The 193,413-nt window shown below is 45.2% G+C and carries 166 protein-coding genes, 1 tRNA gene, 1 rRNA gene and 4 pseudogenes (1 of these 172 running past the window's edge); 123 read left to right on the top strand and 49 right to left on the bottom strand.

The window, feature by feature from the left end; all coding sequences use genetic code 11:
* The 3 genes from WFI24_RS19440 to gyrA all read right to left on the bottom strand — a co-directional run.
* Positions 1–71 (bottom strand): 16S ribosomal RNA (locus WFI24_RS19440); the annotation flags it as partial.
* 469 nt (positions 72–540) lie between these two features.
* The gene (locus WFI24_RS19435) at positions 541–1,659 is read right to left on the bottom strand and encodes an HD-GYP domain-containing protein (RefSeq protein WP_336763431.1); all 1,119 of its coding nucleotides are present in this window, start codon (positions 1,657–1,659) and stop codon (positions 541–543) included.
* Between the two features lie 226 nt (positions 1,660–1,885).
* Complete coding sequence (gene gyrA / locus WFI24_RS19430) at positions 1,886–4,438, bottom strand: DNA gyrase subunit A (RefSeq protein WP_336763429.1); 2,553 nt, start codon at positions 4,436–4,438, stop codon at positions 1,886–1,888.
* Between the two features lie 426 nt (positions 4,439–4,864).
* Here gyrA and WFI24_RS19425 point away from each other — a divergent pair, with 426 nt between their 5' ends.
* On the top strand, positions 4,865–5,812 hold the full coding sequence (locus WFI24_RS19425; protein ID WP_336763427.1) for a YheC/YheD family protein: 948 nt from the start codon (positions 4,865–4,867) through the stop codon (positions 5,810–5,812).
* Between the two features lie 88 nt (positions 5,813–5,900).
* Here WFI24_RS19425 and gyrB read toward each other — a convergent pair whose 3' ends face one another.
* From gyrB to WFI24_RS19380, 9 genes are all read right to left on the bottom strand, one after another.
* Complete coding sequence (gene gyrB, locus WFI24_RS19420; protein WP_062836512.1) at positions 5,901–7,811, bottom strand: DNA topoisomerase (ATP-hydrolyzing) subunit B; 1,911 nt, start codon at positions 7,809–7,811, stop codon at positions 5,901–5,903.
* 145 nt (positions 7,812–7,956) lie between these two features.
* Positions 7,957–8,205, bottom strand: coding sequence for an extracellular matrix regulator RemB (gene remB, locus WFI24_RS19415; RefSeq protein WP_017691405.1), 249 nt, complete (start codon positions 8,203–8,205; stop codon positions 7,957–7,959).
* A gap of 13 nt (positions 8,206–8,218) precedes the next feature.
* On the bottom strand, positions 8,219–9,331 hold the full coding sequence (recF, locus tag WFI24_RS19410; protein ID WP_076216624.1) for a DNA replication/repair protein RecF: 1,113 nt from the start codon (positions 9,329–9,331) through the stop codon (positions 8,219–8,221).
* A 57-nt stretch (positions 9,332–9,388) separates the two neighbouring features.
* Positions 9,389–9,604, bottom strand: coding sequence for a S4 domain-containing protein YaaA (gene yaaA / locus WFI24_RS19405; RefSeq protein ID WP_036611994.1), 216 nt, complete (start codon positions 9,602–9,604; stop codon positions 9,389–9,391).
* A gap of 16 nt (positions 9,605–9,620) precedes the next feature.
* Positions 9,621–10,763, bottom strand: a complete 1,143-nt coding sequence (gene dnaN / locus WFI24_RS19400) for a DNA polymerase III subunit beta (RefSeq protein ID WP_017691408.1) — start codon at positions 10,761–10,763, stop codon at positions 9,621–9,623.
* A gap of 220 nt (positions 10,764–10,983) precedes the next feature.
* Positions 10,984–12,330 (bottom strand): chromosomal replication initiator protein DnaA, encoded by a 1,347-nt coding sequence (gene dnaA, locus WFI24_RS19395; RefSeq protein ID WP_100526825.1) that lies wholly within the window; start codon positions 12,328–12,330, stop codon positions 10,984–10,986.
* Between the two features lie 748 nt (positions 12,331–13,078).
* Complete coding sequence (gene gntK, locus WFI24_RS19390; RefSeq protein WP_336763416.1) at positions 13,079–14,626, bottom strand: gluconokinase; 1,548 nt, start codon at positions 14,624–14,626, stop codon at positions 13,079–13,081.
* A 67-nt stretch (positions 14,627–14,693) separates the two neighbouring features.
* Positions 14,694–16,055, bottom strand: a complete 1,362-nt coding sequence (locus tag WFI24_RS19385) for a GntT/GntP/DsdX family permease (RefSeq protein ID WP_145324986.1) — start codon at positions 16,053–16,055, stop codon at positions 14,694–14,696.
* A 212-nt stretch (positions 16,056–16,267) separates the two neighbouring features.
* The gene (locus WFI24_RS19380) at positions 16,268–16,942 is read right to left on the bottom strand and encodes a GntR family transcriptional regulator (RefSeq protein WP_336763413.1); all 675 of its coding nucleotides are present in this window, start codon (positions 16,940–16,942) and stop codon (positions 16,268–16,270) included.
* Between the two features lie 578 nt (positions 16,943–17,520).
* Between WFI24_RS19380 and rpmH the strand changes: the two genes are divergently transcribed.
* From rpmH to WFI24_RS19320, 12 genes are all read left to right on the top strand, one after another.
* Complete coding sequence (gene rpmH, locus WFI24_RS19375) at positions 17,521–17,655, top strand: 50S ribosomal protein L34 (protein WP_017691413.1); 135 nt, start codon at positions 17,521–17,523, stop codon at positions 17,653–17,655.
* Positions 17,656–18,014: 359 nt separating this feature from the next.
* Complete coding sequence (gene rnpA / locus WFI24_RS19370; protein ID WP_017691415.1) at positions 18,015–18,365, top strand: ribonuclease P protein component; 351 nt, start codon at positions 18,015–18,017, stop codon at positions 18,363–18,365.
* Positions 18,366–18,439: 74 nt separating this feature from the next.
* The gene (locus WFI24_RS19365) at positions 18,440–19,318 is read left to right on the top strand and encodes a YidC/Oxa1 family membrane protein insertase (protein WP_336763410.1); all 879 of its coding nucleotides are present in this window, start codon (positions 18,440–18,442) and stop codon (positions 19,316–19,318) included.
* Positions 19,315–20,016, top strand: a complete 702-nt coding sequence (gene jag, locus WFI24_RS19360) for an RNA-binding cell elongation regulator Jag/EloR (RefSeq protein ID WP_336763408.1) — start codon at positions 19,315–19,317, stop codon at positions 20,014–20,016. The genes WFI24_RS19365 and jag overlap by 4 nt, the downstream gene beginning before the upstream one ends.
* 211 nt (positions 20,017–20,227) lie before the next feature.
* On the top strand, positions 20,228–21,604 hold the full coding sequence (mnmE, locus tag WFI24_RS19355) for a tRNA uridine-5-carboxymethylaminomethyl(34) synthesis GTPase MnmE (protein WP_124118699.1): 1,377 nt from the start codon (positions 20,228–20,230) through the stop codon (positions 21,602–21,604).
* A 226-nt stretch (positions 21,605–21,830) separates the two neighbouring features.
* Positions 21,831–23,720 carry a tRNA uridine-5-carboxymethylaminomethyl(34) synthesis enzyme MnmG gene (gene mnmG, locus WFI24_RS19350; RefSeq protein ID WP_336763405.1) on the top strand — a complete coding sequence of 630 codons (1,890 nt, stop codon included), beginning with the start codon at positions 21,831–21,833 and terminating at the stop codon, positions 23,718–23,720.
* Positions 23,720–24,442: a 16S rRNA (guanine(527)-N(7))-methyltransferase RsmG gene (gene rsmG, locus WFI24_RS19345; RefSeq protein WP_145324982.1), complete on the top strand. Its 723-nt coding sequence runs from the start codon at positions 23,720–23,722 to the stop codon at positions 24,440–24,442. The genes mnmG and rsmG overlap by 1 nt, the downstream gene beginning before the upstream one ends.
* 520 nt (positions 24,443–24,962) lie before the next feature.
* Positions 24,963–25,781: a nucleoid occlusion protein gene (gene noc / locus WFI24_RS19340; RefSeq protein WP_062836524.1), complete on the top strand. Its 819-nt coding sequence runs from the start codon at positions 24,963–24,965 to the stop codon at positions 25,779–25,781.
* Between the two features lie 185 nt (positions 25,782–25,966).
* Complete coding sequence (locus WFI24_RS19335) at positions 25,967–26,728, top strand: ParA family protein (protein ID WP_024629525.1); 762 nt, start codon at positions 25,967–25,969, stop codon at positions 26,726–26,728.
* Positions 26,721–27,566: a ParB/RepB/Spo0J family partition protein gene (locus WFI24_RS19330; protein WP_336763396.1), complete on the top strand. Its 846-nt coding sequence runs from the start codon at positions 26,721–26,723 to the stop codon at positions 27,564–27,566. Before WFI24_RS19335 ends, WFI24_RS19330 begins: the two co-directional genes overlap by 8 nt.
* Before the next feature lie 161 nt (positions 27,567–27,727).
* Complete coding sequence (locus WFI24_RS19325) at positions 27,728–28,885, top strand: aminotransferase class V-fold PLP-dependent enzyme (protein WP_336763394.1); 1,158 nt, start codon at positions 27,728–27,730, stop codon at positions 28,883–28,885.
* A gap of 133 nt (positions 28,886–29,018) precedes the next feature.
* The gene (locus tag WFI24_RS19320) at positions 29,019–29,519 is read left to right on the top strand and encodes a DUF4446 family protein (protein ID WP_145324979.1); all 501 of its coding nucleotides are present in this window, start codon (positions 29,019–29,021) and stop codon (positions 29,517–29,519) included.
* On the opposite strand, the gene yyaC is transcribed toward WFI24_RS19320, so the two are convergent.
* Positions 29,494–30,099, bottom strand: a complete 606-nt coding sequence (yyaC, locus tag WFI24_RS19315) for a spore protease YyaC (RefSeq protein ID WP_336763392.1) — start codon at positions 30,097–30,099, stop codon at positions 29,494–29,496. The two genes, WFI24_RS19320 and yyaC, sit on opposite strands and share 26 nt — an antisense overlap.
* Positions 30,100–30,216: 117 nt before the next feature.
* Between yyaC and WFI24_RS19310 the strand changes: the two genes are divergently transcribed.
* From WFI24_RS19310 to WFI24_RS19295, 4 genes are all read left to right on the top strand, one after another.
* Positions 30,217–30,480, top strand: coding sequence for a DUF3343 domain-containing protein (locus WFI24_RS19310; RefSeq protein ID WP_017691427.1), 264 nt, complete (start codon positions 30,217–30,219; stop codon positions 30,478–30,480).
* A 14-nt stretch (positions 30,481–30,494) separates the two neighbouring features.
* Positions 30,495–31,433 carry a mechanosensitive ion channel family protein gene (locus WFI24_RS19305; RefSeq protein WP_336763389.1) on the top strand — a complete coding sequence of 313 codons (939 nt, stop codon included), beginning with the start codon at positions 30,495–30,497 and terminating at the stop codon, positions 31,431–31,433.
* Positions 31,423–31,632, top strand: coding sequence for a DUF951 domain-containing protein (locus tag WFI24_RS19300; RefSeq protein ID WP_036611950.1), 210 nt, complete (start codon positions 31,423–31,425; stop codon positions 31,630–31,632). The genes WFI24_RS19305 and WFI24_RS19300 overlap by 11 nt, the downstream gene beginning before the upstream one ends.
* Positions 31,633–31,735: 103 nt before the next feature.
* Positions 31,736–31,826 (top strand) — tRNA-Ser (locus tag WFI24_RS19295).
* A 378-nt stretch (positions 31,827–32,204) separates the two neighbouring features.
* Here WFI24_RS19295 and WFI24_RS19290 read toward each other — a convergent pair.
* Complete coding sequence (locus WFI24_RS19290) at positions 32,205–32,399, bottom strand: YjzC family protein (RefSeq protein ID WP_145324976.1); 195 nt, start codon at positions 32,397–32,399, stop codon at positions 32,205–32,207.
* Between the two features lie 202 nt (positions 32,400–32,601).
* Between WFI24_RS19290 and rpsF the strand changes: the two genes are divergently transcribed.
* The 28 genes from rpsF to WFI24_RS19150 all read left to right on the top strand — a co-directional run bounded on the left by rpsF (position 32,602) and on the right by WFI24_RS19150 (position 65,446).
* The gene (gene rpsF / locus WFI24_RS19285) at positions 32,602–32,895 is read left to right on the top strand and encodes a 30S ribosomal protein S6 (protein WP_036611944.1); all 294 of its coding nucleotides are present in this window, start codon (positions 32,602–32,604) and stop codon (positions 32,893–32,895) included.
* Positions 32,896–32,943: 48 nt separating this feature from the next.
* Complete coding sequence (ssb, locus tag WFI24_RS19280) at positions 32,944–33,429, top strand: single-stranded DNA-binding protein (protein ID WP_017691432.1); 486 nt, start codon at positions 32,944–32,946, stop codon at positions 33,427–33,429.
* A gap of 56 nt (positions 33,430–33,485) precedes the next feature.
* Positions 33,486–33,758, top strand: coding sequence for a 30S ribosomal protein S18 (rpsR, locus tag WFI24_RS19275; RefSeq protein ID WP_017691433.1), 273 nt, complete (start codon positions 33,486–33,488; stop codon positions 33,756–33,758).
* A 216-nt stretch (positions 33,759–33,974) separates the two neighbouring features.
* A complete protein-coding gene (locus tag WFI24_RS19270; RefSeq protein ID WP_336763378.1) occupies positions 33,975–34,568 on the top strand; it encodes a M15 family metallopeptidase in 594 nt (197 codons plus the stop codon).
* Positions 34,569–35,298: 730 nt separating this feature from the next.
* Complete coding sequence (locus tag WFI24_RS19265; protein ID WP_145324974.1) at positions 35,299–36,297, top strand: ABC transporter ATP-binding protein; 999 nt, start codon at positions 35,299–35,301, stop codon at positions 36,295–36,297.
* 4 nt (positions 36,298–36,301) lie between these two features.
* Positions 36,302–37,234 carry an ABC transporter ATP-binding protein gene (locus WFI24_RS19260; protein WP_336763375.1) on the top strand — a complete coding sequence of 311 codons (933 nt, stop codon included), beginning with the start codon at positions 36,302–36,304 and terminating at the stop codon, positions 37,232–37,234.
* 7 nt (positions 37,235–37,241) lie between these two features.
* Positions 37,242–38,204, top strand: a complete 963-nt coding sequence (gene opp4B, locus WFI24_RS19255) for an oligopeptide ABC transporter permease (RefSeq protein WP_336763373.1) — start codon at positions 37,242–37,244, stop codon at positions 38,202–38,204.
* 27 nt (positions 38,205–38,231) lie between these two features.
* A complete protein-coding gene (locus tag WFI24_RS19250) occupies positions 38,232–39,137 on the top strand; it encodes an ABC transporter permease (RefSeq protein WP_336763371.1) in 906 nt (301 codons plus the stop codon).
* 19 nt (positions 39,138–39,156) lie between these two features.
* The gene (locus tag WFI24_RS19245) at positions 39,157–40,983 is read left to right on the top strand and encodes an oligopeptide ABC transporter substrate-binding protein (protein WP_336763369.1); all 1,827 of its coding nucleotides are present in this window, start codon (positions 39,157–39,159) and stop codon (positions 40,981–40,983) included.
* A gap of 304 nt (positions 40,984–41,287) precedes the next feature.
* A complete protein-coding gene (locus tag WFI24_RS19240) occupies positions 41,288–42,178 on the top strand; it encodes a D-alanyl-D-alanine carboxypeptidase family protein (protein WP_336763367.1) in 891 nt (296 codons plus the stop codon).
* 121 nt (positions 42,179–42,299) lie between these two features.
* Positions 42,300–44,717 (top strand): S9 family peptidase, encoded by a 2,418-nt coding sequence (locus WFI24_RS19235; RefSeq protein WP_336763365.1) that lies wholly within the window; start codon positions 42,300–42,302, stop codon positions 44,715–44,717.
* Between the two features lie 224 nt (positions 44,718–44,941).
* Positions 44,942–46,531: an MFS transporter gene (locus WFI24_RS19230; RefSeq protein WP_336763363.1), complete on the top strand. Its 1,590-nt coding sequence runs from the start codon at positions 44,942–44,944 to the stop codon at positions 46,529–46,531.
* 240 nt (positions 46,532–46,771) lie between these two features.
* On the top strand, positions 46,772–47,803 hold the full coding sequence (locus WFI24_RS19225) for an LCP family protein (RefSeq protein ID WP_336763362.1): 1,032 nt from the start codon (positions 46,772–46,774) through the stop codon (positions 47,801–47,803).
* A gap of 174 nt (positions 47,804–47,977) precedes the next feature.
* On the top strand, positions 47,978–48,403 hold the full coding sequence (locus WFI24_RS19220) for a CBS domain-containing protein (protein WP_062836539.1): 426 nt from the start codon (positions 47,978–47,980) through the stop codon (positions 48,401–48,403).
* A gap of 263 nt (positions 48,404–48,666) precedes the next feature.
* Positions 48,667–48,969 carry a MazG-like family protein gene (locus WFI24_RS19215; protein ID WP_017691445.1) on the top strand — a complete coding sequence of 101 codons (303 nt, stop codon included), beginning with the start codon at positions 48,667–48,669 and terminating at the stop codon, positions 48,967–48,969.
* A 5-nt stretch (positions 48,970–48,974) separates the two neighbouring features.
* Positions 48,975–49,886 (top strand): DUF2232 domain-containing protein, encoded by a 912-nt coding sequence (locus WFI24_RS19210; protein WP_336763360.1) that lies wholly within the window; start codon positions 48,975–48,977, stop codon positions 49,884–49,886.
* Between the two features lie 11 nt (positions 49,887–49,897).
* A complete protein-coding gene (locus WFI24_RS19205) occupies positions 49,898–51,889 on the top strand; it encodes a DHH family phosphoesterase (RefSeq protein WP_336763358.1) in 1,992 nt (663 codons plus the stop codon).
* Entirely contained in the window at positions 51,886–52,329 is a 444-nt protein-coding gene (gene rplI, locus WFI24_RS19200; protein WP_062836541.1) for a 50S ribosomal protein L9, read from the top strand. The genes WFI24_RS19205 and rplI overlap by 4 nt, the downstream gene beginning before the upstream one ends.
* Before the next feature lies 1 nt (position 52,330).
* On the top strand, positions 52,331–53,692 hold the full coding sequence (gene dnaB / locus WFI24_RS19195; protein ID WP_036611922.1) for a replicative DNA helicase: 1,362 nt from the start codon (positions 52,331–52,333) through the stop codon (positions 53,690–53,692).
* Positions 53,693–54,136: 444 nt separating this feature from the next.
* The gene (locus WFI24_RS19190; protein ID WP_145324963.1) at positions 54,137–55,423 is read left to right on the top strand and encodes an adenylosuccinate synthase; all 1,287 of its coding nucleotides are present in this window, start codon (positions 54,137–54,139) and stop codon (positions 55,421–55,423) included.
* Positions 55,424–55,647: 224 nt separating this feature from the next.
* Positions 55,648–56,409, top strand: a complete 762-nt coding sequence (locus tag WFI24_RS19185; RefSeq protein WP_336763354.1) for a hypothetical protein — start codon at positions 55,648–55,650, stop codon at positions 56,407–56,409.
* Positions 56,410–56,701: 292 nt separating this feature from the next.
* A complete protein-coding gene (locus WFI24_RS19180) occupies positions 56,702–57,511 on the top strand; it encodes an SAM-dependent methyltransferase (RefSeq protein ID WP_336763352.1) in 810 nt (269 codons plus the stop codon).
* Positions 57,512–57,999: 488 nt separating this feature from the next.
* On the top strand, positions 58,000–59,532 hold the full coding sequence (locus tag WFI24_RS19175) for a M23 family metallopeptidase (protein WP_336763350.1): 1,533 nt from the start codon (positions 58,000–58,002) through the stop codon (positions 59,530–59,532).
* Positions 59,533–59,781: 249 nt separating this feature from the next.
* Positions 59,782–60,504, top strand: a complete 723-nt coding sequence (gene yycF, locus WFI24_RS19170; RefSeq protein ID WP_074092884.1) for a response regulator YycF — start codon at positions 59,782–59,784, stop codon at positions 60,502–60,504.
* A complete protein-coding gene (gene walK, locus WFI24_RS19165) occupies positions 60,504–62,354 on the top strand; it encodes a cell wall metabolism sensor histidine kinase WalK (RefSeq protein WP_336763347.1) in 1,851 nt (616 codons plus the stop codon). Before yycF ends, walK begins: the two co-directional genes overlap by 1 nt.
* Complete coding sequence (locus WFI24_RS19160) at positions 62,338–63,618, top strand: YycH family regulatory protein (RefSeq protein WP_336763345.1); 1,281 nt, start codon at positions 62,338–62,340, stop codon at positions 63,616–63,618. Before walK ends, WFI24_RS19160 begins: the two co-directional genes overlap by 17 nt.
* Positions 63,619–63,889: 271 nt before the next feature.
* Entirely contained in the window at positions 63,890–64,633 is a 744-nt protein-coding gene (gene yycI / locus WFI24_RS19155) for a two-component system regulatory protein YycI (protein WP_145150815.1), read from the top strand.
* Between the two features lie 6 nt (positions 64,634–64,639).
* Positions 64,640–65,446, top strand: a complete 807-nt coding sequence (locus tag WFI24_RS19150; protein WP_145324957.1) for an MBL fold metallo-hydrolase — start codon at positions 64,640–64,642, stop codon at positions 65,444–65,446.
* Here WFI24_RS19150 and WFI24_RS19145 read toward each other — a convergent pair.
* Entirely contained in the window at positions 65,415–65,627 is a 213-nt protein-coding gene (locus tag WFI24_RS19145; RefSeq protein ID WP_036611899.1) for a hypothetical protein, read from the bottom strand. The genes WFI24_RS19150 and WFI24_RS19145 overlap by 32 nt on opposite strands.
* Before the next feature lie 727 nt (positions 65,628–66,354).
* Here WFI24_RS19145 and WFI24_RS19140 point away from each other — a divergent pair.
* From WFI24_RS19140 to rlmH, 4 genes are all read left to right on the top strand, one after another.
* Positions 66,355–67,632 (top strand): S1C family serine protease, encoded by a 1,278-nt coding sequence (locus WFI24_RS19140; RefSeq protein WP_145324956.1) that lies wholly within the window; start codon positions 66,355–66,357, stop codon positions 67,630–67,632.
* 390 nt (positions 67,633–68,022) lie between these two features.
* Positions 68,023–68,550, top strand: coding sequence for a hypothetical protein (locus WFI24_RS19135; protein WP_336763337.1), 528 nt, complete (start codon positions 68,023–68,025; stop codon positions 68,548–68,550).
* A gap of 236 nt (positions 68,551–68,786) precedes the next feature.
* Positions 68,787–68,954: a CxxH/CxxC protein gene (locus tag WFI24_RS19130; RefSeq protein WP_017691462.1), complete on the top strand. Its 168-nt coding sequence runs from the start codon at positions 68,787–68,789 to the stop codon at positions 68,952–68,954.
* A gap of 673 nt (positions 68,955–69,627) precedes the next feature.
* Positions 69,628–70,107 carry a 23S rRNA (pseudouridine(1915)-N(3))-methyltransferase RlmH gene (gene rlmH / locus WFI24_RS19125; protein WP_105406444.1) on the top strand — a complete coding sequence of 160 codons (480 nt, stop codon included), beginning with the start codon at positions 69,628–69,630 and terminating at the stop codon, positions 70,105–70,107.
* A 1,237-nt stretch (positions 70,108–71,344) separates the two neighbouring features.
* On the opposite strand, the gene WFI24_RS19120 is transcribed toward rlmH, so the two are convergent.
* The 4 genes and pseudogenes from WFI24_RS19120 to WFI24_RS34535 form a co-directional block, all read right to left on the bottom strand.
* Entirely contained in the window at positions 71,345–72,760 is a 1,416-nt protein-coding gene (locus WFI24_RS19120) for a sensor histidine kinase (protein ID WP_336763329.1), read from the bottom strand.
* On the bottom strand, positions 72,757–73,107 hold the full coding sequence (locus WFI24_RS34545) for a winged helix-turn-helix domain-containing protein (RefSeq protein ID WP_442956241.1): 351 nt from the start codon (positions 73,105–73,107) through the stop codon (positions 72,757–72,759). The genes WFI24_RS19120 and WFI24_RS34545 overlap by 4 nt, the downstream gene beginning before the upstream one ends.
* Positions 73,080–73,185, bottom strand: a pseudogene (locus WFI24_RS34540) (DNA-binding response regulator); the annotation flags it as partial. The pseudogene WFI24_RS34540 and the gene WFI24_RS34545, both read right to left, overlap by 28 nt.
* A pseudogene (locus tag WFI24_RS34535) lies at positions 73,162–73,389 on the bottom strand (response regulator); the annotation flags it as partial. The pseudogenes WFI24_RS34540 and WFI24_RS34535, both read right to left, overlap by 24 nt.
* A gap of 229 nt (positions 73,390–73,618) precedes the next feature.
* On the opposite strand from WFI24_RS34535, the gene WFI24_RS19110 reads away from it, so the two are divergent.
* The 3 genes from WFI24_RS19110 (at position 73,619) to WFI24_RS19100 (ending at position 77,829) form a co-directional block, all read left to right on the top strand.
* On the top strand, positions 73,619–74,863 hold the full coding sequence (locus WFI24_RS19110; RefSeq protein WP_336763328.1) for an S-layer homology domain-containing protein: 1,245 nt from the start codon (positions 73,619–73,621) through the stop codon (positions 74,861–74,863).
* A gap of 361 nt (positions 74,864–75,224) precedes the next feature.
* Positions 75,225–76,310, top strand: coding sequence for a 5-methyltetrahydropteroyltriglutamate--homocysteine S-methyltransferase (locus WFI24_RS19105; RefSeq protein WP_336763327.1), 1,086 nt, complete (start codon positions 75,225–75,227; stop codon positions 76,308–76,310).
* A gap of 28 nt (positions 76,311–76,338) precedes the next feature.
* On the top strand, positions 76,339–77,829 hold the full coding sequence (locus WFI24_RS19100; RefSeq protein ID WP_336763326.1) for an aldehyde dehydrogenase family protein: 1,491 nt from the start codon (positions 76,339–76,341) through the stop codon (positions 77,827–77,829).
* Between the two features lie 250 nt (positions 77,830–78,079).
* Here WFI24_RS19100 and WFI24_RS19095 read toward each other — a convergent pair whose 3' ends face one another.
* Together WFI24_RS19095 and WFI24_RS19090 are read right to left on the bottom strand one after the other, a co-directional pair.
* Positions 78,080–78,532, bottom strand: a complete 453-nt coding sequence (locus tag WFI24_RS19095; protein ID WP_336763324.1) for a HEAT repeat domain-containing protein — start codon at positions 78,530–78,532, stop codon at positions 78,080–78,082.
* Between the two features lie 91 nt (positions 78,533–78,623).
* Positions 78,624–79,598, bottom strand: coding sequence for a YndJ family transporter (locus WFI24_RS19090; protein WP_336763322.1), 975 nt, complete (start codon positions 79,596–79,598; stop codon positions 78,624–78,626).
* Between the two features lie 158 nt (positions 79,599–79,756).
* On the opposite strand from WFI24_RS19090, the gene WFI24_RS19085 reads away from it, so the two are divergent.
* On the top strand, positions 79,757–80,425 hold the full coding sequence (locus WFI24_RS19085) for a DNA alkylation repair protein (RefSeq protein ID WP_336763321.1): 669 nt from the start codon (positions 79,757–79,759) through the stop codon (positions 80,423–80,425).
* A 176-nt stretch (positions 80,426–80,601) separates the two neighbouring features.
* Here WFI24_RS19085 and WFI24_RS19080 read toward each other — a convergent pair whose 3' ends face one another.
* A complete protein-coding gene (locus tag WFI24_RS19080; protein WP_336763320.1) occupies positions 80,602–82,488 on the bottom strand; it encodes a sensor histidine kinase in 1,887 nt (628 codons plus the stop codon).
* 40 nt (positions 82,489–82,528) lie between these two features.
* Positions 82,529–83,242, bottom strand: a complete 714-nt coding sequence (locus WFI24_RS19075) for a response regulator transcription factor (RefSeq protein ID WP_336763319.1) — start codon at positions 83,240–83,242, stop codon at positions 82,529–82,531.
* A gap of 203 nt (positions 83,243–83,445) precedes the next feature.
* Here WFI24_RS19075 and WFI24_RS19070 point away from each other — a divergent pair, with 203 nt between their 5' ends.
* Positions 83,446–84,810, top strand: coding sequence for an ABC transporter substrate-binding protein (locus WFI24_RS19070; protein ID WP_336763317.1), 1,365 nt, complete (start codon positions 83,446–83,448; stop codon positions 84,808–84,810).
* A gap of 176 nt (positions 84,811–84,986) precedes the next feature.
* Here the strand turns inward: WFI24_RS19070 and WFI24_RS19065 are convergent, their stop codons facing one another.
* A complete protein-coding gene (locus tag WFI24_RS19065) occupies positions 84,987–85,610 on the bottom strand; it encodes a hypothetical protein (protein ID WP_336763316.1) in 624 nt (207 codons plus the stop codon).
* A 516-nt stretch (positions 85,611–86,126) separates the two neighbouring features.
* On the opposite strand from WFI24_RS19065, the gene WFI24_RS19060 reads away from it, so the two are divergent.
* The 5 genes from WFI24_RS19060 to WFI24_RS19040 all read left to right on the top strand — a co-directional run bounded on the left by WFI24_RS19060 (position 86,127) and on the right by WFI24_RS19040 (position 90,628).
* Positions 86,127–88,250 carry a 5'-nucleotidase C-terminal domain-containing protein gene (locus WFI24_RS19060; RefSeq protein ID WP_336763315.1) on the top strand — a complete coding sequence of 708 codons (2,124 nt, stop codon included), beginning with the start codon at positions 86,127–86,129 and terminating at the stop codon, positions 88,248–88,250.
* A 268-nt stretch (positions 88,251–88,518) separates the two neighbouring features.
* Positions 88,519–89,136 (top strand): hypothetical protein, encoded by a 618-nt coding sequence (locus WFI24_RS19055; protein ID WP_336763314.1) that lies wholly within the window; start codon positions 88,519–88,521, stop codon positions 89,134–89,136.
* An 11-nt stretch (positions 89,137–89,147) separates the two neighbouring features.
* Positions 89,148–89,426 (top strand): hypothetical protein, encoded by a 279-nt coding sequence (locus WFI24_RS19050; RefSeq protein WP_336763312.1) that lies wholly within the window; start codon positions 89,148–89,150, stop codon positions 89,424–89,426.
* Positions 89,427–89,454: 28 nt separating this feature from the next.
* Complete coding sequence (locus WFI24_RS19045; protein WP_336763310.1) at positions 89,455–90,015, top strand: DUF4303 domain-containing protein; 561 nt, start codon at positions 89,455–89,457, stop codon at positions 90,013–90,015.
* A gap of 271 nt (positions 90,016–90,286) precedes the next feature.
* A complete protein-coding gene (locus tag WFI24_RS19040) occupies positions 90,287–90,628 on the top strand; it encodes a hypothetical protein (RefSeq protein WP_047841001.1) in 342 nt (113 codons plus the stop codon).
* An 84-nt stretch (positions 90,629–90,712) separates the two neighbouring features.
* Here the strand turns inward: WFI24_RS19040 and WFI24_RS19035 are convergent, their stop codons facing one another.
* Positions 90,713–91,435, bottom strand: a complete 723-nt coding sequence (locus tag WFI24_RS19035; RefSeq protein WP_336763306.1) for a YheC/YheD family protein — start codon at positions 91,433–91,435, stop codon at positions 90,713–90,715.
* Positions 91,436–91,811: 376 nt separating this feature from the next.
* Here WFI24_RS19035 and WFI24_RS19030 point away from each other — a divergent pair, with 376 nt between their 5' ends.
* The 10 genes and pseudogenes from WFI24_RS19030 to WFI24_RS18990 all read left to right on the top strand — a co-directional run bounded on the left by WFI24_RS19030 (position 91,812) and on the right by WFI24_RS18990 (position 107,912).
* Positions 91,812–95,990 carry an RCC1 domain-containing protein gene (locus tag WFI24_RS19030; RefSeq protein WP_336763304.1) on the top strand — a complete coding sequence of 1,393 codons (4,179 nt, stop codon included), beginning with the start codon at positions 91,812–91,814 and terminating at the stop codon, positions 95,988–95,990.
* Between the two features lie 138 nt (positions 95,991–96,128).
* Positions 96,129–97,862 (top strand): sensor histidine kinase, encoded by a 1,734-nt coding sequence (locus tag WFI24_RS19025; protein WP_336763302.1) that lies wholly within the window; start codon positions 96,129–96,131, stop codon positions 97,860–97,862.
* Positions 97,859–98,980 carry a response regulator gene (locus WFI24_RS19020; protein WP_336763300.1) on the top strand — a complete coding sequence of 374 codons (1,122 nt, stop codon included), beginning with the start codon at positions 97,859–97,861 and terminating at the stop codon, positions 98,978–98,980. Before WFI24_RS19025 ends, WFI24_RS19020 begins: the two co-directional genes overlap by 4 nt.
* A gap of 157 nt (positions 98,981–99,137) precedes the next feature.
* A pseudogene (locus tag WFI24_RS34530) lies at positions 99,138–99,311 on the top strand (S-layer homology domain-containing protein); the annotation flags it as partial.
* Positions 99,312–99,412: 101 nt separating this feature from the next.
* Positions 99,413–99,562 (top strand): YceI family protein, encoded by a 150-nt coding sequence (locus WFI24_RS19015; protein ID WP_336763454.1) that lies wholly within the window; start codon positions 99,413–99,415, stop codon positions 99,560–99,562.
* Between the two features lie 337 nt (positions 99,563–99,899).
* Positions 99,900–100,994 (top strand): bifunctional glycosyltransferase family 2/GtrA family protein, encoded by a 1,095-nt coding sequence (locus WFI24_RS19010; RefSeq protein ID WP_336763298.1) that lies wholly within the window; start codon positions 99,900–99,902, stop codon positions 100,992–100,994.
* Positions 100,994–103,285 (top strand): glycosyltransferase family 2 protein, encoded by a 2,292-nt coding sequence (locus WFI24_RS19005; RefSeq protein WP_336763296.1) that lies wholly within the window; start codon positions 100,994–100,996, stop codon positions 103,283–103,285. Before WFI24_RS19010 ends, WFI24_RS19005 begins: the two co-directional genes overlap by 1 nt.
* Positions 103,286–103,296: 11 nt before the next feature.
* Positions 103,297–105,150: a hypothetical protein gene (locus tag WFI24_RS19000; protein WP_336763294.1), complete on the top strand. Its 1,854-nt coding sequence runs from the start codon at positions 103,297–103,299 to the stop codon at positions 105,148–105,150.
* Between the two features lie 161 nt (positions 105,151–105,311).
* Positions 105,312–106,451: a 5-methyltetrahydropteroyltriglutamate--homocysteine S-methyltransferase gene (locus tag WFI24_RS18995; protein WP_336763293.1), complete on the top strand. Its 1,140-nt coding sequence runs from the start codon at positions 105,312–105,314 to the stop codon at positions 106,449–106,451.
* A 246-nt stretch (positions 106,452–106,697) separates the two neighbouring features.
* Positions 106,698–107,912, top strand: a complete 1,215-nt coding sequence (locus tag WFI24_RS18990; RefSeq protein WP_336763291.1) for a HAMP domain-containing sensor histidine kinase — start codon at positions 106,698–106,700, stop codon at positions 107,910–107,912.
* Positions 107,913–107,975: 63 nt separating this feature from the next.
* Here WFI24_RS18990 and WFI24_RS18985 read toward each other — a convergent pair whose 3' ends face one another.
* Genes WFI24_RS18985 through WFI24_RS18970 form a run of 4 tightly spaced genes read right to left on the bottom strand, consistent with a single transcriptional unit; the run spans position 107,976 to position 111,919 of the window.
* Positions 107,976–108,776: an ABC transporter ATP-binding protein gene (locus tag WFI24_RS18985; protein ID WP_336763289.1), complete on the bottom strand. Its 801-nt coding sequence runs from the start codon at positions 108,774–108,776 to the stop codon at positions 107,976–107,978.
* Entirely contained in the window at positions 108,776–109,807 is a 1,032-nt protein-coding gene (locus tag WFI24_RS18980; protein ID WP_336763287.1) for a FecCD family ABC transporter permease, read from the bottom strand. Before WFI24_RS18980 ends, WFI24_RS18985 begins: the two co-directional genes overlap by 1 nt.
* A complete protein-coding gene (locus WFI24_RS18975; RefSeq protein ID WP_145324936.1) occupies positions 109,804–110,844 on the bottom strand; it encodes a FecCD family ABC transporter permease in 1,041 nt (346 codons plus the stop codon). The genes WFI24_RS18980 and WFI24_RS18975 overlap by 4 nt, the downstream gene beginning before the upstream one ends.
* A complete protein-coding gene (locus tag WFI24_RS18970) occupies positions 110,837–111,919 on the bottom strand; it encodes an iron-siderophore ABC transporter substrate-binding protein (protein WP_336763285.1) in 1,083 nt (360 codons plus the stop codon). The genes WFI24_RS18975 and WFI24_RS18970 overlap by 8 nt, the downstream gene beginning before the upstream one ends.
* 360 nt (positions 111,920–112,279) lie before the next feature.
* On the opposite strand from WFI24_RS18970, the gene WFI24_RS18965 reads away from it, so the two are divergent.
* Complete coding sequence (locus WFI24_RS18965) at positions 112,280–114,223, top strand: hypothetical protein (protein ID WP_336763283.1); 1,944 nt, start codon at positions 112,280–112,282, stop codon at positions 114,221–114,223.
* Positions 114,224–114,250: 27 nt separating this feature from the next.
* Complete coding sequence (locus WFI24_RS18960; RefSeq protein ID WP_336763282.1) at positions 114,251–115,012, top strand: leucine-rich repeat domain-containing protein; 762 nt, start codon at positions 114,251–114,253, stop codon at positions 115,010–115,012.
* Positions 115,013–115,193: 181 nt separating this feature from the next.
* On the opposite strand, the gene WFI24_RS18955 is transcribed toward WFI24_RS18960, so the two are convergent.
* Positions 115,194–116,285, bottom strand: coding sequence for a GntR family transcriptional regulator (locus WFI24_RS18955; protein WP_336763451.1), 1,092 nt, complete (start codon positions 116,283–116,285; stop codon positions 115,194–115,196).
* A gap of 431 nt (positions 116,286–116,716) precedes the next feature.
* Here WFI24_RS18955 and WFI24_RS18950 point away from each other — a divergent pair, with 431 nt between their 5' ends.
* From WFI24_RS18950 to WFI24_RS18930, 5 genes are all read left to right on the top strand, one after another.
* The gene (locus WFI24_RS18950) at positions 116,717–118,342 is read left to right on the top strand and encodes a xylulokinase (RefSeq protein ID WP_336763280.1); all 1,626 of its coding nucleotides are present in this window, start codon (positions 116,717–116,719) and stop codon (positions 118,340–118,342) included.
* A gap of 174 nt (positions 118,343–118,516) precedes the next feature.
* On the top strand, positions 118,517–119,212 hold the full coding sequence (locus tag WFI24_RS18945; RefSeq protein WP_237178372.1) for an L-ribulose-5-phosphate 4-epimerase: 696 nt from the start codon (positions 118,517–118,519) through the stop codon (positions 119,210–119,212).
* A 276-nt stretch (positions 119,213–119,488) separates the two neighbouring features.
* Entirely contained in the window at positions 119,489–120,907 is a 1,419-nt protein-coding gene (gene araA / locus WFI24_RS18940; RefSeq protein ID WP_336763276.1) for an L-arabinose isomerase, read from the top strand.
* Between the two features lie 160 nt (positions 120,908–121,067).
* Positions 121,068–121,838, top strand: a complete 771-nt coding sequence (locus tag WFI24_RS18935) for an AAC(3) family N-acetyltransferase (RefSeq protein ID WP_336763275.1) — start codon at positions 121,068–121,070, stop codon at positions 121,836–121,838.
* A gap of 334 nt (positions 121,839–122,172) precedes the next feature.
* Entirely contained in the window at positions 122,173–123,867 is a 1,695-nt protein-coding gene (locus WFI24_RS18930; RefSeq protein WP_336763273.1) for a histidine kinase N-terminal 7TM domain-containing diguanylate cyclase, read from the top strand.
* Between the two features lie 50 nt (positions 123,868–123,917).
* On the opposite strand, the gene WFI24_RS18925 is transcribed toward WFI24_RS18930, so the two are convergent.
* Complete coding sequence (locus tag WFI24_RS18925) at positions 123,918–124,586, bottom strand: DUF1871 family protein (RefSeq protein ID WP_336763271.1); 669 nt, start codon at positions 124,584–124,586, stop codon at positions 123,918–123,920.
* Between the two features lie 159 nt (positions 124,587–124,745).
* Positions 124,746–125,177 (bottom strand): SMI1/KNR4 family protein, encoded by a 432-nt coding sequence (locus WFI24_RS18920; protein ID WP_336763269.1) that lies wholly within the window; start codon positions 125,175–125,177, stop codon positions 124,746–124,748.
* An 845-nt stretch (positions 125,178–126,022) separates the two neighbouring features.
* Here WFI24_RS18920 and WFI24_RS18915 point away from each other — a divergent pair.
* On the top strand, positions 126,023–126,568 hold the full coding sequence (locus WFI24_RS18915; RefSeq protein ID WP_336763267.1) for a hypothetical protein: 546 nt from the start codon (positions 126,023–126,025) through the stop codon (positions 126,566–126,568).
* 96 nt (positions 126,569–126,664) lie between these two features.
* On the opposite strand, the gene WFI24_RS18910 is transcribed toward WFI24_RS18915, so the two are convergent.
* Positions 126,665–127,090, bottom strand: coding sequence for a hypothetical protein (locus WFI24_RS18910; protein WP_336763266.1), 426 nt, complete (start codon positions 127,088–127,090; stop codon positions 126,665–126,667).
* A 370-nt stretch (positions 127,091–127,460) separates the two neighbouring features.
* On the opposite strand from WFI24_RS18910, the gene WFI24_RS18905 reads away from it, so the two are divergent.
* From WFI24_RS18905 to WFI24_RS18795, 23 genes are all read left to right on the top strand, one after another.
* Positions 127,461–127,802 carry a DUF3221 domain-containing protein gene (locus WFI24_RS18905; protein ID WP_336763264.1) on the top strand — a complete coding sequence of 114 codons (342 nt, stop codon included), beginning with the start codon at positions 127,461–127,463 and terminating at the stop codon, positions 127,800–127,802.
* Between the two features lie 405 nt (positions 127,803–128,207).
* Positions 128,208–129,590 carry a WXG100 family type VII secretion target gene (locus WFI24_RS18900; protein WP_336763262.1) on the top strand — a complete coding sequence of 461 codons (1,383 nt, stop codon included), beginning with the start codon at positions 128,208–128,210 and terminating at the stop codon, positions 129,588–129,590.
* Positions 129,591–129,606: 16 nt separating this feature from the next.
* On the top strand, positions 129,607–130,095 hold the full coding sequence (locus tag WFI24_RS18895) for a hypothetical protein (RefSeq protein ID WP_336763260.1): 489 nt from the start codon (positions 129,607–129,609) through the stop codon (positions 130,093–130,095).
* Positions 130,096–130,117: 22 nt separating this feature from the next.
* Positions 130,118–130,585: a hypothetical protein gene (locus WFI24_RS18890; RefSeq protein WP_145324922.1), complete on the top strand. Its 468-nt coding sequence runs from the start codon at positions 130,118–130,120 to the stop codon at positions 130,583–130,585.
* 476 nt (positions 130,586–131,061) lie between these two features.
* A complete protein-coding gene (locus WFI24_RS18885; RefSeq protein WP_145324921.1) occupies positions 131,062–131,466 on the top strand; it encodes a hypothetical protein in 405 nt (134 codons plus the stop codon).
* A 210-nt stretch (positions 131,467–131,676) separates the two neighbouring features.
* A complete protein-coding gene (locus tag WFI24_RS18880; protein ID WP_336763257.1) occupies positions 131,677–132,081 on the top strand; it encodes a hypothetical protein in 405 nt (134 codons plus the stop codon).
* Positions 132,082–132,096: 15 nt separating this feature from the next.
* Entirely contained in the window at positions 132,097–132,507 is a 411-nt protein-coding gene (locus WFI24_RS18875; RefSeq protein WP_145324919.1) for a hypothetical protein, read from the top strand.
* Positions 132,508–132,568: 61 nt separating this feature from the next.
* Entirely contained in the window at positions 132,569–132,970 is a 402-nt protein-coding gene (locus WFI24_RS18870; protein WP_336763255.1) for an Imm7 family immunity protein, read from the top strand.
* Complete coding sequence (locus WFI24_RS18865) at positions 132,967–133,563, top strand: pentapeptide repeat-containing protein (protein WP_336763253.1); 597 nt, start codon at positions 132,967–132,969, stop codon at positions 133,561–133,563. The genes WFI24_RS18870 and WFI24_RS18865 overlap by 4 nt, the downstream gene beginning before the upstream one ends.
* Before the next feature lie 579 nt (positions 133,564–134,142).
* Complete coding sequence (locus tag WFI24_RS18860; RefSeq protein ID WP_282319815.1) at positions 134,143–134,442, top strand: hypothetical protein; 300 nt, start codon at positions 134,143–134,145, stop codon at positions 134,440–134,442.
* A gap of 195 nt (positions 134,443–134,637) precedes the next feature.
* A complete protein-coding gene (locus WFI24_RS18855; protein ID WP_336763249.1) occupies positions 134,638–134,916 on the top strand; it encodes a hypothetical protein in 279 nt (92 codons plus the stop codon).
* A gap of 80 nt (positions 134,917–134,996) precedes the next feature.
* Positions 134,997–135,401 carry a hypothetical protein gene (locus tag WFI24_RS18850; protein ID WP_336763247.1) on the top strand — a complete coding sequence of 135 codons (405 nt, stop codon included), beginning with the start codon at positions 134,997–134,999 and terminating at the stop codon, positions 135,399–135,401.
* 118 nt (positions 135,402–135,519) lie between these two features.
* Positions 135,520–135,999: a hypothetical protein gene (locus tag WFI24_RS18845; RefSeq protein ID WP_336763244.1), complete on the top strand. Its 480-nt coding sequence runs from the start codon at positions 135,520–135,522 to the stop codon at positions 135,997–135,999.
* 33 nt (positions 136,000–136,032) lie between these two features.
* Positions 136,033–136,362 (top strand): hypothetical protein, encoded by a 330-nt coding sequence (locus WFI24_RS18840; RefSeq protein WP_336763243.1) that lies wholly within the window; start codon positions 136,033–136,035, stop codon positions 136,360–136,362.
* A 64-nt stretch (positions 136,363–136,426) separates the two neighbouring features.
* Positions 136,427–136,924, top strand: coding sequence for a hypothetical protein (locus WFI24_RS18835; protein WP_336763242.1), 498 nt, complete (start codon positions 136,427–136,429; stop codon positions 136,922–136,924).
* A 60-nt stretch (positions 136,925–136,984) separates the two neighbouring features.
* Positions 136,985–137,245, top strand: a complete 261-nt coding sequence (locus WFI24_RS18830) for a hypothetical protein (RefSeq protein WP_336763240.1) — start codon at positions 136,985–136,987, stop codon at positions 137,243–137,245.
* An 86-nt stretch (positions 137,246–137,331) separates the two neighbouring features.
* Positions 137,332–137,508 carry a hypothetical protein gene (locus WFI24_RS18825; RefSeq protein ID WP_336763238.1) on the top strand — a complete coding sequence of 59 codons (177 nt, stop codon included), beginning with the start codon at positions 137,332–137,334 and terminating at the stop codon, positions 137,506–137,508.
* A gap of 236 nt (positions 137,509–137,744) precedes the next feature.
* Entirely contained in the window at positions 137,745–139,295 is a 1,551-nt protein-coding gene (gene nikA / locus WFI24_RS18820) for a nickel ABC transporter substrate-binding protein (protein WP_336763236.1), read from the top strand.
* Positions 139,295–140,242: a nickel ABC transporter permease gene (nikB, locus tag WFI24_RS18815; protein ID WP_336763235.1), complete on the top strand. Its 948-nt coding sequence runs from the start codon at positions 139,295–139,297 to the stop codon at positions 140,240–140,242. Before nikA ends, nikB begins: the two co-directional genes overlap by 1 nt.
* Positions 140,239–141,093: a nickel transporter permease gene (nikC, locus tag WFI24_RS18810; protein WP_336763233.1), complete on the top strand. Its 855-nt coding sequence runs from the start codon at positions 140,239–140,241 to the stop codon at positions 141,091–141,093. Before nikB ends, nikC begins: the two co-directional genes overlap by 4 nt.
* Positions 141,090–141,890 (top strand): ABC transporter ATP-binding protein, encoded by an 801-nt coding sequence (locus tag WFI24_RS18805; RefSeq protein ID WP_336763231.1) that lies wholly within the window; start codon positions 141,090–141,092, stop codon positions 141,888–141,890. Before nikC ends, WFI24_RS18805 begins: the two co-directional genes overlap by 4 nt.
* Complete coding sequence (locus WFI24_RS18800) at positions 141,887–142,855, top strand: ABC transporter ATP-binding protein (RefSeq protein WP_336763230.1); 969 nt, start codon at positions 141,887–141,889, stop codon at positions 142,853–142,855. Before WFI24_RS18805 ends, WFI24_RS18800 begins: the two co-directional genes overlap by 4 nt.
* 369 nt (positions 142,856–143,224) lie before the next feature.
* Positions 143,225–144,730, top strand: a complete 1,506-nt coding sequence (locus WFI24_RS18795) for a malate:quinone oxidoreductase (RefSeq protein WP_336763228.1) — start codon at positions 143,225–143,227, stop codon at positions 144,728–144,730.
* 232 nt (positions 144,731–144,962) lie between these two features.
* Here the strand turns inward: WFI24_RS18795 and WFI24_RS18790 are convergent, their stop codons facing one another.
* Positions 144,963–147,809: a hybrid sensor histidine kinase/response regulator gene (locus WFI24_RS18790; protein WP_336763227.1), complete on the bottom strand. Its 2,847-nt coding sequence runs from the start codon at positions 147,807–147,809 to the stop codon at positions 144,963–144,965.
* A 421-nt stretch (positions 147,810–148,230) separates the two neighbouring features.
* Here WFI24_RS18790 and WFI24_RS18785 point away from each other — a divergent pair, with 421 nt between their 5' ends.
* The 3 genes from WFI24_RS18785 to WFI24_RS18775 all read left to right on the top strand — a co-directional run bounded on the left by WFI24_RS18785 (position 148,231) and on the right by WFI24_RS18775 (position 156,177).
* Positions 148,231–149,367, top strand: a complete 1,137-nt coding sequence (locus WFI24_RS18785; protein ID WP_336763225.1) for a response regulator — start codon at positions 148,231–148,233, stop codon at positions 149,365–149,367.
* A 155-nt stretch (positions 149,368–149,522) separates the two neighbouring features.
* Entirely contained in the window at positions 149,523–153,734 is a 4,212-nt protein-coding gene (locus tag WFI24_RS18780; RefSeq protein ID WP_336763224.1) for an S-layer homology domain-containing protein, read from the top strand.
* 334 nt (positions 153,735–154,068) lie between these two features.
* Positions 154,069–156,177 (top strand): TerD family protein, encoded by a 2,109-nt coding sequence (locus tag WFI24_RS18775; protein ID WP_336763222.1) that lies wholly within the window; start codon positions 154,069–154,071, stop codon positions 156,175–156,177.
* Positions 156,178–156,257: 80 nt separating this feature from the next.
* Here the strand turns inward: WFI24_RS18775 and WFI24_RS18770 are convergent, their stop codons facing one another.
* A complete protein-coding gene (locus WFI24_RS18770) occupies positions 156,258–156,983 on the bottom strand; it encodes a glycosyltransferase (RefSeq protein WP_336763220.1) in 726 nt (241 codons plus the stop codon).
* Positions 156,983–157,720, bottom strand: a complete 738-nt coding sequence (locus WFI24_RS18765) for a glycosyltransferase (RefSeq protein ID WP_336763218.1) — start codon at positions 157,718–157,720, stop codon at positions 156,983–156,985. The genes WFI24_RS18770 and WFI24_RS18765 overlap by 1 nt, the downstream gene beginning before the upstream one ends.
* Positions 157,721–157,922: 202 nt before the next feature.
* On the opposite strand from WFI24_RS18765, the gene WFI24_RS18760 reads away from it, so the two are divergent.
* From WFI24_RS18760 to WFI24_RS18725, 8 genes and pseudogenes are all read left to right on the top strand, one after another.
* A complete protein-coding gene (locus WFI24_RS18760) occupies positions 157,923–158,711 on the top strand; it encodes a GNAT family N-acetyltransferase (RefSeq protein WP_336763216.1) in 789 nt (262 codons plus the stop codon).
* Between the two features lie 109 nt (positions 158,712–158,820).
* Positions 158,821–159,693 carry an AraC family transcriptional regulator gene (locus WFI24_RS18755; protein ID WP_336763214.1) on the top strand — a complete coding sequence of 291 codons (873 nt, stop codon included), beginning with the start codon at positions 158,821–158,823 and terminating at the stop codon, positions 159,691–159,693.
* A gap of 192 nt (positions 159,694–159,885) precedes the next feature.
* Positions 159,886–160,281: a polysaccharide lyase family protein gene (locus tag WFI24_RS18750; RefSeq protein WP_336763212.1), complete on the top strand. Its 396-nt coding sequence runs from the start codon at positions 159,886–159,888 to the stop codon at positions 160,279–160,281.
* Positions 160,282–160,496: 215 nt separating this feature from the next.
* A complete protein-coding gene (locus WFI24_RS18745) occupies positions 160,497–161,456 on the top strand; it encodes an SMI1/KNR4 family protein (protein WP_336763210.1) in 960 nt (319 codons plus the stop codon).
* Positions 161,457–161,701: 245 nt separating this feature from the next.
* Complete coding sequence (locus WFI24_RS18740; RefSeq protein ID WP_336763449.1) at positions 161,702–161,890, top strand: SDR family oxidoreductase; 189 nt, start codon at positions 161,702–161,704, stop codon at positions 161,888–161,890.
* A 47-nt stretch (positions 161,891–161,937) separates the two neighbouring features.
* Positions 161,938–162,672: an SDR family NAD(P)-dependent oxidoreductase gene (locus WFI24_RS18735; protein ID WP_336763208.1), complete on the top strand. Its 735-nt coding sequence runs from the start codon at positions 161,938–161,940 to the stop codon at positions 162,670–162,672.
* A gap of 66 nt (positions 162,673–162,738) precedes the next feature.
* Positions 162,739–163,158, top strand: a complete 420-nt coding sequence (locus WFI24_RS18730; protein WP_336763206.1) for a MarR family winged helix-turn-helix transcriptional regulator — start codon at positions 162,739–162,741, stop codon at positions 163,156–163,158.
* Positions 163,159–163,189: 31 nt separating this feature from the next.
* A pseudogene (locus tag WFI24_RS18725) lies at positions 163,190–163,545 on the top strand (winged helix-turn-helix transcriptional regulator).
* Between the two features lie 75 nt (positions 163,546–163,620).
* Here the strand turns inward: WFI24_RS18725 and WFI24_RS18720 are convergent.
* The gene (locus tag WFI24_RS18720) at positions 163,621–164,691 is read right to left on the bottom strand and encodes an SDR family oxidoreductase (protein WP_336763204.1); all 1,071 of its coding nucleotides are present in this window, start codon (positions 164,689–164,691) and stop codon (positions 163,621–163,623) included.
* Positions 164,692–164,939: 248 nt separating this feature from the next.
* Positions 164,940–165,437: a DinB family protein gene (locus tag WFI24_RS18715; protein WP_336763202.1), complete on the bottom strand. Its 498-nt coding sequence runs from the start codon at positions 165,435–165,437 to the stop codon at positions 164,940–164,942.
* A 173-nt stretch (positions 165,438–165,610) separates the two neighbouring features.
* Between WFI24_RS18715 and WFI24_RS18710 the strand changes: the two genes are divergently transcribed.
* From WFI24_RS18710 to WFI24_RS18685, 6 genes are all read left to right on the top strand, one after another.
* On the top strand, positions 165,611–166,762 hold the full coding sequence (locus WFI24_RS18710) for a response regulator (RefSeq protein ID WP_336763199.1): 1,152 nt from the start codon (positions 165,611–165,613) through the stop codon (positions 166,760–166,762).
* A 10-nt stretch (positions 166,763–166,772) separates the two neighbouring features.
* Positions 166,773–169,910, top strand: coding sequence for an ATP-binding protein (locus WFI24_RS18705; protein ID WP_442956240.1), 3,138 nt, complete (start codon positions 166,773–166,775; stop codon positions 169,908–169,910).
* A 168-nt stretch (positions 169,911–170,078) separates the two neighbouring features.
* On the top strand, positions 170,079–171,398 hold the full coding sequence (locus WFI24_RS18700) for an ATP-binding protein (protein WP_336763195.1): 1,320 nt from the start codon (positions 170,079–170,081) through the stop codon (positions 171,396–171,398).
* Positions 171,370–172,263, top strand: coding sequence for a response regulator (locus tag WFI24_RS18695; protein ID WP_336763194.1), 894 nt, complete (start codon positions 171,370–171,372; stop codon positions 172,261–172,263). The genes WFI24_RS18700 and WFI24_RS18695 overlap by 29 nt, the downstream gene beginning before the upstream one ends.
* 174 nt (positions 172,264–172,437) lie before the next feature.
* Complete coding sequence (locus WFI24_RS18690; RefSeq protein ID WP_336763193.1) at positions 172,438–172,806, top strand: DUF4180 domain-containing protein; 369 nt, start codon at positions 172,438–172,440, stop codon at positions 172,804–172,806.
* A 64-nt stretch (positions 172,807–172,870) separates the two neighbouring features.
* Positions 172,871–174,001: an SGNH/GDSL hydrolase family protein gene (locus WFI24_RS18685; protein ID WP_336763191.1), complete on the top strand. Its 1,131-nt coding sequence runs from the start codon at positions 172,871–172,873 to the stop codon at positions 173,999–174,001.
* Positions 174,002–174,123: 122 nt separating this feature from the next.
* On the opposite strand, the gene WFI24_RS18680 is transcribed toward WFI24_RS18685, so the two are convergent.
* Positions 174,124–174,666, bottom strand: coding sequence for a dihydrofolate reductase family protein (locus WFI24_RS18680; RefSeq protein ID WP_336763189.1), 543 nt, complete (start codon positions 174,664–174,666; stop codon positions 174,124–174,126).
* A 69-nt stretch (positions 174,667–174,735) separates the two neighbouring features.
* Here WFI24_RS18680 and WFI24_RS18675 point away from each other — a divergent pair, with 69 nt between their 5' ends.
* The 3 genes from WFI24_RS18675 to WFI24_RS18665 all read left to right on the top strand — a co-directional run bounded on the left by WFI24_RS18675 (position 174,736) and on the right by WFI24_RS18665 (position 176,918).
* A complete protein-coding gene (locus WFI24_RS18675; RefSeq protein ID WP_336763187.1) occupies positions 174,736–175,644 on the top strand; it encodes a helix-turn-helix transcriptional regulator in 909 nt (302 codons plus the stop codon).
* Between the two features lie 262 nt (positions 175,645–175,906).
* Positions 175,907–176,176, top strand: a complete 270-nt coding sequence (locus WFI24_RS18670; RefSeq protein ID WP_336763185.1) for a CD3324 family protein — start codon at positions 175,907–175,909, stop codon at positions 176,174–176,176.
* 193 nt (positions 176,177–176,369) lie between these two features.
* On the top strand, positions 176,370–176,918 hold the full coding sequence (locus tag WFI24_RS18665; RefSeq protein ID WP_336763183.1) for a hypothetical protein: 549 nt from the start codon (positions 176,370–176,372) through the stop codon (positions 176,916–176,918).
* Positions 176,919–177,094: 176 nt separating this feature from the next.
* Here WFI24_RS18665 and WFI24_RS18660 read toward each other — a convergent pair whose 3' ends face one another.
* The 6 genes from WFI24_RS18660 to WFI24_RS18635 form a co-directional block, all read right to left on the bottom strand.
* The gene (locus WFI24_RS18660; RefSeq protein ID WP_336763182.1) at positions 177,095–177,739 is read right to left on the bottom strand and encodes an ABC transporter ATP-binding protein; all 645 of its coding nucleotides are present in this window, start codon (positions 177,737–177,739) and stop codon (positions 177,095–177,097) included.
* 1 nt (position 177,740) lies between these two features.
* Positions 177,741–179,960, bottom strand: a complete 2,220-nt coding sequence (locus WFI24_RS18655; protein WP_336763181.1) for a bacteriocin-associated integral membrane family protein — start codon at positions 179,958–179,960, stop codon at positions 177,741–177,743.
* Between the two features lie 115 nt (positions 179,961–180,075).
* On the bottom strand, positions 180,076–180,462 hold the full coding sequence (locus WFI24_RS18650) for a lactococcin 972 family bacteriocin (RefSeq protein WP_336763179.1): 387 nt from the start codon (positions 180,460–180,462) through the stop codon (positions 180,076–180,078).
* 323 nt (positions 180,463–180,785) lie between these two features.
* Positions 180,786–182,198 carry a family 43 glycosylhydrolase gene (locus WFI24_RS18645; protein WP_336763177.1) on the bottom strand — a complete coding sequence of 471 codons (1,413 nt, stop codon included), beginning with the start codon at positions 182,196–182,198 and terminating at the stop codon, positions 180,786–180,788.
* Positions 182,199–182,482: 284 nt separating this feature from the next.
* On the bottom strand, positions 182,483–183,928 hold the full coding sequence (locus WFI24_RS18640) for a DEAD/DEAH box helicase (protein WP_091035459.1): 1,446 nt from the start codon (positions 183,926–183,928) through the stop codon (positions 182,483–182,485).
* A 156-nt stretch (positions 183,929–184,084) separates the two neighbouring features.
* Positions 184,085–184,441, bottom strand: a complete 357-nt coding sequence (locus tag WFI24_RS18635; RefSeq protein ID WP_336763175.1) for a hypothetical protein — start codon at positions 184,439–184,441, stop codon at positions 184,085–184,087.
* A gap of 431 nt (positions 184,442–184,872) precedes the next feature.
* On the opposite strand from WFI24_RS18635, the gene WFI24_RS18630 reads away from it, so the two are divergent.
* Both WFI24_RS18630 and WFI24_RS18625 read left to right on the top strand, forming a co-directional pair.
* On the top strand, positions 184,873–185,805 hold the full coding sequence (locus tag WFI24_RS18630; RefSeq protein ID WP_336763174.1) for a macrolide 2'-phosphotransferase: 933 nt from the start codon (positions 184,873–184,875) through the stop codon (positions 185,803–185,805).
* Positions 185,806–185,819: 14 nt separating this feature from the next.
* Complete coding sequence (locus tag WFI24_RS18625) at positions 185,820–186,131, top strand: hypothetical protein (protein WP_336763172.1); 312 nt, start codon at positions 185,820–185,822, stop codon at positions 186,129–186,131.
* A 105-nt stretch (positions 186,132–186,236) separates the two neighbouring features.
* On the opposite strand, the gene WFI24_RS18620 is transcribed toward WFI24_RS18625, so the two are convergent.
* Complete coding sequence (locus WFI24_RS18620) at positions 186,237–188,525, bottom strand: 5'-nucleotidase C-terminal domain-containing protein (RefSeq protein ID WP_336763170.1); 2,289 nt, start codon at positions 188,523–188,525, stop codon at positions 186,237–186,239.
* 252 nt (positions 188,526–188,777) lie between these two features.
* Between WFI24_RS18620 and WFI24_RS18615 the strand changes: the two genes are divergently transcribed.
* Positions 188,778–189,740 carry an endo-1,4-beta-xylanase gene (locus tag WFI24_RS18615; protein ID WP_336763168.1) on the top strand — a complete coding sequence of 321 codons (963 nt, stop codon included), beginning with the start codon at positions 188,778–188,780 and terminating at the stop codon, positions 189,738–189,740.
* Between the two features lie 121 nt (positions 189,741–189,861).
* On the opposite strand, the gene WFI24_RS18610 is transcribed toward WFI24_RS18615, so the two are convergent.
* The 3 genes from WFI24_RS18610 to WFI24_RS18600 all read right to left on the bottom strand — a co-directional run.
* Entirely contained in the window at positions 189,862–191,040 is a 1,179-nt protein-coding gene (locus WFI24_RS18610) for an MFS transporter (protein ID WP_336763166.1), read from the bottom strand.
* 309 nt (positions 191,041–191,349) lie between these two features.
* The gene (locus WFI24_RS18605) at positions 191,350–192,612 is read right to left on the bottom strand and encodes a glycoside hydrolase family 30 protein (protein ID WP_336763164.1); all 1,263 of its coding nucleotides are present in this window, start codon (positions 192,610–192,612) and stop codon (positions 191,350–191,352) included.
* Between the two features lie 287 nt (positions 192,613–192,899).
* A protein-coding gene (locus WFI24_RS18600; protein ID WP_336763162.1) for a leucine-rich repeat domain-containing protein crosses the window boundary here: on the bottom strand, positions 192,900–193,413 show its 3' portion. The gene runs 1,004 nt beyond the window's last position; only the last 514 of its 1,518 coding nucleotides appear in the window; its start codon lies off the right edge, out of view; it ends in the stop codon at positions 192,900–192,902.

Raw genomic sequence — 193,413 nt, 5'->3', positions numbered from 1 at the left:
GTCCGCTCGACTTGCATGTATTAGGCATGCCGCCAGCGTTCGTCCTGAGCCAGGATCAAACTCTCCAATAAAGTATTGAAAAGAGCGATAAGCTCATTTTGAATCTGACGAGATTAAAAATCTCATTTGTGCTCCAGTCGATTCAAGCCAATGCTTGTTTCCAACTTTCGCGTTTCATTCTGCAAGCAGAATGTTTACTCACTCGTTGTTCAGTTTTCAAAGATCAAACTTATTTTGTCACCGAATGTCGTTCTCTTCAGCAACTTTTATATCTTATCACATCCGAACCAACTTTGCAAGCTCTTTTTTTAAGTTTCTTTCGAAGCTTATCCGTTTCGCTTGCCGCACCGTGTGAACCGTGTTTTCTTGGCCGGACTTAGAATATACCATGTACAGATTTACATTGCAAGTCTTTTTTTGAGTAATTATCAACCTTTCTATAATCTTTATGGTATATCTACATTACTATTTTTATCTCACATAAAAAAGGCCTCTCTATAAAAGAAAGACCTTCTCATCAAGTTGCTCTAATATTTATAGTTAACCGATAACCTCTTGAATGTGAAGCTGCCTTTGCTGCATTAGGTTAATGATGGTTCCTTCTACTGACACCATAGGACGTGTAGGATGATCCCGATCAGAGAACACGATCTCTCCAATTTGGTTATTGCTGAGTTTCACTCGGATGCCATTATGGATCTGGGTCGACCGTTGAACAAATACACTCACAATTGCAGGATCCAATTTTCCGAACGCTTCGCTCTGGATCTGTTCCAGGACCAGATACGGGGATTGTGCCTTACGGTAGATCTTCTCCAATGTCATGGCGTGGAAAATATCAGCGATAGCTACAATCTTGGCGTAAATATGAATTTGCGTTCCGCTAAGCTGCAATGGGTACCCCGATCCGTCAACTTTTTCATGATGCTGCAAAGCTGCAAGTCTGGCTCCCTCATTAATGGCCTTTGCCTGTTTAAGAATCTGATAGCCATATTTAGTATGCTGACGGATCTCTTCTTGCTCTGTAGCGGTCAACGTGGATGGTTTATGGAGAATCTGTGGATCTACTTTGTTGTTACCAATATCATGGAACAAGCCTGCAAAGGCAACTTGCATCCAATCCTTGGAGGGGAGATCCATCCATTGGGCCAGTTGATACGATGTGATCGCACTCAGTACGGCATGGTGATACACATAATCATGTTCTTGTATTACTCGTGGGCTAAAGGTAAGCACATTATATTGTTTGAGATGTAAAAATAAAGCCTCCAACTGTGTACGCAACTCATATACAGGCAATTCAGCCGCGAGAGAGGACAGGAATGCACTTTTGGTTAATCCGACCATCTTCTCATACTCATCCTGTAGAGACGTTGCTGCAGGAGCTGTGATGGCGTTTCCTGCCTTACCTGCCCGTTCCCCATTCTTCTCACTTGACGTACTTCCTACCGACGCTGCTGCACCTTTGGAGCCTGTGCTGCCCGCTACCGTTCTTTCTTGTTCAATATCCACCTGGTGAATCATAAAGGCTCTGAGCACTTCCATATCCTTGGGTAAAATGACTTTGCCCTTCTGAAGCAGGACGTTGCCGCGAAGCGTGTGCACATCACTCCCAAGTTTGAGTCCTGGTTTGACTTCTGACAGGGTGATTAATCCCATGTGTTATTCCCCTCGCTCATCGTTCTTCTATGTTAATACTAAAACAAGACCATAGTCCCGGTTTTTCTTGATATTTCCCATTATATTACTCAAAAATCAGGCTGTACATCCCAGATTATAAGGAATGAAAGATGGACATTCCTTTATACAACAAAAGGGCCCCCAGTGGGAGCCCTTTAAAATCTTGTTCCAATCACCAATAGATTGGTCTTCAGAAAGTTCTATCTTATGCTTCCGAATCGGAATCGTCGCCTTCAACTTCAGCGTCAGCAACGGTGCCTTCTTCCAGGCTTACTGCCGGAGCTTGGGAATCCCCGCCTTCCGAGCCTTCAAGCAATTCGTCGTCTGGTTCTTCTTCATTCTTATCGATTCGGCTGACTGTAGCTACGGAATCCTCATCACGAATATGAATCAGTTTCACGCCCTGCGTGTATCGACCCATAGTGGATATGCCTTCCATGCTCATCCGGATCAAAGTACCGCTAGATGTGATAATCATCAGATCCTCTTCCGTTTTAACCATTTTGAGGCTGACTACTGCGCCGTTCTTCTCTGTAACATTAATGGTCTTGATCCCTTTACCGCCACGAGTCTGCATCCGATAATCACTGACAGGTGTACGTTTACCGTAACCTTTGGCTGTAACGATCAGAACATCAAGCTCTTTATCAACTACATCCATGCCAATAACGGCATCCTGTTCATCCAATGTGATCCCTTTAACTCCGGTTGCACTACGTCCCATGGAACGTACGTTACCTTCCGAGAATCGGATGGACATTCCGTGAGCTGTACCCATAATGATCTCTTGCTGTCCATCGGTCAGCTTAACATCAATCAGGATATCATCATCACGCAAGGAAATACCAATCAGGCCGCCTTTGCGAATATTGGTATAATCTTCAAGTGGCGTCTTCTTCACAACCCCTTGGCGGGTAGCAAAGAACAAGAATCTGTCACTCTCGAATTCCTGAACCGGAATTACGGCATTGACCGATTCACCCTGCTCGATCTGGATCAGGTTAATAATAGGTGTTCCACGTGCGGTACGTCCAAGCTCTGGAATCTCATAAGCTTTGAGACGATACACTTTACCTTTGTCTGTGAAGAACATGAGGTAATTGTGGGAGTTGGTCACAAACAGATGCTCAACGAAGTCGGTATCTTTGGTGTCCATCCCCACAACCCCACGCCCACCACGTTTCTGGCTGCGATATGTGGATACCGGCAGACGTTTCACGTAGCCTGTATGGGTAATCGTGATGATAACCTCTTCACGCGGAATCAGGTCTTCATCCAGAATACTTTCTTCACCTACAGTAATCTCTGTACGGCGATCATCGCTAAAGCGGTCGCGAATCTCTTGCAACTCTGTACTGATAATCTCAAGTACGAGATGCTCATTGGCCAAAATTTCACGATACTCTCTGATTTTGACCATCAGTTCGTTATATTCGTTCTCAATACGTTCGCGTTCCAAACCTGTAAGGCGTTGCAGACGCATATCGAGAATAGCTTGAGCCTGATCATGACTGAGTGAGAAACGCTCAATCAAACCTTCTCTGGCTGCATCCGCATTACTGGATGAACGAATCAATGTAATAATCTCATCGATATGATCCAGTGCAATACGCAAACCTTCCAGAATATGTGCACGAGCTTCAGCCTTTTTCAGTTCAAACTGCGTACGTCTGCGAATAACCTCGATCTGATGCTGCAGATAGTGATACAACACTTCACGCAAGTTTAGAATTTTAGGCTCTTTATTTACAATCGCAAGCATGTTAATCCCGAAAGTGGATTGCATCGATGTATGTTTGTACAAGTTGTTCAGAACAACCCCCGGATTCACGTCTCTGCGGAGTTCAATTACAACGCGCATACCGTTACGGTCAGACTCATCACGCAGGTCTGTAATGCCATCAATCTTTTTATCACGTACCAACTCGGCAATTTTCTCAACGAGTCTTGCCTTGTTCACTTGATAAGGGAGCTCCGTAACAATAATTCTCGCCTTATTGTTATTCTCTTCGATGTTGGTTTTGGCCCGCATCGTTACTGAACCACGTCCAGTCTGATATGCCTGGCGAATGCCTGAGCGTCCCAGAATGTAACCGGACGTCGGGAAGTCTGGCCCTTGAATGTAATCCATCAGTTCCATGGAGGTAATGTCCGGATTCTGAATCATGGCCTGTACGCCGTCAATGACCTCTCCCAGATTATGAGGAGGAATATTGGTTGCCATACCTACCGCGATCCCGCCGACCCCATTGACAAGCAAGTTAGGAAAACGCGCAGGTAAAACGATAGGCTCATGTTCTTCACCGTCATAGTTTGGCTGGAAGTCAATTGTATCCTTGTTGATATCTCTGAGCATTTCCATTGCAATCTTGGACAAACGAGCTTCCGTATAACGCATGGCTGCCGCCATATCGCCATCGACCGATCCAAAGTTACCATGTCCATCTACGTGCATATAACGCAGGGAGAAATCCTGTGCCATCCGTACCATCGTCTCGTAAACAGCAGAGTCACCGTGCGGGTGATACTTACCGATAACTTCGCCGACGATTCTGGCTGATTTTTTATGTGGTTTATCGGGTGTCATACCAAGCTCCGACATTGCGTACAGAATACGCCGGTGAACCGGCTTCAATCCATCACGCACGTCAGGTAAGGCACGACTAACAATGATGCTCATCGCATAATCCATAAACGATTCACGCATCTCGACGCCAATATCCCGATCTGTAATCTGCGAGTTCATTTCATCCGCCATGCTGGACCTCCTTCTTGTCCTTCAACAAACGTTCCATTCCGTCATTCAATAAATTGATTATATGTGAAAAGCCTAACAAGGCTAAAACCGCGCAAGAACGCTATTCTTTATTATATTACTTTCACAAAAGTTACACAATTAAACGTCCGCTGGGCAATAGCCTTTCTTCCGGGAACTTCTACGTGTCTGGGGATTCGCCCTGCCTTCCTCCCCAATTGCACATACAATGCTAGGAAAAGCGGCATTTATACTGTGCCCACCGTGGCTAAAGCCGTTCCCGTTCTACGATCAAACTACAAATTATGCAGCTCATCGCACAAAACGCCATATTTCTCTATTATACCACTGAAATCGTAACTTGTCCTTCGATTTCTCCGTGTCTTCCCCTATTGAGAACTGAGCAAAACATGAAAGGGTTGATGAATCTTGGGTATCCAGCGTGTCTCCAGCAAATGGGCCAAAACAGCTGTGTTACAACGCAGTCGCAGTGTAAATGAATATATTCCCGTAACCCGAAAATATAGTCGTCAAACTCTGGAACGAATGACTGAATTATTCGAGTCCAACTATATCAAGCCGGACCGTGGCACTTACGGTAATGGCGTCATGCGGGTGAAAACCACCCGTCTGTACCAACCTGTGTTTTATTCCGAAGATTCCATGGCAGATACAGAGGTTTCCGAAGAAACCAATGATCGAAACCTACCTGGCGAAACCGAGGCGACCTCTGTTACTTCCAGAGCTACTCACCTCACAACAACATATCAACTCCAATACGGAACAGAGGAGAAGTCATTTCATTCCCTGGACGATCTTGAACGGGCGCTGAATGATCGTATACAGAAACGTGACTATATTATTCAACAAGGAATCCCACTGATGAAGCATAAGGATTTGCCCTTTGACTTGCGTGTGTTGACCCAGAAAAATCTGCAACATAACTGGGAAACAACAGGTATACTCGGACGGGTCGCCGCGCCAGGCAAAATCATCACCAACATTCACGGTGGTGGACGATTGGCCACGTTCGAAGAACTCGTACTCCCCCATCTTCACCATGATCGCTTCAAGAAGCTTCGTAATGAGCTGTACCGACTAGGCATTCATACCGCTGTGCAATTGCAAACATCATTTCCAAGGCTCAAAGAGATCGGTATTGATATTGCACTAGACGAGGAAGGGCGCCCCTGGATTCTTGAAGTTAACACACTGCCGGGCATTTATGCTTTTGGCTTACTGCCGGACAAGGAGGCTTACCGGAAGATTAAACGATATGCCATTGCCTACGGTCGTTTACCCTCCAAAAAGGGTAAAACCTCTCGTCCATCCCCTAAAGCACAGGCCTCGTCTGCTAAAAAACGTGTACGTCGATAACAAACGAATACGGAAGTCTATTAACTTCCCTCTTCGATGATTCCAATAATATAAAAAGGCGCCCTCGCAGGCGCCTCTTCGAATATCGTTAAATGTCGAGGTTTTTCACGTATTTAGCATTTTCCTGAATAAAGTCACGACGCGGTTCAACGTTATCCCCCATGAGGGTGTCGAACATGGCATCAGCAAGGATGGCATCGTTGATCGATACTTGCATCATGGTCCGGCTCTCCGGATCCATCGTCGTTTCCCACAATTGTCCGGCATTCATCTCACCGAGACCTTTGTAACGTTGAACGTTGAATTTCGCATTTTCGCCGAGTGTTGCAATAATTTCATCGCGTTCTTTCTCGGAACCAGCATAGCGAATTACTTTGTTACGCTCAATCTTGAACAATGGCGGCTGTGCAATATATACATAACCTGCCTCAATGATTTTGCGCATGTACCGATACAGGAATGTCAGAAGCAGTGTTCGGATATGAGCACCGTCGACATCGGCATCAGTCATCAAAATGATTTTGTGATAGCGGGCTTTGGCAATATCAAAGTCATCACCAATACCTGTACCCATCGCCGTAATAATCGCTCTAATCTCAGCATTACCCAAGATCCGGTCCAGACGAGCTTTTTCCACGTTCAGAATTTTACCACGGAGCGGCAAAATCGCTTGGAAATGTCGATCCCGACCTTGCTTCGCTGATCCGCCGGCAGAGTCACCTTCGACGATGTACAATTCGCTGATTGAAGCATCTTTGGATGAACAGTCGGCCAGTTTACCTGGGAGTGAGCTTACTTCCAGTGCACCTTTACGACGTGTCAGTTCCCGAGCTTTACGTGCCGCTTCACGAGCACGTGCTGCTTGCAGTCCTTTTTCCAAAATGCGACGGGACACGGAAGGATTCTCTTCCAGGAATTCCTGCAGCTTCTCGGCAAACAAGGATTCGACAATACCACGTACTTCACTGTTTCCCAGCTTGGTCTTCGTCTGTCCCTCAAATTGCGGTTCTGGAATCTTGACCGAAATAATAGCCGTCAAACCTTCACGCACATCGTCCCCAGAAAGGTTCCCTGTGCTGTCTTTGATTACCCCTGCCTTACGGGCGTAGTCATTGATGATCCGTGTAAGGGCACTCTTGAAACCTGATTCATGGGTTCCGCCCTCATGCGTGTTGATATTATTCGCGAAGGAATAGATATTCTCGGTGTAGTTGTCATTGTATTGCAACGCAACTTCCACCTGGATGTTGTCTCTGGAACCTTCGACGTAAATTGGATTTTCATGCAGTACTTCGCGCTTCTGGTTGAGGAAGGAGACGTATTCGATAATACCGCCTTCGTACAGGAACGAGTTGGTTGCACCCGTACGCTCATCCGTCAATGTAAGACCAATGCCTTTGTTCAGGAACGCCAGCTCACGAATACGGGCAAGCAAGATGTCATATTCATAAACTCTCGTTTCCGTGAAAATTTCAGGGTCTGGATGGAACCTAACCGTTGTTCCCGTTTCGTCCGTTGTACCGATTACTTTCAGGTCATACTGTGGAGCTCCACGGCGATATTCCTGTTGGTAGATATGTCCCTCACGTTTAACCGTTACAACCACTTTTTCAGAGAGAGCATTAACAACGGACACACCGACACCATGCAAACCACCGGATACTTTATATCCGCCGCCGCCAAATTTTCCTCCTGCATGGAGGACAGTCATAACTACCTCAAGTGCAGGACGTTTCATTTTGGCATGTTCGCCGACAGGAATACCCCGACCGTTATCGACTACAGTTACGCTGTTGTCTTCATGGATACTGACCTCAATGTGGTCACAGTAACCTGCAAGCGCTTCGTCGATACTGTTGTCCACTACTTCCCAGACCAGATGATGCAGGCCCTTGGAACTGGTGGAACCGATATACATCCCTGGACGCTTCCGTACGGCTTCCAATCCTTCAAGGACCTGAATTTCATTCGCATCATATGACGGTTGATTCATAGACATGCCTTTCACCTACTTCTATAGATTCAATATCGTAAATATGCGTTAACTAAGAATGTTTGCTGAAACAGGCAACGTCCTTCATTTCAGCCAGCTGTCCAAATTAAAGACAAGCAGCAAAAGACACACCTTTTATGCCACAAAACCGCTAGAGATCAGGAAAAATGTGAGCCCGCTTCTTCAGCGTGGCTGAGGAAATAGGCGAGTAGTACACAATGTTTTTGGTCACCACAATGGACTTGGCTTCCTCTTCGCCGATGTGTTCCACGGTTTTTTCCTGCTCGGCATGCGTGACATACTGCTTGGAGATCTTTGAGGATTTTTCAATCGATATATCAAAAATAGCGACCAATTCGGAAGAACGGATGATCTTCTCACCGCCCAGATGAATGTACATAAGCCCTCACTCCTTAGCGTTCAACCTGTCCGGCATGAACGTGATAAATACTGGCATCTTTGAGCTTGTCAACGTTCAGGCTCTCGATCCCCGTAGCCGTAATAAAGGTTTGCACCTTGCTCTGGAACGTTTCGATCAGCTGCGTCTGACGAAAAGGGTCCAACTCGGACAGGACATCGTCCAAAAGCAGGACCGGATATTCTCCGATTTCTTCGTGAATCAGTTCAATTTCCGCAAGTTTAAGGGACAACGCCGTTGTGCGCTGCTGCCCCTGCGAGCCATATGTTTGTACTTCCCGATCGTTAATGAAAAAGGACAGGTCATCCCGATGCGGCCCACTAAGGGTTGTGCCTCGGCGAATCTCCTGCTCTTTCATTTGTGATAATTTTATCATAAATTGGTCCATTAAGACAGCTTCATCTTCTTCAGCCGCTTCGCTGAAGGACGGAAGGTAGGCCAGCCGCAAGACTTCTCCGCCTCCGGTGATCCCCTGATGAATCGTTTCTGCCCACTTTTGCAGTTTCTTTATGAATTGTTTCCTTTTTTTGACGATTTTAACACCATGCTCGACCAGTTGTTCGTTCCACACCTCAAGCATGGTCTGGGCTGATGCCCCTTGCCCCCATAGCTGCTTGAGCAGATTGTTTCGCTGGACCAGCACTTTTTGATATTGCTGCAGATGATACAGGTAACCTGGTGCCACCTGACCAATCTCCATGTCAAGAAACCGGCGGCGGACCCCCGGCGTGCCTTTTACAATCTCCAGATCTTCCGGTGCAAACATCACGACATTGAGTGCTCCGACAAAATCACTTAATTTGCGCTGCTCCAGGCCGTTAATCTTCGCTTTTTTGCCTTGTTGCGACAACGATAGTTCAAGCTTGACCGATCCGTACTTTTTGTCGACCTCTGCTGCAAGCCTGGCCCGTTCCTCACCGAAACGGATTAGCTCCTTGTCACGGGATGTACGGTGGCTCTTGGTGAGTGCAAGTACAAAAATAGCCTCTGCAAGATTGGTCTTTCCTTGGGCATTTTGCCCGATCAACAAGTTTACGGGACCAAAAGAGTCCAGTCTCAGATGTTCATAATTGCGGAAATTCTGCAGATCAATGCTGTTCACAAACACGTGGTAACCTCCCTTTTATCCCGTCCGACAGGAGGCAGCAGGATCGAACTGTTCTTCTTACTCTGCAGCAACTTCGAATGTGCCTTCTCCATCCACTTCAACGATATCCCCAGGGTATAACTTACGTCCCCGGCGTTCCTCAGGCTCTTTATTCACACGTACAAGTCCCTCCTGAAGCAAAGCTTTGGCCATACCTCCGGTTGGGATGCAATCAGCCAATTTCAAAAATTGGTCAAGCTTAATATATTCCGTTCGAATCGTAACTTGGTTCACTGTGATCTTCCTTTCGTTAGTTGGTCGTCCGGTATGGCAGTATGACGTAAAGGCTGTGACTGTCATCCAGCGGTTTCAAGATGATTGGACTCATGACACCGGTAAAAGCGATCATCAGTTGCTCACTTTCAACCACTTTCAAAACATCCAGCATGTATTTGGAGTTGAACGAGATTTTTAGCGGATCTCCTGTAAACTCGGCAGGTTCGATTTCTTCTCTTACTTTACCTAACTCGGAAGAGCTTGAGGAAATTTCGACTGATCCCGAATCCATGGTTTGCATGCGCACGATGTTTGTTTTCTCTTCACGCGACAGCAAATAAGCCCGGTCGATGGATTCACTTAATTTTTTTGTATCTAAAACGAGTTCTGTTTTGTATGACGTCGGAATAATTCTAGAAGTATCCGGATATGTTCCGTCCAGAATACGGGAGTAGAACAATACACGGTCAATTTTGAACAGGACCTGATTATCTGCAACTACGATATCCACAAGGGTATTTTGATCCGGAACAATTTTGCTGAGTTCGTTCAGCGTTTTACCGGAGATGACCACGTTGTTAAAGCGGATACCCTCTGCATTATCCAGCATTGCTGATCGAGTAGCAAGACGGTGACGGTCTGTTGCCACAAATTTCAACTCATTGTCACCCAAACTCCAAAGTACACCTGTAAGGATTGGAGTTGTCTCATGTGTGGAAATGGAAAAGACGGTTTGTTTGATCATATTTTTCAACAAATCCCCTGGAATGGAGACCGTTTGGTTTTCTTCGATGCTTGGCAGTACCGGGAATTCTTCCGGATCAAGACCTACCAGTTGAATCTCGGTAGCACCTGCCGAGATGAAGGTGTTGAAGTTCTCTTTGACTTCCATGTGTACTTCCTGTGAAGGCAGCTTCTTAATGATCTCTACGAAAAACTTGGCAGGCAAGACTACACTGCCTGGTTGATCTACCTGAACTACGCTTTTATCTCCATCTTCAAGCGGGATGAAGGATTGAATGGATATATCGGTGTCGCTTGCTGTCAACGTTACACCTTGATGATTGACGTCGAATTTGATACCGCTCAGGATCGGAATCGTTGTACGGCTCGATATCGCTTTGGATACTTGCTGTATGGAATCGTTTAAATAGTTTTTCATTATGCTGATTTTCATGGTTTCACTCCTAGCTGATTTTTTGGGTAATGGGGTGTTAAAAGGTGTTTTTCAAAGGCCGAAGGCTAAGCTCCGAAATGGCTATTTTGGAGATGATATCTTTAAGATCTTTTTAGTAATAATAGTAATAGGGGCACTGAATATGTGGATAAGTGGGTATAAACCCGTACACCCAAGCCTATCCACATGTGTATACGTTGTGCATAGGCTTGGGACTTGTTCAGGTTGGATTCTTAATTTTTTCGGTTAAGTTGTTGATAACTTTATAGAGATCCTGATCGATTTTTATGGCTTGGGAGATTTTTTCGTGAGCGTGTATGACAGTGGTGTGATCTCGTCCTCCGAATGCTTCCCCAATTTTGGGCAGAGAAAAATCTGTCAGTTCACGAGAGAGATACATGGCAATCTGTCTTGGGAAAGCAACTGCCTTGGTCCGTTTCCGTGCTTTGAAATCTTCAAGCTTAAGGCTATAGTACTCGCCGACCTTTTGTTGGATGTCATGAATAGTGATCATTTTGGGACGACTCGAAGGAATGATATCCTTCAGTGCTTCAGCTGCCAGATGAGTGGTTACATCTTGATTAGTCAGCGAAGAATAAGCAACAACGCGAATCAGTGCGCCTTCCAGTTCACGTATGTTGGTGTCAATCTGGTTGGCGATATACATCATCGCTTCATTCGGAATATCTAGGTTTTCCGCACGTGCTTTCTTACGCAAAATAGCGATTCTTGTCTCCAAATCTGGAGGCTGGATATCCGTAATTAACCCCCATTCAAAGCGAGAACGAAGTCGTTCTTCCAGTGTCGGAATTTCCTTCGGTGGTCTGTCGCTGGAGATGATGATCTGCTTCCGTTCCTCATGCAGCGCATTAAACGTATGGAAAAATTCCTCTTGTGTCGATTCTTTTCCCGCCAAGAACTGAATATCATCAATGAGCAGAATGTCGACGCTCCGGTATTTGTTACGGAAGCTCTCTCCGCGGTTGTCACGGATCGAGTTAATGAATTCGTTCGTGAATTTCTCAGACGACAAATAAACGACTTTGCTGCCCGGATCATGCTCCAGAACGTAATGTCCGATCGCATGCATCAAGTGAGTTTTACCGAGACCTACTCCTCCATACAGAAAGAGAGGATTGTAAGCTTTGGCGGGCGCTTCAGCGACCGCCAGCGATGCGGCATGGGCAAAACGGTTGCCCGGCCCGATGACAAATGTATCGAACGTATATTTCGGATTCAGCATGCTGAGAACCGCTTCTTCCTGTACAACTGTAGGCGTTGGTGCCGGCAGTTGCGGGTCGGGTTCAGCAGGCTTGTTCTCTTCGATGACAAATTTCACATCGACTTGTTTGCCAAGCAGCTCGTATACCGTCGAGCCAACCAATTTGGTGTAACGGCTCTCCAGCCATTCGACGGCAAACGTAGTTGGTGCGGAAATGACGATTGAACGGTCATTCAGCTTCGTTGCTTTGGTTGCTTTGAACCAAGTGTCAAAGCTGGGTTTGCTGAGTTTGTTTTGTATGATTGATAAAATTTGCTGCCATAAATCAGAAGTATGGCTGTCCACAGACTGTCACTCCTTTTACATGTTCCAAGTGTGGCTTAAGCCATGATGCAGTGTCGAAATACGAGATATATTGTTGAATTTATCCCCAAACCCCCGCAGGTCGAAAACAAAAAAAGTATGAACAACGGAAAATTGTTCACAACTTTATCCACAGGCTGTTGATAATATTATGGGTCAGATCACATATTCACATCCAAAAGTAATACAATCATAGCAAAAGAAACCCCGCATTTCAACGTATCGCGTGATTTTATCCACAAATTCAATAACTTGTGTATAATTTTTAGTCACAACACAATATATTGTTTATAAACTGTTTAATTTTCGACAGAAAGACCTAAAAACCAAAAATGTTTTATACACAGGTTATCCGTCAAATGATGCCAAATTGTGTGTAAAAGTATTCTTCGTTTGTGAATAACCTGTCTGTGGATAACCGTGAATTGAAAATGGAGCATGATCGAGATTTGAAATAGAGTTAACTCTGTCCCTCTTGTTTTTCTTGCCAAACGAGTAAGGGGAAATTCACGAATTCAGAATCAGGGTGGGAGGTGGAGCGAGTAAGAATTATCAGGAATCAAGAGGTGAGCTGATGCTCAATATTGAGGTAGAAGATATGAATGTATGATATGAATCCAATGGATGCATTATAAATTTATATCAAAAGAGGTTGTCGCCCAAAACCGATTTCTGGTTTTGGGCGACAACCTCTTTTTTTTGGTGCAGAGACTACGTATGGATTGATGATTTAGGGACGGTCAAAGGACATCTTACGCTGGAATTCAGCGATATCAGCATATTCCTCTTCCAGTTTGCGAGAGATCCGAATGAAGATGGGCAGCAGCTCCTGGTAGAGTGCAGCATTCTCTTTGACAGGGGTATGTCGATGCGTTGTACCCACCATGGAAGAAACGGCATGAAGTGAGTCAATTCTTCCAGTAGCGTACAGACCAAGCACGACGGCACCCAGACAGGAACTTTCGAAGCTCTCGGGCACAACAACTTCCTGATTGAAGATATCGGACATCATCTGGCGCCAGAGAGGAGAACGTGCAAACCCACCTGTGGCTTGAATGGAGGTAGGTTGCCCAATCTGTTCCTCCATAGCCAGCAGTACCGTATATAGGTTGAAAATAACCCCTTCCAGGACAGCACGAATCATATGTTCTTTCTGATGATGGAGTGTTAAGCCGAAAAAGGAACCGCGGGCATCCGGATTCCACAAAGGGGCACGTTCGCCCGAAAGATACGGATGAAACAGAAGTCCTTCCGAGCCAGGCGGGACACGTTCGGCAATCTTGGTCAGTACATCATAGGAATTGATGCCGAGTCGTTTTGCTGTCTCCACTTCAGACGCAGCGAATTCATCCCGCACCCAACGAAACAGCATGCCACCGTTATTCACAGGTCCCCCAAGGACCCAAAGATTCTCTGTGAGGGCGTAACAGAATGTTCGACCTTTGGGGTCGGTAACTGGACGGTCAACGACAGTTCGAATGGCACCGCTGGTTCCGATGGTTGCTGCGACAACACCTGGTTCAATGGCGTTTACGCCGAGATTGGATAAAACCCCATCACTTGCGCCAATAACGAAGGGAGTGGAGGGGGAGAGAGCCATTTTTTCAGCCGATTCGGTATTCATTCCTTCTAATATATGTGTTGTGGGTACGAGCTTCGATAGATGTTCTGGTGTAATGCCTGCAACCTCAAGGGCCTCCGCGTCCCAGTCCAGTTGTTCCAGATTGAGCAAGCCTGTACAGGAAGCGATGGAATGATCAACCACATATTGTCCAAATAGACGGAAGAACAGATATTCTTTAATAGAAATAAATTTGGCTGTGCGCTCGAAAAGTTCAGGTTCATCATGGCGCAGCCACATCAATTTGGTCAAAGGTGACATCGGATGGATGGGAGTACCTGTACGCAGATAGATGCGATGTCCCAATCCATTCTCTTGGAGCTGAGCAGACCATGCTGCACTTCGATTATCCGCCCAGGTAATGCAACGAGTTAAGGGTTTGCCGTCCCGGTCCATGGCAATGACGCTATGCATAGCCGAGCTGCAGGATACGAACAGGATCTGCTCGGCAGCAATACCGCTCTGATCCATGACCCCTCGCACAGAGCGGAAGGCCGCCTGTACAATCTCTTCGGGATCCTGCTCAGCAACATCGGGTGCAGGTGTATACAGAGGATATTCCTGTGTTGAGGTACTGACGACGGAGCCCTGCTCGGTAAACAACACAGACTTGGTACTGGTGGTACCGATATCGATTCCGATCATGTAGTTGTTCATGTATTTAATCCTTCTTTCTCCAGAAAGCAATAAGATTTTATTTTTCTTTCTACTATAGAGACTCGATTTATAATACTGTACTTAGCAGCAAAATAAAGATCAGTCCCACCACGGATAATAGTGTTTCCATAACGGTCCACGTTTTCAATGTTTGGGCGACGCTCATATTAAAGAATTCTTTGATCATCCAGAATCCTGCATCGTTCACATGGGACAAGATGAGTGACCCTGCGCCTGTGGCGAGTACAACCAGCTCAATATTGGCACCTGGTGTGAGTGCAAGGACTGGAGCGACAATACCAGCGGCTGTTGTCATGGCTACGGTTGCTGAACCGGTAGCTACACGAATAAGCGCCGCAACAAGCCAGGCAAACAGAATCACGTTAATGTTGGCATGGGTAGCGACTTCAGCAATGGCGTTACCTACACCACTATTGATCAGTACCTGTTTGAAGGCACCGCCTCCGCCAATAATGAGAATGATGGTCGCCGTAGGCGCCAGACATTCACTGGTGAAGCGAGAAATATCATGTTTGGTGAATCCACGTGTGAAGCCGAGTGAAAAGAGGGCAAATACGACAGAAATCAGCAGGGCAATGATCTCATGGCCGATAAATTCACTGAAAACGGTGAAGCCGCTCGTAGCATTTGGGTCAATGATGCTCGCTATCGAACCGATTAACATCAGAATGACCGGCAGCAATATGGTAAACAGGGTAATACCAAACCCAGGCATGTTGCTGTTTGTTTTGGTTGCGAATTGTTCAGCCAGTTCAGCTGGCGGTTCGGTGTGTATTCTTTTGCCAATAAATTTACCAAACAAAGGACCTGCAATAATCGCTGTAGGAATACCAACAATAAGGGAGTACAAAATGGTTTTACCCAGATCTGCGCTGAAGGCTTCAATTGCAATCATTGGCGCCGGATGCGGTGGAACCAAACCGTGTACAGTCGATAGACCTGCCAAAATGGGGATACCAATCTGCAGCAATGACATGTTGGTTTTACGCGCAACGGTGAAAATGATGGGGATCATCAAAATAACGCCCACTTCGAAGAAAACAGGAATACCGACAATAAATCCAACAATCATCATGGCCCAGTGCACACGTTTCACACCGAACCGATCGACCAATGTAGTTGCAATGCGCTCGGCACCGCCAGATTCGGCCATCATCTTACCGAGCATCGTACCGAGGGCAATAACAATTGCGATGGTTCCAAGTGTGCCGCCGAGTCCCCCAGTAATGGAAGAGATCACATCGGCAGGTTTCATGCCTGTCAGCAAACCGAGCATTAATGCGGATAACAAAAGGGTGATAAAGGGATTCCATTTATATTTGGAGATCAAGACGATCAGAAAAACGATCGCAATTAATGTCCAGACCAATAATGTTGCATTATGGGATAGTCCAAAAAGAGTGCTCATGATGTGGTGTGCTCCTTTATTTCTGATATAGAACGCTTACAAGTGAGATTAACTTCATCAACTGTATTCATGTCAGTGCTGCAGAAGAGGTGTTGGTGAAAATGTAGCTTTATCATGCCCAAAACTAAAATAAAATCGCATTTTGTATACTTGTCGACAAGTTAAACCGCAATCATACACGACGGTATATGATTGCAAACGCCTTGCACCAATTAAGAGTCAAAGCTTTCGTGCAGGGTTTTGCCTGAATCTTGGAAATATGTGCGAACTCCAGCCTGAATGAGCATTTGGTCACCGGATTCGAGTGCTTCAACGAGCAAACGGTGTTTCTCAATTACAGCGCTTACTTTCTGCTCGCCTTGAACAAATACTCTGCGCGTCGTGAGCAACATGACGGTCATCACAACATATCGAATACTGTTCCATAGATGTGAAATACGGGAATGCTGAGCAGCTTCAATGATGGTTTCGTGGAAAACGAGATCCTGATAGGCAAATTCGACGGCGTCCTGATGCCGGCCAGCGAGTTGCATTTTGTCGATCACGTTACGCAACTGGGTGATTAACGAATCTGGAACATCGCCTGCGAGTCGCTGCTGCACAAAACTTTCAATCAGGAAACGGACATCATACAATTCTTCGACATCCTTGATTCGTAGTCCCAGGACAACGACACCCATACGTTCAAGCCGAATAAGACCTTCATTGGACAAAGTTCTTAACGCTTCACGGACAGGTGAACGACTGCTGTCAAAATCAGCCGCAATTCGATTTTCCGACAAAATCTCTCCAGGTCGAAGGGTACCGCTGATGATCCGCAGCCTTAATTCGCAGGCAATGGATTCACCACGGGAAGCTCCTTGAAGCCAGGAAGAAGGAAATAGCATATGGCTAACGCTCCTATTAATAAGTAATCAGTTCATTACTGATCATAGCATAACTATTTTGCGGACTGGACATTTCAGCTCAATCCATCGTCTGTAGTATGCATTATAACTGCTAATGTTTTTTTCAAAGGACTACTTGTATACAAGATGTGATTTTTATCCTACACCTTTCTCAAAAGCTTGTAAACCTTAATTGAAGCGGATACAACCTGATCAGAATTTAACTATATAGGAAGCTTATAATCATTATCCACATGTGAATAACTTTAAACAGGGTGTAATGAAGGAGATAGCGGGTATTGGAGGGTGTGGATAACTATTATAGCTGTAATATCTGGATTTAATCAGGGTCTGGGGATAACTTTTGGAGCTATCTTCGAGGCTTGGTAATGATAATAAAGTGAACGGACTGTGGTCATTATTTTGGGTGGGATGGAGAACGTATATAAAAGAGGGAGAAGCCTCGAGCCTTACAGTTGACTTTTCCAGGTGATCATGGTTAAATATATAAAGGTGTTTTCTGTGAAGATGAAAGTGATTCATCACATAAGTATTTCCTTGTGAGGAGGTGCAATACATTGAGACCTACATTCAAACCGAACGTTAGCAAACGTAAAAAAGTTCATGGTTTCCGGAAAAGAATGAGCACGAGCAACGGCCGTAAAATTTTGGCCGCACGTCGCCTTAAAGGCCGTAAAAACCTGAGTGCTTAATGCATTGAAGACCACCGAGGTGGTCTTTTTTTTCTTAATTTGGGTCATTTCAGACTGGATGCTGGTACAGATCAGGTCTGAATGGTCTGCGAAAAAGTCCCGAATACACATCTATGTATGTTAAGTGAGTTTTCCATTTTCGAAAACTTACCTTATATAAGGATGAATGCTGGTTTAGTTGAAATAGCTGGCTCTGCAATCATCCAGGATGAATGTTTGCTCGGTTTAAATGACCGCCCAACAAACATCTCAAATGAGTTGTCGTCAAGACGGTTTACCGTTATTCAAGAAAGCCTATACTAAATCAGTAATGAGGCCTCCGTCAATAACAATGGTGGAGAACAGCAAGGAGAAGCGCCGTGTATAAAAGACTGCGTCTACGAAACCGGGCGGACTTTAGCCGCGTATACCGGTATGGGAAATCGTTTGCCAATCATCAATTCGTGGTGTATGGCTGTCGCCGTAAAGATACGGAACAATTCCGGGTGGGTGTATCATGCAGCAAGAAAATCGGAAACGCTGTCGTACGCAACCGGATGAGACGCATGATTAAGGAAATTGTTCGTCATCATGAGCATGAGATTGTCACGCAGATGGATCTGATTTTCATCGTCAGAAAAGGTGCACTGGACATGCCCTATAAAGAGATGGAAAAAAGCCTGCTACATGCGATGCGCAAAGGCTCTCTTTTGAAGTCGGGCAAGCGGTAAGCTTCGGTTTATTTGTCCTCCTAATTATGGTATGATTTACGGTGGAATGGAATGGTTAAGAGAGGGGTTATGAAGTGTCGCGATTGAAGACATCAAAGGGGAAGTGGATTCTCCTCATTGCAGTCATTGCAATGGTCACTGTACTCGCCGGATGTACTCCACAGGGAGCCGGGGTTACTACCGAAGATCTGAAGAATAGTGATTCTTTTTGGCAAGCCAATGTTGTGTACTGGTTCTCACTGGCGCTGGATACATTCGCCAACTGGTTCAAAGGTGAATATGGACTGGCCGTCCTCGTGATGGTGCTTATTGTACGGACATTGATTTTACCATTAACAATGAAGCAGGTCCGTAGCTCCAAAGCCATGCAGGCGATTCAGCCGCAGCTAAAGGAGATTCAAGCCAAGTTTAAAGATACACCTGAGAAAGTTCAGCAAGAAACAATGAAGTTGTTTCAGGAGAACAAAGTTAATCCGATGGCGGGTTGTCTGCCACTTCTGATTCAGATGCCGATTTACATCGCACTTTATAACTCAATTTACGGAAACTCCAGTCTGAGAACACATGACTTCTTGTGGCTCCAGCTCGGGGAACCGGATCACCTGTTTATTTTGCCTGTGCTGGCTGCCATCACTACATTCGTACAAACATGGATGATGATGCGCATGAATCCTGCACAGCAAGTTGGACCAATGCAGTTCATGCTTTGGGTTTATCCGATTTTGATCTTCGTCATGTCTTATCAGTTCCCGGCAGCACTTCCGCTGTACTGGTTCTACAGTAACATCTACACGATCGTGCAAAACTATTTCCTTTACCGGAATAATGATAAAATCGTGGCTGAGGTCAACGTGAAGCAGAATAGCTCTTCCAAAAATGGAGCTAAACGCAAAAACGGTGGCAAAGCGACCGTCTCTGGAAAAGGGTCGAAAGGGGCCAAAAAATCGAAATGACCAAAGTCATTACGTCAGGAAAAACCGTTGAAGATGCTGTAAACCAAGGATTGACCGAGCTTGGCGTGAGTCGGGACAAGGTCGAGATACAAGTGTTAGAGCAGCCGTCAAAAGGATTCCTGGGTTTGATCGGGGTGAGGGCGGCCAAAGTTGAAGTAAAACTATTGCCTGTACCCGAAGTTGTTCAACGGCCGATCAAGCCAGCCGCGCACGTACCTGAAGTAGATGCATTACTTGAGGGTGTCGCAGCTAAAAATCCCTATGAAGAAGCGGCTGCTTTCTTGAAAGAGGTCGCAGCAGGTATGGGACTGGATGTTGAAGTGCATATCAAAAAACAGCGGGACGGACATATCTTCAATATTGCGGGTGAAGACCTGGGCATGATTATTGGCAGACGTGGACAGACGCTGGATGCGCTTCAGTATCTAACGAACATTGTAGCGAACCGATACTCGGAAAGCTTCGTTCGAATTGTGCTCGATGCTGAGAATTTCCGTCAACGTCGGCGGAAGACGCTGGAGGATCTGGCTGAACGCTTGGCCGGACAAGCAATCCGTACTGGCAAGGAAGTTGTACTGGAGCCAATGCCTCCGCTCGAACGAAAAGTCATTCATGCAAAATTGCAAAATCACCCGCAGATTAAGACGTTAAGTAAGGGCGAAGAGCCCAATCGGCGTGTGGTTATTACGACGAAATAACACGAAATTGAAGACGCAATGGCTTCCTGCCCGGTGCAGAAGCCATTGCTTTTTTCGTACAGAAGCAATTTGATAAGGTGCGTAGCATAGGTAAACACTGAACTTAATATGATAAGCAGCGTGTCATATGATATATCATCATTAGATTTGAAAATGAATATGGCGTCCCCCGAGGGGCGGCAATTTTAAAATAGAGCAAGGAGAGATAACCATGATCAGTGATACGATCACAGCGATATCAACGGCTGTCGGAGAGGCGGGTATTGCCGTGATCCGGGTCAGCGGCCCGGATGCAGTGTCGGAGACAGAAAAGATTTTTCGCAGCAAAACCCCTTTAACTCAGGCAGCATCTCATACGGTTCATTATGGTCATATCATAGATCCCGTTAATGGGGAGAAGATTGAGGAAGTACTGGTTACGGTAATGCGCGCACCACGTTCATTCACAACAGAGGATGTCGTGGAGATCAGTGCACATGGCGGTGTGGTGTCCGTAAAACGAGTCATGGACCTGCTGTTGCAGCTTGACATTCGTCTGGCTGAACCTGGTGAGTTCACGAAGCGTGCGTTCCTCAATGGGCGGATTGACCTGTCTCAGGCTGAAGGTGTCATGGATCTTATTCGTTCCAAGTCGGACCGGGCTTTCTCGGTTGCATTGAAACAGGTTGAAGGTAAGCTGTCCTCCAAACTGCGTGATTTACGATATACATTGGTGGAAACACTGGCTCACATTGAAGTAAATATCGATTACCCGGAGCATGATGTAGAGTCGTTAACGTCTGATTTTATTAAAGAAAAGTCCAGTCAGGTTATGACTGAGATCGATAAATTGCTAACGACAGCAGAGCAAGGTAAGATCCTGCGAGAAGGTATCACTACGGCTATCGTTGGACGACCTAACGTAGGTAAATCTTCATTGATGAATACACTTGCGCAAGATAATCGGGCCATCGTCACGGACATTCCAGGAACAACTCGTGATGTGATCGAGGAGTTCATTACGATTAATAATATCCCGCTGAAGTTGCTGGATACGGCAGGAATCCGGGAAACGATGGACGTTGTAGAGAAGATCGGGGTAGAACGCTCTCGTTCTGCGGTAAGTGAAGCCGATCTGATCCTGATGGTTGTGAATGCTGCGGAGCCACTTCATCCCGATGAGATTGAATTATTGGAACAAATCCGCGGTAGACAATCGATAATCATTATGAATAAAATGGACTTAACGCCACAGGTAGAACGTGACGTGCTGCTTCGTTACATTCCGGAAGAACGGCTTGTACCGATGTCAGTGAAAGATGATCTGGGTGTGGATCGACTGGAAGATGCCATCTCTACGCTATTCTTCAGTGGTAAACTGGAGTCCGCCGATCTGACCTATGTCAGTAATGTGCGTCATATTGCTTTGCTCAAAAAAGCGAAGCAATCTCTGGTGGATGCCTATGAAGCGGCAGAGCAGTTCATTCCGATCGATATGATCCAGATTGATGTTCGTTTGGCGTGGGAGCATTTGGGTGAGATTGTTGGCGATACGGCACATGATGCATTAATTGATCAGATTTTCTCCCAGTTCTGTCTAGGAAAGTAAAAATAATATACTGCGGATTGACTTGAATCGTAGTGTATGATGAAGAGGTACAATTTCTGCCCGTTGTCAAAGGATGGAATGATGTTGTTGCCATTACGTGTTGGTTTCATATAGATAGGAATGCAAGTTCCGATGAACGGTTAGAAGTAATTCGTTTCATTATTGTAGTACATGATCCGACTGTGTGGCTTACACCAAATACAGCGGAATAAGGAGGTAAACAGGAATGGCTTTTGATGGCGGCAGTTATGATGTAATCGTCGTTGGTGCAGGACATGCTGGTGTGGAATCCGCGCTGGCCGCAGCCCGTATGGGGTCCAAAACACTAATGATTACAATCAATCTCGATATGGTGGCCTTTATGCCTTGTAACCCATCGATTGGGGGACCAGCCAAAGGACATGTCGTGCGTGAGATTGATGCACTTGGTGGAGAAATGGGACGGAATATCGATAAAACCTTTATTCAGATGCGGATGCTCAACACGGGTAAAGGGCCTGCTGTTCATGCGCTTCGTGCTCAAGCAGATAAATTCTCCTACCAGCATAAAATGAAGGAAACGATGGAGAATGAACGTAATCTGACGATGCGTCAGGGTATGGTTGATAGACTGATCGTTGAAGACGGAAAATGCGTAGGCGTCGTGACTCAGACCGGAACTGAGTATCGGGCCAAAGCGGTCGTTCTGACCACAGGCACATACTTGCGCGGTAAAGTGATTATGGGTGAGTTGATGTATGAGAGTGGACCGAACAATCAACAACCATCTCTTAAATTGTCAGAGCACCTGCGTGAACTGGGCTTCGATTTGGTCCGTTTCAAAACAGGTACACCACCACGTGTACACAAGGATACGATTGATTTTAGCAAAACCGAAATTCAGCCTGGCGATGATGAGCCGAAGTTCTTTTCCTATGAAACAGAATCTTCTGATAATGAGCAACTGCCTTGCTGGTTGACATATACATCTGTGGAAACACATCAGATTATTAATGATAATCTGCATCGTGCACCGATGTTTTCCGGTGTAATCGAAGGGACTGGGCCTCGTTATTGTCCATCCATTGAAGATAAAATTGTCCGGTTTAGCGACAAACCGAAACACCAGATTTTCCTGGAGCCGGAAGGCAAAAACACATCCGAGTATTATGTGCAGGGACTATCTACGAGTCTGCCAGAAGATGTTCAACTTGCGGTTCTACGCTCCATTCCGGGTATGGAAAAAGTGGAAATGATGCGTAACGGTTATGCGATTGAATACGATGCGATGGTACCTACACAATTGTGGCCATCACTTGAAACTAAACGTCTGCCAGGTCTGTTTACAGCGGGACAGATTAATGGTACTTCAGGTTATGAAGAAGCGGCCGGACAGGGTGTTATGGCCGGCATTAATGCTGCACGTAAAGTACAAGACAAAGAGCCGATTGTGCTTGATCGTTCGCAAGGTTATATTGGCGTGCTGATTGATGATCTGGTGACAAAGGGTACGAATGAACCGTATCGTCTGTTGACTTCACGTGCCGAGTATCGTCTGTTGCTTCGTCATGATAATGCTGATATGCGTTTGACGGAAATCGGACATGATATTGGACTGATCCCTGAAGATCGTTATGCCAAATTCCTGGATAAAAAGGCGAAAGTTGAGCAGGAAGTTGCACGTCTGAAAGTCGCCAAAGCTCGTCCGGTTGAAGTGAACGCGAAGCTGGAAGAATACGGGTCTACACCTATTCAGGATGGAAGTACGTTGCTTACCTTGCTGCGTCGCCCAGAGCTGGGATATGACCTCATTGAGCAGCTCTCACCATCTGAGGTAGAACTGACAGCAGATATGAAGGAACAAGTTGAAATTCAAATCAAATATGCGGGTTATATTGAGAAACAATTGATCCACGTGGAACGTTTGCAAAAGATGGAGAAAAAGAAAATACCGGATACCATCATATATGATGAGATTCATGGTCTGGCTATGGAAGCCAAACAGAAGCTCACTAAGATTCGTCCAATCTCGATTGGGCAGGCGTCTCGTATTGCTGGAGTTACTCCTGCAGACATCTCCATTCTGCTGGTCTACCTGGAGCATTACAACCGTGTAACCGCAGCAAGGGGACAATAATGGACGATATTCAACAGCAACTGCAACGGCGCTTAAAGAAACATGGATTAGAGCTGGGAGAACTTCAGCTGGAGCAGTTTGAACTATATTTTCAGGAGCTGGTAGCCTGGAATGAAAAGATGAATTTGACCGGTATTACGGATCGGGAGCAAGTATATACAAAGCATTTCTATGATTCGGTATCACTGGCGTTTTATACAGATATGACAAAGGTGAATAAGCTTGCTGATATTGGTTCAGGAGCAGGATTTCCTGGGTTACCCCTGAAAATCTGTTTCCCGCACATCAAGTTGACGATCATTGATTCGTTGAATAAACGTATTGGTTTTCTACAGCATGTAGTAGATATCCTTGGTCTGACTGATGTGGAGTTGGTACACGGCCGTGCTGAAGAGATTGGACGCAAAGAAGGGTATCGTGACAGTTACGATCTCGTTACGGCGCGTGCAGTAGCCAAGCTGGCTGTGCTTAACGAATTTTGTCTTCCCTTTGTTCGCAAAGGTGGAATGTTCGCTGCGATGAAGGGCGGAGACCCACGTGAGGAAATGAAGGAAGCGGAGTTCAGCTTCAATCAGTTGAAAGGACGGGTAAAAGCCGTTCATCCTTTCCAGCTGCCGGTTGAGGAATCAGAGCGTCATATCATCCTGATTCAGAAATTCGATAAGACACCTTATAAGTATCCGCGCAAACCAGGAACTCCAATGAAAACTCCGCTGGTATAGTGCGTGATGGTTTTGAAGTCAGTCAAAACTAAGCAGAATAGAATTTTAGACATGGATAAAGAGGATGTTTCACGTGAAACATCCTCTTTTTTGTGTCTGCTGAAATGGAGAAATGGGTCAACATTACAGATACTCCATATCACATATCTAATTAAATCTTGAGTAATGATGAATTTAACGTACGACAGCACATGAACACTTTCAGAAATTGAATGTGTACAAGTCGTTATATTTCTAATATTCACACAGAAAAAGCAGGAAAATTAGAGGAGTTTAAAGAATAGGTAAGCATAGGATTATGATAGAAAAGATGATAGAATAGAAGTATCCGATCCTGGGTTACAGCGATCATAGATTATATGTATAGATAGATGGATATGCGTTCAATGTTGCATGACAGGAAGCGTTATAAAAGGCAAAACTTATTCCAAGAACGATGCATGTGAAGGGTCGCTTATTGAATAAGAAGCACCTGCAAAGACTGTGGGAGCTATTACGAAACTAGGTGGTAATCTGCGGAATGAAAGAACAATTTTCGAAGTTGTTTGGTTTGGCGGAGCGCAATAACGGAGATGAGATCAAACAGATTCCGGTTAATGAAATTGTGAGCAGCCCATATCAACCCCGTACTATTTTTGATGATGATAAAATTGATGAGTTGTTGCAGACGATCAAAACACATGGCGTAATTCAGCCTATTGTCGTTCGCGTGCGAAATGGATCATATGAGATTATTGCCGGGGAACGTCGCTGGCGTGCAGTTCGAAAACTGGGTTTGGATACGATTCCGGCTATTGTACGTGAATTCAACGATTCTCAGGCCGCGTCCATTGCACTGATTGAGAACTTGCAGCGTGAAGGATTGACTTCAATTGAAGAAGCCGTTGCTTATCAGAAGCTGATCGACTTGCATCAACTGACACAGGAGAGTCTTGCACAACGACTCGGCAAAAGCCAGTCAACCATCGCCAACAAGATTCGGTTGTTACAGCTCCCGGAAGGCATTAAGGCCGCATTGATGGAACGCAAAATTTCTGAACGGCATGCAAGAGCATTACTTTCTCTCGATACGGAAGAACTGCAGATGAAGTTGCTCGGTGAGATTATCGAAAAAGAATTGAATGTGAAACAGACTGAGGCACGTGTTGCCTTCTACAAGGAATCTTCCAAGATCAAAAAGTCAAAACGCGTTTCCTTTACCAAGGACGTAAGACTCGCACTTAATACGATTCGCCAATCCATTGATATGGTAACTGGCTCTGGTCTGGATATCAAAACAAAAGAAGCAGACCATGAGGATCATTACGAGATCGTTATCCATATTCCAAAACGCAAATAATTGAAGCTTATGGCGGCAATGGGCCGCTTTTTATGTCTATAAAGCAAGTTGGGTCTGAAATGTTTAGAGAACGGTATATGGATGGAACGGTAGTTGTTGTTTGTGTGGACGATAGCCACCTGCTTTTTGTTAACAATATCTCACAACCTACAGAAAAGACTCCTATTTTATTTGAGGTGAAGTAATTGTCTAAGATTATGGCCGTAGCAAATCAAAAGGGCGGTGTGGGGAAAACGACGACATCTGTTAACTTGGGTGCAGGACTGGCTTCACTCGGGAAAAGAGTATTGCTTGTCGATATTGACCCTCAGGGGAATACAACTAGCGGAGTCGGAATCAATAAAGCAGATGTGGCTAATTGTATATATGATGTCATTATTAATGAGGTTCCTCCTCAAGAAGCGATTGTGGAGACTCAGATTGAAGGCCTTCATATCATACCTGCAACGATTCAGCTTGCCGGAGCCGAGATCGAATTGGTGTCCACGATATCACGGGAAGTTCGCCTGAAAAAATCACTCGCCATGGTGAAAAAAAACTATGATTACATACTGATCGATTGTCCACCATCCCTTGGTATGTTAACGATCAATTCGTTGACTGCTTCCGATTCGGTGATCATTCCGATTCAGTGTGAGTATTATGCACTTGAAGGATTAAGCCAATTGCTTAATACAGTTCGTCTGGTACAGAAGCATCTGAATACTTCCTTGCAGATTGAAGGAGTATTGCTGACGATGTTTGATGCACGGACCAATCTGGGGATTCAGGTTATTGAAGAAGTGAAAAAGTATTTTCAACAAAAAGTATATCAAACGATTATTCCGCGTAACGTACGGCTTAGCGAAGCACCATCTCATGGTCAATCCATTATCACGTATGACCCTCGGTCAAGAGGGGCGGAAGTGTATTTAGAGCTCGCAAAGGAAGTGATTTCTTATGAGTAAGCGGCTTGGAAAAGGTCTTGATGCCCTCATTCCTTCGCTTTCAATTAATGACGATGATAAAGTCGTAGAAATCCCGATTAGTCAACTGCGGGCTAACCCCTATCAACCACGTAAAGTATTTGATGAAGGCGCAATACATGAACTGGCTGAGTCTATCCGTCAGCATGGTGTCATACAACCTATTATTGTTCGTCCTGTATTACGAGGTTATGAGATTATTGCCGGAGAACGAAGGTTCAGAGCATCGCAATATTGTGGTAATGCCACCGTACCCGCTGTAGTTCGCAACTTCAGTGATCAGCAGGTAATGGAGATTGCGTTGATCGAGAATCTGCAACGGGAGAATCTGAATGCCATGGAAGTTGCAGTTGCTTATCAGGGGTTAATGGACCAATTCGCGTTGACTCAGGAAGAGTTGTCTGTAAAAGTAGGTAAATCACGTTCTCACATTGCTAACTTCTTGCGTCTGTTATCATTGCCCGAAGAAGTAAAAGACCATGTTTCACGTGGAACATTATCTATGGGACATGCACGCGCGATCGTGGGTGTTAAAGATGAGGTTATGGTGAAGCAACTTGCCAAACAAACCATTGATCAGCAATGGAGTGTGCGTGAGTTGGAGGAAGCCGTTCAACAACTGGACCGGTCCAAAACAGGTGAGGCTAAAGCCAAATCGAAGCTGAAAAAGAAAGATCCATTCATTGATACGGTGGAAGAATCGCTGCGTGAACGTTTCAAAACAACAGTGAAAATCAAGCACAATAAAGATAAAGGTAAAATTGAGCTCAACTACTACAGTCAACAGGATCTAGAGCGGCTATTGGAATTGTTGCAATAATAGTCGGATCGATGATTCATTAACAACATGCGGGGCTTACTCATGTCATGACATATCGCCTCTGTACCATGGAGAAACGATATGTCATTCTTTGTTTACAGGGTGATCTATGCAATACGTGCAGGTGAATAACTAACTTATGGGACAGAGGTGGTTGTGAGGTGGAGGGAATTATCTATCTGGATCATGCAGCAACATCTTGGCCCAAACCACCTGCTGTCGGTGAAGCAATGTTGAGTGCATTGGAGATTGCAGGGGCCAATCCCGGCAGAGGAAGTCACCGAATGGCTGTTCAGGCAAGTCGTGTACTCTTCGAGGCCAGAAAATCGATATCTGATATGTTTGGCATCAAGAATGCCAATGATGTTTCATTTGGATCAAATACGACAGAAGCTCTGAATCTGGCTATTCAAGGTTTGCTTAGCGAAGGCGATCATGTCATTGCTACCATGGCTGAACATAATTCAGTCAGACGACCACTAGAGTATATCCGCAGATCGCGAAATGTAGAGATTGATTATGTACCTGTAAACAATGCAGGAGCCATCGATTTGGTGCAAATGGAACGTATGTTTCGTTCAAATACCAAGTTGGTGGTCTGTACACATAGTTCCAATCTGCTTGGCAGTATTCTTCCTATTGGGGAAATATCGCTCCTATGTCGTAAATATCAGGCGATATTACTAGTAGATGCAGCTCAGAGTGCTGGGGTCATGCCTGTGAATGTGCAACAATTGGGCATCGATATGCTGGCTTTTCCGGGACACAAGGGACTGCTTGGTCCTCAGGGAACAGGTGGCCTGTACATTGCGCCTGAGCTGGATGTGCAGCCTTTGCTTCATGGGGGAACAGGAAGCCAGTCAGAAGCTCTGGAGCAGCCAAAGGTACGTCCTGATCGGTATGAGGCGGGAACACCCAATACTGTCGGGATCGCAGGGCTGAATGCGGGTGTGAAACATGTACTTGAGATGACACCGGCGTTCATCTACCAACACGAGTGGGAACTGACCCAACATATGATGGATGGGCTATCTTCCGTTAAAGGCATTCGAATGCTAGGTCCGGAGATGGGACAGCCCCGTACCGGGTTAGTATCTTTTACTGTGGAAGGGTATGATTCGGCACAACTTGCTTTCCGATTAGACCGGAATTATGGGATTGCAGTGCGCTCCGGTTTTCATTGTACACCGCTTGCTCACGAATCAGCTGGCACAACCGCTACCGGAGCGGTAAGAGCTAGTGTGGGATACAACTCGACAAGAGAACATGTCGATGTGTTCGTTAAGGCAGTATTGGAACTGACAGGGAGAATAGATTAGAGTTGTCATGACGTATTCATTTGACGCAGTACTGCATGATTAAGCTTATGAATATCGGGTTGATTTATAATGAATGGTAGTATTACAGACAGACGTAATCTGATCAAAAATATAGAGGGGTAGTTGCACTTACATGGCTGAATTAAACGAGCTGATTCTGGAACAGCTGTTATGGATTATTGGCGGAATGGCATTACTTACAGTGATCTTGCTGATTGTAAGTATTGCTCAAGGGGCAAAGTTACGAAAGTTTAAACGTAAATATGAAGCCATGATGGCTGGCAGTGGAGTGGAGGACCTTGAATCATTGCTGATTAATCTGAAAATTCAGATGGACAGCATTGAGGATGAACACAAACTGCAAACGAATCAGCTGCAAATTGTCATGCAAAAGCTGACCCGCATTCAAGGTAAAGTTGGCGTGAAAAGATACAATGCTTATGGAGAGCGTGGCAGTGATCTGAGTTTCTCGATGGCCATGATTAACGATAGCCAGGATGGGATGATCCTTACGGGGATATATAACCGTGACGGTTCTTATGTATATGCAAAACCTCTTAAAGGGGGAGAGTCCACGTACACTCTGTCCCCAGAGGAAAAGGAAGCTATTACTCTGGCACAGCAAGCAGAGTAGAACGTGTATGCCATTCCCGAATGGCCGAATACAGACTGCTGGATATAATCTCGGACATGCGCATGACGAGACTAAGCCGTGTGTTCTGTAAGACAAAGTATTCCATAAAGCCGCCGACGTTAACGATACCTGTCAGATGGATATCGCCGACCGGCGGTAATTCTTTATTTACCCCCGCACCGGGCTTGAGTGGGCCATTCACGACTTGAATGCATCCTACACTGGATGACTGACCTAGACAGGCATCAATCCCAATCACATATGGGTTATGGTGTGTTTGCTGTATGTTGTGGAGTGTGTCCTGAAGGTTCATTGCATGAACTGGTTCATCCAAGGTACCGTACAAATGAAATAAAGGGCTGTCCCACTTGGAAAGTGCTGATCCGACCAGAGGACCAAGACAATCGCCTGTTGAGCGATCTGTGCCGATGCAGACGATCACTACATTTTGCAGAGAATGGGCTTTATAGAGATGGAACATTAAACGATGGGTAATGGCAGAGTGAATGCCTGGATCGGTATGGGGGATCTTCAAACTGGTCATGTCTTGTGATGAAAAGGAACGCGAAGTAGGATTCATAGGATCTATCCTTTCCCTTGGAATAGTAGTAACAGTATATGGAAAGGTAGAGCGTTTTATACTTCACGAGGACAAGCTTTTTCTCAAGGGTTGGACGTATGGTGAAAGGAGCGGGATATGGACGAATGGATTAACGATTGGATGCTGATTGCGTTTGATTCAACCCAGCAGGCACTACGTGCTGAAATGCTGCTGGAGTTTGCTGAGATAGAGATCGACTTGTTCCCTACGCCAAAAGAAATTACAGCAGGTTGTGCGCTATGTATCCAGTTTCCAAAAGAGGATCTGGAGCGAGTGCAGAAGATCATTCGTAACGAGTTCGTAGAGATCCGTGGCCTCTATTTCAAAACAGAAGACAGCTATGATAACATACCGATGTAGAGGAGAGATAATGGATGTTGCCATTTCAGTTGGCTCAAGGGAATGGGACCGGTGCTACTGGTGCTGTGAATGAAGCCCTTCGTTGGACAGATAAAGTCTGGAACAAAATTGCAGATCCTGATATGTGGCTTAATATTATGTTCAGCTCAATCCGGATTATCATTATTTTTATCATCACCCGTATTGTCATTAAGGTTGTATTTCGAATTATAGATCGTTCGATGGAACGCAAGCAGGAAGGTAAGATTCGCGTAAATCCGCGCAGATTCGTAACCGTAGGGGAACTGTTGAAAAATGCGACCTCCATAACAGGTAATTTTATTATGATTCTGCTACTGTTATCAGAGATCAATATCCAAGTTGGACCGTTGCTGGCGAGTGCCGGTGTGCTCGGACTTGCCATTGGTTTCGGTGCACAGGGTCTGGTTAAGGATGTTATTACGGGTTTCTTCATTATATTAGAGGATCAATTCGCGGTGGGGGATGTTATTCAGACGGGGACCTACAAGGGAACGGTTGAAGTGATCGGACTCAGAACAACCAAACTGGTCAGCTGGCAAGGTGAGGTGCATATTATCCCGAACGGGGCGATTGCAAGTGTAACGAACTACTCCATGTCCAATTCGCTAGCTGTAGTGGATATTCCGATGAAGGCGGATATGAGTCTGGATGAGTCTGTACACCTGGTGAAACAATCTTTGGTTGGGATCGAGGAACGTGATCTGAATATTGTGAAGGTCCCGGATGTACTCGGTATTCAGTCGATGTCTACATCAGAGTATGTGGTACGAATTGTAGCTGAATGTATGCCTAATTCTCGTGCTTCGGTGGAACGTCAGATTCAGGGCGATGTTAAAAAAACACTGGAGTATCATGAGATGAGCAATCAGGCAGCATTGGAACAGGCAGTAGCTCTGGAGAAAGATGAGGGGGATGGCACTGGTGGAGCGTAAAAGTTTCCAGCTTGGGGATATTGTGCAGATGAAGAAGCAACATCCCTGTGGCAGTAATGAAATGGAGATCATTCGAATGGGAATGGACATTCGGATCAAGTGTGTTGGATGTAAACACAGTGTGTTGATTCCAAGAGCGAAATTTGAAAAAAACATGAAAAAGGTATTGCGGTCAGCCGAAGATTCCACAGAATCCTGACATCGCAATATTTCAGGATGTAATGTTCGTAATAACGTTTACATGTAGGCCCCGTATGGGTGTTGCGTTCTGTAAATGATCATGCTATAATCAGTATTGCTGCGGAAAGGTACCCAAGAGGCCCAAGGGGGCTGACTCGAAATCAGTTAGGCGTGTCACAGCGTGCGTGGGTTCGAATCCCACCCTTTCCGCCACTTCAATTACAATTTACTCAATTCTGTTGAGTTTAATAAAAGATCGTTAAGAAGACCTTCCATTAGGAAGGTCTTTTTGTTTAACCTTGTATAAAAACAAAGAGCCCCGAAGGGCTCTCTGTCCGGCGGTGCATTTGTTTGTTAGGAAACAATCGGTCGTAACAATCAGAAACTTGGTATACTGCACGTAGCAATACGCGTGCTTCAGACGAAGGGCCTTACAACACACAACCACTTGCTTCTTAAATTACGTGATGAATCTCCAACAGCGAATGATCGGCTTCGTTGTCCAACGGAACCACACCTCTCTCGTGCACCGCCTGATTGTATTATGTGCTTTATTCCGGTTTATATACATGGAGCTGAAAAAAATGTTGATTAGTGGACACGGGCCTTGGTCAGCTTCTTCCACTTGCGATTATGATTGCTTGTTTCCGGGAAAGCTTCGCCCTTTTGTAGCGTTACTCGTTTTGGATTGTTAATCTCCGTGTGAAAACTGTTTTCGCCAATCTCGGTATACTCACCATCATTGGGGGCTTTGTCCCCTGGTTCGAACTCGGTTTGTTCACCCATGATAAAACCTCCTCTACAGATTATGTTTCAGTGTTGCTTCTCTAGTGTGCACCAGAGCTCGGGTGATCATGTGCCAATATGTACAGGGAACGTTTGCTTGCACTTTGGCTTGTTTTTTGTTATATTAATATAGTTCGAGTTTGTGCTCGTTCCTTGCTCTCAACCTAGATTGAGGGCCAGAGTCCATAAGGAGGTGAAAATTATGCGCAAATATGAAGTGATGTACATTATTCGTCCTGACATTGAGCAAGAAGTTGTTCAAGCTACAGTCGATAAATTCCAAGGCATCATCTCCAACGGCGGTGGTGAAGTTACAGCTCACGACGTTATGGGTAAACGCCGTCTTGCGTATGAGATCAAGAAATTCCGTGATGGTTTTTATGTTCTGGTACATTTCACTGCTGAACCAGCAGTTGTAACTGAACTTGAGCGTCTCATGAAGATTTCTGACGAAGTTATTCGTTATCTCATTACCAACGACGTTAAGTCTGCTTAAGACTACTCGTGATCAACGCACCAATACGCTCTGAAGGAGGGGATTACATTGTTGAACCGTGTCATTCTGATCGGCCGGTTAACCCGGGATCCTGAGTTGCGTTACACTCCAGCAGGAGTAGCAGTTACGCAATTTACTTTGGCAGTGGACAGACCGTTTACAAGCCAAGGGGGAGAAAAGGAAGCCGATTTCATTCCGGTCGTAACCTGGAGACAGCTTGCCGAGACCTGTGCGAACTACTTGCGCAAAGGACGCCTGGCTGCAGTCGAAGGACGCATTCAAGTACGGAACTACGAGAATAACGAAGGAAAACGTGTATACGTGACCGAAGTCATTGCCGATAATGTCCGTTTCTTGGAGTCAGCTAACCGTGATAATAGCGGTGGCGGCGGTGGGCAACCAATGCGTGAAGAGCCTTCTTATGGAGGCGGCGGACGCGCGAACAATAACAATAATTCGCGTAGCAACAATCAGGATCCTTTTTCCGATGACGGAAAACCGATTGATATATCGGATGATGATTTGCCATTTTAACATGAGCTGATACTCTTAGGAGATATGGGTTACATGATAGGAAAGGACTGAAAAGCATGGGCTTCAAGCAAAGAGAAGGCGGAGACAACGATAAAAGACCGGCACGTCGTGGCGGCCGTAATAAACGTCGTAAAGTGTGCTTCTTCACAGCTAACAAAATTACTCACATCGATTATAAAGATACGGACTTGCTTCGTAAATTTATCAGCGAACGTGGAAAAATTTTGCCACGCCGTGTAACAGGTACTAGCGCTAAATATCAACGCATGCTGACGATTGCAATCAAACGCTCCCGTCAAATCGCATTATTGCCATACACAACTGAGTAGTTTTTACTCAGCTTGCATACGAAGCAGTCGGCTTATAGCCGGCTGCTTTTTTGTATGTATGAATAGAAATAACATGTCCACTCTAATATGTGAAAGAATTCAATACTGTGGTGATGGAAGCATTTAAGGCTCAAATGAATTATAATAGAGTCTAATCGACTGAAAGATCCAGGCAGCAGGAATGGTCGTCATTCAGAATAAACATCAGGAGTGGACATGAATACTTCAAAACGTAAAGGCAAACAGAAAAAAAATAGAAGTTTGAAAACTTGGATCGTAGCTACACTAATACTTTCCATTATATATGTATGGTTACAGCAAAAAGGTGATATTGATAACATGTGGCCAGTGACACCTATCCAAGATGCTGCCCCAATTACGGGTCTTCACCCTGTAGTGGCAGAGAATGAGGAATTATTGATACGCAAGGCAGCCAGACGTGGAATAGAGATCGTTATAACCCACGGTTACCGAAGTTCCGATGAGCAAGATGCATTGTTTAACCAAGGACGCTCAAGTGCAGGCAATATTGTTACTAATGCACGTGGCGGTGAGTCATATCATAACTATGGGTTAGCGATTGATTTTGCACTAAGGACGCCTGAAGGTGATGTGGTATGGGATATGGAACGTGATGATAACAAGAATGGCCAGGCTGACTGGATGGAAGTAGTGGAACTCGCGAAAGAGTTAGGTTTCACGTGGGGCGGTGACTGGGCTAACTTCCCAGATTATCCTCACTTACAGATGGATTTTGGTCTCAGTATCAATGAGTTAAAACGTGGTAAAAGACCGCCAGAAACGAAGTAAAGAGGTATTATATATACACTGATATGAATAAATATTAGAAAAGCCCTGCATTTTGCAGGGCTTTTTTCTTTCTTTTGTAAAATAAATGATAAAAGATTACAATTTGGTCTTTACATAAGCAAATAAATGAAACTATACTATAATAACTAGATTTTCTACTTTGGTCGCACTAATTATATCCAATGTAAGATTAAGGACTCCACATGAAAAGCATAGAGCTATTGTTCTAGAATCGTTAACACTCAAACATATAACATTCACCTCACATTGAATTAGAGATTCCCACTACTCAACTCAACATATACTTACACAATTGATGTAAATATGATGTAAGGTATATGTTAAAATGATCAATTGATTATATATACCTTCCAGCTAAAAGTAGGACAAGATCTCTCAAACCCCTTGCGAAATGCCTTTATAACATTACTAATATCCAAATCTGTAGTATAAAAAACATTTATACCAAAAATCTCAAAATAAGCATTGACGTTAGCTAAAATTACACGTATGATTACATTAATTATTTTCCATTATTATTCCGCTAGGAATTATCAACATTAATTGACCAATGGTCTAAATAGACGTCTCTTAAACGTGATTCTCCTAAAGATTTGGTATTTTGTATAAGCTATTGTTCGTTATCTTCAAGAACTTGGAAATATGCAGAAGATGCATTCTTCTGCACACGAACACAATCTACGGAAATTATGGGGTTAGGGTGATTGATTTGAATACAGAGCTATTGGAAGTCAGAAATCTAACAACATCATTCAGAATTGAAGATGACTATTACGCAGCAGTGGATCACGTTAACCTAACGGTGAAGAAAAATGAAGTGTTGGCGATTGTAGGCGAATCCGGGTCAGGTAAAAGTGCTTTTGCATTCTCTCTTATGGGTTTGCATAACAAAGCAAAAATTGAAGGCCAGATTCTCTATAAAGGCCAGGACATTGCCAACATCTCCCCAAACAAGTTGAATAAGCTACGCGGTAAAGAAATGGGCATGATTTTTCAGGACCCATTGTCCGCACTAAATCCTCTAATGATTATTGGTGAACAGATTGAAGAGATCCTCACACTTCATCAGTCCAAGCTTTCTTCCAGAGAGAAGAGAGAAAAGGTTATTCACTTATTGAATCAGGTAGGGATTCCACGTCCCGAACAAATATACAAGCAGTATCCCCACGAATTATCTGGTGGTATGAGACAGAGAATTGTCATCGCCATCGCGATTGCCAACAAACCGGAACTACTTATAGCCGATGAACCCACGACGGCGCTTGATGTTACGATTCAACTACAGATTCTGGAACTGATCCGTGATCTGAAGAATGAGATTAACGCAGGCATTATTCTGATTACACATGATCTGGGTGTTGTGGCTGAGATGGCAGATCGTGTGGCAGTTATGTATGCAGGTGAAATTGTTGAAATCGCAGATATCTTCACGTTGATGAATGATGCGAAGCATCCGTATACACGTTCACTGTTGAACTCTATCCCTACCCTATCTGAAGAAAGATCCAAATTGCATGTTATCCAAGGCATCGTGCCTTCACTCAAAAATCTCCCTCGCAAAGGGTGCCGATTCAAGGCCCGAATTCCATGGATTAGTGATTCGGCTCATGAAGAGAACCCACAGATGCATGAAATTGCACCAGGTCACTATGTACGTTGTACCTGTTACCAGCACTTTCATTTCCCTGACCAAGCTGAGGAGGAATAACATAATGGCATTACTCGAAGTAGAAGGACTCAAGATACACTTTCCGATTCGCGGTGGATTGCTCAAACGGGAAATTGGAAATATCAAAGCTGTTGACGATGTGAGCTTCTCCATTGAGCAGGGGCAGACCTACGGTCTTGTTGGTGAGTCAGGCTCAGGCAAGACAACTACTGGGAGAGCCGTTATTGGTCTCAACCATGTGACAGCTGGGAGAATTCTTTTCAACGGCAAGGATCTTGCCAAGGAGCGGCGTAAAGACAGACAGCTCCAGCGCGATGTGCAAATGATCTTTCAGGATCCTTACTCTTCACTGAATCCCAAGAAGAGGGTTATCGACATTATTGCCGAACCACTCCGCAACTACGAGCGGCTGACAGCTACGGAAGAGAAGAGACAAGTCAGGGATCTGCTTGAAAAGGTAGGACTGAGTCCTGAGTCGATCTATAAGTATCCTCATGAATTTTCCGGAGGACAACGGCAGCGAATCGGAATTGCACGGGCCATTGCACTGAAGCCGAAGCTGATTATCGCGGATGAACCTGTATCAGCGCTGGACGTATCGGTACAGGCTCAAGTACTTAACTTCATGAAGGAGATTCAAAAAGAATTGAATCTGACCTACCTGTTCATCAGTCATGATCTAGGCATCATCCGTCATATGTGTGATCAGATTGGAATTATGTATAAAGGTCGATATGTGGAACAGGGCACAACGAATGATATTTTTGAGAATCCGCAACACATCTATACCAAACGTCTCATTGCAGCCATTCCGGATATGGACCCAACCAAACGAGAGGAAATGGTAGCCTTCCGTCAACAGGTCAAATCCGAGTATGAACATTCATACCGAAATTTCTTTGATGAGGAAGGGCTTGCATACTCGCTCAAATCCATTTCCGATACTCACCGAGTAGCTCTACCTCAGAAAGGTTGAAGGCCATATGTGGAAAATAATAGTACGAAGACTCATGATTATGATCCCTCAAATCTTTTTACTAAGTCTTTTGGTGTTTCTGATGGCCAAAGCGATGCCGGGAGATGCACTAACCGGCCTGCTCGATCCAAGTATTGATCCTAAAGCTTTGGATGAACAGAGGGAACGGCTTGGACTTAATAATCCATGGTACGTACAGTATTGGGACTGGATCAGAAATGCTGCGCAAGGCGACTTTGGTCAATCTTTTCGATTCAAGATGCCAGTTGCTGATCTAATTGGTCAAAGAATTGCAAATACATTCTGGCTAGCTTTTGCAACACTTGTGTTCACTTATTTAATTGCGATCCCACTTGGTATTATCAGTGGTCGTTACAATGATACATGGTCTGACCGATTAATTACGGGTTACACCTATTTAGGCTTCGCAGCACCGTTGTTCATTTTTGCACTGGTTATGTTATGGATTTTTGGATTCCACTTTGGCTTATTCCCGACGGGAGGTAGCGTGGCCCCTGGACTTACATCAGGAACATTCAGTTACATTGCAAGCAAATTCTATCATTTGTTATTACCGGCATTATCCATGGCATTGATTGCTACGGTATCAACCGTCCAATACTTACGTAGCGAAATTATCGATATCAAGCATAAAGAATTTGTTCTTACTGCGCGAGCCAAGGGTGCTTCGGAATCACGAGTTTACAACAGGCATATTTTAAGGAACTCTCTACTACCGATTGCCGCATTCTTCGGTTATGAGATTACGGGACTTATCGGCGGTACTATTTTTATTGAGAGTATATTCAGTTACCCAGGCATGGGACAGCTGTTCCTTAACTCAATCTCTCTTCGAGATTTTAGTGTTGTGACCGCGCTTGTCCTACTATTTGGTATAGCTACAATCCTGGGGTCGCTGTTATCTGACATTATTCTGGGATTAGTAGATCCACGTATACGGATCAAGTAAGAACTTGAAGATTTCGGGGTGAATAAGATGAGCAAGGCCAATGATGTCGTTGCAACTTCACAGAAGATTGATAAGAGCCCTTCTAGCTTGAGTATCTTGTGGAGGGAGCTTGTACGAGATAAGGTGGCACTAATCTCGCTCATATTTTTGGGACTGGTTTTATTACTAGTCTATGGAACTGCTCTGATCTTGGATCAGGACGAAATCGTTAAAGTGGATCTATTCGCTTTATATGAGCCGCCTTCCGCACAATACTGGCTAGGAACAGATTACGGAGGTCGTGATGTTTTCGGACAACTAATCATAGGTACTCGGAACTCATTATCCATTGCAATTTTGGTTACGGTAATGACAGGTTTCTTGGGGATCGTGATTGGTATACTGTCCGGTTACTTTGGAGGAATAATTGACAACATATTCATGCGTATCGTGGATTTCTTCATGATTCTTCCATTTATGATGATCGTTATTGCGTTTGTTACAGCAGTACCCAAATATAATATTACTTCGTTCTCGCTAATCATGACTGCCTTCCTATGGATGGGAATTGCTAGGTTGATTCGGTCTAAGGCATTGCAGGAGCGAGAACTTGAATATGTAAAAGCTTCAAAAACATTGGGATCATCCCATCTGAAGATCATTTTCTCACAGGTTCTTCCGAACCTGAGCTCGATTATCATCGTAACGATGACATTGAATCTTGCTGCTAACATTGGCCTCGAATCCGGGCTGTCTTTCTTGGGATTTGGTTTTCCCGAGAGTACGCCCAGTCTTGGAACACTCGTAAGCTATGCTCAAAATCCGCAAACCCTGGAATCCAGATGGTGGATATGGCTACCCGCATCGGTACTGATTCTGGTATTGATGTTGAGTATAAATAATGTCGGTCAAGCCCTAAAGCGTGCGACTGATGCAAGACAAAGAAGAGGTTAAAAAAAGGGAGGAAAGGTTCATGAAAAAGGGATTATTTTCACGGGGACTATTTTTCACGATGATGCTGGTCTTTGTATTGGTGCTCGCAGCATGCTCGGAGAAAGAAGCAGCTACTCCAGCTCCAGCTACAAACACAGAAGAGGGAAAAACAGAGGAAAAACCTGCTAATGAAGAGGGCGTTTACTCCATTGAAGACTTCAACAATGTCAAAACGAATGAGGGTACTGCGATCGAGGGTGGATCGATTACATTCGGACTTGTATCGGATACGGCTTTTGAAGGTACACTGAACTACAACTTCTATTCTGGTAACCCGGATGTTCAGGTACTGCAATGGTTTGATGAGGCATTGCTTACATGGGATAAAGACTATGTATACACCAACGATGGTGCAGCAACATATGAAACATCCGAAGATGGAAAAACATTCACACTGACCATTCGTGACAATGTAAACTGGCATGATGGCAAGCCGGTAACGGCTGAAGATCTGCAATTTGCTTATGAAGTAATCGGTGACAAAGCGTATGATGGTCCACGTTACGACTCCAACTTCACTAGTGTCGTAGGTATGGACGAATATCATGCTGGAACAGCAAAAACAATCTCTGGTATTAAAGTGCTGAGCGACAAACAAATCAGCATTACGTATAAAGAATCCACACCGTCCCTGCTGACAGGTGGCGTATGGACGTATCCACTGGCTAAACATATCTTCGGAGATATGGATGTAGCCAAAATGTCCTCTTCCAAAGAAGTACGTGAAAAACCAATTGGTTTTGGTCCATTTAAAGTGGATGTCATCACTCCGGGTGAGTCTGTAACTTATGTTAAGAACGAAGACTACTGGCGTGGAGCTCCAAAACTGGACAAAGTGACTCTGAAAGTTATCAACCCGACAACGGTTGTTCAAGAACTGAAATCTGGCGGGGTAGACCTCGTGGATGCATTCCCGACAGAACAATATAAAGACAATGCTAACCTGTCCAACGTAGAATTCCTGGGCGCAATCGATCGTGCTTATACGTACATCGGTTTCAAACTGGGTACGTGGGATGAAGAGAACGGAAAAGTTGTAAGTAATGCCGAAGCAAAAATGGGCGACAAAAACTTGCGTAAAGCAATGTGGATGGCTGTAGATAATGACCAAGTAGGTAAACGTTTCTACAACGGTCTGCGCTGGAATGCAACAACTCTGATTCCACCATCTCATCCAGAATTCCATGATTCCAGTAATCCGGGTGTAACGTATGATCCAGAAGCAGCGAAAGCTTTGCTTGATGAAGCTGGGTACAAACTGGATGGTGAATTCCGTACCAATCCGGATGGAACACCACTCGAAATTAATTTCATTTCGATGACGGGCGGAGATATTGCACAGCCACTGGCTCAATATTATGTTCAGTCATGGGCTGCAATTGGTTTGAAAGTAAACCTGGAAATGGTTGAGTTCAACAGCTTCTATGATCGTGTAGGCAACACAGGTAAAGATGATCCAAACGTAGACGTATATCAAGCAGCATGGGGCGTTGGTATTGACGTAGATCCATCTGGTCTGTATGGCCGTGATGCACTCTACAACTTCTCCAGATTCTCCAGCGAAGAGAATGACAAATTGCTGGCACAAGGTATCTCTGCTGAGGCATTTGATGTAGACAAGCGTAAAGAAATCTACAATCAATGGCAGCAGTACATGGTAGATGAAGTTCCTGTATTCCCTACACTGTATCGTGCAGTGGTGGCACCGGTTAACAAACGTGTAATGAACTATGCGATTGGTGATGGAACAGGCGTTTACCTGAGCGACCTGCAAGTTAATGCAGACAAAGCAGTTGTAGCTGAGTAATCCTTCTAAATTGGCATCTATCTCTAAGTGTCCAAATTGGAAGAAAAGGTTACCTGAAACAGCTTAACACCGATTAAGGATTGGGGTCCTTTAAGATGTCGGTTGCTAGATTATAGCAAAGAATTCTCTTGGGAGAATGAACAAACGTGTCTTTAAAAACATGGATTCTGTACACTCTGGCATGGGTGTATGGGGTTCATGTTTTTTTTGTAACCAAAAAATAAAAAAAATTTAACTTTTTTTCAAAAAAGTGCAGACAAAATAGCCCTTCACTTCGTCTATATAGGTAAGAGGTGATCATCTTATGAAAAAATGGTGGAAACGTGCAGGTATGCTGCTGGCTCTGCTGCTCATTATATATTTGGGTGTGAAACCGGACATGTTGGTAGGCAAACCGGGAATTAAAGCTGAATCTGCTGTCTTAATGGATATGAACTCCGAACAGGTCTTAATGGATTTTAATGGATCCCGGGAGATTGCCCCAGCAGGCGTCAGTAAGTTGATGACAGAACTACTTGTGATGGAAGCCGTGATTAATGGAGATATAAGGTGGGACGATCTTGTTAATGTGAGTCTATATGCCAGTTCCGTGGGTGGCAGTCAATTGACCTTGAAGCAGGGGGAGCAATTTACCGTTCAGGAGTTGTTCCAGGTCGTAGCTGTCTATTCAGCAAACGATGCAGCGGTTGCTCTTGCAGAACATATTAGTGGTACAGAGCAGAATTTTGTTCATCAGATGAATCAGAAGGCAACTCAGATCGGACTCTCTGAAGATACACAATTCACGAATTCAACGGGCCTCAGTGAAAAGCTGCTCGGTCCTAACCGTCCGACGGAAATACAAGGGCAGACCTTAATGACGGCTATTGATGCATGCAAGCTTGCGCGATATCTGCTGAATAACCATCCCGAGATCTTAAGAATCTCCAGTCAGATGCAAGTATCAATGCATCAAAAAGGAATGTACATGAGCAACACGAACTGGATGTTGTCCTCCATTGGTGGGCCGTATGCTTACGATGGGAATGACGGACTGAAGACCGGGTATGATGAAGATTCCGGATATCATTTTGTTGGGACAGCTGAACGCGATGGCAAAAGGCTGATTTCAGTTGTATTTGGAACGGAAACTCGTGAAGGTCGTTTTATCGAGACACGGAAGCTGTTCAATTATGGATTTTCCGGTTCAAAATAACGGGTGAACATGAACATCATCAAAGAGACTCTTCTCGCTGTTAACTTGTGGTTAATCATGGTAAAATGACTTACGTATAATTCCATTTTATTCTGTAATTCACTTTAAAGGAGGAAATTCTTTGAACGCTATTAGCAAAAAGGTATATGCACTTACCCTTACCATGGCTATGTCTATTGCTCTGATTCAACCAGCCGTGCAGGCTGCAGAAGCCGTGAAACCTACAGCTGCTGTCTCGGAAGCCATTGCTTCCAAGGCGACACAGACACTACAGCAAATGGGATACATAGATGAAATCACAGAATTAACGACTCCGATCACTCGTGCCGAGGCAGCGATCATTCTGCAACGTGTACTTCAATTGGATACGCCTACGTCACTTACAGGTTTTGCAGATGTCTTGCCCGAGAATGAAGCTGCGCCTGCGATCTACGCCCTGAAGCAAGGTGGGCTCATTCAAGGGAAAGCCAAAGGCTATGCTCCGGATGCTCCGCTTACACGTGCACAGATGGCGTCGTTGTTCACGCGTGCATTCGAACTGAAGGATAATGGAATCCAGGTAGTATACAGTGATGCCGGTCAGATTCCAGCTGTGCATGCAAATGACGCTGCACGGGTTAAACAGCATTTTATTATCGAAGGTAGCGCATTTAATGCCAAACAATCGGTGACTCATGGTGAATTCGCGGATGCGCTGTATCTTGCACTCGGGCTGGATGTGAAGTCAGAGGGCCTTACACCGCTGGAGGACTTCTTCAAACAGCCTGCTCAGGCAGGATTCCAGATGTCACCGGACGGTAAACACCTCGCTTACCTGGAGCCGTGGAATAACCGCATGAATATCGTAGTTACTGCAAACGGTCAGGATAAACCTGTACGCATTACGAACGAAACAGAACGCAATATCGCAGGATTTGCGTGGGCAACCAATGACAAGTTGCTCTATGTACAAGATAAGGCAGGGGATGAAAATTACCATATATATGTCACGGATATCGATGGTAAGAACAGCAAGGATCTGACTCCGTATCCTAACACAAGAGCTATCCTGGTAGACCCGCTTGAGAATATTCCGGGTGAGATTCTAGTAGGCATGAATAAGCGTGATCCGCGAATCTTTGATGTATACCGTATTAACATTAAGACGGGAGAGGCTGTACTTGCGGCAGAGAATCCTGGCAATATTACGGGCTGGCTAACAGACCATGAGGGGAAAATTCGTGTGGCTGTGTCCAGTGATGGTAATGTGTCTTCGTTACTCTATCGGGAGTCAGAGGATCAGAAGTTCGAGCCACTACTGACGACAAAACTCGGGGAAACTTTTGCTCCAGTGATGTTCACGTATGACAACAAAAGTATCTATGCGGTTTCCAACTTAGAGCGGGACAAAACGGCGATTGTAGAGTACAGTCCAAGCAGTAAGAAGGTAACCAAAACGATCTATGAAAATAAAGATGTGGATGTCAGCAGCTTCATCCCTTCCAAAGATAAGGGGACCATTCTTGCTGCTGTATATGAGACAGATAAAGTGAATTATGAATTCTTTGATCAAGAGTTCAAAACGTTAATGCAGGATATCAAAGCGAAAGTGCCAGGTAAGGAAGTTAGTATCAGCAGCATAAGCGAGGAAGGCCAGGTACTGTTTGTAGCCTATAACGACAAATCGATGGGTACGTATTATTTCTATGATTCCAAAGCAGGCAAACTCGATAAACTGGCTGATGCCGCACCTTGGATTGATGAGAGCAAAATGTCGGACATGAAGCCCATTACGTATGAGTCACGCGATGGTCTAACTCTTCATGGTTATCTGACACTTCCTCAAGGAGCGGAAGCTTCCAATTTGCCGCTGGTTGTTGTTCCACATGGTGGCCCTTGGGCTCGTGATTCATGGGGCTTCAATCCTGAGGTTCAATTCCTTGCAAGCCGTGGCTATGCCGTACTACAGGTGAATTTCCGCGGTTCCACAGGATACGGCAAAGAATTCCTGGATGCAGGTAATAAAGAGTGGGGCAAAGCCATGCAGAATGACCTCACAGACGGTGTGAACTGGCTGGTTGAAGAGGGAACGGTTGATCCGAAGCGCGTAGCGATCTATGGTGGATCCTACGGCGGATATGCTGCTCTAGCGGGACTGGCATTCACACCGGATGTCTATGCTGCAGGAATTAGCTATGTGGGTCCTTCCAATATCTTCACCCTTTTGGACTCATTGCCACCTTACTGGGAGTCGGAGCGCAGCATGTTCTATGAACGTGTAGGAGATCCCGAGAAAGATAAAGAACTGTTAACGGCGATTTCACCACTATTCCATATCGATCAGATGAAGGCTCCATTATTCGTGGTTCAGGGCGCTAATGATCCACGTGTCAAACAAGCCGAGTCTGATCAGATCGTTGAAGCATTACGCAAACGTGGAGTCGATGTACCGTATATGTTAAAGACCAATGAAGGTCATGGCTTCGCAAACGTCGAGAATCAGCTTGATCTGTACCGTGCGATTGAGAAATTCCTGAATCGTCATCTGATGCAGCCATAGTACGTTAGACATGAGGGCTGTCCCGCAGGTTCGATTGAACGTGTGGCAGCTCTGTTTTATCGAATCGGAGGTAAATCCATACAACCATATTATTAAATTGACATATGGATTTCTTTTGTTTTAAAATGACCAGTGAGTCATTATTGTTCAATTCGGTTTAATATATATGTACCAAACCATCTGTACGATACTGAATTTATGATCTGATCGGGGGGTAACATGTGATGCAAAAACAAATGAAATGGCCGCTAATCCTGTTTGCCATAGGGGTATTTATGGCTGCGCTGGATAACGGGATCATCACCTCTTCACTGACCACCTTAAATGCATCATTTGGTGTGTCGCCAACATGGGGAGCATGGACAATTACGCTTTACACGCTTGGGCTTGCAGTGAGTGTTCCTATCGCGGGCAAGCTGTCGGACCGTTATGGCCGCAAGAAACTATTTTTGATTGAAGTGGCGTTGTTTGGGATCGGGTCCCTGCTCGTCGCGCTGAGCACATCGTTTACCTTCTTCCTGATTGCTCGTGTCATTCAAGCTTTGGGCGGTGGGGGGATATTTATCATTGCCAGCTCATACGTATTAAGCAAGTTCCCAGCGGAACGTCAAGGTACTGCCTTGGGTCTGCTCGGAGGGATGAATGGTGTTGCCGCTATTCTGGGACCCAATGTCGGTGCTTTCATACTGGATCTGACTGGAAACTGGCATTGGTTATTCCTGATCAATGTACCTATCGCCATTCTGCTGTTCATTGCAGGTATTCGATTTATTCAGGAAGAGCAGGAACTGAATCGTGCAGCAGTGGACTGGAGCGGTATTGCTGCCTTAACATTGGGTGTACTTAGTTTAATGTATAGCTTCAGCAATCTGGACGGTGTGAACATTCTTCAAAGCCTGGGGTCACCGATGTTCTATGGCTTCTTCTTGGCAGGGGTGATCATTCTGGTACTCTTTTACTTCATGGAAAAAAGACTGGAAGGATCTGAACGTGAACCGGTTGTATCAACACAGCTTCTGGGCATCGCGTCCTTTCGCTGGACGTTGCTGATTGCCTTTTTCTCCGGAGCCATTCTGGCCTCGGTGATCTTTATTCCCGGTTTTGTTGAACAGTATCTCGGCGTATCCAATACGGCTTCAGGATACTGGTTTACTCCGCTCGCGCTGGCATCCGGCATTGGGGCGGGTGGAGGTGGATACCTCGTTGACCGCAAGGGGCCGATCTGGACGTTATCGGTTGCGGGACTGCTATCTGCCATTGGATTCCTGCTGTTCCCGCTATGGGTGGAGCATATCTGGCAATTTGTCATCGCAAGTACACTCGTAGGTATCGGTTTCGGCATGATGCTTGGTGCGCCAGTAAACGTGCTTGTCACAGAACAGGCAGGGGAGAACAATAAAGGCATCGCGGTAGCGACCAGTTCGTTATTCCGCCAGATGGCGATGGCTATTGCACCTACGATTTTCGCCGGATTTCTGGCACGTTCTTTTATTAATCTGGGGTCCAACATTCAGACAGGGTTTGCTGAGAAAGGAATTCAGGTGCCGACTGAGATGCTGGAGCAATATGCTTCGAGTGGAGCATCCGGGAGTGATGTATCCAGTCTGATTGCAGGTCTGTCCCAAATCCCTGATGAAGGGATCCGTGATGTATTGCTCCAGGCAGTGCATCAAACGACAGGGCAGGGTTACAATGGCCTTTTCTGGTCTGCGGTGGTATTCAGTGTGCTTACGCTGGTAGCTGCGCTTATAACGGGACGTCTGCGTCAAAAAGAGAAGAGCCATCATGTGGAAAGTGTATCCACAAACGGTTAGGATTGCGTGTGAAAATGAAGAGAACAGTGTACCTTTTGTAGCTAAAAAGGAGTCGCTGTTCTTTTCAATTTAACCGGATTGTAACTTTTCTTGCTCTCGCAATGATTACAATAGAACGAGCGTAAGCGGTGTCTTGATTCCAGAGAGAGAAAACTTCAGAGAACACCGAGTCACAAGGCATCCCAGACGTTTAATTGGTATTATGGATTATCATTTTGATAGTGAAGAAGGAATCAATGGATGAAGAGCAGAACTAAAGATAAGAAGAAAAGAAGAAAAGGCCTATATATAACGCTCGTTTCGCTTGTTGTTTTGTTGATCGGGGGTTATTTGTTCCGTCAACAGCTGGCTGTAGCGGCATTTGATCTGTTCCTCGCCAGTTCGGTAGAAGATCAGCTATCCCGCTCTTACGTACCGCAGGAAGGTAACAATACGCCTGATCCGACGGTATATCGCAAAGAACCTTTCTCTGTATTGCTGATGGGTTCGGACAAACGCGCCTATGAGAAGACGCGTGGACGTTCGGATACAGTGATCTACGCTGTAGTTCGTCCCAAGGAATCCCGTGTCCTTCTGGTATCCATTCCACGTGACACGTATGTGCAGATTGTGGGAAGGGATGCGAACAAAGACGGCGAAGATGATTATGATAAGCTGGCGCATGCCTATGCTTTCGGCGGGGAGAATATGTCCATCAATACCGTGGAGAAATTTCTTGATGCTGACGTAGGTTACTATGCAACGATCAACTTCGACGGAATCCAAAAAGTGGTTGATGCGCTTGGTGGTGTAAAACTGCCAATTGATGAGGACATTGTGAACAAGAACCCGAATCATGTGCAATTCACGATTGAAGGCGGTAAGCCGATCTATACTGGGCAGGAAGCACTGTATTATGTAAGATACCGGGAGGATAGCGATTTTAATCGTACCAAGCGGCAGCAGATTTTCCTGAACGCGATGGCGAATGAGATGCTGAATTTGAATCAAATCGCCAAAATTCCGGAATTGATTCAGATCATGGGAGACAGCTTCCAGACGGATATGCGAGCTTCTTTCATTATTGATCTGGCTAAACAGGTGCTTACTCAGGAGAAACCGCAGATTTCAAGCTTCACCATTCTGAGTGAGGGGATGAAAAAAGACGGTGTCTATTATGGTCAGGCTGACGAGAAAGATGTCCAATATGCCAAAGAGCTGATTAACAACTGGATGGATCAATCGACCCCAGCCGGTGAAGTAATGATCCCTGACCGGCAAATGATTGAATAACCAATTCCATACCAATGGTTTGTTGTAGACCATAATCAGCAGTACGTTTATTTGCGGGCTGCTGTTTTTTTCTTTGTTGAGGTTGTTTTGGAACATCCTGCGTTCTGATCCGTATAATATAAGTTGAGCGAGATAAGTTGATCGAAGAAATTCACAAGGAGGATACGTAAGGGTATGAACATTGCATTTTTTTTGCTGCCCAAACAAGAGGTTACGTGCGTGACGTCGGATTCTACGCTGCGGCAAACGTTGGAACGGATGGAGTATCATCGGTTTACGGCGGTGCCCATTTTGAATAAGGAAGGCAAATATATTGGTACGGTTACCGAAGGCGACTTACTGTGGTATATGAAGAATGCCGAGGGAAAGATTTCATTTGAAAACGCTTCAAAGTTCTTGCTCAAAGACGTTCCGCTTCGCCTGGATATTAAGCCCGTATCCATTGACGCCAATATGGAAGACCTGATTAACTTGGCCAAAGTTCAGAACTTTGTTCCTGTGGTCGATGATATGGAGCGTTTCATTGGTATTGTCAGACGTAGTCAGATTATTGAGTACTGTGAGGGTATTGTGGCCAAAGAATCGATTAAAGCCAAGTAACCATAACGAATTCAAACATTATTGTGACAACAGGGATAATCACAGCCGTCCGGTATCATGTTAAACTTAAGAAGTCCTTAACCAAGGGTGTATTCGAAGGTTTTATACAAATATATATGTGAATTGGATGTACGGAGGACTCCGCATAAGTACCTGACATCAGTTTCGGAGAACTTCTCCGCTTTTTGGGGTAATTTTGCGGGCCCTCTTTTTATGCTATAATGGAGAATAAAGCTTTTTCGGGGGAGAGTGACTTTCGCCAAATGCCTAAAGAACTGGATGTAGCCAAACGCGCTAAAGTGATTGAATGGCTTAAAACCGAAGTACTTGATCAGGTATCCCGATTATTCAAGGCGTTATGGGAAGGCAGTACAACTCGAATCGGGGATAGTCTTGCCAGTTTAATCATGAGTAGTTACATATTGGGCCGCAGGCTCGGTATTCCTTTCAAGGATCTGGATGCACTGCTTGTGGAGAAGTTGAAAAAGCATAAACAGGAAGGTCACCAGCTTGAAGACTGGTACCAAGATATTTCCGCGCTAGAAGATCATATGCGTAAGAGGTGAATTTGTTGAAATTTAGCTTTAAATCAGCTGTTTGGAGTGCAGTCTATCTGCTCCTGCTACTTTCGCTGTTAACTCCTTTATCGGTACTTGCCATATTTTTTATGATGATTCCGGGAGTTATTTTGTATGCTTCATTATCTTTAAAATCATTTATATGGCATCTCGTGCCCGTGGCCGTTATTTTGGTCATTTTCCATCCGATTTATCTGTTACTATTGCTCATCTTTACCCTGCCTGCGATCGTTATGGGACACGCGTATAAAAAACGGAAATCAGCCCTGTTCACGCTTATGGCGGGAAGTGGCGCGATGCTGGCAGAATACTTATTGTTGCTCTTGGTCGGCAGTGTCATTTTCCAATTCGACCTGTCCAGCTATATTGAAGATGTGGTCAGACTGACCATTGAACCGTTAACGGATACATCCAATCAGATGATCAACGGGTTCGCATGGACGCCTGAGATGACAGCGGATGTTGCCAAACAAACGCAGCTTATGATTCCTTTTGCACTGGTTGTGACATCGATGGTAATGGCATTCATCACACATGTCATTGCCCGTCCGATTCTGAATGTTATGGGCGTAGCTGTATCGAAGCTTCCACCAGCGAGAGAGTGGCGTATGCCGCGTGCACTGATCTGGTATTATTTCCTCGCACTTTTGATTGAGGTCATCTCCAGACAGAGTGATGGAACATACTGGACCATGATTGCAATGAATCTATCGCCTTTAATTAATCTGGGCTTCATGATTCAAGCGATCGGTTTCTTCTTCTTTCTCTCTCATACAAAGAAATGGAATCCGGTTATACCGTATTTCCTGGCGGTTGCGGTCTTCTTCATTGGTCCGCTTCGGATTATCGGAATTATCGATCTGGCGTTCCCGCTTCGTGAGGCAATATCGAAATCAAAACGATAGGGTGATGAGTCATGCCTAAATTTCTGAAGAAACGCTGGCACGGCTACTATACCGTATGGGCGTTCATACTGCTGCTGTTGCTCGTTATGTTCGTTACCATCTATAACTGGACGCTTGGTTTGATTAGTCTGATACTGGCCTCGGCGCTGGGAATCGTCATGATTAAGGCGGAGCTCGCGTTCCGCCGTGAGCTCAACGACTACATTAATGGCCTGTCCATTCGGATTAAACGGATGGAGGGGGAAGCGGTCAGCATGCTTCCATTCGGAATTGTGCTGTACAGCGAAGATCGTACGGTAGAGTGGCATAACCGCTTTGTCGCGGAGATGTTCCAGGAGAAGACTTTGGTAGGCAATCCGCTACCTAATTTGTTTCCCAAACTTCCTCAACCTAAAGAGAAGAAGGATGGGACCAAGGAACATTCATCCAAGGAGTTTCATGACGAATTCCAGTTGGATGATCGGCATTATGGAGTTATTCATAACCCGCAGGAGCGGTATGTATATGTATACGAGATTACGGAGCTAGCCATTCTTCGTGATAAATATGAAAATGAACGCCTTGCATTGGGTATTCTCGTTCTGGATAATCTGGACGAGGCTGCCCAGGGCATGGATGACCAGCAGCGTACAGCGTTGATTGCCCGTGTGACCAGCGAGATTACGTCATGGGCCAAGCAGTACGAAGTGTACCTGCGCCGGCTGTCTTCTGATCGTTATCTGTTGATGCTGAATCATAAGTCTTTGCAGGAACTGGAGCAGAGCCGATTTGTCATTTTGGATGAAGTTCGGGAGATGACTGCTGACCTTAAAGTGCCGATGACACTCAGTGTAGGACTGGCGTTTGGTTCGGATAGCATCAGCGAGATGGGAGAACTGGCGCAGTCCAGTCTGGACATGGCACTTGGACGTGGTGGCGACCAGGCCGCCGTGAAATCGGGGCAAAGGCTGTCTTTCTATGGCGGCAAGTCCAATGCAGTGGAGAAACGGACGCGGGTAAGAGCACGTGTTATTGCGCACGCACTGCGTGATCTGATGCAGGAAAGCGACAGGGTGCTCATCTTGGGGCACAAAATCCCGGACATGGACGCAATCGGTGCATCCATCGGGGTATGGAAAGCGGCGAGTCTGTATAATGTGGAAGCACGAATTGTGCTGGATGGAGTTAATCCATCGATTGAACGCATGATGGAGCAAGTGAACAAGGACGAGAAGTTGTCCAAGGCATTTGTATCACCGGAACAAGCAACTCAGATGATGACAGAGCACACACTGCTGGTTGTGGTGGATACGCATAAGGCCTCCATGACAATGGAGCCAAAACTGGTGCAGTCTGCAACCCGTGTTGTAGTTGTGGATCACCATCGTCGGGGTGAGGAGTTCATCAATGATGCTGTGTTGATCTATCTGGAGCCTTACGCGTCCTCAGCTGCGGAACTGGTAACAGAGCTCTTGCAATACATTCATGACAAGGTACAATTCACCCCACTCGAAGCTACGGCTCTACTAGCCGGAATTACGATGGATACGAAGCACTTTGCATTGCACACAGGGTCCAGAACGTTCGAAGCGGCAGGCTTCCTGCGTCGTAGCGGTGCGGATACCATTATGGTCCAGCGGTTGATGAAAGAGGATCTGTCAGAATATATTGCTAAGGCAGAAATCATAAAGCATGCTAAAATGGTATATGGAAACATTGCGCTGGCGGTCACGGACCCTGGCAGCAAGATTTCACAGATGATGATCGCCCAGGTGGCGGACACATTGCTGAACATGACTGACGTGGTCGCTTCATTTGTTATAAGCGAGCGTCCGGATGGACTGATTGGCATCAGTGCGAGATCGCTGGGGCGCATGAATGTTCAGGTTGTCATGGAACAACTGGGCGGTGGCGGACATTTGACGAATGCTGCCGTGCAGCTTGAAGGAACGCTTGGAGAGGCAGAAAAACGGCTGACGAACGTACTGGCTGAAATCGAAAAGGAAGAGGGGCTGTTCGAATGAAAGTCATTTTTATAAAAGATATGAAGGGTCAAGGCAAGAAAGGGCAAGTGAAAGAAGTATCTGAGGGGTACGCACAAAACTTTCTACTGCCACGGGGGATTGCACGTCCAGCAACGGATGGCAACATGAAGACACTGGACAACCAGAAGGCTGCTGAAGAAAGAATCAAACAGGAAGAGAAAGCAGAAGCGGAAGCACTCGCGAAGAAGCTGGAAGCAGAAGTGACTGAACTGAAAGCGAAGTCCGGCGAAGGTGGTCGTCTGTTCGGTGCAATTACCAGCAAACAAATCGCAGAAGCGTTGTCTAAAAAGGGTCTGAAAGTAGACAAACGCAAAATTGAGCTGGACGAGCCTATTCGTACACTCGGCGTAACACAAGTAACTGTCAAGGTTCACCCTGAAGTGAAGGCAACCTTGAAGGTACAGGTAACGGAAGAGTAAGATGGGCGGCGAAATGTTATTCGACCGGATTCCCCCGCAGAACCTGGAAGCCGAACAGGCCGTGCTGGGTGCAATCCTGTTGCAGGGTGAGGCCCTGATTACAGCGATGGAACGGGTGCAAACCGAGGATTTTTATGATAAGCCCCATCAATTAATTTTTGAAGCGATGATTCAGCTTGGTGAGGGAAATCAACCGATTGACCTCGTGACACTGACTTCGCTTCTGAAGGATAAAGGCGAGCTGGAGGACATCGGCGGCGTTAGTTATCTGGCGAAGCTGGCCCATGGTGTACCTACAGCCGCGAACGTAGACTATTACGCTCAGATTATCGAAGAGAAGTCGATGCTGCGTCGCCTGATTCGTACGGCTACACAGATCGTGAGCGAAGGATATACAGGCGGCGAAGATGTTGCAGCTATGCTCGGAGAAGCTGAGCGTCGTATTCTGGAGATTTCCAACCGTCGTTCCAGTAGTGGTTTTATAGCCATTCAGGACGTACTGATGGAAGTATTCGATCGAGTGGAAACCCTGCATCAGAATAAGGGAACAACGACAGGAATTCCGTCCGGGTTCATCGATCTGGACAAAATGACTGCCGGATTCCAGCGCAGTGACTTGATTATTGTAGCAGCCCGTCCTTCCGTAGGTAAGACGGCCTTCGCCCTGAATATCGCTCAGAACGTGGCCATTCGGGCACAGGAGACGGTAGCCATCTTCAGTCTGGAGATGTCAGCTGCCCAGCTGGTGCAACGTATGATCTGTGCGGAAGCCAACCTGGATGCGAGTGTTATGCGTATGGGTGACTTCAAAGGTGACGAAGACTGGCAGAAGCTGACGATGGGTATTGCAGCGTTGTCGGAAGCCAACATCTTTATAGATGATACCCCAGGCATTACTGTAGCAGATATTCGTGCCAAATGTCGTCGTCTCAAGAAAGAGAAAGGCCTCGGCATGATCCTGATCGACTATCTTCAATTGATTAGTGGACGTGGTAAAGCAGGGGAGAACCGTCAACAAGAGGTATCCGAGATTTCACGTACACTGAAACAGATTGGCCGGGAACTGGAAGTTCCGGTTATTGCCTTGTCCCAGCTGAGCCGGGGTGTAGAGCAACGTCAGGATAAACGTCCGATGATGAGTGACTTGCGGGAATCGGGTTCGATCGAGCAAGATGCCGACATCGTAGCGTTCCTGTACCGGGATGATTACTATAATCAGGAGACCGAGAAGAAAAATATTATCGAGATTATTATCGCCAAACAGCGTAATGGTCCGGTAGGTACGGTGGAACTGGTCTTCCTGAAAAACTTTAATAAATTCGTCAATTACGAGAGGGCACACAATGACGCCTTCGCGATGTAACGGACAGGCGCTAACTGCTTCGATCAGGAAGCAAATCCGTCTGTCCCGAAGATCAACCATTAGAGCAACTGAACTCAAACGGGTCTTATAAATACCAGATATAGATTCACATTAAAATGGTTATCCTTGAACCGGTGATAGCAGTCAAGCAAGCTTGGACTGAAGTCTCCGGTTTTTTGTGTCGAAATAATGGGTTAATTCCGAACATTACGGTTGTACTATATCTAATTGTTCGCCATTTGATTTGACTTTGAAAAAGGGTACTGGTACACTAATACTGCTGCGTTAAAGCAGCGCAAACCTTCCCTTGAATGTAACGGAAGGACATTTTTACTGTCCGTTAGCACGCTTCTCAGTCGGTTTTTTGCGTAACACGCCTGCCGGGATAGAGGACGGACAGACCAATACAAAGGTGCGCAAGGCACCCACGGAGGAATGTTAACTATGTCAACGGTAGTTGTAGTGGGAACGCAATGGGGAGACGAAGGTAAAGGTAAAATCACGGATTATTTGGCGGAGAGCGCTGATGTGGTGGCTCGTTATCAAGGTGGTAACAATGCGGGTCATACGATTCTGATTGATAACAAAAAATATAAACTGACGATGATTCCATCAGGGATTTTCTACACGGATAAAGCGTGTGTTATTGGTAACGGAATGGTTATCAACCCGAAGGCACTCATCGAAGAAATTAACTATATTCATGACAATGATTTTACAACGAAGAACCTGTCCATCAGTGAGCGCGCACATATTATCTTGCCATATCACATGGTACTGGATGCACTCGAAGAAGAGAGCAAAGGCCCGAACAAAATCGGTACGACTGGCAAGGGTATTGGCCCATGTTACATGGACAAATCAGCTCGTATCGGTATTCGGATGGTTGACCTGCTGGATGCGGAAGAGTTTGAACTGAAATTGCGCCATCTGGTAAAAGAAAAGAACCGCATCATCGAGCAAGTCTACGGCGGCCAGCCTGTTGATGTGGAGGAGATTCTGACAGATTATCTTGGATATGCAGAAATTCTGCGTCCGTACGTACGTGATACATCCGTTGTTTTGAACGAATATATTGATGAGGACAAAAAAGTATTGTTCGAAGGTGCACAAGGCGTTATGTTGGACCTTGATCAAGGAACTTATCCTTTTGTTACATCATCCAATCCGTCCGCAGGTGGCGTATGTATCGGTTCTGGCGTAGGCCCAGCTCGGATCCAGCAAGTTATTGGTGTAGCCAAAGCCTACACAACGCGTGTAGGAGATGGCCCATTCCCAACAGAATTGCATGATGCAATCGGTGACCAAATCCGCGAAACTGGACATGAGTACGGTACGGTAACTGGACGTCCACGTCGTGTGGGTTGGTTCGATAGTGTTGTCGTTCGTCACGCGCGTCGTGTCAGTGGAATTACAGGGCTGTCCCTGAACTCTCTGGACGTAATGACAGGGCTGGAAACCGTAAAAATCTGCACGGGATACAAATTCCGTGGCGAGATCATTACACACTACCCGGCAAGTCTCAAAATGCTGGCTGAATGTGAAGCGGTATACGAAGAGCTGCCAGGCTGGAGCGAAGATATCACTGGAGCGAAGAAACTTGAAGACCTGCCAGTGAACACACAAAATTATGTAAAACGCGTATCCGAACTGACAGGCATTCCAATTGCCATCTTCTCTGTTGGTCGTAACCGTGAGCAAACGAATCAAGTTCTTCCAATCTACGAATAATTCAACACTTAGAGAGATCATATTTCTTGAATTATAAAATAGGATAGACTGCCGACTCAGGCAGGTAAAGCCTTCAGTTGTTGCTTTTATAGCAATGACTGGAGGTTTTTTGTATGTTTTCCGGATATAATCCCGAGATTTCCGTCAATACTGGTTAACAGTAGAGTCACAGACCCCGACATGCGGATGCTAGATGGGTGGGATAAACGGAGGGAGAGAACGGAATGAAGTTGCTTGTGTGGTTTGTCAAAATCATGCTAACGGTGTTGCTGGTCAGTTCACTGACACTGCTCACGACTGGATTAATTGTACAGTCATATGCGAAATCGCTACTCGCGAGTTTTAATATTCAGTGGGAAGGTCAACCCATGGGGCTAACCGCCATGTTCCAGGGTGCTTTGGGCGGTAAAACCAGTGAAGGGAACAAATCAGGAAATGGGACGACAGATCAGCCGACAGGGGCGGACGAAGAGCAGGTTCCGGAAGATGCTGTTTCAGTTATGGGGAATGGAACGGAGAGCGGTCAATCTGGCGTAGATGCAGGCAATAATGCGTCCCAAGGGAGCGGCTCAAACGAGGGCACAGGGGAAGGTTCAGGTACAGATACGACCGTAGGATCAAACTCAGGCACAAGTGCAGGCAATGGGACGGATACAGGCACAGGGAGCGATTCAGGAACAGCAGAGGGTAGTGGCTCAGCTGCAGGAAACGGAACCGCCAGCGGTGGCGCTTCTTCAGGCAATGATGCCATTGTAGTATCACCAGATGACATCACAGGTGCGAAGGATAAGCTGCCCGTAGAAGAGAAGGAGAAGATCTTTAGTCTGCTCATGAACAAACTGCCGCAGAAAGAAATGCAGCAGATCTCTGGTGCGATGGAAGGTGGCCTAACGGAACAGGAACTTCGTGAGATTGAACAGGTGATCTCGAAGTATCTGACCAGTGAAGAGTACGACAACCTGATGGAAGTACTGCAGACAGAATAAGATAGATGGTAGAGCAGGCGTGCTCATAGACGGGTATCGCCTGATTCATATTGTAATGGACTTGTCGATGGCGATTGAATATAATCTATTTAAATAAATACTGGAAATTGTATAACCTATTTAGGAGGGAACATCTTATGAAGTATAAAGGTAAAGAACACGACATATAAAAACGGTTATGCAATATTGCAGAAACCTCGAGTCCAATTCGTGGACCCCCATTCATAGGGTGCATACAAGAGATACGATGTACCTGGGTTTATGAATACACTAATTGGAGGTTTTATTGAACATGAACTTATATCATTCGAAGTCAGAATCGTCAGTAAAAAAGATTACCGAGGCAGCAAGAGAGAGATTCGAGCAAGGTCTGCAAGAGGCCAATCAGCTATTTAGCGGTTGGGATTTTAGCTATGTAACCGGGAGTGACAGACTCCAGAGCGGAATGTTGCCTTGGTCCTATGGAACGATGGCGCGCCGATTGTTGAATCAGACAGATCGAATGCTCGACATGGGAACTGGTGGAGGAGAAATGCTGTCCAGACTACTTCCGCTTCCTCCGTACACATGTGCGACGGAAGGATATCTCCCGAATATACCGATTGCAGAGGAACGTTTGCAGCCGCTCGGTGTGAAGGTATTTCCTGTGACGGATGATTCACAACTGCCTTTCGAAGACGGGGAGTTCGGTCTGATTCTTAATCGGCACGAATCCTATGATGAAAAGGAAGTTAGGCGGATTCTATCCGCAGGAGGACTGTTTCTAACCCAACAAGTAGGTTGGTCAGATTGCCGGGAGATCAACGATCGGCTTGGCATTCCTATGCCAGTGGACTACGCTGGATGGGAACTGGAACGTGCTGTTCTTCAGCTGGAACAGTGTGGATTCCGTATTATAGAGCAACGCGAAGCAGCCCCTACACAGCGGTTCTATGATATAGGCGCACTGGTATATTATCTGAAGACCATCCCGTGGCAAGTTCCTGATTTCAAGGTAGACCAGTTCCGAGAACGATTGATGGATATTCATATCGAGATGGAGCAAAATGGATTCTGGGAAGTACAGCAAAATCGATTTGTAATTCTTGCAGTTAAAGAGTAGAGACTTGAAAGTTAATTTCTTTTGAGGCATGAGATGAAATCAAGTTTAAGATAAACCACGAATAGATAGTTTACGTAATCCCTTATCAGAGTTGATCTGGCAGGGGATTTTATTTGTATTTTTATGAAAAATAAAGCATATTTCACTGGGTCTTAGAACCTAGTCTTAAATTGCGAATAAAAGTACATAGTACAGCCGATGTTGAGGCATAATGGGTGATGGACCAGCCGTGCCACCTTATGGATAATTCAGGGAAACCAAGCGGGGCGTGGCTTTATGGTGTGACGTGTAGAGTTGAAATGAGTGTAAAACCTGTGTTAAAGTATACGGGTGTGATAAAAGGTTAAAATTTTGACACTTTTACGAGCGCAGCTAAAGTCCTGATTTTACGGACACCCAATACAATTATCAACGAGCATGGGACAGACACGATGTGGGTGATGTCTTGACAGAAATGCGAACTGAGAAGTGCTGAAAAGGAGAGAATCATGAAAGGTTTCAGAGGCATACGCCAACCGGGCAAAGACCGGGTACACGAACAATCCGGGGAACACCGGACGGCCGAAGACAAAAACAACATGAGCATGTCCACCTTCAGTGTGAATAAGAAGCGCGTTCTGGCCTCGCGCAAATGGATCATTACAGCAGCATGCGGTGTGTTTATCGCAGCATCGATCGGATTCGCAGGCAAACAATATGTTACTGCAAACACCGTCCCGTACTATAAAGTAATGGTCAAAGGTAGCGAGATTGGTACTATTGCAGATGAAGCACAACTACAACAACTGTTTACAGACAAAACTGAGGAATATCAACATAAATATCCGGATGCAGAGATGGTACTGAACACGGATGGGATCACGACCGAAACGGTAAAAGCATACAAGCCTGAAGTAAACAGTGATGAAACGCTGGATAAACTGGGCGACATGCTGACTGCTTACGCCAAAGGTGTGGAGCTTAAGGTAGACGGTGAAGTCATTGGCATTGTGAAGGATCAGGCAACAGCGGATGCAATCCTGGAACAAGTGCAAAGCAAATACATATCGGCATCGGCTGTGCGAAGTTCGCTGAAGACGAAGTCGGTATCGGCTAATTCCTCAAAGAAAGACGAGGGAACGAGCACAACCCTGAAGTCGGTAGGCATCAAGGAAGATGTAGCGACGGATGTGGTGAAGGCTGATCCAAACAAAATATGGGATGTGTCCGAGGCGGTTAAAGCATTAACCGTTGGTAAAGACGCGCCTGTAACTTATGTGGTTCATGAAGGAGATACGATCTCTTCGATCGCTGCCAAGTATGAAACTACACAAAGTGAGATTCGCAAAAATAATCCGGGCATCAAGGAAACGTCACTGCAAATTGGAGACGAACTGACCCTGACCGTGCCTAAGCCAGCTGTTACTGTTAAATCGGTTGAACAAGTGGTTGAACAGATTGAGATTAAACCGCAAGTAGAGGTTCGAAAAAGTGCCGAACTGAAAGCAGGAATTACGAAAGTCGTGCGTCCTGGACAAAGCGGATTGAAAAGCATGCAATACCGTATAACAAAGGAAAATGGTGAAGTTGTTCAGGAGGAATGGCTTGGCCAGGAAGTGATCAAAGCCGCCGTCACTGAAGTCGTTCTAAGTGGAACAAAAGTCGTTGGTGAAGGCACGGGTGAATTTGCTTGGCCTGTATCGAATGCAACGATGAGTAGCAGCTTCGGACAGCGTTGGGGTCGTCAGCACAAAGGGGTCGATCTGGTAGGTAACCGGGATGTGAAGTCAGCCGATGAAGGCGTGGTTATTTTTGCAGGGCAGAAGAGTGGTTATGGCAATGTCATCATTATTAACCATCGTAATGGATACGAAACATTGTATGGTCATCTGGATAGTATCGGTGTGAAGGTTGGACAAGTGGTTGAAAAAGGGGAGAGCATCGGCGTTATGGGTAACACAGGACGCTCGACCGGGACACATCTGCACTTCGAGATCCTGAAGAACGGCACAGCCGAGAATCCGATGACGTATTTGAACTAATATAGGGTAAAGTGAGAGCAAGGTTGGCTATGAGCCGGCCTTGTTTTTTGCTGCTGTAAAATATTTTCAGATGAAAGACCTTCCAAGCCCCGGATCGGGATGTGACGGTGCTTCAGGTATGTTAAACTAGAGAGTATAAACAACAAACTTGAAGAACCAATTAACGAGACTTACTACGAGCTAAACATACAAAGAGAGATATAGACACGCTAACGCGGATTAAGCGGGATATAGGGGTGAATTCAGCCGATGCAGGGGAAGATTTTGGTGGTGGACGATGAACAGCCCATCGCGGACATTCTGAAGTTTAATTTGGAAAAAGAGGGGTACGAGGTCATCTGTGCATTTGATGGCATTCGTGCGGTTGAACTGGCGTTATCTGAGAAACCGGATCTGATGCTGCTGGATCTGATGCTCCCGGGCAAGGACGGTATGGATGTCTGTCGTGAGGTGCGAGCTCATCTGGAGATGCCGATCATCATGCTTACCGCCAAAGATGGCGAGATCGACAAGGTGCTTGGACTGGAACTGGGTGCGGATGATTACGTGACGAAGCCATTCAGTACGCGTGAGCTGCTAGCACGGGTGAAGGCACAGATGCGCAGAAGGCAAAAGCTTGCCATTACGGCAGAAGCGCCGGAAGACGAAGAGAAGCAGGTCATGCGACTGTTTGATCTGGCTTTTGATATGGACATGTATACGGCTTACAAAGGCGGAGAACCTCTCGATCTGACCCACCGTGAATATGAACTTCTCTATTATATGGCGAAGCATTCCGGCAAGGTTATGACACGGGAACATCTACTGCAGGCGGTATGGGGATATGAATATTTCGGCGATGTACGTACCGTGGATGTCACGATCCGTCGTCTGCGTGAGAAGATTGAGGAGAATCCGAGCAAACCGGAAACGATTCTGACACGCCGCGGGCTCGGTTATCTCGTGCGCAGTGCCAAAAGCGTGGGGATATAATGGGCCGATTCGCGCGATTCTCGTTCTTCCGAACGATTCAGGCGAAATTGATAATTATCTATGTACTGCTGATTCTGATTGCGATGCAATTGATCGGCGTTTATTTTGTGAGCGCGATGAAGAACTCGCTGACGAGCAACTTTACGGAAGACTTGCAGGCGCGTGCGGAAATGCTGTCGGTTCTCGTAGGGGAGACGATGGCGGGTGGAGAAGCAGAGGCTGGCGAGGACAAAACGGAAAATCTGCGTGTGCTGGTGAACAATCTGTTCAACATTAACGGTGCCGAGATTCAGGTGCTGGATGCCAGCGGCAAGGTACTCACGACCTCGCTAAGTTCACATTCGGACTATGTGGGTCGCAAAAACACCCAGACCGTTGTCAGCCGTGCTCTGCAAGGCATTCGGGACAATGAGGAATATATCGTGGACGAGGATAATGTTCGCAAAAAGGTCGTCGCCAAGCCGGTGCTGTCCGGCGGCAAAATCATTGGCGCGGTCTACATCGCCGCATCCATGAACGAGCTGTATTCCACGATGGAAGGAATCAACAAAATCTTTATCTCCGGCATTCTGATTGCCTTGGTGTTAACGGCGGTGCTTGGCGTGATTCTGTCGCATACGATTACACAGCCGATTAAGGAAGTGACGCGGAGAGCGACAGCGGTCGCAGAAGGTAACTTTGACCAGCAGACACCTGTATTCGGCACGGATGAGATTGGTCAGCTCAGTCGGGCTTTTAACTATATGACCAGCAGACTTCGTGATGCGCTATCGCAGAATGAAGAGGAGAAGGAGAAGCTGACCTCCATTCTGACCAATATGAGTGATGGTGTAGTGGCTACGGATGAGTACGGTAAAGTCATTCTCGTAAACCGTCGTGCCAGCAGCATTCTGGGTATGCATCCTGCGGATATTGAAGGAAGACACTTCGCGATATTACTTGGTATTGATCCGGAGGATGCAGAAGCCCTCGCGAGTGGTTTCACAGGATCAACTTTGCTTCAGATTGCACCTGCAGGACAGGAAGAACCTGTAGTCATTCGGATGACGTTCACACCTGTTCATCGGCGTGAGAGGGGGATCACGGGAACGATTGCCGTACTTCAGGATGTTACCGAGCAGGAAGAACTTGAGGCATCCCGGCGTGAATTCGTAGCCAATGTATCCCATGAACTACGTACACCACTGACAACGATCAAGAGCTATGCTGAAGCATTGGATGACGGTGCACTGGAAGATCCGCAGCTTGCCGGTCGTTTCGTTGGTGTTATTCAGAACGAGACGGAGCGAATGATACGACTGGTTACGGATCTGCTACATTTATCACGGCTTGATTCGAAAGAGGCTTTGCTGCGGAAACAGCCAACAGACATCCTGGAAATGCTGGAGGAAGTGACGGATCGCTTCTCGTTCCAGATGCATCAGAAGGATATTCAGCCTGTGCTGTCTGTGGAGAATGATATTCCGGCTGTTCCGCTAGATCGTGATCAGATTGACCAAGTGCTGGATAATGTCGTGTCCAATGCGCTGAAATATACATTGGAAGGCGGCACCATTACGATTGCGGCTAGACGCAGTGATGAACACGCACTTGCCATCTCGGTATCGGATACCGGAATGGGGATTCCGCAGCGTGATCTGGATCGGATTTTTGAGCGGTTTTATCGAGTGGACAAGGCTCGCTCTCGTAGTATGGGAGGTACAGGGCTGGGACTGTCCATTGCCCGGGAAATTGTAAAGGCGCATGATGGCAGCATCTCTCTGGAGTCCGAGGTGGACGTGGGCACGACGGTAACGTTCACGCTGCCGATGCGCGAGGAAGGGGGTGAGCACCGTGAAGGAACGGATTAAATCCCTGGTGCTTGCTACCCTTGTCGCAGCCAGTCTGGTACAGAGTTATTTCCTGATCTACCGTTTGCCCGGAGGTGGGGACTCCATCGTGACGTCAGAGACGAACTATGTGAAGACGGAAAATATGGGTCAGGAACGTAATATTGAAGAGTTGATCTTCCCCGATCAGATGATTATTCATCTGGGCGAGGATAAACATACGGTGTTTTACCCTGGCAATACGTTCTACCAGTTGATCTATTCACGGTTACAGGGGCGAGCGTTCGATGATTTTCAGCGCCGCAGTGTGCAATCGGTGAATTGGAATCAGATTCGCAAGGAGAATCCTGGATTTGAGCTTTCGTTCAAGGAAGGTATCCCCGTAGCATTGTTACAGCGGGTGATGAGACTGGGGACGGATTCCTTGTTCCAAGGGGAGACCATTAACCGAATCTCGATCTATACAGCTAAAAATGAAACGAAGGCCCATGCGCTGTTCTTCAGCGCCAAGGGAGATGTGGTATACGAAGCAACTCAGGCGGACTTGACGGTACAGGACGTGCAGCAGCATGTCGACTTCGGTACGAATTGGACGCCATATACACTGATGGACGGCGGGTATTATATCCCGGCGGAAGCTCTGGAGACGATTGAAGCAGATGTGCCGACAGGTCAATTCACGGTTGAGCAGATGCAACGCAGTCTGTTCTTCGATCCAAGCATGACCCGGAACATACGGGAAAAAGACGGGTCGGAGATCTATACGGACAGTAAACGTAGTCTGCAGGTAAAACAGGAACAACGCTGGATCAGCTACACCGACCCAGCCGCACCGCCTGCGGGACAGATTGATCCCGCGAAGGATGCGCTGTCTGCGGTTGATTTTGTGAACCAGCATGGCGGCTGGAAAGGCAGGTCGCGCATGATGCTGGAGACCGCTGACAGCAAGACACAGCTTGAATTCCAGCAGTACTACGGCAGCTATCCAATTATGGATTCCATGCAGTTCCGCTTCGGAACGATCAGCATGGAGATGCAGCAGGAGACGGTATCCAGCTACGAACGATCGCTGGAATACCTGAACGAAGGCGCAGAGACGAAGAAATCGGTCAAATTGCCTGGTGGGGAGAAACTCCAGGCTCTTATAAAAAAGGTGGCCGGAGAGAATCGCCAGGTGGTGGACGTGTACCCGGCGTATCGGCCTTCTACAATTGAGGATGGGCTGAAGCTGATTCCGGTCTGGGTGATCCGCTTTGGCAATGGTGAGGAGACTACCGTATCTTGATCGGTTATAGTCATTGAACAAAGAGTAGCTGTACTTTATCACTACGCGTGCAGAATAACCTTCCGATCGCTGTTACCCCCAGATTTCTTGAACTCCCTTTAATAAGGGGGAAATCTGTTGGTAAAGGCGAACGCTCCGCTTCTTCAGGTTATTTCTGCCCTCTCCGTTGTCGTATAGCTTTAAGTTCAAAGGCTAGTAAACGGCTAGTTCCGGTGGAAGGGTAGGCAATTTGAGAAAGTGTTTCAGCCAGTTAACTGAAGGAGGTGATGTTTTGGATTGGGGACGGGCGAAAAATGTGTTGATCTATGCCTTTCTGCTGCTCAATCTGGTGCTGGGATACCAGATCTGGATGGATGCGAGGGAGACAGCCGGAGCCAATCTGGACTTCACCTCACTGGCAGATAACACACAGCAGGCGATGGAAGAGAAGGGCATTCAGGTACTGGCTCCGATTCCGAATGAAACGCCGAAGCTGCCAAAGTTGTCTTATGAGTTCATTGAAGAGGACAAGGCTGGCGTTGATATGGAGTTGGAACAGCCTGTAGATAGCAAGTTGATCTTCTCGCAGAGCGAGCTGGAAGATGCGTTGCAGGGTGAGATTCCACAGATCGGGACATACCGGCTGGATCAGCTGATGGCCGAGGATGGAGCTTTTGTGCTTCACCCACTGGTGGATGGCAAATGGCCGCTCTTCAATGTGAGTCTGGAGCTATTCTACAGCGACCAGAAAATAACGGGTTACCGTCAGACTCCGGTGCGGATTACGACCGCAGAGGAGAGCGATCAGCAGGTACTTCCGGCGTCGAAGGCGCTGGGAACGCTGATCGAGAACTTTTTGCCAAATGATGCGATTGTCAAAGATATTCAGCTGGGCTATTACGGCCAGTTGTTCAATTCAGATATACAGGTAGCGATGCCGGCATGGCGGTTCGTGCTGGAAAGTGGCGAAGTGTTGTACGTGCAGGGCATCAGTGGGGATGTATTCAGTCCCAAGACAGACAAACCAGGGGAGTAATGCGTTATGGGGATATATTTTACCGTGTTATCCAGCGGTTCGACAGGCAATGCCACAGTCATACAGCATGGGGGCACTTCTCTCATGATTGACGCCGGCCTTAGTGCGAAGCGATTGGATGCACTGTTTCAGGAAAGGGAGATTTCTGGGGCAGAACTGGACGGAATTCTGGTTACACATGAACATTCTGATCACATTAAAGGACTAGGCGCGATGTCTCGGAAATATAATTTACCAATCTATGCGAATCTGAATACGTGGGCGGCACTGGAGAAGTCGGTTGGGGCGATTCCAGAGGAAAACCGGAGGGTATTTGAGACAGGTGAAAAGCATGATTTTGGGTCACTGCGTGTGGAATCCTTTGGGATCTCGCATGATGCGGCGGAGCCGGTAGGTTATACGTTCGATGACGGCAGTGAGAAGCTGTCTGTTGCAACCGATCTGGGGTACATGAGCGACAAGGTGCGCGATGCAATCGCAGATTCTGACGTACTGGTGCTGGAGGCAAATCATGATGTCGAATTGCTGCGTATGGGGCGTTATCCATGGAACACCAAGCGCCGGATTTTGAGCGACATCGGGCATTTGTCGAACGAAGCAGCAGGCGCAGCGCTTAGTGAACTGATGAACGGACGCATCAAGCGCACGTATCTGGCACATCTCAGCCGAGATCATAATATGATGGACTTGGCGAAAATGTCGGTACGTGACGCGATGGAGAGTCGGGGTTGTTTCTATCGGGATCACGAGTTCAAACTCTGTGATACGTATTACGACCGTCCTACGCCATGGGATAGGGTGGGTGAGCCATAAAGCTGTCGAGTTCGGCGGCTTTGCGCTCGACTTCCTCGCGGGTCAGGATGCCTTTATCAATAAGTAGTTCAATAATGGTACTGAGGGCAAGGGTATTACGATAGTGTTCTTCCTTGAGATCGGCCAGCTTGGCCGCCATATGAACTTCATCCATGGCTGTGAGTGTACGCGTGCGATCCATGTATATATCCTCCTCTATGAAGCTTCGAATTGTCTTTTACTATTATTGTAGTCAGGCTGGGTGGAAAACATTCCTCTTTTTGCCGCTATAATTTGCGTGATAAGGCGTGTATGCTGAACCTGTGACCATGCAGGGGTGAAAAAGTTTCTTCAAAATGGCCAAAAACGGCGCTTAGCGAACCTGATTTTGTGGTGATAGATACTATGGACCTTTATTGTTAAGCGCGTTATAGCGGAAATTTGCGTTAATTTTCATAATTATGCAACTTTTTGAGATTTGTCGTGTTTAGTATATGAGGAGCATTGTGATTTTGGCTGTTTTGCGTGTGAAATGGCATGTCATAGGATGCGAGAGCATGATTGATAGAGTCACTGACAGAATGGAGTGTCCGTTCTGTTGTACATAGACGCTGTATCTTGATTTGATGCCGGGATGCGGCGATATGCAAGACCATTTTATAAAATTGCAAAAAAGCATGGGAAAACGAGAGGTTATTTACGGTACGCACGTAACGAAAGACACAGAACGAGGCTGGAGAAGCGTAGCGTTCGCCTTTATGAACAAATTTTACCTAGGAAAAAGAAATAAAAAAATTTGTGAGTAACAGCGATCGAAAGCTCGGCTGTGGCTGGAGTGAGGTAACGTAAGAACACCATCGCTGAACCATGCGACAACTTAGGCGGCAGTCAGGGTCTTGATGCGTGACAACGAAGGGGAGAGGATCACGATGGGATTGTTTGGAGACGATTTTTATTCAACCAAAGTATCAAGACGCGCCGAACCTGAACAGAAAGGCAAACTTCAGATCATCCGCCCTGGAGGCAGAGCACGTGGACGTGACCGCTGGAGCAATCCGCGCAGATCGCGTACGGGAATCAGTTCCACAGTGAAAGTTGCTGTGATCAGCTCGGTGATCAGCTCCATCGTGACCGTTACGCTGTTTAGCTTCATCACACAGCCCACATCGTTACCGCTGGCGAATGCTACAGGCAACGGTGGTGGAGGCAGTGCGCAGGCCACACAGGCAGCTGATCCATACGACCGGATTATCCAGGCGGCAGCCCAAGTTCGTCCTTCCGTGGTGAGCATTGTGAACCATAAAACGGGTAGCAGTCTATCGATGGAAGATTCGGCGCTGGGCTCAGGGGTCATTTTTAAGAAGGAAGATGGCAAGGCTTATATCATGACCAACCACCACGTCGTGGAGGGCGCGAGTGATCTGGAGATTGTGACCGTAGATGGGGAGACACATAAAGCGAAGCTGGTTGGTAAAGACCGGGTAAGTGACATTGCGGTACTATCCGCAGAAGATAAAGGGCTGGGAGCAGTCGCGGAGATTGGCGATTCCAGCAAACTTCAGCGCGGTCAAACGGTGCTGGCGATCGGAAATCCGCTCGGTTTGGGCGGTACGCTGACATCCGGTATTGTCAGTTACACCGATCGTATTCTGCCGGTATCGATTAATCAGGATGGGGTGTACGACTGGGAGCAAAACGTGATCCAGACGGATGCGGCGATTAATGAAGGCAATAGTGGCGGAGCGTTAGTTGATTTGAACGGCAAGGTGGTCGGTATCAACACGATGAAGATCTCGGATACGGGCGTTGAAGGTCTCGGCTTCGCCATTCCGATGAACGAAGTGATGAGAACGGTCGATTCTCTGCTTTTGAACGGCAAAGTATCTCGTCCTTACCTCGGGGTGTACACGGTGGATCTGAGCAACCCTTATGCACCACTGGATGACGAGCAGCGTAAGGATCTGAAGTTGCCATCTCACGTGGACAGCGGCGTGGTTGTGCTGGAAGCATCCGGTCCCGCGTCCGAAGCCGGCATGAAGCTGAATGATGTCATTACGGAATTTGACGGGCAAAAAATTACCTCCACGCTCGATCTGCGGAAATATCTGTACGATGAGAAGAAGATTGGAGATACGATTGAAGTGACCTTCTACCGGGACGGTAAAGCGGAGAAAGTATCGGTGAAGCTGACGGATAAGCCGGAATAAGGAAATTTCAAACGGAGCCTTTGCTGTTGTTTGGAGTGTAATAGGGCAATGCTAGAGGAGTGATCAGATATCTGACCACTCTTTTTTAGTTATTGGTTCAGCATTATGCATAATGTTTGTTTGTATAAGGTGAAGCAGGCGTAATTACATAAGTCAGGACATCGAATTAACACTGGCTGTACTAGGGAGTGGACGTGTTCGTTCGACAGTAAATGAGTAGATCAACCATTTATATCTCCTCATGATCAGTTAGACCCGGAGCCAAAGGAGCAGATACATAAGACTCGGGCTGTGGTAAACTGTTGTCAATATGTTGGAGACGGTCACTAATACAAATAACATCTGTTTGTCGATCACATTTTTTATTTCAGAATGGAAGGGGTATTTCTAATGAAACGATTAAGGAAAAAGGTGCTTGGGGGAACGAGCCTGGCGCTGTCCCTGTTTATGCTGTCTGCCTGTGGATCCGAGGTAGCTACAACAACAGGAGCATCTGTAGATACAAGTGCTTTGCAGGAGAAGATTGCTGGCCTGGAGAAAAAACTGGTGGAACAGGGAGCCAAGAGCAGTGAGCAGGAACAAAAGATCGCAGAGCTTGAGGCCAAGTTGAATGAGCTGAGTACGAATGTGATTGCCGTAGGTGAGACCGGTGGTCAAACGCCTGCAGCCTCGGGAAACAATGGATCTGCCGGGAAAGGCGACGGGGTGCTGATTACATTTGCCCAGTATGAGAAGCTTGAGGTTGGTATGTCGGTGGAAGATGTTATCGAGATCCTTGGTGGCGAAGGTGAAGCGCTGAGTGAAGCGGAGAATATGGTGGTGTACAACTATAAAGGTACAGCTGGCAATGGTGCCAATGCTGTTATTGCTTTTCAAGGTGGCAAGCTGTTGACGAAAGCTCAGTCGGGATTGAATTAAAGAGCGTGGGTTAAGGGGCATTCTTTTCGTGGTACCGTGGAGGTATCCGGAAGGGATGTTTTTTGTTGTTTATTTTTGCCGCATGGAGAGGTTTGGTGGAGGTTGGGCACGATAAATTAGGGCTGGGGGTTTCTTTTCGGTGGCAGGTGTGATAGAACTGAGAAGTGGCTATCCTGTAATGGGATACGCGGTTGTGAATCGGGAACATAGCTGGTTACAGAAAGGATGCTTAACGGATGTACGTTGTATGCAAAGAACACGTGGACATTGCCATCGACATGTTTGTCGATGAGTATGAGGACGCTCCAGATATCGTTGATCTGAAGGAGACGGAATTTGCCGACTGGGACCCGCCTGCGAAATGTGCCGAGTGCGAACAGCACGCGGAATTCCTCGTCGTTTAGCGTACTGTAGGACTTAGATGGCCGGAGGCGTGACTATAGGTGGCGCTTCTGGCTGACTTTCCATCCGGTATGAACATCACAGCAAGAAGCCAAGGAGAGCGTGATGAGCGCTCTTTTTGTGTTTGTGGGGGAATTGGCGTGGTTAGTAGGCTGTGTGGAGTTGGGCGAGGCTTGTAGGGGGCTGACGGTGGAGTAGGGGAGAGTAGGAGAAGATTAAGGTAGATAGGTGCCGAGTTTTGAGTTGGGAGTGAGCTAGGTTGTAGTAAAGTTGCAAGTTGTAGGTAATAGAAATGGAAGCCGCTGGGGCATGGGAAAGTGAATTTGGGTGACGGCGATGTGGCAGGGACGTGGGTGTGGACCGTCCGAGTAGCTCTAACGAACCGGAGAACCCTTATTCGGGGCAAACACCGCCTGGTTGAAATCTAACGAATCGTAGACACGTTATATTACTGAAAAGGTCTCAAAAGTGGTTGGGAACGCTCGCTTTGACTGAGATAGCGTGTTTCAGATTCGTTAGATTTTAAAGTAGCCGAAATGGAGCTGATTAAGGTGTGTGGAGTTCGTTAGAATTTGGAGAAATGTGTAGTATAGGTAATACAGTTGGAACGAACGATGCGATGAAGCATCTTACTTATAGAATATCTCGCAAGACAATTTAGGAGGAATGGGTTTTATGTTTATTCAGATTATTGGCGTAGGCAAATTGAAGGAAAAATATTTGACGCTGGGCATTCAGGAATATGCCAAGCGGCTCGCCCCGTACATCAAGTTTCAGATGATCGAAGTCGCAGATGAAAAGGCGCCCGATACCCTGAGCGAAGCTGAGGTTCGGGCGGTAAAAGAGCGCGAGGGCGAACGCATCCTCGCGCATGTGAAGAGCGAGGCGCATGTTGTCGCGCTCGCATTGGATGGCCAGCTCTGGAGTTCTGAGGAGCTGGCAATGGAGATCGACAAGCTCGGCACGTATGGGACGAGCCATGTCGTGTTTGTCATCGGAGGAAGCCATGGGCTCTCCGATGAGGTATTGCGCCGTGCGAAGCAGCGCTTGAGCTTCGGGCGCATGACCCTGCCGCATCAGCTTATGCGGCTGGTATTGGTGGAGCAGATTTATCGCGCGGTGAAGATTAATCGGAATGAACCTTACCACAAGTAGGGCGAAATATTTTGTCTTAGTCGCTTATAGGGTAAGGAAAGTCACCCTGAGGAAATGCCATTGCTTAGGTGATATCAAACGATAAGAATTATTAGAGCGATACTATAATTGCAAATAGTAGAGGAGAGATGGTGTCATGGCAGACGTCAGTTTAGAGAGAGCGGAAATCAGTAGGACTTTCTAACTTTGTTGAATTTTATTAGGACTATTGGGCTCACTATCAGAAGTCCGAGCATTTGAGGAAAGTGGACAAAAACAACAGCTGGGAAGTAGAAGTGCTAAAGGCAACCATTGAGTCAGATCATTTTAGTATTACAAGTGAAATAAGGAACAAGGCAAATCCGCTTTTAGATGGACGGTCCAGAGCAATAATAATGCTCAACTTCTGCTTGAGTTGAGGGGATTTCTCGTAAACAGAGAAAGCCCCTTCAGCCATTTATGTCTTTTAGGTGTTCGGCGAACAGATCGTGGTCCATTTGATCCATCTTGTATAGAGAAGGATACTTTCAATTTCCCTCCTCCAACTTGGTAATTCGGGACTTCACACTGGACAGCTCGTCTTGAAGTAGTTTGATACGTCCGGCCTTACATACGTTTACGCTTTTTACTATTGTCCTCAGAAGGGTTGGCTTAGCGAGAACATTCTGAATCCTGTCTGTTACTGCCTTTTCTGCTTCCAACTTACGGATGCTATTGGCGTGACAGACGGAGCTTCCCTTGCTACGGGAGCAAGCTTCCACAGGAGTACATACGAGTCACCTTGGTGGTACCATCCTTCATCTTGTTGACTGTGCGATTGGCGACTCATAGCAGAACCGCGCTCGGGACAGCGGATGAGTCCGGTTAGCAGGTATTGTCCCTCGAACCGTTTTTTTCGGCACGGAACTTTTCCTTTTCCGCTGACAATTCTCCTGTCTGCGTACTCCCAAGTATTTTTTATTGTAAAGAGCACAGTAGTTTCGCAGGGTATCCAACTGAGCGCCGATGGAGCAACCATACTCTGCTTGCTCCTCGGTACTGACCCTAGCATAAATGGCGACATTTGTTAGCTTATCCATGGTGGTCGTTCGTACAGTAACTTCTCCTGAAAGATAAATCAGATATCATTAGATGCAATTACTTTCTTTATGTTATTTAAGGCCTATGGAAATTTGAGTTGAAAAATTTTGAGCGCGGATAGTTACTCTCTCCGGGGAGTTAGGTACCTTGGTTGGATGCAGGTAAAAATTCAGCGTTACTACTGTTCACGCTGAATTTTTGGCAGTTGAATCTCAAATACTGTTTTTTCAAAGGGAGCACTCGTTAAGGAAATTGACCCATTATGGAGAGAGGTGATTTCCTTGACAATCGAAAGTCCAATGCCGAGTCCTTCGCCTTTTCTGCTGCCATCGATACGGTAGAAACGTTCAAAAACATGCTTTTGATCCTGTAAAGAGATGCCGCGTCCTTTATCGATAACCATCATGAGTATGGTATCAACCTTTTCCGAAAGTCCGATTTCAAGATAATGACCTTCTGATCCGTAGCGAATCGCGTTGTCCAATAGGTTTCGCAGCGCACGTTCGATTAGGGAGGTATCAATCCAGGATTGGATATCCTCATCAGGGATATTTACTTCAACAGTGAAGTTCTGTCCCTCAAGAAACATCAGGTAGTCTGCAGCAATTTTTCGCATCATTTCAGATACATTATGCACTTCAACATGAAGCTTTAAATTCCCCTCATCGTGGCGAGTAATATCTAACAATTGATCTAAAAGCTTATCGATGTAACGAGAGCGCTGTAGCAGAACTTTGGCACTCGCTTGTAGCTCCTTCTCATCCTTATACAATCCAGCACGAATCGTTTCTGCGTAGCCTAAAATCATCGTTAGAGGGGTGCGTAGATCATGGGAAAGATTAGACAGTAACAGATTTCGTCTGGTGTCAAATTGCTTGATTTGTTCGCCTTGATTTTGAATACGGCGTGCCATGGTATTATAATGCGCAGTGAGCAGGCTAATTTCATCCTTTTTCGTGTCCTCTAGTACAGTAATTTCACTTTGGAGGTTAAGCTGTCCTATAGCCTGATTAAGCTTACTAATTCGTTTATTCATGGAAGAGAAAAAACCTAGAGATAGCAGATAGGGAATTAATAAAGCAACAATTAACGGTAGCAGAAAAGTAGACATGGCTTTAAAAGTTCGCATGAAGAAGTAAATTTGCCCATTTTTCATGTCGTGGCTGGATAAGCTCATCAATAGATAATAGGGTTGATCCTCATGGCTAATAGAGTAAGTAAGCGTAATCGGTTCATCGACCCCCCATAGGTTCTGAGGCATATTGAGCATTCGATTTGCAAGCTGCCCGAAATCATAGGTATTCTTTTCTCCGAAGGTATCATAAATCGTCAATCCATCTGCTGAAATCCATTCATAACGAATATTAGGGTGGTTTCTATGAGCATTATCCAGTATTTGCGTTATGTCTTGGATACGAAAATCTTGACGCATTGCAATCGGATCAAGGACTTCTTGTGAGATGGCGTTCAGGCTGTTCAGATTATAACCCTTATCTCCTATTTTGCCCATAATGAGGCTAAGAGAAGCAAACACAAGAATACTAACGTTTGCACTAATGAGCATAAGTAGCCAAAGCTTTGTTCGACTTTTCATTGTCCATCACCTGAGAATCTATAACCAACTCCACGTATGCTGTGAAGGTAATGAGAGGGGGTCCCCGTGGGTTCAAGAATGCTTCGAATTCTGCTTATAAAAACACTTAAATTGTTTGCATCAAAGTTCTCATGGTTCCACACCTGCTTATAAATCTCCCTTTTAGTTAAAATACGGTCTGGATTTTGCATGAACATTTCTAGAAGTCGGCATTCTACCGGAGTTAAAGGAAATGAATTTCCATCATTTTGCAAAACATAATTATCTACATCTAGTACTAATTTATTTAAACGTAGAAGCTTAGCAGTATAAGAAGAAGGTCGATGTCTTCTTAACTGTGCTTGCACGCGAGCAACCAATTCCACTGGGCTAAAAGGCTTAGTGACGTAATCATCTGCACCTAATCCGAGCGTCAAGATTTTGTCTTGCACTTCTCTTCTTGCACTCAGGGCAATTACCAACGATTCAGCCTTTGCTTCCCGTAAATACTGTAGCACCTCAAACCCGTTGCCATCATCCATCATGAGGTCCAGTATCAATAATTCGATCGTATACTTACTGAATAATTGTATCGCTTGTCGTCCTGAACTGGCTTCAATGACTTGCAGTTCTACTTTTTCTAAATGCATCCGAATGAGCTGACGAATTTCGGGTTCATCATCTACAATTAAAATGTGATTAATGGTGGATCATTCCTCCTTTGTAAGTGACATGAAACCAATCTTGGTGATGATCAAATGATAACAATAATAAATGGAGAAATATATATTGTATAACATTCATTAAGAATTCATTAAGAAAAGTACATTTGTGTTTTGATAAGATGAGAAAGAATGATGTTGATGAGGAGGATTGGTTATGTTTAAACGCGTGGTATTAAGCTCCATGGTATTGGCCTTATGTTTGTCTGCAACACCAGTTCAAGCAGCAGAAGCAGAAGCAGAAGCAGAAGCAGAAGCAGAAGTTATTCAATCTCTTTATGTTTCTTATTTTGAACGGCCGACGGATGCCAATGCTTTTATCGATCTAAAAGATTTAGATGCGGCAACAAAGGCGAAGTTCGATGCGATGATTTCAGCAGGTATCTTCCAAGGTGTCTCCGATAACATTTTCGGATTGAAAGAAGAGATGAATCGGGCCCAATTCGCCAAGGTTGCGGCGCTTGTTTTTAACCTGAATGTTGACACTACTCCAAGGGAATCGTCGTTCAGTGACGTAAAAGTAGACAATCCTACGCTGCCTTATATTGAGGCGATCCAAGCGGCGGGAATAACGAGTGGTATGGGTAATGGAGAGTTCAACCCAGAGGGCTTAGTGAATAAGGAGCAATTGGCCACATTCCTAGTTCGAGGATTAGGTATGGAGGAGAAAGTTGAATCGTCTTCAATTGTTGGAGTCTCCAATTGGGCTGCTGGATATGTCCAGAAGGCGCTCGATCTAGGCTTGCTAGAGAACGCTCCGGACGGTACATTCGACGGTAAGGAGGAGGCGAGTCGCGGGCTGCTTGTTACTGGAGGCTTCGAAACAGCTAGAACGTTCGAAAAGACCAAACCTCTTGAAGTGTCTGGAGCAGACTTCGCAGCGGGAAACACGCTACATCTGACTCTGACAGTGGGGATCGATGTTGACTCTATCGACCTGTCTAAGATTACGATCAACAGCGTTGCGCTGAATCCGAAGTTGGACAGCTTTGCTCTGTCTGAAGACAAGAAAATGATTATTATCAAGCTGCATGATGGCTTCCAGTTAGATATGTCCAAGACACCAGTCATCGCCGTTAACGGCCTGAAGACACAATTCGGTAATGATGTGAAAAACGGTGAAAGTAAAAAGATCCCGGTTACGTTGACCGAACCTCCAGTCAAGTTAACACCAACACCGGGGCCAACAAATTCAAATCAAGGAACGGACCCAACACCGGGGCCAACAAATCCAAATCAAGGAACGGACCCAACGCCGGGGCCAACAAATCCAAATCAAGGAACGGACCCAACGCCGGGGCCAACAAATCCAAATCAAGGAACGGACCCAACACCGGGGCCAACAAATCCAAATCAAGGAACGGACCCAACACCAGGGCCAACAAATCCAAATCAAAGCTAAGATTCCATGCAGGGAACGAATACAAATTCATGTCCCAAAGGGGCACTCAGGCTCAGGTAGGTGCTCTTTTTTTCGCTTTTGGAGTGATAAAATGAACCGTATCACAAGTAGTAGTAATATTATAAAATAAAATACTTTGAGAGATCGAAGGATGAACATAGACATAATGAAATTATCATTATGATCACTGCATTTCGCTCCACCCTATAAATCCACTACCCTATGAGGTTGTGGTTTTTTGCTTTTTGAGTCTTCTAGCTATTGTTAAAAGCTATGACCAGCCATGCTTTTTTCATATAACAAGCATTCCTTTCGACCATGCTATACTCATTAGAATAAAAAGTTAGAAGGAGAAATAACTATGATACCTTTTCGTAATGATCATGTAGGCAGCTTTCTACGTCCTGCAAACTTAAGTCAGGCACGTGAACAATATAAATCAGGCAACATCACATATGAAAAATTAAGAGCTGTGGAAGATAAAGAGATTATTCGAATCATTGAAAAGCAGAAGGAAAATGGCGTATTGGCAGTTACGGATGGTGAATTCCGCAGAAGCTGGTGGCATTTTGATTTTCTGGGTGGCTTGGATGGCGTAGAGTTGTATGAGCAAATAGACGGCCCGAAATTCCATAACATGCAGACTCGCAAGGGTGGGATTCGTGTTGTTGGTAAAGTTGATTTCTCGAGTCATCCCTTTGTTAAGGATTTTGAGTTTTTGAAAAAGCATGCAGGTGACGCAGTGGCGAAACAGACGATTCCAAGTCCCAACATGCTTCTATATCGATTGGAAAATGGCGCCAATATCTATACCGACCGGGAGCAATTCCTTCAGGATACGATTGCGGCATATCAAAAAGCCATTCAAGCTTTCTATGATGCGGGTTGTCGATATCTGCAATTAGATGATACCGCTTGGGCAGACCTATTCTCAGAAGCTGGTCACGATAAGCTGCGTGCCAAAGGTCTGGAACCGGCAGAAGAGTTGAAAACGATGCAGAGAATGATTAACGAAACTTTGGCTCATAAACCGGCAGATCTAGTTGTGACGATGCATATATGTCGTGGTAACTATAAATCGAACTATTTCTCAACGGGTGGTTATGATTACGCTTCTGAAGTTATCTTTGGAGGCTTAAACGTAGATGGATTATTTTTAGAATTTGATGATGAGCGCTCAGGTGGTTTCGAGCCATTAAAGTATGTGAATCGAAAAGATTTGAAAATCGTGCTTGGTTTACTCACATCGAAAACAGGCGAGTTAGAGGATAAAGAACACATTAAAGCTCGGATTGCAGAGGCGGCAACCTATGTACCACTTGAGCAACTTTGTTTGAGCCCACAATGTGGTTTTTCTTCTACAGAAGAAGGCAATATTTTAACGGAAGAACAACAATGGCGTAAACTTCGTTACGTTAAGGAAATTGCAGAAGAAGTTTGGAATTAATCCATTTAAATAACGGAGGGGATGTAAAATGACAATCCAAGCAGACCAAGAGACAATTATAGTTGAAGCGTTCATTAATGGTCAGAATGTAAAATCCCTTTCGCAGGTAACAAAAGAGAATCCGACAAACCCCGCTGAGATCGTAGGCTATTTCCCTGTCACTACGAAAGAACAAGCGGTTGAAGCGATTGAAGCAGCGGCCGGAGCTTTTAAAACATGGAAGCAGACCTCCCTTGATGAACGCATTATGATGATGCGCAAGGCGATCGAGAAGATTAGAGCAGCTGAGAATGAAATTGTACATTTGCTGTCTAGAGAGCATGGCAAGCCCCTGTATGATGCACACGGTGAAATTTATGTTTCGTTAATGTGGATGGAATTTGCTTGTAATGAAGCCAAATCGGCTCTACAGGAAGAGATCAAAGAGCATGAGAATGGTAAAACGATTCTTTCCTACGATCCAATTGGTGTGGTAGCAGCGATTAGTCCATGGAACTATCCTATTGCTTTATCTACAATTAAGATCGCTCCTGCCTTACTTGCGGGCAATACAATTGTGCTTAAACCCAGTCCATTTGCGCCGCTGGCGGCAGCGAAGGTGGCAGAGATTATTGCGAGTGAGTTCCCGGCTGGTGTAATCAATGTCGTTCATGGTGATGCGGATGTGGGCGTTGAACTGACTACGAATCCTCATGTTACGAAGATCGCCTTTACAGGTGGAACCGCGACTGCTAAGCATATTATCAAATCAGCTTCGGAAACGATTAAGGATATGACGCTTGAGCTTGGTGGTAATGATGCGGCGATCTTCTTGGAAAGCTTTGATGTTCATGATGAGCGAGCAATGCGCCGGATTGTCATTTCTAATTTTTTGACAACAGGACAGATCTGTATGATCGCCAAACGTGTGTATGTACACCGTTCTATTTATGATGAGTTTGTGGAAAAATATATAAAGGCGGCAAATCGCTGGATTCGAATTGGCGATCCATTTGATTCAAATACGACAATAGGTCCGGTTAATAATTTGAAGCAGAAAAATTACGTACTTGGATTGGTTGAAGATGCGCAAAATCGTGGGGCTAAGGTCATTCCTCTCGGCCAAATTCTGGATCAGAAACTGTTTGACCAAGGTTACTACCTACAACCTACGCTTGTTTTAGGTTGCGATGTTCATGATCCGATTGTAGTGGAGGAACAGTTTGGTCCTACGGTTCCGATCCTTCCATTTGACGATGAAGAGCAGGTTATTCATCTACACAATGAAAGCATATATGGATTGACGAGTTCTGTGTGGGGGAAAGAAGAGGATGCCATCTCCGTCGCACGTCAACTCGAAGCTGGAACGACAATGATCAATACAGCTGCTGTGCAGGGTCTCGACGTTCGGTTCCCTTTCGGTGGGGTTAAGCAATCTGGTATTGGCCGTGAATACGGCGCCGAAGGCATCCGCACGTATACAGAAAAACATGTCATCAACGTTCCGAAGACACTGGATCTTCCTTATATACCAGAGTAAATCTTATAGCACACAACTTTCACATCGTACGAGGAATGTACATGTAAAGTTGAATGTAGGCTCTAACTTTGCGCTTTGTTTACTGATCTTTAAGAATCAGTAGGCAGGGCGTTTTTTTGTCAGATAAGTTTGACCGCAGCAACTTTTTAGAAAAAATTAACTCATATCTGATGGAGGTGACGCTGAAAAAATAAAGAAGCCACTCCATTGATGGAGTGGCTTGATACTCAGCTATTACGGTGAACGGCGGCTATTTTCTACCTAGTGTCTCCCAAATTCCATGGAGCCAGGAATCGAAATCAGTATCCTTGTCGCCCTCGTAAGTATCATAAATATCCAGACGTGTCTTTTGCAGTTTTTCCTTGAATTGCTCGAATGTGTGACCTTCAGGAAGGCTTTTTTTAATCCGTAACAAAATTTTGTTAGTACCTTTAAACAGCTCACCTTTGTTTTTGGCAGGCATTTGTACATCTTCATCCAACTGCTTCAGCTTGAAATATGCGGCTTCGCGCACTTGAAACACTTGATCGTTTTTCAAAACATGCTGCAGCAATTTAATGGTAGGAGCTGTATTCCAGTTCCCCAATTCGTTCACCGCATTCAGTCTTTCTCTCCAGCTCGACGTCCGGTTAGCCGCTCGTTTGAGCTCTTCAAAGTTCTCCGGTAGTTCGTTAACTGCTCCAATATCATGGTTGTTCGTCAAAATTCAATCTCCTTAATCATCGCCATCTCGGCAGAATGATGAATGTTATTTATGTGATCACTATTATAGCACGAACCTGACTAAACTACTCCTATGAAGCCGATTGGTTAGCCTTTTCCTTAATGAAGTCCACCATATACACCCAACCAATCAGTCCGCATAAAACAAAACCAAACGCATGCAAAGATCCATAAATGGGAATAAAATCGAGTATGGTTAAGGAGTACATATTTTTCAGTAACGGATAGAAGATGGAAATGACAACAACCGTGTAAAAGGCTAGACAAGAAAGGCCTAAGAAGAAGGCTGCCTTAATATCCAAAGCATTTTTCCTCAAGTAAGCTAGGAGATAAGCGGTGTAAACCACAATATTACAAGCGAACAAAGTGACACCAATGTATTCAATTGGCTTGGAGAAAATCATACCAATAGCAATCAATATGGGTCCGATGATATCGATGGCAACAACCCAGGGATACCAGCTTTTCTTCGTCATGATGCGTCCCAGTGCACCAATAAAAATTGGAACGATCGCAGATGAGAAATGAAAGTGGAGCGAGCTTAACGCGTGCGTTGCAGGATTAGCTTGGAAGAGGGTCAATTGATATTGATATAAGGTAAACCAAATGCCCCCGATAAAAAAATAAACGAGCCCCGCACCAATCGCTATTTCCGCTGCCTTTCCTTTAGAGATCACAATCGTGGTCAAGCCATAGATGCCAATCAGCAGTGTGAACAGTAGCCACCCAAGGGACAGAATCCCTGGGATTGCCGTACTTTCTAACCCCCACATCTTACTACTCATTACCGAGGCCAGGGTAAGAAGCGCAGCGGGAAATTGAAGCCATTTCATAGCAGCATAAATCATTCGTTGATGTTTATTCTTTTCGTCATGGTTTAAAAGTAAAATCACAAGAGGTACAATGACAAAAGCCGCAAAAAGTAGAAATTTTTCAACAAGTTCGAATTGGAAGTAATCAAGGGAAAATATAAGAATGGTTATAATTCCACCAGGAAACACTGTTAAAAATAATGATTTCATTCGTTGCTTCAAGGAACTTTTCATGTGGTTTCCTTTCTAACTACGTTTATCGTAATAACTGCCTGTATCCAGTTGTGTTGCATTCTTTAGTATAGATCGGCAATTCTTCTTTTAGTAGTCTAACACATTTATTTGTCAATATATGGAAATACAGTGCTTTAATAAAGGAGCTGTGGTATCAAATGAATAAGAATGAAAGTACAGAAATGAAACGTTCTTCACTAGCAGAAAATATCCTATCACAGATCAATAGTAAAACGAAGCTAGGCGACTTACGAAAAATCGCGAAGGACATTAAAAAAGATCACGAACTTGCTATGGAACTTTGGTCGACCGAAGCGTTTTTGCCCAGACTATTAGCTATTTTAATTATGGATAAAAAACTTCTTTCACAAGAATTGCTTAATAGGTTTGATAAGGATATGCAGACTCACACTTTTGATGAGCGAAATAACTTAATGGATTGGTTAATGGCTAATCAGCTTACCAAAGACAAGAAGACCATTGCATTGATGGAGTCATGGGAAAACAGCCCTTCTGCTCTTCAAAGGCGAGCTTTTTGGTATTATCAAGCGCGATTGAGATGGACTGGACAAACGCCTCCTGATAACACCGAAGACTTACTATCTGCAATTGAAGCTAATATTACGCAGGAAGAGCCGGAAGTTCAGTGGGCTATGAATTTCATTGCAGGCTGGATAGGCATTTATGATCAAAAGTATCGTTCGCGTTGTATTAAACTTGGTGAGAATACAGGTCTTTATAAGGGTGAAATGGTATCAAAGGGTTGTACTCCTAATTATTTGCCAGAGTTCATTGCAATTGAAGTTAACAAACGAAATAAGAATTAGTTGCCCCTGAAATATTCATTAGTACCTGATGTGAAAATAAGAATTCGAAGCCTCAATATAGAAAAGGGATCTGGAAGTAAGCTTCCAGATCCTTTTTGCTTGAAGGGCAATTATAACCGTAATTCATTGGTTCTGAAGTATAATACTTATTTCAAGAATCTCAATTAGGTTGAATTCTACAAGGGCGCGCTTTGACCGTTGTTTTTTTGCTCATAATTTTTCTTTACAGGAATTTCGAAGCTCCAGTCTCCAGTGAGCAGATCCTGCTGATCCGGGCCATTGGACAGAACTAACTGATTTACGTTGACCTTCAGCAGGAACTGGTCAGGAGGTGGCGAATTCTCGATAAAATAAAAATGGAGGGTACCATTTTTGGCAAACACTACTCCTGAATCTGTGGCGATGCCGGGAACTATCTTTATCGTTGAAGGGTCCAACATAAAAGTCGGTTTGACCGATTGTTTCGCCCACTGCGTCTCCAATATCTGGTTAGAATGTTTCATGGAGTATTGGATAATTAGGTCATGTCCGTCGTAACGGTAGCTATGAATAAGCAATGTATAGTCTTTGTCTGTTTTACCGGTGATTAGAACCAATTCGTCCTTCCCGGTTGTTGGCATCAACGTTGAATCTTCTTTTTCAGAGAAGATGGAAGGTAACTTCACCACGAGATTAGAGGTAAATGAATTCTTCATACTGAATAGTACCACCGCGCAGACGAGCAACAAGATCATGGGTACAGCAGCTATCCTGGAGAGAGACAGGTGTCGAAGCCAAGGAAATATTCTTTGTTTTGGTACAAGGTCTTGTTCCGGAAGCACGGTCGGTATCCGATTGATTTCGTTTTGGGCTTCTTCCGTAACAGCCACTTGCGTCTGATTGGGTCCGAACATGGATAACCGTGTTTCAAACCAGGTTGCCTTTTTGCTGCTGTGCGCAGTGATGCCTCCTCCGTGTACCTCGACAATACTTTTTGTTATGGCGAGACCGAGACCTGTACCTCCGGTCTGCTTCGACCTAGAGCTGTCTACCCGGTAGAAACGATCGAAAATAAAAGGTAAATCCCGCTCGGGAATAGGGACTCCATAGTTTTGAATCCGTACAACTAACATATCTCCATCTTGTGCAATATCGATATCGATATATTTGCCTGTACGCCCGTATTGGATGGCATTGGCGAGTATATTCTCGTATGCCCGTACCAACAATGCTCCGTCCGCTTGAATGTTGAAGTCTCCTTCTTGAACATTCAGCCTGATTTCCATGCCTGCACTCTCGGTAATTGGCACGAATTCTTCGGCAAGCTGGCCAATTAACCCGGTCATATTAAGCTCGCTGAGTTCCAGGGGCATGCCATTGTTGACCCGTGTGTATTCGAATAGTTCGTCGATCAATCGTCGAAGCGCCAAAGATTTCTCATATGCAATATTGACGTAATAGCGCATCTCCACCTCATCCTGATACCGATCCTTCTCGATGACTTCGAGAAAACCGAGGATCGAGGTCAGTGGAGTTCGCAGGTCATGAGATACACCGGTGATCAGATCGTTTTTAGTCTTTTCCGCCTTGCGTTCCTCCGCAATCGAATGCTTCAACTGCATACTCATCCGGTTGATGCTGAGCGCTACCTCTCCCAGTTGATGATCGGCAATTTCGGGGATTTGATGGTCGAACTGCCCGTTCGCAATCTCCCCCAGACCACGTGTGATTTCCGCGAGATAATGATCCCATTCACTACTCAATTGATTCATATTCTCCGCAATGACGCTTAACTCATCCTTGCCCTTAACCCTTACAACCTGCCCGAACCGCCCTGCCGATATTTCCTGCAATCCGGTGTTAATTTCACGTAAATCCCGAACCAAACGGAGACTGGCAAGGAAGAAAGTAATGGGGAATAGAACGATACCGGTTATGATCATCACGCGAACGGACCCGGCATACTCAATGAGCCAATTGATCGGAACAGCCACGTATTCAATGTTCTGCAGCGCTCCCGCCATGACATACCCCAAAAAAATAGCTGTGCCTGTCAAAACCAGGCTTGCAACCATGATCAGCATTAATCTCCACCGAATCGTATACAGCCACTGTGGTTGGATCCTACTCACCCCTTGCTTTTAAATCGCTTTCGATTTTGTATCCGATCCCCCACACGGTTTTAATGATCCGTGGTTCACGTGGATTGGATTCTATCTTCTCACGGAGCTTACGGATATGAACCATGACACTATTCTTCGACTCCATAAAAGGCTCATTCCATACTTCTTCGTAGATACGGTCCATACTCAGCACCATCCCTCTATTAACAGCCAGCATGTGAAGGAGCGCGAACTCGCGGGGAGTCAATTTGATTTCCTGCTGATCGACCGTTACCGTGTGGGATGCATTATTAATCACGACGTTTTCGATATGTATTTCGTTCGCATTGCCCGAAAGGGAGTTGAACTGGTTCATTCTTCGAAGTTGCGACTTAATCCGTGCGATTAGCTCGAGCGGGTTGAACGGTTTGGTTACGTAGTCGTCAGCGCCGATACTAAGGCCTGATATTTTATCGATATCTTGGCTTTTAGCGGACAGCATAATGATGGGAATCGGATTCGTCTCTCGTATTTTCATACACGCTTGCAAACCGTCCATCTTGGGCATCATTAGATCCAGTACAATTAGATCCACTTGCTTGGTCTGCAGAATCTTCAGCGCCTCCATTCCATTCGACGCTTGCAGCAACTTGTAACCTTCGTTATTGAAATAAATACTCATTAATTGGATAATTTCCGCTTCATCATCCACCATTAAAATTGTGCTTTCCGCCATAGATCCTCCCTATTCCAGCATCTTCCTTCAATTGAAGAGCATCACGATAATTATAAGCGATATTTCTTATGCATTGAATAACATCAGGACGATTTAAGGAAATGATAAGAAGTTCGGTAGTTAGATGATAAGCTTTCACTTCTATACTGAGTACAACACAAGCGAATCATCGTTTGAACAATACATGAGTGGAGGTTTTATTTTTGAAGCATAAGGTATTACAGAAGGCCATGCTTGTTAGCCTTAGTGTTATGTTAATCGGTATGTCAACAGTTTTTAGCACAGGCAAGCAAGTTTCGGCAAATTCGGATAACGAGGCAGATTCGGCACGTACTTTAAAAGTATTGTACTGGAACGAAGATGATTTCAACATGACATATGGAGATCTGTTTAGTCAGAAGTACCCGAATGTAAATATCGAAGTAGTTACACCTGGAGGTATGGAAGCGATTAGGGATTACAACGGGGCAATCAATAAGTATTCGCCCGATCTTGTGATGCTCCCCCCTTACCAATACCAACAAATGTCTAAAGAGAAAAAGCTGGTCGATTTAGAACCTTTAATTAAGCGAGATACGTATGATACGACAACGTTATACCCCGGCTTGCTTGATGAATTGAAGAAACAAGGCGGTGGCAAACTTTATGGGTTAAGCCCAAAAGCGGATTCCTACGCTCTTCTGTATAATGCTGATTTATTTAAAAAGTACAATGTTAAAACTCCAACGGATGGGATGACATGGGAAGAGATATTGAATCTTGCTAAGAAATTCCCTACCAAGGGAGATAAGAACTCCCGAATTTGGGGCTTAAGCACCACTGGATCAAGCAATTTGGTAATGGAAATCGCCAGAACAGAAGGATTAACGTACATGGATTCAAACACCCTTAAGGCTACTGCAAATACAGCTGCGTGGAAAAATGCTTATCGTCTGTCGAGCGAGGCAACGAAGTCCGGAGTACTTGACGAGATGATCAGTCTGTCCGGCAAAAGTTACTTGGAAAGCAGCTCGTTCATTATGGGACGATCAGCTATGAAAGTAGCCTCTATTAGTCAGTTACAGTCCCTGCAAGCAGCCAAAAAAGGTGTGAAGAATTACAAACCTTTCACGCTTGGTATTGCTGCCGGCCCTGCCGCTAAGGACCGAAAGTCAACAGGGAACCTGTATATTAATGAGATATTTGCGATTCCAGCAGGCGCATCTCATGTAGATGCCGCGTGGGATTTCATCAAATATTTCAATGGAGATGACTACGCTAATGAATACTATAAACCCAAGAACTCGAACAATAGTATCGGTGCTCCTCTATCTCGCATGATTAAGGAGTACTCCGGGTACAAGTTGGATGCATTCTATAAATTAAGACCTAATCTGGATTCATCGATAACAAGTTATGTTCTCATGAACAAGTCGCCAAATTTTGAATTGAGATTTCGGTCAATTGTATTGAAAGAACTGACACAGGTAGTAAACGGGAAGAAAACATTAGACAAAGCAACTGCTGCTATTCAATCCAACACTCAAGCCGTTGCTGATAAATTGAAGAAAGCTCAGACGGCAAAGTAATAGAATCTTAGAGTTATGATATTTCCCCGAAATATAGAGATCGGGATAGTCCATACGACTTTATGTATAGAGGTCAGCCATTTGTACTTGGTTGGCCTCTTTTTGTTAAGTGGTGAGTCTATTAGCTTCCTTGTATAAACAAAAAAGAGCCGCACAGCATGCGGCTCTTCATTTTTTTAGCGTCCACCCGTATTGGAAGCCCAGACAGGAATCCAACTATTTGGATAATTGCTGTTAGTCAAGGTTGTGTTATAGAGAACTAGATTCCCATCACTTTGCATGACCAGTGTGTCACCCGTTGTGTTAGCCGGCAAGCTGCTTCCGTGATGGCCTGGAATCCATGAGGCGGTATTGGCAGACCATACGCCTTGCAGTATAGAAGTATCAATCACCCAAACTTTATCATACCCCCAGCCCGTGTAATATTCGAATTTACCTGTGGCAGGGTTGAATCCATAGCGATAACCATATTGGTATACATCTTTATATGATCCGCCATACGAATAGATTACTGGCTTTCCTACGGATTCAAACTTGAACGCAACAGCCCCACTATTACTAGTACCGCTACTCCATAGAGAAGAACCATTCTGATAGATGACAAAATTCCCATCATTCTGCCAAATGGCTGAAAATCTGCCATCTTGAGAGGTGAGATAATCACCCTTCGCCATGCTTTGACCGATCGTAAGCTTATCTCCAAGATAGCCGGCAGAAGCCGTCGCTGGTACGGCAAATGCTAAAATCAACAAGCAAGCCAAAAGAACCCGAAAAGATTTGGGGAAAAGTCGTTTATTCATTGGACACACTCCTACATTTCATATAATGGTTTTACATAGATAAGTATATTATTTCTGTTGTTATGTGATACATTGTTGCATTCAGTTAGGCATGGTGAAGGATAGGTCAACATTGCCCCCATCGGTGGAAAAGAGGAATTAGAAGCCTCAATGGTCTCAGGACCACCTCCTTAAATGGATAGTGTGATGCTTTGAAATGATGTAGTGAGTATTATGCTTTTGGGGAGTTGTAACGTCAGAATGATGCCTGTTAGTGATAGTTAGTTCACTGTACTCTACCATTTACATACTTTATTTACCATTATAGCAACTTAAAAGATAAAAGCCATATATTTCTATGTAAAATCTATAAAAATAACCCAATTGAGATATATATAAATCTATTTACAGCCCGTCCGTTTTTTTTCTATAAAACTCAGAAATTTTTACATTGGTTTCATATTTTTTACGATATTTAAGAATAGATTCATGTTAAAATATTACAGGATCTGAAATTGGAGAGGGGTTTTGTAATTCATGTCTTGGAAAAAATTTGTGAGTAAAAGTACAGTTGGGGTGGCTACTACTGCACTACTACTCACCCAACTATTGGGCGCAGCGGGTTCTGTCTCTGCCGCAGGCAGCGATGTAGAAGTACACTTGATTGGAATTAATGACTTCCACGGTCAGTTAGATACGACATCAATCGTGGGTGATAAGAAGGCAGGAACGGCTCCAATTCTAGCAACCTATCTCAAAGAAGCTCAAGCCAAATATGAACACTCCCTACTCTTCCATAATGGAGACTCTGTTGGTGCATCTGCTCCAGCCTCATCTTTGGATCGTGACGAGCCTACCATGGAATGGATGAATATGATGGGATTTGATGTAGCTTCTCTGGGTAACCATGAGTTCGACCAAGGAATTGCAGCATTAAAAGCACAAATCTTTGGTGGCCTTGATCCAAAAGAAGGTAAAGTAACGCATGCCGGTGCAAAATTTGATTACGTCAATGCAAACGTGATTGAAACTGCCACAGGAAAAACATTGATTAAGCCGTATGTGATTAAAGAAGTGGGCGGAGTCAAAATTGGATTTATTGGACTAGTGACGAAATCCACACCTGCCAAAGTATCTCCATCTGGGACAGCTGGTGTACGTTTCTTAAGCGCAGAAGAAGAAGTGGAAGCTGTTAATAAATATGCAAAAGAATTGCAAGACCAAGGTGTAGAAACGATCATTGTTTTGGCACATGATCCAGCAACAACCAAAGAAGGCGTAACCACTGGAGAAGCAGCTGATCTGGCAAAAGCTTTACCGGCGGACTCCCCTGTTGACGTTATCGTTGCAGGTGACAATCATGCTTTGGCTAACGGTGAAGTGAATGGAAAGTTGATCGTTCAAGCTTATTCCTATGGTACGGCGTTTGAAGATATCAAGCTGATGATTGACCCTGCCACCGGGGATGTAACTGAAAAATCAGCGACTGTTACAACGACTTTCCAAGAGGGTGTAAAAGAAGACCCTGAATCTTTAGCTATTATTAAAAAATCATTAGACAAGCATCCTGAGCTAACGAAGCCAGTAGGTACAACGGATGGTTCTGTTACCCGTACAGATGCTTATAATAACGAAGCCCCTCTAGGCAACCTCATTGCAGATTCAATGCGTGAAGCAGACTTTGGGGATAAGGCAAGTGCTGCTGACTTTGCATTTATGAATCCAGGTGGTATTCGTGCGGATCTGCCACAAGGCGATGTGACCTTTGCTGATCTTGCCAAAATCCAACCGTTTGGTAATACTCTAGTAAAACTTGAGCTGACTGGCGAACAGGTTAAAACCTTGTTGCAGCAGCAATGGGGTACCAATGCTGACGGGACACCTAATACCAAAACACTCCAAATCTCTGGTTTGAAATACACTGCAGATTTCAATAAGCCTGTCGCAGAGCGTGTTACTGGTCTCAGTCTTGAAGATGGAACAACGATTGATCCTGCAAAAACATATACGGCTGTAGTTAACAACTTTATGGCTGCAGGTGGAGATAACTATAAAGTGCTGCTGGATGCTAAATCATCCCTGGCAGGTCCTATCGATCTGGATGTATTCTACCAATACATCGTAGACACGTATAAAGGTGGTAGCATCGTAGCTAAAAATGAAGGACGTATCACAAACCTGGCTGCATCTACCGAGCCAACTGAAACACCTGTAACAACAGAAGTCATTTCTCGTGCTGAATTTGTAAGTGCTCTGGTCGACATGTTGAAATTAAACGAAGTTGCTACAGCACCTGCATTCAAGGATGTTGCAGCCAATGCTGCATATGCAGATGCGATTGCTGAAGCTACGCATGCTGGATTCATTCAAGGTTATGGTGGAAACTTCTATCCTGATCGGGATATCACGCGTGAAGAAGCTGCTACCATTCTTGCTGTATTGGTAAACGACCAAGCTACGGATAAAAATGCAGCTGCGATCATTGCTGGTTTCGAAGATGGTAAATCCGTGTCTGCCTATGCCATTAAGCCTATGGCAAAACTGATTGACAAAGGTATTCTTGGTGCAACAGATAAAAAATCGCTCCAACCTAAACAAGGCCTTACTAATAATGATGCAAAAGCATTAATTGAAAAAGCTGTTGCAGCCAAAGCTTCATAATGTAGAACTTATTCCCGCCTTATATTAAAACAGGAAAACACATCCTATCAGGTGAATGAGCGTTCTTCTTAATCTAGGAGAATGCCATAGTCCAATGTAGGATGTGTTTTTTTCATGCTCACAAAATCAGGTGTAAAGTAGGTAGACCCAGAGCAAGTAAACACTATAATGGAAATAAGATACATAAATAGAACGAATATTGCTGCACGAGAAACGCTTAGATCACGATCAGTTTTGGAAATCCCATGAGGTAGGTGAGCGAAGAGAAATGGACAAATTAAAGAACAGCGGATTCTATAAACTGAGATTCTTCATCACTCCTGAAGAGTTTAAAAGCCTTTTGCAGCTTTTGGAGCATCGGCAAGCGCAATTCTATCGTACCAATGCTGCCCGAACAGAGCATGATTATAATCAGGTGTACGAGGGGTATCAGACGTTCTATCAGTATTTTGTGGCAGGAGAAAAGAGAGATGACATCCATCCCTTCTTTGTTTACTCTATTTCTATTGCATCGGATCAAGAAAGTTCGGGATTTTTTGTGAGAAATGAAGAGGTTTCTTTTCCATATCACGGACAATGGGCAGAGGATGAACTGCCGTGTATCTTGCTTTCATTTCCAAAAGGATTTCAAGTTAATGTGGAAGATGAAAAAGGAAAGTACTATATGTATGAGGATATCCGTGAACATAAGCCGCGGACCTATGCATTTTTCGATGAAATAAGAGACTCTATCAAAAAAATGACCAAACCCCTTCGCTTCTCAGCCCTTGATGCAGATGCGATGAAGGAGCAAAAGCCCTCTGTGCGTATAAGCCATGATGCAATGCATGAATTGAGCCAATCGTGGATCTTCAGTAAATATAGACTTGTGATTCATGGCAAATAGGAGGGGCTGAAATGACGTCCGCCCTAAATATTATCTGTACCTGGGTACTACTAGTTGCCTCATGTTCCGCAGTATGGTGGAGCTTCAGAACAGAAAAGCTTATAACCATCTCCTGGCTGGCATTTTTGCTACCGGCTGTCTTCCAGCTTGTTACCGCTTTCCGGATCGGTCCAGGCCAAGCAAAATCACTCATCGTGTTCGGCTGCATTAATCTGGTGTTTGCTGCCCTTGTGGGTGCGGGTGTCTGGTATCTAGTCCAAATAGCCAATTCATATCGAAGGGGCAAATGATCAACGAATGGAAAGGAGAACTCCAATCATGAAGCCAATGCAAGAAATAGAGACGCTGGCCATAGAGATCGCCGCTGCCGCCAGAACGTCTTTTTGTACTCTTTTTGAAAATGGTGAACGTTACTATTATTGTACGTTATACACTACTGGCGAGGGACATGCGCCAAGCATCTCTACCTGGTCGTGGGAAGCTTTGGCGTTGGAATCGGCTAGGCAAGCAGAGGAAAGTGATACGCCGGTATCCACGATTGCCGATCTCATCAAATGGTCGTATGCAGATTCGCCCTATTGTTGTTTTGGGGATGATTACTTTGACGGTGTCAAACAACGATATAACGAGCGTCCTTTCATTGCGGAACTGGAGTATGATGATTGGAATTGCGAGTTGGATGTGAGGCTGAACGCCATGGAGCTGGCGATGAAAATGCTCGATGATGAAGGCATATTTGCCTTAAATCAACGGCGAGAGTCCGTATGTGTCCTTGTTGAAGTCATGCCGCCGGATAAGATCAATACCGAAATTGCCTTACGTTTGAATCGGGCGGAATCTCCGGCTATGCAAGCATGGTTGGCGGAGGCGGCAGAATAGAAGTATCTGCATTTGGGGAGTTTTGACCGTCTATGATGTACCGTTTCGACTCAATTGGCCCAATAAGATGATACTGACAGTAGTTCTATAATTCGCGAACCACCTTTGTATAGTAAAGGGTGGTTTTTTTGTGTTTGAGTTATGAAATCGAGCTACTAGTTTCCCTCTACCACTGTACAAACACACTTTTTCTACCTTGTCCACATTTATACCTTACCAAAACAATTCAATTGCATTTAATAGACTATCAATAAAAAAGGAGGTTTTGAGAATGGGAAATAGAAGACCTGGAGCACCTAGAGGTGGTTATGACCCTGTTCAGATCTATAACTCTACTTCGTTTAATGCGAGTGGAGTAGTGGAGTATGCATCCATCTTTTGTAGCAACGATAGATATAGTGTTCAGCGTGACGAGACTTGGAGATCTTCTGACCGTGGTGTGTGCCTGGTAACTAGAATCACCGCGACGGTTAGAACACCGAGTGGAAATATTGAGGCTGAACCGTATACCTCTTCTGGTACTTCGTACAGCCAGTTCGCCATTATACAGGTAGGGGTGAATCAGTTCCGAGTGACACGTGTTACAAGTGCGATTAGAAAATGCCGGAAATAACCGAAGAGGGTTAATATCAAGATTAGGTACGAAACATGAAAAGACGACTTGCCCGGAGTAATAGGCAGGTCGTCTTTTTTCGTTTTAATTTTTCTTGTACCATAATATTCTGCGGTGCATCGAGGAATCTTTCATAAGTCGGAAAGGGCGCAAATCCGGTTGATAATTTCCTTCGATGATCCAGATTCGCCGTTTCTTGTCGACGGCTATATCGAACCCGACTTGTCTAAGCATGGGGTAATGCTCTCCCAATCGTATGGCGGCTAATCGTGCAACTTGTTCCGCTTTGACAAGCAAGCGCCGATCTCCAATTCGGGCTAATTTCAGTGCCTTAAGCACTGGAATGGGGCGGTTATTCACATTGGTAACTTGATATCCCCGTGCGGCAACTTTAGCATAGGAACCTGTCACGTTCCAAGTGGACGAGGGGCCTTTTTTGCGCTGAACCATGATTCGAATGTCGAACGGCCTGTGTTTAATTTGAGCAAGCTGCAGAAGCTTTTGGACAATATATCCATCACTTTTGTTTGTTTGCTCGAGCCATTCGAGTAACTGATCAGTGTCTCTCATGGTGACCGTGTTATTTTCGTTCTGGATACGATAAGCTTTCGCATCGTTTCGTCTAATGAACACGATATCCCTTCCGTAACTCCCATCGCGAGGTTTCAGTACAACGCTTTGATATTGAAGGAGCATCTTCGTGAGAGTGTTCTTCTCAAGCAACTGTGTTTCTGGCAACCTTACAGCGAGAGAGGGCTCATGGCGGAGGATGCCATACTGCAACCATTTGTCTTTTTCAATTAACATTGGTATCACAGCCTTTTTTCAATCTTCTACCGTTAATTCTAATTCTAATTCAAATTCGTGATCTGCATAAGTGACCATTCGTCTAGATTTAAGGGCCGAAGCAAGTAAAGAAGGATTTTAAGCTCGTACCGCTTGCTTGACTGCTATCATCCTCGGTAAAATCCACTATAGATAATACGGTTAACCGTACCATAAGTAGGGCGGAATTTTTTGGCTCGCGTTAGCTGTTTCGAATGACCACGAACTCATCAGATATCCTTCATCTTCACGGTTAAAGAGCCTCCCTTTCTTTCATTTTCCTTTCATAGGGTTGTGTTAAGATTCTAATGGAGAAAGCCTTGCCAAGATAAACTTAGAATGAAGGAGCGAGTACATATTGTTATCGTTTAAATGGAGAACGAAGATTAGTCTCTTTATGAGCCTCGTATTGCTGCTTGGCTGGATGGTTCCCTACGGATCGCATTCCGCTTATGCGTCGCAAGAGGGAGTTCGAAGAACGGATGGAATCCGGATGGCCTCGGGAGCCTACCACTCTCTCTTGATAAAATCTAACGGTACCGTTGTCACATGGGGTGACAAGAGTAGAGGTCAGGCGGATATGCCAGCGAATCTGACGGATGTGATAACCGTCTCTGCCGGCGGAGGGCATTCGCTCGCCTTGACATCGGAGGGTACTGTCGTCGCTTGGGGAGAGAACGGTCTGGGTCAAACGACGATTCCAGAAGAGGCTGCATCGGGTGGAGCGGTAGCTATCGCTGCAGGTGGAACTTATTCGCTCGCGCTCATGTCGAATGGAACGGTTATTGGATGGGGTAACAATAGCAATGGTCAAGCGACCGCCCCTGCAGGGATGACGGATGTGGTGGACATCTCTGCCGGTTTTGAACATTCGCTTGCGTTGAAATCGGATGGCACCGTCGTCGCATGGGGAGACAGCTCTTCTACTTTGCCATCTGGATTAGATAACGTGGTGGCCATCTCCGCAGGAACCTATCATTCGCTTGCTCTAAAGTCGGATGGCACCGTCGTCGCATGGGGTAACAACAACGATGGGCAATCGACGATACCGGCGGAGTTGGCAGCAGGCGGAGTGACAGCGATCTCCGCAGGAGATCACCATTCGCTCGCGCTCAAAGCGGATGGTACCATCGTCGCATGGGGAGACAATAACAAGGGCCAACTGGACACACCCGCGGACTTGACCGATGTGGTGGCGATTAGTACGGGATGGGATTATTCGCTCGCGCAGAAGTCGGATGGCACCGTCGTCGCATGGGGAGACGATACTTATGGTCAAAGGACTGTGCCCGCCGGGCTCTCTTCTCCAATTAAAGGGAGTAAGATCGCTGCGGGAGTTGTCCATTCTCTAGCGCTGAAGTCAGATGGCACCCTAGCCGGCTGGGGGAGCAACTTCGATGGTCAGCTCAACATGCCCGCTGCCCTAAGAGAAGTGGCTGCAATTGCCGCGGGAAACTCTCATTCACTCGCATTGAGATCGAACGGTACCGTCGTCGCCTGGGGGTACAATTATCAAGGCCAAACCAGTGTGCCTGCAGGCCTGGATGGCGTGGTAGCAATCTCTGCGGGCTTAGCTCATTCCCTTGCATTGAATTCAGACGGTACCGTCGTTGCCTGGGGGTACAATTCCAACGGACAAGCCAATGTGCCCGTGGGCTTGAATGATGCGGTGGCCATTGCCGCGGGAGGCGGACATTCCCTTGCATTGAAGTCGGACGGCACTGTCGTCGCCTGGGGTTTCAATAACGGCGGCCAAATCAATGTGCCCGCAGGTTTGAATGACGCGGTAGCCATTGCCGCGGGAAACTCTCATTCACTCGCATTGAGATCGAACGGTTCCGTTATCGCCTGGGGAGCAAGTGGTAATGGTCAAATAAGTGTGCCTTCGGGCCTGAGTGGCGTGGTGGCCATTGCCGCGGGAGCCTCATATTCCCTTGCATTGAAATCGGATGGAACCGTCGTCGCTTGGGGGAACAATAACCAAGATCAAATCAATGTGCCCGCAGACCTGGATGGAGTCGTGGCGATCGCTGCGGGAACCTCCCATTCCCTGGCATTGAAGTCCGATGGCAGTGTGGTAGCTTGGGGGGATAACAGCGGTGGTCAAACTACTGTACCTGGGAATGCAGATCTGAGCGGCTTAACTATGCTGGAAGGGGACTTCACGGAGCCCTTCGATCCTTCCGTCACAGCCTACACGTATTATTATGACGGGCAATCGCTGCCCAGCGTGGATGTAACGCCGACGCTTGCGAGCACGACCCAGACAGACCTGTACGTGGACAATGAGCTGTTGGCGAGCGACGGTACGAAGACGATTAGCCTAGCAGGAGCAACGACGGATACGGCCATCCCTGTTCGCGTCGAGCCCTATCTGCTGCCCGGCCGAACCTATACGATTACATTAGTGATCGATTCAACGGAACCGGAAGTTCAGTTCGGCACGAATGGACAGTCCACGCCAGTGACATCGGCGGCAAGCACGGTAACGGTTAGCGATACACAAAGTGGTGCAGATGCTGCTTCCTTGCAGTATGTGTGGACGCAAAGCACGGCCGTTCCGAACGGAGGGTGGACGGCGTTCAGCAACGAGGATACGTTAAGTCAGACAACCGGCGATGGCGACTGGTACTTGCACATTCGAGCGACGGACGCCGTCGGGAACACGGTCGATGCTGTATCAGCCCCCTTTGTACTGGATAACACTGCACCGACAGCAACCGTAACCAGCTCGGCAAGCGGAACGGTAAACGCTGCATTCTCAGCAACGATAACCTTCAGCGAAGACGTAAGTGAGTTGTCGGAGGAAGATCTTGTAGTCGGGAACGGCACAGCGTCGAATGTGACGTCCGTGAGTGCGGCATCCTACACGGCGACGATTACGCCAACTACAAGTGGTCAGGATGTGACCGTATCGGTTATCGCAGACTCCGTAACGGATGCGCTAGGACATGGTAATACAGCGTCCAACATGCTGACACTGCTGTACGATACGACGAAGCCGTTCGTTAGCTACGGCGGATTCACCGATCAACAACCATTCGCTGCGCCGCCAACTGAAGTCTCCGTTTCTGTCAGCGAGGCCGTTTATTGGATCGATGGCGGAGCGGAGCTCACTTCTGCCAATGCGCTGCCTATGATCAGCATGACGAAGGATGGGGAAGCATTCTCCGCTTATACGCCAAGTTATGACGAGACTTCCCGAACGTTTACCTTAAGCTTTGGCGACGCGCTGGAGGATGGAGTTTACGAGGTTAATGTTGCTGGTGGTTTGGTCGAGAATATCATTCATAATACGCTGGACAAGGCGAATGCGAGCTTTATCGTAGCCGTCCCTGCGGTTGCGAATATGGCGGCTAGCACAACCAGCTTGCCACACATCGGAGGCGATACGACCGTTACCATTAAAGGGGTCAACCTAACCGAACAGGCGGTGAGGATATACGTGGATGGAGCTGAAAACGCTACGGCGACTGTCATCAGCGACACGAGCGCAACAGTGACAGTATCTCTTCCGCGTAACTCGGCTCAAACCGATAGAAGCTATATTTTAACGATTTATCTAAATGGGGTGGAGGTTGCTGGCCAATCTACTACGGTAACGGTGAACGCAGCGCCGGCATCACCACCACCACTACCAACAACACCAACAACGACGACAACGCTCTCTAGCAACGCAGATCTAGCCGACTTAAACGTGGATGTATCCGGCAGGTCATTAGGATTATCCCCTGCATTCGCAACCGGAACGAGGGAGTATACTGTAGAGACGGATGCGGAGCAGATCGAGCTGCAGGTGACTCCTGTTCAATCCAATGCAGTGATTACGCTGCTCGGAGCACGCATAGGGGAGACGACAATCGTCCCTCTGGCGATGGGAGCCAATGTGCTGACCCTTACGGTTCAGGCCGAGAACGGTACCCTCAAGACTTATACGCTAAAGATTACTCGTGTGCCCATCAGTGAAGAAGAGACAATCCCTTCGGCGCCTGTCTGTACCTTTACAGATATTGAGAATCACTGGGCCCAATCGCAAATCTGCGAAGCGGCAGAACTGGGAATCGTGGAGGGCGTGGATGCCGACAATTTCTTGCCGAATGGCCAAGTGACTCGGACGGAATTCGCCGTCATGCTGCTACGCACTCTTCAGATTCCAATAAGCAACGAAGCTAGCGCGTTGACCTTTGGCGACAAGGATAACATTCCGGCGTGGGCGCGATCAGCGATCCAGACTGTAGTAGCCGAGGGAGTTCTCACTGGATACCCGGACGGGACATTGCGGCCCATGCAAGTGGTGAACCGGACAGAGATGGCTACGATGGTCTCCAGAGCAATGAATTGGCAAACTGACAGAACGGCAAGTCCTTTCTTCTCTGACGATGTCAGAATTCCGGCCTGGGCTAGGACTTATGTCGAAACGGCCCGCGAGCACGGAATTATAGTCGGACGAGTAGGCAACCAATTCCAGCCGGATGGATTAACAACAAGGGCCGAAGCCGCCGTCGCTTTATTGCGACTTTGGAAGGTTCTTAATTAACTTCATAGAGCATAGATAATCAGACTAGCCCTGCATGTCATTTTTAATGGCATAAGGGGGTAGTCTTTTTGTATACTATTGAGAGAAACGATAATATACTAGACACTTACTTATGACGAACATAAAGGGACCTGACTTATGAATTCCACTGTAGAGCTTGTTTTTATGATTGCTTCGCTGATTTTGATGGGCATCATTTTATTCTCTGTATACGGATTTAGAAGAGAACGCGGAGTAATCTATCTCATCGGTATGATCGTGTGCCGGATTATCTATTCAAGCGGGATTCTTATGGAGAGAAACAGCTATTTATTAAATGAGAAGCTGTTTTTCCGTAATATTCAAAGTACGGCGCTAAACTTAATGGTCCCTTTCTTTCTCCTATTCGTATATCAGTTGATCGGTCACGATAAATTCGTCAAGCTCCGGTGGAAATTAATTCCGTTTTTGATCGTTGCGCTCTGGTCGGTGCTGTCATGGCTGGATCCCTATCTTCATGTGATCTATCGCTCGATTGAACTCAATAACGGGCATTTAATGGCAACAAAGACCCTTTATTCAATGGCCTTTTCGGTCGTTTGTTATTGCGTCCTGGCTGTATGTCTTCTTTTACTATTCCAGTTTCTTCGCAGTATCCGTGACGACTTGCGCAAGCCAGGAATGTGGGTTCTGTTTCTAAGTACATTTCCGTTAGTTCTTGAGATTGCTAAACTTCTGAAACCGGATTGGTCATCCTGGCTGCTGCCGTTATCAGTTTATTGTGGATTTACGGGGGCGGTTATGCTGGTGATTACCTTGCGGATCAAGTTTTTCAATACCGTGCCGATTGCCAGAAATATTGTACTGGATACGCTTCAGGAAAGTATTGTGATAGCGAGTGCTTCTGGCAAGATCATTGATAGCAACAAACGAGCTTCGGAGTGGTTCTCGGAGGTCGGGAGCGGGGCGATTGACGGCCGGAATATCACGGAAGTGTTAGTGGCTTGGCCGGAATGGCTAGACTTGTGCAAGACCATGCAACAGGGTCGTTCGGAGATCGATGCGTGGCTGGATGGAGAAAGGAAGATTTACAGTGTAACCGTATATCCGTTACATATCCTGCGCAAGCAGGGTCAGGGCAGCATTTCTCTTATCGTCGATATTACGGAGAAGCAGAGGCATCTGGAGCAGATCGCGCAGTTGAACCGGTTGAAGGATCAAATGTTTACCATTGTATCGCACGATATTCGCAGTCCATTGGCCGTTCAATATCAACTCGTGGAGCTTCTGGAAGAGGATAGGGCTCGCCTCACACCCGATCATCGGGAGATCGTCGAGTTGCTGGGAGGCCATATTCGCAACACTCTCGGAATGACGAACAACTTGTTAGAGTGGTTTCGCAGCCAGCGGGAGGACATGACTCTTCGTCCACAGTCACTGGAGTTGGTAGAGGTTGTGGAGGAATGCCGTCAGATGCTGGTTATTACAAGCGAGGCCAAACAGATAAGCGTGAATAACAGGATTGGCTTAGGTATTCGCGTATATGCGGATCGGGAAGTGCTAGGGTTAGTTATCCGTAATTTGGTATCCAACGCCATCAAATTTACCGGACTGGGGGGGAAGGTCGATGTGTTTGCCCAGTTATCGGGGGACGTGGTGACCATATCCGTCAGAGATAACGGGGTAGGTATGGGACAGGAGCAGCTTCGCCGGTTGTTCAGCACGGCGCAGCTCCATTCATTGGCCGGCACCCTGGGAGAGAAGGGTACAGGACTTGGACTGCTCGTAAGCCGGCAGTTCGTTGAGCGTAGCGGCGGAATTATAGGGGCGAATAGTATAGTAGGACAAGGAAGCACATTTTACTTCACCATGAGAGGCGGAGCAGAGGAATGAGAGTTCTCATCGTTGACGATGAGCCAGCCATGCTGCTCGCTATGAAGCGGTTGCTGTCTAGTATGGATGGTGTGGAGCTTGTTGGGAGCTTCCAAAGTGCGCAAGAGGCGGTTGACCTCATTCAGGACAGGGATGTGGGTGTGGATCTGGCGTTTTTGGACATTCAGATCGCTGGGGATGATGGGCTAGAATTGGCTCGAAGCTTGCGTTCGTTTCGTGCAGATCTTGAAATCGTGTTTACGACTTCTCATACCGAGTATGCGATGGATGCCTATGATGTTTATCCACTGGATTATATGGTTAAGCCGATTTCGAGGAATCGCCTGACCCAGACGATCGCCAGAGCTGTTCGCCAACGCAGTGCTTCTTCCGATTATCCTGATGGACTCTCATCGAATCGGTTGACGGTTCGGGGATTGGGATGCTTCGAAGCAAGCAGCAAGCGAGCGGGTGCAGTGAAATGGATCTCCAAAAAAAGCATGGAGCTGTTCGCCTATTTACTCGTTTATCGGAGTCGAAGCGTTAGCAAGATCCGAATTCTGGAGGATATATTTCCGAGGATGCCTCTTAAGAATGCGGAGGTGTATCTTAATACGGCTGTCTATCAGCTTAGGAAAGCATTGGCGGCTCATGGATTTAAGGAGATCGTCCTATCGGCGCAAGAACAGTATCGTGTTGACTTGGATCAGGCAGATGTGGATTTCATTCAACTTGAGCAGGGTATAGCGGAATTGCCCGAGATCAACCCGGCGAATCAAGCAGCAGCAATCGACTTGGAAAGTAAGTTTACAGGTGAGCTATTCGAAAATAAATCCTTCGAATGGGCGGCAATGGAACGAGAGCAGTTGGCGTTAAAGTACGAATCTTTTGCCAAGCGTCTTGCAAGCTGGCTTCTGGCCCAGAAGCGATATAGCGAGGCTTTGTTCATTGCGAGAAGAATGGTATTCCGTAATGAATTTGAAGAGGAGTCCAATCTGTTGCTGTTGAATATACTTGGAGCTATGGGAGACCGACAGGCACTATACAACCATTATGAGGACTATACGCAATTGCTACTTCAAGAACTCAGCTTGCAGCCCTCAGAGGAATTTCGCTGGCTCTACGAACGATATCAGTGAACACCACTTAGGCTACATACAAGCTGAAGTAGCACTTGGTCTTCGTTTCAGCGTATTTTCCAAGCAATCGAGCCACATGCATTTTCATCGCAATAATAAAAAGGAAATGTCTAAATGAGTCGAGTAGCAGACGCCGGGCACTGGATTTGCGGATGACGGTGCAATCCCGGCATGGGCGAAAGGTGCCGTAGCCGCAACCAAGAAATTTGACCTTATAAAAGGCACTGAAGATAATCGATTCAACCCTCATGCTCCAACGACGAGGGCCGAGGTTGTAACGGTATTAATTCGCATGCTGGAGGGGATGGATAAGAAAACCCAGCGAACATAACATCTCCATTGCGAAGGTTAACCAATTAGGGGCCCTTCTATTAGTCGAGGAGGAGCAAATAAACGAAGAATTGTTGTTAGGGACGTCAACGAGATGAATATCTGAGGAGCGAGGACTTCTTTCATGCTGCCAAGTATCCATCCGTTACGTTTCAAAGCACTAGTTGCGTCCTTGCTGGCGAACGGCAATATGAACTTGCGGGCAATCTAACTCAGTATGGAGCAACAAACACTTTTCATACCTTTTTTTGAAGGACTTAATAAAGACCCTCGCGGCCGGTTTCCTAAATACTACTTGAACATTCACTCGCCCTAACTGTGGCGAGTTTTTTCGTTGTGTATGCTTATTTTGTAATCACCTTCTTATCTCGTGACATGATTAATAGAAAGAGAGCGATAGAAGAAGACGACCGGACAGAAAGGCCCCACAGTCCTATTCCTAGTAATTTTCACCTATAAATCAGCTCATAAACTATTACATTTTTTACCAATATATACCAGTTATCCGTTTACTGTATAACATATCGATGTTATACTCACTTTATTCCAAAAGAATTTGCAAAAATATGTCGAATTGAGGCTTATTAGGATGATTATAGGTAAACAAAACGGCGAAACGATCATCCTTATTCCATCGCTTGAGCCGGATGAGAGACTTCCAGCCTATGTACGGCAATTGCGAGAGTATGGCTTGACGAATATTGTTATTGTAGACGACGGATCTGGTGAGGCCTATCAGTCTATTTTCGAGGAGCTCCGTGAGAATGGTTGTGCTCTGCTGACGCATACAGAAAATCAGGGGAAAGGTGCGGCACTCAAGACTGGCTTTGAGTACATTGGACATCAATTCGATGCATTTAGCTTCGTGGTTACTGCTGATTCAGATGGACAACACGCAGCTGAGGATGTATACCGCATAGCCCAAGAAGCCAGGCTTCATTCGGGCTCGTTAGTTCTCGGCGTAAGGAATTTCAGCGAGGGGAACATACCGCCGAAGTCTTTGTTAGGCAATCGGATGACCTCCTTTATCTTTGCTATGTTATATGGTAAGAAGTTGTCAGATACCCAGACCGGGCTTCGCGCCTTCGGTCCTGGTCTACTTGCGTTTATGCAGGATGTTCGCGGCACTCGGTTTGAATATGAGTTGCAGATGCTCATCTCGTGCATTCAGTCTGGCATACCAATCCATACCATGCCAATACAAGTTATCTATGAAAATGGTAATGCAGGAACTCATTTTAAAGCCATCCAGGATAGTGCTCGGGTCATGGGGGTATTGTTCTCCAATTTCCTGCGTTTCATATCATCGTCTGTGGCAAGTTCTGTTGTGGATTTAGGTATTGCCTGGTTTTTGATCGATGCTTTGCGGCCCGTGTTGGGTGAGCAGCACTATCTAAGAATTTTGCTCGCAACCGTGATTGCGAGAATTATTTCAATTGTGGTCAACTATGTACTGAATAGACATTTTGTATTCCGTAAGGAAGATAGCCAGGGAAGTCTATGGCGCTATTTGACGTTATGCGGAGTGGTCATCTTGCTCTCCAGTACCGGCGTATATATATTTCATACCGTTCTCTTCGTAGATGAGAAATTGGCGAAATTCGTCTGTGATGCCTTGCTGTTCCTGCTCAGTTTCCAATTGCAGCGAAGATGGGTATTTGCAGCAAGGAGGAAGCAGCTGTAGTGCAAAACGAGAAAAGACAAAATATCTTTTTTATCATCACCATGATTCTGATGTCGATTTATTTGCTATGGCGCACATTCTTTACACTGCCATGGGGCGAAGGCGTTCTGAACGTGATTTTCGGTATCTTACTGATTGTGGCTGAGACCGTAACGGTACTGACAACCTTTGAATTATTCTTTCAAAAGATGCAAAAAGAACGTACACAGCTCGACTTTCCAACCGTCCCGCCGGAGTATTATCCGGATGTGGATGTATTTATCGCTACGCATAATGAGCCTGTTGATCTCTTGTATAAAACGGTTAATGCCTGTACGTTCATGGATTATCCGGACAAGCAGAAGGTTCATATATATATCTGTGATGATGGAGCAAGACCTGAGGTAGAGGAGCTTGCCAGACAGTTCGGCGTGGGTTATCTGGGTTTCCCGGGGAACAAGGATGCCAAGTCGGGCAACCTGAATAATGCACTGAGCAAAAGCTCTTCACCGCTCATTGCAACGTTTGATGCAGATATGATTCCGCAGCACACCTTCCTGATGAAAACGGTCCCCTATTTCATGCTCTCCACGTTTATTAAGGAGAATGAGGTATGGCGTCCTCGCCGAGAGGACGAGATGGACCCTAAGTTCAAGCTTGGTCTGGTACAGACCCCGCAAAGCTTCTACAATCCGGATCTATTCCAGTTTAATCTGTATGCAGAGCAAGGTATTCCAAATGAACAGGATTTCTTCTCCAGAGAAGTGAACATCCTGCGTAACGCCTCCAATGCGGTAGCCTACACAGGAAGCAATACGATTATTTCCCGGCAAGGCATGGAAGACATCGGAGGTTTTCCACTCAATACGATCACGGAAGACTTTGAGACGAGCATTCGCTTGCAGCAGGAAGGTTATATTACCTATGCGACTCAAGAGGTTCAAGCCGCCGGGCAGACAACAACAACCGTAAAGAGCATGATTAAACAGCGGATTCGCTGGGCAAGGGGTATTATTCAGAGTCTGCAGAATACGCGCGCTCCTTTATCCGAGAAGCTTCCCTTCTGGACAAGAGTAACCTATTTGAGCAGCTTCTTATACTGGTGGTCCTTCTTTAACCGATTGATTTTCATTTTGGCGCCTATTTTGTTTGCGTTATTTGACTTCCAGATTGTGAACACAACCTTCTGGCAGATCTTAGTATTCTGGCTTCCATCCTATTTCTTCTACAGTGTCTCGATGCGTTATCTGTCCAGCAATATTCGGAACCAGCGATGGAGTCAGGTGATTGATACGATATTTATGCCTTATCTGATCTGGCCGGTTCTCCTGGAAACGCTGGGCATCCGCGAGAAAAAATTCAAGGTTACGAACAAAAGCAGAGCGAGTGGTCGACAATGGATGTCTGCTCTGTTATATGCACTTCCGCATATTTTCCTGCTGTTGCTTTCCATTGCAGCTGTAATTCGATATGTAAATGGCAAGTATGGCATCGCGCTGTTCTTCAGCAGTATCATTATTTTCTGGCTAATCCATAACATGATCGCGCTATGTTACGCCCTGTTCTTCATGATCGGCCGCCGTGCATATCGTGAGACAGAGCGGATTCGGGCACAGGAGGATGTCACGATCTATGATCAGGACACGAATCTACGCTACGAGGCTAAGACCGTTGATGTATCCGAGCAAGGGATTGCCTTTTATGTCCCATATCCCATATATCTACCCGAACAGAAGACGATCTCACTGGTCGTAAAATCGGAGCGGTATGAGGCCAATCTTGATGCAGTTATTGTCTATGTTAAACAGGATGGAGAGGGTTGGCGCTATTCCGCAACGGTTCAGCCGATTGATGAGAATGATAACCGCCAATACATGCAAATCATCTATGATCGTAAACATTCGTTGCCAGAGCAAATGAACCTGTGGGATACGGCTTATGACGATATGCTTCGCAATGTGAAAAAACGTATCGTGCAACCTAGATCGGATCAGCGGAAAATGCCGCGGCTTTCCCTTCAGCTTCCGGTCAATTTCACCAATAATGCTGGCTGTACGCTGCGCAGCTTTAACTATCGTTTCTTTTCCGCGACAGGTCTCCATGGTGACATTGCCGCAGGAGCGCTCGTTACGTTTTATACGCAAAGTAATATTGAAGTCCGATTACAACATACCGGCAAAACAACAGCCAATCATCGCGAAGTGCTTCTCTCCGTTGAGAATATCGATGATATTGTGGAGCGTGGCCTGATTAGTCAATTATTGAATGATTTGACCCATCCCCATAGCGAGAGTTTCACCAGAGAGGGTTAGGAGAGATAGAGATGCTCATTATGCTTCAACTAGTGATGGGAGTTTTATTGATATTCTCCTTTCTTGGCTATATGCAGTTTGTACGGAAGGCACTTTCCCTGCGTTGGGAGTTCATCCCTGTATTTGTGTTTTCCTCGGTTGCTTGTCTTGTTTTTCTTAGTGGTTTGGCAGGGCAGCTCTTTACCGGCAGCCTTGTCATTCTAATTGTAGGTGTGCTTTTGTATGGAGGAATGTTGCTTCTCGGATTACGCCGAGGAACATCCTTTCGCTCGTCTTTTTCCTTATTCCAGTTTTCATTTCTAGCAGGGACGTTTGTTTTCTTGCTGGTACTCTTTCAGAACCAATTAACACACTACGATAATTTTTCCCACTGGGCTATCGTATTGAAGCAGATGTTGAGCACAGATGCCTTTCCGACGCCAGACTCCAGCCTGATTGATTTTAAAAACTATCCGCTGGGGACTTCGTCATTTATTTATTATGTCTGTCGCTTCATGGGGCATTCCCAGTCCGTGATGCTTTTGGCACAAGGTCTGCTTATCTTTTCCTGCTTTTATGCCATGTTTGGCATCGTTTCGGAGAAGAAACGCTTTCTTTTGTATGCTTTTCTCGGACTTGGGTTATCTACACTTTCCTTTTTCAACCTTACGATTCGGATCACCAACTTACTTGTAGACTTCTTGCTTCCGATCTACGCGCTTGCCATCCTGGCAGTCGTATACCAGTATCGTAATGAGATAAAAAAAGCATGTCTTGTTGTTCTCCCACTTGCAGGATTGCTGACCATTATCAAAAGCACAGGGGTTATTTTCGCAGCCATCGGTCTTATCTTCCTGGTATATACGTGGCTAAAGCAGGGGCAAAAGTTCAGTTGGAAAACTGCGCTCGCTGTGGTGGGCACGATCTGTGGAGCACTGATCCCTTACTTCGGCTGGAGCTGGCGAATGGCGACGGTATTCCAAGGGATTGATAACAAGTTCGATGTAGCTACCACAGGGATTCAGGCCGGCAAGACGTCAGAGCAGATGCGTGAGATTCTATGGCTTTTCTTGAAATCCAGTACGGATCTGACGACGCGCCCAGTGATCGGGATTGTTCTTTTCCAGCTTATTGCGATTGCAGCTTCGGTATTTGCCGTTGTTGTGCTCAAGAAGAAGTGGAACCTGTGGAAAGCATTGATTGCACTAGATGTTGTACTGTTACTGTACTATGCAGGCATCCTGGCGTTGTATCTCTTCTCCATGCCACTGGATGAGGCGATTGTCCTGGCTGGGTTCGAGCGTTATGCATCAAGTATCGTGGTGCTGTTCGCCGGTGGGCTGGTGTTGTGTGCTGCAATCGATCTGGAGCGTTCATTCCACTATAGGATTGGTGAAGTCCCTGATTATCAAGCCTTTAAGACGGTTGAGTCAAAGGGTCACTATCAAAAAGGGATTATCGGTTGTATGGCGGTTGCTGCCACGATTCTTTTGTCTGAATACAATGGTATCGTCTCCATAGCCCAAAGCTATGATACAACGCTCCCTTACAAGATTCATGCGGTTACTGGTGATCGTTGGTACCAGGGAGGGCAGGAGGATACTAACAGATATCTCTTCTATGCTTCAGATCGGGACCAGCAGGTCACGAACTATTACATGCAATATGTAGGAAAGTATTTCTTGTATGCTCCACATGTGGACGGGATTGTGTTGTTCTATGAGGACAATATGGACAACCTGTTGAGCGGCTACGATTATCTGGTGGTCGTCGAGACTGATCTTAACGCCAAGTGGCTACTGAAAAAGCATTATGGCATCGACATGCAAGAGGGTATCTACAAAATCACCCGTTCCGGGGATCAGATCGTTCTTACTTTGACGTGAGATCATAGGCGTTGAAGTGCTGTTAAGTTCAACATAGAATCTCCTTAAATATAGCCCGTTATAGCTAAAACCTATAACGGGCTATAGCTCTTTCGTAGAACGTTAAATCCGATCGGATATGTTATATTTAATTCTATAATGATAAACGGGGAGATTAACTTATGAGCATACAAACCGAACCTAAACAACGAACCGTCACTCCATTTCGATATGATATTGTTGGCAGTTTCTTGCGCCCAAGTGCGCTGAAAGATGCCAGATTAAAATACCAGAACGGCGAAATCACCACAGAACAGTTGAAAGAAGTAGAGAACGCCGAGATTGTGAAACTCGTACAAAAACAAAAAGAGGTTGGCCTTCAAGCTGTAACCGATGGCGAATTCCGCCGCTCTTGGTGGCATCTGGACTTCTTCTGGGGACTGGATGGCGTAGAGCGGACAATCATTGATGAAGGCTATCGATTCAACGGTGCAACATCCAGACCGGAGACAGCTCGTCTGACTGGCAAAGTTAGCTACAGCAATCACCCATTTGTAGCACATTATGCTTTCTTGAAAGATACGGCAGGCAATGACGTTGTTGCCCGTCAATCCATCCCAGCGGCCGCACAGTTCCTGTTCGAATTGGACCGGGCCGATAATAAGGAAAGTACACAGGCCGTCTATCCGAATCGCTCAGAGCTTCTTTCGGACATTGCTAAGGCATACAAAGCATCTATCCTGGCCTTCTATGAAGCCGGCTGCCGCAGCATCCAGATTGATGATTGCACATGGGGCGCACTATGTGACCAACAGTTCATCACAGTGATGGAGCAGATTGGCGTCAATGTGGAAGAGTATGCAAACGAACTTGCAAAACTGAACGAAGAAGTGGTATCTGGCCTGCCGGAAGATCTCGTGGTAACGACCCATGTCTGCCGCGGTAACTATGTATCGACATTTGCAGGTGTTGGTGGCGGTTATGAGCCGATTGCGCAGACACTTCTGAGCATCGATAACTACTCTGGTTTCTACCTGGAGTTCGATACAGAACGGGCTGGTGATTTCAAGCCACTTCGCTTCCTGAAGGATAATCAGCAGGTCGTACTCGGACTCTTCTCTTCCAAATTCGGAGAGCTGGAGAACAAGGAAGATATCCTGAAACGGATCGAGGAAGCCAAACAATATGTTGATCTGGATCGAATCTGCCTGAGCCCACAATGCGGTTTCGCTTCCACGGAAGAAGGCAACCATCTGACCGAGGAACAACAATGGCGCAAGCTTGCGTTCATTAAGGAGATTGCCGAAGAGCTCTGGAAGTAAGGAAGTAAGGAAATAACATTCGTATCTTCGATTGTCAGTAATCATATGTTATGCACGAACAAAAACAACTCCTAAATAGCCGTACGGACGTCATCCGTATGGCTTTTCGTTGTAATCTTTTTATGAAGTGAACGTTAATATTAAACGGTCTCATACGCTTCAAAAAATTGATCAGAACCCATAGTATGCAGGTCGTCAAATAAGATACAATGATACTGTAGAAATCCATTTAAAAGTGGTGAATTCATGAAAGAATTGCATAATCAGATGAATCGGAAAACGTATTATATTTCAATGCTAGCGATTATTGCTCTGATGTTATCCGGATTAATCCTGTCCACGACAGAATTGAACGTGATTACGGTGGGTTATATGATCCACTGCCTATGCGTAACCGTTCTCGCCGTATGTTTATTGATATATCCCAAGTTTGAGACGTTTCCCTTCAGATTGAGCATCATTCTGATCGGATTTGCATACTTCTATACGCTTGCTATTTTATATCCCCAGTCTTGGACAACTTACATTCTCATATGTCTACTTCCAGCCCTCGCCATCCTGTTCTATGATCTGAAATTATTTTATTTCTCGTTAATTCTCAATGGAATATTGCTCCTCATTACGTTTGGTTACAATCTTCTATATAACCAAGGGAATGATTATGCATATATACATACAGATGTGGTAGGCAATTTTATCAATATTATGGGGAGTCAGGTCATTATATTTCTTATTTTTCATCTGACCTTTACTCGAATGAGAAAGCAGGAACTTTATTTTGAGCAACTACAACAATCAGAGCGTTTGAAGATGATTGCTCATCTAACAGCTGCTGTTGCCCATGAGATTCGTAATCCAGTGACCGTGGTGCGAGGTTTTTTGCAGCTATATCGAGAAGATCACTCTTTTGAGCAGCGGGTGAGGAATAAGTTTGCCTTAATGATTGATGAATTGAATACCGTAGAGCAGGTGACCTCGCAATTTCTGACCCTTGCCAAACCCAATAGAGAACTGAGACCAGAGAAGCTCGATGTGAGGGAGGTCCTTGAGGGTGTAACAGGTCTGCTCAGCTCCTACGCGATGTTGTCGGACAAACATATGGATGTGCAGGTGGATGAGGATTGCATAATTCTAATTAATACAATTGAGTTCAAGCAGTTACTGATCAATCTTATCAAAAATGCGCTTGAAGCTTCTAATGCAGGTACAACCGTCCAAGTTACAGCGAAGCGAGTGAAGCAATGGGTAGAGATAAGAATCTCGGATCAGGGAAGCGGCATGACAGAGGAAGAGGTGAAGTCACTGGGGACTCCGTTTTATTCATTGAAAACAAATGGGACGGGGCTTGGATTAATGATCTGCTATAATATCGTGGAAAAGTATGAGGGAACGATCGAATATCACAGCGCAAAAGGTCAGGGGACCTCGGTGACGATTCGCTTTGTAGCTAGAACGGATTAGGCATAAAAATAAGATAGCGACAGTTAGGACAAAAGGATCTTTGTCTCAACTGCCGCTATTCGTCTATCTCGCATGATATCGGCCTTTGGGCACCACCATCGGTGATCCCGAGACGGGGTCTTCTATGACCGTACATTCCAATCCAAAAATGTCTTTAACCTGTGGAGCGGTTATCACCTCTGCGGGCTTACCCTCAGCCACAAGTTTTCCGGTATGAAGTGCAAAGATATGATCTGCATACCGCGCTGATAAGTTGATATCGTGCAGTACCATCACAATGGTCGTTCCGTGTTTGCGATTCAGCTCCGTAAGCAGGTCCAGAATCTCGACTTGATACGTGATATCCAAGAAAGTCGTCGGCTCATCGAGAAACAGGATATCTGTCTGTTGCGCTAGCGCCATGGCAATCCACACACGCTGACGTTGGCCGCCCGAGAGTTCATCAATATTGTGATTGGCAAACTCGGTGATGTTCATGATGGTCATGGCTTCAGCGACAGCCTCATAATCCTTCTTGGTCCAGCCGCTGAACAAGGATTGATGTGGAAACCTTCCACGACCGACCAGATCCGCTACCGAAATACCTTCCGGAACAATGGGAGACTGCGGGAGTAACCCGATCACGCGAGCCAATTGCTTGGGCGGGATTTTGCCAATGGCTTTGCCGTCCAGCGTAATGCTGCCGGATGTAGGCTTAATGAGTCTGGCCATCGTTTTCAAAAGGGTAGACTTACCGCAGCCATTAGAGCCAATAATGACGCTTATTTGGTTACTCGGTATGACAATGTCCACACCGTGGATAATCGTTTTATTTTCATATCCCGCAACGAGTTGTTTCGCTTCAAATACATGTGTTGGTTTCATTATAACTCCCCCTTACGATTCATTCGGATTAACAGGAAGATCAGATACGGTGCTCCGAGTAATCCGGTAATGACGCCTACGGGGAATCTGTACTCAAAAGCAAACTGTCCGATAAGATCTGAGGCAAGAACCAGATTAACGCCAACCAGACCTGCCGGGAGAATGTTCGAAGAACCAACACCTACGAGTCTCTTCGCAATAGGTCCCGCAAGGAAGGAGACAAAGGCGATCGGACCTGTAGTCGCGGTAGCAATGGCAACCATGCAGACGGAACTCACAATAAGTGCAATTCTGGTTTTGTCCGTATCCACACCTAGTGAGAATGCCGATTGTTCTCCGAGTTCCAATATAGTGAGGTGTTTGCCCAACATCATGATGATGGGTGAGCAGATCAGTACGGTAATCACGAGAGGTGGCAGTTCACTCATCTGAGAACCGTTCAGACTGCCTGTGAGCCATCGGATTGCAGCAGGAATATCCTTTTCAGAACTAACCAGTAGGAGATAGGAGATGACCGCATCAAGCATGGCTTGAATACCAATCCCGATAAGTATTAACCGTCCGATGGAGAACACTTTTCCTCTGGAGAGTACATATATGAACAATACCGTAGCGAGACCTGCAATCACTGAAGCCAAGGAGACAATGGCTCCGCTTGCATGAAGTACGACGATACAAAACACAGCAGCAGCGCTTGAACCTGAGGTGATCCCGATAACATTAGGATTCGCCAGCGGGTTCCGCAACATGGTCTGGAAGGTATAACCTGCAATACCGAAGGCAAATCCGGCAAAGAGACCTGTAAGCATTCTCGGTAGACGTATCGTATTTACGGCAAAAGACACACCTTTGATCTTCTCTCCCAAAAGGGAGCTAATGACATCTCTAACCGGATAGATTGTGTTGCCGAGCAGAAGCATGGCGCAGCAAAGAGCACATGCAAGTATGGCAAGGAGACTGGTGACAAGTATCCAGCGGCGACGTCGATGACGTCTGCCCGCCATAATAAATTCAATCGATTGATCTCTCATAATGAACGCACTTTCGATCGCATCGCAAGGATGATTAATATTGGAGCACCTATAAAGGCAGTAACAACTCCGACTTCAAGCTCTCCAGGGTTGCTGATGAGTCTGCCACCGACATCGGATATGGTTAGAATGATCGCTCCAGCTACCGCTGACATAGGTATGACAAAACGTAAGTCAGGACCCAGTATAAGGCGTATGACGTGTGTAGATAACAATCCGATGAAACCAATAGGTCCAGCAAGTGCAGTAGCTGCACCACACAACAAAACCCCTGCAAGAGCCGCAATGAATCGAAGTGTACCTGTGCGAACACCGAGTCCTGTCGCAACATCGTCACCCAGGGCCAGCGCGTTCAGGGCGGGCGCCGTCAGAAATGCAATAAGTACCCCAATGACCAGGAAAGGGATGAACGTACTGATTCCGCTCCAGGTTGCCGATCCTACGCTGCCCACTTGCCAGAACCTGAACTGGTCCATGACATAGGAGCGAGGGATCATAATGGCGGTGACGAGTGAGGAGAGTGCGGCACTGATGGCCGCTCCGGCCAAAACAAGCTTAATGGGCGTGGCTCCGCCACGCCCCATTGAGCCAATTCCGAATACGAACACAGCTGTTATTGCAGCTCCAGCTAGTGCCAGCCAGATATATTGATTGGCGCTGCTGATGTTCAGGAATGCAATACCCATCACCACAAATAGAGATGCCCCTGTATTGACGCCCAATATGCTTGGGTCGGCAAGCGGGTTCCGGGTAACGGCTTGCATAAGTGCTCCTGACACGCCGAGTGCTACTCCGCATAACAAACTGAAGACCGTTCGGGAGATCCGTTTGCGCACGATGTTTGCCCCATATGAGTCTACCTCTGGGTGAAATAATCCGTCGATTAACTCATGAAACCTCACGGGTCTAGAACCAAAGACCAGTGAGGCAATCATAGTTGCAGCGAGCAGAATGAAACAAATGACTAACACCAAGATGAAGTTCTTGGGGACATGTGCTCGTATTCGATTATCGTTCGAAAGCGATGTACTATTCATTGATCTTGTCGATGGCTCCACTAATCAATTTCAGGTAATCATCAATAGTATAAGAGATGGAAAGTGGGTTTGGCGTTCCAGCAGCAACCAAAGGTGTGTCTGCTTCAATGAATGCTACGGAACCACGTTTAACCGCAGGGATTTTACCTAGCAGCGGATCAGCCTGAATGGCTTTCAACAACTCGGCATTACCATATCCAACAATAATATCTGCATCATTAAGGGCTTCAGCATTCTCTGCACTTAAGCTCAGGGAGTAGCTGTTAGGGTCTGTAATTTGGCTAGTGATACTCTCTGGAACAACCAACCCTAGCTCACCAAGGAAGGCCACGCGTGAATCTACAGGTGTATAGATATGAAGTTTGGACATGTCTTCAGCGGAGAAGTTAACCCAAACCACTTTTTTGTCTTTGATCTGAGGATATGCGGCTAATTTTTCGTTGACCATAGCCTCCGTATCTTTGATCAATTGCTCACCTTCTGCTTCCATACCCATACCCTGCGCATTGAAAGTAACCTGCTCACGCCATGTTGTTGCCCATGGAGCCGTTGGATAGGCTACAACTGGAGCAATTTCACTAAGAAGATCGTAGTCTTCCTGCGTGATACCGGAGTATGCTGCAAGAATAACATCTGGATTGGAATCGGAAATCGCTTCAAAATCAAGTCCGTCTGTATCTTGGAAAACGTTCGGGTCTGTTACACCGAGTTCATCGAGTTTCTTAGCTGTCCAAGGTAACAGTCCGCTATCGTCCTGAACACCAAAGTTAGCTGCAGAGAAGCCCACAGGAACTTGTCCAAGCGCGAGAACGACATCTTGGTTCGCCCATTGTACAGTAGCTACACGCTCAGGCTTTTTCTCAATAACCGTTTCACCCAAAGCATGCTTGATTGTAATTGGATATCCGGTATTCTCATCAGTAGCGGCTGGTGTTTCTGTAGCTGGAGCTGCCGAGTCACTTGCAGCAGGAGTTGCTGCTGGCTCAGCTGTTTGGTTGCCACAACCTACCAATGCCAAGATGAAGACCAGTGATAGAAGTAATGTTGTTAAGGAAAGCTTTCTCTTTGTGTTCATGTGTTTCCCCTTCCTGAATCTTAAAATATATTTGGTGGTGCTGAATATCCGGGTTGATCCATTACATCCATGGGGATGTGAACAAGTAGATATATAAAACGTTTTATATACATGATAATGATTATCAACATCAATAAATATATCTTTTTATCAAAGGGAGTGTCAATGAAAAAATTGTAAAGGCTCATATCATATTAGAGTTATATTTCTTGGGGGGAAGTATTCCATTATCCGTTTTAAATGAAAAGTTGTAGGGAGAGAGTAGTAGAGACTCTATTAAATAGGGATAAACATATTATCAATGTATTACATTCCAGATCATGGTATATTTCTAGTATTAAATAATGTAAGGAGATAACCATGAGTCGCACACTAGTTTTTTCACTGAAAGTAGTATCTCTGCTGTTAACCACGATCCTGCTGTTTTCCTTAATTTCTGCACATCCTGCCCAGGCAGAGGGTGAAGGTGCTAACATTGAGAATGCTGTAGTAAAAAGTCAGTTGAACCTTAATTGGTCTTCATTGGATGAGTTAAATAGTGGAGTTTCCCATTCCATTGCCTATGGTGGAGGGATTTATATGATGCCAGCTGCTGGAGGCTATGTGAAAACCTCAAAGGATGGAGTTACATGGAAGACAATCTATACCGGAAATCCAGTAGATTTTAGTTTGATTATTCGTGGAAAGTCTGAATTCATGGGTTTTCGTGAGGAAACAGACAACGTAACCGTATGGACATCCACTGATGGTCTGTCATGGAAGAAGTTAAATAATCCAATACATATAAGATTTTTAAAAGACGCCGTATGGAACGGAAAACGGTATATTGCAGTTGGTGGAACCACGTATGAAGGAAAGATTTTGTCTTCAGAGGATGGATTAACGTGGACCGAACGAAAAACAGGAATCTCCACCAATTTTACAGCCGTAGCATGGGGCAATAATACCTTCGTAGCTCAAGGTTATGAAGGCGGAGTCGTAGCGGTATCTAAAGACGGAATTACCTGGAAAAAGGTGAAGACCAATCAGCCTAATTATGAGCAAGTTTGGGATATGACCTATGGCGGTGGAGCTTTTGTTGCTGTAGGGGATGCAACGATCATGACCTCGAAGGATGGACAGAAATGGACATACGTATCGTCCAAAGCCTTTTGGTCCAAGGTGTACTGGGCAAAGGACAGGTTTTATATTTTTGGTTTTGAATATGTGAATAAAGCCAATCATGTCCTGAAGGAGGTCAACTGGACATCCAAGGATGGTAAGAGCTGGAGCAATGCTGGGTTTGCAACTAGCCCTAAGCAGAACCCGTTTTTTACCATTCACAACGGCAAACAGTATATAACGATTACGGATGCTGGTATTCAAACATCTGCGGATGGGCGCAAATGGAAGCTGACAAAGCGATATCCTTTTGTGCTTCCAAGTAACGTATATGAAGCAGCAGTGAGCAAGGATAGGCTGGTGCTGGTGGGTGGGTATCGTAGCCAGCTTAACTTCCTTTCCGTCAGCTCGCAGGGTTCTGCAAAGATGAACACGGCTGGCAAATGGCAATCTTCTTATGTGGATCAAGCTTATCCACTTCGGGGAGTTGTATGGTCAGGGAAGGACTTTTTTGCGGTAGGAGATAACGGGAAGATGATGTCCTCTGTTGATGGAGTAAAGTGGACAGTCATTAAATCACCGACAACTCAATCACTTACGAGTGTGTTATATGCCAATAATACGTATTACGTGGCAGGGGAGGGTGGCACGATTCTTTCTTCCAAGGATCGGAAGACGTGGAGAACCTTGAACACTAATGTAAAGAAAAAAATCAATGCGATGGCATCAAACGGCAAAACACTGGTAGCCGTTGGAGAAAAAGGGCTTTTGCTCGTCTCCGAGGATGGTCTGAAGTGGAACGAAATCCCGGCACGGTTTCCTGGACATAATTTCGATGTGGTATGGGGTGACGGAAAATTTGTCGTGACCACTGCCAGTCACTATGGAAATGCACAGAGTGCGGTTATTTTGACTTCAGAGGACGGTAAGAAATGGGCGAGGACAGAGTTCCGTGATGAATTATATGCTCGTGGAATGAACACTGGATTCTTTGGCATCTCATACGTGGGCAATCTCTTCATTGCTGTTGGCAGTGAAGGTTCCATCTTCCTTTCCGATGACGCTGAGAAATGGACCAAGCAGGATGTCTTGACGGTAGACGATTGGTACGATGCGGTGGAGTTTAAAGGGAAAGTGTACGTCTTTGGAAATACAGGTAAAATCGTTACGGCTGACCTCAACTCCTTGAAACGGAGCTACTAATTTAAGATGCTTAAAGGGAGATTCTATATGCGTAATCAATTCATCAAAAGTATGATCGTTTTATGTTTGGTTTTTGTACTATTACCGACCACTATTATCTCGGCTGCATCGCTTATCAAAGACCCGGTCTTGGTCAAAGTTATTCGAACAGATTTGAAGCTGTCGGCTAAGAAGGAAATAAAGGCTACCGATTTGAAAAAATTAAAATCCATATATGCTATGGAAACGAAAAATAAGATTTCTAACCTGCAAGGTCTTGAACATGCCGTTAATATGACGGATTTATTCTTGCCTGGTCAAAATATAAAAAATATTAAGCCACTCCACAAGTTAAAGAAATTGACGTTCTTAGCTGTTGAAGGCAATCAGATTACAGATATCTCGCCACTTTTAGGTCTGACTAATCTGCAAAATCTGGTTATGGACGATAACAAAATCAAAAGCCTGACTCCATTAAAAAATATGCATAAGCTGACCAGTCTACTCGCCAGCGGTAATCAGGTGACTGATCTAAGTCCTCTTCAGAAATTAAAGCTGAAATGGATCATTATGAATGAAAATAAAATTCAGGATCTGACTCCTTTAAAAAATCATCCGACCTTGGAGTATCTATATGTAGAAGATAACTTCATTAAGGATATTTCAGTGCTCGAAACCATCCCACATCTAACAGAGGTATATTTGGCTAACAATCCGTTGAATGAGCGTGCAGAGCAGGTTGTGAAAAACTTGGAGAAGAAAGGCGTCGTTGTAAGTCTGGTAAGCGATGAAGAGGGTCAGGCGAAGTAGTTTCGATTAGAGTAGATGTATATGTATATGTATATGTATATGTATATGTAAGAAGAATTTTAATTCCTCATTAATATTGAACATAACAAAGAGAGCCTCAGATAATTCTGACGGCTTTCTTTGATGTACACTGGAAAAGAACGCTATGAAACACCTTTACCTGCTCCGTTCCAAACCAATACTATTCCACTTCGATCTCCTTCACCGTCTCTCCCTCAACTAGCACTGGTTGATAGTGGGTGTTCGTCGGTAGATCCTTTTTGCCTTGCAGATTTTTGATCACCCAGTCGGCAGCATCGCGGCCCATTTGTTCTTGGGGGTGGGTTAGCGTTGTTAGCCTAATGTTGGCGTTCTTGGCGATGTACGAATTGTCCTGTCCAATGATGGATAACTCATCCGGGATCGAGATGCCCAGTTGCCTGCAGGCGTTCACGACCTCCAGTCCCACTTCATCGTTGTAACAAACAATCGCGGTGAGCGCATCTCTGTTTTCGTCCAGATATGTGGCTACACTAGAAGATAAATCCGGTTTCGATGCGGTATCAAAGGAAAGCACTTGCTCAGGATGGAACCGTAACTTTGCTTCACCCAGTGCCTTGATGTATCCCTTCATCCGATACTTTCCTTGTAAGTCATCCATTTTGGCAATTATGCCAATCTGAGTGTGGCCTTTGGCGATCAATTCACGTGTGGCAAGATAACTGGACTGCACGTCATCCAGACAGAAGAACGGAACTTCCAGCTCTTCATAGAACGCATTAATCATCGTAAACGGCACATCCTGCTCCTTGAACGACAGGTAGTACGCAATATTGGGATTATACAGATTACTTTTGGTTGGTTCGACGATCAGGCCATCCACGCCGTAGGAGAGCATCATTTCGAGGGCCTTTTTCTCCTGCGCTACATCATTATTGGTGCTGGCCAGCAGTAACGAGTAGTTGTCCTCATTCAGACGACTCTCGATGCCACGGATAATGGACGGAAAGATGTAATCCGAGATGTATGTCGTGATCACACCGATCGTTTTCTTCGACGTGTTACCGCCTGATCGTGATCGGTACTGATTGCTAACGTAAGTTCCTGACCCCTTTTCACTTCGTAAAAACCCTTCGTTCGATAACTCCAAAATGGCTTTCCGCACCGTCTGGCGACTTACGTTGTAGCTGTCCTGTAATGCCGACTCCGTAGGGATCTGTTCACCTATGCTATATGTCCCCGAGAGGATATGACTCTTTATATCATCAATGATGACCTGGTATTTTGGCTTCACGTAGTCCACTTCTTTCATCGTTACTCATCTATATCAACGTTGTTGTTCAAATAGTTGTACGTACATATTTTAGCATGATTCAGATGGGATGAAAATAAAACCGAACATTTTTCGAAATAAACCGTACATATCCAGCCTTTTTGGATGGAGGTGTACCTTACAGCATAGCCAATTTATAGTCATAGAAGACCTTGATTGGTCAAATAGACTACAATATCTGTCCTTTGTAAGTATAACTATTATATATTATTGACAAATGTACGTACAAAAAATATACTAAGGCTGTCAGAAAAGGAAAGCGCATTCTTTGAAAACACAACAGGAAGTACTTATACAAAATATTATTAGTCACTGCCTTAAGTAGAAGCTTCACCTTATATATGCATCCTTTGGGGTGTGAAATCGCGACCGGAGAGGGGATACACGTGATTATGAGTCAATTGGACTTGAAAGAAGCCATTACCACGGGCGCTACTTCACTTGGAATTGAATTTGGATCAACGCGGATTAAGGCGGTATTGATTGATGAGCGTTTTGAGACCATCGCGTCAGGCAGTTATGAGTGGGAGAACCTTCTGAAAGATGGATATTGGACGTACAACCAGGAGGATATCATCACTGGTTTGCAGGCGGCTTATCGTGAGATGAAGCAAGATGTGGAACAGAAATACGGAATCACGCTGCGCACGGTTGGTTCTATCGGATTCTCGGCCATGATGCACGGATATATTGCGTTGGATAGCGCGGGTGAACTGTTGGTACCTTTCCGCACCTGGCGTAATGCTACGACAGGAGCAGCTGCAAGAGAGCTAACGGAACTTCTGCAATTCAATATTCCGGAACGCTGGAGCATTGCCCACTTGTACCAAGCGATTTTGAACGAAGAGGTGCATGTGCCACAGATTGATCACCTGACAACCTTGGCTGGATACATCCACTGGTTGCTGACAGGCAATAAGGCGATTGGGATCGGCGATGCATCGGGCATTTTCCCCATTGACGAGTCTACACATAATTACCACCCATCCATGATCCAACAGTTCGACGAACAGATCGCAGGCAAAGGTTATCCGTGGAAGGTCGAGGACCTTCTTCCCAAGGTATATCTCGCGGGTGAGAACGCAGGTGCATTGACGGAAGCGGGAGCCAAGTTGCTCGATCCTTTGCAAGATCTGCAAGCAGGCATTCCGCTCTGCCCGCCAGAAGGCGATGCCGGAACGGGTATGGTGGCAACGAATAGCGTAAGAAAACGTACGGGGAACATCTCCGTCGGCACATCCGTATTTGCGATGATTGTACTGGAGAAGGAATTATCCAAAGTGTACCCCGAGATCGATATGGTCACCACGCCGGATGGTAGCCCAGTAGGGATGGTACATGCCAACAACTGTTCAAGTGATATCAACGCATGGGTTGGGTTGTTCCGTGAATTCTCGCAAGCAATGGGATATGAAGTGGATAACGCCAAGTTGTTTAGCGTGTTGTTTAACAAGGCTTTGGAGGCAGACCCTGATGGTGGTGGCTTGCTCAGCTACGGTTACTACTCAGGTGAGAACATTACGGGACTTGAGAAAGGCCGTCCATTGTTCGTCCGCTCCCCGGAAAGCAACTTCAATCTGGCGAACTTCATGCGGACACATCTGTTCAGTGCCTTCGGTGCACTCAAGCTGGGTATGGACATTTTGACGGAAGAAGAGAATGTAGCCATTGACAGCATTTTGGCTCACGGTGGCCTGTTCAAGACCCCTGTTGTCGGACAACGTATTGTAGCCGCTGCGATGAACGTACCCGTGTCGGTAATGTCTACCGCTGGTGAAGGCGGCGCATGGGGCATGGCACTTCTGGCTTCGTACATGATTAACAAGGATCAAGAAGAAAGCCTGGATGTGTTCCTGGAGCAGAAAGTCTTTAACGATGTTGAGGGAGTCGAAGTGGCGCCGGATGCATCGGATGTGAAAGGGTTTGAAGCATTTATCGAACGCTACCGGAGTGGGCTTGCGATTGAGCAATCAGCTGTAGATCATCTGGTAGAGGTTGTTCAAAAAGACCGCTTTTGATTACGAAGGATGCCTAGTGCATCATCAACATCGAATATGGAATTCAGCCGAAATGTCCGTGGCTCACGTAGCTCTATCTACGCTCCGCTACTCCATTTCTAGCTTCATCCCATCTTCTCGGTACTGAAAACCGACTTTTTGAACACGCACTATTAGAGAACGGGAGGGAATAACATGTTAGAGCAACTGAAAGAAGAGGTATTCCAGGCGAATCTGGAACTGCCAAAGCATGGACTTGTGAAATTCACATGGGGTAACGTCAGTGCAATCGATCGGGAAAGTGGTCTGTTCGTCATCAAACCAAGTGGCGTCAGCTACGATACGATGAAAGCAAGCGACATGGTTGTGGTCGATCTGGACGGTAACGTGGTGGAGGGTGAGATGAGACCTTCCTCGGATACCGCAACACACGCCGTACTATATAAGCATTACTCGGAGATTGGTGGCATTGTGCACACACACTCCACGTGGGCGACTATCTGGGCGCAAGCCGGATTGGACGTACCTGTAATGGGAACAACACATGCGGACACGTTCTATGGGGCGGTGCCTTGTGCACGTTTCCTGAACCAGGAAGAGGTTGATCGTGGATACGAAGCAGAGACAGGACGCGTCATTATTGAAACGTTTGAACAGCGTGGGATTGATGTTATGGCTGTTCCAGCAGTGTTGCTCCATGGGCATGCACCGTTTACGTGGGGGAAAGATGCCAAGTCTGCGGTGGTGAACAGTGTCGTACTGGAGGAAGTGTGCAAAATGAACCTATACGCGCGGCAATTGAATAACTTCGCGAAGGAACTGCCACAAGGCATTTTGGATAAACACTATCTGCGAAAACACGGAAAAGACGCGTATTACGGACAGAAGTAATTAGGTTAAATAGCGATCGGTTGATAATAATTCAAGCGAATAGGTTGTTTGTTACTACTACCACCAATGAAGTTGTATCAAACTTTTACACGATAACGGAGAGTGCAGTACCAATCTGTAGAAGCGAAGCGTTCGCCTTTATAACCGGATATCATCCTTATTAAAATTGATCAAAGAAATCCGGGGATAACCAGCGATCGGAAGATGGTACTGCAATCGGAGTGGTAAGTGTAACCCATTGGTTCAACTATAAAATAATGAAATGAGGATGGTTATATGTCAGCAGCAAAAGAATTCTGGTTTGTCGTCGGTTCACAGCACTTGTACGGAGAAGAAGCACTGGGCGAAGTAAAAGCCAATGCACAGAAAATCACGGATGGCCTTAATGCAAGCGGCGTGCTACCTTACCCGCTCGTATTGCAGGATATGGCGGTAAGCGCAGATAAAATCACGAGCACGATGAAAGAAGTCAATTACCGCGACGAAGTAGCGGGTGTGATCACGTGGATGCATACATTCTCCCCGGCGAAAATGTGGATTCGTGGTACAAAATTGCTGCAAAAACCTTTGCTGCACTTGGCAACCCAATTCAACGAAAGCATTCCGTGGGCAACCATCGACATGGACTTCATGAACTTGAACCAAGCTGCTCACGGTGACCGCGAGTATGGTTTCATCAATGCCCGTCTGAGAAAACAAAATAAAATCGTTGTTGGCTACTGGGAGCGCCCAGAAGTGCAACAGCAAGTTGCTGACTGGATGGACGTAGCGGTAGCTTATAATGAAAGCTTTAACATCAAAGTAGCGCGCTTCGGTGATAACATGCGTAACGTGGGCGTAACCGAAGGTGATAAAGTGGAAGCACAGATCCAATTCGGATGGACGGTTGATTACTTCGGTATTGGCGATCTCGTGCAATACGTGAACGCTGTAACAGAGCAGGAAATCGATGATCTGATCGCTCAGTATGGAGACCTCTACGAATTCGATTATGGCACGAACAGCAAGGAAGCTTGGGAAGCCAGTGTACGTGTGCAAGCGAGCTATGAGATTGCCATTAAACGTTTTCTGGACGAAGGTGGTTACAGTGCCTTCACTACAAACTTCGAAGATCTGCATGGCATGAAACAACTTCCGGGTCTGGCTGTACAACGCCTAATGGCTCAAGGGTACGGATTTGCCGGTGAGGGTGACTGGAAAACAGCTGCGCTGGATCGCTTGCTGAAAATCATGGCCCATAACGAGAACACAGGCTTCATGGAAGATTACACATACGAGATGGCCGCTGGACAGGAAGCGATCCTGCAATCTCACATGCTTGAAGTAGATCCGACACTTGCCAGCACCAAACCGAGAATCATCGTGTCCCCTCTGGGCATTGGCGATCGTGAAGATCCGGCTCGTCTTGTATTCGATGGTAAAGCAGGCGAAGGTGTCGTGGTATCCATGGCAGACTTTGGTACTCATTACAAACTGCTGATCAATGAAGTATCTGCATTTGAGCCAACTGTTCCAGCACCTAATCTGCCGGTAGCACGTGTTCTGTGGAGCGTGAAGCCGAACTTCCAAGACGGGGTAAAAGCCTGGATCGAAAATGGTGGTGGTCACCATACGGTTGTATCCTTGAACCTGACGACAGACCAGATCGTAACGTATGCGAAGCTGGTAAATTTGGAGTACGTTATTATTAAGTAAAAGTGGATTGGCAGCTACTGCCTGAACTCAACCAATTTTTTTCTCTGTGGCCGGGGGTTAACCCTCGGCCCTTTGTTTGTTATGCTGAGAAGCATGATGTGAAGCTGAGCAAGGATTTGCTTTTTCATCGAAAAGGGATAAGAAATGAAGGAGGAAGGACATGTATACAAAAGAAAGCTTGATGCAGCAACTAGAGCAGCTTGGTATGGATAGGCAAGGCACGTTGCTCATTCACTCTTCAATGAAAAGTATAGGCGAGGTTGAAGGTGGAGCAGACACGGTGTTGGATGCCTTTAGCGACTATATGAAAGAGGGATTGTTGGTGCTTCCCACTCATACGTGGTCTACCATTAATGCGGATAACCCATTGTTCCACGTGGAAAATTCTACCTGTTGTGTGGGCATTCTGCCTGAACTGTTTCGTAAACGTCCGGGCGTCGTTCGTTCATGGCACCCAACGCACTCGGTAGCAGCACTGGGAAGGGATGCAGAGGCATTTACGAAGGATGATCATCTCTTCGACACACCGTGCGCGAGAGGTTCGGCATGGGGGAAACTGCTTGATCGGAAAGCGACGATCTTGTTAGTAGGCGTTGATTTGAAGCGGAATACATTTATTCATGGGGTCGAAGAGTGGGTGGACATCCCTGGCAGAATGACGGACGAGCATGAGATGCTGTATACGGTTCTACCAGATGGAAGCCAGATTTCAGTACCGTCCCGCAGACATTGTGGGTTGCCATGGTCGGAGCATTTTTGGAAAGTAGACGAGGTATTGGTTCGCGAAGGTGCGATGCGTAAAGGAAAGCTCGGCGATGCGGTCGTAAGAGTGTGTGATGCGGCTAAGACGGCAGAGGTAATCACGGAGATGCTGAAGGATAACCCTGATCTTTTCACGGATAATCTCCCTCTGGATGAAGTAAACGAATGATGTAAGAGCCGTCCGATAGCCGGATGGCTCAATATGAATCACATGACAATGCCCAAATATCTCCCGAGCAGATGACCTTCCTCTCCTGTTTGTACTCTAAACCTCCAAGCATTCACAAATAATCAGAAATAGATCAGCATTTCGATCAGAGGTTGGTCGGACTTCCAGTGTATGGGCTACTCACCCTTATAGTGGTGTGATAAGATATGGTTAAATTAACCAATAAGTTTGGCGTAGCAGAATTGTATAGGTGTTTATTGAAGTTATATATAAGTATCACATAGAATCATGAACAACCACGTTGTCATTGTAGCATCTAAGAAGGAGAAGATTCGTGAACCCTTTAGTATGGTATGATCTCTTTTTATTTGTCCTATTGTTCGGTGTAGGTGTATATGTGTTTGCTACGGTTAGGATTACGAACTTACATAAAGTGTACTTTTTATTTCACGGGTTGATGATGCTCTGGCCTTTCTGCCAATTTGCGAGTACGCTCACAGATGATTCCGGTCTGCAGTTATTCTATGTTACGTTATCTTTCGTCGCGGTCTCTCTGCTCGGGAGTGGGTGGCTTCTACTGACGATCTTTATTACCGGTTATTCAGAGCGTTTGAGTGCAAAAGGAACCTTCTTGCTATTTGTCCCTGCGGTGATCGGGGCTATAGGTGTGGTCGCAAATCCATGGAACGAATTCGTCATTCCACTGGAGGGCGGGTACATCGAGCGGGATTATGGCCTTTGGTTCTGGGTTGTGATGACTATTCTGGTGAGCTATTTCTTGACTTCTCTCGTGGTTTTATTCCGGGCGGTGTATTCTTCGCAGACGTCTGCCATGATCAAAAAACAAGTGAGAATCACCCTGTGGGGCATCTTGGTGTTGGCTGTGTTTGCAACGATTGATGCGATTCTGAATGTCGTTCTAGCCCGCTGGTTGCCGATCATTCCTGGCATGACTTCGCTGGGGATCTTTCTGTCGGACCTCTTCTTCGTCTATGTGATCAAAAGATACAATGTGTTCGATCTGGTCTCCATCGCCCATGAGGATGTAATCAATACCATTCCATATGGCATCCTGGTACTGGATGAGAATGAGGTCATTGTTGAAGCGAACAAAGCCTCTCGATCCTTTATGGATCTGCATGTGGGGGATTCTTTTGATATGGAGGCATTTCTGGAATCTGTTCATGTTGTGGGCAGCTGCCGGGAGTTCGTGAATCATTATAAGAAAAAAGAAAATACCCTCTCTCACATTGAGGTGATCGTGGAGCGGGACAACAATATCCGGCACTATATCCTGCAATCGTCTCCAATTGTGGATTCGGCCCTTGTGCCGATCGGTCATATCCTCACGTTCCAGGATGTCTCGCAGGAGCGCTTCTATGTGAAAGAGATGAATCGCCAGAACGAGACGCTTCAGGAGCGAAACCAGGCGCTGGACTTGATCCGTCAGGAGTTATCCGAGGCTAATCGCAAACTGGAGGAACTCGCCCTGACGGACAGTTTAACCAACTGTTACAACCGTCGTTATCTGACCCAACATCTGAATCACGAGGTCATTACCAATATTCAATACAAAACACCATTTTCACTCCTACTGCTCGATATCGACTACTTCAAAGCCATCAATGATCGCTACGGACATGTCATCGGGGATGAAGTGCTTGTTCGCACAGCGGAGGCGGTCAAACACTCCATTCGCAGTACGGATATTCTGACGCGCTATGGCGGGGAAGAGTTCATGATCTACCTTCCGCACACGGAGCATGATCTGGCTAATCAAATTGCGGAGCGTGTGAGAACCGCTGTGGAGTCCAACCACATTGTGGTGGATCACGAGATTATGAAGGTGTCCATTACGATTAGTATTGGGATTCTATCCTTTGAGGACTTTGAGGTTGAGCATGTGCCGGACAATCCAGAAGGGTATTTGATTCAGCTGTTCGCTGCGGTGGATAAGGCATTGTATCAGGCGAAGCAGAATGGGCGTAATCGGATTGAATTTGCGGAGTTTGAGCGGGGAGTTGTTTGAAAGGGAAATAAAAAGAGTGGGGGCATTGCTCCACTCTTTTTGGACGCAGTTTATATTTTACCCGAGTCACAGTCAGGAAAGATCGGCTTTTTATTTTCTAAATTAAACCAATCTTCAATATGATCACTTAAAGATGGAATGTCGGTGATCCCTTTTTCGCATATTTCGTTATACTTATCGCCTAAAATTCTTTTTAGATTATAATTTTTCTTATATTCGTCTGTTAATCTTGCCTGATATACTTCATATGGTTCCAAGCTGTAATTTTGGTTGCGAGTCTCAAGACCAAGATACAACTTCCATTGTAACTCGCCCTGGAAAGCATCTATACATGTAGCTAATTCGTTGTACACCTTCCCTGGATTGAAAAATCTGAAATAAAATCCAGGCGTGTGATGATAAAGATCCTCTCTTGCAAACATATTATATCTGACCCATTCGTAGGTACGAAGCTTAGATAATGTATAGCCTATGAAGTGAGGCAGTTCCAGAATTTTATTCGCAATATTTGTACATGACTCTAAACTCTCAGTGAATATATCGCTCCCAAATTTTCCCCTGAACATCGTGTATATTTCTTTAGCTAAGTTATGTTTATCCAAGCTGGCGTTACGAGTACATTCTTCAATTTGTTTTACCTCTTCCTCATATTCATCCTCAGGAGCGTAGGGGAATAGATCAATGGGGTCCCATTCATCTATTATTTTTTTAACTAACATATGTAACACCTCTTTTAAAATCCTTTATAGATCCTGCGGGGCCAGTCATTACACAAGTATTTTCCCGAATCAGAAGCTTTTATCGGTTATCATGAGAGCATCCCTTCAAGATTCTGATTCTAGTATAGACTCCGTCCTTACTGGATGAAGCCAGATTGTTTAATTAAATTGTTGGATAAACGCTGTAAAGTCTGTGGCGGCCACATGACCACCCAAGGGGTTGTAAGAATTTATCGTTTCAATATAGATAATATTAGGCTGAGAATTGTGGCTGTAATTAAAACAAAACAGGTTACCCTCTACATCTATAGCAAAAGGAAAATGATTAGGAGGAAGGTTGTTCTTTTGCTCATTATATACATCCAATATATCAAGCTCATCAAATGCGATGAAGGTTAAGAAGGAAGAAAACATCACTTTTTTTCCACTGATGTTCAACGTCCGTTGGGCAGGTTCTGCACCGTGATATTTTTCTATGAAATGAATGTACTCAGAGGGGAATTGTATACCCCAAGTCTTTTCCACTGTCTTTACGGTATGAATATCAACAGGAGAATACTCCGTGCTCCATGCATTATTATTATCCACCATCTGATCTACTCCCTAGAGATAATCATTTTGGCTACTTCGGTTTTTGATCCACTAATTTCAAGGAATATAGTAATAACGGCCCTCTTAGTATGAGTCATTCATCTTCGGGGAAAATCGGCATTTTATTCTCTAAATTAAACCAATCCTCTATATGATCGTTCAAGGCCTGTATATCCTCAATACCTAACTCACAAATTTCATTATATCTTTCTCTCAAAATACGCTTTAAGTCATAATGTTCTTTAAATTCATCTGTTGATCTTGCTAAGAATACTTCATATGGCTCTAGCTATAATTTTTATTGCGGCTCTCATAGCTGAGATATAGTTTCCATTGCAGTTCCCCTTTTTGAAAAGAAGCTACACATTCGGCCAATTGGTTATATACATCACCAGGGTTATGAAATCGGAAATATTATCCAGGCGTGCTGTGGTAAATATCCTCTCTTGCAAACATATTAAATCTGACCCACTCGTAAGTACGAAGCTTAGATAATGTATAGCCTATGAGGTGGGTCAGTTGAACGTCTTTTTTATCCATGGTGTATATATTCATAACTTCACCTCGATTCTTCTAATTGTTCAACAGATAGTTGTATTTTACCGTTATTTTGTTCTTGTATCGCTTTTAGATAACTATCGTATCTTTGTCATCGTCTCAATCCTCAGTTCTTGATCTATACTATATTTTAATCCATGTTAGATGCTGTTTGTGAGGACCTATAGTTCTATTTGTTTGTACCCATTCTCCTGGAATTCTCAAACGGAGGTGTATTGTTTTTGACTAATTCCGTATAGTACACATATATATAAAATTATTATTTTAATAGATTAGGGTGTTCAAATATGTTCACTATTTCATTTAAAGCAATTGATAACTTTGATGAAATTAAACAAATGTCTGCAAAGCAGTTTGAACTAACGAAACAAGATATCGAGGGAATTATTGAATTGGACTTTAACGGAAGTAAGTATGGTATGTTCTTTGATGATTGTCCATTTGGTAATGAAAGACTTATTAGATGGTTTGTTGACTTACTGACTATAGTCCAGAAGATTAGAACACACCAATATGTTGCTTATCGAATTCCTGATAGCGCTAATTTTTGGCTGGAGTTTAAACAGCAGGGAGTGGAACTACAAGTTAGTTTAGTAGAAGATATTAATCGGGAAGTTATTCTGGACTTATTTATTACTGAACCACTTGAGGAATTTAGATACTCAACTTGGAAGGATGTTATTGTAGGTTCGGCTTCCTTTACAGATGAAATTATGAAAAATACGCATCAGTTTCTGGATTTTGTTACTGAATTGAATCCTGACATACTGCAGAGTACGAGTATTCAAATACTTCAGGAAAAGTTAACCGATGTAAAGCGACTGACCTCATAGAGAACCTACTTTGGCTGAAAATGTTGATTACGAAGTATAATTTCATATCGAAATTTCAGCATGTAGTCACTTTGAATACAGAACATAAGAATACTCTTATTCTATGGCATCATAAAGTTCCGACATTCGGTCAGCCAATTCCAACTGTGGCTGCATTCGCTGATAATTTATATCGGTAGGTGTCATGTACAGCACTTCTTTTCTCTGCTCAAACATCGTGACATGGTACAAAACCCCTGTAGCATCCTCTTGGTCCGGATCAAGTACGATTTCTAAATCGTGTACCTTTTCAATCCATTCCTGAATTAGTACCTTATCTGTGGTTGTTTTTTTAGTACCATCACCACCACTCATCATTTCAATAGAATCAACCTGTGTAATATCGCCAGGATAGAAGGTGTGTAATTCCTTCAGTACTTTACTTACTCCAGATTGATCGGCCTTATTAGAACTTTGGCAGCCGCTAAGAATCAGGATCATAACTGTAGCAATCATTAAGACGATAAATGAATATCTTCTCATCGTACTCCCCCTCTTTAGTCCCTAAACGAATTTTGTATTTGAAATGTTCTGGATAAAATTTATTTTGTTTAATCCTTAAAGTACATCGAGGTTACTGGTCACATATGCTGGAAGACTACGAAACTGGGTTATAACTCTTCGAGAAATCCTGCATGGTTCTACCTGTAAACAATTCCGGATCGTAAAGGAAATACCAGCTAATAAAGCTCTCAGCGGAGGAGCGGTTTATTACAGCACAATCCTAAAGGGTGTAAATAAAGGTTATATAGGAACTGATGGAGTATATTCACACATAAGTAATGTGTTAAGTAAACTTGATGTGGAACCAATTCTAAATTAATTTAAATAAATTAATTGGAGGTGTGTCCGTATGAAATTTATGAAGGTGTTGTTAATATGTTCACTGTTATTTATATTGAGTGCATGTACCATTTTTAATTCAAATGATCAACAGGTTCAAGGGTATGTAAAAGAGATTGATCAATCGAACAAAAGAATTCTTGTAATAAGTGATTTGGTACCAGAGGATCTTCAGGAAGATACTAATAAATTAATACAATCAAACAAATATAGTGAAGTATATTGGGTTAGTGGTATAAACCTGTCTAAGTTTAATGTTGGGGACGAGATAGAAATAACCTATGATACTTTAGAGACATCGTATCCGGGGATTCTCACTGCTAAGAAATATACTAAGTTAGCAAATGAGTAAAACAAGATAACTTAAATCGATTTGAATTATGAAGAGTGTTGTCTATGCTGATTTAGTGCAACGCTCTTCTTTCTTTTTGCTTAGAAATCTGTATGTGATTTAGTTCATTTCAGAGTTTGAAATAGTTTGCACTTCAAACTTCACTTTTGAATCATTGCGGGAAGAGGCGACAGAGGAGCAGATTGGGCGGTATCGGGTGATGTTGGAGGAAATGAAGTAGGAGAGGTATTTACTGAAACTGATAGGATATGCCTTGAAGTGGGTATATGCATATAGGACCACAGCACCGAAGAGGAGCACAGCTTGTGTTTTTACCATGGTGAAATCAGGATGTTAGCCGGATAGTTTACATATTACACTTCTGCTAACATAGGATAATCCTATTTCGAATGAGCGGAGAAACGTATGAGTACAATCAAAGTTACCCCTGAACAACTACATCACGTATCGAATCAGGTGGATCAAGCCAGACAACAGTTAGAGAGTATACGAAGTGAACTGACGAGACAGATCATGTTCGTTCAGATGATGTGGATGGGCGCGACGCAGGAGCGATTTTACTATGAGTTCGAGCAGTCGCGACCTATACTGGATAAAGCGCTGGAGAGTATGGTGAACACATCCAAGGAATTGAAGGATATTGCCACGCGTTTCCAAGATGCAGATGCTCAGAAGGTAAGTCTGGGTGGTGCGTTTGGAGCAGTCGCTGCCGCAGCTATGATGACCAAATCATCAGGTGATTCAGGTTCGGGTGATAAGGGCTATCGGATGGCGCAAATCAATATGTTTGGTAAATTGGTATGGATGCCTGTCAACGAGAATGGTGTTGCGGATCAGGCTGCTCTTCAGGCTTATCAGAGGGATCAGGGAAATCTGGACTTTAATCGCATGCAAGCTGTGAACGTTGAACCGCCTGGGGAAGATATTTTTGCGTTACAGATCAAGGCATTTGAGATGGGCATTCATCCTACGACAGGAGAGGCTGTATCAGATAAGTATGCTCAGATGATGGTGACCTCTCTGAAGTTTAGTCAGATATTCATGGCGATTCAGATGGTTCGTGGGAGTATGCCGGGTGGTAAAGGGCCTCATCGATTGCCTGCTTCTAATCCTGCTGTGGCGAAGATCAAACAGCATATTGAGGCTGCTAAGGCGAAGAAAGGGAATGGGCAAAAGCAGGCTAAAGATGCCGAAGGGGCACAATCGGGGAAATATATAACTGATCCAATAAAAATGAGACCACACATAATACCTCCAGAAGACGGATTTCAAGCTTTTGTTGAGAGAAAGTATATTGATATAAGAAAAATCGGTTTAGATGATGTACAAACGGTTTCTAAAAACACTGGACTGGCGGAAGCAGAAGTTGCCGCGATGAAAAAACATTTGTTTCTTAATGTTCATGATCTATCTGTGGAGGGTAGATATTATCAAAAGTTATACATGCAAGGAGATCAAGATATTGCTTACGGTTGGCAACAGGCACAGCTAAGAGAACTGACTAAAGCAGAAAAAGACTGGTTTCGGCAAACTGCAAATCACGAATTGAAAGAAAGCGATATAATGAAAAATGGAGTTAAGAATGATAAAGGAGAGGTTATTTCTGAACCCTTACCATTAAGAGATCAAAATACATGGGACTCTGCCAAGAAGACATTTAATGTAGATACTACAAAAAATGCACATGATAAAGCAGATGTAACGGATCCTAATCCTCCCCCATTCCCAGGATACAATCCTGTAGATGATGTCAGAAAATACGTTTTTGACGATCCAGATAAATATTGAAATTGAGGTGGCTATAGTGAATTTGCAAGCAGCAGTAGGAAGAATTAACAAGATAAATTGGGAACAAGTAGGAAGCCGATCTTCAGAAGTAGAAGCAGATTTGGCACGTGAGTACTTAAGAAGATTAGCTTATTTTTTTAAGGAGAGTTCTATACGACCGCTACCTCCTTTTATTGCTAACATTGCAACTGTATTGGGAGATAATGAAGAAGTAGAAATTTCTGATTATTGTAATATAACTGCAATGAGCGAATATGGTACTAATGTGTATGTGTATAAAGTATTCGAATATTATTTACAATTAGCAAAGCTTGCTGATAAGAATCAATCATATGTAGAATATCTAAGCGTGTATGAACCATTTATAAAAATCTTTGAACGACAGGGATTAGTTGTACTTAAACCAAAAGAGCTGAATGTAGTAGGGTGTGCACATATTCCACTAAATAGTTGGTACGATAAATTTCTTGAGATGAAACCATTAGATATGAATAGTTTGGAATAATAGGTCTGGGGCTGATTGAAGTATGGATTTAGCGTTGTACCTATTCTATAAAAAAGACACGAAACAATTAGCAGATTTATTGTTGAGTTCACTACAAGATTTTTCTCAGGAGACTCACATGAAATCGAGGGATGGTTATTACACGATTACCAATCCTAACTTCTCATTTATCGTACAAGACGATGATGAGTTAGTAAGTTTTACGAGAGAAGAGTTAAATTTAAATATCAATTACTGTATCAATATTTCCGTTTTTTCACGTTCACCCAAAGAGGGATTACAAGTTATATTCCAAGCGATTAATACTCTAACGGACAGATTAGAAGAGGATATTGCATTGACAGATAGTGAATCTGGCGTGATCTTTCTGCGGTCCGACGGTCAGCTTGTCATTAACTCGTATTGCAGAGAGAACCCTGATATCTATGATTGGCCTTATGATTTACTGGATGGAAACTTTATTGAGAAGGATATGGCAGGGTTGATTTAAGAAGCTGGGAGCTCACTTTCAAAAGGAGATCTTCACAATTCGAACGGGCTGATGTATAGAATCGGTCAGAGTACATTTTTTATTAAACCGTTTTCTGAGGGAGATTAGTCTTTAAAGTAGGCAAGAAATTGATAGTAAGTCATATACTACGAGGTAATTTAATGGCTAAAACACAACATAGTAAATGGCTGAGGTTAGTAGGTAAGGACGAAAATAAATATGAACTAAATTGCCCTAATTGTGGCCATTCCAATATACACTTTCAGTATGTCGGAGATACACGGTCAAGAATAGGGTTTTTAGATATATGGTGTGATTATTGTATTCATGGGATTCATATCTCCCGGACCAAGATCCCTGAACGTGTAGATATGATCTCGTTTGAAGAGGAAGATGAGTATAATAAGCGAGTAACTAAGTTCATAATAGTAGAGCGAGGGTAATGCTCTTTATGAGCGTTGGAGAGTTGATGAACTATGAAAGAAGATAAAGTTAATGACTTTTATTATGTTGGTTACGAGGGGCAACCGGAAATATTAATTGTATTTGAAAACTCTACGGAGAAAAATATCCTAAAGATGTGGAATGGATATTTGGAGACATTATTGGATCTTATGTGTCATTACGAGTCTACTGACAATGGTATTCTACAAGAATATTATGCCCATGAAGGTTGGTATGAGGAAAGTCCATGGGAAATACAGGACCTGGATTCAGCTATTCATTTATTTAAATCCTTCAATGTGAGTAAAGTAACTGGTAAGCAAATAGAGAATGTTAAGAATATTGTCCCTACTCTCCCAGAAGCAGCAAATCAGATATCAACATTTTTAGAATTAGCCAAAACGAACGGTTGCAGCGTGTATATTGAATACGACTGATTGGGAGCATGGAACATACTTTCAAACGATAACGCAGTTGCTAGCGCTGTGTTATTTAGTCGTTACCTGGTACGTAACTCTAAATAGGTTTAATAGTCGATCAAGAGGAGAGCAACGCATGGGCATCTACTAACCAAAGCTATTGAACGTTTATCGTCTATTTCATTTGAGGATACAGAAGATAGCTCACTAGAATCTTCTTCTCATGTTTTGATTAAAGAATATCTTAGACGCGTTAATCAATTATTAAATGAGATGGATGCTTCAATAGATCAATATCCCCTATTTAGTTTTGCTAAAATTCTTGGAAAAGCTATAGATGAAAAGGTATATCGAGCTTGTTCAAAACTGGACACGCTAGGAAATCCTTATGTGAAGGTAATTTGCTACGGTTATTTAGAAGTCTCCGAATTAGCAGATCAAGGAGTGGATGAAGCAAATCAATACATCGACCTCTACGAACCGATGATAAAGTTCTTTGAACAAGGCGGGAGTTTTACTATAAGACAAGGCGAAATGGTTGTAGGTAGTTCAGCTTATCCTCTTAAGTATTGGAGACATTTAAATATTTCAGTACAAGATATTAGCGACATTGAATTAAATCATATTGAGTAAACTGAGGGGATGACTTTGGAACAAATAAAACAGATGAATAAAGAAATATTCAAAGAAAATTTATTAAAGACAATTCAAGAAATCTCAAATGAAATTGGGTTAACATCTAATGAATATAGATTCATTATCGAGCCTGTGAGGGAAAAGGATAAGCCATTGAATAGTGCAGATAATATGATGCGATTGAATATTTTGAGTGAGGATAATATAGGAGGAAAGCAGTTACCGTTAATCAATACGGTGAATGTTCTTTGCGGGTTAGAGCCAATGGTGCCTATATGGATTAATGTAATCTTTATAGGTTTGGATGAAGCTACAGCGATTTTTAAGTTACAGTGCAGTCTAAGGTTTAGAAAACCTACTTTGCTGAGAAATGTTGAAACGGGACATGCTCCCTTTAAAGCGATTATTGAAAGAACAGATTAAAGATAATGGCTATATAGTCAACTAGCCCACATAGATACGGATGAGGGGTTGTGAAGAGATTATGTACGAATATCATGGATGGGCAACCATTAGAGAGAGTACCTCGTTTGAAGAAGATGAGTATCAATATGGTTTAGTTATCCAACATCTGCGGGAATATGTATATGAGCTAAATTGGCCTACAGGTGTTTTGGACTTGAGAGCAGTTAATGGTGACTTTCAACTATGGATAGCGGGCCTAGATAATCACAAACCTGTATCAAAATATGATCCGATCAAAGTGTTTAGAAAAGTAGGTGAAATAGCTCCAGGTTCCTATGGAATTCTTTATGTAAGAGATAGTGATGATTCGGAATCCTTCAATCAGTTTAAGGTCTACACTTTAATTCGAGGTAAAGTAATGGAGAATGATGATCCGTTGCTCTCCCCATTCATACCTAACATAGAGGATGAAAAGCCATGAAACAAGAGTTAGATCTTAAATTTGAGCTTCACAAAAAGTGGGTAGAGACTAGTGGTCAAGAAGGTGAGAAGCTACGATTACAGGAAGTTGATTTTCAACATTATGAGTTAACTGGTGTGTGTTTGGAACAATCGTATATGACTAGCTGTAATTTTGATAATCTTAGTCTGAACAACATGGATTTCCATGCCTCAGTTTTAAGTTCGTCAACTTACAACGACGCAGAATTAGTGGATTGTGATTTTTATAAGTCGGACCTATCTTATACTGAATTTTCTAATGCAGCTTTGAATAATGTAAGATTTGCTAGAGGTGATTTTTGGGAGGCTGATTTTAAAAGGGCTACGATTATAGATTGTAATTTTTCGGCAAGTAGCTTCTCTTTAACTGACTTTAGTAACGCTTCATTAATAAATATAGATATAAGCCAATCGAGGTTTGAAGGAGTTTCATTCTATGGAGCAACTTTAAAAAACATTAAAGGAATAACCGAAGCGAATTTCCATAGCATTAATGTCGGCACTCCTGACAACCCAACAGTCCTTCTAGGCCAAGATGCAGCAAAATGGTTAGAAGCTACCGTGGGAGAATGAATTTTAAATTATATCTAAAAGACAAGTGCTGAATTGAATTTATATTAACGGAGTTGGCATGCTGAGTAAATATATGGACCTAGATTCTTTTAAGGAATACTTATTAAAAACTGTAGATGAATTATCTTCCTATCATAACGAAGTACTGGGTGAGAACAGTAAATTCATAATCACTCCGATTGAGGAGTTGGGTAAATCTTTAAATTCTACAGACGAATATCTTTACCGGGGAATGTTAAATTCGAATAATTTAGACGGACGCGAGTTCGATATTGATTCTGTTACAAAGATATTGGGTTGTAGAGTACCATTGTGCCCCCTTTGGATAAAAGTATCGCTAAAAGGAATCTCGGCGGACGCACCTGTAATTGAATTACAGACGAGTTTAAGATTTCGCAAACCAAGTTTGTTACAACACCAAGAAACGGGGCATCCTCCGTTCATAGCAGTTCTACAGTCTTTAAACTAATAAAGAAGAGAATAACGAATGTTTATGAATACCTGAATCTTAATAGATCGGACTATTTTTGGGTGTCTGATTACGATTGGGCTGAATCTTCTAAATGGAGGTCACTATAAATGATCGAAGAGTCTAGAGAAGTAATACGAAAAAGAGCGGCTCTTCATATGAACGATCCAGTAATCGAGCAATACAGAGATGAACTAATTAATATACTAAGCCAAAATGAAGATGAGACGATTCAATTCCTCAAGAACTGTAGTAAGGACGAACTTATTTGGGTTAGTGAGGTGTTTGAAGAAATAGCTTATAATCTCCAAAGTACAGAATATATCAACACCCTCAAGGAATGTGATAAAAAATATCCTGAATTAAAATTAACGAATATTATCAAGACGGCCATTTCTTACATGGATTAATCTTACCGGTATACAGAAAGTAGGATCAAACTGGGAGATGACTAAGATAGAGGTTAATGTTTAATATGTACAAACAATTAGATAATCTTTTATCAGCTGTGACGACAGTTGATTCCTGGTATGATGACGGTTGTATTATAGCAGCAGAATCATTGGGGAATTCGGACAAAGTGATTGGGATAATTAACCATTGAGGTGTTAAATAAGCCACTGTACTGGAAGAAAAAGCTGGCTTACTGTCTAGATAGTACACAGCACACACAAGAATTTGAAATCCTGCTTTCTCTACTTTCTGATGAAGACAGCGAGTTATTCGAAATATGTATAGATACATTAAGAAGTTACACATCTACTGAACATAAGCAACGAATTATAAATCATCCTATAATATTAGATCGTGTGCATAATGCAATTTCAGGAGCAGGAACTGCTAGCCAAAAAATATTAGAGGAATTTCTTAAGGGGTTAAAATAGGTGAAATGAGTATAATAAGCGAGTGCCTAAGTTCATTAGAGCGAGGGTGATGCTCTTTATGAGCGTTGGAGAGTTGAGCTATGATAGAAGATAAAGTTAATGACTTTTATTATGTTGGTTACGAGGGGCAACCGGAAATATTAATTGTATTTGAAAACTCTGCGGAGAAAAATATCCTAAAGATGTGGAATGGATATTTTGAGACATTATTGGATCTTATGTGCCAGTATGAGTCTACTGACAATGGTATTCTACAAGAATACTATGCCCATGAAGGTTGGTATGAGGGAAGTCCATGGGAAATACAGGACCTTGATTTAGCTATTCATTTATTTAAGTCCTTCAATGTGAGTAAAGTAACTGATGAGCAAATAGAGAATGTTAAGAACGTTGTTCCTACTCTCCCAGAAGTAGCACATCAGATATCAACATTTTTAGAATTAGCCAAAACGAACGGTTGCATCGTGTATATTGAATACGACTGATTGAGATTAAGGAACATAATTTCAAACGATAACGCAGTTGCTAGGGCTGCGTTATTTAGTCGTTACCTTTGAAGTAACTCTAAATAGGTTTAATAGTCAATCAAGAGGAGAGCAACGCATGGGGCAGCTACTGACCAAAGCTATTGAACGATTATCGTCTATTTCATTTGAGGATACAGAAGATAGCTCACTAGAATCTTCTTCTCATGTTTTGATTAAAGAATATCTTAGACGCGTTAATCAATTATTAAACGAGATGGATGCTTCAATAGATCAATATCCCCTACTTAGTTTTGCTAAAATTCTTGGAAAAGCTATAGATGAAAAGGTATATCGAGCTTGTTCAAAACTCGACACGCTAGGAAATCCTTATGTAAAGGTAATTTGCTACGGTTATTTAGAAGTCTCCGAATTAGCAGATCAAGGAGTGGATGAGGCAATTCAATACATAGACCTCTACGAACCGATGATAAAACTCTTCGAACGAGGCGGGAGTTTCATCATAAGACAAGGCGAAATGGTTGTAGGTAGTTCAGCTTATCCTCTTAATTATTGGAGACATTTAAATATTTCAGTACAAGATATTAGCGACATCTAATAGGATCATGTAGATCAAACTGGGGGGATACTATTGTCCGTAGGTCTATATAGATATAACAGGGATATAGAAGATCGGAATTGTGAACTTACACTCAGTGAGAATATTGCTACTCAGGAGTTTTACGATGAGTACTGGGAGGCAGCAATACATGAATTAGGAATAGCCTTGATTCGGGATGGATCTAAAATATATTTTCACCAATTAGAAGCTGCTGTAGTTGAGTTAAAACGATTAAGTGAGTGGGCAAAGGAACATTTAAACGGGTGTGAGTTAGATTATATGACGGGTAGAATTGAAAATATACAAGATATATTACCTAGTGCATTTATTAGTGAAACTACAATTCTGTATATATTCTGAAGTTAGTAGCTTTATGTGGGAAGTTATTAGAATTGAATAGTTGACTCTAGAGGAGGAGGTATTAATGAATCAATTATGTAAAGGTCTAGAAAGAATAAACAGTATCAATTGGGGGACTTCCGGTAGAACAGATGAACCCTCAAACATGGCATTATTACAGGAGTATATTAGAAGAGCAGCAATATTGACCACTACATACCGTTTGAAAACATCGTATCCCTTTTTCAACGCTTCTCGTGCGTTCGGATATGACGTTGATCTGGATATAACTGAAAAATGTCCTCAATTAAAGAGGCAAAAAAATGATTTCCTAAAAGGAATGTGTGAAGCATATTTGGAATGGTTGTTATTATTTGATTCCGGAAATGAAATTGCGTTGGAGTTTCATGATTTGTATGAACCTTTGATTCTTTTAATCGAAAGAGGAGGAACCATTAGAAGAAAGCATGGTGAGATTATTACAGGTGGCTATGCTTTTCCTCTAGCGCATGCCGAATACATGTCTAAGCAGGCACCAATTGATATAAGTGATGAGGGACTGAAAGCCTGGGCGCACCAGTGATTTCTTAAATCAGTCGTATGGTTCTATCTCAAGCATTTTAAAAGTTAGAGGAGTGAGAGCATGGATTTTGATATCGTAGAGATAAAGGACTACTATGAATCGGAAATAATTAATTATGACTACACTATACTAAAAGATTGGGGCATAAGTGAAGAGAATGCTCATTTTTTAATCGACATAGGAGTTCCAGAACAATATGATGATTTTTCCTTTTATGAATCTGAAGCTTTCCAAGTAAAAGTTATTGAGGGAGAGGAATATATTCAGATTGGTCACTTTGCAAGTTATGGTATATGCGTGACTCGTATGGTCTCTATCTAAAACAAGGGAGCGATATGTTTTTCACAACATCATCATTGGATAAGTCCAACATATATATGCTCAATAAGAATTTGGGAACCTTCTTTTTGTTTCATCTAATTAGAAGTGAACTGGCAACTAAAATGAGACTGGAAGGTACATATACCTCAGATGAGTATGCTAGAGCACTTCGTGGTTATTTTGAGAAGATTGATCCGATAGCAATGAAGAATGTCGAAGGTTACTGGTCACATTTGCTAGAAGACGACGATACAGGGTTGTAACTCTTCGAGTAATCTTGCATGGTTCTACATGTAAACAATCCAGGATCGTAAAGGAAATGCCCACTAATAAAGCCCTCATATGTAACAAAAAACATGAAGAATCCGCTCTCATCCGAGAGTCGGATTCTTTCTCGTTCTAACACCAATATAACTCTTGTCAAAACGTAATCATTACGATATGATAATACTCATTGTTTAGATCATAATGATTACGATTAAGAGAGAGGGGCATTACCTTGAATAAAAAGACGCCACTGCTAGCGCTGGTCTCCTTGGCCTTAAGCGCTGGACTGTTGAGCGCCTGCGGATCATCTGAGTCCAGTCCCGCTGCGCAACCATCCACCGATAATAAAAATGTTCACTTCCTATATAACTTCTCCACCAGTTCGCTAGATCCACATGTGGATTCTAGCTATGTGCCGCTGCGCGCGGGCATTACGGAAACGCTGGTTCGTCTCGATGAAGAGAATCTAACGGTTGCTCCATGGCTCGCCGAGAGCTGGGAGAGCGAAGACGGTCAGCATTGGACGATCGACCTGCGAGATGATGTGACCTTCCAGAATGGCAAACCAATGACGGGCGAATCCGTTAAGGCATCCCTTGAGCGGGCACTGGAAGAGAATGTAGCCATCCAGAACGCGCTGAAGATCGATACGATTGAAGCCGAGGGTGATAAGCTGGAGATTACCACAACTCAGCCGTTCCCGGAGTTCGCTTCAGAGCTGGTGAATCCGAACACGGCGATTATCGACGTGAGTGAGCCGGACATTGTGAACAAGCCCATTGGTACGGGCCCGTTCAAGCTGACCTCTTTTACCCCAGGCAGCAAGCTGGATCTGGATCGCTACGATGAATATTGGGATGGAGCATCTCCACTGGATTCCATCACGTTCTCATTCAATGAAGATGCCAATGCCCGCACACTAGCGCTCAAATCTGGACAGGTAGATATCGTATACCGTCCAGAGGTCGAGAGCCTCGAATCGCTCAAAGCGATGGATGGCATAACTGTGGAGTCCACGTCGACGTTCCGCGTGCATCAGATGACGACGAATATGCAGCGGGAGAGTATGAAGGACATTAACGTCCGTCGTGCGGTGGATGCGTTAATCGACCGTCAGGGCATCGTGGACACGATCCTGCTCGGATACGGTGAAGCGGCCATCGGACCGTTCCTGCCATCGCTGCCGTTTGCGCCAACTTATGCAGAGACTGCTAAGCAATCCGGGCCTGACGCCGCAGTGAACTATCTTAAGGAAGCTGGATACGAGCTGCAAAATGGCGTGATGACGAAAGATGGCAAGCCGCTGCAATTGACGCTGCTGACGTATTCAGCTCGTGCCGATCTGCCACTGATTGCTCAAGTGTTCCAGTCTGATGCGAAGAAGATCGGTATCGACGTGCAGATCCGCCAGATTGACACCCCGGAAGATTATATGGCGGCCAACCGCGACTGGGATATTGCGACGTATAGTAATTTGACAGCTCCGCGTGGGGATGCTGGTTATTACCTGAATGCGACGTACCATCCGAAGGGTGCTCTTAACTTCAGTGGATCGGAAGATCCAGAGCTGACCAAGATCATCGACGAACTGAATCTCACAGTTGCACCGGAGAAGCGCGCAGAGCTTGCCGAGAAGGCAGCCAACTACGTACATGACAACGTGCTGAATTCATTCGTGCTGCATCCTGGTACGATCGTTGCCTATAACGGTAAGAAGATTAAGAACTGGGTTACCACCCGCAGTGAATATTACATGATTACCAATAAGCTGGATGTGATGTAATGTTTCGCATTTTGCTTCGAAAGTTCCTTGAGGTATTTATCTTTCTGCTGTTCATTATGTTTGTGAGCTTCCTGTTCATTCGTCTGGCTCCGGGTGATCCCGTGCTGACAATATTGAACGTGGACGAACTGTCCGTCAGTCAGGAGCAGGTCGAAGCTGTACGCGAGGAGATGGGTTTCAACGATTCCCTTCCTGTCCAGTTCGGCAACTGGTTGCTCGATTTCGTTCGGCTCGACTTCGGTGTATCGTATTCGACAGGCCAGCCCGTCATGCAGACCCTGATGCGTGCGCTGCCAGCAACGGCTGAACTGACGATAGGCGCACTGCTGGTCATGCTCGTCATAGCGATCCCGCTCGGCTCGCTGTCAGCCCTTCATCGTGGAAGTTGGATTGACCGCGGCAGCCGGATGCTCTCCATTGTGGGTGCGGCGGTGCCCAGCTTCTGGCTGGGTCTAATCCTGATCGACATGTTCGGCGTACGCTTCGGCAATCTGCCGACCATGGGCCGGGATGGATTCACATCGCTTATTCTTCCATCTCTGACGCTGGGACTTGCCATCTCCAGCGTCTATGTGCGTCTTTTGCGTTCCAGCCTGCTAGATTCACTAAGTCAGGAGTTCATTCGATCCGCCCGGGCAAGAGGATTATCCGAAGGCCGGATTTTCATGCTTCATGCGTTTCGGCACAGTCTGCCGCCTGTCATTACGGTATTCGGCGTGAGTCTTGGCAGCCTGATTGGCGGAGTCGTCGTGATTGAAGTGTTGTTCGCTTATCCGGGTATCGGCAAGCTCGTCGTTGACGCCATCCGCCAGCGTGATTATCCACTGATCCAGGGTTACATCCTGATCATGGCGATCGTGGTATTCCTCGTGAATACGGCGGTTGATCTATCTTATCGTTATTTGAATCCTGAAATGAAACTCAAGGAAAAGGAGGCCCACCGATGAAAACCATGCCCCTGCCCATTTCAACGACAAAATCTAAAAAACATAGCTGGCAGGCGATCGTTGGTTTGCTATTTGCACTTCTGGTCATCGCGGCCTCCTTATATGCCTTTTTAGTTCTAAAGCATGATCATACCTTAACCGATCTGCGCGGACGATTGCAGGGCGCAAGTGCTCTCCATCCGTTCGGCACCGACCACCTGGGCCGCGATGTACTGACACGTCTGCTGCTTGGCGGCGGCCAAACACTGGGGTATAGCTTGCTGGCACTTGGTGCTGCACTGCTGATCGGTATTCCGTTTGGACTGATCGCAGGATACAAACGTGGCTGGATCGATAAGCTGTTCATGCGGATCGCTGATGCCTTTCTTGCATTCCCTGATACCATCGTGGCGATTGTGCTCAGTGGCCTCCTTGGCGCGGGAATCGGTAATTTGGTATTAGCGATCGTAATCGTAAAGTGGGTCAGCTACGCCCGTCTCGTTCGGAGTACAGTTTTATCGGAGTCACAAAAGGATTACATTCGCATCGCCCGGACCAACGGACTATCGGACGGTCGTATCATGAGAAAGCATCTGCTTCCACATATCGCAGGCCATGTGCTCGTACTGGCCAGTCTCGATCTGGGCAAAATCATCCTGCTCATCTCTTCGTTGTCCTACATTGGCCTTGGCGCACAGCCGCCAACACCTGAATGGGGTGCGATGCTGAACGACTCACGGCCTTACTTCCAGTCTCGGCCAGAGCTGATGATCTATCCGGGCCTTGCCATTGTCTCGGTAGTCCTGCTTGCCAACATGCTGGGTGACTATCTGCGAGACCGGTTTGACGTGAAGAAGGAGGTGCAGCCATGATTCTCTCCATTGAGGAACTGAGCATCTCCAGTCGGGATCGTACGATTGTAGATCAAGTCTCTCTGGCTGTTCGCGAAGGTGAGTTCATGGCATTGGTTGGACAGAGTGGTAGCGGCAAAAGCTTGCTCTCGCAAGCGATTGGTCGTCTGCTGCCGCCCAACCTGCATGCGTCGGGACGAGTCATGTTCGAAGGCAGCAACCTGCTCGAACGGAAGCCAAAGGAGATGCGAGCCCTACGGGGAAGCCGCATCTCATATATTTTTCAAGACTATCAGGGAGCGTTTACGCCATTTCGCAGTATTGGTGGACACTTTGATGAATACCAGAAGGTACATGGGGAAAAGTCTTCTGTCCTCCGCAAGAAAAGGGCTGAGGAAGCGCTGGAATCGGTTGGCCTTAGCGCTGAATTGCTGCGTCGCTATCCGTTCCAGTTGAGCGGTGGACAGCTTCAGCGGGCTTCAATTGCTACGTCACTGATGCTGTCTCCTCGTCTGCTAATTGCTGACGAAGCAACAACGGCACTGGACAGTGTGTCTGGGCATCACGTGTTGGAACTGCTGGCACGCAAACAAGCGGAGACGGGATGTGCCATTCTGTTTATCACGCACGATTGGCGTCATGTACGCCGCTATGCAAGCCGCTTGGCTGTCATGAAGGAAGGACAGATCGTCGAATCTGGCGGAAAGCATCGCATTCTCGATCATCCTCAGCATGAATATACGCGTCAGCTGATCGAGGCGGCTCCCGTTCTGAGTCGCTCGCTGAAGTCGGGATTGAAGGAGGCAGGAACGGAATGAAGACGACCGCAAATGATGAACGCCGTGGACTGGTGCAGTCCGAAGAATCCGGTGTGCAAAGCCACGATTTTGCTAACGACGTAAACCATGCAGACACAGATAATGCAGTCATAAATACTACAGATACAGATGATGCAGTTACAGATGCTGAAATAGATATTGCTGGTGCAGAGACTGTTTCATCGTTCAACATCTCCGGCGATCCTGTGCTTCACGTGGAACATCTCAGCCGAACGTATGCAGGTGCAGACCGGCCGGCTGTGAATGATATTTCCTTCTTCCTGAACCGCGGTGAGTGTCTTGGCCTCGTTGGTGAGAGCGGCTGTGGCAAGAGTACGCTCGCCCGCTGTCTACTGCGGATCGAAGACGCGGATAAGGGCTCGATTACACTGGGCGGACAGGATATCGCGCGGCTGAGCGGCCGACGGTTGCGACCTCATCGCCGGAAGATCCAGATTGTATTCCAGAACCCGATGGCGGCACTGAATCCGAAGCTCAAGATTGCTGATTCGCTGATCGATCCGTATGAACAACTTGGACGGAACGCCGAGCTGTCCCACTTTACCTACACGTCGAAGGATGCTTACGTCCAAAAGCTACTTGAAGCCGTTGAGCTTCCAAGCGATATGGCTGGACGATATCCGCACGAGTTAAGTGGTGGACAGCGTCAGCGCGTCACGATCGCGCGTGCTATTGGCATTGAGCCGGACGTTATTGTTCTGGATGAACCGACGGCCAGCCTGGACGTGATCTCGCAAGGTGCGGTTTTGCAGTTGCTCACCGATCTCCGGACATCACTTGGTCTTTCATACGTGTTCATCTCGCATGATCTGGCTGCGGTACATCGCATGAGCCAGCGCATCATCGTTATGCGGGAAGGTCAGATCGTTGACCGCTTTGGTGCAGATGCGTTGTTCGCTGAAGAACGCCATCCATATACGAAAGAACTGATTTCGATCTTCTGAGTACTCCGGGAAACGCCGGGGGTGTTAATAGGTTAATTTATATATGAAGCCGCCTTACGAAGAGATTCGAGAGCGGCTTTTGGCGCATCCATTTTCACAGCTGAAACCGGGTTCCTTTCTTTGTTTTGAACAAATATATCTTTCAGGCCTATAACCGGGCTAACGTTCCGATGTAAACTAGCGTATACTGATGGAATAGCAAATATCTTGAAATTGCATATTTAAATTGCTCTATATTATTGATACACTAGATCAAGGTTATATTCATTCAGAGAAGGTGCGATCCCGTTCAAGAATGGGCTTGCTGCAAATGCCAAATCGATAACGCTTACATCCTTTTGGCAAATATAGGATATAAGGACGGTAGACATGAGCCAGGGACAAACGAGTACAGATGTTATCTTGATTGGTGCCGGAATTATGAGTGCAACTTTGGGAACTTTGCTAAAAGAATTGGCACCAGACTGGAATATTAAGGTTTTCGAAAAGCTAGCCACTGCAGGAGAGGAAAGCTCCAACGAATGGAATAATGCCGGAACCGGGCATGCTGCATTGTGCGAACTTAACTATACCGTTGAACGACCAGACGGAACCGTAGATATTAGCAAAGCAATTAAAGTGAATGAACAATTTCAGATCTCAAAGCAATTTTGGTCCTATCTCGTCAATAGCCGTCTGATTCGTAATCCGCGGGACTTCATTATGCCGATTCCTCATTTGAGTTATGTGCATGGAGAGAGCAATGTCCAGTTTTTGAAAAGACGGTATGACTCTTTATCGAATCACCCGCTATTCGCAGGCATGGAATTCTCAGATGACAAGAAAGAGCTGGCGAAATGGATGCCGCTGATGATGAAAGATCGTACCAGTAATGAACCTGTTGCAGCGACCAAAATTGACTCCGGTACGGACGTTAACTTTGGTGCTTTAACGCGTATGCTGATCAAACATTTGAAGGAACAACACGTGGGCATCCACTACCAACATAGCGTGAGGAACATGAAACGCACCAGCGATGGACAATGGGAACTATCCGTGAAAAACCTGAAGAGCGGTGCAGTCGAACGCCATAAGGCAAAATTCGTCTTTATCGGCGCGGGCGGCGGAAGTCTGCATTTACTCCAGAAGACGGGCATTCCGGAAGGTAAACATATCGGCGGATTCCCGGTCAGTGGCATCTTTATGGTGTGCAAAAATCCAAAAGTCGTGGAACAGCATCATGCCAAAGTATATGGCAAGGCTTCGGTAGGAGCTCCGCCGATGTCGGTTCCGCATCTGGATACCCGTTTTATCGACAATAAGAAGTCGCTGCTATTCGGGCCGTTTGCCGGGTTCTCGCCGAAATTCCTGAAGACGGGTTCCAATGCCGACTTAATCACGTCGGTTAAGATGCATAACCTGCTTACGATGCTCGCAGCAGGTGTCAAGGAAATTTCTTTGACCAAGTACCTGATCCAACAACTGATGTTATCCAAAGAACAACGTATGGCCGAATTGCGTGACTTTGTTCCGGGTGCGAAGAGCGAGGATTGGGATATGGTTCTGGCGGGTCAGCGTGTGCAGGTGATCAAGGATACCGTCCAAGGTGGCAAGGGAACGTTGCAATTTGGTACGGAAGTGGTCACGTCTGCAGATGGAACGATTGCGGCTTTGCTAGGTGCATCACCAGGTGCATCCACCGCAGTTCAGGTCATGCTTGAGATTCTTCAGCGGTGCTTCCCGCAGCATATGGAGGCATGGGAGCCGAAGATCAAGGAAATGATTCCTTCCTATGGCATATCCCTGGTGGAGAATCTGGATCTCCTCAAAGAGGTTCATTCTTCAACAGCCAAGGCGCTGGGGTTATCGGATGAAAGGCATGTCCTGCGCGTATAACGATTAATCTAATCATGTTAGATAATGATTAAGACCAAAAAGAGAGCTAAGCCGGGATGAAACCCGTGCTTAGCTCTCTTTTGATTTATTTGGTATATCTGAACCTGAACTTGAGCTTGGAATTGAACTTGAACATATCCTGCACCATCGCATTCACGTTAGACCTTTCACAAAACATACGGACACGCACTGACGGAATGCCAATTGTAGAGTTACAGAACGATCGTATCGCTTAGACTCCTGTGTTGCGGTCCAAAGGGATGACAAAGGATACTTTCGTACCTTGGCCCGGTGAGCTAACGATGCTTAAGCCCTGTCCGTACATCTGGGTCAACCGGCGATGCGTATTGGTTAATCCAATGCCTCCGGTTCCCCCTGGTCCCTTCTTGGGCCATGCCAATGCCCGTTCGATCTGTTCCGGTTGCATCCCTACACCATCATCCTCAATCTCAATTAAGGTGGAAGCCGTTTGGTTGATGATCCGGATATGCACGGTTCCACCCTCCACTTTGCTGAGAATACCATGTCGAACAGCATTCTCAATGAGCGGTTGTATGGTGAGTGGCGGCAGGGACAGATCGAGATCCTCTGGAATATCCCAGATGACATTTAGCCGATCCATGAATCGCTCTTTCTCAATGTAGAGATAGGCACGTGACAGATCCAACTCATGAGTGACCTCCACCATTTTCTCCGAATTGACGAAATGAAAGCTGGTCTGAAGATACTCGATAAAAGCATCGCCCAGCTTCTGCATTCGCTCTGTATCCATCTCACTGAGAACCATGATTGAATTGAGCGTATTAAAAAGGAAATGTGGCTGAATCTGTGCTTGTAAGTAAGCAGCCTCCATGCGCAGCCGCTCATCGATGGATTGTTTCAGCACGATCAGAGACCCGATGCGATGCCTTAACTCAACGGCATCAACAGGCTTGGTAACATAGTCTGTAGCACCGGACATGAATCCGGCATAGATATCGGCCGGTTCGTTACGGGCCGTCAATAACAGGATGGGAAGCTCCGATACCGAATAACGTTTGCGTACGTTCTCGGTCAGTTCATAGCCGGACATATGCGGCATCATGACATCGGCAATCAGTAAGTCCCAAGGCTCCTTATCCAATAATTCGAGTGCCTCAAGCGCCGAGGCCGCGGGTTGAATATGATACGGTTCATTCGCAAGCATGGAGATCAGTACTCGCAGGTTTACAGGATCATCATCGACAGCAAGGATACGGGCGGTAGTCTTATCGTGGGATATAGTCTGCTGCTCCGGTTCTGCAATCGCAACTTCATCGAAGCTATGAGCGTCCCATCGCTGCTCAGTCTGGTCAGAGAGCGCTTCGGTATCTTCCCGTGGAAGTGAGATCTGGAAGGTCGATCCTTGCCCGGGTACAGATTGAACCGTGAGCTGTCCGCCATGCAGTTCAGTGAGCTGCCTGCTAATATTTAGACCCAGGCCGATTCCTCCACTCATGCGAGCTTCCGGGGTCCCTTGTTCATACGCCTCGAATATTCGCTGTTGTATCTCCTCACTCATGCCAACGCCTGTGTCCGAGACTTGGATCAAGACGTTCTCACCATGTTCCCGAACAGATACAGTAATGGTACCCTCATCGGTGAATTTGAGTGCATTATGCAACAGGTTGTAGAGTACCTGAACAAGTCTTCTCTCATCGGCCTGAATCAACGGCAGTGAATCTGGAATATCTACCTTCATGTGGACAGGCCTTCCCTCTGCCATAAATCGGAACATACCGATCACACCTGGGATGACAGATGCAAGGGAAAGTGGTTTCTTTTGAAGTTTAATACGTTTCTCCTTCAGACGAATGACATCAAGCAGGTCATCAACGAGTTGAGACATGCGTCGACCGATGGTAACTAACAGTTTCATGTCTTCTGCCTGCTGCCCACCTGATTTACGCCGTTCACGGACTGCAATGCTCTCAGCAATGTTGATGATGCCATGCAGCGGTGTACGCAGCTCATGAGCCGTATTCACAAGAAATTGATCCTTCTGCCGATCCTCCTCTTTGAGCTGTTCGTACAACTGCTCAATCTCACTTGAATTGCGGAAGTATTTCCTGAACCAATAGGCGGAGAAGCCGAATATGGCCGCGATCACATCAATCGGATAATACACGTTGGTGATCTCGCTACGCGAGTTCACAATTCCCCATAACACGCTTGATAGGCTGCTAGTTGCCGCAAAGAGCAAAAAGCTGGCGTCACTTCGTTTCTCGGCTGCCATTCGGAAGAACAGGTACACAGACCAGCCAATGGCAAACAGATAAAGGAAGTCAGATAGTCCAATCTCAAGTACATGGTAGATCAGGGTCACCGGTGCGATTAGCAAAAATACACAGTACACACCAAGCACGCTGGCGTAGATACGAAACAGTTTACGCCTTTGTAGACTATGGGAGAAACTTCTGGCCATCTGTAGAAGAAAGAATGCGAACAGTGGATAGGACAATGCTTTGGCCTTAACAATCCAAGTGAAGTTGAGTGGCATCCAACTCAATAACAGATTGTCATGGTCGGAGGCGACCGTTAGGGCAGCTACCAGTGTTAGCATCGAGAACGTCAGCAGAGCTCGTTCCTTCCGGATAAACAGAAACATGATAAAAGCGTATAAACTGTGCAAAATCAGTATGGCGAATGTGATCTTTTGCAGATCGATAGACAATCCTCGTTCACTGCCGATGGCTTCTGGAGAACCAAAATAGAGAGAGCGTGTGATCCCGCCGCTATAAGGATCATCAAAGTTAGCTGTCTGCACCAGAAGATTGATTTCGGTGGAACCGTCAAGCGCATAGGAAGTCGTAAACGCAGTCCTTTCTGGTCGATAGGCTTCAGCATGGGTGGCAGGTTGACCAAATTCGGCAACCATGGTCCCGTTCATCTCGATGATCGATGAGGTCTGGATTTTCTGACCCCAGAGAGCGACTTCCTTCACAGATGGATCTAAAAGTATGCGAAGATGATACGTTCCATATCCGAATGACGATGAGGATTGTGGTAATGCATTCCGCCAGTCACCGGGAACTTGAATTCGTGTGGATGGGTTGTCCACTATTTTTATGTCACGATTAGAGATTAATGCCTGGGGGTAAAATTCCCATTCTCCATCCAGGGATATGGGTGAAGCGTTGGCGAGGTCCCAGCCTCGAAGGTCCAATACGCCTTTAGCGGGTTCAGGATGTGCGGGTATAGTGAAAGATTCGGACCATATCCAGCGAAAGCCAAGTAAAATAGTCAGGAATAGAATTGACAGCATTACATATCGGGGTATTTTTTTATAGGTTATTAGTTTCATGGCAGACTTTAATTTTCGACAGTTTCCTCCAAATTCCTGCATGTCCTTTGAAAGTGAAGAACATTTTTTTTGAATACTGGAACATAGATTCTATATTCAAATGATAGCGGTCCCACGTCAGGATTTATGGTAAAATTATAGATTAAAGGGTGATCAGAGAGCCAGAGGAGTTGTGCATATGAGAGTGATTTTGGTAGATGATGAATATCTCGCTCTGAGCAGGTTGAACAAACTGTTGCTAGAGAGAGAGGATTGCGAAGTTATCGGCTCTTTTCTGACGGCACAGGAAGCCATAGATCAGATCGAAATTCATCTGCCGGAAATCGTCTTCATGGACGTTCAGATGCCGGGGATGAACGGGATCGAGGCGACCGAGCGTATCCATGAGGTTTCTCCTGGGACAGAAGTTATTTTCACAACCGCATATAACGAACATGCACTGACGGCCTATGGGCTTGAAGTGCTCGACTATATTATGAAGCCTGTAACACGTGACCGTTTGGAAAAAACGATGAAGGTGTATCATCGCCGAACTTTGCCAGCAAGTCTGAATATAGCAGAAGGACCATCCCTGTTAATCCGCTGTCTGGGAATGCTTCAGGTTCAACTGCATCCGAATGAGCCACCAAAACATATGAAGTTCAGAACAACCAAGATTAGAGAGTTATTCGCCTATTTGCTTCACCATCGGAACAAACCGATTAAACGGGATACGTTACTTGAGCTGTTGTGGCCAGAGTTAGAAGAGCGGAGAGGTATATCCAATCTGCATAGTGGTATCCATCGCTTACGCAGTATGATGAACGAATTCATGGGTGAGGATAAGATGTCCATTCGCTATCAACAGTTTGGTTATCTATTGGAAACAGGAGAGTTCAGGGTTGATGTGGAAGAATGGGAAAGTCGTCTTAACCGATTATCTCCATTGTCGTCGACTACAATGGTCGAGCATCGGCAGACCTCAGATCAATATGAAGGCCAATATTATGGTGAGGACGATTACGTATGGGCTGAGCTGGAGCGTCAGCGCTTGCATGCACTATGGCGTAATCATGCCATGCAACTTGCACAATATTACATTGATCTAGGACAGAATACGGAAGCACTCACGCTATATCACCGGATACAGCAATTCGAGCCATCATTGGAGGAAGTCGGACTGGCGTTAATGAAGACCTACGATCGATTAGGTAATAAAGATCCCGTGGTCGCTCAATATAATCAGTTGGTTACAACGTTAGAACAAGAGGCGGGCATCGGCCCTGGCTTGGAAGTTGAGTTATGGTACCAACAATGGAAAAATTCAAATATTTGATTGAAAATACACAGCCTCGCAGCTTCATTTGCGAGGCTGTTTTTTTTGTCGTATTTGTTAGCGAGGAGTTTGGTAAGAGTTTGGTAAGAGGCTATGTGTAGAATAAGCAAGATGAGGGTCGACAATACGCGAAATGTAAAAGAGGGAGGATAAGTATGTCGTTTTTGTACAGTAAGAAGTGGAAAAAAGGATTTAAAGTATCCGTAGTAAGCATGTTGTTATTAAGCACATTCATCTCTTCAATTGGTTCAGAGAGAGTAAGCGCAGCTAGCGCCCCTGTTCCAGGAGGAACGGGTCTTGAACCTGTGTTATGGCTGAAAGCAGACTCGGATGCCGATACGGTGGAAGGTTTACTGACCGATTGGAAGGATCAATCAGCTAACGATGTAGGATTTGATCTGGTTGTTCCTGCTGGTAAGACAGCACCGAGTTATAGTCCGGGAGGAATTAACTTTAACCCCAGCGTAAAATTCAACAATCCGACAGGTGGGGGCCACTATAGTAGCTCCGTAAAGCTGGTAGGTGACAAACCAATTAAATTCCAATCTGGCTATGCTGTTTATAAGAATAACAACGGGGGAGCTCTTGTCGGAGCGACTACGCCTACAGGAACCAATGGCGTCATTATTATGGGTGGATATGGAAACAATTTTGCCTCAGGTAATGGCGTCGATGGTATTTATGACTATTTCAATCTGGTGGATAGAAGTAGAGCTCAGATCGTGAACTTTGATATCGTAGGTAATAATAATCATACAGCACGAGTAGATGGTGTTGAAGCTAGCTTCAGTCGGACAGGGGTCTATGGAGAGATTAACTTTACTCCTGTTATAGGTGCTACCAACGGCGGAAGTGCCACTTATAACTGGGGTGGTCTCGTAGCCGATGTTGCTGAGATTATTTTGTATGACAGTCAGACAGCTAACGACGCTTCAAAAATTGAGTCTTATCTGGCCATTAAATATGGTATTACGCTCAACAAAGGAGCAAGTCCTTATCTTTCAACTAACGAAAGTGAAGTTTGGACTGTCGATTCCAAGTATAAGCACAATATTGCAGGAATCGGCAAAGATGAAGCACAGGGCTTGAATCAAAAACAAAGCCTAAGCATCAATGCTGGAGTACCACAAGTCGCCGTAGGTGTTAACACGCTGGCTGCTACAAATGCAGATAATTCCAGCATTTTGACGGATCAGCAATATTTCGTATGGGCGGATAACGGTCTGCCATTGACCTATGATCAGTCTATAAATAAACCGGGACAATATCATGCGCAAAGAATTTGGAAAGTGCAGAATACGAATAACGTGGGTGAAGTGGAGATTGGTATCCCGGCAGTGTCAGTTCCAGCAGGTTATCAATTACTGGTAAGTGACAGTGAAGATTTTACAGAAGCATCTGGCTATGAATTGAGCCTCAAAGATGTAAATGGAGTTCCGCATTATACAGCCAAGGCGGCATTAAAAGATGGCGAGTATTTCACGTTCAGTGCGTGGGCACCAAAATACACCAGTGCAAATGTAAGTAATGTATCTGTTACAGAAGATGAGGTTATTGTAACGTTTGATGAGGAACTCGATTTTTCGAATATAGCAAATTTAACTGGCTTCAAGCTGGAGATTAACGGCCAACCAATCACGATCGACAGTTTCGAACCAGGGGCGAACAGCAAGACATTGAGGTTAAAAACGAGTCAGATTATCCCTTCCAATGCATCAGTAATCGTTTCTTACGATATTGAAGAAGGTAATTTAAAAGGAACTAACGGCGCCCCAGCTCAAAGTTTTAACGAACACGCTGTTACAAAGGTTGACAAGTCCTTGCTGCAAGCAAAAGTAACTGAAGTTACAGGCGAGGATCTAGAGGAATCTGAATATACACCAGCGAGCTGGACAGTACTGGATGATGCGATGAACGAAGCACAGCGAGTATTGAATGATCCGACAGCGACTCAAGCGCAAGTAGATCAGGCGCTTCTGGATCTGACTGATGCAAGAGCGGGACTAACCCCTACGACATCTGTACCTGTTGTAGATAAATCGGTTCTGCAAGCAAAAGTAATTGAAGTTACAGGCGAGGATCTAGAGGAATCTGAGTATACACCAGCAAGCTGGGAAACTCTCGATGAAGCGATGAACGAAGCACAACGAGTGTTGGATGATCTGACAGCGACTCAAGCACAGGTAGATCAGGCGCTTTTGGATCTGACTAATGCGAGAACAGGACTAACCCCTACGACATCTGTACCTGTTGTAGATAAATCGGTTCTGCAAGCAAAAGTAATTGAAGTTACAGGCGAGGATCTAGAGGAATCTGAGTATACACCAGCAAGCTGGGAAACTCTCGATGATGCGATGAACGAAGCAGACCGAGTGTTGAAGGATCCGACAGTTACTCAAGCGCAGGTAGACAAGGCACTTCAGGATCTGACAAATGCGAGAGCGGGACTAACTCCTACAACATCTGTACCTGTTGTAGATAAATCAGCTTTGCAAGCGAAAGTAACTGAAATTACAGGTGAAAGCCTGGAAGAGGCATCCTATACGCCAGCGAGCTGGGAAACTCTCAAAGATGCGATGAACGAAGCAGAGCGAGTGTTGAATGATCCGACAGCGACCCAAGCGCAGGTAGATAAGGCACTTCAGGGTCTGACTAACGCTAGAACAGGACTTACCAAAGTGATTGGTACGGATGCATCTACGTTGCAAACACTGGTCCCTTCCGTGGGAAGCTTGTCCCCGGCATTTGATCCGGCTAAAGACACGTACACAATCTCTGTGCCGAATAGCGTATATCAATTCCAGTTAACACCTACAGCACTTGATCCACTTGCCAAGATTGAAATAGCTGTTGGAGATGGAGAATGGAACGAGGTTCCAAGTGGTACTATAAGTGAGAATCTACCGCTCCAAGTTGGTGGAAATAAGATCGTTGTTAGAGTAACGGATTCACTTGGAAATGTTACGGAGTATAAAATCAACGTGACCAGAGCATCCAGTGACAATGGTAATAATGGTGGAGGCAGTAACGGCGGCGGTGGAAATACGGGAGGTAACGGTGGAGGTACAACTACACCTGCGCCAGTACCAACCCCAACCCCAACTCCGGCACCAGTGAAGGATAATCTGGAAACAACCCGGGATGGTAGCCATCAACCGTTCGCTACATCCAAGCCTTCTAACGACAAGCACACATGGGTTGAAATTGACCCAGCCAAGTTGAACGTCGCCATGTCACAAGGCACAGGACAACAGTTCGCCATTCATTCACCGAATGATGGTGATATGAAGGTGGACGGTTTAACCCTCGAAACACTGAAACAATTAGTGGATCAAGGTTCCAAACTAAACATTAGCAATCCGCTGGCAATCTATCCGGTACCTGGCGGTAAAATGGACGTGAATGGTGTGTCCAGACAGCTTGGTAATGCAGCGTTGAATGATATTGATGTCCATGTTGATATCGCACGTTCCTCGGATGCTTTGATTGACAGCGCCGAGACGAGAGCCGCATCCCAAGGATACGAATTACTTGTGACTCCGGTTGATCTGGATCTGACGTTTACGAAAGATGGACAGACAGTTAGATCCGGCCAGTTGAACGGCTATGCACCGAAGTATATTGCACTTCCAGAAGGTATCGATCCGAACCGGATTACCACAGGCGTGATCATTAACCCGGACGGTAGCATCTTCCATGTACCGACGGTTGTCACGAAGATCGATAGTCGTTACTACGCGCTGATTAATGACTTGCGTAGCAGCGGAAGCTACTCGGTTATCTGGAATCCGCAGGATTTTGAAGATGCCAGATCCCATTGGGGTAAAACCGATGTGAACAACATCGCTGCAAGATTAGATCTGAAAGGTAACGGTGATAACACATTCTCACCGAACCGTCAGGTTACTCGTTCCGAGTTTGCCGAGATTGTTGTGCTTGGCCTGGGCTTAATGCGTCAGGATGGACCACAGAATCTATTCCCGGACATCAGCGATTCCGCATGGTTCCGCTCTGCGGTAGCCCTTGCGAATGAATTTGGTATCGTTCGCGGTTACGATAATGGGAACTTCTACGGTAATCAGGAGATCACACGTGAGCAAGGATTTGCCATGGTGGCTCGTGCGTATCGTCTGATCGAACCGGAAGCAGTAATAAGTCCAGATCAGATGAACTCTGAATTGGAACGTTACAGTGATGCAGCCGATGTATCGAATTGGGCGAAAGAAGATGTAGCTCAGTTGATTGCAGCCGGAATCATCCAGGGTAACGGACCAGAGGTTCTGAGTCCGAAGACTACGATGACCCGTGCTGAGGTCACCGCATTGATTGCAAGAATGTTGAAAGTAACAAACTTGATTGATCAATAAACACAATCTAAAATGAAAAGCCTTTGCTGACATTGGGGGTGGGCAAAGGCTTTTTCTATTTCATTAAATTCTTAAATTCATGTCGTAATACTTTCGCCCTGTTGGCAGATCGTGGAATCTGAGATGATGGGTTCACCAGAGGTTCGGGTGATGCACTTCGAACCGCTGGCCTTCAGGCTATTGCGATCCTTCCTTCTACAATCATTGGAGATCATAGGGTCGCAGCTCTCCTGAAGATTTCATTTCAGAGAGGAGGCGTCCAGGCTATCACATTCCTTCCTTCTACCCTAATCCAAATATTTATAGGGATGTGGCTTTCCTGGACTCTTTTATCATGAACAATACCATCTATTTGCGCAGAGCAAACAAACTTATTATTGAATCAAACGAAGGGAAGCAACAGTTGCCGAAGACTCATCTGGCGACTGCCCTTAAAAATATCGAAGCACTCGGATACACTTTCTCGGACGAGTTGATGCAAGCAATGCGGCAGCTGTCCAAGGAACAATTCGAAGCAGTATATCATCAACTTGTGGCTGATCTGAGAGTCATGGTCGGCGCACATGTGAAGTATCAACCGATGTATGCAGGATTCCCGATGCAGGTGATGCAAGCGGATGAAGCGGAGTTATACCTTAATGCGATTATTCATTATCTGACTCATCTGACCGTGGTCTATCCGGATCAACCATCGGTGGAGAGAACGCCTCTGCTGGAGAAGACGGACTTGAAAGTCATCGGTTTGGGAAACAAACAAGCGTTTCAAGCGCTAATCCGTCAGATCATTGAAGCAAAAGGTTCCATCTCTGAAACAGACAAGAAAGATATCGATACAGTATTGGAGCATGCAGACCCAAGTGAAATGGATGCGATTCTACCTGATGAAATTCCGTTCAAGGAAAATGTAGGCTTCGTTGTCTCATCACTGTTGAAGCATGAAAAAGCAGGTATCGACCGAATCGGCCTGTATTTCAAAACGGCAAGTGATGTCCTCCGTCTGGCTGTTGCCTGGTCCAATGGTGACGTTAGTCTGGCTACAGCTTCTCCCTTCCGGAAATTCAAACGTCGCGAAAGACGACTACTACTCGGATTGCTGGAGCATTGTGGTTCCATAACAGAGGATATGCTGCGATATAAGGACCGCTGGATTCGCCTGGGCGAAATCCTTCATCCTTCGGAGTATAAGCTTCGGTATCCGCGATGCGAAGAAGCCTTTGATATTTTGCGTAATGATAAACCTTATTCGACCTTCAATGGAAGTGTGGAACTTGCGTTCCAATATCGAAATGTCTGGAGTCTGATCGATCTGTTGTCACAGCGTCCAGGTGAATTCGCGAGAAGACTGGATCACATGCTGCGGATGACCGAAGATGAAGCGTATGTGCTGCTGGCATTTGGTGAAGTTATACCACAGGTATCTACCCCGGTATTGTTGCAGGTGCGACAGCATTTTGCCCGCCGTAATGAACCGCAGGATCTGCGTGTCTTTTTCCCGAAAGGTAATGTAGCCAAAGCCTTTGCCGTTCCGAATGAGCTGCCAGAGATCGATGAAGTGACGTGTCATGATGTCGTACAATTGTGCGAGCAGGCACTGGTAGAACGATTCGCTAACCTTTCCCCGCTTGGGAAGACCTATGTTGATCCACAGCTCCATGATTATCTGGTGCCCTTTTCTCAGCGATCTGCGAGCAAGGCTCTGCATACCATCGTACGTGGAAGCCGTGTGCCGATGGCAGAGGGTGATACGATTCGTTTCTTCAACTGGTGGAAAGAGGGGGATGTGGATGGCAAGTCAACAGGGCGCGTGGACATTGACCTGTCTGCGGTGATGTACGATAAGGATTGGAACTATGTGGAGCATATTTCCTACACGAATCTGCGATCCTCTAACTATAAGGCTGCTCATAGTGGAGATATCGTGACAGCGCCTCAAGGGGCAAGTGAGTTCATTGATCTGCATATTCCTTCGATCGTTGATTATGGCGGACGTTATGTGGTGGCGAGTCTGCTTTCCTTTACGAGTCATCCGTATTGCGATTTGCCGGAATGTTTTGTGGGTTGGATGATGCGGAAGAAGCCGGGTTCTGGCGAGATCTTCGAGCCGTCCATGGTGGCTAACAAGATTGATATCAGTGCGGATACGCAGATAGCGATTCCCGTCATTATGGATCTGGTGGAGCGTACGGTAATCTGGACGGATCTGGCGCTAACCAGACACCCGGATTATTACAATAATGTCGAGGGCAATCAAAAAGGGATGGTCCTGATGGGCAAAGCCCTGACCACGTTGCGTAAACCGGACCTGTACGACTTGTTCACGCTCCATGCCAAGGCCCGAGGTGAACTGGTGGATACGTTGGATGAGGCCGATACGATCTATTCGGTGGAGAAAGGGGTCACCCCATTCAATATTGAGCAGATCATGGCGGAATATCTGGCTTGAGTCCAAGCACATATGACTATCGGGTCGAGAACAGAGAAGAGCAGCGGAATGCTGCTCTTTTTTTGAGATTCAATTTGCCGTTAATTTGCATTTCGACATACAAATTTTTTGGAGTTTTTCACTTTCAGCACCCTAACATTTCTTGTTAAGAGGTCTTTATCGCTTACGATCCACGTGTGATCTGCAGAGTTCCTCCTGCGGATCGCAAGGAAGTTGGATGGACTTCCCGCGTAAATCTTGTAGCCTTTTGCCAGACTATCGGAACAAAACGTTACGCATTCGCCTCGATTTTTATCACGAAAACCAACCTCGGTGACCACATGTCGTTTTACGAGAAGAGTCGCTCCTTGAATCAGGGGAACAGATTGATTCGCCTTGTTAGGGTAACGAAGCAGAAGGAGTTTTTTGCTGCTCAAATACATATAGTGGGCTCGTTTCCCTACAATATCTGCGTTGGTCTTTAACAGGGTGTGCACGCTATCCGTTAAATAGCGCGGAGCATAATAATCATCGTCATCCAATTTAGCAATGAGATTGTACTTAGATAGTGAAGCCCCATAATTCAGGCAATAGCCAAGCGATACATGTTCCGGCTGTGAAACGATCCTTACGTTCCTATATTTTTTTGCCTCCTTCATATATTCGTTCACACGCAGATTATTATTATTTAATATGATGATAAGTTCTTTACTCCTATAATTCTGCCTGTTGTAGTTACGGAAAAGGTTGCCCATGCATTGTCGCCGTTTGGTACAAACAATGATGGAAACCCCATTCAGATCACGAGAATTGCCTGAGTTCACCATTACAATACGCCCTTTGGTTTTTTCTGCACATATCTCTTGTAATGCGTAACGGATGGTATTTTTTGGCTTTTAGAGATTAGTTCTTTGTCGCTAATGATCCATGTATGGTTGGATGAGTTTTTCCGGCGTATCGCGACAAAATTACTTTTTCCACCAGAATAAACGTTGTACCCGTTTCGTTTACTTCTAATGCAAAAAAGATCATCCTCACCGACGCTTCGATTCGGGAACTGAACTTTGTTGACTACCTTGCGTTTAAAGACAAGCGTTGCGCCAGGGATTAGGGTCACAGGTCGATGTTCATCTTGTGGAAAACGAAGGATAAGCGTCTTTGATCCGCGTAAATACATGTAATGTGCCCGCTTGCCAATGACATCGGCATTGGTTCTTTGAAAGGTCTGCACGCTTTCCGTCAAATAGTAGGGAGCGTAATAATCATCATCATCAAACTTGGCAATGTAGCTGTATTTCGTTTTCTTAATAGCGTAATTTAGACAAGCGCCGAGGGAGGTACGTTCCGGAAGACGATAAACGTGTACGTTTGGAAGTTTTTTGGCTAAGCTTAGATAAGGAGTAAGGGGGATGTTATCGTTGTTAACAATAATAATAAGTTCTTTCTTGGCGTGGTTCTGTCGGCTGTAGTTATTAAACAGGTTTCTTATATAGCTTTGGCGTTTCGTGCAGGCAATAATAGAAACTCCCTGCTTTTTGATAGACCTTTTTGGCCTGGCTCCCATTTTGACCGCTCCCCTTATCCGTTATGATCAAAACTATCTCTCTTTAAAATATGTGAACGGCAAATAAGAGGAACGGCATATCTGCAAAATGGAGAATACGCACAAAAACTTGTCAATGTACCTGTCTGCTCCATTGTCTTGTGTGATGGTATGGAAGAACGGGAATGCATGTGGATCTGAAAATATCAAAGAGGTGAACTGAATGCTAGTCAAACCATGTACGATCACCGAAATTCAACATCTTATTGCCGAATATCTGGGGGAATTGTCTTCACCATTCGATTCTTTTCTAGAGGATCATATCCTTTCATCAACTTTTTTCCTGTTTCAGGACGATTCGAACGATGTGGGTTACATGGCTATACATAACAATGAACTTCTTACCCAGTTCTATATCCGGCGCCAATATCTGAGACACGCTCAGCCATTGTTCCAGCAGGTGATCGAACCTCATTCAATTAAATCTGTATTCGTTCCGACCTGTGACGAGCTGTTGATCAGTTTGATTATGGATCAGGATTATAGGATAAACAAACAAGCTTATTTTTTTCAGGATAGTCAGGTCGAAGTTTCGGTGGGTGATATACTGGAGAATGAAGAATTTCGACTCGCGACCCAAACCGATCTGGCAACGATACAACAGGTCTGCGGCGATTTTATGAGTGACTATGAGCACCGAGTTGAAAGGGGCGAATTATTCGTCTATTACAGGAAAGATAGCTTACTTGGTATCGGATTAGTCGAACGTTCCAACATGTTTGAGCGATTAGCCAGCATCGGAATGTTCACCAATGAGGCCTACAGGAAGCAAGGCGTAGGGAAAATGCTGATTTTACACTTACGTAAATGGTGCAGTGAACATGGCATCTCCCCTATAGCTGGATGCTGGTACTATAACGAGCCATCTAAACGAACATTGGAGAGTGCGGGAATGGTAACGAAAACCAGACTTCTACATGTTGAAGTAAATCAACCAAAACCTTCTGTATGAACGAGCGAGATTTTGCAAGAGAAGAGCTACCTGCAGAATGGTGCAGGAAATGTCGGATGCGAAGGGAACGGCTTTGCTATCCTTGAATTAACGAGGGAGGGGATGACGTATGGATACGCTGGCGCGATTGAATGAGGCCTTGAGTTATATAGAGGAGAATCTGACGGACACCGTGGATATGAAAGAGATTGCACGGATCGCCTGCTGCTCGGAGTACCATTTTACGCGCATGTTTTCCTTCCTTAGCGGCTTTACGCTGTCGGAATATATTCGACGTCGACGCTTGACGCTGGCGGCACTGGAGCTAAGCCGGAATGACAGCAAAGTCATTGACGTTGCACTGAAATACGGGTATGCATCGCCGGATTCCTTCACCAGGGCTTTTCAAAGCATGCATGGAGTTACACCCTCCGAAGCGCGGAGTCATGGATCATCGCTCAAAGCCTTCCCTCGGATGACATTTCAATTGACCATTCAAGGAGGAAGCGAAATGAACTACCGCATTGAAGACCAAGAGGCTTTTCGAATCGTGGGTATTAGTAAAAGGGTGCCGATCGTATTCAACGGGGTGAATCCGGAGATCGCTGCGATGTATCAGCGTCTTACACCGGAACTGATCGATACGATCAAGGGATTATCGAACATCCAGCCTCTGGGCTTAATTAGTGCATCGGCCCATTTCAGTGAGGGGCGAATGGCGGAACAGGGAGAACTGGATCATTACATTGGTGCAGCTACGACAAAAGAAGCGCCTGAAGGCTTGGCACAGCTTGAGGTTCCTGCATCGACATGGGCGGTTTTTTCCGTCGTTGGTCCGTTTCCAGGTACGCTTCAGGAGGTATGGGGACGGATCTACGCAGAGTGGTTTCCTTCATCAGACTATGAGCTGAGTGAGGGTCCGGAAATGCTATGGAATGAGCATAAGGATGTTACTGTTGAGCAATATAGAAGTGAGATATGGATACCTATTCAGAAGAGATGATATCTTCTCTAGATGGGTATCTGCAGACGCAGCTTTTGATGCTGCGTTTTTTTGTTTTCAGAATTTTCTATCAGGTCAATGCTCTGTTTCCATTGCAAATATATGTAATATAATAGTATTATTTTATTGGGATTGTAAGATATGAGACGGAAGTGTCGGTTGTTATACATTATATTGTAAACGCTTTATAAAATGATCCAAGGAGGAATTTTCAACCGATTCCCGGCAATCCAGTTCCGTGGTGAGAATTCTCCAACTACAATAACGTTTAACTTGAATGCATCTCAAGCTTCATCTTCTCATATGCTCAACATCGGTATTACCGCAGCCTACAATAATGGCAGACCTAGCATAATGGTTAATGGACATGCATTAACTAATCCTGCCGCGTCTTCACAGCCCAATTCTCGCAGTTTCACCATTGGTACCTATCGTGGCAACAACACAACCTTTAGCTGGAATGTTCCAGCATCCTACTTCGTGAATGGCTCCAATACCATAACCATTACGCCGATTAGCGGTTCCAGTGACTTGGGTAACTGGTTGAGTGCGGGTTGGGTCTACGATTGTGTTGAGTTGCTGAATTGAATGAAGAATGCAATGTAGTGGAAGGAGTAAAGGAGGTAGCCTGCCCGGGTTTCTTAACAGGGTTCAGGTTACCTTTTTTTAGCTTTTTCATCGGAAATGAAAAGATATCGATTCCTGATATCCCTAAGGATCTTGCTTTGCTGGAGATGGTGATCCGGATAGTGGTATAATTTTCAATACGTTATCATGAGAGAATGAACGGGGAGGCCAAAGGAATGAGAGACGATCTGTTGGTTCAATTGCAAGAGTGGCATGAAGAAGATGAATTTCAGGAAATTGTAGATGCAATTCAAGCGATTCCTGTGGAAGAAAGGGATTATGAGCTTGTAAACCATCTGGGACGAGCGCTGAATAACCTGGAACGATATGAAGAGGCAGTCGAACAATTCCTGACGGTTGCTAAAGAGTGCACAGGCGACCCACTCTGGCATTATCGGATTGGCCTGGCTTATTACTATCTGGAGCAATATGCTCATGCGCTGCAGGCGTTCGAAAGAGCGGATGAATTGGATCCTGAAGATGAAGATACGCTGGAATTTCTGGAGTGGATTCGAAGCAAAATGGAGGAGCCATCTGAATCTGCAGAGAAGCCCGCGGATACCGTCCCATCAGTCTCGGAAATCTCAATCGCACCTGTTCGTGTTAGCCATCTGGAACCAATGGGTTTTTGGAATGACAGTGCTGAAGCTGCGGATCAATATGTATTGGCCCCGCCTACCGATGGACAGGTCGAGTCAGTGGAGGAGCAGTTGGTGTTCAAGCTGCCAACTTCCTATATTAACATGATGAAAATACATAATGGTGGTGTTCCCCACTATCGGTATTATCCTGTTAGCCAAGCAGAGGCTGCCAAGAAGATCCGCGTTGAGGTAGCGGGAATATTGGGTATTGGACGGGAGAAAGCACATTCGTTAGGTGGCGAAGCTGGCAGCCGGTATATCATCGAGAAGGGGGGTTACCCCGAAATCGGTGTTGTTCTATGTGAGTGTCCTTCCGAATCGGAGGTAGTGATGCTGGATTATCGTGAATCCGGCAATGCGGGTGAGCCGGAGGTTGTTCATGTGGATAAAAAAGAAAGCTACAAGATCACTTGGCTTGCACCCAACTTTGAAACCTTTATTCAAGGTCTGTTGAATGAGGAAAATCAGCCTGCAAACCTTCAAGGTTCACTGTAAGTAAGAGTTGGCGTGTCTCTTTATACGAATGGTTGAAAAGGCTGCATCCATAATGGCGGATGCAGCTTTTTTGTGCTGCCCAGTTATATGGGATGACTCGGAAAGTCGGCAACACCACGCCTTTGTTCAACTGCGTTAGCTTCGGTAAGGAATCCAAAATAAGTAAATGGTAGGCATACTCGTTGCATAAAGGCAGTTACTCTGCTAATATTTAGTTATCTAATATTTAGTCATCTAAATATAAGATAACTATTGCTGAACTAATATGGATGGGGCAAAACGGGGAGCCAGATGAAGTTGGTTATACCGTCCTATTCCTGGCCTCGGACGAGTCCAAATTCATTACCGGACAGTCCATTCAGGTTGAGGGCGGCCATGATATTGCTAACCCGACCGTTCCGGATTTCGAGCAGTTTATGAAACAACACGCATAGCAACTGAATCAGATTCGTCCAAATAAAATACGTTAGGAGCGTTTCACATGGGAAAATTAGATACTAAAGTAGCCATTATTACTGGCGGAGCCTCGGGAATCGGGGAGGGCATGGTTGATCTTTTTGCACAGGAGGGCGCCATCGTCATTGCTGCAGACATTAATGAGGAAGCACTGGAGAAAGCAAGCCAAAAAGAGAATGTGTACGGAATGAAGTTGAATGTATCTTCAGACGAGGATTGGCAGGCACTGGCGAAAGTAGTTAATCAACGTTTTGGAAAAATTGACATTCTGGTCAACAATGCAGGCATTTCTTCGGAGAAGCCATTTGAGGAAATCGATGCACAGGATTGGCAGAAAATGCTGTCCATTAACGGTTTCGGCCCATTCGCTGGCATGAAACATGTCACTCCTTATATGGCAGCCCAGAAGAAAGGTTCCATCGTCAATATCTCATCCTACACCGCTTTGATTGGACAAGGTTTTAACCATTACTCGGCATCCAAAGGCGCGGTGCGTGCATTATCCAAAGCCGCTGCAACCACCTTCGGACGTCAAGGTATTCGAGTGAATGCTCTTTTTCCTGGGATCATCGAAACACCAATGACCCAATCCTTGAACACATCGAAGGAACTGCTAGAACGATTGATTCAGGCAACACCTTTGCAGCGTCTGGGTCAGGCCATTGATATCGCCAACGCGGCGCTGTTCCTGGCATCGGATGATTCTTCGTACATTACTGGATCAGAACTGGTGATCGATGGTGGCTACTCAGCCCAATAGCGTGTAAAATGATGACAGCCCTTAAGTTGAATGAGGGCTGTTGTTTATTTTTTCGAGGAGGATCTAATGGAAGAACAGAACATTTTTGAGCTGATACACAACATGGACAATTTCACTAACAAATTGATTATACAATGGAACAAATCTTTCAATGAGGACCTCGGTGTCTCTCATGTGCTTGTACTCAGCCATCTCCACCAAAATGGAAAAAGCCGACCTTCGGATATTGCAAAGATTTTGGGGTTAACTCCACCTACACTCAGTTATTTATCTGACAAGATGGTAGCCAAGGGATTAGCCGATAGAATGGTAGATGAAGCGGACCGCCGCATTATTTATTTGAATATTACGGTTAAAGGGGTGGAAGTCCTCGAAAGAGCAATATTGGAGGGTCAGAAGTTGCGTAAGAAATTATTCCAGAAATTAAACGAAGAGGATCGAGCGCAATTAGTCCATATTTTTGAGAAGATGAATCGGGAAGATTGAGCAATAGTCTGGAAGGGAGACAGAAGGTGATATGGAGGAACCGCTCAAAGTATATAACACCGCAGTTGAAGCTTTTCTTGAAGTGATCGGTGGAAAGTGGAAGCCCGTTATTCTATTCCATCTTACCTTTGGCAAGAAACGTAATGGCGAACTGATGAAGCAGATCCCTGCGATCACCCAGAAAGTGTTGACTCAGCAACTTGGTGAACTAACGGAGGCGGGGGTTATTGTCCGTATTTCCCATCACCAGGTCCCTCCTAAAGTGGAGTATGAGTTAGTGGGTGGAGTCTTAAAGAAATTCTTCATCTGATGTGTCGATGGGGTGATACACATGTGGAGAAAGTGTATGGCGACAGAGGGGAAATTTTGTTTAAACCGCCAACCTGACGGTTGGTCAGTTGAAGGAGCATAATAAGCCGATTCTGCAATTCAGGAATCGGCTTATTATGCTTTTTCTTTCCTTTATGGAATGATCTTGCGATCACGTAGATTCTCAAAAATATCCATGAACATAGCCTCGGTGTCGATGAATTCGTGAAATCCGAATCGGCGAGCCTTGGAACCATCTGCGAAGAAATCGTAATCCCATGAGAAGACAAAGTCACCGAATGCCCAGGAAGAGACATCATCATAAGGGGTGTTTACCAAACCATACTTCTCAATCATGGAATTCCAAAGAGCTTCTTTATCTGCCATCACTGTTGCAAGTGAAAGGGGCAGGGGAGGTGCTGTTTCCAATTCGAAAAATGAAGCGATTTTGGGCCAGAGTTCGTTCCAGCGAAACAGATCGCCATTGGTGATATTAAATGCCTGATTGGCACAGCGAGGTTCGGTTGCTGCCCATACAGTTGCATGAGCCAGCAATGTCGCATCAGTCATTTCAAGAAGGGAATGATACGCCCCTGGTTTCCCGGGAAAGCGAAGTGGTAAGCCAAGTTCCTTAGAGATGGAGGCATATACCCCGATCACCGTCGCGAGGTTCATTGGATTACCCAGAGCGAATCCACATACAACAGAAGGGCGCAGAGCTGACCAGGTCCAGCTGCTTCCGGGTTGCCGATCCTCGAGAAACCGTTGCTGATCGACATTGAATTCAGGGGGCATATGATATGCGTCCGTTTCTTTGGCAGGTGTTTTGAAAGGCCCCAGATGTGCACCGTACACTTTATAACCCTGCATTAGGCTAATATGTTGGAGATTTGGAGCGATCGGTTCGATGGTATTCACCACATTGACGAGCATGGCCAGGTTGGGCTGTACCAACTCGGCCCAAGTTGGACGATCCTGATACGCGGCGTAGAAAATATGCGTAACGGTCGTTAAATGACTCAGTTTGTCTTGTGTGTCCACTTCGTTCAGTAAATCGGCTGATATATAACGTAACCTGGGGGCATCTTGCCCTCCACGGCGAGATACACCAATGACATTCCATTGCGGGAGTGTCATCAGATAATCAATAAGGTTTCTCCCAATAACGCCTCCAGCACCGATGACAAGCGCAGTGTAACGGGTAACCAATTGTTCGGGTTTCAATGGACATGCTCCTCTCTTCTTCTGTTCATATTGTGGGTCAGAAAAAGAAGGATGAGAAGTACGCACCTCAAAGTCATATACGTACTTTAAAGTAATATATGAGCCTGGAGCAGGATATGAGCGTTTAAAATCTGCACTTCAATGAATATTACTTGCCTATAACCACAAGAAGCTGTAAAGGGACAATCGTCCTTTCACAGCATCAATGTGTCTGTATATTCGTTCTAAATAGATTTTTTTTAATATGGTTACGCCGGGAATCCGCCGCCTGGTGGTGGCCATGCGCCGTAGAAGCGGCGAAGCAGAACAATCTCGCCCAGATGGTACGAATTATGGGAGGCGATATTTCGCAGAAGTCCTGCCTTGGTTTCCCCTGGGAAATAGAGCAATGGATCATCTAATTGTGCCGTTTCGGCAATAGCCACCGCTTGATCGATCCCTTTCAGGAATGCCTGAATATCCGCTTTCCATGTAGCATCATCCAGTGGGCCTTTCTCCTCAGGCCAGCTCTCACTCACGTTAGCAGGGAGCTGTGGCTTGCGCCCTTCCAAGTGTTCGAGCATGAATTGCTGCCAGTAATGCATGTGTTTCACTAACTGATAGATGGTATATGGCATGGCATCGTGTGTACGAGCCGCGAGTGTGACATCAATGTCGGGTAGAGCACGGGCGATGCGGATATGACCGCGTTCCCCTACCAATGATTTGACAAGGGCTTGCCCAAAGCTTTGATTCGAATCTGACATGTGGAACCTTCCTCCTCCGCTGGACCAGATCTGTTAACCTGTCCTCTATTAAGTATTATACAATTAAATTGCTGAAAATTAAAAAAAGGAAACTAGAACCCAAATACTTAAAATTCCTATGATATAATAGTGTAAATAAATCTCAAGACTTTAGGGTCGAGGAGGAAGCTCCGGTGAAAGTGATATTGGTTGACGACGAACGTCTAGCGTTGATAGGCCTTCAAAAATCACTAGAGAAAGAAGTAAGCGGTATTGAAATTACCGCTACATATACGAATCCGACAGAGGCTATGGGGGGGATTATGGAGCACCGCCCTGATGTGGTATTTCTGGATATCCATATGCCAGAGATGGATGGTATGGATCTGGGGAAACAGATTCAGGCCACAGTACCTGGGGTCGAAATTATTTTTGTGACCAGCTACGACCAATATGCAGTGCATGCTTTCGATCTACAGGCTTTGGATTATGTCATGAAGCCCATCCAGAAGGATCGATTAAAGCAGACGGTGAGCCGAGTACGGGAGAAACTGAGTTCGAAACGCGAGCAGCGGTCAAAGGATACAGATGTCCCTTTAATTTGCTGCTTTAATCAGATTCAATTCAAGCTTCCAGACAAGGATATCCAAGTTGCCAAGTGGCGCACAAGTAAGGCGCAGGAGCTGTTTGCATACCTGCTCCATCATCGGAATCAGACCATTCATCGCAGTGTGCTGCTTGAGATGCTGTGGCCTGAATTGGAAGAAGAAAAGACGGTACATCAACTCTATACTGCCATGTATCATGTCCGCCAAACCCTCAAAGCCTGCGGAATGGATATGATTACAATTCAGAGTGGTCACTTGGAAGCAGGCTACAGGCTTGAATTGGGTGGAGCTCAGTTGGATAGTGAGCAGTGGGAACAGGAAATCAGGCAATGGAAGGTTGTAGACTCAAGTACAGTTCATGCATATGAGCAAGCGCTTCATCTGTATAAGGGCACGTATCTTGGCAATTACGAGTTCATGTGGGCGGAGCCTGAACGAGAAAGGTTACGCTACCTGTGGTTGTATCACATGAGACAACTAAGTCTCTATTACCAGAAGCAGGGGCTAGGAGAGAAAGTCATTGAGAGCACAAGACGTATCCAGCATATGCTTCCGGATGAGGAAGAAAGTTATTTTATTTTAATGAAACTCTATGATGAAATGCACAACGATCTCGGTGTGGAGGAGCAATACCGTCTCTTAACCACCAGAATGGAGCACGATTTGGAGATACCCATCAGTGAGGATATTAGCAAATGGTATCAGGACTGGAAGCTCGGTTTAACCAAAGTCAGGTAATGATAAATCTATGAATTCACTGCAAATAAAACCTGTAATACGTTACAGATATATAATAATTATGCTGGTCATTTTCGGATTGCTAGTGGGTATGCGATTAACTTGGTCGGAGTTTTTTCGCACGGTTGATGAGCATCGCGCTGTGAATGGAGTGCTAGACTTGCGGGGCGTGGATCTGAATCAATCTCCGGTCATGTACTTGAATGGGGAATGGGAACTCTACTCGAATGAGTTATTAACTCAGAAAGAAATCACGACGAGGAATGGCGATGGGAAGAGTGTTCAAGTCCCTGGAGACTGGGGAAGTGCACAGAGTCAGGAACAAGAGAATTCATACGGATTCGGAACGTATCGATTGCGTATTTTGACAGACCCACTTCAGACACCCGTCACCTTCTGGTTCAAGGGGATTCGAAGTTCATCCGAGATTGAGATGAACGGAGTCGCTGACGGCGGTATGGGTGAGGTCTCCGCGAATAGCAGTACATATATACCCAGAAGTACTTCATATACAGCGACCTATGATCGCGAAGGGACAACCTCCATTGAATTATTGGTCCGCGTAGCCAATTACGACAGCCCGTATATGGGCGGAATTAGCAAACCTGTTCGCTTCGGCTCACAGCCAGCTGTTGATTTTTCGCGGTGGTACTCCATTGGGTTTCAGATGGTCACCTTTCTGATTTTGCTTCTTCACGGCATGTATGCTTGTATTCTCTACGCATTTAATCCACAGGAACGCGCTTTGCTGGTTGGAGCCGTATTAACCCTATCTGTTGGTATCGCGGTTATGATGGGTCATGATAATATTTTGATGTTATGGCTTCCTGTTAATTATACTTGGGGTATTAAAATTCGATTAATCTCATTGTTGTTGCAAAACGCTTGTATCCTTCTGCTATTCCAGAGATTAATGATGGTTCATGTACGAAAGGCATGGCTTCAGTTGCACGTTGTCATTACCTTGATCTATACCGTCGTGATTGTGGTGGTGCCTATTCATATTACATATGCCATGATCCATTACAACGTCATTAACATATTCTTTCTTGTATCCATGATCTGGTTTCTATACATCGTCGGAACGATGATCTTCAGGAAACAGGGGGACCGAGACATTGTTTTTCTGTTGCTTACTGCAGGGGGCATTACATCTAACCTATTATGGAGTGTGGCCGAGACGGCCAGAGATGTGACAACAGTGTACTATCCAATCGATATCATATTTGCCATTACTGGCTTCTCCGCCTATTGGTTCAAGAAGTACTTCAGGAATGCCAGTGAGAATATGAAACTGAATACAGAACTGCAGAAGAGTGACAAAATTAAAGATCAGTTCTTGGCGAATACATCCCACGAACTGCGGACTCCGCTGCACGGGATCATTAACATCGCCTATAACGTGGTCACCAGAGAGAAGAGCAGGTTGGATGAACGCAGCCTGGAGGATATGGAACTGCTCATCACAATCGGTCGAAGGATGTCCCATCTGCTGGGCGATCTACTGGATGTCGTCCGGTTGAAGGAGCACCGAATTGTGCTGCATCAGGTTCCTCTTTCAATACAGTCAGTAGTGCCTGGCATTATCGCGATGCTGCAATTCATGGCAGAACGAAAACCGGTCCACCTTCATATGGAAATTCCTGAATCGTTCCCTCTAGTCATGGCTGATGAAGAAAGACTGGTTCAGGTTTTGTATAATCTGCTGCATAACGCGCTCAAACATACGGAGGAAGGAACGATCTCTGTAAGTGCCGAAATTCGTGAAGGACATGCTCTGATTCATGTGACGGATACAGGTGTTGGTATGGATGAGGACACACGGATGCGCATATTCCTTCCGTATGAACAAGGGTCATATGGTATAAGTGATGGACAAGGCATCGGGCTTGGATTGAACATCTGCAAACAGCTCGTAGAACTGCACGGTGGGAAACTAACGGTTCAATCGGAACTTGGAAAGGGTACGGTATTCACCTTCGATCTGCCACTCGCACATGAAGCCGCCGATCAAGCTCAGTCGCAGCTACCTCTAATCTGGGAACAGGCGATGGAGATGATGGAAGATGCACCTGGCGGATTCCTGTTACCCCACCCCGGTATGAGCGGCGTAGAGTCCTCGGCGACAGCGGAGATTGCTCCTTTGCTAAAAGAGGGGAGAGCCAGCATTCTGGCTGTGGATGATGATCCGGTGAATCTGGATGTGTTGGTCAGCATCCTTTCGACGGAACCATACGATATAACTACAGCAGGTTCGGGTCAGGAAGCGATGGAATTGCTCGGCACACGTCAGTGGGATCTACTCATTACAGATGTGATGATGCCCCATATGTCCGGATATGAATTAACCCAGAAGGTGCGGGAGCAATTCTCGATGTCTGAGCTTCCTGTACTGCTGTTGACGGCACGAAGTCAGCCGCCAGATATCTACACGGGGTTTGCGTCGGGTGCGAATGATTATGTCACGAAGCCTGTAGATGCGGTGGAACTGAAATACCGGATACGTGCTTTAACCATGTTAAATCAGTCCATCAAAGAGAGCCTGCGCATGGAGGCCGCCTATCTACAGGCTCAGATTCAGCCCCATTTTCTGTTCAATACGCTGAATTCACTTATGGTTTTAAGTGACATTGATACAGAGCATATGCGGAAGCTTGGTGAAGCTTTTTCATCCTATCTACGGATCAGCTTCAACTATCTCAACACAGGGGAACTGGTGAAATTATCACACGAACTGGAACTCGTGGAAGCTTATCTTTTTATTGAAAAAACACGATTTGAAGATCGGTTGTCGGTTGTATTGAACGTCGAGCCAGATCTTCCGCTGCTTCTTCCGCCGCTATCGATTCAGCCCTTGATTGAAAATGCCGTCAGACACGGACTATTAAGCCGAAATGTAGGCGGTACGTTATGCCTATCCATCACTCGTCATGAGGGTTATACCCGCATTGAGGTCAAGGATAATGGCAAAGGCATGGAGCCCGAGAAGGTTACTGAGCTGCTGCATGCTACGCTGGGTGGAAAAGGCGGGATCGGCATTGCGAATACGAACCGCAGGTTGTTACAACGGTATGGTCAGGGATTATCGATCATAAGTGAACCGGGTGAGGGAACGATGGTTTCATTTGATATTCCGGATGAGATATAAGGAAAAGGCCGCAGAAGTGAAGACTTCCGGCCTTTTTATGTTGCTTGCGCGTTCATTCCCTAATTTTAATTATTTCTAATGCTTCTTTCATATGTTAGTATATTTAACATTAGAAGCGCAGGTTCGGGCAGTGGGCGCTAAACGTTGCTATAGTGGGTGAAGAGATCGATGCGCAATTGGGTCAAAAATGAGAATGTGCAGATGACGGCCATTGCCTTTGCCACAGCGGTAGGGGCACAATTCAAGATTAATCCGTTCCGGGAAGACTACTTTCGAATCGGGCTGGGCGTTAGCATTCTTTTATTTCTGCTGATGATCATGCCGCACCTGTCTTATGTGAAGACAGGAATCCTGACAGGCATCGCGAATTTGCTGTTTCAGTCGGCAGATCTCATCAATCATGTGCAGACTGTGTCCATACTGGAAAGCATGCGGGACAATCTGGGGGCAGGCGTGTATTACGTGGTCTTTGCCTATGGGCTTAGCAAGTTCAAGCATCGATTTCATGAAATGCAGCCGCTCCTGCTCGGTGGGTTGATTACCTGTATCGATTTCTCCTCAAATCTGGTTGAGCTGCTTCTTCGCGGAATGTTAAGCGGGACCAATATCTTTTATATGAAGGAATGGTTGTATCTGCTTGTAGTAGGCGGTCTGCGAAGTTACTTTGTGATTGGGCTCTATAACAGCATTGCGGTGAGGCAGATGCGGCTCTTACATGCAGAGCAGGAGAAGCGGATGGAGCAGATGCTGAGTGTGAACTCGGGTCTGTATGGCGAGGTCTTTTACCTGAAGAAAGCGATGAATACGATAGAAGGCATCACAGCAGACAGCTATGATCTATATCGCGATCTCCGGGAGCAGGACATGAATCAATACAGTCAGCGCACCCTGGGCATTGCGCAGCAGATTCATGAAGTGAAGAAGGATTCACAGCGCATTCTGGCGGGTCTGCTGAAACTGTATGATAACGAAAAAGCAGTTAACATGAGCCTGTCTGAAGTAATGAACTTTGCCAGCAAAGCAAACCGAAAATATAGCGAGATGTTGCATAAGCAGGTCGAGATCGACATCGAGCAACATTATGATTGTGAGTCTCCGTATTACATTCCTCTTCTAACCGTAATGAATAACCTGATCGCCAATGCGGTGGAGGCGATTGAGCGTGATGGAACGGTCCGAATTCGTGTATATGAGCAAGAAGATGACGTGCATTTCGTCGTGATGGATTCTGGAAAAGGCGTACCTGAAGCCAAACGGGAGGTTATCTTCGAACCGGGCTATACAACCAAGTTTAATGAAGTCGGCATTGCCGCAACAGGCATAGGTCTGTCCCATGTACGTGATATCGTCCAGTCATTGGAGGGACGAATTAAGGTAGAATCGGGGCCTCTGGCAGGAACAGGGACAACATTTGCTATAGCTATTCCCAAAATGAATCTAATCAAGGGGGCCGATGTCGATGACACTTTCTATCATGATCGTGGATGATGATGTGGTGAGCCGGAGCATGCTGCATGATATCATTGAATCTTGTGGAATCGGCGAGCTTGCTGGCATGGCAGAGGGCGGCATAGAAGGAGCGCGAATGATCATGGATCTGCGTCCCGATGTGGTGCTGATTGATCTGCTGATGCCGGATCAGGACGGAATTGAGACGGTAGCGAAGCTGAAGCACGGTGGTTATACCGGGAAATTCATTATGATCTCTCAGGTGGAGAACAAGGAGATGGTAGGGGCGGCCTACCAGAACGGCATTGAATTCTTCATTCATAAACCGATTAATCGGGTGGAAGTGGAGCATGTGCTCGGCAAAGTGAATGAACAGTGGAAGTATGAACGATATGTGCTGGAGATCAAGCAGTCGATGGCTCGATTGAATCTGGTGGAAGCGCCGGCCCCTGCCCAAGGTCGTACGGTGCGAGATGCGGCAAGAAGCATTCTGATGGATCTGGGGATCATTGGAGAGAGTGGTAGCAAGGATATCATTGCGCTCATGGAGTATGCGATTGACCAGAAGCAGGTCGCGGAGTGGCCACCTCTGAAGGAGTCATATGAAGCGGTGGCCCAGACTTACAAGTCTACGCCGAAGGACGTGGAGAAAGAGAGCAAGGCGATGGAACAACGCATTCGCAGAACGGTAATTGCCGCACTGACGAATATAGCCTCGATTGGACTCACCGACTACAGCAACCACAAGTTTGAACATTATGCCCCGCTCTACTTTGACTTCCAGGATGTTCGAATGAAGATGAGAGCCATGGAAGAGGATCAGGCAGGAGACAAAGGCAAGGTTAATATCAAAAAGTTCCTGCATGTGTTCTACATGGAGACCATTGAAAAAATGAATAACTAAATAACTAAATAACTGAATAACGGAGATATTTTATCTTTTAACCAAAAGCCGAATTCCCGGAAGTAACACTTCACGGATTCTCGGTTTTTTGTTTTTCACGCTACGATTATTGCTTTTTATTATAAAACTGCGAGATATTATAAATAAACAATATCCATAAGAGGAGAAAGTGAAATGAACATAACTATCGATCAACTGGGCAACTCCAAGGTCGCCATTATTGAAAGTGATCACATCGTCATCAACAATGCGCAAGACGCACTGGATTTGATGGCTTCGATGAGGTATACGGATGACGCCGATAAGCTCATTATCAACAAATCGAACATTACGAAAGAGTTCTTCGAACTGAAAACCAAGCTTGCAGGCGAGATTTTGCAGAAGTACGTGAACTATCATGTTAAGCTTGCTATTGTGGGAGATTTCGAAGGACATAACAGCAAGAGCCTGAGAGATTTCATCTATGAGTGCAACAATGGCAAGCATTTTTTCTTTTTAAAAAGCAAAGAGGAAGCGCTTCAAAAGTTGCATAATATCAGTTAAGCGCACATCTGAAGCATGTAGAGAGCCTGCTTATAATCTGAGCCAAACGTAGGAGGTTTGCACCGTGATATCTAATGAGAATTTAAAGGTATATGCTCTGCCTGAGATCGGAAATCTTAAAGTGCATGGCAGAACAACTGGAGAGTTGTCGCCGTTGACGTTATTTTGGACGGGAAGCGCGATAGAACTCAATGTACAGGGCACCGAACTATGGGTTGAGGTAGAGTCGCAGTATGATATATATGAGTCATGGATCAGCATTCTGATCAACGGTGTCCCGGTGAGCAGACAGATGTTAACGGAAGGACGGTACTGGGTCTGTGTGTATCGAGGCATGAACGCGGATGTGGTGAAAAATGTACGGATCGTTAAAGATGTTCAAGCAATGAGTGGCGATCCGGGTTCTTCCTTGCAGATTCATGCAGTTAAATCGGACGGAGTGTTCCTGCCTGTGCAGGAAAAAACGTACAAGGTCGAGTTTATCGGTGACAGTATTACATCTGGCGAAGGTGCGATTGGAGCGAGAGCGGAGGAAGATTGGGTACCGATGTGGTTCAGCGCCATACATAATTATACGTTCATGACAGCAGAGGCGTTGAATGCAGACTACCGGGTCATCTCGCAGAGTGGCTGGGGTGTGCTAACAAGTTGGGATAACAATCCGAAGGGGAATATTCCCGATTATTATGAACAGGTCTGCGGTTTGCTTACCGGTGAACGTAATGGAGCGCTAGGCGCAGGGGATCAGCATGATTTTAGTACTTGGCAGCCGGATGTGGTGGTTGTGAACCTGGGTAGTAATGATGGGGGTGCGTTTCAGTCACCTGAGTGGAAAGACCCTGACACCGGTAAGGTGTTCAAGCAGCGTCTGAATGAAGAGGGTACGTATCATGAAGAGGATTTGGCCGCTTTTGAGAAAGCGGTGGAACAGTTCCTGACTAAGCTTCGGAAAAACAATCCAGCGGCACAACTCGTATGGGCTTATGGTATGCTCGGCTTCCCAATGATGCCTGCCATCTACCGTGCGGTTGATGCGTATACGAAAGAGATGGGGGATCGTAAGGTCTCGATCATTCAGCTTCCCGATACGACTGAGGAAACGGTCGGTGCAAGAAGTCATCCCGGCGAGTTATCTCACCGTAGGACGGCAGAAGCGCTGACAGCATATTTGAATGGAATTCTATCATCGGAGTGACCAGTGTAGGGGAATGAAATAAAAGACAGCTCCAGATCGTGTAATACGCCAAAGGCTGAAAGTGTATACATCGGACCATTGGGAGTACTGACATATCGGGCTGTCTCCTTTTCATTTATCGGCTATTTCAGCTGTTGTACCTCATAACGAATCGAAATGATCTGTCCGAGTGTCTGGGTTCGGATCATTTTGAATTGACTTGGCACAGTGCCTACCGGGAACAATGGGATGCCTTCGCCAAGAATTTTTGGAATGATGGCGACTTCAATCTCATCTAATAATTTTTTCTCCATCACCGCTTGAACGAGCTTACCGCCACCGACGATCCATACGTCTCCATCCGAATTCTGCTTTAATCTGGGAATGAGCGTATCTACCGACTCGGTTGTGAACTGTACATGTGGAGCAGTCGGCTGTTCTGAGCGGGATAGCACATACGTTGGGCGATCCGCATAGGGAAACTCCTCAGATAGTGTGAGCACCTCTTCATACGTGTAACGTCCCATAACGACGCTACCAATCGTTTGATAAAAGGCAGCATACCCGTTGTCTCCACCATCACCCTCCACATCAAATAACCAATCTACCGAACCGTCCAGTCTTGCGATATATCCATCCAAACTCATAGCAATGTACAAAATTGTTTTGTTATCAGACATGTTCATCGCTCCCTTCTAAAATGTATGATACACTTTAACTATGACAAAAGTTGACGTGGTTAGGATGTTGAATATATGAATCATCGGAAGCTGGCCATCATGCGCCTGATGGATTCCAGACAGAAGTTCACGGCCCGAGAATTGGCAGAACGGTTCGACGTCTCGGTTCGTACGATTCAGCGAGATCTGGATGCATTGCAGGCACTGGGTTTTCCCTTGTACACAGAAGTTGGCGTGAACGGCGGATACCGGGTGCTGCCCAATCGGATTTTGCCACCCCTTCAACTGACACAGCAGGAGGCATTAGGACTGTTTATGATGCTGGAATATCTACAGCAAGTCCCGGATTTTCCGTTCGGTTCCATGCGTGGACATTTGGCTGAGCAGTATTTTTCTACTTTGCCTGAGGATGTACAGGATCTCATTACGCGTATGAGGGAACATATCACCTTTGTCCAGTATCCCGGTGAGCATGCGGAGCCATTAACAACTGAGATATTGCGTGCGGCAGTAGAAAAGAGAGAAATCGAGTTTATGTATCATGCCCGCAATGGTCCTAAAAAAGTCCAGGTCTTCCCCTATGGCATCTACTATGAGCAGGGACATTGGTACATGCCAGCTCGGAATATGGATCGCGTATTGTTGTATCGGGTCGATCGCATGCAGCAGTTGGCTGTTATGGATTCGGTGGATGAATCTGTTCCTAGTCTGAAAGCGTGGTTAGATGCCAAAGAAGGCAGAGCGAGCGTAGAAGTGGTGCTGCAATTCACGGAATTTGGAGCAAGGATTGCCGCGTCAGATGTGTTGTTCAAGTCGGTTCAAGGTCATGAATGGCGAGGACTGGTTCCGCCTGAAGAGTTTTCTTTTACAGCGCGAAAGTTACTCTCCTATGGACCAGAAGTGAAGGTGATCTCACCACCTGAGTTGAAGCAGCAGGTTAGAGAGTTACTGGAACGGAGTGTTAGCCAATATATCGACGAGTAGAAGGATATAAGCTTCTGACATGGAAGATATAGGAGTACCATCTAAAGTAACTGATCTGGATTGACTGAATGGGGGGATACCATGATTCGATTCATAATAAGTTTAACGACCCGCTCTATGCAGAGTCCATGTGATGAACAACGGCGGTTGTTTGCATAGAGCCTGAAATCCATTTCCGCCATACCATTGTAGTGCATATCTAATGCGTTCATCGTAAGACTCTGCTGCCTTAAAGATTTTAACTTTTAAGGAGTGGAGCAACGTGAAATATATTAATGCAGATACGATCTTCCCGGAAGAACTACTCAAAGAAATACAGCGTCATATCCCTGGTGGCTTAATCTATATTCCGAGGCCCAAGGATGCCCATAAGAAGTGGGGCGAGAATTCGGGCGGCAGAAGGGTTGTCCAGGAGCGGAACGACGAGATCCGCCAGCTTTTCGCTGCGGGAACAACCATCGATCAACTTGTGGAGCAATACTGTTTATCCATTGATAGCATCAAGAAAATCGTGTATTGCAAAAAGGGATGAAACTATAGAAGCCATGTTCGAGCAATCGAATGTGGCTTTTTCCTGTAAGAATAAAGAATGGTTATTAAGGATTCTTTATATATTCGAGGTGGTTAACTGCGCGTACAATTCATTTGATGGTGCAAGGATGCGCGATGAGAGTTCTCGAAATAAGTTTTCATATCATCTGGTAAGGTTGGTGAATATAAATAATATGAATATAGAAGTGAAGTTAACGAATAAAGACGAGGCGTATGTGATTAAAAATATGTACCCGCTATACCTTCATGATCTATCCGGACATTATGGTCTGGGTGGAGAGCATACCCCGAACAAACATGGCATTTTCGAACCAAGTCCTGATTACAAAACGTTACAGGATCAGTATGATGTACAGAACATTTGGTGGGAAAAACCGGAGTGTCTTTATCCGTTTCTCATGATTGTGGATGGCCTACCGGCAGGTTTTACGTTCATAGCTACTCCGCCATATTGTTCACAAGGCACGAATTTCTTTGTACATGATTACTTCCTGATGCAGCCGTTTCGAGGTTTAGGTGTTGCTGAACAAGCAGCATCGATGATCTTCGGAATGTTTAGAGGAAATTGGGAGTTGTTCACCAATCCATCGGAGAAAAATAAGATTGGCCAATCTTTCTGGCGGAAAACAGTGGCTAATTATACCAAAGGTAACTATCGGGAGATGTACGGGCAAACGTTCGATGGCTATAAATTGATTTTTCAATTCTCCAATCAGTTCTGAAAAATTAATGAACGGATAGGAGAGAGCAACTCCCGTTATGGAAGTATTCTGGTATCCATAGCTGGACACTTTGAAAAAGGAGTGTTTAGTGTATAAGTACCAGAATACATGATTTCCATTTTTGTTTATTTCCAGTAGGTATAGTATTTCACATTACAATCTGTTACATGCTTTATTCACAATTCAATAATGTGTTCACATCGTCCAGCCACAACTTCATCGTGAGTAACAATTACAATTGTTTTACCCTGTTGGTGAAGCTCAGTCAGCATATTTATAACAAAATCACGATTGCTTACGTCTAGCGAACCTGTTGGCTCATCAGCCAGAACAACATCACAAGGCTTTAATAATATTCGGGCTAGTGCCACACGCTGTTGTTCTCCACCGGATAATTCATATACTTTTTTGCTCAAAGGGATGGACAATCCTACTTTATTTAAAGCTTCTATTTTCAGATCATGTTTTTCCTTTTTTGATTTAAGACTGTAGCAAAGAGCCATATTTAGATTCTCATCCACACGGTCATTGTCTACTAAAGCGTAATTTTGGAACAAATACGAAATTTTATTACGCAATATAATGGACTGCTTTTTGCTCCCTGGTTTAGGGAAAATCTCATTATAGAATTTGATACTTCCGTTGTCGGGTTTCTCGATCATGCCAAGCATGTTCAATAATGTTGACTTACCAGAACCACTCTTTCCAACGATAGCTACCATCTGACCTTGTAGAATATCCAGATTAAGGTTACTTAACACGTTGTGAGTGGCGTAACGCTTAGATACATTGCGAAGTTCGTATACCAATGGAAGGTTCAATTTATTGACCGCCTTTCAATAATTTGATGATATGTTTAGACGAAAGCCGAGTCAGCCAAACTACTGAGAAGCATAGCTCCAACAAAATAAGAGCAAAGAATAAAGAGATAGGTAGTGCCAAATTCAAGATACCTAATAAATAGCAACAGATGCCTATTATTATCCAAGAGATACCAAAAATATAGATGAATTCTTTGTACTTTCTGGGTATAGACAGGCCAAATATTCCCCTGATAATAAACTTTTGTTGAAATTTGTTGAACATAATGGATAGATTTTGAATAAGGAGAAAGCAAAGAATGAGCACGCTGATCGCTAAAGCAAATGAAGTAGAATAGAAACGTTGCTGAAGTGCATATACTTTCTCCGCAATGTACTGATCAACAGTAATTAGATAATGCAGGTTATCATCCAATTTTAATTCTTTCAAAGTTGATTCTAAAAAGCGATATGTTTTAGCGGTATCACCGTCGATTAATTTGATTTTGATGGGATCTGAACTTCCGTTACCAAGAATTGCATCCCGATCCCCTACTAGGCTATTTTGTTCAGTAATGACCTGAATAATAGGCTCTGTAATTAAATTATTATTGTTGGGGTACACATCGGGATTAAAGCTAAAAATGTCCTGATGATTGGCATACCAAATAATTTGAATGTTTTGCATTTCAGTAGATGGTGAAATCTCATTTTTAAGTTGTTCTTTTTCAAATGCAATTCTTTGATCGCGTTCATCCCTAAAGAATTGGACAATCTGTTTTTCCTGATTTTTTAATTTTTCAGGAACCAGAATAATCCAACTAACTTCTTCTTCAGGTATATAAATGGGTTCACCCTTTGTATCATATACAGGAAATTCCTTCAAATAGTTGGGGTTAACTTGCAAAGAACGGATTCCTTCATAATTTTTATTTAACAAAAGTGCCATTTCCTCGTACTGACGAGAATTAATTAAAACTGAGCCGAGTTCGTTCAAAACAGGATAAAGTTGGCCTGCTGTTGTTCTAATATACTGCACTGCGCTGTTCTGAAAATCAGTGGCATCATATCCTGCGTTTACAGGATAAAATACACCATATTGATTACTTCTTTTCCAACTTTCAAGGTCATCTTGTTCACTTTTGAGAGTATTATATTGACCAGATAATGTAGAAAATAGAGATATGACTATAATCGTAGTACTTATTTTAAGCAGTGTATTCATTGCAAATATGATTTTAGTATATTTTTTATTCTTAATCGCTTCCTTTATGTTAGTACGAGAAATGTAAATATAGGATGGTAATGTTAGAACAACAATTATTATTAGCAATTTGAATTGTTCATAGAGTGAATAGAAAAAGAAATGTACGGTAGAGTTGGGAATCACAATAGATAATACTAGAACCATAAATAAATTTATAAAGGAAGATATAACAATTGTTTTACCTATAAAATAATACCATATTTTCAATGTGGGAATTCCCAATAACTTGTATATACCCACACGCTTGGTTTCCTTGAAATTATAATAAAGCATATAAAAAGCTGTTATTATAACTAGAATATATAACATGTTGGTTACATCAACCATGGATGTTGAAGGGAAACCGACTTTTGTAGAATTATAAATCGTGAATGTAGCAGGTGAATATTGAACGGATATCCCTTTTTGACTATAAAACTCACGTAGATTAAGAGAGAACTGTTCTAAAAAGGGAATCAGGTTATTTTCGCTGGTTTCAATGTAGTAGTATCCACTTACAGGCAAATAATCATAAGAACTTATAAGAGGCTTTATCGTAATATTGTTATTTCCACCAAATTCTTTAATTACTCCTACCTGATCGGAATCTGGACTAGACGTGGTTGAAATATATCTTTCTTTATTTTGAGAGTCTGTTGTATCAAGAACTCTTCCTGATTCCAGTTTAATATTATCAAACATAGTGCTTTCTTGATTAAGCAATATGTATTTCATGAATTCCATTTGGTTATCAGGTTTATTGTTAATAACTGAGCGAAATATATTTACTTGGAGGTCTGAGGATGTATCTGCCAAGATAGGATAGATTACGTCTGGATCAGCCAGTAACTCAGTCTCCGGAATAAAAAATTCATAACCGATATGTTCATCTAATAAATAGAATTGCTCTAAAATCTTTTGATCATAGAGTCTGTAATTGCTATAGAATGTTAACAAAGAGGCGCACAAGATAAAAAAGATAATATTTTTTTTCAATGTTCTAATTCCCTTCCAAGAATGTAGAATAAATGGAAACGAACTAAACTCCGTAGTTAAACATGGAATTTAGTTCGTTTTACCAATATAACAACGTTATATTAAGTTTAAAATTTTAGTACGTATTCCAGTAAGCATGAGTTTGATCCCCAGTGTCACCAGTTGCACTAGCATAGGAAGTGATCTCTTTGTTAACTTGTCCGCTACGCGAAATAGTTGTACCTATACTGGCTGTAGATGAATGTATTTTTGTACGGTGGTTGTAGTTAGACCATACTTTTTTCTTAATAGAGAAACCAGATATTACTGGAGAAGTACCATAATCCCAAGTGCCACCACCAGTATCATCTTGTAGAGTAGTAAGATCATTTGAAACAAATCTTACATTAGTCAAATCTACAGATCCTCCATCGGTTGGTTTGATGGTATCTGCCATTGCTTGGCTCAATGGAACCATAAGAACGGCTACTGCAAGTGTAAGACTAACAAGCTTTTTTTTCATTTGTATAATCTCCTCTATACATATTATGTAGAATCCCGGAATTCTTCATAAAATATACCATTGATAAATATATAAGTAAAGTAAAAAAAAGTAAAATATTAATAGTTACTTTTTTTGTGCTGCAGCGATGTCTGCTGATATGGCATTAAGGGAGAATGAATTCTAAATGGGGGTTCGGGCGAAAAAGGCTGCTTCTCCAGTTACAAGTACCCTGCAGAATTGGCCTCTAACTGAGATGCAGATGATCTAATTTTCATCCCCATTCTAATTCGTCAAAAAGGTACTCTTTTAAAAGTTGGTTCGCTCAAACGTGGCATCGCTCTTCACCGGCCCAACGTTGGGGTATACCAGCTTCCTGGATTATTCCACAAGACCGCGTTCACCATATTGATCCGTACATAACGAGCTGTGAAATGAACAGCATCCGTGGTGAAACCGTAGGTCAGATTGTTGGTGCGATCCAAGGTGGAGTAATTGACACCATCGTTGCTAATCTCGATTTTGTATTTGTAGTACCCTTCGGAACCTTTATACATAAACCAGGAGGTGTCGATCTCCGTGATCGTCCTTGGTGCGCCAAAGTCCACCTGCCACCAGGCAGGCCAGCTATTGGAGGAAGCCACCCATGAAGTCTGGTAGTTGCCATCATTGACGTTGGATGTAGATGAGCCGGAGGCTGTGGAGCTGGCGGTAGCTGATTTGCCTTGGGCATGATTGACGAGAGCAGGCGGTGTTACTACACCCGTTACTGCGTCGATATTCCATGTTTTATACCACTCCAGTGATGCTGTTCCGTTCGAATCATTCAAGGTTAGCGGCAACCAGATATGCTTGTGCTTTCCGAGGTTCATCGGATTCCAGCGATCCCCCATGTAGATGTAGGATGTGGTGTTGCTGCCTGTGATCGTGGCAATATCATGAATCTGCGAACCGAAGGCAGATGGATTGCCATAGGGCGTAAGCGCAGTCCATGGACCCGTCATGGAAGTTGCTGTAGCATAAGCGCCCTGATTCGGATACCAGCCAGCGGCTTGGGAGGTGAAGAGGTAGTAACGGTTTCCTTTTTTCACAACAGCAGGCGCTTCACGATAGGCGTTCTCGAACAGCCAGCCTTCGAAGGATTGTATCCCAGTATAACTTGCATTCATTTTGAAAATAGCCATCGTATCATTGGCACCGCCATTTTTGCGTGAAGCGGTAACCAGATATCCTGTGCCATCTGTATCAACAAAGACAGTCATGTCACGGGATTCATAATTCATTGGGCGGAAACTGCCCTCATAGGTGAATTTGCCATTCGGGGTATTGCTTGTTGCGACTGCTACACGCCCGAGATTGTAGTCTGTACCGTTCTCATAGTGTGCCCAGAGCACATACTGGTTGGTGGAGGCGTTATAGATGACTTTGGGGCGTTCAATCTTGCTGGAGGCAAGCTCAGTTGCGGAATCTTTCGTCAGGATGGCGTTGCTGAAAGTCCAGTTCTTCAGATCAGTGGAGGTGTAGACATTCACGCTGTCGAACTTGCCGCCTACCGCATGTTCACCGTACAGATAATACGTCGAGCCTACCTGCAGAATGTTGCCGCTGTTCGCATGGATGGGGTTGCCTGCGGTGTCGAGCCAATCGGTGCCATTGGTTATCGTGACACTTGCTGCGCTTGTCCGTTCAGGATGAAGTCCAAACAGGGTGAACGTGAGTGCGAAGACCAGAAACCAGACAACTTTCCTGTTACCCATTACATACACCTCCCGAAAGATATCGAAATACAATACAGCGCTTTCATTTATATTTTAGTTGGACTAGACTCTTTTTCAAGTGAACAATTCATCCATTGCTGAACAAACCTTCATTCCATCGGTGCTGAGCGGTGAGAGCGGGGTTGATTTTTTAAAATTCATGTTTCGTACAAGCAGCCATTTGACCAAAAACGAAAGCACGGAAAAAAGGGATAGCCGACATGATTTCCAAGTCGATTACCCCTTTTTTGGTCTGGACCTATTTATTTAACCCATCTACTAAACTACTTATGACCTTTGCGAACCTTGAGCTGCATCTTTTTGATCGTTGTATTCTGCATGAGCTCCAGTACAAGTGGGCCTTTGCCGTTCAGGATCTCTACATCCGTCACATTGTCCAGAATCGTAATGATCCCGATATCGTCTGCAGTCACCCCTTCAAGCTTGGCGATGGTACCTACAAAGTCTACGGCGCGAAGTTTCTTCTTCTTGCCTCCGTTGAAGTTCAGCTTCATGATCTGTTGGTTCAGCTGTTCACGCTTGTCCTTTTTGCGTTCAGGAACGATCTTCAATCGTTTCTCAAAATCTTCTCTGCGGCGATCCACAGCTTCTTCGGAAGGTGCTTTCACGACAGGGATTTCGAATCCAATATAGGATTCAATCTCCGCCAGACGTCTGCCATCTTTCGGTGTAATCAACGTAATGGCTTTACCTGTTTTGCCTGCGCGCCCCGTACGGCCTGTGCGGTGCACATATCCCTCTTTTTCCAAAGGAATATCGTAGTTGATGACATGAGTAATATTTGTGATATCGATACCCCGTGCGGCTACATCCGTCGCGATCAGATAACGGAATTGTCCCCGTCTGAATGCGTTCATCACTTCGATCCGCTCATCCTGCTCCATGCCTCCGTGGATACGATCTGCTGGATAGTCAAGGTCAGCCATGACCCGGAAAAGCTTATCCACATTCTCCTGCGTACGGCAGAACACGATACAACTGTCCGGATTTTCCACAATGAACAAGTCCTGAAGCAGCGCGGTTTTGTTCACCTCTGGCACGTGAATTACAGCATGTTCGATGGTGGCTGTTGTCAATCCACTTGCCTTGATCTCAATCTCCACCGGTTTGTTCATGTATTTGCGTGACAGCTTGGCGACATCTTCAGGGAACGTTGCGGAGAATAACATGGTCACTCGCTCCTGTGGTAGCTTCTGAATGATTGATTGTACTGTCTCGATGAATCCCATATTCAGCATCTCATCGGCCTCGTCAATAACGAGATAAGCGATCCGTTCGAGTGGCAGCGTGCCGCGTTCGATATGATCCAGTACCCGACCCGGCGTACCAACAGCCACGTGGGTTCTTTGTTTTAACTCTGCTTTTTGGATATGAAAAGGGGATTGTCCGTATAGTGCGGTTGCTTTAATACGCTTAAAGCGGCCGATATTCGTAATATCTTCGTTAACCTGCAAAGCCAGTTCCCGGGTTGGGGTAAGAATCAAAGCCTGTGGCTTATTCTCATTCCAATCCACCAGCTCGCAGAGCGGAATGCCGTAGGCAGCTGTTTTACCACTACCTGTCTGTGATTTGACCACAAGATCCTGATTCTCCAATGCTACCGGAATAACTTTAGTTTGAACCTCGGTTGGTGTCTCATAGCCCAGACTGTCCAGTGCTTTTACGATCTCTTCACCAAGTCCATAATCTTTAAATTGTTGCTCGCTCATTGTTTACCTCTTTTGCGTTAGTTTTGAATACTCTACATACAAGCATTGCACCGTACATTTATCGTATACCTTTTTATTATACTCTATAAGCGGGCAACCTAACGGAGTAAATGCATCGAGTGATTGATTTGTTTTCACCAACTCTGATTTTAGGCGCTAATGAATGACCATCTTCACAGCCTTGGTTTGGGGAGGGTAAGATTGAGCAATAACTCCATTGATCCACACTTCTGCACTTCGACCAACCAGTGTCTCATCCAAAGAGACGGTGACAGTCTCTCCTTCGATGATGAGTTCAGCGTCCTTGCTGAGCGAAATCCAAATCGGTCCTGATTCAACACCACCATCTTCTTTATTGTCGATGAGTACCTGACCTCTTTCTTCCTCAAAACCCGTAATAATTCCTCGCACATGTGGCTTTTCTTTCCCTTGTTCCACAGATTTCTCTGCGCATCCGATCGTTAGCAGAAGTAGGATGAGTGGTAATAAGGATAATCTTCGTACAATGGACATAACGATGCTCACCTCTCATCCTTTTTTAATGTAGCTATAACTATGGACGTTACCTGATGCGACGAAGTTCCTGTATATCCATAAAAAAACGAAAATCAGTCCATTCAGCCTGGTACTGGGATTTGGAATATGTTAGCATATGGGTAACTTACTGAACGGAGGGATACGTGTGGTAAATTTTTTTCGATTGAGATAGTAGCGGAACGTTTGCTTGCGCTTGCTGTTTCACTGCCTGTGTGCAGATCATCGGGAGAAGTTTGCCTGTTTACACGTATGCCGTTATTTGTAGTGGACACTCTTGCATAAGAGTGGTTCCTTGATGTACCACTATGGGGATGCGCAAAAATAGGTCTAGCCCTATTCCGAGATCGAAAACACAGGCATGAATGTCTGTGTTTTTTATTTTTCCAAGGAAAAGGGGAGGTTTGGATATGACAAAGTCAAATGAACAAGTGGATTTCACACAGGATATATGGTTGCTGGCTGGACAAAATGGGCTTCAAATCCGCAAGGAATCGATGGAAATCAATGAGTCCGGGATGGACTTCCGGGTAGCCTTCGCCACTGATATAAGTGGACAAAAGTGGGTTCTGCGTCAGCCGCGGCGTGAAGATGTATGGGAGCGTGCCGAGAATGAACGTAGAGTACTGGACGTTGTCCGGGGGAGTGTTCCGGCACAGGTACCGGACTGGCGAATCTGCACGCCCGAACTTATCGCTTATCCACTATTGGATGGCGACCCGATTGCTATGGTAGATCCTGCTGGTGCAGGATATGCGTGGCGTTTCCCGCAGGAGACCTTGTCTGACGAGTTCCTGGATTCACTGGCTGCTACACTTGCCGCATTGCACAACATTGATCCTGAAGAGGCGGCCAAGGGCGGAGTTCGGATCAAGACGCCTATGGAAGCTCGCAAAGAGTTTGCGGCAAATATAGAGGAGATTAAAAAGAATTTTACGGTACCGGACCAACTGGTGCAACGCTGGACGGTGTGGCTGTCTGTAGGTAGCTATTGGCCGAAGCACTCGACGTTTAATCACGGTGATCTGCACCCACCGCATATCATTGTCGATGATACACAGCGGGTAACCGGACTCATCGACTGGACGGAAGCGGAGATCGCTGATCCGGGTAAGGATTTTGTAATCCTTTATGGACTTTTCCAAGATGATGGACTGCGCGATCTGCTGAAGCGATACGAGAAGGCAGGGGGAAGGACATGGCCTCAGATGTTTGAGCATATTCGGGAACAATGGGCTGCTTACCCGGCACTGGTTGCCAAATTTGCTCTAACCACAGGGGAAGAGTCGACGATGGAAATGGCGAGAGGCATGCTGGCAAACTGGGATGTGAGGCGGGATTAGGTGCTCCAGTGAAGGTGGATAAGGTTGTAACAGGTGAGGATGTAGAAAAGGATACGTTTCTCTTTTACAATGCTGACTTTGCAGGTGTGGAGCCTGAACTTAAACCAGGTATGAAGATTATCGCTGTAGTCAAAAAAGGGACAACAGGAGAACAAATCGGAGGCTATTCATTCACCCGTTATGGCACATACTATATTGTCGATGATGACTATGTGCTTGCCGCGTATGAGGGAGAGTCGGAGGAAATACTCGATTTTACGGAACAAACGAATGGCATACAGTTGGACGATTTTATGGATAAAATCAAGAACCTGCCAAAAGGCTAGCGGTTTCTTTCGCCGTTAATATAACAAAGGGCGATTCCGACCATGATTTCCATGGGAGAATCGCCCTTTTTCTTTTTCGTTAAGCGTGATGCGTAACGATTGTACCTATTTCAACATGCTCACATATTTCCCGTATACGAAGGCTACACGTCCATCCAGCTTCACTTTTACCCAGCCAAACTTGTCTGTGCTGATTACTTCAAATACGGTGCCTTTCGGTACAGCAGCTACGACCTTGGCTTTGGATGAAGCGCCAGCGCGTACGTTCAGGTAAGCCGCTGTAACCTTGGCTTGTTTGCCTTTGGTGACAGTTCCTGGTTTGCCAGTGCTTGGTGTTGATGGCTTACCAGGTTTCGACGTGCCTGGAGTTGGTGTTGGGTTTGGTACTATTGGTGTCGTAGGCTTCTCAGGGGTGGTTTCTTCCTCGCCATTACCTGCTGCTTTGCGAGCTTTGTTCAGCTTTTGATAGAACGCTCCCTTGGTTTTCACGCCAGAGAATTGGTCTGTATTCACACCTGCTTTGGCAGATAGAGTATCCATCTCTTCCTGGGTCACCGCATCCAAAATGTTAATGGAGGCAATATTGGTGTATTTGCCATCTTCCGTTGTTGGCACAGACATGATGCCATCGTTAATTAACTCCACCACATCTGCACGTTCTGGTGCAGTCAGGTCTACGCCGGTGATTTTCCAGTTGTGCTGAATCTTCGGTTCGTAGACACCCTTCATGACATCTTTCAGATAGGCAATGGACAGGTTACGAATCGTACCTTGGGTCTCGCCAAATGCCGAGGCATCCTTGGAGGACCAGAGCTGCTTGAACTTACGCCCCTCCATGGCGCCGCCTTTCGCAATCAGGGCTTCCATTCGATAGGCGTTCATGCCAAGTTTCAACGTATCGTCTTCTTTTACTGTCGTACCGTTGCTGTACTTCAGATTCGTAATCCGACTGCCGTATGGCTTGGTCAGGTCAATCTCATACGTTACGCCGCCGAAGAAATCATCGGTGCTGTATTTGGAAGCACGTCGTTTCGGATCGAAACTAATGGTCACATCACCAGGGCGTGTAGAGTTGAAGTACCCCGCAGACCACTCCATGTAATCCATCAGATCACGTCCCGTCACTTCATACACGGTTACTTCACCGAAGGTGTATTGATAGTTGAACGCAATATCCTTTTTCTTGATCGGGCCTACATCCAGTTTGGCCTTGTCGTTATCTATCTGGTGCGCGACCACATCGGCATCGCTATAATGCAGCATAACTTCGGTGAAGAAGTCTGAGAGTGGAGTCTCCTGAATCTGCACAGCAGGAATGCCTTTGATTTCATCGGCAGGTACCAGATTTGTTCCTTTCAGTTCAGCCACTTCGATGTTGGCATCGGTACGAGCGAACTCATGAAACGGGTGAAGTGTCTCTTCCAGCGCAGGATCGGAGACTTCATACGTTCCGTCAGCTGCTTTTACAGCGAGAGCTTGAGCTTCTTTACTTTTCAGCACAACTTTGTCGCCGTCTTTGACAAATGTCAGATCAATTCGAGAGATGTGTGAGCCATATTTATTCGGTTCGGAGATCAATACGCCGTTAACCGTTTGAGATTCAATCAAAGTATGCATGTGTCCGGCAAAAATGGCAGCCAGCTCCGGGTTGGCATTGGCGATATCCGTCACTCCGGTTCCCGGATTTCCGTTCTCGTTGTCCAGTCCCATATGCATGAGTCCAACCATGACATCAACTTTGCCTTTCAGCTCAGCAATGGCCTTCTTGGTCTCTTCTACAGGATCTTTAACAATGATGCCGTCCAGGTGATCCGTACCTTTCTCGAACTCGGTAATCATTGGTGTGTTCATTCCGATAACACCCACTTTGATTCCGTCTTTCTCGATAATCGTATAGGCAGGCATGTATCGGTCGCCGTTTTCTTTGAAAATATTACCCACGAGAGGCTGTCCATTGAATTGGGAAGAGATCTTCTCCAGTACGTCCAGTCCAAAGTTAAATTCATGATTACCCATAACCCATGCGTCATATTTCATTTCGTTCATTGCAACCATCATGGGAGATTGGGGTTGATCATTAAACAACTCAGCCGAGTTATCCTGAATCATGTCGCCTGCATCAAGCAGAATCGTATTGGGATTCTCCGCACGCACTTTTTTAACAATCGTGTAGAGCTGCGTCATGCTTCCAGTTGGATTGGGGCCGTCCAGAGCGTAGTCCCACGGCATGAATCGACCGTGAATATCGGAAGTTCCCAATAAGGTGATTTTGGTTTCTTTGTCTGCTTCAGCAGCCTTCACGGGGGTGGATGCAAACGGGGCGAACAAAATGGAGGCACATAAGAGGAACGATAAGGGCCATCCGGCGAAACGTTTCGTTGAAATTTTGCGCATGTTGTAATCTCCCTTGTTATCTAGTGTATGTAAAGATATGTATCATTTTATACTAGATAAACATTTGGTGAATGTAAACTCCAATGTAAGAATCATGTTGGATTTAGGCAGATAAATAGATAAAATTATAATATAGGATTCTATTTTTGGGATAAAATACTATAATTTGTCAGGTATCTAAAACCATAATTATCCAGTAAAGTGGATATTGTAAGCGCTTAACAAAATATAAGAAACGAAGGAGGAAATACATTGATCAAGTCCAAATGGTTTAAGACGGTCGGCTCATTGGCATTGGTAGGGATTCTCGCTGCATCTGTTGCGGTTGGTAGTGTGAGTGCAGGTTTAGCGAAAGGCAGCAAATATCTGGGCAATATTATTGCCAACCAGGTTCCTTCGAATTTTAGCCCGTATTGGAATCAGGTAACTCCGGAGAACTCAACCAAGTGGGATGCTGTGGAAGGCACACGCAACGTAATGAATTGGGGCCAGGCGGACATGGCGTACAATTATGCTAACAACAATGGATTTCCGTTCAAATTCCATACGCTCGTATGGGGAAATCAGCAGCCAATCTGGATGAACGGTCTCTCGGCCGCAGATCAGAAGGCTGAAGTGACACAATGGATTAAAGCCGCAGGACAGCGGTATTCAAAGTCTGCCTTCGTTGATGTGGTGAATGAACCTCTGCATGCGAAACCATCTTACCGCAATGCCATCGGCGGAGATGGAGCAACGGGGTGGGATTGGGTTATCTGGTCCTTCCAACAGGCGAGACAAGCCTTCCCTAACTCCAAATTGTTAATCAACGAATATGGTATTATCGGTGATCCGGCTAAAGCGGACCAATATATCCAGATTATTAACCTTCTGAAAAGCAGAGGTCTAGTCGATGGTATTGGAATTCAAGCGCATTACTTCAATATGGATAATGTCTCTGTAAGCACGATGAACACGGTATTGAACAAGCTTGCAGCGACTGGATTGCCGATCTATGTATCCGAGCTGGATATGACAGGTGATGACAATACACAGTTGCAACGTTATCAGCAGAAATTCCCTGTGCTGTGGAAACACTCTGCGGTTAAAGGTGTGACGCTGTGGGGTTACAACCAGAATCAAACCTGGCAGGCTGGCTCACACTTGGTCAACAGCAATGGTACAGAACGTCCGGCTATGCAATGGCTGAGAAATTACCTGGCGAACAATCCTTAAGCTCGCGTTTGGACGAGTCTGTGCTCCCATCTAAATCTGGGGATTATATACGACCCAATAGCGCCATGTTCCTCTTGATGAGTATGGGGACATGGTGCTACTTGTGTGCGGATGCTTTGTTTCAATTGTTTTTCGCAATTCCTGGTGTAGTGAAGCATTTAATTTTAATCCATATCAAGACAAAAGCGATCAGTGCAAATATTATCCCGCTCCAGATCAGTTGATGTATCCCCAGGTTTGCGATAAACCATCCGCCGATGGCAGTACCCAAGGTAATACCGAGGTTGGAAAAGGATACATACAAGCTGTTGCCGAATTCAGGCGCGTCCTGCGCTTCAGTGGTTAACCAGGTTTGGCTTACAATCAATCCGCCCGAATGAATGGATGCCCAGATGATGACTACAATAATCATCCACATGAAGTGATTACCAGCCCAATAGACGAGTGCATAAGCTGCTATATAAAGTAGGGGGAAAAGGAGAACGGTACGGACCACGCTCTTGCGCAGAAACTGTCCAAACGCCAAATTTCCGATGATCATGACGACACCGAAGACGGTAAGCATGACACTGATCCATGACCCACTCATCTGGGTAACCTGTCCAAGATACTCGGCGAAATAGCTGTACACGGAGAACATGGCGGCGAATATAAAAATGACTGCGGCAACATTCAGCCATAATCCAGGTTTGCGCAAAATGCCGAGCTGCTTGCCATAGGACATCTTTTCCTTGACGGGCATCGAGGGTAACCAGATCCAAATGCCGATCAAAGCGACCACACTGACCATCGCTCCAAATAGGAAGGCAATTTCGAGGGATAGGCGTTCAGCAAGATACGATGTCAGCGGCACGCCAAAGGCAAAGCCTGCGGTAACCCCGGTAAAGACTTTGGCAACAGCTTGACTGCTTTTCTCTGCTGGAACGAGTTGGGCACTGGTGACCAGGGCTACGGAGAAGAAGACAGGATGGAACAGCGCGGGAATCATTCGAAAGATAAACATGGTCTCAAATGTTGTAGCGTAGGCATATACGACGTTCGAGATGGCAAACATCAGCACAGCGGCTAAAAGGATGATTTTGCGATTGATCCCGGATGCCAGTAAGGTGAGAAAAGGGCCCGCAATGGCTACGACCAGCGCGAAAATACTGACCAGCCAACCTGCCTGTGCAGTCGAGATACCGAATTTATACGCGACCTGAGGTAATACGCCGACGATTCCCATTTCTGTTGTAATGATTCCGAATACTCCGAGTGCCAGAATCAGAATAAGGAGCGGGTTGACCTGTTGTGATTTCATGTAAAGGGTACCTCCAATGAATTTAAATATACAGAAAAGTAGATATAATATGCTGAAATGGGACTGCCTTTCCTCCTATAATGCGTTGGACATGAGAGTAAGTACTCTGGATTACATTATATCTAGATTTATAGATTTGTAAATATAAAGTGTGAAATGTCTTATCTTTAAGTCGTCTTCGCCTTGTGTTCTACAGTAGCAATAATGGTGACAATAGGCATTGAATGGCCCATGAAAAATAGCGCCAGCCCGGGAAATTCCTGAGCCTGACGCTATTGATGTCTATGTTTTTAACGATGTGTTAAGTTGTTATTTCGGTTGAATCACCATGCTGTTGAACGAATCAGCTTCCAGCTCAATGTGAAGGGTCTGTCCTTCTTCAAGGGTTAGATACAAGTCGCGGCTGTCCTTGAATGGATTATTAATGACAACGATGAGACTGTTGTCCGGGTTGCGGAAAGCGACAGATTTACCGCTCCATGCGCCTGACAGACCGACTCTTCGAGCACCAGGAACAATATGATGCGCGAAGTGCTTCATCACATAATACTCGGGGTTCCGAGTAACCTCCGTTGTATCCGGATCTACCGTAATCATGGAGTTCTGCTCCCAGCCCCACGTGCTACGGCCTTTGGGTTCCAGAACCATGTTCCAGTAGATATACGTGTTCACTCCGTTGCTGAAGTAATGTTGGTAGAGGTTATATACATATTTGGCATAGTTCCATGAGTTGTTGCCATCGCCGCATTCGTTCTCGGTCTGCATATAACGAAGCTCCGGATAGCTTGCCGCGGTACGTTGAATGGCATTTTTGCCTGCCCACTGATATCCAACACCTTTGATGTAGGAATAGGCTTTCGGGTCAATCAGCACCAGCCCGGCGTACTCGTCGAAGTCATTTGTTTTCTTCTTGATTAATTCCTCCCATGGATCAGGGGCGTTGATCGTTCCGAGCCAGATTTCCGTATCCAGACCGTGCTTGTCAAAAGCCGGGCCCAGATAATCGGCAATGAACTCACGAAGCTGCTCGCCTGTCCACATGCAAGAAGGGAATTTCTGATCTGCAATCACTTCGTTCTGCACATGCACCTGATGGATGGTAATGCCTGCGTCACGGTAAGCCTGTACGAATTTTACAAAATAGAGAGCATACGCATCCAGAATGTCTTTCTCCCAGCGCAGTGTGCCATAGTTATAGGCTTTGGGCGACTTCATCCACGTAGGCGGACTCCATGGGGAGGCGAAGAATTGCAGATTCGGGTTATAACTCAGAGCTTCCTTGATGTAAGGGATCAGATATTTGAAATCACGTTCGATCGAAAAATGTTCCATGGCCACGTCGCCGTCCACCTCGTTGTGACTATACCACTGCTCTGCATAATCACTTGCGCCAATCGGCAGACGACAGATGTTAAACTTATGCTCGCCATCCGGATGGAAGAGAGAGTGGAATACCTCGTTGCGCTGCTCCCCTGTGAGCTTTAAGTTAGCGTTTTCATTTGTCGGTACAAAAGATAGCTCTCTCCACGGGCTGTCTTGGGTTGTGGAATAGCCGCTGAACGTGAATGTCATGTAAATTTCCTCCTCGCATGAACCTCAGTTGTCATATATATTACGTTCAGTATAACAACTCCCGCTGCAAAAGAAGATATGCTAAACCGTGTAAAATTTACCCTAATCCAAGATAGAATGTCACTAGATCAAGTCCGTACAGACAGTTGGTATGCTGTATTTTCTTGTACATGACTCTGTCCATATACCATTATCCAATGTGATAACACAGCGAAAGTCCCTGCCGATGGTTCAGACAGGGACTTTCGCTGTGATTCTTATGGCTGGTAATGAGTTTGAGATACGACTCAAGGCTCTGTACGTTCAGCAAGTGGTTTATTTTCGAAGATCAGAATTGTTTTGCTGCTTCCGATATACGCAACCGTCGTATTGAATTGCTCCGAGATGAAGCGCACCGGTACAAATGCTTTGCCATTTTTCATCAAGAGAGGAGCATCATTAATTGCAAGCGTATCGTTCACGACAACTTGCTTGTTGCCCACGCTCCAGCGAATGGTCTTGTCATTTTGTGTGATCACAGCTTCGCGCGTACCGCTGTTCCAGTTCACACTGGCGTTTAACTGCTCCGAGACAAAACGCAGAGGCACATAGGTCCGGCCTTCATCAATAAAAGGTGCAGCCTCCAATGCATAAGCGCGATCACCTACATGGGCAGTGGTAGACCCCTCGATCAGACGCTGGAAGCTGCCCTGCGGCGTTCGTTTCTGCTCCCGCACATTCATCTGATTCAGAAGCTGCATCGTATAACTGCCACTCACGACATCCAGGTAGTTGTTCTGCACCGTAAGTCCGGCAGGCTCA

It is taken from the genome of Paenibacillus sp. USHLN196, from assembly GCF_037144955.1.
GTDB classification, from domain to species: domain Bacteria; phylum Bacillota; class Bacilli; order Paenibacillales; family Paenibacillaceae; genus Paenibacillus; species Paenibacillus xylanexedens_C.
Note: the sequence above shows the minus strand (reverse complement) of the source record. Positions and strands in the feature narration are given on the sequence as shown.

What these genes read in the sequence shown, in the direction of transcription:
- WFI24_RS19435 (WP_336763431.1), bottom strand. Translation starts at nt 1,659, where the DNA reads ATGGGATTAATCACCCTGTCAGAAGTCAAACCAGGACTCAAACTTGGG.
- gyrA (WP_336763429.1), bottom strand. Translation starts at nt 4,438, where the DNA reads ATGGCGGATGAAATGAACTCGCAGATTACAGATCGGGATATTGGCGTC.
- gyrB (WP_062836512.1), bottom strand. Translation starts at nt 7,811, where the DNA reads ATGTCTATGAATCAACCGTCATATGATGCGAATGAAATTCAGGTCCTT.
- remB (WP_017691405.1), bottom strand. Translation starts at nt 8,205, where the DNA reads ATGTACATTCATCTGGGCGGTGAGAAGATCATCCGTTCTTCCGAATTG.
- dnaN (WP_017691408.1), bottom strand. Translation starts at nt 10,763, where the DNA reads ATGAAAATCAGCATAATGAAAAACTATTTAAACGATTCCATACAGCAA.
- gntK (WP_336763416.1), bottom strand. Translation starts at nt 14,626, where the DNA reads ATGAACAACTACATGATCGGAATCGATATCGGTACCACCAGTACCAAG.
- WFI24_RS19385 (WP_145324986.1), bottom strand. Translation starts at nt 16,055, where the DNA reads ATGAGCACTCTTTTTGGACTATCCCATAATGCAACATTATTGGTCTGG.
- WFI24_RS19380 (WP_336763413.1), bottom strand. Translation starts at nt 16,942, where the DNA reads ATGCTATTTCCTTCTTCCTGGCTTCAAGGAGCTTCCCGTGGTGAATCC.
- jag (WP_336763408.1), top strand. Translation starts at nt 19,315, where the DNA reads ATGACCAAAGTCATTACGTCAGGAAAAACCGTTGAAGATGCTGTAAAC.
- mnmE (WP_124118699.1), top strand. Translation starts at nt 20,228, where the DNA reads ATGATCAGTGATACGATCACAGCGATATCAACGGCTGTCGGAGAGGCG.
- mnmG (WP_336763405.1), top strand. Translation starts at nt 21,831, where the DNA reads ATGGCTTTTGATGGCGGCAGTTATGATGTAATCGTCGTTGGTGCAGGA.
- rsmG (WP_145324982.1), top strand. Translation starts at nt 23,720, where the DNA reads ATGGACGATATTCAACAGCAACTGCAACGGCGCTTAAAGAAACATGGA.
- noc (WP_062836524.1), top strand. Translation starts at nt 24,963, where the DNA reads ATGAAAGAACAATTTTCGAAGTTGTTTGGTTTGGCGGAGCGCAATAAC.
- WFI24_RS19330 (WP_336763396.1), top strand. Translation starts at nt 26,721, where the DNA reads ATGAGTAAGCGGCTTGGAAAAGGTCTTGATGCCCTCATTCCTTCGCTT.
- WFI24_RS19320 (WP_145324979.1), top strand. Translation starts at nt 29,019, where the DNA reads ATGGCTGAATTAAACGAGCTGATTCTGGAACAGCTGTTATGGATTATT.
- yyaC (WP_336763392.1), bottom strand. Translation starts at nt 30,099, where the DNA reads ATGAATCCTACTTCGCGTTCCTTTTCATCACAAGACATGACCAGTTTG.
- WFI24_RS19310 (WP_017691427.1), top strand. Translation starts at nt 30,217, where the DNA reads ATGGACGAATGGATTAACGATTGGATGCTGATTGCGTTTGATTCAACC.
- WFI24_RS19305 (WP_336763389.1), top strand. Translation starts at nt 30,495, where the DNA reads ATGTTGCCATTTCAGTTGGCTCAAGGGAATGGGACCGGTGCTACTGGT.
- WFI24_RS19290 (WP_145324976.1), bottom strand. Translation starts at nt 32,399, where the DNA reads ATGGGTGAACAAACCGAGTTCGAACCAGGGGACAAAGCCCCCAATGAT.
- rpsF (WP_036611944.1), top strand. Translation starts at nt 32,602, where the DNA reads ATGCGCAAATATGAAGTGATGTACATTATTCGTCCTGACATTGAGCAA.
- rpsR (WP_017691433.1), top strand. Translation starts at nt 33,486, where the DNA reads ATGGGCTTCAAGCAAAGAGAAGGCGGAGACAACGATAAAAGACCGGCA.
- WFI24_RS19270 (WP_336763378.1), top strand. Translation starts at nt 33,975, where the DNA reads ATGAATACTTCAAAACGTAAAGGCAAACAGAAAAAAAATAGAAGTTTG.
- WFI24_RS19260 (WP_336763375.1), top strand. Translation starts at nt 36,302, where the DNA reads ATGGCATTACTCGAAGTAGAAGGACTCAAGATACACTTTCCGATTCGC.
- opp4B (WP_336763373.1), top strand. Translation starts at nt 37,242, where the DNA reads ATGTGGAAAATAATAGTACGAAGACTCATGATTATGATCCCTCAAATC.
- WFI24_RS19250 (WP_336763371.1), top strand. Translation starts at nt 38,232, where the DNA reads ATGAGCAAGGCCAATGATGTCGTTGCAACTTCACAGAAGATTGATAAG.
- WFI24_RS19245 (WP_336763369.1), top strand. Translation starts at nt 39,157, where the DNA reads ATGAAAAAGGGATTATTTTCACGGGGACTATTTTTCACGATGATGCTG.
- WFI24_RS19240 (WP_336763367.1), top strand. Translation starts at nt 41,288, where the DNA reads ATGAAAAAATGGTGGAAACGTGCAGGTATGCTGCTGGCTCTGCTGCTC.
- WFI24_RS19230 (WP_336763363.1), top strand. Translation starts at nt 44,942, where the DNA reads ATGCAAAAACAAATGAAATGGCCGCTAATCCTGTTTGCCATAGGGGTA.
- WFI24_RS19225 (WP_336763362.1), top strand. Translation starts at nt 46,772, where the DNA reads ATGAAGAGCAGAACTAAAGATAAGAAGAAAAGAAGAAAAGGCCTATAT.
- WFI24_RS19220 (WP_062836539.1), top strand. Translation starts at nt 47,978, where the DNA reads ATGAACATTGCATTTTTTTTGCTGCCCAAACAAGAGGTTACGTGCGTG.
- WFI24_RS19215 (WP_017691445.1), top strand. Translation starts at nt 48,667, where the DNA reads ATGCCTAAAGAACTGGATGTAGCCAAACGCGCTAAAGTGATTGAATGG.
- WFI24_RS19205 (WP_336763358.1), top strand. Translation starts at nt 49,898, where the DNA reads ATGCCTAAATTTCTGAAGAAACGCTGGCACGGCTACTATACCGTATGG.
- rplI (WP_062836541.1), top strand. Translation starts at nt 51,886, where the DNA reads ATGAAAGTCATTTTTATAAAAGATATGAAGGGTCAAGGCAAGAAAGGG.
- dnaB (WP_036611922.1), top strand. Translation starts at nt 52,331, where the DNA reads ATGGGCGGCGAAATGTTATTCGACCGGATTCCCCCGCAGAACCTGGAA.
- WFI24_RS19190 (WP_145324963.1), top strand. Translation starts at nt 54,137, where the DNA reads ATGTCAACGGTAGTTGTAGTGGGAACGCAATGGGGAGACGAAGGTAAA.
- WFI24_RS19185 (WP_336763354.1), top strand. Translation starts at nt 55,648, where the DNA reads ATGAAGTTGCTTGTGTGGTTTGTCAAAATCATGCTAACGGTGTTGCTG.
- WFI24_RS19180 (WP_336763352.1), top strand. Translation starts at nt 56,702, where the DNA reads ATGAACTTATATCATTCGAAGTCAGAATCGTCAGTAAAAAAGATTACC.
- WFI24_RS19175 (WP_336763350.1), top strand. Translation starts at nt 58,000, where the DNA reads ATGAAAGGTTTCAGAGGCATACGCCAACCGGGCAAAGACCGGGTACAC.
- yycF (WP_074092884.1), top strand. Translation starts at nt 59,782, where the DNA reads ATGCAGGGGAAGATTTTGGTGGTGGACGATGAACAGCCCATCGCGGAC.
- walK (WP_336763347.1), top strand. Translation starts at nt 60,504, where the DNA reads ATGGGCCGATTCGCGCGATTCTCGTTCTTCCGAACGATTCAGGCGAAA.
- WFI24_RS19150 (WP_145324957.1), top strand. Translation starts at nt 64,640, where the DNA reads ATGGGGATATATTTTACCGTGTTATCCAGCGGTTCGACAGGCAATGCC.
- WFI24_RS19145 (WP_036611899.1), bottom strand. Translation starts at nt 65,627, where the DNA reads ATGGATCGCACGCGTACACTCACAGCCATGGATGAAGTTCATATGGCG.
- WFI24_RS19140 (WP_145324956.1), top strand. Translation starts at nt 66,355, where the DNA reads ATGGGATTGTTTGGAGACGATTTTTATTCAACCAAAGTATCAAGACGC.
- WFI24_RS19135 (WP_336763337.1), top strand. Translation starts at nt 68,023, where the DNA reads ATGAAACGATTAAGGAAAAAGGTGCTTGGGGGAACGAGCCTGGCGCTG.
- WFI24_RS19130 (WP_017691462.1), top strand. Translation starts at nt 68,787, where the DNA reads ATGTACGTTGTATGCAAAGAACACGTGGACATTGCCATCGACATGTTT.
- rlmH (WP_105406444.1), top strand. Translation starts at nt 69,628, where the DNA reads ATGTTTATTCAGATTATTGGCGTAGGCAAATTGAAGGAAAAATATTTG.
- WFI24_RS19120 (WP_336763329.1), bottom strand. Translation starts at nt 72,760, where the DNA reads ATGAAAAGTCGAACAAAGCTTTGGCTACTTATGCTCATTAGTGCAAAC.
- WFI24_RS19110 (WP_336763328.1), top strand. Translation starts at nt 73,619, where the DNA reads ATGTTTAAACGCGTGGTATTAAGCTCCATGGTATTGGCCTTATGTTTG.
- WFI24_RS19105 (WP_336763327.1), top strand. Translation starts at nt 75,225, where the DNA reads ATGATACCTTTTCGTAATGATCATGTAGGCAGCTTTCTACGTCCTGCA.
- WFI24_RS19100 (WP_336763326.1), top strand. Translation starts at nt 76,339, where the DNA reads ATGACAATCCAAGCAGACCAAGAGACAATTATAGTTGAAGCGTTCATT.
- WFI24_RS19090 (WP_336763322.1), bottom strand. Translation starts at nt 79,598, where the DNA reads ATGAAAAGTTCCTTGAAGCAACGAATGAAATCATTATTTTTAACAGTG.
- WFI24_RS19085 (WP_336763321.1), top strand. Translation starts at nt 79,757, where the DNA reads ATGAATAAGAATGAAAGTACAGAAATGAAACGTTCTTCACTAGCAGAA.
- WFI24_RS19080 (WP_336763320.1), bottom strand. Translation starts at nt 82,488, where the DNA reads ATGCTGATCATGGTTGCAAGCCTGGTTTTGACAGGCACAGCTATTTTT.
- WFI24_RS19075 (WP_336763319.1), bottom strand. Translation starts at nt 83,242, where the DNA reads ATGGCGGAAAGCACAATTTTAATGGTGGATGATGAAGCGGAAATTATC.
- WFI24_RS19065 (WP_336763316.1), bottom strand. Translation starts at nt 85,610, where the DNA reads ATGAATAAACGACTTTTCCCCAAATCTTTTCGGGTTCTTTTGGCTTGC.
- WFI24_RS19060 (WP_336763315.1), top strand. Translation starts at nt 86,127, where the DNA reads ATGTCTTGGAAAAAATTTGTGAGTAAAAGTACAGTTGGGGTGGCTACT.
- WFI24_RS19055 (WP_336763314.1), top strand. Translation starts at nt 88,519, where the DNA reads ATGGACAAATTAAAGAACAGCGGATTCTATAAACTGAGATTCTTCATC.
- WFI24_RS19050 (WP_336763312.1), top strand. Translation starts at nt 89,148, where the DNA reads ATGACGTCCGCCCTAAATATTATCTGTACCTGGGTACTACTAGTTGCC.
- WFI24_RS19045 (WP_336763310.1), top strand. Translation starts at nt 89,455, where the DNA reads ATGAAGCCAATGCAAGAAATAGAGACGCTGGCCATAGAGATCGCCGCT.
- WFI24_RS19040 (WP_047841001.1), top strand. Translation starts at nt 90,287, where the DNA reads ATGGGAAATAGAAGACCTGGAGCACCTAGAGGTGGTTATGACCCTGTT.
- WFI24_RS19035 (WP_336763306.1), bottom strand. Translation starts at nt 91,435, where the DNA reads ATGTTAATTGAAAAAGACAAATGGTTGCAGTATGGCATCCTCCGCCAT.
- WFI24_RS19025 (WP_336763302.1), top strand. Translation starts at nt 96,129, where the DNA reads ATGAATTCCACTGTAGAGCTTGTTTTTATGATTGCTTCGCTGATTTTG.
- WFI24_RS19020 (WP_336763300.1), top strand. Translation starts at nt 97,859, where the DNA reads ATGAGAGTTCTCATCGTTGACGATGAGCCAGCCATGCTGCTCGCTATG.
- WFI24_RS19010 (WP_336763298.1), top strand. Translation starts at nt 99,900, where the DNA reads ATGATTATAGGTAAACAAAACGGCGAAACGATCATCCTTATTCCATCG.
- WFI24_RS19000 (WP_336763294.1), top strand. Translation starts at nt 103,297, where the DNA reads ATGCTCATTATGCTTCAACTAGTGATGGGAGTTTTATTGATATTCTCC.
- WFI24_RS18995 (WP_336763293.1), top strand. Translation starts at nt 105,312, where the DNA reads ATGAGCATACAAACCGAACCTAAACAACGAACCGTCACTCCATTTCGA.
- WFI24_RS18990 (WP_336763291.1), top strand. Translation starts at nt 106,698, where the DNA reads ATGAAAGAATTGCATAATCAGATGAATCGGAAAACGTATTATATTTCA.
- WFI24_RS18985 (WP_336763289.1), bottom strand. Translation starts at nt 108,776, where the DNA reads ATGAAACCAACACATGTATTTGAAGCGAAACAACTCGTTGCGGGATAT.
- WFI24_RS18980 (WP_336763287.1), bottom strand. Translation starts at nt 109,807, where the DNA reads ATGAGAGATCAATCGATTGAATTTATTATGGCGGGCAGACGTCATCGA.
- WFI24_RS18975 (WP_145324936.1), bottom strand. Translation starts at nt 110,844, where the DNA reads ATGAATAGTACATCGCTTTCGAACGATAATCGAATACGAGCACATGTC.
- WFI24_RS18970 (WP_336763285.1), bottom strand. Translation starts at nt 111,919, where the DNA reads ATGAACACAAAGAGAAAGCTTTCCTTAACAACATTACTTCTATCACTG.
- WFI24_RS18965 (WP_336763283.1), top strand. Translation starts at nt 112,280, where the DNA reads ATGAGTCGCACACTAGTTTTTTCACTGAAAGTAGTATCTCTGCTGTTA.
- WFI24_RS18960 (WP_336763282.1), top strand. Translation starts at nt 114,251, where the DNA reads ATGCGTAATCAATTCATCAAAAGTATGATCGTTTTATGTTTGGTTTTT.
- WFI24_RS18950 (WP_336763280.1), top strand. Translation starts at nt 116,717, where the DNA reads ATGAGTCAATTGGACTTGAAAGAAGCCATTACCACGGGCGCTACTTCA.
- WFI24_RS18945 (WP_237178372.1), top strand. Translation starts at nt 118,517, where the DNA reads ATGTTAGAGCAACTGAAAGAAGAGGTATTCCAGGCGAATCTGGAACTG.
- araA (WP_336763276.1), top strand. Translation starts at nt 119,489, where the DNA reads ATGTCAGCAGCAAAAGAATTCTGGTTTGTCGTCGGTTCACAGCACTTG.
- WFI24_RS18935 (WP_336763275.1), top strand. Translation starts at nt 121,068, where the DNA reads ATGTATACAAAAGAAAGCTTGATGCAGCAACTAGAGCAGCTTGGTATG.
- WFI24_RS18925 (WP_336763271.1), bottom strand. Translation starts at nt 124,586, where the DNA reads ATGTTAGTTAAAAAAATAATAGATGAATGGGACCCCATTGATCTATTC.
- WFI24_RS18920 (WP_336763269.1), bottom strand. Translation starts at nt 125,177, where the DNA reads ATGGTGGATAATAATAATGCATGGAGCACGGAGTATTCTCCTGTTGAT.
- WFI24_RS18915 (WP_336763267.1), top strand. Translation starts at nt 126,023, where the DNA reads ATGTTCACTATTTCATTTAAAGCAATTGATAACTTTGATGAAATTAAA.
- WFI24_RS18910 (WP_336763266.1), bottom strand. Translation starts at nt 127,090, where the DNA reads ATGAGAAGATATTCATTTATCGTCTTAATGATTGCTACAGTTATGATC.
- WFI24_RS18905 (WP_336763264.1), top strand. Translation starts at nt 127,461, where the DNA reads ATGAAATTTATGAAGGTGTTGTTAATATGTTCACTGTTATTTATATTG.
- WFI24_RS18900 (WP_336763262.1), top strand. Translation starts at nt 128,208, where the DNA reads ATGAGTACAATCAAAGTTACCCCTGAACAACTACATCACGTATCGAAT.
- WFI24_RS18890 (WP_145324922.1), top strand. Translation starts at nt 130,118, where the DNA reads ATGGATTTAGCGTTGTACCTATTCTATAAAAAAGACACGAAACAATTA.
- WFI24_RS18885 (WP_145324921.1), top strand. Translation starts at nt 131,062, where the DNA reads ATGAAAGAAGATAAAGTTAATGACTTTTATTATGTTGGTTACGAGGGG.
- WFI24_RS18870 (WP_336763255.1), top strand. Translation starts at nt 132,569, where the DNA reads ATGTACGAATATCATGGATGGGCAACCATTAGAGAGAGTACCTCGTTT.
- WFI24_RS18865 (WP_336763253.1), top strand. Translation starts at nt 132,967, where the DNA reads ATGAAACAAGAGTTAGATCTTAAATTTGAGCTTCACAAAAAGTGGGTA.
- WFI24_RS18860 (WP_282319815.1), top strand. Translation starts at nt 134,143, where the DNA reads ATGATCGAAGAGTCTAGAGAAGTAATACGAAAAAGAGCGGCTCTTCAT.
- WFI24_RS18850 (WP_336763247.1), top strand. Translation starts at nt 134,997, where the DNA reads ATGATAGAAGATAAAGTTAATGACTTTTATTATGTTGGTTACGAGGGG.
- WFI24_RS18845 (WP_336763244.1), top strand. Translation starts at nt 135,520, where the DNA reads ATGGGGCAGCTACTGACCAAAGCTATTGAACGATTATCGTCTATTTCA.
- WFI24_RS18835 (WP_336763242.1), top strand. Translation starts at nt 136,427, where the DNA reads ATGAATCAATTATGTAAAGGTCTAGAAAGAATAAACAGTATCAATTGG.
- WFI24_RS18830 (WP_336763240.1), top strand. Translation starts at nt 136,985, where the DNA reads ATGGATTTTGATATCGTAGAGATAAAGGACTACTATGAATCGGAAATA.
- nikB (WP_336763235.1), top strand. Translation starts at nt 139,295, where the DNA reads ATGTTTCGCATTTTGCTTCGAAAGTTCCTTGAGGTATTTATCTTTCTG.
- nikC (WP_336763233.1), top strand. Translation starts at nt 140,239, where the DNA reads ATGAAAACCATGCCCCTGCCCATTTCAACGACAAAATCTAAAAAACAT.
- WFI24_RS18805 (WP_336763231.1), top strand. Translation starts at nt 141,090, where the DNA reads ATGATTCTCTCCATTGAGGAACTGAGCATCTCCAGTCGGGATCGTACG.
- WFI24_RS18800 (WP_336763230.1), top strand. Translation starts at nt 141,887, where the DNA reads ATGAAGACGACCGCAAATGATGAACGCCGTGGACTGGTGCAGTCCGAA.
- WFI24_RS18795 (WP_336763228.1), top strand. Translation starts at nt 143,225, where the DNA reads ATGAGCCAGGGACAAACGAGTACAGATGTTATCTTGATTGGTGCCGGA.
- WFI24_RS18785 (WP_336763225.1), top strand. Translation starts at nt 148,231, where the DNA reads ATGAGAGTGATTTTGGTAGATGATGAATATCTCGCTCTGAGCAGGTTG.
- WFI24_RS18780 (WP_336763224.1), top strand. Translation starts at nt 149,523, where the DNA reads ATGTCGTTTTTGTACAGTAAGAAGTGGAAAAAAGGATTTAAAGTATCC.
- WFI24_RS18775 (WP_336763222.1), top strand. Translation starts at nt 154,069, where the DNA reads ATGAACAATACCATCTATTTGCGCAGAGCAAACAAACTTATTATTGAA.
- WFI24_RS18770 (WP_336763220.1), bottom strand. Translation starts at nt 156,983, where the DNA reads ATGGTGAACTCAGGCAATTCTCGTGATCTGAATGGGGTTTCCATCATT.
- WFI24_RS18765 (WP_336763218.1), bottom strand. Translation starts at nt 157,720, where the DNA reads ATGGGAGCCAGGCCAAAAAGGTCTATCAAAAAGCAGGGAGTTTCTATT.
- WFI24_RS18760 (WP_336763216.1), top strand. Translation starts at nt 157,923, where the DNA reads ATGCTAGTCAAACCATGTACGATCACCGAAATTCAACATCTTATTGCC.
- WFI24_RS18755 (WP_336763214.1), top strand. Translation starts at nt 158,821, where the DNA reads ATGGATACGCTGGCGCGATTGAATGAGGCCTTGAGTTATATAGAGGAG.
- WFI24_RS18750 (WP_336763212.1), top strand. Translation starts at nt 159,886, where the DNA reads ATGATCCAAGGAGGAATTTTCAACCGATTCCCGGCAATCCAGTTCCGT.
- WFI24_RS18745 (WP_336763210.1), top strand. Translation starts at nt 160,497, where the DNA reads ATGAGAGACGATCTGTTGGTTCAATTGCAAGAGTGGCATGAAGAAGAT.
- WFI24_RS18735 (WP_336763208.1), top strand. Translation starts at nt 161,938, where the DNA reads ATGGGAAAATTAGATACTAAAGTAGCCATTATTACTGGCGGAGCCTCG.
- WFI24_RS18730 (WP_336763206.1), top strand. Translation starts at nt 162,739, where the DNA reads ATGGAAGAACAGAACATTTTTGAGCTGATACACAACATGGACAATTTC.
- WFI24_RS18715 (WP_336763202.1), bottom strand. Translation starts at nt 165,437, where the DNA reads ATGTCAGATTCGAATCAAAGCTTTGGGCAAGCCCTTGTCAAATCATTG.
- WFI24_RS18705 (WP_442956240.1), top strand. Translation starts at nt 166,773, where the DNA reads ATGAATTCACTGCAAATAAAACCTGTAATACGTTACAGATATATAATA.
- WFI24_RS18700 (WP_336763195.1), top strand. Translation starts at nt 170,079, where the DNA reads ATGCGCAATTGGGTCAAAAATGAGAATGTGCAGATGACGGCCATTGCC.
- WFI24_RS18695 (WP_336763194.1), top strand. Translation starts at nt 171,370, where the DNA reads ATGACACTTTCTATCATGATCGTGGATGATGATGTGGTGAGCCGGAGC.
- WFI24_RS18690 (WP_336763193.1), top strand. Translation starts at nt 172,438, where the DNA reads ATGAACATAACTATCGATCAACTGGGCAACTCCAAGGTCGCCATTATT.
- WFI24_RS18680 (WP_336763189.1), bottom strand. Translation starts at nt 174,666, where the DNA reads ATGAACATGTCTGATAACAAAACAATTTTGTACATTGCTATGAGTTTG.
- WFI24_RS18675 (WP_336763187.1), top strand. Translation starts at nt 174,736, where the DNA reads ATGAATCATCGGAAGCTGGCCATCATGCGCCTGATGGATTCCAGACAG.
- WFI24_RS18665 (WP_336763183.1), top strand. Translation starts at nt 176,370, where the DNA reads ATGAATATAGAAGTGAAGTTAACGAATAAAGACGAGGCGTATGTGATT.
- WFI24_RS18650 (WP_336763179.1), bottom strand. Translation starts at nt 180,462, where the DNA reads ATGAAAAAAAAGCTTGTTAGTCTTACACTTGCAGTAGCCGTTCTTATG.
- WFI24_RS18645 (WP_336763177.1), bottom strand. Translation starts at nt 182,198, where the DNA reads ATGGGTAACAGGAAAGTTGTCTGGTTTCTGGTCTTCGCACTCACGTTC.
- WFI24_RS18640 (WP_091035459.1), bottom strand. Translation starts at nt 183,928, where the DNA reads ATGAGCGAGCAACAATTTAAAGATTATGGACTTGGTGAAGAGATCGTA.
- WFI24_RS18635 (WP_336763175.1), bottom strand. Translation starts at nt 184,441, where the DNA reads ATGTCCATTGTACGAAGATTATCCTTATTACCACTCATCCTACTTCTG.
- WFI24_RS18630 (WP_336763174.1), top strand. Translation starts at nt 184,873, where the DNA reads ATGACAAAGTCAAATGAACAAGTGGATTTCACACAGGATATATGGTTG.
- WFI24_RS18620 (WP_336763170.1), bottom strand. Translation starts at nt 188,525, where the DNA reads ATGCGCAAAATTTCAACGAAACGTTTCGCCGGATGGCCCTTATCGTTC.
- WFI24_RS18610 (WP_336763166.1), bottom strand. Translation starts at nt 191,040, where the DNA reads ATGAAATCACAACAGGTCAACCCGCTCCTTATTCTGATTCTGGCACTC.
- WFI24_RS18605 (WP_336763164.1), bottom strand. Translation starts at nt 192,612, where the DNA reads ATGACATTCACGTTCAGCGGCTATTCCACAACCCAAGACAGCCCGTGG.